Raw genomic sequence first — 169,911 nt, 5'->3', positions numbered from 1 at the left:
GGTTCTCCCTATTTTTTACCGGGGGCGGCGGCCGGCCGGGCGGCCCCCCCCGGGGGGGGGCACCCCCACGGGGGGGGGGGGGCCCCCACTTTTGTCCGCGGACAAAAGTCGGCCCCCGGCGGCGTGCCGCCGACTCAGACCCTGGTGCGGGCCACGGGGATCCACAGCTGGGCGTCGGAGTGGGCCGGCTCGTCCTCGGAGGCGCGGGTGCGCAGGATCTCCGGGCCCGGCCGGTACTCGTACGGGTTGGAGGGGATCCACTGGGCTGCGACGTCGCCCCACATCTGCTGCAGCGCCTGCGGGAACGGGCCGGTGTTCTCGAACACGGCCCAGGTGCCCGCCGGGCACTCCAGCACGTCGAGGTCCCCGGGAGGCTCGGTCCCGGCCGTGGTGACCACGGCGTGGTAGTAGTCGAGGTCACCGCCCTCCTCGAAACCGTCCGACAGACGCACCGTCGCCGACACCACCCCCTGCGGATCCTGGTCCGAGAGGCCGACGATCCGCAGCATCGTCTCCGCCGGGATGCTCTGGATGTGCTCGACGATGTGCGGGTTGACCCCCTGGTAGATCAGCGGGACGCGGGCCTTCTTGCCGACGACCCGGAATGCTTCCTTCTCCACGATGCGGTACCGCATGGTGCTGTTCCCTTCGACGGTGAGGCGGAAGGAGAGCCGGGGCTGCGCGCTCAGAGCCGCGCCGGTACGCCGGGCCTCGCCGGGACCGATGCCGTGCACGGCGCGGAACGCCCGGGCGAAGGCCTCGCCCGAGGTGTAGCCGTAGCGGATCGCGATCTCCAGCAAGGTCGGTTCCCCGGCCAGGACCGCGGCAGCGGCAACGGTCAGCCGCCGCCGTCGGACGTACTCCGACAACGGCATCCCCGCCAGCGAGGAGAACAGCCGCCGGAAGTGGTACTCCGACGTGACAGTGATCCGCGCCAGGTCCGACACCTCGATGCGCTGGTCGAGATGCGCCTCGATGTGCTCCATGGCCTGGTTCAGCCGATCCAGCAACTCCGGCCTCCTTCCCTTTCGATCACCCACGCTAGGAAGGACCGAGCCTGCCGCACCCGACATCCTGTGCCCGCTCCGGTCGGGTACGGAGGGCCGGCCCGGCCAGGATCGCTCCGGATCGAGCGGCCTGACGGGTGCGGAGCGGTCGCCGGGGATCAGTTGCTGCCGGAGGCCGGATCCTGACCGACGAGGTAGATCCGTTCGCGGAGCTGCGTCTCCGCCCAGTCCAGGTCGACGCGCAGGTCGAGCCAGACCCGGTCCTTGCGCCCACGGGGCCGGTCCAAGCTGACGGCGACCCAGGTGAACACGCCCTGGAGGACCTCGCGTGCGTGTCCGGGGCTGGTCACGGACAGCGCGAAGCGGAGGGCGATGCCGGCCCGGGTGACGGTCACGCGCTGCGGATCCTCAGGATCCCGGCGGCCGCCTGTGAAGTAGCGCGGGTCGTCGAGAACCTTGATCCACTCCAGGACCGCTCCGGGGACCTGCCCGTCCAGGATCCTCGCGATGGAGTCTCGTACGGCGGCGTCCGGCCGTTCGGCGAGCCAGTCCAGCCAGTGCTGGGAATCGGTGAGCTTGGCGAAGTCGTCCTTCGGCGGGCCGTAGTTCGGATTCTCGACGAACTCGCCGGTCAGCCTTCCGTCCTCGCCGACCACCCAGACCCCCTGCACGGCCTCCCCCGGAACATAGCCGTTGGGGTCACCGATGAACGCAGGGTCGATCACGGCGACCGATCCGCCCGGGTTCTCAGCCGCCTGCGCGACGAGCTCCGGCGGAGGCGACTCCAGGACGGGAACGGCCCGACTTTTGTCCGCGGACAAAAGTCGGGCCGTTCCCGTCAGAGCCTGGTGGCCGGTCAGCGGTTGGCGGACCGGCCGTTGCTGTCGATCAGGAGCATGGTCAGCTCCGCGCGCTGCTTCGGCGGCATGTTCTGGCGGATCGCCTCGAAGACCGCCTGGGGGTCGGCCCAGGAGACCGGCCCCCCTTCCGGGCTCGTCGTCGCCTGCTCCGGGATGGCCGTCTCCGGCTCGTAGGCGGGAGCCGGCTGGGCGGCGGGAGCCGCCTCGGGGGCGAAAGACGGCACCGGTGCGGGTGTCGGCTCGGGCTGAGCCGCCGCGGGAGCCTCCTGGGGGAGGGGGGCCGGAGGCGTACTCGCGACCGGCTCGGCGATCGGGGTCATGGCTTCCGGGGCTGCCTCCGGGAGCGCTTCCGCCTCCCGACTTTTGTCCGCGGACAAAAGTCGGGGCTGAGACTCGGCCTGCTCCGGAGCCTGCTCCTGGACCGCATCGGCGGGACGCGGCTCGGCCACGGCCGGTGCCGGAGCTGGCACCGGCACCGCAGCCGGAGCAGGCGCAGGCGTCGGGGCGGGCTCGCGCGCCTCGCGCAGGAGCTCCCGCTGGGCCGCCTTGGACTGGGCCTCCTGCGCCTTGTTCTCCTGGAGGTAGTCCAGCAGCGCCGCCGCGTCCGCGCCCGGCCGGTCCTTGGCCGCCCGCGCCAGGAGGCGTCCGTCGCGCTCCGGCATGTCACCGGAGCTCAGCATCCTCTGGATCTCCTCCGGGAGTTCCAGCAGCACCAGCTGGTTGGTCACCCAGGACGGCGACTTGCCCAGCCGCTCCGCCGCGCGCGACTTCGCCCCGTGCTCCCGGCCCTGCTCCGCACAGGTGTCGACGAGCTGCTGCACGCCCCGGGCGCGCTCGATCACGTCGAAGTCCTCGCGTTCGAGGTTCTCCGCGAGCAGGTGGTCGATGAAGTCCGCCCGGGAGGCCGCCAGGTCGTCGCGGACGACGAAGTCCAGCGACTCCAGCCCCACGTGCAGGGCGCTGCGGAAACGGCGCTCGCCGTTGATGAGGATGTACGCCGACGTGCCGACCCGGCCCTCGTGGTCGGGCCAGAGGGAGAGGTACGCGCCGCGGGTGACGGCGACGCAGGCCGACAGCTGGGCCTGGCGCAGCTCCTCGCCGAAGCGGGTCTTCTCCTCGTCCGTACCGAAGTTGCGGCGCGGGTTGAGGGGAGTGGGGGAGACCTGGTCCAGGGGAACGCGGATCAGCTCGTACGCCGGTACGTCGCCCTGGGCGATGGCCTTGGCCCGACCGCGCTCGCTGCGGCCGGCGGTACGGCGTGCGTTGCTGAAGGCCGCGCCGGTGCCGAGGAGGTCGCTCTTGCTCATGCCGCGATCCTCCGGGCGATCTCACGCATGGCCTCGGACTGCTCGCAGTCCGGCGCGTAGTGCAGCAGGGGCAGCTTGACGCGTACGGCCTCGCGCTGCTCCTTGAGGTCGGCGATGACGGTGATGACCGGCGGGTCGCCGAACTCCTTCCAGCTGTTGAGGGAGGAGGTGACGACGTAGCCCTTGCGGCTGTCGTAGAGGTTGACCACGAAGCCGAGCTGCGTGATCTCGATGCCGAGGTCGTCGATGAGGTCCTCGAGCTGCTCGCTGAGCATGTCGTAGGCGTCGGCCGAGGTGTCCTCCGCCTGCACCGGGATGATCACGCCCGAGCCCTTGGGGGACTCGCCCTCGCGGGTGCGCGCGTAGTAGAGGGCGGTGTCCATGGTGTAGCCGAGGCTGGGCGGGCAGTCGACGACGATGTAGTCGAACTCCTTCTCCAGCTCTTCGAGCGCCTTCTCCAGCGCGGTCTCCTTGGTCCGGACGTGGCGGGTGGTGGCCAGCCGGGCGTCGAGGAGGAACGCGTCCTTGCAGGAGGGGAGGAGGAAGAGGCGGCCGGCGAACACCCCGTGCTCGATGGGCACGAGGAGGTCGCGGATGCGGCCGTCGATCTCGCCGAGCATGAACTTGGCGAGGCTGGGCTCCTTGATGCTGAGCATCTCGGCGCCGAGGTGGCGGGTGAGGTGGCCCTGGGGGTCGAAGTCGATGACGCAGACGCGGGCGCCGGTTTCGGCGAGGGCCTGGGAGAGGCCGTTGCTGATGGCGCTCTTGCCCACGCCGCCCTTCTGGTTGCAGACCACGATCCGGCGCGCGCCCTCGTTCGCGGGGCGGCGGCGGCCGGCGGGGGAGGGGTGGGTGTCGAGCCACAGGCGGATCGACTGGGCGAGGCCCTGGTTGTACGGGACCTCCCGTACCCGGCAGTCCTCCTTGAAGTCGCCGTACAGGCCGGTGGGGAGGTACGTCGAGAAGGAGGATGCCCCCGAGGTGTCGACGGCCGTTGCCGCGGACGCGTCGGCACGCCAGGCGTGGACGCCCTCGGTGACGGCGTCCTGGATGTCCACGCCCAACTGCGCTGCGCGGACCTTGAGTTCCTGCCGCAGGGTGGCGGGCAGCTTGGCGACTACCTTTTCCCTGACTTCCGGATCGTATGGAGCGGTCATGCGGGTACCTTACTAACCTTCCGGCGGGAAGGCGAAGAGGCACACCGAAATATGTTGCCCTGGTATGGGGAGGCTTGGCCGGAAAAGATCACCGGTTGCCCCGGCCCGGAAAGCGGGCCTGGCGGCCCGTCAGGGCGACGATCGACGATCACACCTGCGACGCCTGCCGACTTCCGACGACCCCTGACGTGACGGCCCGGAGGGCATGACCGGGCCCGGTGGAGCCTGACTGCTCCGTTGGGGCGACGCTCCACGCCCCTGAGAGGGCTCCACCCTCCATCGAAAAGCCCTGTGCGCCCCGCTGGAGGCCTCTGGTCGCCGGGAAGGTCGCGGGACACCAGGGGAGTTGAGATCGGCCGCCTGAGGGGCCGTTCTGTCGGTCGATTTTTGTCCGTTGTGCCGGAAAACGAGCGAGCCGCCCCGAACCTCGTCCGTTCCGCCCTGACGAAGGCGCCGTCCGCGTGCGGCTGGTCGACTTGCGCTCAGCCAGCGGCGGATCGGTCTCCGGTGATGCGGTCCGCCACCGAGAAGTCCGTCCCGCAGTCCGGACATGTCGCATCGCCGAAGACGTAGGTGAGCGCGTCGGCGAGTTCCTGCTGCCCGTCGGCGAGCGCGATCCGGTGGAGCCGTCGGCCGATGCCTGCCATGGCTGCGGGATCGACGGGACGCAGCGGCCTCGTCTCGACCTCGTGCTCCGCCAGCGCGTAGTCGCTGCTCGTGGAGAAGAATCCGTACGCGCCGATGGCGATGAACAGGTGGACCCGGCAGCCGGGGCAGGTGACCGCGTACTCCTCGCTGACGAGGCCCCAGGCCAGCTCCTCGCTCCAGCTCATGACGCCTTCGAAGCCGAGCATGCACTCCAGGAGGTAGGTGTACTCGGTGCGATCGGGAGCCGTCCGGAGATGTGCGTGCACCAGTGCCAGCAGGGTCTCGGTCTCCGCCGCGTACAGCGCGCGGACGTCGCCGCCGGCTCCGTGCGACTGCTCGGAACCGGCCAAGATCGCGCCTGCCAGGTTCAGGGCACTGACCGCCTGCTCCCGGTCGTCGCCACCGGCCACCTCCGCCAGCCATGGCAAGGCCGCGAAGCTGGCCGAGTAGACGCTGCCTTGATGGCACAGCGCCGACCACAGATCGCTCCAATGCTCGGGGCTCGGCTCCGATGCGATCTGCTCCAGCAGCGCCGGTATGTCCTCCGCGCAGCCGTATGCGTGTCTGAGTCGCGACCAGTCCGTCATGCCGGAATCCAATCAGGTCGGCGAACCGACACCGCCGGCGCGTCGGACCGGCCGCACGTCAGGGTTCTTGCCGGTTCGCCGCCTGCGGTCCGGATGTCCCAGGGGCCAGCCCCTGGACCCCGCCAGCGCCTGGCCGCGCTGGACCGGCCTCGGCATGGGGGGCTGCTCGCCCCCCAGACCCCCTCGCCAGGCGCTCGGGCGCCCTGGACCCGCTCCCCCTCACGCCCTGCCCCTGCTCCCTGACGGTCGCCGGTGCACCCCTCGGGCGCTGGGCGCCCTCACTGGGCATGAGGGCCGGGCAGAGGGGGGCTGGTGCCGGAGGTGCTTGGGGCGGGGGAGTACCGGTGGGTATGTCAGCCGGAGCCGACCTGTGCTGAAGGTGCGTCGGCCCAGGTATCGAAGAGGGGAGGGGAAGGGTACGAGGGGCCTGGGGCCTGCCTGCCTGCCTGCCTGCCTGCCGGAAGGAATGGGGCGACAGGGGCTCGGCAACCAGGAGTAAGGATTCGGGAAGCCGGGGGAGGGTCGAAGTACGTCGCCGGGCTGCTCTTTTAGTAAGAGAGCGCCGCGTTTTCAAGCCTCTGACCTGCGGTTTTCTCAGAGCTGATGTGTCACCCAGGACACATTCGAGGTTCCGCAATGTATACCCGGCGGGCACATTTCGCGGAAAACTCAAGCAGGGCTTGAGTTTTGCCCCGCCTCGTCCCGCTGCGCGGCACCGCAGGTCAGAGCGTTGTCCGGTGAAGGCCGGACGGCCCGCACACACGCGTGGCCGCTACATGCACGTGTCGCCATTCCGGCAACCGAAATCAAGCAGGCGTGGACTTTCGGCGTTCGACAGCGCGGAAACTCCAGCCACCGTGGAGTTTCCGCGCAGCGCTCGAACAGATCCCGGCGCACGGTCGCCCTCCGGCGCGCCGAGGCGTCAAAAGACAAGCAGGAGTTGATTTTTTGGATAGCCTCGGACCGCCTGAGTAACAAGGAGGTCCTGTGACATCTGATCCGCCCGCCCGTCGTCGGCGCGGGCCCCGAGCCGTGCCCGTCCCCACCGCCGCGGGCAGCGAAGCCGAGTACGGAGACATCCTGGCGGTCCTCGGTCAGCAGCTCGGCGAGAAGGTCGCCGAAGCCACCGACCCCGGAGGCCGTCGCCGGCTCAAGGGAGTCCACTTCGAGTACGCCGCCGACCCCAAGTCCGTGCACGACATGGCCGGGGGATCCGGGTACAGCCTGGCCAGCAACTGGTTCACGCAGCTGCTGGCCCAGCTCGCCGTGGCGAACAGCATCACCAAGTCACAGCTCTGCGTCTTCCTCTTCGTGGCCGGCGGGCAGGTGCCGGGAACCGGTGTCACCCCGTACACGCAGCAGGAGATCACCGATGGGCTGAACAAGATCGCCGCTCAGAAGGGCGGCAAGATGATCACGCGGTCCACGGTCAACCGCGCCGTTCAGGCGCTGTGCGGCTACAACTGGGTGGAGAAGGCGGGCCGGGGCCGGATCCAGCTCAATGTGCGCCTGTGGTTCCACGGCAACAGCACGGCCCAGCACGACGTACTCGCCGAGATCGCCGACCGGCACGAGCACGACGTCGCGGCCTTCCCCTACGCTGTGGGCCCGCAAGGTGCCCATCAGGAGGAACTCGACCTCGATTTCGGGGCGGCGGCCGACTATCGCGGAAGGAAACGTACCGGGTGATAGTGCTGCCAGGCCCGTCCTCCATCACGGACCACCGCCACCGCTCACGAGGAAGGCCGTCCCATGGCTAACGTCATGTCTCCGATCGTCGCGGAGCGCATCTGGGCCCTGCCGCTGTCAGGGTCCGCCGTCAAGTTCCTCCAGTACCTGGTCGCCCGGAGCGACTTCGGGGGAGCGCTGGGGGTCCGGCAGAAGGACATGGCGGCCGAGTACGGGGTCACGCCGCAGGCCGTCAGCGGGCTCATGGCCCCGCTGTGCGAGCTGAACATCGTGCTCCGCCCGCGCAGCGAGGAGCGCAACGGCAACTCCTACCGGCTCCACCCGCTCGCGGCGAAGTACGAGAGCCCGGAGAGCATGGAGGCCGCCTTCCGCGCGGCCCTGGTCCGCATCCAGGCCGGCGACCTGCCCAACCTGAAGCTGCCCACGTACCACCAGGCCCCGCCCACGCCGACGACGGGCCGTCCGAAGCTCCAGGTGGCCTGAGCGGGAGCCTGCGGGGCAGGAGTGGGAGCAGGACAAGGGAACAGGACAAGACGAAGGGCCCTCCACGATGTGGAGGGCCCTTCGCGCCTGAGTAACTCGTGCCGCCACTATATCCGCCGTGCCCTGGGTTGGGACAGCCGAACCGGGCAGCCCACCGGAACAGTGTCCGGACCCGGCCCGGCCCGCTTCACCACTCCTCGGTCCGTCAGTCCCTGCAGTCCCTCGGTCCCTGAGTCCCTGGGTCCGTACCTCCAGGGACCGAAGCCGCCGACACCTGGAGTCGGCCCTCTCACCGCGCTCCGTGGATCCTCACAGCGGACCGCGTTCGGTCCCTCGGTCCCTGAGTCCCTGAGTCCCTCCACGTTTACGCAGGTCAGAGCAGGTTCAGACACAAAAGCAGGGACTGAAGGGACTCAGAATCCACTCTTCCAGCCTTTACGTGCGTGCGTGTATGCGCGGGCGTAAGGAGTACTGGTGCCATATTCACGTCATAACTAGAAAACTGAGTCCCTTCAGTCCCTTCGAATCCGGGAGCAACCGCCTGACCAGCAGGTTTGTCAGTGACTGAAGCGACAGGGACCGAAAGGGGCCTGACGGCCTTTCCGTCCCTGTTCGGGGGGTGGGAGGGAGCAGGGGGAGGGGGGCCCAGGACTTCCGGAGGGACTCAGTCCCTGGCTCCCTCCGGAAGGAAAACCGGCAATACGGGGCAATCCACCCGAGCCAGACTACTGCCACCACAGCCCGGAGGGACTCAAGGGACTGAAAATTCAAAACAGTCGCAGCTGCTTGCACTGCTTCGGCGTGTCGCTGCGCTAGGCTCCGGCATTGTGAAAGTTTGGTCCCTTCAGTCCCTGCCCGGGACCGGGGCCGACCCTCCCACCAGCTCACACGGTCCAACCGAGCCACACCGCACCGCCGAGGAAGACATACGTGCCAGCCCACAGCGCAACGCCGCCACCAGCGGCCGCCGTCGGCTCCCGGCACAGCCTTGACGTGGCGCTCTGGTTGGCCTCCCGGGGCATGCCCGTCCACCCCCTCGCCCCAGGGGCCAAGACGCCCCCCGCGAACTGCGCCCGCTGCCGGGAGCACCACCACGCACCCGAGGCCTGCCCCTGTACGGCAGAGGGACGCTGGTGCCACGGCTTCCACGCCGCCACCACCGACACCGACGTCATCAGGGACTGGTGGCGCCAGGAGCCGGAGTTCGGCGTCGGAGTCTCCTGCGGCCCGGCCGGCCTGGTCGTCATCGACGTGGACACCCACCCGGCCCCGCTGCCGGACCGGGGGCGCCTGCTGCCCGGCATCCCCCTCGACGAACGGGTCGACCTGACCGGGCTCGGCTCCGGCTACGACACCCTCGCGCTCCTGGCCGCGCTCCGCCGACGCCCCGATCCCGCCCGGGACGGCGGCACCCTGCGCGTACGCACCCCCAGCGGAGGCCTGCACATCTGGTACCGCGCCCCGCTGGGAGGCCCGGCCATCCGCTCCTCCAGCGGCAACGGCACCCGTACGGCCCTCGCCTGGCAGGTGGACGTACGGGCCACCGGCGGCTACATCGTCGCGCCCGGCACCCGCACCGCCGCCGGCACCTACGAGGCCCTGCCGGGCTCCCGTACGCCCGCAACCCTGCCGCTGTGGCTCAACGCCGAACTCGCCCGCACCGGCCACCACCCCGCCCCGCAGCCCGCCCCGCAGCCCGCGCCGGAGCGCGCCCCCGGGCCGCGGAGCACCCGGATCACGGCGGCGCCCGCGACGCCGCCGGCCGGGGCCGACGACGCCCACCGCATCCTCGCCCCCCTCCTCGCCGAAGTCCGGGCCTGCGCCCAGGCACCCTCGGGCACCGCGTTCGGCGAGAAGCTCAACCGGGCGGCCTTCACCGCCGGCGGCCTCGCGGCCGCCGGCCACATCACGCTGCCCGAATGCGCCGACCTCCTCACCGACGCGGCGAACGCGGCCCGCCCGGGCCGACAGCGCCGCAACCGCCTCGTCATCGACTCCGCGCTCCGCGCCGGCAGCCACCGCCCCATCCACCCCAAGGGACGTTCATGAGCAGCGCAGGAAGCACCGGCTTCGACGCGCACGCCGCCGCGGAGCAGCTCGCGGTCTTCGCCGCCGAAACCGCCGGAGCGGCCGGGACCACCGGAGCGGCCGCGACCGCCGGGACGCCCGGAACGGCCGCGGCTCCAGGTGCTCCCGGTATCCCCGGTGCCCCCGCTGCGCCCGGTACCCCTGGAACAGCCGGGGCCACGGACGCCGCCGCGACCGCCCAGCTCCCCGCCCAGCAGGTCTCCACGCCCGGGGCCGTCTCCCGCCCCGGTGACTTCGTCCAGGCCGGCCTGCTCCTCAACCTCACCGACCGCGGCAACGCCAAGCTCTTCGCCCACCTCCACAACCACCGCTTCCGCCACGTCGAGGGCCTCGGCTGGTACGTGTGGGACGAGTACCGCTGGAAGCGCACCGGCGGCGAGAAGGCGGCGATCTGGGCGGCCGGCGACATGGCCGAGGAGATGCCGCTGCACGACCCCCGGGGCCACTTCACCGACCGCGAGCTCGCCCAGCACCGCAAGCGCGCCATGTCGACCTCCGGCGTCAAGGCCATGCTGTCCCAGGCCAAGGCCTCCCCGGAGCTCGCCCTCGACCCCGACACCCTCGACGGCGACAAGTACGCCCTGTGCACCCCCGCCGGCGTCGTCGACCTGCGCACCGGCGAGCTGCGCAAGCCCGACCCGCTCCGGGACCTGCACTCGCGCGCCACCTACCTCGCCCCCGAGGCCCGCCCCACCCCCCGCTTCGCCCGCTTCCTGACGGAGACCTTCGGCGACGACGACAAGGGCAAGGAGATGATCACCTTCGTCCATCTCCTGCTCGGCTACTCCATCACCGGCGACGTCGGCGGCCAGGTGCTGCCGTTCCTCTACGGCATCGGCGCCAACGGCAAGTCCGCCCTCATGGACATCGTCATCAAGATCCTCGGCGACTACGCGGACGTGGCGCCGCCCGGCTTCCTGATGGAGCGCGGCAAGTTCAACGAGCACTCCACCGAGCTCACCGAACTCCACGGCCGCCGCCTGTTCGTGTGCAGCGAGCTCAAGCCCCACGACAAGTTCGACGAGGCCCGCGTCAAGCTCCTCACCGGCGGCGACCGGCTCAAGGCCCGCCGCATGCGCCAGGACTACTTCAGCTTCGAGCCCACCCACAAGCTGTGGCTGCTCGGCAACCACCGCCCCGAGGTCGGCACCGGCGGGCACGCCTTCTGGCGCCGCATCCGCCTCATCCCGTTCGACAAGGTCGTCCCCGATCACCGCAAGATCGACAACCTGGCGGAGGAACTCGTCAACCACGAGGGTGCCGGCATCCTCCACTGGATGATCCAGGGCGCCATGGCCTACCTGAGGACCAAGCCCTCCCTCACCGGGCCCACCGTCGTGCGCACCGCCACCCAGGCCTACGCCACCACCGAGGACCACATCGGCCGCTTCCTCGCCGAATGCTGCACCACCGGCGACGGCCCCGAGGAGCCGCGGGACTTCAAGGTCGAGCAGGGTGCCCTCTACCGCGCCTACAGCACCTGGTGCCAGGAGGGCGAGGGCCTGCGCCCCGCCACCACCCGCGCCTTCGCCACGCGCATCCGCGCCGAGGTGGGCATCTCCTCGCCCGGCGAGATGCTCCGCTCCAACGGCCAGAAGTTCTACCCCGGCCTCGCCCTGCTCGCCGAAGAGGCCGGATGAGGGCGTACGGGACCGCACGGGGCGCCCGGCGAACGGGGCAGCCCCGGGGTGAACCGCCCGGGCCTACTGTCCGCCACCGCATCCAGACACCTACCATGGACACGCAACGAATGAGCCAGCCACAGGACGCCGCCGCGCACACCGGCATAGCCCATGCCCGGCGCCCGGTAGCGTGGCCAGTCCGGCCCGTGCAGCAGCTACGTCAGACCGAGAGGGGACCAAGGCCATGAGCTCGCTACTTCAAGCAAGCGATCTCACCCACGAGGACAAGGTGGTGTGGCTGGAAGACCCCGCGCAGCTCGACTACGTACGCCAGGCCCTCGACAAGACCCCGCGCCGGCGCGGCAAGCCCCGCTACTACCGGGACGGCCGCATGGTCGGCTTCGCCGAGCTCTGCGACAGCGCGGAGGCGGACCCCGACAGCGGGCTCCAGAAGCGCCGCGTCTTCTACCTCCTCCCGCACGACCGCGACGCGGAACCGGACGGCCTCTACCGGGCCGGTGCCCCCGGCGAGGCGGTGGACCCCCGTACGGTGGAGCCCCGGCACGTCGGGATGAAGACGGAACGCTCCCAGCGCGGCGCCGCGGGCACGACGACGCGCACCGTCGCCTGACACGGGGCCCCGGCCGGTCGGTCGACACCGTGCACGTAGTTCGAATGTTCGGTCCCTTCAGTCCCTGAGTAGGTCCCCTCGGCACTCTGACCTGCAAGGACCGCCAGGGACTGAAGGGGGCGTACGGTAGCGCGCCCTGCGCGGACGCGGCGGACCGCCCGTGAGCCGACGGTGCCCGCGGCGCCCCGAGGGCCTCTGCCCGGCCGGGCCCGCCGGGCCACGTTCGTGTGGGAATCCGCCTTCCGCCCACGCGCCGAGGAGCGCCCCGGTAGCGTGGCGCCGCCGTGGGGCCGGAGCCGGCCGCCGCGCACGAGCGGCGCGCCTGCGTGCGACGTGCGCCCCCGGGAAGAAGGAGGCCCCCGCGTGACCGGAACCTGGCTGCCGCCCGAGCAGTACGTCAAGACCATCGCGAACGCCACCAGTTACGCGGCGCTCTACTTCACCGACACCGCCGGCCGCCCGGTCCAGCTCCGCGCCGTCGGGGACGCGGGGACCTGGCAGTGGCCCGGCGGCAACATGGACCACGGCGAGACGCCGTGGGAGTGCGCCGTGCGGGAGTGCTTCGAGGAGACGGGCATCTCCTTCGCCGGGCCGCAGAAGCTCCTGGCCGTGCACTTCATCGCCCGGGGCGCCGCCTGGCCCCTGAACAAGTTCGGCGTGGTCTTCGACGGCGGACACCTCACCGACGCGCAGATCGCCCGCGTCACCCTCGACCCGGCCGAGCACACCGAACTCCGCGTCCACACGCTCGGGGAATGGCAGCAGATCATGCACCCGGACGGCTTCGCCCGCCTCCGGGCAGCCGACACCGCCCGTCGCACGGGCACGGTCGCCTACCTGGAGCGGTAGGCCGCCGACTGCGCCCCGGCGCACGGGCAGCCGCTGCACCGTCCACGCACCTACGGGGTGGTGCGGCGGAGGCCCGGCCACTGGAACGGGAGGGTGCTCGGGGGAGCAGGCGGTCGGGGGTGTCGGCCGGGTAGACGTGAGGGCCGCCGGCCCCGCCGGTCCACTCCTACCCCCTGGCCGCGGTCACCCGTCGCGACGGGACCGACCGGGCGCCCAGCTCCGTGTCGGCGGCCCGCAGGGGTCGCGCAGGACGAGGACGGGGAGCCCCTCGGCCTCGCGCCGACGGTCCGCTGCCGGCCTGCCCCGAGCTGGGCGGTCTCGTTCTCGTCGAGGGTGATGTCGCGGCGCTCGGCGGGAGGGCGGCCGGCTGCGGGTGTGATGATCACGAAGGCGCCGCCGGCGCGCAGCCGTGCGCCGAGTGATTGCAGGACGCGGCCGCCGCCGTCGGGGGCGGGGGCGTGCTCGGCGAGAAGGGCCCGCTCCACGTCGCCGAGGGGGGAAAGCCGCGGCCGTCGGCGTAGTGCCGCCGCCACTGGTCGCGGGCGGTGCATCCCACTGCTGCTCCTCAGGTGGTCGGGCCCGGTGATCGGTGCGCCGGTCACGGCCGGCTCGTGGTGCGGTGGCGGGCCAGGGTGCGGCGGCCGTGTTCGACGAGCTCCGGGTCGGCGCCGTACCGGATGCGCCGGACGTACGCCTGCGGCATCAGGACTTCGCGCGGCAGCGCGAGCGGCGCCTCGCGCACCGGGCCGACGCCGGGCTCCCCGTCCTCCGCCGGACATGACGCACGCCCACGCCGAAGGTGCGCCGGTCAGTGGAGCCGGGGCGTCCAGGGGTGGGGGCCGAGGGTGTGGGTGAGGGCGCGGGCGAGCCAGGCGCGCTGTTCGGTGTCGAGGAGGGGGAGGGCGGCGTCGAAGTCCTGCTCGTCCTTCGGGCGGGGGTGCTTCGCCTTGTAGTAGAGCTGGATCTCAGGCCTCAGGTAGGGGATGCCGTCCGGGCTGACCGCGCCGATCCCGGCGACCGGTCGGCGCACGCCGGCGTCGCGCCGGGACACCCACTGGCCGTGCTCCGCCTCGTCCAGCATCACCTGGATCCGCCAGGCAGCGTCCGGCGCGGGACGGCACCAGATGTCGTGGACGCCGGGGTGCAGGTGCTCCCCGGGGCGCCAGGGGCGCAGGGTGCCGGGCGGGTCGGCGGCCCACCACTCCCACCCGGCGAGGACCTCCTGGACGGCGTGCTGGTCGTCGCGCAGGAGCAGGACGTCGATGTCGTCGTGGGGGCGGAACGTGCGGCCGACGGCGAGTTCGATGGCGTGGCCCCCGGCGATCCACCACCGGCAACCGGCCCGGCCGAACAGGTCGGCCACCTCGCGCAGGGGTGCGGGATCCCAGCGCGCGGAGGTTCCGCCCGTCAGGAGCCGGAGGGCGGTCGCCGGGTCGCCGTCGTGGCGAACGGGGTTCTCGTCGGGACCGGGCGGCTGGTACCGGTCGCGGAACCGGTGCAGGTCGTGCTCCTCGAAGCGGAGGTCGGCCGGGGACCCGTGGGCGTTGCGGTGCCGGATGCGCTCCCACAGGGTGTCGTGCCCGGCGTCGAGCAGCACGAGGACGGGGACCCCGCCCGCCTCGGTGACGACCTGCCGCCAGTCGTCGCGCTCGGCCCGGGTCCACAGCCCGTGATCGAGGACGACGGGCCGGCCCTCCGCGAGGAGCCGGCCCAGCCGGCGTTTGAGGTCGTCCAGGACCGGCCGCTCGTGGGCGGTGAAGGTGCCGCGCGGGTAGTCGACGCCGTACACGCCGTAGCGCCGGTGCATCTCCTCGTCGGGGCAGAGGCGGGTCACCCCGTGCGCTTCGAGGGCACGGGCCAGGCGGGACTTCCCGGACCCGGGCAGACCGACCAGCAGGAGGCAGCGCGGCCCGTCCGGGCCTTCGGGCAGGGAGGTGTGCTCGGACATCCGGGCACGCTACCGCCGGACGGCCCGTGCCGGCCGCCGGTTTCCGGTACGGGCCTGCCCGATCCCGTACGCGTCGACGCGTACGGAGGTCCCCGGCGGACCGGTTCGACCGGTCCGCCGGAAGCCGTAGCCGTCATCGGGAGGTTGCCGTGCGGTGCCCGCCCGGCCCGTGTCCGGTGGCTACTGCTTGACCCTCGTCAGGTGCACGGCCTTGACGTCGCTCGCGGTGACCCCGACCCGGTAGTCGCTGTCGTAGGCGGTGGCGGTCGCCTTCACCTCGACGTCACCGGACTGGAAGGGGGTGGCCCCCGTGGGGTCGGCCTCGGCGCTCCAGGCGACCGGCGCGCCCGGCACGCACGCCACGGTGGCGCTGTACGGCCCCCGGATCAGGGTGTTCCGCTTGACCTGGGTCACCAGGCCCGACACGTCCACCTGGACCGGCTTGTTGCAGCTGACCTTGCCGTTGACGGTCGCCCGGCCGTTCAGGGCGCTGGCCCGGCCCTCGACCGAGACGCCGACTCCCAGCGAGAGGGCGGCCGGAGGCGCCGGGTTCTGGATGTGCACCCGGCCGCGCAGGGCGGGGGCGCCGCCTTCGCAGTGCTGCTCGTAGGCGGCGTCGAGGGCCTCGACGTAGCCGTTCGGGCCCCAGGTGATCTTCGAGATGGTGAAGGATCCGGTCAGGGTGTTGCAGCCGCGTCCGTTGCCGTCGTGGCTGAGGCCCGGTGCGCCGCCGTCGTTGAACGGGTAGCGGGTGGCGCCCTCGTACGTGCCCGCCTGGAGCTCCCGGCCGGCCGGGGCGGCCAGCGAGAGGGACCACCAGTCGCCGTTGGCCCCGCTGATGCTGAGGCCGACGGTCGTCCGGCCGGCGGACCCGTTCACCTGGATCTGGTCCTTGCCGGCGGTGTAGGCGTACGAGCCGCCGCCGCTGATGTAGTCCCCCTGGTCGCCGTCGAAGCTGACGGTGCCCTCCGAGACCGGCTGCGCGTGCGCGCCGGCGGCCGTCAGCAGGCCTCCCGTGGCCAGCGCGAGCGTGAGACCCAGTCCGGTGACGGTGCGGGCGCAGGCGCGTCGCATCGTGTGTCGCGTCAAGATCAAATCCCCCCACGTGATGGTGCGTGGACCCTCGTACGGCGGCTGCCGCAAGGGCGGAGGGAGTCTTGCAAGGCGTGCGTTCGGCGACAACTCCATTTATTGGAGTGGTAGTTGGGATTGGCCCGATTCGTGTGTTCGGGAGGAGGGGGAGGGGGAGGGGGAGGGGGATGCGGCGGAGACGTCGGATGCCGCGTGACGGGCCGGGACGGCGGCGGCCCCGTATGGTGCCGGATCCGGCCCGGCCGGGCCCGGGCCCGGGCCTTCGACAGCGTCGAGTCGCGTCGCCCGCCCGGCCCCGAGCCCACGGGGGCGGGCCTCAGGGACGGGACTGGCCCTGCCAGGTGTGGCACGGCAGCGATTCCGCCAGCGTGCTGAAGAACCGCTGGTCGCGCCACGCCTCCACGTTCCCGATCACGAACAGCCGGCGCTTCGCCCGGCTCACCGCCACGTTCAGGAGGTTCGGGCGGGACGCCGCCCACGCCCGCGCTCCCGGGCGCCGCGGGTCCGTACCCAGGACCAGGATGACGACGTCCGCCTCCTTGCCCTGCGTCGTGTGCACCGTACCCACCCGGTCGGCCGGCACCAGGTCCCGGCACGCCCGCCGCGCACCCGCCACCACCTGCCGGAACGGGCTGATCACGAACACGTCCGCCGCCAGGTCCACGCCCGCCTCGTCCCGCAGCCGCTCCAGCACGCGCCGCAGCGCCCGCCCCTCCTCCGCGATCCAGTGCCCGTCCGCCTCCGCGCCGGTGACGTCCACCCAGCTGCTGCCCGGCCGGTAGGCGTACGCCTCCCGCGGCGGCGTCCCCTGCACCATCAGGCCGTCGTAGGCGACCGCGTTGCTCACCGAGAACATCGGGTCGTCGCACCGCCGGTGCACCCGCAGCGGTGCGCCGACCCACACCTCGTGACCGCCGTCGGGCAGTTCGGCGGGCAGCAGCGTGCCGTAGCGGTTGGCACGGTCGGCCAGCTGCTGGACCGACGTACGGCCCGGCGCCCACTCCTCCGCCACGCCGAAGTCCTCGCGCAGCGCCCGCTGCGCCGTCCACGGCAGCACCACCACCGGCTCCAGCTGGAGCGGGTCGCCGACGACGACCGTACGCCGCGCCCGCCACATGCCGCCCACCGCCATCTGCGGGGCCGCCTGCCCGGCCTCGTCGACGAACAGCCAGCCCAGCGCCTCCGCGCCGAGCCGCCCGAAGACCCGGTCCAGCGAGGCGAAGGTCGTCGACACGACCGGTACGACGAGGAACAGGCTCTGCCAGGCGGCCCGCACGTGCGTCTCCGGCACGGTCCTCGGCACCGCGCCGGCGACGGCGTCCATTGCGGCCATCAGGTTCGCGTACATGGTGCGGGCCGTGCAGCGCAGGAAGGCCCGGTGGAGGTCGAGCGCGGCGAGGAACACCTCGGTCCGGGCCCGCGTGATCTCGGGGTCGGACCAGGGCGCCGCCAGCTCGCGCACCGCGTCGTCCGTCAGCCAGGAGTCCTCCGGGACGAAGCCCTCCCAGCGGGCCCGCGCCGCCTCCAGCACCCGGTCGGTGCGCTCGGCGTCGGCGAGCGCCGCGCGCTGCGCCTCCTGGCGGGCGCGCAGGGAGGCCGCCGCCGCGCCCACCGCGTCCCCCACGCCGTTCGCGTGCGCCTGCGCCGCCTCGCGCGCCGTGCGCGCCTCGGCGACGAGGCCCGCGGCGCCGGCCTCGTCGGCGTGCCAGTCCCGGGCCGCCCGGCCCATCGTGAACAGGCTCACCGAGAACCCGGGCCGGCGGGCCAGGTGCGCCTGGTGCGCCTGCTCGGCGTCCGCGAGCCGCTGCTCGGCGCGGGCCAGCGCGGCCGCGGCGCCCGGCAGGTCCTCCCGTACGCGCTCCAGCGCCGCCGCGTCCCGCTCCGCGGCCAGCCGCGCCGCGTGCAGGGCCTCGTACGCCGCGGCCCGCCCGGCGTACGCCCCGCAGGCCGCGGCCCTCTCGTCGCGCAGCCGCTCGGCCTCGGCCAGCGCGTCCTGGAACCGCTGCCTGGCCTCCCGCCACACGCCGCTCTGCGGGGTGTCGCGCCACTGGCGCAGCAGGTGGGCGAGGCCGCTGCCGCTGTCGATCCAGGCGTCCCGCCCGCCGCGACGGCCCTGCGGCGGGACCGGCGGCGGGGGAGGGGCGCCGGCGTCGGTCCGGCGGTACTTGCCGTGCCAGAACCGGTTCACGAACTCCATGCGGTTGCGCTTGCTGCCCAGGCGGGCCGCCACCGCGCCCCACGCCGGTTCGCCCTTGAGCAGCCGGGTGGCCTGCTCGGCGAAGTAGTCGGCCTCCTCCCGCCACTGGCGGCCCAGGGCGGCGCGGGCGGGGATCTCGGTCGAGATGTTCTCCACCGCACCGTTGTTGGCGGAGGCGACGACCATCTCGAAGCCGGTGAACTCCGGGCGCAGCGGGGTGACCGTACGGGTGTAGTCGCCGCTCTTCCACACGTACGGGTCCTGCTGCGCGAAGGCTTCGGACGGCAGCCGGAGCGCGGCCAGCCGACGGGCCCGCTCGACGACGGCCGCGGCGAAGCAGTCGCGCAGCATGGTGGTCTTGCCGGTGCCGGGCGGGCCGTTGACGGCGAAGAGCCCGGCGGCGGGGGCCAGCTCGGCGTGCACGGCGTTCACCGCGAACTGCTGGCTCAGCGCGAGCGGATGCCCCGCCTCGGCCGGCCAGCGGCCCGCCGGGGTACGGTCGGGGGCGACCCCCGCGAGCGCGGCTTCGGGGTGGAGGCGCAGGTCCACGCGGCCGACCCGGCCGAAGGCGGCGCCGGGGGTGAGGTAGGCGGCGAGGCCCGGCCCGGGCTCCTCGCGCGCGAGGGCGCCGGCCACGCGTTCGAGGTCGGCGGCGAGGAAGCTGTTGAGGAAGTCCTGCTGGTCGGCGCCGTCGGCGCGGTCGATCCGTACGGCCACGCTGCGCACCCGCACCCCGACGGGCTCCAGGGCCGCGCCCACCCCCCAGGCGGCGGCCAGTTCACGGGTGAACCCCACCAACTCGGCGGCGCCCACCACCCCGGTTCCGACGGACGCCCCGTCCCCGCCCCCCTGCTCCGGCTCCCGCGACCCGTCGGGCTCCCCGAGCGCGGCGGCCCGGGCAGCCCACGCCTCGGCCTCCTCCTCGAACCCGTCCAGCCAGCCCCGGCCGCCGGGGCCGGGGTACAGGGCCCGGCCGGTGGCCCAGGCGCAGGAGGAGAAGACGGGGGAGTCCAGCAGCAGGCGCCCCTCGTCGGTCACGGTGAGGGCGAACAGCGCGCTCTCGCCGTCCATCCGGCCGTCGTGGTCCTCACCGCTCTCCCCGAACACGCGCAGCAGCGTGTCGCGCACGGCGCTCAGGGCGTACGCCCCGCCGTACACGACGTGCTGCCAGGCGTACCCCGGATCCAACGGCACGGCCCGCAGCGGATGCCCGGCGTCCCAGGGCAGCGGCCCGTCCCCCTCGACCGGGTACACCCGCTCCCGGGCGGACGGCCCGGGCACCTTCTGCGGGCTGAACAACTCGACGGCCCGCCAGTACGCGACCACCCCGCTCCGCCACCGCTGACCGGCCCCGCCCCTGACCCCTGCCACGCCCCGCTCCCACCGTCGGTGATGATCACTACGGGCACCCTACGGGGCGGGCGGGGGCGAAACAGGGGGTTACGGTCGGCGCAGGCCCCGGCGGCGCCGCTCCGCCCCACCGGCCCGCCCCCGGGCCCGCAGTACGACCGAACCGACGAACGAGGAGGGACCTTGAAGGTACTCATCGCAGGAGGCGCCGGCTTCATCGGCAGCACCATCGCCTCCGCCTGCGCGGACAACGGCATCACCCCCGTCATCCTCGACAACCTCTCCACCGGCCGCCGCGAGTTCACCGACGGCCGGATCTTCTACGAGGGCGACATCGGCGACGGGCCGCTGCTCGACCGCATCTTCACCGAGCACCCCGACATCCGGACCGCCGTCGACTGCGCCGCGCTGATCGTCGTCCCCGACTCGGTCGCCGACCCGCTCGGCTACTACCGCGAGAACGTCTCCAAGGGCATCCAGTTCCTGGAGCACCTCGTCCGCAACGACTGCCGCAACCTCCTCTTCAGCAGCTCGGCCTCCATCTACCGGGCCGACCCGGCGGACTTCTCCGTCGACGAACGGTCCCCCCTCGAAACCCTCAGCCCGTACGCCCGCACCAAGGCGACGTTCGAGACGATCCTGAGCGACGTCGCCGCGGCCGGAACCCTCAACGTCATCTCGCTGCGCTACTTCAACCCGATCGGGGCCGACCCGCGGCTCCGCACCGGCCTCCAGGTGCGCACGCCCACGCATGCCCTGGGCAAGATGATCGACGTGCACCACGCGGGCGAGCCGTTCACCGTCACCGGCACCGACTACCCCACCCACGACGGGACCGGCATCCGCGACTACGTCCACGTCTGGGACCTCGCCGCGGCCCATGTCAAGGCCATCGAACGGTTCGACGCCGTGACCGCCGCCGCCCCCTACCGCGTCATCAACCTCGGCACCGGCCGCGGAACGACCGTCCGCGAGCTCCTCGCCGCCTTCGAAACCGTCACCGGAACCCCGCTGGCCGCCGTCGAGACCGACCGCAGGCCCGGCGACTCGGCCGGCGCCTACGCCCGCGTCGACCTCGCCCGCGAGCTCCTGGGCTGGACGGCGGAGCACTCCGTCGAGGACGGCATCCGCGACTCCCTGCGCTGGTACGACCGGCGCGACGCGGTGATCGGCGCCGGCGAGTAGACCGACGCCGCGGGAACCGGGGGGGCGGCGGGGCCGGGGCCGCGGAAAATGCCGGTGGGCCCGGGGCCTTCCCGGTTATCTTGCCTCGTCATGAACAGGCCAGGGAGGTCCCCCGCATGAGCAGCACCCCGTCGTCTTTGCCCGAGCGGATCGAGCTGTCGGGGGAGGGGCTCGTCCTGCGCGACTGGAGGGAGAGCGACCTGGCCGCGATGCCGGAGCTGTTCGACCACCCCGACATCGCGTACTGGACGCCGATCGTGTCGCCCTTCGACGAGGCGGCCGCCCGCGCACGGCTGGTCCGGGACCGGCAGCTGCGGAGGGAGGGCACGACCGTCCTGCTCGCCATCACCGTCGACGGAGAGGCCCCGCTCGGCGAGATCATGCTGCGGCGCGCCCCCGAGGGCATGGAGATCGGCTACGCGGTCGGGCCCGCGCACCGGGGCCGGGGGCTGGCGGTGCGGGCGGTGCGGTTGATGGCCGCGTACGCGTTCGAGGAGATGGGCGCGGAGCAGGTGATCCTGGAGCTTGAGGCCGAGAACGCGGCCAGCGTCGCGGTGGCCGGCAAGGCGGGGTTCAGACTGCTCGACGTGCCGCTGATCACGGGCGAGGAGAAGGGGAGGCCCTTCGTCCTCCAGACGTGGGGCCTGGACCGCCCCTGACGACCGACACCGGCCCGCCGGGGTCCGCACCGGCGGGCGGGTTCCCAGGAGCGGGACGGCGCCGGCGGCGCGGTCATCCGAAGGGGCCCCGGCCGGCCAGGGCGATGAGCTGGACGTCCATCTCGTCGGCCTGCGCACGCAGGATGCTCGCGACCGTTCGCATCGTGTCCTCGTCCAGACGCTCCGGGGCCGCCCGGTCCTGCGCCGGCCGGACGGCCCCGTCGGACAGCCCGTGCTGGTCGAACGCCCGCGCCAGGTCGCGGAGCATCGCGGTGACGTCCTGGGCGGCCACGTAGAACTGCCCGTCGGCGCCGCGACGTACGGGTGTCTCCGCGTCCGTGTGCCGCCAGACCATCTTCCTCACCCCACTGAGATCACGCCCCACCAGGCGGTGCGTCTCTGCCCGGTCCCATCCTGCTCCCAACGGGTGCCGCCGGCGAAGGGGTTCGGGGCCTTCGGCGTGTCGGCACGCCGAGGGCCGCTCCTTCGTGGTCACCCCGCCCTCCTCTGGCGCGCGCACGCCAGTCGCGCTGCGGTCCGTCCCCTCACCGGCGGGCCCCGCCGTGGACGAGGGCCAGTTCCCGGGCCGTCAGGGGTGGTCCGCTCAGCGGCGGGTACTGCGGTCCCCGTACGGCGCCCAGCAGGACGCGCGGCCTGACCAGGCTCGTCAGCGGGGCCTGGAGCGAGGTGACGTCCGAGAGGTCCTGCACCATGCTGAACCGTCCGCAGCTCGTCCTCACCAGGCGGTCCACGTAGCGGCCCAGGATCCTGTCCCGGAGGTTCGGACCGCCGCCCCGGACCTCCGGGTAGAACACGTCCTGCCCCGTGGCCAGCTCCCAGGCCGCGCCGACCGGCCTCGCCATGGCCCGCTGGACGTGCCGTGCGAGACCGGGGGAGTCGACGCCGCGGGCCCCGACCTCCCTCCGCAGGACCTCCGCCGTCTGCGCGGCGACGGACATGCCGTGCCCGTACAGGGGGTTGAACGCCGCGAGGGCGTCGCCCAGCACGACGAAACGTTCCGGCCAGTCCCGCACCCGCTCGAAGTACCGGCGCGTATTGCGCGTGCTCCTGCTGAGCGACACGCCCGTGAGGGGCTCCAGGCGGGAGATGATCTCCCCGACCACGGGGTGGCGGAGCCCGCGCGGGAAGGCCGCGAAGCCCTCCGCGTCGTCCGTCGGCTCGCCCGCCCTGGTGCCCGTCTCCGTGACGATCCACCGGCCGTCCTCCACCGGCAGGATGCTGGCGCTCTGCCCGGGGCGCCCGCTGCGGGGATCCGACTGCACGCTGACGATGGGGAAGCCCCCGGCCCCTTCCGGGGCACGGAAGACCCGTGTCGCGTACACCAGGCCGAGGTCCAGGGAACGCTCGGGCGCGGGGGCCACCCCCAGCTCCTCCAGGTGACCGGGCGTCCGCGAGGCGCGTCCGCTCGCGTCGACGACGAAGTCGGCTTCCAGGCTCTGCGTGCGGCCGTCCAGCCCGCGTACGCGCACCCCGGTCACGCGGCGCGCGCTGCCCGTCAGGCCCTCGACCCGGGTGCGCCGCAGGACCGCGACCCCCTCCCCGGCCAGGACGTGCTCGCGCACGACGGAGTCCAGCAGGTCCCGGCTGCACCCCAGGACGAAGTGGGTCTCGCGGCCCCAGCGCCTGAACCAGCCCTGGGAGCTGAGCGCGACCATGCCGGTCGGGATCGGAATGCGGTTCGCGCCGGCCGCCAGCCAGCGGTCTGTGATCCCCGGCAGCACGGCTTCGGCGGCGTGGACGCCACCGCTCCAGAACATGTGCGCGTGGCGCGCCTGGGGAAGCCCCCGGCGGGGGAGCGGCCCGTCCGGCAGTTCGTCGCCCTCGACGACGAGGACCTCGTCCACCGCGCCGCGCAGCGCGGCGGACGCCAGCATGCCGGTCAGCCCCCCGCCGATGACCAGGGCGCGCCGGTGGAGCGCGGTGCGGGTGCGGGCGGTACCCGGATCGTTCACGGCACCGCCTTCCGCGGTGCCGTCGACGGGTCGTGCGCGTTCCGGGCGTGCCCGGCGGCCGCGAAGCCCCCGCGCGCCGCCATGACCCGTACCGCGTCGGAGAGGCGTACGAGTCCGTCGTCGCTGTCGATCAGACCCTGAACGCTGCCGCTGCCGCTGCCGCTGCCGCTGCCGTCGTCGGGGCGGGTGCGCAGGGAGTCGAACGCGGCGATGACCAGTGCCGCGTGCTCCGCCGCCCCCGGCTTCAGCGCACCGGGGACCGCCGCGCACCCGGGCCCGTGTCCGTCCGTTCCCGTGCCGTGTTCGAGGTAGGGGGCGAGGAGCCGCAGGCCGTCCCGGATGTCGCAGGTGCGCCGCAGGTGGCGCCGGCTCAGCGAGCACCACGGGGGGATCCGCACCAGCTCGTACGGGATGACCAGGCGCATGACCTCCCACAGCGGACCCAGCCGGTGGTACCTCGCCCGGCGCCGCCACTGCCGGTGCAGGCTGTGGCCGACGGCGGGAAGGGCGAAGCCGACGCACTGGAGCAGTGAGGAGAGGGCGGCCATGGAGGGGGCCACCGTGGTGCTGATGCCGTCCCAGTCGTGGCCGGCCCAGCGGGCGCCGACGGCGAGGAGCTTGCCCGCCGTGTATCCGAGCCCCAGGACCCCTCCGGCCACGATCAGGACGAGCCCGGCGCGCAGCAGACCGGTGACCTCGCGGGCCCACCGCCAGCACAGGACCGACAGGACGGCCGTCGCCACCGCGTGGGCCACGAGGTAGAGGACGATCATCTCGCGGAGGTAGGGCGTGGTGGAGTAGTACGTGTCGAAGTCCTGGAGGCGTTCGTCGGGCGCGTCTCCGAGGGCGAACAGGGCGAGCAGGGCCACGATCACCGCCCCGTAGACGCCGGCGCACCAGAGGGTGGCCGCACGCCGCCGCTCCTCCGGGCCCCCCTGCCAGGTCAGCATCAGGTTGATGACGCCTGCGCTCCCGGCCGTGACGACGGCGTAGACCAGCGGGGCGGAGAAGTTGGCGACGCCGGTGAGCGCGTTCACCTCGGACACGGTCGGCGGCGCGGCGAAGAAGAAGACCACGGCGCCCAGGGGGATCACCACGCCCACCGAGCGGACCAGCGGATCACGCCAGTGCCGCACGAGCCCGGGCACCCTCAGGGCGAAGGAGCCGAGCAGGAGGAGCGCGGGGATGTAGTAGTAGACGCTGCTCAACGGGTGGCCCCTCCGGCTCCCGGCCCGCCGGCGGCCCGCTTCCAGGTGTGCACGAGCGCCTGCGAGATGCGGACGAGGTCGCGGTCCTCGCCCGCCGGTTCCTGAAGGGCCCGCGAAGAGGCGATCACCCGTCGTTCGGGGTCGGCGCGCATGGTCTCCACCGCGGCGAGGACCATGGCCGCGTCCGCGTCGGCCGCCGCGCGGTCGCCGGTCGCGCCGTCGGCGACCGCCTCGGCCAGGGTGCGCGCCCGCAGACCGAGGTCGAAGTACGGGTTGAGGGTGAGCAGTCCGTCATGGATCAGGGATTCCCGCTGGAGCCGCCGTACGCCCACCGAGGCGAGCAGCGGCACGCTGACCGCGGCCCGGGTCGGTGCCAGCCCGCCCACCAGCCGTGACAGCGGTTCCAGCCGCCGGTACCGGGTCCAGTCCTGCCAGCGCCCCCGGAAGCGCCGTACGACGATCGGCAGCACCATGCCGCAGGCGATGAGGGGGGCGGCCACCGAGGTGAAGCCCCGCGCCACCTCGGTACTGAGGACGTCCCAGTCCGCGCCGGCCCACCGCGCGCCCAGGGCGGTGAACTTGAGCAGGCCGAAGCCGATCGCGAGGCCGTAGCCCGTCACCATCAGGGCCAGCCCCGCCCGCAGTTCCCCTCCCACGTGGCGCAGCCAGCGCCAGCACATGGAGGCCATGACGGTGGCCGCCGCGGTGTGGCCGACCAGGTAGAGGACGATCATCTCGCGCATGTACGGGGTGTTGGCGTAGTAGGTGTCCAGGTCCCGCAGCCGCTCGACGGGCGCCTCCGCCTGTGCGAACAGGACGACCAGGGCGACGCAGAGGGTCCCGTAGCCCCCGATGCACCAGCGGGTGGCCCGCCGGATGCGTTCGGGGGAACCGCCCCGCCAGTTGATGATCAGCACGATGCCCGACGCTGCGCAGGCCATGGCCCAGAAGTAGTCGAAGGGCGCTGCGGCGTTCGGCACGCCCGTGAGCTCGTTGATCTTCGCCACCACCGGGACGGAGGTGAAGAAGAACACGCCCACGCCGGCCACGAGCATGGCCATGACCGCCCGGAGCAGGGGGTCGTGCGGATTCCTCAGCAGGCCGGGGAGCCTGAGCAGGGCGGCCACGCCGCCCAGCACCGTGGGGAAGAGAACGGTCGGATCGGGCATCGTCAGTCCCGGATCCCGTGGTTGCAGAGCGCGGCCGCGATCCGGCCGGAGCGGGTGCCCCGGTCGGGCTCCGGGGTGTCGGAGGCCGTCAGCAGGTGCCGTACGGCATGCGCCAGTTCCAGCCCGTAGCGCTCCGCCGCCCGCTCCTCCACCTGGTGCCTGCGGGCGGCGGTCCCGTCCTCCTTCAGCAGGACGGGGCTCTGCCGCCCGGCGACCGCGAGGGCCGACGCGACCACCTGCTGCAGATCGGCGTCGTGGTGGAGGAGACGGGCGGCCACGGAGCCCTCCGACACGTGCTGGTGGCAGTGCCCGAGTTCCAGGTGGCGCAGTTCGTGCCCGGTGATGACGATCCGGTGTTCGGCCACGGTCCGCTGTTCGACGATGACGAGGTCCCGGTCGCCGAGGTTCAGGGCGAGGCCGCTGGCAGTGCCCGGAGGGAAGGAGGTGCTGCGGAACTCGATCTTCCGGCCCCGGCGTCGTCCCATCGCCTCGCAGAGCGCACGGCAGACCACCTCGGCCGGAACCGGAGACTTCAGATGGCTGAGCCCGCCCACCATGGCGCTCACGGACTGCCGTAATTCCTGCTGCTTGAACACGTGACTCCCCCATGCCCTCTCCCGCGGAGGCCGGAACACGTCCCTCCGCGGATCCCGTGCGACCGGCCCGTACCGCCCCGCACGGCGGCCGACCCCTTGACAGCACCCCCCGCCGCGACGACCGCGGGGGTTCCCGATGCCCTCAGGCCCGTTCACCGGGCGGGCCGGGATCCGGCTCGGCCGCGTGCTCGTCCATGTAGGTGTCGAGCCATTCGAGCAACCTGGTGCGCCCCTGGTCGGGCAGCAGTGCCGCGCGCAGCGCGATGCCGTCGACGCCGTGCCGCGCGTAGAGAGCGGGCCTTCCGGCACCGGCCGGGGCCGCGGCCGCGAGGGCGTTGCGCTCGCTGTGCTCCTGGCACTCCTGGAGGAGGGCCTTCTCGATGGCGGCCAGGGCGCAGCCCAGTGCCTCTGAGTCCTCGGACTGGAGGAAGCCGGCGGGCCGGTTGAAGAACCTCTCCAGCCGTGAGCAGTGCTCCATCGTGGGGCGGCGGTCCCCGCCGAGCAGTGCCTGCACCTGCTGCCGGGAGATCCCGCTCTCCCGGGCGATCTCCCCGTGTGAGAACTTCCGGCCGTCGGCCTTGCGGTGGGTTTCGTGGAGCAGGTCCAGGCGCTGGCGGAACCGCGCGTGGATGTCCGGCTCGCCGGCCGCCCGTCCCTGGAGCAGCGCCCGGATGACGCCGAGGGGAACCCCGCAGGCCCGGTTCAGCGCCTCCGGGTCGAGTACCTCGTCACGGCCCCGGCCGAGCTTGGCCCCCAGACCGGCGATCCGTTCGACGGCCTCGGTCAGCCGGGGGCCGGGGAGGGGCGGTACGGAGGGGGCTTCTGTCACCGGGCTGCTCCCCCGAGCTCGACGCAGGACGACTGCTCCCGGACCCACCGGGAGCGCGGGGCCACCACGGGGCCCTTGCGTCGTCGATGCTGCCACAGTCGTGGCAGACGAGCCAGGGATCTCCAGCCAAACTGCCACAGTGGTGGCAGGAACGTGACGGTGCCCTACCGGCCGCGCACGGCGGGGCTCGCCGCGCGGGGCCGGGATCCCCACCCACCGGGGCCCGCCTCCTCCGCGCCGCCCCGGCCCGGGGCGGTGTCAGTCGACGTCGGGGTGGTAGGCGCCCGCCCGGGCGTCCGCGAACAGCGTGAACTGGACGTGCGGAGGACCGTCGACGCCGTCGGTGTCCAACTCGACGGGCTCGGCGTCCACCAGGACGTACTCGCCGTACCCGTCGAAATCACCCGGCCCGTCCGCGACCCCGATGTGGATCGGTGTCTCGTCCGGCAGTTCCGCGAGAGCTTCACGCAGCCGCGCGGCGGTCCATACCTGCGGGGCGTGCTCGAACATGTCAGCCATGTACAGAAGCTAGAACCACCGTCGGCCGAACCAGGGTTCGCCGCGCCGTGGGCACGCCTGCCATGTCGGCGACCGGACACCGGATCCCCGGCTCCCGCCGGTCCGGGCCGGCGGCCACCGAGGAGCCGGAGGCCGGGTGCGCGGGCGGGGCTGCTAGCTTCTTCCCCCGTGCCGCACCACCAGGACGAGACCAGGGCCGCCTACGACGGGGTCGTCGAGCTCTACGCGTCGCTGTTCGCCGATCGCCGCCTGGAAGGACATCCCTTCACACGGAACATGATCGCCACCTTCGCCGAACTGGTGCGCGGCACGGGCAACCCGCGGGTGGCCGACGTCGGCTGCGGCCCCGGCCACCTGACGGCCCTGCTGCACGACCTCGGCGTGGACGCCTCCGGGTTCGACCTCTCCCCGGGCATGGTCGCCCACGCCCGGCGGGCCCACCCGGCGCTGCGGTTCGACGAGGCCCGGACGGAAGCCCTGCCGGTCGCGGACGGCGCGCTCGGCGGAGTACTGGCCCACTACTCGACGATCCACACCCCGCCCGGGGAACTCCCCGCGCTCCTCGCCGAGCAGGCCCGCGTCCTGGCACCCGGGGGCCTGCTCCTGGTCTCGTTCTTCGCCACCGACGGCCCGGACCCGGTCCGCTTCGACCACAAGGTGACCCCCGCCTACAGCTGGCCGGCCGACCGCTTCGCCGAACTGCTGGCCGCAGCCGGCCTCACCCCCTTCGCCCGGCTCCTCCACGACCCGGCCTCCGAACGCGGCTTCCTCGACGCCCACCTCCTGGCCCGCCGGGCGCACGTCTAAGCTGGCCCGATGATCGAGGACGGCGCCACCGACCAGGGCAGCGTCACGACCGTGCGGCGCGTCGGCGAAACCATCCGCCGGCCGGCCGGCGCGTGGACGCCCGCGGTCCACGCCCTCCTGGACCACCTGGAGTCGGCGGGCTTCACCCGGGCACCGCGCGCCCTCGGCACCGACGGAGCCGACGAAGTCGTGTCGCTGCTGCACGGCGAACCGGCCTTCAGCCCCTGGCCGCCGGCCCTGCGGTCGACGGCGGGCCTGCGCGAGCTCGGGACCTGGCTGCGCGAGTACCACGCAGCGGTCCGCGGCTTCCGGCCCCCGGCCGACGCGCGGTGGCGGGCCCAGGAGGAGCAATGGCGGCCCGGGATGACCATCCGGCACGGCGACCTCGGCCCGTGGAACTCCATCTGGAACGGCGACCGGCTGGCCGGCTTCATCGACTGGGACTTCGCGGCGCCCGGCCACGCCCTCGACGACCTCGCACAACTCGCCTGGTACGCCGTACCCCTGCGCCCCGACCGGCAGCAGCACAGGGCCGGCATCACCGGGGACGGCGTCCTGCGCGACCGCCTCGACGCCCTCTGCACCGCCTACGGCGCGCGCCCGGCAGCCGTCCTGGACGCGCTGGACGGCCTGCAGGCCCGCGAGGCGGAGCGCATCGAACGGCTCGGCGGGCGGGGCGAAGAGCCGTGGGCGGCCTTCCTGGCCCGCGGCGACGCGGCCGAGATGAAGGCCGAACGGGCCTGGCTCCGGCAGGAGCGCACGGCCCTCCTCGGCGGTCCGGGCGACTGAGGACGGAGTACGCCGGGGCCCGCGCAACGGCGCTCGGCGAGCGGAAAGCCGTGGACCACCGGGGCGGGGGCGTGGTCCACTCGGGGCATGAGCTTGCTGGTCGACGTGTTCACCACCGACGAGGGCGGCGGGACCCGCTACCTCGACGTCCCCGCGGGGGCGTCGGACCTGGCCGGCTTCGAGAGCTGGCGCACCACCGTGTGGGGGTCGGAGGCCGTCCGCTCCCTCGGCGCACGGTTCTTCCCCCGGCTGGCCGGGGACGACCTGCGCGTCGCCCCGGGGGACGTCGCGGAGTTCATCGAGGAGGTCCTCCTGCTCCAGGCCAACATCGAGACCGTCGCCGCCCGCATGGACTCGCCCGAACCCTTGCCCCGGCGCGTCGGCGCGATCGCCGATCGTCTGGGCAACGTCCTCGACGCCGCCCGACGGGCGGAGCGGGTCGGCGGCGGCGTGCAGATCTGGTAGCGGGAGCCCCTCGCGGCTGCCCGCCGCCCCCGACAATCCCGGTGCGGTCCGGTCGTCCCGCGTGGTACTCCTGCCTCCCATGGGCGATGTGATGACGGCACGGCTCCTGCTCCACCCGATGAGCGTCGGCGAGGCCGAGCGGCTGCTGGCGGGCGCGCCGGACGGGGGCGACGGTGGCGACCGGTGGGCGCCGGGATACCCCACCGAGGGGGACGTGTTGGCCGCCAGGCGCTTCGTGGGCACCTGCGCGGACACCGGCGACCCCCACCCGTTCGGCAACTACGAGATCCGACTCCGCGAGGACGGCCGGGCCATCGGCGGCGTCGGCTTCCACGGCCCCGCGGACGAGAACGGCACCGTCACCATCGGCTACGGCCTCGTCCCCTCGGCCCGGGGCAGCGGATACGCCTCCGAAGCCCTCCGCGCACTCCTGCTGCTGGCACGGGCCCAGGGCGTCACCCGCGTGAAGGGCGACGCCGACCACGACAACACCGCGTCCCACCACGTCATGACGGCGGCCGGCATGCGGCCGGCCGGACAGGACGAGCGCGTCAGGTACTTCGAGACCACCTGGACCGACGCCACACCGCCCACCGACCCGCACCCCTAGCCCGTACGCCCGGCAGGTCGGAGCGAGCCGACACCGCGCCAGGTCCAGCCCGCCCCGACGACCGCGTCGCGCAGGGCATCCTTCATGTCACGCGAGTCCAGGCGGAACTCCTCGACCCTGCGCCGACGCCCGTCGGGCCCCCGCTCGACGGTCCACGTCCTGTGCTTCCGGAAGAACGGCCCCGACCCCTGCTCGCGCGCCACGGTACGGCCCGGCGGATCCCCGGCGCGGGTCACCGCCCCGTGCTGGTGCAGGGCCCGCACCTCGCGCTCCCCGGGCACCAGGCGCATCGAGATCTTGAAGGTCCACTCCACCTGCCTGCGGTTCGCCCCGGAGCCGGTGGCGGGTTCCATGACCTTCCGCATCGCGACCAGGCCGAGCCCGTCCCCGGCCTCGACCAGGCTGAACGGCGCACCGCCGCCGTCGCCGAGCGCGAGCAGCGCGGCCCGCAGCTCCCGTGCGGGTACGGCCACGGTGCCGGGGGCGGGGTACCGCGTCCCCATCACCTTGTCCCGGAACCGACCCATCACCGGCGACCCCGCCCCGCCGACCGCATTCCGGCCGACCGGCCCCGACGTGCACCATCCGCCATGCGTAAGCCTCCCCTCTCGCTGCCGCCGATCCTAAGCATGGCGAGGGCCGCCCCGTCCCCGTGTCAGGTCTGACATCACGGGGCCGGAGGCCAGGGGCACGGAGGTCAGGGGCAGGTCTCCTCGACCTTGGCGACGGTGAAGGAGACGGGCCGGCCGTTCAGCGGGGCGCCCGCGGCCGGGTTCTGCGTGCACACCTTCCAGTTCGACTCCTGGAGGACCATGCGGCTCTGCACCGCGTCCTTCACGGAGATCGAAGCGTTCCCCGGGAGCGCGGCGCGGACCGCCTTCATGCCCCGACCGACGAAGTCCGGCATGGTGTCGCCCGCCGGCGCGGGCGCGGGCGCGTCCGTGGCGGGGCAGGTCTCCTCCAGCTTCACGGCGCCGAAGTCGATCGTCGTGCCGGTGTCGACCGTGCCGCCGCCGGCCGGGGTCTGGGAGCAGACCTTCCAGTTCCGGTCGAGGGCCTGAAGCCGGTCACGGCCGAGTGCGTCGTGGGACTTGAGGGCATGGAACCCGGCGGCCTGCGCCTCGTCCTGTGCGGTCTGGAGGCCCTTGCCGACGAGGTTCGGGAGCGTGCCCGTCTTCGCTGCGGCCGCGGGGGCCGGGGGCGAGGAGGCCTTCTGGGACGGGGCTGCGGGGGCTGCGGGCTTGGCGTTGCCGTTGTCGCCGCCCGCCTGGGGGTTGCAGGCGGTGAGCGCGAGGGCGGCGGATGCCGTGAACAGGGCGATGGCGTGACGTTTGTGCATTGCGCCATGTTCGCCCGGTCCCGATGCCTGTGCGGTGGCTGTGACCAGTCTGTGACGCGCGGAAGTCCCGTCCACAAGGGTGCCCCCCGACCGACGCCGGCCGAACCGAACACCTGCCCCCAAAAGAAGATGATCCGACGCCGACCGGGCCCCTAACCTCACTGCCATGACCGCACCCCAACCCGCTTACCCGCCCAAGCCCGTCCCCGGCGACCGCATCGCCGTCATCTCGCCGGGGTCCGGCCTGCCGGAGCTGTTCCCCCTCCCCTACGAGCTGGGGCTCAAGCGGCTGCGCGAGGACTTCGGCCTCGAACCGGTGGAGTACCCGACGACGCGCGTCATGGGCTCCACGCCCCGTGCCCGCGCCGTCGACATCAACGCCGCGTTCGCCGACCCCACGGTCACCGCGGTGATGGCCACCATCGGCGGCGACGACCAGATCACCGTGTTGCCCCACCTGGACCGCGAACTGATCCGCGCCCACCCCAAGCCCTTCTTCGGGATGAGCGACAACACCAACCTGCTGGCCCTCCTCCACAACCTGGGCATCGTCGGCTACCACGGCGGCTGCCTGATGACGACGCTCGGCCGCCCGTACGCGCTCCACCCCCTGACCGCCGACTCCGTCCGCGCGGCCCTGTTCACCCGGGGCCCGTACGAACTCCGCGCCGCCACGCACTACGGCGACACCGACCGCGACTGGGCCGACCCGGCCACCTTCGACGAGGAACCCGCCGCCCGGCCGGCCGACGGCTGGACCTGGCACCAGCCGGACCGCCGCGTCGAGGGCCGGACCTGGGGCGGCAACCTGGAGATCCTGTCGTGGCTGCTGATGGCCGACCGCGAGATCGCGCGCGACCCGGCCGTGTACGACGGCGGGGTGCTGTTCCTCGAGACCTCGGAGGAACTGCCGCGAGCGGAGGAGGTCTTCCGCATCCTGCGCAACATGGGGGAACGCGGTCTGCTGGCCCGCTTCCCGGCCCTGCTGATGGGGCGTGCCAAGGCGTGGTCCTTCGAGCAGCCGAACGGGACGGAGCAGAGGCGGCGCTACGCCGCCGAGCAGCGCGAGGCCGTGCTGCGCGCGCTGGCCGCGTACGCCCCGCGCACCATGGCGGTGTTCGACGTCGACTTCGGGCACACCGATCCGCAACTGGTGATCCCCTACGGCGGCTCCGTCACCGTCGACGGCCCGGCGCGGCGGATCACGGTGACGTACTGACGACGGCGATCAGTCCTCACCGATGGTCCGCACCCGCCCACCCCGGCGGGAGCCCGGTGCGATCATGCCCGCATGAACGATCTCGGCGATGCCCGCGTACGGACCTGGACGCTGCGCCTCATGACCCTCCTGGCGGCCGACGTCGAGGAGCAGCTCGCCTGGGTGGGGGAGCGTGAGGTGGAGACGCAGGACGTCGTCGAGGAGGCGGAGCTGCTCTGCCGCGTCTGCGAAGGGCTCGCGGAGCGCGGCGTACTCACGCCCGTAGAACTGCGCGACCTCCGCCCCGTCGGCCGCCGCCTCGCCGAGATCGACGCCGCCTCCCGCGCCGGCCTCTGGGCCCACGCCCTGACCGGCACGGACCCGGCGTGGGACGACGTCCGCCTGCGCAGCCGGCAGTTCCTCCTCACCGCCCTCGGCGACCCGCGCCGGCCCCTGCCGCGCTACGTACCCCCGCGGCCGCGGGACCGCTGATCGAGGACGCCCCCGTCTGGGGGCCGAACGGTCCACACCCGGCGCATCGCAGCGGGGCGCGTCCCCGCCGGACTGGCATCGTGGGAGCACACAGGACCGGACCGGTGGACTGGGCAGGCGGCAGGTGGAATCGTGAGCGGACCCGTCATCGACTATCAGGCAGTCTTCCAGGCGCTCCCCGCCGGGGTCGCGCTGCTGACCCCCGACCTGGTCTACGCGGACGTCAACGAGGCCTTCCTGGCGCTGGCCGGCCGCACCCGCGGACAGATCGTCGGCCGCTACCTCTTCGACGTCTTCCCGGACAACCCCAACGATCCCTCCGCGACCGGCATGCGCAACCTCCAGGCCTCCCTGCTGCGCGTCGTGGCCACCGCCGAGCGCGACACCATGGCCCTGCAGCGCTACGACGTGGAGGACCCCGAACGTCCCGGGGAGTGGCAGGAGCGGTACTGGAGCCCGGTCAACGTCCCCGTGCCGGCCCCCGACGGGACCGTGGCGCTGCTCCTGCACCGCGTCGAGGAGGTCACCGAGCTCATCAAGGCCCGCGGCAGCCGCAGCGGCAGCGACCGCACCCAGGTCCTCGAGGCCGAGCTGTACACCCGCGCCCGCGAGCTGCAGGAGGTCAACGAACGGCTGCGCCAGGCCCACGCCCGTGAACGCGAGGTCGCCCTCCACCTCCAGCAGGCCATGCTGCCCGCGCCCCGCCCCCTCGGCCACCACCGCGCCGCGGTCCGCTACCAGCCCGCGATGGGCGCCCTGAACGTCTGCGGCGACTGGTACGACCTCGTCGACCTGCCCGCCGCGGGCCGTACGGCCGTCGCCGTCGGGGACGTCGTCGGCCACGGCCTGGCCGCCGCAGGGGTCATGGGCCAGCTCCGCAGCGCGCTGTCCGCCGTCTCCCACGTCGCCGACGGCCCCGCGCAGGCCCTCGAGGTCCTCGGGCTGTACGCGCGCTCGGTCGACGGGGCCGAATCGACCACCGCCGCCTCCGTCTTCATCGACTGGAACAGCAGGACCCTGACCTACAGCAGCGCCGGGCACCCCCCGCCCGCCCTGTGCCACCCCGACGGCAGCGTCACCTTCCTGGACCAGGCCACCGACCCTCCGCTCGGCGCCCGCCCCGAGCACGTCTCCCGGCCCGAGGCCCGTACCGCCTTCGCCGAAGGCTGCGTCCTGGTCCTCTACACCGACGGGCTCGTCGAACGCCGCCGGGAGGACATCGACACCGGCCTGCACCGGCTCGCCGACTCGCTGGCCCGCCACCGCACCGCCGACGCCGACAGCCTCGCCGACTTCCTCCTGGCCGACCTGATCCCTCCGGCCGGCCTCACCGACGACTCCGCCCTGGTCGTCATGCGTCTGTGACGGGGCGTTCGAGGGGCCGCTTGTAGTACCGCCAGGGGAACCATCCCGCCCCGACCGGGATCCAGCCCTCCGCCTCCATCCGCCGGTGCCGCGTGAGGGAGGGGAGCGTGACCCGGCAGTGCTCCCAGGGGTGGCCCGATGCCTCCACCTCGTGGAAGAAGGGGCCGTAGCCGACCATGTGCCAGCCGTCGCGGCCGGCCTCTTCCAGGGCCGCCATCTCGTTGAACGCGGACAGCCCGCTGAGGGTGCGGCGCTTGGGGGCGTTCGGTCCTCCGGGGGCCGCTGCCGACGGGTCCGCGGCGGCCTTGCTCGCGAAGCGCTGCTGGGCGGCCTGGCGGCTGACCCCGAGGACACGGCCCACCGTGTCCCAGCTGTGGCCGGCGGCCCGGGCGCCCTGGACGGCCTCCCGCAGGAGCCGGCTCGCCTCCTCGGCGCCGACGCGCGAGGCGTCCACCAGGCGCAGGTACCCGTGCGCGTCGTGTTCCAGCGAGTCGGCCAGCCCCTCGGGGGCGCCGAGGACGGCGGCGGCGATCCCTTCCCGGATCCGGTCCATCTCCACGGGGTGGAGCAGCGGTTCGTCGCTCATCGGTCCAGCCCCGCCAGGGGTTCGAGGGCGTCGAGGACGGCCTCGTCGCGGCGTGCCCGCTCGGCGGACTCGCGGGCCGCCCGGCCGGCCAGTCCGGCGGTGCAGGCGATGAGCACGAGGCCCGCGACGACCAGGGCGGCGGTGGCGAGCGCGCCGAGCCGGTCGCCGAACAGCACGCTCAGGGCGGGCAGGCTCACGGCGAGGGGGAGCACGGCGGCCATGGACGTGGTGGCGGGGAAGAGCTCCCGGTGACGGGAGCCCGTCTTCAAGATCAACATGCGTCAAGGAAACCTTGACGCCGCCGACTTGTCAAGAATTCCTTGACGCCCCGGCGCCGAATAATGCGTTGACGCCCCCGGGAGCCGCCTTGTTAGCCTGACCGGGTCGTTCTGCTTCGATCTGGGCCTGTGCGCCCTGGAAATGGGTGTTTGATGACCCGGCCCGCGCCGAGTGCGCCTCGCCGTACCGCGTAACCGTCCGCCGCTTTCCGCCGCCCGCTCCTCCGGGCGGCTGCCGGATGCGTTCTCCGGTGCCCTGACCTGCCCGCCCGCCGTCCCACGGCGCCTTCGGGCCCTCTGACGAGGCCGCTCGGCCTGCTCTTGCTGCCATGACCGACCACCCCAGCAAGGAGCACCCCGGGTGTCCAGCCACACCAACCGCAACACCGCCAACACCGCCAACACCAGCAACAACACTCTCAGTCTCGACACCTTCGCCTGCGCGTGGTGCGGTCTGACCGTGTCCGCGTACGCCGCCGACGGAGCGCCGCGCAACCACTGCCCGTCCTGCCTGCACTCCCGTCACGTCCTCGACCACGTCGACGGCGGCCCGAGCGACTGCGGGGGACGGATGTCCCCGATCGCCATCGCCGTGCTCCGCACCGGTGACTGGATGGTGATCCACCGCTGCATGCGCTGCGACGAGCTCACCTCCAACCCGGTCCGCACCGACGACAACCAGCTCATCCTGATGCGCATGGCGGTCCGACCGCTGGCCCAACCGCCCTTCCCCCTCGAAGCGTTCGGAACCCTCTGACCGCCGCACGGGGAAGGAGCACAGCCGTGTCACGCAGCAACAGCCGCCGTCGGAGCCGTCCCCAGCGGCACAAGGACGTCCTGCACGCCCAGGGCGGCCACCGGGCCGACGCCTTCCGGTGCACGTCGTGCCGCCTCGACGTGTCCCTGGATGCACCCGGCACCGCGCACCGCAACCACTGCCCGAACTGCCTGGCCAGCCTGCACGTCGACCGCAAGGTCCCCGGCGACCGCGACGCCGACTGCCGGGGCCGGATGGAGGCGCTCGGCATGTCCGTCCGCCCGGACGGCGAGTGGATGATCATCCACCAGTGCGCGACCTGCGGCGAGCTCAGCGCCAACCGCATCGCCGGCGACGACAACCCCCTCGCCCTGGTCCGCCTCGCCCTCAGACCCCTCACCGATACCGGGCGCGCCGGCCGTGCCCTGCTGATGCTGTGAGCGGGGCACGGGGCCCGGCGCCTCCCCCCTCCACCCGTCACTGACCAGGGGGCCGGCGCCCACCGCCGTACCGGCGGCGGGCGCCGGCCTCCGGCAATACGGCGCGGCCTCCGGCAATACGGCGCCGGCCTCCGGCCTCCGGCGCCGGCCTCCGGCATACGGGTGAACGCGCTGCGGTCACGGCGGGTGGATCGCGCCGTTCCCGTGTCGCCCTCCCGTCCCGCATATTCTGATGGCATATCTATGGACCCGATGCGTCACGCGCAGTGTTGACCTCTCGGGAAGGGCGTCCATGCCGCACATCCAGCCTCTGCCTCAGTACGTCGCGCTCGGCGACTCCTACAGCGCCGGCCAGTTCATCGGCGGTGATACGAACCTGGTCCGCGAGCCGGTGGACGGCGGTCTGGGCGGGCCGGACGGCGACTACAGCGGCCGCTCGAAGGACAGCTACCCGCAGCAGCTGGCCCGCACCGTCCTGTCCGCCTACGAGTTCATCGACGTCACCTGCGGCGGCGCGACCATCGACGACCGCGGCCTCGGCCTCGGCGGCATCCTCACCCCGCAGACCGTCTTCGGCGGCCCGCCCTACGTCCCCGTCGACGGCAGCGGCGTACCGCAGTTCACCCCCACCCCGCGCCCCGCGCAGATCGACGCCCTCAGCAAGGCCACCACGCTGGTCACCATCGGCATCGGCGGCAACCAGTACAACCTCGGCCAGATCATCGCCAAGTGCGCCTCCCTGGGCGCGTCCGCCATCGGCAGCCCCGGCACCGACTACTACCGCCACACCGAGGAAGGCCGCGCGGACCTGGCACGGAAGGAGGAGGACCTGCGCGACGGCTTCGCGAAGATGATGCCGGAACTGCGCGAGCGCGCGCCCCACGCCCGGTTCTTCTTCGTCGGCTACCCCACTCTCTTCCCGGCCGCGGAAGGGCAGGGCACCTGCGACGGCGGGCTGGACGAGAACATCACCATCAAGAAGGGCGACATGCCCTTCATCCAGCAGCAGTTCGACCTGGTCGACTCCGTCATCCGCGACGCGGCCAAGGCGCACGGCCACACCTACGTCGACATCGCCGAGTCCACCCGCGCCCACCACGTCTGCCGCGAGGGCACCGAGAAGTGGATGTTCGGGCTCTACGCCCGCTACACGTTCGACGAGGAGCTCCGGGGCTACAAGCCCGCCCGCTTCCCCGCCGGCAAGGACATGCCTCCCTTCAGCCCCGGCTGGACCGCCTGGATGCAGGGCATGCTCGCCCACGGAGACGGCATCTTCCGCGGGAACGAGACGCTGACGACCTTCCACCCCAACAAGCGCGGCGCCGACAACCAGGCCCGCCAGGTCACCTCCGCCCTGCGCGCCGCCGGCATCGTCTGAGCAGCACGGCGCGGCCGAGGGAGCCCGTGGTGAGCGGCGGCGACCCCGGCTCCCCCTGAACGTGGACGAGGTCGGGGGCGTCCACACGGGCCGCCGCTCCCCTTCCGGGGGCGGCGGCCCTTCGCGTCCGCCTCGACGGCCGGCAGAGGCGTCCGCGCCGGCGTCGAAAGCGGTCAGGCCACGGAGGCTCCCGCGGCGGCGGGCCGCCGTCGTCGCGCAGCCGCCCGGGGAGGGCGGTTCAGGACCGGACGACCGGTGCCTGGAGCTCCGTCACCCACTCGTCGCGGTTCTCGGGGCACTCCAGGTTGACCTCGCGGGGGTAGCCGGCCGAACGGTAGCCGTGGGCGTCGATCCAGCGGGCCAGGGTCTGGGCCGTGGGGAGCACGGTGTCCATCGAGCCGCGGTGCACGACGGTCGCCGCCTCCTCGACGGGCGGCAGGTCGAGGACGCGGAACGCGCCGTCCTGGAGCGGCGCGGCGACCTGGACGCCGGCGTGGACGCTGATCCTGCCGCCGCCCTCCGGCGCGTCCTCGTAGTACGCGACGCCGGGACCGGTGGGGGTGATGCCGGCCGCTCCCAGGAGCCGGAACAGCTCGTCGTAGAGCGGCCCGATGACCGGTCCGATGTCCTCGGGCCCGAAACTCTCGGCGGTCGCGGTCAGCTCCGCGACCCGGACGGCGGGAAGGTTCTTGACGACGACGTCGTTGACGGGCATGCGCCCCTCGCTCTCGATGGCCCGGAGCCTCGCCTCGACCTGCACCAGCCGTGCCCCCGCGGCGGCCACGGCGGTCTCCAGCTCGGCCTGCCGAAGCCGCAGCATGCCGCGCAACTCCTCGGCCCCGACCTTCTCGTCCACGATGTCGTGGACCTGTTGGAGGGTGAAGCCGAGGTCTTTGAGCGCGATGATCCGGTTGAGGCGGGCGAGCTGGGCCGCGGTGTAGTGGCGGTAGCCGTTGTGGGGGTCGACGTGGGCCGGGCGCAGCAGTCCGGTCGCGTCGTAGTGACGCAGCATCCGGACCGAGACGCGGCCGTGCCGGGCGAAGTCTCCGATGGTGAACATGATGTCTCCGAGTTGACCGCCTGACACGGTGTGAGGGTCAAGAAACTACTCGGCGCCCGGGAAGCGGCGGAGCGCGGGGGCGGGCAGCGCTGTCGGCAGCCACGTGCAGACTGACCTCGTGAACGCCTTCCCGCCGTCCGGCAGCGCATCACCTGAACCGTTCCGAGCGTGGGTGGGGTCGAACGGAGTCCGGGCTGGTCAACGGCGTCACCGACACCGACACCGACACCGACACCGACACCCGCACCGGCACCGGCACACCCGACGACTACGACCGCGCCTGCGAGGTGCAGGGCCTCGCGGGCCTGCTCGCCGTGGCCGGCCGGGGGACCCACGCCCTGGTGCTGGCCGACGAGCCCGCCTCCACCTCCCTCCGCGACCGCAGGGGGCGACCTGGGCGTCGAGTTCCCCGACGGCGGATTCCCCGAGCGAGCGGTCGTGCCCCTGACCGTCGGCACGTGGACGGTGCGGGCCGTCCACGCCCGGCCCGACGCGCGGGGGTCGGTGGGCCTGGTGCAGCCGCTGCCCACCTCCGGGACCTGACGGTCAGTGCCGTCGGGTACGTTCGTGCCGCGCGGTCGGCAGCCGAGGAATCCAGCTCCGCAACACAGCCACCTCCCTGTTCTGTCCGAGGGCGGCCCGGTCGTGAACCGGGACCCAATCGACGTCCAGGCATCGTCGAGGGTGGGAGAGTCCTGCCCGTGCCGACCGCGCGCCCCTGGAAGGACCCCGCCCCGTGCCCGACCCCGACGTCCCGTTCCCCACCGTCACGCAGTACGCCAGCCCGGACCTGATCGCCGCGATCGTCTACGACGGCCACGACCAGGGAGCCGATCCCCGCTGGGCCGAGAGCGGCGCCCCCGACGCCGACACCTACCGCACCTGGTGCGGCCACATGTGCGGCATCGCCTGCCTGCGCATGGCCCTCCTGGCCCGCGACGGCGACGCGCCCACCCTGTTCGCACTCCTCGACGGCGCCCGGACGTACGGGGCGTACACCGAGGACCCGGACAGCGGGACGATCCGCGGCCTGATCTACGCCCCGTTCGCCCGGTACGCACAGGACGTCCACCGCCTGCACGCCCAGGTCCACCCCACCCTGCCGGTGCCGGACCTCCTGGCCCTGCTCGACTCCGGCCGGCTGGTGATGGCCTCGGTGCACCGGGAGATCCGCCGGCCCGAGAACCCGGCCCCCGGCAAGGGCGGGCACCTCGTGCTCGTCACCGGCCGCCGCGGAGACACCGTGCACTTCCGCAACCCGTCCGGCCACACCGACCACACCCGCACCGCGAGCCTGCCCGTCGCCGCCTTCGCCGCGTTCTTCGCCGGCCGCGGAGTGTCCCTGACCTGACCGGGGGCGCGGCACGCGGACGACGGAGCCCGTGCCGGACGGCGCCCGTCGGGGCGGTGCCGCAGCGGCCCGGGGCGTTGTCAGTGCCACCTGTCAGGATGAAGTCCACGCCGACGTCGACATGGCCGGGACGGATCCGGAGGAGGGGGGCACCGATGAGGGATCTCGACGTCGTGAGGTTCGCGGACCGGGGGCGGAGCGTGTCGGTGGAGCTGGAGAACGCGGCGGGCGGCGGACGCCACCAGGGCTGGCACGAGGCCGAGATCGTGATCGACACCGGCTTCGTCGGCGCGCGTCTGCCGGTGCACTTCACCGACGCCGACCTCGCGGACCTCACCGCGTTCATAGCCGCCCGCGCCGCCGCCGAGGAGGAAGGCGCCCTGCCCGACGGCTCGGTCACCGACTGGCCCGAGGCGGGCCGCGGCGCCTACCTGCGGCTGCGCGCAGCCGACCCGTTCGTGGTGGAGGTCCGCGACCCGGTGCAGAGCGGCGTGACGGTGACCGTACCGCTGGACCTGCGCGACGGCTGGGCCACCCGCGCCGCCTCCCACCTGCACCGCCTGCGCGCCGCCCTCACCGACGGCCACTGACCCGGGCCGACTGGTCCGCGGTGCGTCCGAACCACTGCGCGCTGAAGGGCCCGGCCACCGCAGTTCACCAGCGGACGGCGGTGAAGTCGACCGGCCGGGGCCGCAGCAGCCGGGTGCGTTCGGCCAGTGCGCCCAGCCGGCGGGACATCTCGTCGGCGGGCCGCCGGCGGCGGTCGCCGTGGCCGGGGAGGACCCACTCGAACCGGAGCCGTCCGGCCACCCTGGCCAGTGAGGCGGCCAACTCCTCGATGGAGTACCAGGTCACGCTGTCCGCGACTGCGAGATCACCGGTGGTGCGCGACCAGTAGAAGCTGTCCCCGCTGAAGCAGTACCGGTCGTCGGCGAGGTAGAGCACGCTGCCCGCGGTGTGGCCCGGCAGCGGTTGGGCGGTGACCCCCTCGCCGATCTCCAGCGGTTCGAGACCGCGGATCACCTCGTCCGCGTCGGGCGCCGCGTCGAGGTCGCCCTCGTGGATCCACAGCCGGGCGCCGAAGCGGTCCGCGTAACGACGGCCGTGCGCGGCGTGGTCGCGATGGGTGAGCAGCACGTCCGTGACCGGGCCCGATGCCGCGTAGCGCTCGGCGAGGGCAGGACTCCAGCGCGGCGTGTCGATCATCATGGCCGTCCCCGAGGGCCGCAGCAGCAGGTAGGAGTTGGCCCCCGCGGTGTGCCGCGAGTTGTGCCCGCACAACAGCACGCCGCTGTCCAGGGCCATCGGAAAGGGGTCGAGCCGCCGGTCCGGTTGCCCGGAGGTGTGGCGGATGGAGCGGGTGGGGCAGGCGAACACGGCCGCGTGCAAGCGCCGCGTCTCCGCCTCGTCGCGCGGCGGGCGCAGGATCCGCGACGTCCCGCCGGTCTCGCCGATCAGGTCGGGCGCGAGCTGTCGTGCGACATCGCAGTTGGAGCAACGGTCGTCCACGTACCAGCCGTCCACGGCAGGTCTCCGTTCCGGGGCGAACGACCCCGATCGGGGCCGCCCCACAGGGATACCCCACCCGCCGCGGCAACGGCCAGGCCCTGCCGATCTTGTACTTTCGCCCCCGGTGCTCTCTCACGGCGGCCGACGGCGCCCGGCCCGGCCGGGACCGGTACCGGGCCGCGCGCACCACGAGCGCTCGTCCGCAGCACCTGCGGTTTTCCGCAGGGTGAGCTGGAGGGGCACCCGCATACCGCCGCTGAGCTGCGCTTTCCACCATGGAAGGGCGACGGGGCACACCGCCCCGCAGAACCTGAACCCCGACCGCCCTTCCAGGAAGGCCGCAGCATGCATCCCTCCATCACCCTGGCACTGTCCCAGCAGCCCGCGGGCGGCTTCGCGGGCTGGGCAGCCGGACTCGTCGACACCATGGGCGGGCCCGGCGCCGGCCTGGCCATCGCCCTGGAGAACCTCTTCCCGCCGCTGCCCAGCGAGGTCATCCTGCCGCTGACGGGATTCGCCGCCGGACAAGGCGTGCTGAGCCTCGTATCGGCCCTGTTCTGGACCACGTCCGGTTCGGTGGCGGGGGCGCTCGCCCTGTACTGGATCGGCATGCTCTTCGGCCGCGACCGGATGCACGCGATCTGGGCGAGGCTGCCGCTGGTGAAGGTCTCCGACCTGGAGCGCACCGAGCAGTGGTTCGCCCGGCACGGCACCAGGGCGGTCTTCCTCGGCCGGATGGTGCCCATCTTCCGCAGCCTGATCTCGGTGCCGGCCGGCGTGGAGCGCATGCCGATGCCCGTGTTCCTGATGCTGACCGCCCTGGGCAGCCTGATCTGGAACAGCGTGCTCGTGCTGGCCGGCTACTGGCTCGGCGACCGGTGGGACGTGGTGGAGACCTACGTCGGGGTCCTGTCCAAGGTCGTCCTGGTGATGGTGCTGGTGGCGGTCGGGGCCTACCTGGCGGTCCGGCTGCGCGGCCGCAGCCGGACGCCCCGGCACCGCCGCACCCCGTGACCGCCGCACCCCGTGACCGCCTCCCCCGCCGTGACCGCCGCCCGCCCCGGCACTGCCGCCCGCCCCGTGGCCGCCGCCCACCCCCGCCCGGTCGGCCCGGATCGCCTTCCCCCGCCCGGGGAACGACCTGAACGATCTTGTCCGGACCACACCGCCCGACTACGCTCGGACCCCGTGCCGGGGGACTCGATGATCAGCGAAACGGTTCGGCGGGAGCCCGCCCGGCACCGCCCGTGGCCGCTGCGCGCCTGCGGGGTCCTGCTCGGATGCCTCACCGCCCTGCTGGAGCTGGCCTGGTTCCTCGTCCCGGGCGTGGCCCTCGGGCCCTTCCTCCTGTGGCCCCGCACCCGCCCGGACGCCCTCGGGCTCCTGCTGGGCGGTGCCCGCCGGCTGGCGGCGCTGGAGCATGGCCGCCGCTCCGCCTTCTTCGGCGACCTCTTCCCCCAGCACTACAAGGCCTCCGGCCCCAAGATCCTGCGCTTCCTGGCCGTCCGCTGCTACTGCGGCCTGCTGTGCGCGACGGTCCTCGGACTGCTCGGCTTCGGCGCGGCACTGGCCGTGCTGCTCGTCTCGGGCGCCGTACGGGGCAGCCTGGGCTGGTCCGAGCTGCTGACGCAGGTCCTGCTGGGCGGTGTCCTGCTCTTCCTCGGCCTCCAGGGCCTGCGCTCCCTGGTCGTACTCGACGCGCGGATCGCCCGCGCCTGCTTCGGACCCTCCGAGCACGAGCTGCTCCGGGCCCGCATCGAGGAACTGGCCGGCAGCCGGGCCGCGGTGGTACGGGCCGTCGACTCCGAACGGCGCCGCATCGAACGGGACCTGCACGACGGGGTCCAGCAGCGGCTGGTGGCCCTGGCGATGCTGTTGGGCCGGGCCCGCCGCAGCCGCGAGCGGGACCCGGAGCGGGCGGACGCCCTGCTGCTCCAGGCACACCGGGAGTCCCAGGACGTCCTGACCGAACTGCGCGAGGTGGCCTGGCGGGTGTACCCGTCCGCCCTGGACAGCCTCGGTCTGGAGGAGGCGCTGGCCGGGGTGGCCGAGCGGTGCGCGATCCCGCTGCGCACCGAGTTCGACGTGGCCGGGCCGCTGCCGGGACCGGTGCGCACCGCCGCGTACTTCGTGGTCTGCGAGGCCGTGACGAACGCCGCCAAGCACTCCGGCGCCTCCGCCGTCTCGGTACGGGTGGCCCGGCGCGGACCGGTCCTGACCGTACGGGTCGAGGACGACGGCTCGGGCGGCGCGGACCCGGCGGGCACCGGGCTGTCCGGCCTGCGCAGCCGGGTGGCGGCCCTCGACGGACTGCTGCACGTCGCAAGCCCCGCAGGGGGACCCACCACCGTCACCGCGGAGCTGCCGTGCGCGTGATCCTGGCCGAGGACTCGACCCTGCTGCGGGAGGGCCTCGTACGCCTCCTCGTCGAGGAGGGCCACGAGGTGCTCGCCGCGCTCCCGGACGCGGCCTCGCTGGTGGAGGAGACCGCGGCGCGGCGGCCGGACATCGTCGTGGCGGACATCCGGATGCCCCCGACCCACACCGACGAGGGCCTGCGCGCCGCCGTGGAGATCCGCGAGCGCCTGCCGGAGGTCGGGGTCCTGGTGCTGTCGCAGCACGTCGAGCGCAGTTACGCCGCCCGGCTGCTGGCGGCGAACGCGGAGCGGGTGGGGTACCTGCTCAAGGACCGGGTGGCGCAGGTGGAGGAGTTCCTCGACGCACTGGAACGGATCCACGCGGGCGGGGCGGTGATCGACCCTGAGGTGGTGCGGCAGCTGGTCGTCCGCAGCACGCACGGCGATCCCCTGGCCCGGCTCACCCCCCGCGAGCGCACGGTGCTGGAGGCCCTGGCCCAGGGGCTGACCAACACGGCCATCGCCAAGGAGCTGCACATCTCGGTGAGCGCGGTGGAGAAGAACCTCAACACCGTCTTCGACAAGCTGGAACTGCCCCACACCACGGACCGCAACCGCCGCGTCCTGGCGGTACTGCGCTACCTGGAGCACTGACGGCCCCGCACACCCCCGCACACCCCCGCACACCCCCGCACCGTCCGGGCCCCGGGCACCCCGACCGGCGCCCGCGCCAGGACACCGGGGCGCCCGGAGCACCACGACGTCCCGCTCGTGCGCCGCGTGCGTCCCCGGCGTACGGTCGGATCATGGCGGCCGGATACGACGTGGTGATCGTGGGCGGCGGGGCTGCCGGATGCGTACTGGCGGCGCGGCTGAGCGAGGACCCCTCGACGCGGGTCCTCCTGCTGGAGGCCGGGCCGGACTACGCGGAGCTGCCCGCCGCGCTGCGCGACGGCTCCGGACCGCACACGGCCTCGCACGACTGGGGGCTGTCCAGCGAGCCCGGCCCGGCCGGCCGGGCCATCGCCCTGCCGCGGGGGAGGGTGATCGGCGGTTCCTCGACCACCAACGCGGCCTTCGCCCTGCGCGGTTCGCCGTACGACTTCGACGCCTGGGCGGCGCGCGGCAATCCCGGCTGGGGCTGGGACGACGTGCTGCCCCGGTTCGTCGCGGTGGAGACCGACCTGGACTTCGGCCACGAGCCGTACCACGGCGGCCACGGCCCGGTCCCCGTCCGTCGGTACACGGGCGCGGACCGCAGCGACATCGCCTCCGCCGGGCAGGCGGCGATCATGTCCACGGGGGTGCCGGCGATCGCCGACCACAACGCTCCGGGCGCCGTGGGGGTCGGCCCGCTCCCGGTCAACGAGGTCGGCGGCGAGCGCCTCGGCGCGGCCTCGACGTACCTGGCGGCGGCCCGGGCGCGGCGCAACCTCACCGTGCGCGGCGGGGCGCACGCCGCCTCGGTGCTCCTCGACCGCGGGCGCGCGACCGGAGTGCGACTGGCGGACGGGGAGGACGTGCGCGGCGATCGGGTGATCGTATCGGCAGGCACCTACTCCAGCCCTGCGATCCTCCTGCGGTCGGGGCTCGGCCCGGCCGACGAGCTGCGCCCGCTGGGCATCGAGCCGGTGCTGGACCTGCCCGGCGTGGGACGCAACCTCGCCGACCACCCCGCGGTCTCGATCGACGTCGCCTACTCGGGGGCGGGGCGCCCGCAGCGCGCCTTCCAACTCGTCGCCACCCTGCGCAGCGAGCGGACCGGCGAGCACCGCGGGCCGCCGGACCTCCAGCTGATCGTCGGCGGCCCGTTCGAGGACCCGGCCGCCCCGACCGGCGCCACGTTCTTCGTCGGCGGCGCCCTGCTCACACCGCGCTCGCGGGGCCGGGTCCGACTGCGCTCACCGGCCCCGCTCGCGGCGCCACGCGTCGATTTGGGCTACTTCTCGCACCCCGCCGACCTGCCGCGGCTGGTGGAGGGGGTGCGCCGCGCCTGGCGGGTGGCGCGGGCGGAACCGCTCGGCCCCCTCTCCGCCGGTGTGGTGAGCGCGCCGGACGACGACGGCGACGGGGCGACCGAACGCTTCGTCCGCGCCCGCGTGTGGACCTACCACCACCCGGTCGGCACCTGCGCCATGGGCCCCGACCCCGCGGCCGGGGCGGTCGTCGACCCGACCGGCCGGGTGCACGGAGTGGACGGTCTGTGGGTGGCCGACGCGTCGATCATGCCGAACGTGCCCTCGGCGAACACCCACCTCCCCACCCTGATGCTCGCCGAACACATCGCGGCCACGCTACGGACCGAACCACCGCCACCCGCCGGCGCCGCCAAGGCCTGATGCACCGGCAGGCACCGCGCCACCGGCAGCACAGGGGAGACACCCCCGAACAGACCGGACCGGGCACCGCCCGCCGGCTCAGGCACCGCCGGTGCGTTCGAGCAACTCCCGGGCCTGGACCGTGCGGACGTTGTCCGGCCCGAAGGCGGCGAGGCAGGCGTCATGGGCGGCCGCCGCCCGCGAACGGGCCTCGGAGCCGCGGCCCAGCCCGAGGAGCGCGGCGGCAGCGGCGAGGTCCACGGCCCCGGTCTCCGGGCCGCGCTGCTCCGGGGGCAGGCCGCGGTAGACCCCGCCGGCGCGCTCCGCCGCGGCCAGGGCCTCCTCGTGGCGACCCTGGGCATGGAGGCTGAGGGCCAGGGAGAGCAGCACGATCAGGGTGGGCTGGTCCGGCTCGCGAGGGGTGGCGAGGAACTCGCGAGCCAGCCCCTCGACCGCCGGGTGGTCACCCAGCGCGTTGAGGGCCGCGATCCGCCCGTTGAGGGCGGCCATCACGATGAACGGCGTTTCCGGGGTCGCGCTGAGGGACGCGGTCCGCATGACGTCCAGGCACTCCGCCTCGCAGGCGTCGTGCCGGCCGAGCAGGTTCAGGGCCTGCGCGCGGTCGGTGCGCAGCTTCAGGGTCATCGGGTGCTGCGCGCCGAAGACCCTGCCGAAGTCCGGCAGCAACGCGTCGAACGTGTCGAGCGCCTCGGCATGGTGCCCCTGCGCGATCGCCGCGAGCCCGGCTATGCCCAGCGCCAGCGGCCCGAACGGGTCGTCGTGCAGCGGCGCCCGGGCCGCGGCCACGGAGCGCGCCTCGGCTTCGGCCTCGGCGTAGCGCCCCGCCTGGTACAGCGCCGTGGCCCGCGCCGGGGGGTATGCCGCTGCCGGACCGTCTTCGCCTTCACCGTGCGACCGAGAGAGTGTCATGCCCCGAGCATATGAAGGCCGGGCGCGCCCGTACGGAGAACGCGGAAAAGGGGCGCGGGCCGGCCGTCCCCCGGCCCGCGCGCACGGGGGAAACCGCTTGTCAGGACGTACCGCATCGGGCACGCTCCCCCTCATGACCACACGCAAGGGCGGCCGGCCCTCGGGCCGTTGACCGGCACAGGGTGGACGCGCGACGCCATCGCCGCCGCGCATCCCACCTTCTTCCACCACGCACGGACCCTCCGCCACCGCTACGGCCCCGGTCCGTGGCCCGACTCCGGTGACCCACTTCCCGATGCCGGCCCGACCGACACCGGCACCAGTACCAGTACCGGCACCCGCACCAGTACCCGCACCGGCCTCGGCTTCGTCGGCGGCGGTGAGGACGCACTGCTCCGACCCGACCCGGCCCCCCACGGCACGGCCCCGCCCACCGCCGCCGAACTCGCCGGCCACCTCGCCCACCTCCTGCCGACCGCTCCGCCCGGTCTCGGCGGCGAGGCGTTCACGCGCCTCCACGAACTCCTCGCCACGTGCTCGCCGATCGACCTCGCCGACGACCTCAGCGCCGAGATCCGCCGCCGCGGCCTGCCGTCCGACGGCCTGCGCCTGCTGGGCCGGCAGCTGGCCCGGCACGGTACCCACCGGGCCCCGGTCAAGATCGGCCTCGTGCTCCTGGGCCTGGGCGGCGACACCCGCGACCGGGACCTGCTGCTCCTCCTCGGCAGTCTCGACGAGCTCACCCTCTACGCGGCCGTCGCACTCCACCGGTCCCAGCCCGACGGGGACCGGGCCGTCCACGCCCTCGCCCGACGGGTCGCCGGCTGGGGACGCATCCAGGCCGTGCGAACGCTGCGCGACACCCCCGATCCCCGTATCAAGGCCTGGCTGCTCCGCGAAGGCTTCCGCAACACGATCACGGACGAATACCTCGCCCACCTCGCCGCGACCACCGGCGACCTGCACCGCGCGCTGGGCCGGCCCCACGTCGACACCCCGCTCCTGAACGGCGGCGGGCGCATCCTGGCCGCCATGGCCGAGGGCCAGGGGGGTCCCGCACCCGGCCTGGCCGACTACGCGCACGCCGTACCCGTGCTGCGCCGCTACGCGGACCTGGTCCAGGCCCGGACACCCACCCTCGCCAGGCTCCGCGACCTGATCGCCATCACCCTGTTCTTCCGCCACCCACCCGGGGAACTGCCCTGGCCGCCCGCCGACATCACGTCCCTGACGGCCCGCTACGAGGACCTGCTGCACGCATCCCACTGGCGCACCCTCGTCCACGACCACCTGGCCGACCCGCACCGCCCCGACTTCCACCTCGCCCTGCGCCCTGCCGAGGTCCTGCACCTGGACGCGACGGCCCCGCTCCTGGCCCGTCTGGAGACCGGACCGTCCCTGCTCGACCCGGCCTGGTTCCGTGCCCTGGGCAGCGCCGACCGCCGGCACGCCGCCCACCTCCTCGACCTGGCCGAACGACGCCTCGCCACCACCCCCCGCCCCGAACGCGACCACGCCCTCCTCGTCCTGGCCCACCTCCTGCGCCGCCATCCCGAACACGGCTGGCCCCTGCTGCGGTCCGCGCTCACCGACAGCACCCCCGAAGTCCGCCGCACCGCGCTGAGCACCCTCGCCGCATGGCCCGCCCACACCCTCACGCCGGAGGCCGCCGACCTCCTGCTGCAGCGGCCAGAAATGGGCCTCGGGGCGGTATCGGGCCCCGGCAGGACCGGCCGACCCGGAGACCCGCCATGAGCTCAGGCCGCACCCGGGGGCGGCTCCGGTGTCCCCGGCATCTCGTCGTGGTTGCGGAGGTCTTGTGAATTCCCTGAGTCCTGATCACCTCGGCGACGCTCCCGCGGCTGCGCCGCCTCCGGGCCGTCCTCCGGCCGCGGGGCCCGGCGCGGCCCCAGCCGTGCTCCACCGCCCCGGCCGCCGCCCGCGACGACCGGCCGCGGACGGCGGTCACCGTCGGGAAACGCCCGTCGGCCCTGGTGGAAGCCGCTGCCGCGGCGGCGTCAGCACGCACGTGACCGGCATCGGACCGGTCCCCCGTACCGCGTCCCGCACGCGGGCGGGCTGCCGGCGGCGGCCGGATCAGCCGCACCGGCAGTCCTCCACCAGGCTGGTGCAGACCCCCTGATGCCTGGTCATTTGCCCACTCCAGCATGGCGCTTGCCATACTCACGCCCTATTGGACGGGCCAGTTCCGCTGGATAGCATGCGCCGGAATACATGATCACCCGTGCATGACGCCAGGCATGAGGAAGCCTTCCCGACGGCAGTCGTGCGGGCCCGCGAGCGCGTCGCACGACGGCTGAAAGGCGATTGCGAGTGAGGCGTGACCCCGGGCTCGTGGTGCCCCCCCTCTACACCCCCATCCCCACGGCCATCCACCCGCGCCACGCGGCGGTCGAAGCGCACGTCACAGCGTGGGCCGAGTCCTTCCAGGTGGGCTCCGACGCACTGCGCGCACGGCTCCTGGGCCACAGCATCGGCACCTTCGCCGCCCGCATCCTGCCCGACGGGCGCGAGGAAGTGGTCGAGCTCGTGGCCGACTTCGTCCTGTGGCTGTTCGCCGTGGACGACGGGATGTGCGAGGAGGGCGCGCTGGGCCGAAGACCGGGGGAGCTGGCGGCCGTACTCCACCGCCTGCTGCGCGTGGCGCAGAACCCGGAGACCCCCATGCTGGGCGACGACCCCCTCGCGGAGTCGCTGCGCGACCTCCGGCGCCGCGTCTCGCAGTACGGCACCGCGGGCCAGGCCGCCGTCTGGTGCAACGCCCTGCGCGAGTACTTCTTCTCCGTCGTCTGGGAGGCGTCCCACCGCCGCGAGGAAACCGTCCCCAGCCTGGACGACTACACCCTCATGCGCCTCTACGACGGCGCGACCACCGTCATCTTCCCCCTCATCGAGATGGGCCACGGCTACGAACTGCCGACGCACGAGCGGGACCAGCCGTCCGTCCGGGCGGCGGGCGAGATGGCCTCCTTCGTCATCACCTGGGACAACGACATCCTCTCCCACCACAAGGAGAGCAGGGGCGACGACTACTACCTCAACGTCCTGCGGGTGCTCCGGCACGAGCGCGCCCTGACACCCGCCCAGGCCCTGGACGCCGCGATCGACCAGCGCGACCGCGTGATGGACCTCTTCATGCGCCTGCGCGAGGACCTCCAGGCACAGGCGAGCCCCCAGCTGCGCCGGTACCTCCAGGGACTGGGCAGCTTCATCCGGGGCTCCCAGGACTGGGGCGTCACCTCGCACCGCTACACCACCCCCGAAGACCCCGCCCGCCTCCCCACCCACTTCCGTGACACCCCCAGTACCGACAACCGCGAGGCCCTGGAGATCCCCCCTGTCTCCTGGTGGTGGGACATGCCCCCCAGAACGCTCACCGGCATGCCCCGCCCCCGCACACGCGCCACTTCCCTGCTCGCGCCCACCCCCTGAAGAAAGGATTCTCCACTGCCGCTGTCGCCCAGTCCCTGGGCGGGCTGCCTCCGCACAGCCGCCCGGAGCGCGACGGGAACACGGGCGTGCGGGGTCAGTCGCACCGGGCGCGGGCGAGCGTAGGGTGCCATCCCCCGGCGGTTTCGAGGAGCAGGGCGTCCGCATGATGACGGGCGATCAGCTGGAGGCCGACGGGCTCGCCGTTCGGTGTGTGCCCGGCGGGCAGGGTGATCGCAGGGTGGCCGGAGAGGTTGAAGGCCCAGGTGAGTGCCACGCTCATGTGCGTCCCCGGGCCGTCGTGGCCGTGCGGCGGTCGCGGTGTCGTGGGCGTGGCCAGGAGATCGGTCTCCTCGAAGGCCTCCCGCAGGACCTGCGCGTTGCCCTGGGTCAGGGCCTCGGCGCCACCGTCACGGGTGCCGGTGCGCAGGGCGGTCCAGGCGGGAGCCGGATCGCACAGCTCCACCGGACGGTCGACGAGGCGGCACAGCCCGGCCCGGGCGATCCGCCGCAGGGCGCGCAGGGCGCAGGCCGCGACGTCCGGGGCGGTCTCGGCGTAGCCCAGGGTGGAGGTCCAGGCGACCCGGAGCGTCCGCGCCGCCGGCGCCGGGGAGTGGGCGGGGGCCACGGCGCGGAGGTAGGCCGCGGCGTCGGCCGCGTCGCGGGTGATCACGCCGGGACTGTTGAGCCCGGCCCGGTCGCGGGCGGGCAGCAGGCCCTTGGTGGGCTTGAAGCCGATGACGCCGCACCATGCGGCGGGGATGCGTACGGATCCCGCTCCGTCGGAGCCGGTGGCCACAGGCACGAGGCCCGCCCCGACCGCGGCCCCGGCACCGGCCGACGAGCCGCCCGGGGACCATGCGGGGTTCAGCGGGTTCAGGGTGGGCCCGCGGTCGGTGGAACCGTAGGTCTGCCAGCCCGTGCCGACCCGCGGCACGGAGGTCGCGCCGATCGGCACACACCCCGCGGCGACCAGGCGCCGGTTCTGCGCGGAGCCGGCGCCCTCGCTCGCCTTGACGGCGATCGGGACGCCCGCCAGCGGCAGCACGACCCCACGGGCCACTTCCGCGTCGACCTCCGCCGCCCGGGCCCGGGCGGCATCCGCCCACAGGCCGGTGAAGGCGCGGAGCGCACCGTCGCGTTCGGCGCTGAGGGCCAGCGCGGTGTCCACCACCTCGCGGGCCGTGACCGCGCCGCGGCCGACCAGACCGGCTATCTCGACGGCGGACAGCGACGTGTACAGGTGGACGTCGAGCATGGCAGACCTCCTGGTGCGGGCGCCGTGCCGGCGTGCAGTCCCGTCCGGTTTCCGGCGTCGATTCTCCAGGGGCGGGTCCCCGCCCCGTCCGCCGGGGCAACGACGGCGGCCGCGCTGCCACCGCAGGATCCGGCCCCGTGTTCCCCGGAAGCCGTGAGCGGTCGCGGGGAGCGGCGTCAGCGCGCGTCGGTCAAGGGCACGCCCAGGAGGTCTTCGATCCGGGAGACGGTGTGTTCGGGCTGGAGCGCGTGCACTCCTGCGAAGCCGAGCTCCTCCGCGGCCCGTACGTACTCCTCGGTGTCATCGACGAATACGCACTCCTCGGCAGTCATCTCCAGGAGCTTCAGCACGACCGCGAAGATCTCCGGGTCGGGCTTGCGCATCCCGTGGCACTCGGAGATCACGACGCCGTGGTACAGGTTCTCCAGCTCGTAGCCCTCGTAGAGGTTCCACGGGGTGAGCCCCACCGAGTTCGACAGGATGCCGACCTTGATCCCCGCCCGTATGGCCGCGGCGGCCGCGTCGACCATGGTCTGCTCGGGCCGCAGGTCGGCGAATATCCGGCCCATCAGGTTGTCCGGAGAGACACCGAGCTTGGGGGCGGCGGCCTCGTTCCATTCGGTCTGGGTGAGCGCACCGCGCTCCAGCTCGTGGGTGAGTCGCACCCCTTCCGGGTCCATGTACAGCGCCTTGAGGCACGCGCCCTGCGCCAGCCCCTCGCGCTGCTCGAAGGCCAGCACGGCAGGCAGCAGCGGTGTGGTGAGCACCCCGCCGAAATCGAGGACGAGGCCGGTGCGGTGAGACATGTGAAGCTCCTGGGGAAGGGAATCGGGTCGTCGGGCGGCGGCAGCCGGGTGGGGCCGTGGATCCGGCGGGAAGGTGGCCCGCCTTCGCGGCTCGGGGGCCGTCAGGCTCGGATGAAGGACTGGACGACGTGTGCGCTCGGCTTCGGAACCCGATCGCGGTCGAACAGTCCGAAGGGGACGGTGTGGCCGTCCAGCCATTCGTAGTTGTCCACGCCCGTCCACAGGTGTACGCCGGTGATGTCCATCCCGCCTGCGATGGCCTGGTGGACCTGTTCCAGGGCGGCGGACAGGTACGCGGCGCGCTGGGCGTCGTCCTCGCCGCCGAGGCCGATCTCCGAGACGAGGAACTTCTTCCCGGGCAGCTCGGAGTGGAGCCGGGCGAGGACTTCGCCGAGCCCCGGAGCCCAGGACGCGTATCCCTGCGGTCCCACGGGGCTCCCGGCGGGGTAGGGCCGGAGTTCCGCGGAGGAGTCGACCGCGGCGGTGAAGTAGTAGCTGAACCCGTACTGGTCGAAGGCGTCCTCGTAGCGCGGCATCCGGGCCAGGTTCAGCCAGGTGTCCCAGATGACGGCGTCGATCAGCGCAGTGGCCCCTGCTGCGTCGTCGCTGTCGTCAGCCGGGTGCAGGGACATCAGCGCCTCGTTGGTCGCGGTGGGCTTGCCCGTCCCCCGCAGCCGCAGCGCCGCCTCGAAGTCGGCCTGGTGAACGGCCTGCAGAACGGTGAGGAATTCCTCCTGGGAGGTGTGACCCGGAGGGAAGGTACCGCGCAGGTAGGCCTTCTCGGCGTAGCCGGCGGGGTTGTTGACCGGCATCCAGCCGTCGACGAGGTCGCCGAACGTCTCCGCGACGAAGTCGACGTGCCGGGCCCAGGCGGCGGCGGCCGTAGGGGAGAGGAATCCCCCCTCGGCGGCGAACCAGACCGGCAGGGCGGTGTGCAGGAGGCACGCCCACATGCTCAGGCCTGCCCGACGGCCCGCCCGGAGGATCTCCCGGTAGTGCTCGACCGCCCGCCGGTCGCGGTGTCCGGGCGTCGGCTCGAGCCGGGCCCAGTCCAGGGACATCCGGTGGTCGCCGAACCCCCAGTCGGCCAGGAGCCGGAAGTCGGAGGCGTACCGCTCGTCGAAGCCGTTCCCGGACCCGCTGCGAGGTGCCTTCCCGGCCTCTTCCCAGGCCCACCAGTTGTCAGCCGGTGTCGCGCCCTGGCTCTGCGTGGCTGAGCCGGCCGTTCCCCACCTGAAGCCGGGAGGGAAACTGCCGGGGCCGAGGCCGGACGGGGTCATGGTGGTGCTCCTGATCAGTCGACTGGGCGGCACGCTCGGGTCCTCTTCCGCGGCTGGCGCACCGGCGGGGGCGGACTCCCGGAAGTTGATCTTCCCTGGCAACGTATCACCGGCCGTGTCGCGCCTTCGCACGGGTGTCCGTGATGCCCTGAGCCGCGGCTGTGGTCGGGCGGACGGGCCCCGGTGTCCAGGCCGCCTACACCTCGGCATTCTTGAGGAACTGCTCCGCCCGGTCCGCAGGAACGCTTTCGACGAGGGTCGGGTCGCCCCGGTGAAGACGATGGCCTGGCCTTCCGGAACATCAAGGCGGAGCAGGTGGGCAACGGCGGCATCGGCAAGGCTGTCGGGAGTGAGCGGGATGGCGGTCAGGACGAGGAATGCCTGCGGCCGCGGGGGACCGCCACTGCGGGACCACCCCACCACGGCCGCCGCGCAGGAACGCCGCGCTCTTCGCAGGCCGCCTTGGACGGGCGTCACCCAGCGAACAGCCGAGCCCCAACACCGCGCCCCTGCTGTCGACGATCCGCGTCGTCGACACGCGGTAGGTCGTCGGCGTCCATGCGGGCGGGCGGCCGTTTTTCTCGACAGGACATTGGTCCCCGTGCGGTCGGGAGCATGGCGCAGGGGGCTGGCGTGCGGCGGTTTGGAGGGCCGGGGTGCCAGAACTCCTCGCCGCGCCGCACTCGCGGATCTGGCCGGCCCTGGGTGGTACAGGTCCGGCCGTGGTCGGCGAGAGCGATCGCGGTTCAGGTCGGGACAGGTCCGGCCTTGTGCCGTGCCGCCGTCCCCCGCCCGACGCGCTACTTGGCGAAGCGCCAGGTGACGTCGAGCTTGTGCTTGTCGAGCGGGGCGAGTGCCTTGAACGCCCCCGGGGTGAGGTCGAGACCGTGTCGGCCCGCGCCGGGAGCCTCGTCGAGGACCGTTGCCGTGATCGACTTCCCCTTGTAGGTGATGACGACCTTGCGTCCGCAGTTGCTCGACGGGTATCCGGGCCCGAACATGGTGGGGTCGAGGGCGACGGCGAGGTCACTCTCCTTGATCATCTTCCCGCACGCACCCAGGCCGGGGGAGTAGAAGGTCGCGGAGCCCTTGTAGGTCTCACCCGGCTTGTCCGGCTGTGGAGAGGCCGTCGCGGTCTTGCTCGGCTTCGGGGCAGGCGTGGTGGTGTTGCCCGGCTGCGGGCTGCCCGATGGAGCGGGCGTCTTGCCCGGCTTCGGCGGCGCCGTTGTACCGCCCGCTTGCGGAGCAAGCGTAGAGCCGGCCGGCTCCGCCAGCACCGTGGCGTTCGGCCGTGCCGCGACCGTGGCTGCCGGCTTCGCGGCGACCGTCGCGGCCCGGGCCGAGACGGCGACGTCGGCGGTCTCCGAAGCGGAAGCGGTGGCGACGGTGATCACGGCGCCCGAACCGACGGCGAGCACGGCAACCGCGATGGCGGCCGTGGCGATCCTTGCTTTCATCGTTCTCTCTCTCTGAAATGTCGCGTTACAGGGCTGGTTCGCGGGAAGTCACTGGTTCGCGGGAAGTCACGGACGATGCGCCAACGCGCACGGTCGCGTGCGCACAGGGCCCTCGCCGACCCACGGCACCGCCCGGTGTCCACAGCCGACCCAGGACCACGAGAGCCACGGACAGGTCACTGACGTCCGGCGGGCCGACCCGTTCGCACACCGGACCAGGGGTCGCCTGCGGGCCCCGACGACAAGCACTACTGCGCACGGCAGCTCGGCCCGGCCGTCAGTCAGGCGCCCGGATCCCGGTGGCACACGACACCGCGCGGCCGGGTCCGAGGGCATGGCCGCGCAGGTCGCCACCGAGGACTGTCGAAGGCGTCCGCTCCGACCAGATGAGCCGCGAACGTGCAGACTGCCAGGCCTGGCAGGCCTGCGAGGACGATCGCGGTGCCCAGTGGCGGTTCGACCGGTGGCCGTTGCGCATGTGGTGCCGTGCCGGGACGTCCGTCCTCCTGGGCGACGGCGACAGGCGGGAAAGCTGCGGTAGGTCACCTGGCCCCGGTACCGGTCGCCCGCCATCGCCGGCCGCGGATACGCCTTGCCCGCGGCATCCGAGTCGAGGGGTCGGGCCCGCGTCCGACCAGGCCTTCCGGCTGGAGCCGATGCCTCGGGGCCACTCCACGGCCCCGTACTGCGTCAGGGGGCAGGGGGTGGTGCGAACCGACGTCTCGAAGCCCTTGAGCCGAAACCGATCCGTCTGGACGTTGCGAAGTCCGATCGCGGTGTCCGAGCCGAGGCACAGTCGGGTCGCCTCGTTCACAACGGAGCCCGACCAGTCGAAGTCGGGCTCGGCTGCCTGAGTCGAAGGCGTCGGCGCGATGCTCACGCACAGCGCGGTCAGGGCCGCCGCGATGCCGCTTCGGATTCTCATCAGGGGACTCTCTCTCGGCCGGCGGCTGCCGGAGCCGTGCTGTGCGCGTGCCTTCAGCCAACCGTCTGCAGCGTGCGCAGACCATGCAGTTCCACCCGCAAAACTCAGACCGGACTTCTTTTGCGGGTCCCCCCTGCTGTCCTCCAATCACTGGCACCAGTACGGGCTCGTGGACACCTCCGCGGCGCCGGCGCTCGCCATGACGCAGATGTACCTGTACCACTCGGTGGCCGCGCCGAGGGCGGCTGGAAGCAGGCCGGGGCGAGGTCGCCGACACCGCGTTCACCTCGGTCGACGCGTTCCCGCCGCGTGCGGTCCGCCGCCGGCCCTGGGAGGTCCTCACCGAGGACAAGGTCGAGGAGCTGTCGGAGATGTACCGGATCTGCTTGCCGACCGGCGCTGGGTGGCCAAGCGGGTTCCCCTGCCCGCTGGAGGCCCCGCAGACCGGTGACGTGGTCGTACGGCAGACGGCCGCCCACGCGATCAGCGGGCTGGAGCAGGTACTGGGGCCCTCCACACCGACAACGCCTGAAACACGAGCCGGGGAACGGCGCTAGCCTCTGGGCTGTTCCCCGGCCCGCACGCGGGCCCCTCCCGAAGTGAGAGTCAAGGAATGCGCGTTTCAGTGATCGGCTGCGGACACCTCGGCATCCCGCACGCGGCCGCGATGGCCGAACTCGGCCACGAAGTCATCGGCGTGGACGTCGACCAGGCCAAGGTCGACCGCCTCAACGCCGGCGAATGCCCCATCTACGAGACCGGCCTGCCCGAGCTGCTCGCCCGCCACACCACGAGCGGGAGCCTGCGCTTCACCACCGACATCGGCGAGGCCGCCGCCTTCGCCGAGCTGCACTTCATCGGCGTCGGCACCCCCATCGACGCCGACGGCCGCTCCTACGACACCGGCCAGGTCTACGGCGCCATCCGCCAGCTCGCCCCGCACCTCGACCGGCCGTGCACGATCGTCGGCAAGTCCACGGTCACCGTCGGCACCACCGCCCAGGTCACCACCCTCACGCACCGACTCGCTCCGGCCCGGGAAGCCGTGGAGGTCGTCTGGAACCCGGAGTTCCTGCGCGAGGGCCACGCCGTGCAGGACACCCTGCGCCCGGACCGCCTCATCGCCGGCGTCACCACCGCCGAAGGCGAGAAGGCGATCCGCGCCGTCTACGCCCCCATCCTCGACGCCGGCGTCCCCCTGTTCGTCACCGACCCCGCGACCGCCGAACTCGCCAAGGGCGCCGCCAACACCTTCCTCGGCCTGAAGATCAGCTACATCAACGCCGTCGCCGACATGTGCGAGGCCGCCGGCGGCGACATCGCCCAGATCGTCGACATCCTCGGCATCGACCCGCGCATCGGCAGCGCCGGCATGCGTCCCGGCATCGGCTACGGCGGAGGCTGCCTCCCCAAGGACGTCCGCGCCTTCACCGCCTCCGCCCGCCAGCTCGGCGCCACCCGTGCCGCCACCCTCCTGCGCGCCGCCGAAGAGATCAACGAGACCCGCACCGACGTCGCCATGGACCTCATCAACCGTGCCCTGGCCGGCCGCCCCCTCAGGGGCGCCCGCGTCACCCTGTGGGGAGCGGCCTTCAAGCCCGGCACCAACGATGTCCGTGAATCCCCGGCTCTCGCCCTCGCCCACGCCCTCCAGCAGGCCGGCGCCACCCTCACCATCCACGACCCTCAGGCCGTGGCCACGGCCATGATCCGCAACCCCGAGTTCGACTACACCGACGACCTGCCCTCATCCCTCGACGGCGCCGACCTCGTCGTCCTGGCCACCGAATGGCCCGAGTACCACCAGACCAACCCCGCGGCCCTGGTCAAACGCCCCGCCACCCCCCTGTTCGTCGACTGCCGCACCACCCTGGACCCCGAGCCCTGGCGCACCGCGGGCTGGACGCTCCACCAGCTCGGACGACCCGGGAAATAGAACGGACCCCTCGGCGGCGAGGGCTGACGAACTCACCAGCACGTTCTGACAATTTCCGTCGAGCTGAAGCAGCTCTGCATCGACCCGTCCTCGCGCGGGCGGGGACTCGCCGCCCGGTTCATGGCCGTCGCCAAGCAGCAGCAGCCGGACGGGCTGACGCTGTGGACCTTCCAGGTCAACACGTCGGCACGGCGGTTCTACCAGCGGCACGGCGTCACAGCAGTCGAACAGGGCGACGGCCGACGCAACGACGAGCGCGAGCCCGACAGCCGCTTCGTGCGGCAGCCCAGGCCCCGCCCGTCGTGAGCAGACTCCGGGAGCGGCCGGGCAGTCAAACTCCTGGCGAACCGTGAGTGGGGGTCTCCATTCACGGTTCGCTATTTCTGTGCAAGCGTGTCAACGGTCCGGCGTGGGTCGTTCGGCACCTGCATCGCTTTCAAGGGTGAAGGATATCCACCCATCCGTTGAAGGTCTCACCCAGCAAGACCTGCGCCCACTTCGAGCTCGCCCCGGCAGCCGGTACTCCTGATTTCACGCAGAGCCACAGACTGCACTGGCCTCCGGACTGAAATAGCGCAAGTTCGCCAGCACTGGCGAACTTTTGGACGGGAGGCCTTGATGCTCCTGCGGCGACGGGTATTGCTTTCACGGTAGCGGCCACAGGAGCCCCTAGTGGGTCGCAGGTGTTCGGGAGTAGCTGCACTTGGCTACCAGAGCCTGACCCGAACATCCCGCCCACGCCGGTATTGCTACGCCCGTCGATTCCGGCACCGCCAGCGCTCCACCCCGATACGCCAGGGCTTCCGCGCCCCCTGATGCCGACGCTGCCACCACTCTCGCCATGGATGGCCACGCCGTTGGTGCTCCTTCCGAAAATGCCGACGTTGGTCGTGCTCTCCCCTATCACGCCCTCGCCGTTGGCGCTTGTTCCCCGGACCCCAGTGGCACCCACGCCCCAAACGCCCGGGGAGCGTGTGCCCACAGTTTCATCGCCCACCCCGAGAACACCGGCGTGATTCGCTCGTTCCAAGTCCCTGTTGCGCGCCGTGACGTGCACGTACCCGACGACTCCGTTCAGGCCTCGGCCTACGACTCCGTTACCTGCGAAGTGAACCACCCCATGCCCGTTGTCCTGGTGCTTTGTTCCTGTACCACGAATGGCGTCTACCCCTTGGAATGCTCCCAGGAGAATGTCGTCCCCCGGGCTGGCCTGGAGCATAACGTCAGAGGTGTACCCATTCGGGTCACCGTTTTTGGCCACATAAACAGTGCGCTGTTCACTGCTATTGGTGCGACCTACCACCATGTCATCGCCGGCGCTGGTAGCACCGCTTGCCATGGGAAATCTCCCTTGCCGTCTGTCCGCTCCGGAAGGAGAGGTCACCTGGCGCGGCATCGTCGCCTCCGGGGGTGGAGGTCGGGGGACTCGGCTTGCCGAATCTGCGCGACAGGCGTACTCCCATGCAAACCCCGCTCCTTGCTCAGCGCAACCTGTGAACGTCTTTATTGCGGCGGCTAGTTGAGGGGGCAATCAAACCCCGGAGTAAGTGTTGGCGCCTTGCGAACCGCGCTCGGGAACGCGGATCCGAGGGGCGCACCAGTCAGCGCGGCGTGACCGGCGAAGTGCCCTGTGTCGGGACTGCTCACCGACCACGGGAACGGGCCGCACATCACGGTCCCCGTCCCGCCCGGGGAGCACGTGCTCGACGAGGCACGGGTCGCATACGGCTCCTCCTGCGAGTGGCGCGACGCCGAGGCCGAGACCCCGGAATCCACGGCTGTCCGCCTGCGCCTGAGCGAGACCCCTGCCGCGTCCTTCGAGCCGCTCCTCTCGCTCTTCGAGCGGGGGCTGACCGACGGGGAGCCGGACCTCGACGGGTACGAGGGCCTCACGGACAAGTCGATGTTCACCCACCGCACCGGGGACACGGCCACCGGCGGCGAGCTTGCGTCTGACACGGCGTACGTCACGTGCGGCGGCGTCGGCCACCTCGCCGGGGCGGGTCTGTCTGGTTCGCCTCGGCGGGGACCTCGAGTTCCCTGACGTTCACCCGGACCAGAGGGCCGCCCTCGGCCGCCGCCGGGATCTGGCGGCCCTCCTCGACCGGCACGTCCCCCGCGGCCCGGACCAGGCCGCCGTGCGCCTCGGGGGCCGCCGTGTCGACTTCGGCGTCGTGGTGCGCCCAGGTGGGGTCGCACCGGTCGGTTCGGTGGAGACCGACCATGAGCGGCGGCGGAGCACGACCTGGCCCAGGAAACCGGGGCAGGCCCCGGTCCCAGGCCTCACAAGATCACCCGCCTCGCCTTCTTGCGCCTCTTCACCACGACCACCGGAGGGTCGGAGCGCTCCGCGGGTGCGCCGTCGTCGTGCTGCTGCCCGGTCTCTTCGGCCGCGACCGGCTCCGCGGTCTCCGCCTCCACGACGTGCAGCAGGACCTGGGCGCGGAGGGCGAGGATCCCGTCGTGCGCGGAGCCGAGTTCGGCTGTCATCGACGGGTACGCGGCGAGCTGGGCGAGCAGCGTGCCGCGCGCGTCCGGCCCGGACTCCTCGTCCAGGGCCCGGACCTCGGCCAGGAACCCGCGGACCCGGGCGTGCATGGCCCGGATGTCGCGGTGGTACTGGCGCAGGGGTTCGAGGACGGCTCCGATGTCCGCGGCGGCCTCCGGCGTGCCCCGGTCGTGGCTGGTCTCCAAGCGGGCGATCAGCTCCGCCACGTCCCGTTCGGTGGCCGTCAGCTCGCCCTCCAGAGCGCCCATGCCTGCCACCAGTTCCCGCTTCGCGCTGCCCTTGCGGTGCCGCCCGAGGTCCTTCTCCCGGTCGAGCATGTTGTACGGGACGCCGTAGTTCTGCGCGATGTCCATCACCTCCTGCAGGGGGTGGTACGCCAGGTCCGACGTGTGGTCGTAGTCCAGCCGCCAGAACGCGAACGTGCCCCACGCCACCGCGCTGAGTTCCGCGATGGTGCCGCCGACGGCCTTGGTCAGGCCGAGCATCCGCATGGCGGTGAACGAGGACCCCGCCCACACCGGCAGCCGGTGCCGCCGGGCCAGCTTGGTGCTGTCGGCATGCTCCGCGCGGGTCGAGGGGATGTGCCGGACCCGGTTGCCCGGGACCCGGAAGGCCATCTGTCCGCGGTCCGTGGTGGACGCGGTCCGGTTCCCGTCGGCGTCGATCTCCGTCGTGCTGAGGCTCATCGCGTCCTCGTCCGGGACCATCCCGTTGCCGGCGGTCTCGGCGTTCCACGACTTGCGCGGGCCGAAGAACTCCATGAGGTCGTGCAGGACGATGATCTTGTCGCGGAAGGTGAACCGCGTCGGTTGGTCCAGGACCTTCCCCATACCGCCGTTGATGGCGGTCCGCAGCCGCTGCCGGACCGGCTCGGGGATGCCGGTCTTCGCCTGGACCACGCGGTCGAAGTACTTCTGGTAGTGCCCGAACTCGTGCAGTCCGTCGTGCCCCTGCCCCGGAGTCAGTCCGGTCGTCAGCTGCTCCTGCACGTCCCGCCACCGTCCGCTCTCGTCCGCGGACGCGTTCGTCTGCTGTTCGTCGATCCACCGGCGCACGCGCAGGAGCAGCGATTCCAGGTGCAGTTCGACGTCACTGTTGTCCTTGACCTCCCGGGCCAGCTCCTTCTCCCGGTGGCGGTTCTCCTTCGCCTCCACCCAGCCGACGAGCGCCCGCGCCAGGTCGCTGTACCCCGCGTAGGTGCGGTCCTGCTGTTTCGAGCCGAAATCCGGGTGGGACTTGGGCCCCCGGGTGCCGGGGACGCCGGCGACCCACTTCTGCAACTGCTCCCCGACGGTGTCCTGATGGCGCCCCAGCGCCGCCGTCTCTTCGGGGGAGAGGGTGCCCTCGGCGGCGACCTGCCGCAGGAGGAAGCCCAGCAGCCCGCCGGTGTCCGTACGGGCGCCGGCCTGCTGCGCGCGCTCACGCATGTCGGCGGCGCTGCCGTCGGCCAGGACGATCTTCACGGTCCGCTGTACGGCGCCGCCCGGAGCCGAGGAGCCCTGGGCCCGGCCGTCCCCAGCCCCGGACGGAGACGGAGACGGAGGCGGATAGGTTCCGGCCGGCCCGCTCATCACCTCGTGCGCCTTGGCCTCGGCCGAACGCTCCCCGGCGTCACCGGGCGCGGACATCCGCGTCCCGTCCCCCTGGGGCGTACCGGGCACAGGACCGTTCTCCTGGTCGATGGTGTGCGCGATCTCGTGCGCGACGGTGTGCTTGTTCCGCAGCGCGGCCGGGCTGAAGACCATGTGGGAGCCCGAGGTGTACGCCTCGGCTCCGATCTGCGCCGCCGAGTCCTGCGCCAGGGCGTCGGTGTGCAGCCGCAGATGGGAGAGCGGCCGCTGGAAGCGGCCCTCCATCTCGGTCCTGAGCGGGCCGTCGAAGGGCTCTCCGGGAGTCTTCAGCACGTCCAGGACCGCGGTCTTGCGCTGGACGGGGGGACGGGGGTGGCCGCAGCCGTCTCCGTGCCGATGGGGCTGCGCGGCCGGCTCCGCACGGTCCCGGGCGAGCAACTGCGCCACGGCGGCGTTGCCCACCGTACGCTGCAGGGAGGCTGCCTGCTGCGGCGTCAGCGCCCCGCTGTCCGCGCGCTGCACCGTCGCCGCCCGGGCCGCGGCCTGAGCGAAGGAGGCCGGGGTCAGTAGCCCCGGGCGTTGCGGCCGGCCGGCCGCCGACCCCTCGCCGTACGACTCTGCCCGACTGCGCATGCGTCCCCCCCGCCCATGGACGGCGAAGGCCGCCGGTCCCTGTCTAGACCGGCCGGCCGGCCGGGAGGAAGGGCCGCGAGGGCACGATCGACCGGCCGCCGGGGCAGCGACCGCTTCCCGCAAGGCCGCCGGCCGCGCCGAGCTGGACGAGCACCGGCACACGGCCGAGGAAGCGGCCGCGGCCTTCACCGCCGCGGCCGCCGGGGTCTTGAGCCCCGGCCACCGCCGACCGCGGGTGTCGGTACCCGTACCGCAACCTCGGCGTTCCCGGCCGCAGGCGACGGTGTACGGGTGCTCGCTCCGCAGGCAAGCGCCCTTGGGGCGGGCTATCGCCCCGCTTCCGCTGCCTCGACGGCTGACTTGATCCCCTGGAGGGCTTCGGCCAGCCCGTGGTCGACCTGTGTGCCTTCGACGTGCTCGGTGTGCAGCTCCACGGAGAGCCGTGCGTGATGGGCGTCGTCCCCGGCGGATACGTGCAGCCTGCCGCGGTAGTCGTGCGGGCCGGGTGCGCCCCACTCCAGCGACTTTCCCTCCTCCAGTACGCGAACCCATGCCTCGCTCGTGACGTCGCGTTCCGCTTCGCCGGGCGGATCGATGTGAGCGGTGACGGTGACGCGGTCACCGTCATGCGGTTTCGCGGAGGTCAGGCGCGGCATGTAGGCCGGAAGGTTGCGCACGTCGGCGAGGTAGCCGAAGAGCGTGGCCGCGGGAACCGCCACGGTGATCGAAGTGTCGTAGTCACCCATGGGGTATCGGGTTCCCCGGACAGGTCGCCTCCAGGCAGTGAAACGCCGGGGCTCACCCACGTGGCAGACCATCGCGTCCAGGCCCGGACACGGCGGCGGGCTTCACCGGCGTCCAACCGCAGTCAGGCGGAGCTCTGACCCGGCGCGGCGCTCGTGCCGGTGATCCCCTCGACCGGGGACGGCGCGGTCAGGGCCCCTGGCGAGCCGGCCCCTGACGACCGTGGCCGCTTCCGCCGTCGCCGTGCTCGTGATCGGTCTGAACCTCCACCTCGTCGGCCGGACCCCGTCCGGCCGACGCCGTGCGGACGGACCGGACCGGACCGGCGGAGAGATTCGCCGCCTCCCCCTTATTGCAAGTAGCTCGCAATAATATCTACCCTGGTCGCCTCCCCAGGATGCGGAGCACACCATGCCCCACCTGCTGCCGGAACCCGGACCGCAGCGCACCATCGCCGCTTCGAACTTCGTCTACACCGTCGGGAGCGGCCTCTACCTGACGGCAGGAGTCCTCTACTTCACCGAGGCCGTGCACCTGCCGGCGACCCGGGTGGGCCTCGGGCTCGGCATCGCCGGCGTCCTCTCGCTGGCGGTCGGCATCGCGGTGGGCCACGTGGCCGACCGGCGCGGCGCGCGCGGTGTCTACACCGTGACCCTCGTCGTACAGGCCCTGGCGACGGCCGGGTTCGTGCTGGCCGACAGCTTCTGGCCGTTCGTCGTCGCCGTGTGTGCGGCCACCGGTGCCAAGGGAGCCGGCCTGGCCGCGCGCAGCCCGCTCATCCGCCACTACGGCGGGGACAGACCGCAGGAGTTCCGCGCCTACCTGCGCGCGGTGACCAACATCGGCATCTCGCTCGGCGCCGTACTGGCGGGGTGGGTCGTACAAGTCGGCACCCACAGCGCCTACCAGCTCATGGTCGTCGGAAACGCGGTCGCCTTCGCTGCCTCCGCCCTGATCGTCCTGCGGCTGCGGCCGGTCGCGCCCGTGCCGTCCACGGGCGGCCCGCGCTGGATCGCCCTGCGGGACCGGCCCTACCTCGCACTCACCGTCCTGGACGGCATCATGGCCGTCCAGTTCAAGGTGCTGACCGTCGCCGTCCCCCTCTGGCTCATCGCGGCCACCGAAGCCCCCCGCTGGCTGATCTCGGGCACGATGCTGCTGAACACCGTCGTCGTGGTGACCTGCCAGGTCAGGGCCAGCCGCAGCATCGACACCCCGGCGGCCGGCGCCCTCGCCTACCGGCGTTCCGGCTTCGCCTTCCTCGTGGCCTGCGTGCTGATCTCGCTGACCCAGGGCATCCCGGGCTGGGCCGCAGCCGCCCTCCTGCTGGCCGGCGTCGCCGTGCACACCGTCGGCGAACTCTGGCACGCCGCCGCCGGGTTCGAGCTCTCCTTCGCCCTGGCGCCCGAGGAGGCCACCGGTCAGTACCTCGGAGTGTTCGGGCTCGGCGCCGGTTTGGCGGAGGCCGTCGGTCCAGCCCTGATCATCTCCCTGTGCATCACCTGGGGCCGCCCCGGCTGGTACGTCGTGGGAGCGCTGTTCGCCCTGACGGGCCTGCTGGCCCCCGTCACCGTCCGCTGGGCCCGGCGCCACCGCCTCGCCCGGCCCTCGCTGTACGAGGACCCGCAGTCGCGGTCCGCCGCCACGGCCTGAGGGCCGAGACGGCGCCCGACCGCCGCGACCCGGGGCCATCGGGGTGCGCGTGCGGGTGGCACAGGATTTCGGTGCGCGGGAGTCCCGGATCCCCGGGGGAGCCGGAGCCCGGCGAACGCAGAGGAGTTCCTACCGGCCCACAGTGCGCATGTGCCCGCAGCTGGGGTGCCGGGGCGCCAGTAGCGGCCGGCAAGTCGCGGCAGGACGTGGGGTGAGCGGCGTTGTCGGTGGTGGCGGGCAGTCTTGCCCGGTGCTGACCGATGGACATGACGATGCCCCTCTGGTTCCTGGCGCGTCGCCGCTCAGCGACGCCGGGCAGACCTTCCGACACCTCCTCGAGCGCGACAGCGCGGGAAGCCCGTGGGCTGGCGCGCAACCGGCCCAGGCCATCACCCGGGACCAGAACGACCGGCTCGCCCGTGCGTTGGGGGCCCAGCCCGCCTGACGGTCCAACCCTGCCCGGTTCCACGGCTGCCGGAGTCCGGCGGTGACGGCGACGAGGTCGCGCTCCGGGGCCGGGCGAATCGCTGGAGGCTGAGCAGGTCGGAGTCTCCTCCGAGGGGTTTGCCAAGGCGAGCCGAAACCCTGTGGAGCCCGCCTGCCTGGCGTGGAATGATCTTGGGCGACTGCCGAAGGAAGGGAAGGTCGAAAAGGTGTACGTCCCGTCATCTGCACGAGCTCTCGACGATGATGAGCGTGAGCTCGTAGAGCTGGCACGCTGCACCATAGACGCGCACACCGACGCCGGGCCCGACGAAGAGGGGATCCACACGGTGGGCGCCGCTGTCATGGCCGCCGACTACCGGATGTTCGCCGGGGTGAACCTCTACCACTTCACCGGCGGGCCCTGCGCCGAACTCGTGGCTCTGGGAGCCGCGCGGGTCCAGGGCGCCCGCCAGATGCGCTGCATCGTCGCCGTGGGAAACCACGGGCGCGGGGTCATCGCCCCGTGCGGGCGCGATCGGCAGGTCTTCGTGGACTACTACCCGACCATGCGTGTCATCGTGCCCACCCCCGCAGGGCTCAGGTCCGTTCTCGCCGCCGACCTGATGCCGCTGGCTCAGCGATGGACGCCGGAGGCGGGCATGAACGGTCTGGATCCATTGCTCTACCAGGACCCCGAGACGGCCGGTCCCCCGATCATTCGGTTCAACCCCCGCTACCTCGAAGCCGTCCGCTCCGGCGCCAAGACCAAGACCACCCGCTTCCGGGACCCGGCTCAGCCGGGCCCGGCACGGCTGGTGTTCGAGAGCGACCCGGAAGTCGTCCTCTCGGCCGAGGTGACGGGCGTCAGGCACTGCCTGGTCAGTGACCTCACCGACGGGGACGCCCAAGCCGAAGGGCTGACGACCGCAGCCGAACTCCGGGAAGCGCTCAAGGGCCACTACCCGGATCTGGCGCGAACCGACGAGGTCGACGTCATCACCTTCCGGACCAACGACGAGAAGGGCGCCGCCTGACCGCGAGCGCGCCGACGACGGCTGGACCGCGCGGTGACGACGAGCCGAGCACCGAGGAAGTCGGCTTGGCTGAGCCATGACATCCGGACGTGGTGCTCGTCCGCCCGGACCTGGTGGCAGAGGTCGGCGCGGACCGGGCAGGTGCTCACCCTGGACGACGATCCGGCCGACGTGGACCGGTTGTCCTGCTGTTCCACCGGCATCAGGCCGGTGCCGGCCCGGCACCCCCGGCGGGGACCGCGGTGCACGGCCCTCGCCCGCGGTGCGGTGCGGGGCCTGCGTACTGCCTCGGGGTGTGTTCGGGGCGGTGCGCAGGCCGCGGAGGGGTGGTCAGGGGATGAGGTTTTCGCACGCGTCGAACCGGGCGCCGGTGCTTTCCTTGCCGCAGGTGTCGTTGCCGCCGAGGCCGCCGGTGACGGTGGTGAAGGAGTCTGACTGGCCATAGAGCATGATGGTGTCGTTGCCGGCGCCACCGTTGAACTGGGCGCTTGAGGACTTCCCGCGGTTGGGGTGCTCGGGGGTGCCGACGGTGACGGTGTCGTTGCCGTCGACCAGTCCTGCGAGTACCTGCCCGCCGCCGTCGACGGTGGCGCCGAATACCGCTCCGGCGATGGTGGGGAGGCCTTCGCCGGCGCTGAGGGCGACGGTGTCGGCGCCCGCACCGCCTTCCACGATGGTCGGGCTCGGGTTGCCGAGACTGGCGAGCACGGCCGCTCCGGCATCGGCGCTGGGGGCTGCGTTGCCGCCGGTGAGGGTGATGTGGTCGTTGCCCCGGTCGCCGCGTACCGATCCTGAGAGCTGCGCGGTTCCGCCTGGCCGGTCGGGGAAGCTGTGGGAGGGGCTGGTGCCGCCGTTGCCGCCGGTGATGGTGATGGTGTCGTCGCCTTCGTGGGCGAGGACTCCGGGCGTGGGGCCTCCGCCGTACACGTCGCCTTCGCTGACGCCGTCGCCTGCGGTTCCGGCGCGGCCGCTGCCGTTGCTGTCGGCGCCGTTGCCCCCGGTGAGGGTGATGGTGTCGGCGCGGGCTCCGCCCGATACCGTTCCGGCCCCCACCGCGTAGCCGCCGTCGCCGCCGGCGGGGTGGCCCGTGTCCGGGATGGCTCGGCCGCCGTTCCCGCCGGTGATCTGGAGGGTGTCGCTGCCGTCGGCGGCGTCGAGGAGGGAGGCCAGGCCCGGGTCCCCACCGTGCACCGCACCGGCGAACACGCCGGCCCCGCCGTGGCCGGCCGGACCGGCGTCGCCTCCGCGGACGGTGATGCGGTCGGCGCCGGCACCGCCCCGCACCTGCCCGTCCAGGCCGACGCCGGCGCCTCCTTCGGCCGCGTCTCCGGGGGTGGTGCTGCCGGTGCCGCCGCTGATGGTGATGGTGTCGTCGCCCGCCCCGCTCTGTACGGTGCCCGACACCCCGACGCCGCCGGCAGTCGTGGTTCCGGTGGTGCCGCTGATGGTGATGGTGTCGTTGCCGTCGCCGGAGCTGAGGGTGCCGGCGACTTCCCCGGTGATGGTGACGCGGTCGTTGCCGCCGAGGGTGTTGAGGGTTTGGCCGGCAGGGATGCCCTGGGTGCAGGTGATGGTGTCGTCGCCTGCTGTCGTGGTGCCGGTGCAGCCAGCGGGCAGGGCGTAGGCGGGCACGGCGAGGGTGAAGGCGGTGGCGCAGGCGCTGGTGAGGAGGGCGGCAGCGAGGAGGGCGGGTGAGCGGCGTCGGGTGGGGGCCATGAGGGTTCCCTTCGGTGCGGTCGTCCCCGCGCTGGGTCACCAGCCGGTCGAGGCGGATCTGGACGTCTGGGTGCGGGGCGTGGCGGTCTATGCGCAGGGACGTATGGGCATGCCCAGAATGACCCGATCACCTGGCATATGCCGTGAATGGGAGCCGGGTTCCCCCTGCCGGAGTACGGACACCGGAGAGTCGTACGCCGCACCATCGCGCACGCATCACCGAGTACGACGACGAGCACGCCTGCCGGTGGACCGCGGCGCGCCCCGCCCCCGATCACATCCCCACGTGGCGACCCTCGCCCGAGTCGACGGCCGGCGCCGTCCGGGGCCTGGGCTCGCCCGGGGTTGCAGGCCGGTGACGCTCGCGGCCATGGTGTGCCGCTACCGCCAGAGTCCCGGATGGCCTGTGGCGTCCTGGTGGCCGTTGCCGTGCTGCCCCGAGCCGTCCGCCACCTGATCCGGCAAGGAACCGACCCCGCCCGTCCTCTCCGGCACCGACACGGCGCTGCCCGCGGTGCGTGTCGTGCTGCCCCGGCGGACAGCAGGCGGCCGGGGCGGCCCCGTGGGCGGGTGACCGGGCCGGGGACGCGTCCGGATCCGGAGTCCCGCCCGATCGACGCGGGCAGGGGCCCGCTCACCGGATCCGGACCGCGTGCCCCGTAGCTGCGTACGGCAGCACGGGATGGGTGGTGAGGAACCGCCAACGGATGCGGAGGATCACCGGCGGTCCACTGGTGCCCCGCGGGTCGCACATGGGCCCGGCGCCACCGGGTAGGCGCCGCACATGGACACTCCTCGCACGGCGTCTGCTCGTACCGGGGCCGGACCTGGGCCGCTGCTCGCGGCCGTGGAGTGCCTCGAACAGTCTCCGCAGGCCGATGGGCTGATCGAAGCGGTACGCCGGGCCGTCCGGGCCGTGCCGCTCGGGCCGGTCCGCGACCTGCTGCACGGGCGCCCGCTCGGTCACCCGGCCCACCCTTTGCTCGTTCAGGTTCCGATCGGAACCTGGCTGTCGGCTTCGGTGCTGGACCTGGTTCCGGGCCGGCGCGCGGGCGCACGGCTGCTGATCGGTGCCGGACTGGCCGCGGCGGCGCCCGCTGCGGCGGCCGGCTGGGCGGACTGGGCCGAGTTGCCTCCGGAACAAGCCCGTACGGGTCTGGTCCACGCCCTCGGCAACAGCCTGGCAGTGGCGCTCTACGCGCGTTCGTTCGTCGTCCGCTGCCGCGGCCGGGGCGGCAGGATGCCGGCGTTTGCCGGGCTTGCCACGGTGGGGGCGGCGGGCGCTCTCGGCGGCCACCTGGCCTTCCGCCAGGCAGCCGGGGCGAACCATGCCGAGCAGGTCCCGCACCTGGTGTCCGAGGGGTGGCACCGCATCGGCCCGGTGGCCGACTTCCCGGTGGGAGGTGCAGGACGCGCCCGCGTCGACGGCGTGGACCTCCTCGTCGTACGCGAGAGCGGGGGGACCGTACGGGTGCTGGCGGACCGGTGTTCCCACATGGCAGGCCCGTTGTCGGAGGGGAAGATCATGGACGGCTGCGTCCGGTGCCCCTGGCACGGCAGCGTGTTCCGGCTTACGGACGGATGGAACGTGATGGGCCCGGCCACGGCGCCCCAGCCCGCCTTCGACACGCGCATCGTCGACGGTCAGGTGGAGGTCTCGCTGCACCGCTCGCACCGACGCGAGGCACCGCCGACGCCGGAGGCGGCTGCATGACCCGGGTCCTCGACCGAGGAGGAGGCGGACGTCGGGCAGCCGGACCTGTCCGACCGCCCCGCCTCGCTGGAGCGGTTTGAGCTCGGTGCCACGCTGCGGCGTCTGACCCTCCCGCCCAGCAGCCCGGTCGCCGACGGCCCCGCGTCTCCGCGGCCGCCGCCCGCTCCGCACCACCACCACGCCGACCGGCACAGCCCCCCCGCCGAGCCGGCCGTGCCCGCGTACCGGCAGCGGGTCGCACCTGCCGAGGGCGCAGGGCGTACCAGGCGGAGTGCCTTCTGACGGGGGATCGGCTGTAGTACTCGGAGCGCTTGCACCGGGGCGGACGAACTCCATGGCGGCGCTGGCGAACCCGCCACCCGGATGTACCCACGCAAACCCGCACAGCGTCTGGTCGGTGATGAACCCGCCGGGACGTCGAAGGACCTGCTCGGCGGCGCCGGTTCCACGATCGGGCCCTGGGCGGGGATCGGCTGCGGGGGTTGGTGCGGTCGATGCCCGTCCGTGACCGAACGATGACGTACCGGGAAAGGCTCTGTAACTCGGTGCGGGATACAAAGAGTGCCGACCGTTCGTATCGCGCCATCAGCTGGGGATCATCATGAAGCTGTCCCGCACCGCCGGCCTCGCCGCCTTCGGCCTCGTCGCGGCTCTGTCGCTCACCGCCTGCAACAACGGTGATGATTCCGCGCAGGCCCCGGCAGCCAAGGGCCCCTCGTCTTCGTCGTCCTCGTCGCCGGGCGCTGGGCCGTCCCAGGACGGCAGGACGGGCTCCGGTGGTGCGCGGGCGGGAAGCGCGAAGCCCGGCGCGGGGACGGGTTCCCCGTCGTCCTCCGGCGCTGTGAACGGCGGGGCGGAGAGCGGCGGCAAGACAGCGTTCTGCAAGACAGCGGACCTGGCCGTAGAGGCCACGAACGCCGCGCCTGACCAGAGCTCCGGCAGGATCGACATAACCATGGTCAACCGAGGTTCGGGTACCTGCTCGGCGACGGGCTTCGCCGGCGTCGACATCAAGGACGCCGACCACACCTCCAACCCCATCGGGCGCGGGCCGGCCCAGCCGCGCGTCACCACCCTCAAGCCCGGCGACGCCGCCGTCTTCGATCTCGCCTACACCATCGACGGCAGCGGCGGGAGCCTCGCGCACCCGACCGACATCCTGGTGACACCGCCGAACGAGACCCACACGGTGAGCCTGAAGTGGCCCGCGGGCGCGGGCGGGATCAAGGGCGCCTACACCGACGTCCAGGTCTACCCCACACACACGACCAACTAGACGCTTCGTCGCGTTCTCGTACTGCCGCCCGTCCTCCTGCCGTCAGTCTCCTCGCGGAGGCCCTTTCGGCGGGGAGGGGACGGGCCGTGCCGGGTGCGCTCCAGCAGGAGGCCGGCGTGTCCCGGACGGACTTCCCCGGCGAGCCCATCAGCTCGACGGCCTCGGTCGAGGCGGCCGGCACCTCCTCAGAAGGGAAATGATGACGCGGGGCCGTGACCGTCCGGCTGGAGAATCGTTCTTTCATGTGTCGCACGGCATGCACACCGCATTCCCCCCCGCGGTACCGCGACGCCCGGCCCGGGCAGCCGTCCCCCGACTGCCCGGGTTCCACTGCGCGACTGCTGCCCGCCGACGAGCCCGGGGCATCGGCACGCGATGGCTCGACGAGCGGAGGTCACCAGGGGCGTCGACGGTCAGCTCGAATGGCCCGGCAGTCGACGCGACACACATGAGCCGCCGGACGCGCCTGGCCGCTCATGCGTCCGTCTGAGCGGCTGACGAAGGTGCCACCCGCCGACATGGCGCGCACGGCAGTGGCCGGCGGTGAGCCGTTGATCCTGAATCCGACATGGGTCGAGCCTGACCCGAACGGGTGGCCGATGCTCGCCCGTCGCGAGAAACCGTAGGCCCTTCGGGTGCCGGAAGGGCTTGTTGGAGGCGCAACCGGAGAAGGAACACAGCGCACCGCGCGGCGGCCAGAGGCCCGGCGGCGGTCGAGAGGGGAGCTGAGATGGAGTCGCCGCGGGTGACGGTGGGATGCGAGGCGGACGGCACGTGTGTGATCACGTGTGCGGGGCGGTTCGACGCGGATGCGGTCGCTCTGCTGGTCGAGGCCTGCGAGACGAGCGAGCCGGCCGACGCCCTCGCCCTGGTGGTGGACGTCTCCGGGGTGACGTTCGCAGACTCCTCCTTCCTCGACGGGCTCGTCCACCTGGGCGATGCGCGCCGTCTGGTCCTGCAGGGCCCGGTGCCCCTCCACTTGGAGCGGCTGCTGCAAACGGCCGGGGCGCGGGACGTCTTCGACTTCCGCGACGCACCCGAAGCCGGCTGATCCCGCGGGCCCGGGTGGCCCACGGGCAGCGGTTCGACGGGAGTTGTGTGTTCGTCTCCAGCCGTACGGGCTGGATGCGGCCGATGGAGACGTTCGCCCAGGTAGCTGCGGGCCGAGACCCGCGCGAGTACCTGGCCGCGCTGCATGCGTTGGAGGACGAATACGTCCCAGACCTGTGGCGGGGCGGGGCTCACGGAGCGGACCGAGCACGGTGTCGAGACGGGTGAGCACGGTGATCAGCGGCCGGTGACGAGGCCGTGGACGGGTCAGTGCACTGCGTGTAACGGCGGGCGGCCGGGGCGGCGTGCCCGTGGCCGGCGGGCCGCTTCGGCGCACCGGCATCCGCCCGCACCAAAACAGCTCGCACGGGGCAGGACAGGGTCCGCGTCGTCCGGCGCGGGGAAGCCTTGCGGGAGCCGGCAGGAAGAGGGCGGAGTTGGTCCTGCGGGGGCCGACCGTGATGAGACAGGGAGGGAGCCAACGGGGCGGCAGGGGCGGGCGCAGGAACGATCCGGGCGCTACCCGTTCGGCGGGCCCGGGCCGGGGCGGCCGCCGATCGCTGGAGGCGAGCAGGTTCCCTGCTGCGTCACGACGGCCGTCCCGGCTGTCGCCTCCCCTACCCCCGGCATCCGCTCTGACCCGCGACATGTGCTGTGTTCCCCCGAAACATGACACAACGGCGGTGGCCCGCACCCTCCCGAAGGGGGTACGGGCCACCGCCGTCGCGTGCGGCTACCAGCGATACCAGCGGCCGCTGCCGCCCTTGGGACGGGCGACGAAACCGATCAGCCACAGCACCAGGACCGCGATGGCGACCCACCAGAGGATCTTCACCGCGAAACCGGCGCCGAAGAGGATCAGCGCGAGCAGAAGAACGAGAAGCAGGGGAACCGTGATTATCAACCTCCGAGCCGTCGTGTGCCCGGCCCTCCGCCGCCCATGCACGCGGACTTTATGCGTTTCCCACGATCGTTGCCGGGTAGCCGATACGGCCGCCCCGACGCAGGTCAAGGCAGGACAGGCAGGTGCAGGAAGCGACGTGAGCCGCCGTCAGCAGCCCCGCCCGGGTCCGGGCACCAAGATGGGGGGCATCGGCCCGTCGCGGTCGGAGGGGACAGGCCCGTATCAAGGCGCCCGCGTCCACCGCACGCTGACCGCAGGTTGGCCGGACTCCGTGCCCTCGTCGTCCTCCTCGCTCCGGCTCGGCCCGCTCCCCGTGGTCACCTCTGGCGCCGGTAGGGCCTGACGGCGTCACAGGTGGCCGCCATGGCCTTGGCGGTGCGGTCGTAGGTGCGTGGTGCGACGGCAATGCACAGTATGCCGAGGACGGCCGCGCGTGCCGCACGAGGACCGCCCCGACCCGCAGACCGGCGGCACCTACAGGGGGCCGGGACCAGTTCGGCCCGGGCGGCGAGCGACGAGGCGGAGTCGCTGGTCACGGCCATGGTGGGGGCGCCCCGGGAAGCGGCCTCCGCCAGCACCTCACGGGGGCTCCCGGGCGCTGCCGCCGTGCGAGAGGACGACGGACACGCCACCGCGGCCGAGTACGGCGGCGCCCGTGAGCGCCACACGGGTGTCGCTCCAGGACCGGACGGGCATGCCGATCCGGTACGGCCGCTGCCGGAACCAACGGGTCGTGGTGGCACTGCCGCCGCGGTCCTGGTGCCCTGGGATCCGGCGCCGGCCGGCGCAGCGGCCCTGCGCCGAGGTGAACGGCACCCGCTGGTGGCCGTGTCCAGCGCCCAGGTCCGGTCCGCTTGCGTTGCCCGGCCGGCAAGGCGCCGCTGCCTCAGGGCCGAGTGGCCAGAAAGGTGTGCGTGATGCCGGTCTGCCAGCCCGGCTGCGGCAGGACGCGGACATCGTGGAAGCCGGCACGGCGTAGCCGGCGGGCGAACGCGTCGGCCGTGTCGAAGTCGAGCACGCTGCGCCACAGGTGGCGGTAGAGCGACGCGTCGCCGTGGCGGCGGCCCCACGGCAGGACCACCGCGCCCATGACCGCCGACCACACCGCACGGTCGACGGCCCGGCCGCTCAGGGCGTACTCGTGGACGGCGAGCCGGCCGCCGGGGCGGAGCAGGGCGCGCGTGCGGCCCAGTACCGCATCGGGGTCCGCGACGTTGCGGAACAGGTACGCGGCGAAGACGGCGTCATACGGTGCGGTGGGGCCGGCCTCGGCCAGGTCCTTGACGCGGGCCTTGACGAAGGACACCCGCCCGGGCCAGGGCTTGCTGCGGGCCCGGGCGAGCATGCCCGCCGAGGCGTCGACGCCCGTCACCGCGGTCAGCGGGGCGGCGCGCAGCAGAGCGGCCGCCGACGCGCCGGTGCCGCAGCCGAGGTCCAGGACGGTACGGCCCGAGCCGCGCGCGGGGAGGGCGAGGCGGCGTGCGGAGCGCCGCAGGTGCCGGTGGTAGCCGGGGCTCGCCGCGACCATGTGGTCGTAGGTGTCCGACGCGTGGTCGAAGGCCCCCGCGAGCTCGGCGCCTGAAAGCACGGCCATGACTTCTGCCTCCCCCCGCGTGACGGCACTCTTCCGCCCAGTTTGACCGTCCGCCCCGGCGAAACGGTGCGGCGCGCGGCCGGCCCGTCCGACCGGCCGGACGACGGCAGAGCCGTATGGCCCATGAAATGGTGCATCCGGCCGGGCGGACGGTACGGAATCTCCCATGCGCCACTACGGCGGTCCCGTCGGCAAGGGGAGAAGCGATGCGCGTACCTGATCCGCTCGACATCGACCGGGACGTGCCCGCGGCCGTCGGCGCACACCTCGCCGGGATACTGGAGCCGCGCGTGGCGGAGACCGAGTCGGCGGATGCCGCCTTCGCCGCGGACCTCGCGCGCAGGGTGGTGGACTTCACCGTGCGGGGCGGCAGCAGGCTCCGCTCCGAGTTCCTCTGGTGGGCGCTGCGCGGCTGCGGGGGCGGAGCCCCCGAGGTGCGGCCTGCCCTGGGGGTCGCCGGGGCGCTGGAGTTGCTCCAGACCTGCGCGCTGATCCACGACGACGTCATGGACGGTTCCCCGCTGCGCCGGGGCCGGCCGGCCGTGCACGTCCGGCTGGACGGCCGGTACAAGACGGGCGGACGAGCCCTGCCGTGCGGCACGTTCGGCGGGGCGCCCGCCACCCGACCGGCCACCCCCCGCGCCGCCGAACCGGCCACCGCGCCCGCCACCCGACCGGCCACCCCCCGCGCCGCCGAACCGGCCACCGCGCCCGCCACCCGACCGGCCACCGCCCGCGCCACCCAACCGGCCACCCCCCGCGCCGCCGAACCGGCCACCGCGCCCGCCACCCGACCGGCCACCCCCCGCGCCGCCCAACCGGCCACCGCCCGCGCCGCCGAACCGGCCACCGCCCGCGCCACCCCACCCGCCGACCTCGACCGGGTCCTCGACCTCCTCGTCTCCTGCGGGGCGCGCGACCACGTCGCGCGGCGCGTCGAGGAACTCTGCGACCGCGCCACCGCCGCCGTCTCCGCCGCCGGGCTGACGTCCGGGGCGGCCGACCGGATCGGCCAGCTGATGCGCCGCGCCTGCGGTCTGGAAGCCGCCCCCGGGCAGCCGCCGGCACCCGGACCCGGCGCGGAGGCCGGCGCCCGCGTCCTGACGGGGGAGAAGCGTTGAGGACCGTGACCGGTCCCACGGACCACGTCGTCGTCGTGGGCGCCGGCCTCGCCGGCCTGGCCGCCGCCCTGCACCTGGCCGGCCGCGGCCGGCGGGTGACCGTCGTCGAACGCGACCCCGGGCCCGGCGGCCGCGCGGGACGGCTCGCGCTCGGCGGCTACCGCGCGGACACCGGCCCCACCGTCCTGACCATGCCGGACATCCTCGACGAGGCCTTCGCCGCCGTGGACGACTCGCTCTACGACCCGCTCATCGGGATGGCACCCTGCTCCGTACCGAGCACCCGGAAGGCCCCCAGCCCGAGCACGCGGCCGGCGTAGTCGCGCAGGGCATCCTCGTAGGCGGCCGCGGTCAGCGGCGAACGGCTGAACTCCGTGTACTCCACCAGCGCCGCGTGACCACTGGTGGGCAGCACGTACCCGAAGGAAAGCCCCCGCTCCGGCTGCGCGGTGCGGAAGTCCATCAACTCGACCGTGCGGGCGTCGAAGGAGGGCCGCTCGCAGTGCACGAACCACCCGCGGAAGTGCTGCAACAGCGCGCTGCGCGCGGCGGGCGCGGCCGCCGGGGGCCGGGAGTCGTGGATCCAGCGGGCCCGGAGCGTGCGCACGACACCATGGCCGGTGGTGTACGTCAGGACCGCGCCGTCCGGCCCGTCGTCGATGTGTTCGGCCACCCCCTGACCCGGCGCAGCCCCGCCAGCCGAGGCCTGATGCCCTGCTCGAAATGGCCCGAGCGCAGCATCTTGTAGCGCAGCCCGCCGAAGTCGCGGGCGGCCCCGCTGCCATCGGGAGCGCGGACCCGCAGCCGTCGCCAGCTGGCGGTGAGCAGCGGCTCGTAGTCACCCTCGCCGGCTTCCCAGTAGCACCAGGTACGGTCGGGAGGGCGCAGCGGACCGGGCGGCGCGTCGACGAGCACGACGTCGGGGGGCCGGACACCCGGCGGCGGGTCGAGCAGCCGCCAGGCCAACGAGAGCCCCGCCGCGCCGGCACCGACGATGGCGACGTCGCAGCTGTACGTCGTGGTTCGCACCGCTCTCCGTTCTCCGGACCAGGGCCGAGCAGGTCGCGGGTGCACGAAGCTACCGCGACGGACACCGTCCCTGCGGTTCATCGCGCATCCCGTCGCGACCACGGGCCGGGATGCCGGCCATCGTGCCCCGCTCGGGCCGTGTTCGGCCTCGACGAGATCGGTCGTCCTCGAGAGCGGACGCGTCAGATCCGGCTTCCTGGGCAAGCGCGGTACAGCGTGACGGAGACCAACGCAGAGACAGAGACAGCCAAGGTTCTACGGAGGAGCTGAGACATGACCGACGACATGTGGGCCTACCGTTCCGGCATCATCCACCCTACGGGCGAAGACCTCACGGGCTACGGCGTGGAGGCCGTGGACGGGCACATCGGCAAGGTCGACCGGCACTCCAACGAGGTCTCCGACGCCTACCTCGTGGTCGACACCGGCGTGTGGATCTTCGGGAAGGAGGTCCTGCTCCCGGCAGGAACGATCATCCGCGTGGACAGGGAGAAGAAGACGGTCCACGTGGACCGCACCAAGGACCAGATCAAGGCGGCTCCGGAGTTCCACTCCGACAACCACCTGCGCGAACCCGACTACCGCCAGGAGATCAGCAAGTACTACGGCCGGATTTAGACGAACGTTTCGCACAGCGAGATCGGGGCCGCCACGACGGGTTTCGGGCCTCCTGGCCCCGGGCCCTGGGCCCACGCCGCAGGAGACCCACGCAGCCCGGACCGCGGGCCGGGCAGCGCCGCGAGGTCCGCGCCCGGCTCGCCGGTGCCGGCTGTCCGGAAGCAGCCGTCGCGGGGAACCGGGCCTTCAGCCGGTCGACGACGGCGGACCGTCACTGGACGACACGGTGGAACGCCGGCTGCCCACCCGAGGGCCGGAGGCCCCGTCGCGGGGCCGCGAAGAAGGTGTCGGGGGGCACTGTCCGCAGCCGCGCGCCGGTCGTAGGCGATGCCGCGGTGGCCGGCGTCGAGCAGGGTGGGGAGCTGCCTCTCCCCGGGATGGCCGTCCGGTCAGCCGGTACTCACGCAGGTCGTCCCCAGCCCATGTCACGTGAACCGGGGACCGGAAACAGGCGACTTCACCCGAATCGACGCACTTCCTAGGCTGGGCGGGCAAGCAAGCGGAGTATACGTCGCGGGCCGGTCACCGGTGCGGCGCCGAGGGAGCTGTCTTGGCCAGTCACGAACCGATCGAACGCCCTGCGGAACCGTCGTTCAGCGCGTTCCGCGCGTCCGGAGCGCAGCAGCGGATGTACTTCCTCCAGCAGCTGGAGGAGGGCAGGCCGACCTACCACATGCCCGTCTTCTACGGCCTCGAAGGCCCGGTGGACGAAGCCGCGCTCCGTGCCTGCGCCCAGAGCCTGGTCGACCGGCACGAGGCGCTGCGCACCCGCTTCGTCCTGCGGGACGGCGAGCTGTGGCAGCACATCGACACCGAGGCCGCGCTCGTCTGGTCCTGCCGCACGGCGCGCGGAGCCGGGGACGTCGAGGAGTGGATGGCCGCCGAACACCACCGGCCCTTCGACCTGGAGTCCGGACCGCTCTTCCGGGCGGCCTTGCTGCACACCCCCGAGGGCGCGGTCCTCGCGCTCGCCATGCACCACATCGTCGCCGACGGCTGGTCCGTCGGGATCCTCGCCCGCGAGCTCCTCGCCGCGTACGCCCTCTACGGCGACGGGCCCGGCGGCCCTGACGGCACCGACCGTCGGCACCCGGCCGGCATCGCGGCCCCGCAGGCCCCCGAGTACCAGTACGCCGACTTCTCCGACTGGCAGGAGGAATGGCTCCGCGGCGCCGCCGCCGGGCGCCAGCTCGCCTACTGGGAGAAGCAGCTGGACGGCGAACTGCCCGACGCGCCCCTGCCCCGCGACGGCCGGCCCGCCGCGGGAGCGGCCCGCGGCGCGGCGGCGCTGCACTCCTTCGAGGTGCCGGCCCCGGTCCGCGCCCGGATGGAGCGCCTGTGCCGTGACACCCACAGCACCCCGTACACGCTGATGCTGGCGGCCTTCCAGATCGTGCTGGGCCGCTACACCGGCACCGACGACGTACTCGTCGGGACGCCGGTGGCGGGCCGGGGCCGCAAGGAGTTCCAGGACACCGTCGGCCTGTTCGTCAACACGCTGGTGATCCGGGCCGACCTGTCCGACGATCCCGCCTTCCGGGTCCACCTGGAGCGCGTACGGGACATCGTGCTCGACGCCCAGGACCACCAGGACCTGCCCTTCGAACGCGTCGTCGACCGGATCGCCGCCGGACGCACCGGTGAGGAGGCCGCCCTCTTCCAGGTCATGTTCGGCCTGCACGACGAGGACGGCATGACCGACGGCCTGCCCGGCCCGAAGGCCACGCTGCTCGAAGGACCGGCCGGCACCGCCAAGTTCGATCTGACCTTCGACGTCATACGCACCGGCGGCGCGCTGAGCTGCCGGCTGGAGTACCGGGCGGACCTGTTCGACGCCGCCACCGTCCGACAGTTCGGCCGGCACTTCGCCTGCCTCCTGGACGCCGCCACCGACAACCCCGAACTGCCCATCAGCGCACTGCCGATGCTGTCGGCCGACGAGCGGACCGGCATCGGCTCGCCGCTCCCGGACCGCGCCGCCCTCCCGCACACCCCGGGCGAGCCGGCCTGCGTCCACGAGATCTTCGCCGGACACGCCGCCCGCACCCCCGACGCGGTCGCCCTCGTCCACGAGGGCGTCTCCCTCACCTACCGCGAGCTCGACACCCGCGCCAACCGGCTCGGCCACCGGCTGCGCGCCCTCGGCGTGGGCCCCGACACCCTCGTCGGACTGTGCCTGCCCCGCTCCGCCGACCTCGTCGTCGCTCTGCTCGGCATCCTCAAGGCCGGCGGTGCCTACCTGCCACTCGACCCCGACAACCCGCCCGAGCGGCTGCGCCACATCGTCCGGGACGCCCGCCTGGAGCACGTCGTCGGCACCACCGACACCCGGGCCCTGTGGGACGCCCCCGGCCTGCACACCGTCGACCTGCTCGCCGACGCCCCGCTCCTGGCCGCCGAACCGGACACCGCCCCCGAGACCGGCGTAACCCCGGACCACCTGGCCTACGTCATCTACACCTCCGGCTCCACCGGCCTGCCCAAGGGGACCCTGGTGCCCCATGCCAACGTCACCCGGCTGTTCTCCGCCAGCGATCACTGGTTCGGATTCGGCCCCGACGACGTGTGGACCCTCTTCCACTCCATCGCCTTCGACTTCTCCGTCTGGGAGCTGTGGGGAGCCCTCGCCCACGGCGGCCGCCTCGTCGTGGTCCCCTACGGGACCAGCCGCTCGCCCGAGGAGTTCCACCGGCTGCTGCGCGCCGAACGGGTCACCGTCCTCAACCAGACCCCCTCCGCCTTCTACCAGTTGGCCCGGGCCGACGAGGAACACCACCGCACGGCCGGACCGGCCGGCTCCGGGCTCTGCCTGCGCCACGTCGTCTTCGGCGGGGAAGCCCTCGACGTCGCCGCCCTCGCCGGATGGTTCGCCCGGCACGGCGACACCGCACCCCGCCTGGTCAACATGTACGGCATCACCGAGACGACCGTGCACGTCACCTACCGGCCGCTGACCGCCCGCGACGCCGAGGAGGGCCGCGGCAGCGTCATCGGCGTGCCCATCCCCGATCTGCGCCTGCACCTGCTCGACCCGCGCGGCCGGACCGTCCCGCGCGGCGCCGTCGGGGAGCTGTACGTCGCCGGAGCGGGCCTGGCCCGCGGCTACCTGCGGCGGCCCGGACTCACCGCCGAGCGCTTCCCCACCGGACTCGCCCACGGTGTCGGCGACGCACCCGCCGGGCCCTCGGCCGACGGGCGGCTCTACCGCACCGGAGACCTGGCGCGGGCCCTGCCCGACGGAGACCTGGAGTACCTCGGCCGCATCGACCACCAGGTCAAGCTGCGCGGCTTCCGGATCGAGCTCGGCGAGGTCGAGGCCGCCCTGGCCGCCCACCCCCTCGTCGACGCCGCGGTCGCACGCGTCGCGCCGGATCCCATGGGGAACGACGTCCTGGTCGGCTACCTGGCCGTGACCGGGGCCGACGACGGGGCGGGCCCCACCGTCGAGGAGATGCGCGAGCACCTCTCGCGGCGGCTGCCCGGCTACATGGTCCCCGGCGCGTTCGTCACCCTGCCCGCCTTCCCCCTGACCGCCAACGGCAAGACCGACCGGCGCCGACTGCCCGCCCCCGGCTCGGCCGGCCGCACCCCCACCACTGCCTACGAGGCACCCCGCGGGCCGGTCGAGACCGCGCTCACCGAGGTATTCGCCCAGGTCCTCGGGCACGAACGAGTCGGCGCCCTGGACAACTGGTTCGCCCTGGGCGGGGACTCCATCCGCTCCCTCCAGGTCCTCGCCCGGGTCCGCGAACGAGGCCTCGACCTCACCGTCGCCGACCTCATGAGCCTCTCGACGGCCCGCGCCCTCGCCCCGCGCGTCACCCCGCGGGACCGGGCCGCGGCCGCCGCCGAAGCCCCGTACGAGCCATTCGCACTCCTGACCCCCGCGGACCGCGCCGCCCTGCCCGGGGGACTGGAGGACGCCTACCCGATGACCCGGCTCCAGGCCGGCATGCTGTACCACAGCGATCTGCCGTCGGCCGGCGGACGCGTCTACCACAACGTGGCCTCGTACCTGATCGAAGCGCCCTTCTCCGAGGACGCCTGGCGGACCACCGTCGCGGTCCTCGCGGCCCGGCACGAGATGCTGCGCACCTCCTTCGACCCGCACGGATTCACCGAGCCCCTCCAACTCGTCCACCGCGGCGCCCGCCCGGAGCTCACCTTCGAGGACCTGCACGGCCTCGACGCCGAGGCGCAGCACACCGCCGTCGCCGCCCGTTACGCCGCCGAGCGCGACCGGCCCTTCGACTGGGACCGGCCCCCGCTGATCCGGTTCCACGTCCAACGGCTCTCCGACACCCGGCTCCAGCTCTTCGTCGCCGAGCACCACGCCGTCCTCGACGGCTGGAGCGAACGTTCGCTCCTCACCGAACTCGCCTCCTGCTACACCGCGGCGCTCGCCGCCCGGACCCCGGCGGACGGCCCCTCCCCGCAGGCCGGCCCCCGCTCCCGGTTCGCCTCCTTCGTCGCACTCGAACGGGCCGCGCTGGCCGACCCGGGGCAGCGCGCCTTCTGGACCGGCAAGGCCGCCGACGCCCCCGCGACCAGGCTGGCCCGCCCGGCGCCGACCGGCGGACCCGCCCGGATGTCCTGGTACCTCGCGCCCCTGCCCGAGGACCTGCACGCCCGACTCGCGGCCCTGGCCGCCGCATGCGGCGTACCGCTGCGCACCGTCCTGCTCGCCGCCCACCTGAGGGTCATGGCCCTGCTGGGCGGCGGCGACGCGGTCACCACCGGAGTGGTCCACAACGGCCGCGCCGAGGAGACCGACGGCGACAAGGTCGTCGGCGTCTTCCTGAACACCCTGCCGCTGAGCGTCGCGGTCACCGGGTTCAGCTGGCGCGGCCTCGTCGGGCACGTCGCCGCTCTGGAGGCGGAACTGCACGCGTACCGCCGCTTCCCGCTCGCCGAGATCCAGCGCTTGGCCGGGGGCGGCCCGCTCTTCGAGACCTTCTTCAACTACACCCACTTCCACGTGGAGCGGGACGGGCCGGCCGGCGGCGCGTTCACCGTGCTGGAGGAGACCGGAGAGGCCGGCACCGACTTCGCCTTCGGCGCGGAGTTCTCCCGCAGCCCCGACGGCGCCCTGCTCGAACTCGGCCTGCGCTACGACGCGGCCCAGTTCTCCGAGGAGCAGATGGCGAGCGCGCACGCCTCCTACACGGCCGCCCTGTGCGACCTGGTCGAGTCCCCGGACCGCGACTGCACGGTCGCCGACCTGCTGCCCGCGGCCGAACACCGCCGCTACGCCGACTGGAACCGGACCGTCGTCGACTACCCGCGGCCGCACGTCCTGACCCGGCTGATCGACGAGCAGCGCGACCGGACCCCGGACGCCCCCGCCGTCCGCTTCGAGGGTGCCGAGCTGACCTATCGCACCCTCGACACCGAGGCCGAGCGGCTGTGCGCGGCACTGCGGGAGCGGGGCGCCGGCCCCGGCACGTTCGTGGGCCTGCTGCTGGAACGCTCCCTGGCCCTGCCGGTCGTGCTCCTCGCCGTCCTCAAGTCCGGCGCCGCCTACGTCCCGTTGGACCCGGAGCACCCCGCGCCGCGCGTACGGTCGCTGCTCGCCGAGTCCGGCATCGGCCTGGTGGTCACCGAGGGGGCGTGGGCGGAGCGGCTGGAAGGCTCCGGGGTCACCGTCCTGCGGCCGGAGGAGGCAGCGACGGGCACCGCGGGTCCCGCCCGGGCGCCCGAGCCGGCCGACCCGGCGTACATGATCTTCACCTCGGGATCCACCGGCAGGCCCAAGGGGGTCGTGGTCTCGCACCGCGCCATCGCCAACCGGCTGCTGTGGATGCAGGACGCATACGGGCTGACGCCGGGGGAGCGGGTGCTGCACAAGACGCCGTACACCTTCGACGTCTCCGTGTGGGAGCTGTTCTGGCCGCTGCTGACCGGCGCCACCCTGGTCCTCGCCCGCCCCGGCGGCCAGCGCGACCCCGGCTACCTCGCCGCGCTGATCCGGGCCGACGGCGTCAGCACGGTGCACTTCGTCCCGTCGATGCTCAGCGTCTTCCTCGACGACCCCGCGGCCGTGGCCGGCGCGGCCGGCCTGACCCGGGTGGTCTGCAGCGGCGAGGCCCTGCCGTACGAGGTACAGCGCAGGTTCTTCGAGCGGCTGCCCGGCGTCGAGCTGCACAACCTCTACGGGCCCACCGAGGCGGCCGTGGACGTCACCTCCTGGCAGTGCCTGCCGGACGGCGGTGACACCGTGCCCATCGGCCGCCCCATCGCGAACATGCGCACCCACGTCCTGGACCGCCGCCTGGCCGAGGTCCCCCTCGGCGTCACCGGTGAGCTCTTCCTCGAAGGCGTCGGCCTCGCCGACGGCTACCACGGACGACCCGAGCTGACGGCCGAGCGGTTCATCGAGCACACCGGTCCGGACGGCACCACCCGGCGCCTCTACCGGACCGGCGACCTGGCCCGGCACCGCCCCGACGGAGCCCTGGAGTACGCGGGCCGCACCGACCACCAGCTCAAGATCCGCGGATTCCGCGTCGAGCCCGGGGAGATCGAGGCCGTCCTCGCCGAACACCCCGGCGTGCGCGACTGCGCGGTCCTGCCCCGCGGCGAACGCCTCGTCGGCTACTTCGTCCCCGAGGCCGCCGCCGCGGAGACCGGTTCGGGCCCCGCCTCCGCGCCCGAACCGGGCGAGCTGGCCCGCCACGCCCGGGAGCGTCTCCCCGAGTACATGGTCCCCTCCGCCTGGGTGTGCCTGACGGCTCTCCCGCTGACCGCCAACGGCAAGCTGGACCGCGCCGCCCTGCCCGATCCGGACCCCGCCGACCTGCGGGGCGGTGCCGAGCCGGCCCCGCCCCGCGACGCCCTCGAATCCCGCCTCGCCGGGATCTGGGAGCACCTCCTGGCCGCCGGGCCGGTCGGCGTCCACGACGACTTCTTCGAGTCCGGCGGGCACTCCATCGACGCCTTGCGCCTGATCGGCCGGATCAACCGGGCCTTCGGCGAACGCCTCGGCGTCTCGGCCGTCCTGGAGCACCCGACCGTCGCCCGGCAGGCCGCGCTGCTGCGCGGCCGCCGCGTCGGGGCCCCGGACCCGGTGGTACGCCTCCGGACCGAGGGCGCTCTCGACCCGCTCTTCCTCGTCCACCCGATCGGCGGGAACGTCTTCTGCTACCGCACCCTGGCCGCCGAACTGGGCAACCGGCGACCGGTGTTCGGCCTGACGGCGCCCGGGCTGACCGACCCCGCGGCGAACCCCGACGCCACCGTCGAGGAGCTGGCCGCCGCCCACCTGGAGGCCCTGCGCCGGATCCGCCCCACCGGCCCCTACCACCTGGCCGGCTGGTCCTTCGGCGGGCTCCTCGCCTACGAGATGGCGGTCCAGCTGCGGGACGCCGAAGAGGAGGTGGCGACCCTCGCCCTGCTGGACACCGGCTACCCGGAACCCGGCCGCGTTCCCGACGACGAGAACGAGCTGCTGGAGTGGTTCCACGAGGACCTGGCCCGCTCCGCGGGGTTCGACCCCACCGACGAGGGCCTGTCCGTGCTGCGGAGCGCCCTGCGGAGGGTCGCCGACACCCCCGCCCGGCTCGCCGTCCTGGCCGAGCAGGTGGAACGCGAGGGCTTCGCTCCCGGCCTGGACCGGCGAGACCTCGCCCGGCACTACGCGGTCTTCCGCACCGGGATCCGCGCCGCCGCCGCGTACCGGCCCCCGGCCGCGCCTTGCCCCGTCCTGTTCCTCCAGACCACGACCGGAGCCGGGGAGCACGCCGCCGACCGATGGGCGGCCCGGGCCGGGGCGGGCCTCACCCGTCACGACGCCGCCGGCGACCACTACGGGCTGATGCGGCCGCCGCACAGCACCGCGGCCGCCGCCCTGCTGCGCACCGCCCTCGCCGAGGCCGACCGCCGCTGAAGCAGGGCCCCCTCGGCCCGGCGCAGGCCGCCCCCACCCGGGCACCCGGCCCGCCCGTAAGGGGTGTCCTCGCCGGTCGGGGCAGGTGCGCCCTGACCGGCAGGACACTCCCCAGCCCTTCCACCCCGCCCCAGCCCTTCGCGCGCCGTGCGCCGACGAGGCGTGCCCCGGCACGCCCCCGCGCCCCGCACCAGAACAGGAAACGGAACACACCACGTGACGCATGACACCCCGGGGCCCGCCCCCGAGCTGACCGGCCGGATCCGCGGCGGTCCCGCCGAACTCCTCCACGACGAAGTGCTCGCCCCGCAGTTCGGGTTCGAGTCCCGCCACCTGCTGCGGCACTACGTCGCCATCGAGAAGACCCTGGCCGCCGAGTACGTCCGCATGGACCTGATCAGCGCCGAGGAGGCCCGCCGGATCGCCGCCCTGCTGGACGCCGTCGGTTCCGACACCCTCAGCGCGCAGCCCGGCGCCAACATGTCGGACATCGCCTTCGCCCTCGAACGGCACGTCGAGGCGGGCCTGCCCGCCCCGGTCACGCACTGGCACGCCGACCGCAGCCGCAACGACCTCCAGGCCTGCGCCCAGGTGATGTACGGCCGCGACCAGCTCGCCCGCTTCGCGAGCGCACTCCTCGAACTCGGCGCGGTCGTACACGAGCTGGCGCAGGAGACCTGTGACCTGCCCATGCCGGGGTACACCCACTTCCAGGCCGCCCAGACCATCACCCCCGGCTTCCACCTCGCCGCGCTCTCCGAACACCTGCTGCACACCCACGCCCGGCTCCTGAACGCCTACGACGGCATCGACGCCTGCCCGCTGGGCGCCGGCGCCATGGCCGGGCAGGAACTGCCCTGGGACCGAGACCGGATGGCCCGGCTGCTCGGCTTCTCCCGGCCGCAGCCCCATGCCCTGACCGCCGTGGCCTCGCGCCGCTGGAGCGCCGAACTGACGGCGGAACTGAGCCTGCTGGGCACCGCCCTGAGCCGCTTCACCACCGACCTGCTCACCTGGGGCGGCAGCGAGTACGGGTTCATCGAACTGCCCGACGAACTGTCCGGCATCTCCTCCGCCATGCCGCAGAAGAAGAACTACCCGGTCCTGGAGCGCATCCGGGGGCGCACCGCCCACCTGACGGCCTTCCACTTCGACGTGCTCCTGGGCCAGCGCAACACCCCCTTCTGCAACCTCGTCGAGGTGTCCAAGGAGGCCGGCACCCACCTGCTGAACGCCTTCGACTCGGCCCACGGCACCGTCCGCCTCCTCACCGAGGTGCTGCGCCGGCTGACCTTCCGCGCCGACCGCATGCGCCAGGTGTGCGAGCGCGAGTTCCTCGGCGGCTTCAGCCTCGCCAACGCCCTCTGCCTCACCGAAGGGGTGCCCTGGCGCACCGCCCAGGTGGTCGCCGGGAAGTACGTCGTGCTCGCCGCGACGGCGGGCGCCGCCCCCGCGCCGGGCGAACCCGCCCTGCTGGCCGAGGCGGCCGCCGGACACGGCATCACCCTCGCCGACCCCGCCCGGCTCCTCGACGAGGCCTTCGACGTCGACCGGGGCCTGGAGCGCATGGTGTCCGCCGGGTCGGCCCGCCCCGAAGCCGTCCGCGCGGTCCTGCGCGGCCAGCAGGAGACGTACGGACAGCTGCGCGCCGACTGGCGGGCACGCGCCGCCGCGCTCCGCGCGGGCGCCGAGGAGGGCGACCGCGCCCTGTACGGGGCGCCCGAGGACACGATCCACGAGGAGGGCGGCGATGTCACCCGCACCCGCGTACAGCACGCCCGCTGACACCGTCGCGGGGGCGACCGCCTTCCCCGTCGGCCCCGGCTCCGGCAGCGCCTTCGGCACGTTCGGCGAACTGCTCCAGGGCGCCCTGCCCCACCCGCGCGGGGACTTCCTGGTCACCTTCCCCCTCGCCCGCTGGGCCACCGCCGTGTTCCACCCCGAGCCCGGAGGAGGCCGGGTCCGGGTGCGCCCGGCGCACAAGGCCAAGTCCCGCCGGGTCGCCGAGGCCGTCCTGGCCGCCCTCGGCACGGCGGACGGCGGCCTGCTGGAGGTCGCCGGGGACCTGCCCGAGGGCAAGGGCCTCGCCAGTTCCTCCGCCGACCTGGTCGCCACCGTACGGGCCGTCGGAGCCGCCCACGGGCGCGCCTTCACCCCGGCCGAGACGGAGGACTTCCTGCGCGGCATCGAACCGGCCGACGGGGTCATGTACGACGAGATCGTCGCCTTCCACCACCGAGAGGTGCGCCTCGGCCGACGCCTCGGGGTGCTGCCGCCCCTCACCGTCGTCGCCCACGACGAGGGCGGCCAGGTCGACACCGTCGCGCACAACCGGGCAGCCCGGGCCATCGGCGCCGCCGACCGGGAGGAGTACGCACGCCTGCTGGACCGGCTCACCGACGCCGTGGCCCGCGGCGACCTCGCCGAGGTCGGCGCCGTCGCCACGCGCAGCGCCGAGATGAACGCCCACCGCCGCCGGCGCGCCGGATTCGCGGAACTGCACGCCCTGTGCCGCGAGGTCGACGGGCTGGGCCTGGTCCTCGCGCACAGCGGCACCATGCTCGGCGTCCTCCTGGAAGCGGACGACCCCGCCCTCGCCGGCAAGACCGAGCACATCCGGGCCGGCTGCGCCGCTCTCGACGGCGAGGTGTCCGTACACCGCTCCCTCGGCCCCGACGACAGCTGGAGCCCGCCGGCCCCGCCCGCCCACCCCACCGAGCTGGAGATCTGAGCATGCTGTTCGACACCGTCACGGACGCGATCGGCGGGACCCCGCTGGTCCGGCTGCGTCTGGGCGAGGCCCGGGGCGTGGAGGTCTACGCCAAGCTGGAACTGCAGAACCTGTTCGCGATGAAGGACCGCGTCGCCCGCAACATCCTCCTGGAGGCCCGGCGGCTGGGCACCCTGAAGCCGGGCGATCCCGTCATCGAGAGCTCCTCGGGGACCATGGCCCTCGGTGTCGCCCTCGTCGGCCGCTCCCTGGGCCACGAGGTGCACATCGTCACCGATCCGCGGATCGACCCCGTCACCCTCGCCAAACTCCGCGCCCTGGGCTGCCGCGTGCACGTCGTCGAGGCGATGACCAGCCACGGCTGGCAGAGCGCCCGCCTGGAGCGGCTCGCGGAGCTGCAGAACGAACTGCCCGGCGCCTTCTGGCCGCAGCAGTACTCCAACCCCGACAACCCCGGGGCCTACCGCACCCTCGCCGGTGAGCTCCTGGCGGACCTCGGCCGGTTCGACACCCTCGTCGGAGCCGTCGGCAGCGGCGGCTCCCTGTGCGGCACCGCCCGGGCGCTGCGCGAGCGGCTGCCCGCCCTGCACGTCGTCGGCGTCGACTGCGTGGGCAGCGCCCTCTTCGGCCAGCCCGACGTACCGCAGCGGCTGCAGAGCGGGCTGGGCAACAGCCTGCTGCCCAAGAACCTCGACCGCACCCTCGTCGACGAGGTGCACTGGCTCAACGACCACGAGGCCTTCGCCGCGACCTGGGACCTCGCCGGCGAGCAGCAGATCTTCGGCGGCAACACCTCGGGCTCCGTCTACCGGGTCCTCACCGGCCTCGCCGACCGCGCCGAACCCGGGACCCGGATCGTCGGCATCCTCCCCGACCGCGGCGACCGCTACGCCGACACCGTCTACGACGACGGCCACTGGGAGGCGAACCGGCTGCGCGCGGTGCCCGCCGCCACCGCGCCGGCCGCCCTCGGACCCGACGGGACCGCCCGCACCTGGTCCACCGTCGCCTACAGCCCGCCCGCCGGGATCGGCCGGCACCTGCTGTTCGTGGAGTCCAACACCACCGGCACCGGCATGCTCGCGCTGGAGCGGGCGCGCGAACTGGACACCGTACCCGTCCTGCTGACCGCCGACCCCGACCGCTACCGGGGCCTGGCGGAGACCGGCGCCGAGGTGGTCCGCTGCGACACCAACTCCGACGCCGCCCTGCGGGCCGCCGTACAGGAGCGGTTCCGCCGCGAGGAGATCGCCGGGGTCACCACCACCAGCGACTTCTACGTACCGGCCGCCGCCCGGATCGCCCGGTGGCTCGGCCTTCCCGGCAACGCGCCCGAGGCGGTGGCCGTCTGCCGCGACAAGTCCGCCCTGCGCGAGGGGCTGCGGGCCGCGGGCGTCCGCCAGCCCCGGTACTCCCTCGTCCGCGAGCCGGCCGGAGCCGCGGCCGCCGTCGCCCGCACCGGACTGCCCTGCGTGGTCAAGCCGGCCGACGACTCCGGCTCCACCAACGTCCTGCTCTGCGCCGACGAGGCCGAGGTCCGCGCCCAGATCGAGCGGATCCTAGCGGTCGACACCAACGTGCGGGGCATGCCGACCGCCCGCACCGTCCTCGTCGAGGAGTACCTGGACGGGCCGGAGTACAGCGTCGAGATGTTCGGCGGGGACGGGCAGACCGTGTGCGTGGGCATCACCGCCAAGTCCGTGACCGCCGGCCCGCACTTCGTCGAGCACCGCCACCTCTTCCCCGCCCCGCTGCCCGCCGCCACCGCCCAGCTGATCACCGACACGGTGACGGCGGCCCTGGACGCGGCCGGGATCCGGCTGGGCGCCACCCACACCGAGGTCAAACTGACCGCCGACGGGCCCGCCCTCGTCGAGATCAACCCCCGCCCGGCCGGCGGCATGATCCCCGAACTGATCCGGCTCGCCACCGGCGTCGACCTCCTCGACGCACAGCTGCGCGCCGCCCTCGGCACGCCACCGCACCTGAAGGCCGAGGACGCCGGCCACGCCGGGATCCAGTTCCTCCTCGCCGACACCGACGGCACCCTCACGGCCGTCCACGGCGCCGAGGCCGCGGCGGCCGTGGAGGGAGTCGCATCGGTGCTGGTCACCGCCGCCCCCGGCACGCGCGTGCACCGGCCCCGCAGCGCCTCCGACCGGCTCGGGCACGTGATCGCCCGCCACGCGGAGCCCGCCGGCGTGCACGCCGCCCTCGACGCGGCGAGCGCCCTGGTCCACCTCGACATCGAGGCCGCGCCCCGCTCCTGATCCTCCGCCGTACCCGTCCCGACGACGCGCCGTACGACCCGTACGGCCGCACCCGAACCGAAAGGCGAACCGCCGTGAGCAACCCCTTCGAGAACGACAGCGCCTCCTACGTCGTGGTCCGCAACGACGAGCTCCAGCACTCCCTGTGGCCCGCCGCCAACCCCGTCCCCGCCGGCTGGACCGTCGTACACGGCCCCGACGGCCGCCAGGCCTGCCTGGACCACGTCGAGCGGGTCTGGACCGACATGCGCCCCGCCTCCCTGGTGGCCGCCCTCGCCGGGAACGCGCCCCGTGGCTGAGCCCGTCCACCGCACCGGGCATCCGGCCGGACCCGACCCCGTACGGACCCTGCGCACCCTCTTCGCCGAGGTCCTCGGCCGCGCCGAGGTCGACGCGGGCCACAGCTTCACCGGGCTGGGCGGCGACAGCATCCAGGCCATCCAGGTCGTCAGCCGTGCCCGAGCGGCCGGCCTGGTCGTCCGTACCCGCGACGTGCTCCGCGCGGAGAGCGTGAGCGCGCTCGCCGCCACCGCCCGCGCCCAGGGCCGGGGGAGCGAGGACACCGCACCGACCACGCCCCCGCGCCGCCTGGGCCCGCTGGCACCCACCCCCATCATGGGCTGGCTCGCCGAACTCGGCGGTCCCGTCGACACCTACAACCAGTCGCTCGTCCTCCGCACCCCGCCGGGCTTCGGGCCGACCGCCGCCGAACGCACCGTCCAGGCGCTCCTGGACACCCACGAGATGCTCCGCCTGAGGCTGCCCGACGGGATCGGGGCCACCGGCGCCGAACCCGTCGTACCACCCGCGGGCACCGTCGTCGCGGCGGACCTGCTGGAGCACGTGGACGCCCGCGGGGCCGGCGAGTCGGAACTCCCCGCCCTGACCCGGGAGCGGATGAGGGCCGCGCGGCGCCTGCTCTCGCCGCGCGACGGCCACATGCTGCGCGCCGTACTCCTGGACCGGGGACCCGGACACCAGGGACGGCTCGCGCTCGTGATCCACCACCTCGTCGTCGACGGCGTCTCCTGGCGGATCCTCCAGGACGACCTGCGCACCTGCTGGACGGCCCTCACCGAGGGCCGCGAGCCCGTCCTGGAGCCGGCGGCGACCCCCTTCGCGCACTGGGCCGACCTGCTGCGCGCGGAGGCGACCTCCGGCCGTCGGACCGCCGAGGCCGAGCGCTGGGCCGCCGCCCTGCGCGAGGCCCCCCAGCCCCTGGCCGGCGTCCGACCGCCCGGCGGCCTCGACCCCGAGAGTGCGGGGAACACCCTCACCCTGACCCTCGGGCCGGACGTGGCGGGCCCCCTGCTCACCACCGCTCCCGGCCTCGTCAACGGCACCGTCAACGACGTGCTGCTGACCGCCCTGGCCCTCGCCGTGCTCGGCCGGCGCGCCGCCCAGGGTGCGGACGGGGAGGACGGGGCGGACGAGGAGGGGGCGGACGAGGAGGGGGCCGTCCTCATCGACGTCGAGGGCCACGGCCGGGAGGACGTCGCCGACGGCACCGACCTCTCCCGCACCGTCGGCTGGTTCACCACCGTGTTCCCCGTCCGCCTCGCCCTCGGCCGCCCGGACCTCGACGAGGCCCGCCGGGGCGGACCCGCGGTCGGCGCCGCCCTGCGGCTGGTCAAGGAGGAACTGCGCGCCGTACCCGACAAGGGAATCGGCTTCGGGCTGCTGCGCCACCTCAACTCCCGTACCGGACCCGGTCTCGCCGCCCGCGGCATCCCCCAGATCGGCTTCAACTACCTCGGCCGGTTCCCGATGGGCGGCGACGCCCCCTGGGACGCCGCGCCCGGCCACGACTTCGCCCTCGACGACGCCGACGAAGGCCTCCCGATGGCCCACGCGGTGGAGGTCAACGCGGCCGCCCACGAGGGCCCGGACGGCCTCGCCCTCAGCGCCACCTGGACCTGGGCGGGCAACGCCCTCCCCGGGCCGTGGGTCCACGACCTCGCGCGGGAGTGGTTCACCATGCTGCGCGCCGTCGTCACCCACGCCGCCCGCCCCGACGCCGGCCGGCTGGCCCCCTGCGACGTCTCCCTCGCCCGGGTCAGCCAGGCCGACCTCGACACCTTCGAATCCCAGCTCGGAGCCCTGCTGTGATCCCTCTGTCCCACGCCCAGCAGCGCCTGTGGTTCCACGCCCGGGACGGCGCCGACGGCGCGCTGTACCACATCCCCGTCGGACTGCGGCTGCGCGGCGCCCTCGACCGCCCGGCCCTGCGCGCCGCGCTCGCGGACGTGAGCGGCCGCCACGAGGCGCTGCGCACCGTCTTCCCCGAGGAGGCGGGCCGCCCCCACCAGCGGGTCCTGGACCCCGCGGACGCCGCCCCGGTGCTCACCGTCACCCATGGCCCGCCCGCCGAACGCGCCCGGCGCGCCGAGGAGGCCTCGGCCCGGCCCTTCGACCTCCGTGTCCGACCACCGCTGCGCGCCGACCTGTTCACCGACGGCGCCGAGGACCACTACCTGCTCCTGGTCCTGCACCACATCGCGGGCGACGGCCACTCCGTGAACATCCTCGTCCGCGACCTCGCCGCCGCCTACACCGCCCGCTGCGCCGGCCGGTCCCCCGAGTGGCCCGAACTGCCCGTCCAGTACCCGGACTACGCGCTGTGGCAGCGCGAGCTCCTCGGCCCGGCCCAGGACCCCGCCTCCCTGCACGGCCGGCTGCTCACCCACTGGGCGGCCGTCCTCGACGGCCTGCCCGAGGAGCTGGCCCTGCCCGCCGACCGGCCGCGCCCGGCCGTGGCCGGCCACCGGGGCGCACTGGTGCAGGCACGGACCGACGCCGCCGCCCATGCCGGACTGGCCGCGCTGGCCCAAGGCGCCCGCGCCACCGCGTTCATGGCCGTCCAGGCCGCCTTCGCGGCCCTGCTCACCCGCCTCGGCGCCGGCACCGACCTGCCGCTGGGCTGCCCCGTCGACGGCCGGGACGACGAAGCCCTCACCGACCTCGTGGGCCTCTTCGTCAACACCCTGATCGTGCGCGCCGACACCTCGGGCGACCCCACCTTCACGGAGCTGCTGGGCCGGGTGCGCACCGCGGCCCTGGAGACGTACGCCCACCAGGAACTGCCCTTCGAATCGCTGGTCGAACGCCTCAACCCGGCCCGCTCGCCCGCCCGCCACCCGCTCTTCCAGGTCGCCGTCTCAGCCCAGCGCGGCGAGCCACAGGCCCCCGCCTTCGCGGGCCTGCGGGCCGAGGTGGAGGCGGTGCGCACCGACACCGCCAAGTTCGACCTCACCCTGGAGGTGGAGGAGCTCCACGACCCGGCCACCGGCCGGCCCCTGGGCCTGCTCCTCGGACTGGAGTACGCGGGCGACCTGTTCGACGGGACCACGGCCCGGCGCCTGCTGGACCGTCTCGTCCACCTCATCGGCGCCGTCGTCCGCGAGCCCGGCGTCCCGCTCTCCGCACTCGACGTCCTGCTGCCCGGGGAGCGGGCCGACCTGCTGGAGCACTGGCAGGGCGCGCCCGTCGCCCCCGACGCCCGAACCGTGCACGGCGCCTTCGAGGAGCGGGCCGCCGCCCACCCGGGCCGCCCCGCGGTCCTCTGCGCCGGCCGGGAGACCACGTACGGAGAACTCGACGCCCGGGCCGACCGGATCGCCGGACGGCTGCGCGCCCTCGGCGTCCGGCCGGGCGAGTCCGTCGCCGTACTGATGGACCGCTCCTGCGACCTCGTCGCCGCCTGCCTGGGCATCCTCAAGGCCGGCGCCGCCTACCTGCCGTTGGACGCGCGGGCTCCGCGCGCCCGTACCGAGGCCGTGCTCACCGCGGCCGGGGCCGCCGTCCTCGTCACCGACGTCCCGGACGGGGAACCCGTACCGGCAGGTGTGCGCCACGTCCTGCGTCCGGACGGACGGCACGCCACGGAGGCCGGGACGGCCGCGACCGCAGGACCGAGCGGGCACGCCGACGCGCTCGCCTACCTGATGTACACCTCCGGCTCCACCGGCACCCCCAAGGGCGTGGCCGTCTCCCACCGCGAGGTCGTCGCCCTCGCCACCGACCGGCGCTGGCGCGGCGGCGCGCACGAGCGGGTGCTGTTCCGCTCGCCGCACGCCTTCGACGCCTCCACCTACGAACTGTGGGTGCCGCTCCTGAACGGGGGCCTGGTCGTCGTCGCGCCGCCCGGCGAACTCGACGTCGACGCGCTGGCCCGGCTGATGGCCGAGGAGAAGGTCACCGGGGCCTTCCTCACCGCCACCCTCTTCAACGTCCTCGCCGACCGCTGCCTGCCCGCGCTCGGCACGCTGCACGAGGTGATGACCGGAGGCGAGGCCGCCTCGCCCTCCATGGTCCGCCGGGTCCGCGAGGCCTGCCCCCGCACCACCGTCACCAACGCGTACGGACCCACCGAGACCACGACCTTCGCGGCGACCTTCGCCGTCGGCCCGGGCCAGGAGGCCCCCGCCGGACAGGTCCCGATCGGCCGCCCGCTCGACGGTACGCAGCTGCACGTCCTGGACGAGCGGCTCGGCCTCGTGGCGCCCGGCGTCATCGGCGAGCTCTACATCGCGGGCGCCGGACTCGCACAGGGCTACCTCGGCCGGGCCGGGCTGACCGCCGAACGCTTCGTCGCCTGCCCGTACGGCCCCCCCGGCAGCCGGATGTACCGCACCGGCGACCTGGCCCGCTGGTCCGCCGACGGCCAGGTCGAGTACCTCGGCCGCGCCGACCGCCAGGTCAAGATCCGCGGACTGCGCATCGAACCCGCCGAGATCGAGCACGTCCTGGCCGGCCACCCGGCGGTGGGCCAGGCCGCCGTCACCGTCGTGGACACGGCCGCCGGTCCCGCGCTCGCGGGCTACGCCGTCCCCGCCGAGGGCACCCCGGCACCCGACCCGCGGAAACTGCGCGAGCACCTGCGCGCCCGGCTGCCCGACTACATGGTGCCCGCCACCCTCACCCTGCTCGACGCCTTCCCGGTCACCGCCAACGGCAAGACCGACCTGCCCGCCCTGCCCGTGCCGGACCCGGCGACGGCCGGCACCGCGGGAGCCCACCAGGAGCCGCGCACCGACGACGAGCGCGCCCTGTGCGCCATCTGGGAGCAGGTCCTGGGCGTACCGCACATCGGCGTCCACGACGACTTCTTCGACCTCGGCGGACACTCCCTGCTCGCCACGCGGCTGCTCGCCGAGGTCCGGGACCGGTTCGGCGGCGCCATCACGATCCGCCGGTTCTTCACCGGCCCCACCGTCGCCGAACTGGCCGCCGCCCTGCCCGCCGCCGCGGCCGCCGGCGCCGGGGACCCGCCGATCGTCCGCCGGGCCCGCCGCACCCAGACCGCCTGACCACAGAAGGAACACCACCGTGAACCACCCGCCGTCCACCCCTGCCGCCTCCGCACCGGCCGCACCGGCCGCCCGCTCCCTGGTCGAGGACGTCCTGCCCCTGTCCCCGCTCCAGGACGGCATCCTCTTCCACGCCCTCTTCGACGAGGAGGAACGCGACGTCTACGTGGCCCAGCTGCTCCTCGACCTCGACGGCCCCCTCGACGCGGACCGTCTGCGCGCCGCCGCCGACACCGTCCTGGAGAGGCACGCCAACCTCCGCGCCGGCTTCCTGCGCCGCGCCACCGGCGAACCCGCCCAGGTCGTCCAGCGCGGCGTCCGGGCCCCCTGGCAGGAGACGGACCTGTCCGGGCTCGGGGAGAGCGAACGCACCGCCGCCGTGGACGCCCTCCTCGCCGAGGACCGGGCCACCCGCTTCGACCTCGCCCGGCCGCCACTGCTGCGCTTCACCCTCGTCCGCACCGGCCCGCTGTCCCACCGGCTGCTGCTGACCTACCACCACATCCTGATGGACGGCTGGTCCTGGCCGGTCCTGGTCCGCGAACTCCTCGCCCTGCACGACGCCGACGACGCCCCGCTGGGACCCGTCACCCCCTACTCCGCCTTCCTGAGCCGGCTCCACGGCCGCGACACGGCCGCCGCCCGGGACGCCTGGACCCGCGCCCTGGACGGCCTGCCCGGCGGAACCCGTACCGCGCCCGTGTCCCCGCCGCCCGGCTCGGTGCTGCCCGACCGGGTGGAGACGTACCTCTCCGAGTCCCTCACCGAACGGCTCGGCGCCCTCGCCCGCCGCCACCGGATCACCTCCGGAACCCTGCTCCAAGGCGCCTGGGCACTCCTGCTCGGCCGGCAGCTCCGCTCCGAGGACGTGGTCTTCGGCGCCATCGTCAGCGGCCGGGACCCCGAACTGCCCGGCGTCGCGGACATCGTGGGCCTGTGCATCAACACCGTGCCGGTCCGCGTACGCATCGACCCCACCGAGTCCCTCGTCGCGCTGTTCGAGCGGCTGCAGGACGAGCAGGCGCGCCTGATCGACCACCACCACCTGGGGCTGGTCGAGATCCAGCGGCTCGCGGGCGCGGGCGAGCTCTTCGATTCCTGCGTCGCCTTCCAGAACTACCCGGTCGACGCGGCCGGCCTCGCCGCACTCGGCGCGGGCGGCCTCCAGGTCAGCGGAGTGGACCCGTACGACGCCGCCCACTACCCCCTCTCGTTGACCGCCATCCCCGGCGACCGGCTGCGGCTGCAGATCGACTACCGGCCGGACGTGTTCGCACGCGACACCGCCCAGGCCCTGATCGAACGCCTCGCCCGGCTCCTGGAAGCCGTCGCCGAGGACCCCTCGTGCCCCGTGGGCACCGTGGACCTGCTCTCGCCCGCCGAACGCCACCGCGTCCTGGTCGAATGGAACGACACGGCCCGCGACGAGGAGTACGCGGAGGTCGTCGAGCGCGTCCGGCAGCAGGCCGGGCGCCGCCCCGACGCCGTCGCCACGACCGACGACACCGGCCGCGAACACAGCTACGCGGACCTCGTGGCCCGCGCCGACGCCCTCGCCCTGGCCCTGCTCGCCGACGGGGTGCGGCCCGGCGACCTGGTCGCCGTACTCAGCGAGCCCACCGCCCGCGTCCCCGTCGCGATGCTCGGCATCCTCGGCTCCGGTGCGGCCTACGTCCCCCTCGACCCCGAGGGCCCCGTCACCCGTACCGCCGACCTCCTGGCGAGCGGCGGGATCGCCCGCCTGCTGGCCGCCCCCGAGCAGCGGGCGCGTGCCGAGGAGATCGCCGCCGCGGTCCCCGGCGGCCTGCCCGTCCTGGTGATCGACGACGCGGCCGCCCCGGTCCCGGACGAGCGTCCGGCGCCTGCGGGCGGGCCCGACGCCCTCGCCTACGTCTGCTTCACCTCGGGATCCACCGGCAAGCCCAAGGGCGCCATGGTCCACCGCCGGGGCATGAACAACCACCTCCTGGCCAAGGTCGAGGACCTCGGTCTCGGCGACGGCGACCGCGTGGTGATGAACGCCCCGCTCACGTTCGACATCTCCGTATGGCAGATGCTCGCCCCCCTGATCACCGGCGGACAGGTCCACCTGGTGTCCCGGGACACCGCCCGCGACCCGGCCGCCCTGTTCGACGACGCCGCCCGCCGGGGGATCACCGTCCTGGAGACCGTGCCCTCCTTCGTCCGCGCCGCCGTCGACCTGTGGGACACCGGCGTGCTGCCGCCGGCGCTGCCCGAACTGCGCTGGTTCATCGTCAACGGCGAGGTGCTGCCGCCCGAACTGTGCACCCGCTGGTACGCACGCCACCCGCAGGCCGCGATCGTCAACGCCTACGGCCTCACCGAGTGCTCCGACGACAACACGCACGCCTTCATCGGCCCCGACGTGCACGCCCAGCTGGAACACGGCCGGCTGCCCGTCGGACGCCCGCTGCGCAACAACTCCCTCTACCTGCTGGACGCCGCGCTCGCGCCCGTACCGCCCGGGGTGCCCGGCGAACTCTTCATCGGCGGCACCGGCGTGGGCCCCGGATACCTGCGCGATCCGCGCCGCTCCAGCGAGCGCTACGTCCCCGACCCGTTCTCCGCCGTGCCCGGCAGCCGCATGTACCGCACCGGCGACCTCGCCCGGATGCGGGCCGACGGCCAGCTCGACTTCCTCGGCCGCCAGGACCACCAGGTCAAGGTCCGCGGCAACCGCATCGAACTGGGCGAGGTGGAGACCGCGCTGCGCGCCGTGCCCGGCGTCGGCGAGGCCGTCGTCGCCGTCGACCGGGACCATGCGGGCCAACAGCGGCTCATCTGCTACTTCACCGGTACCCCCACCGCCGAGGAGGTCCGCACGGAACTGGGCCGGAACCTCCCCGCCTACATGGTCCCGTCGCTGTTCCTGCACCTGCCGCGGTTCCCGCTCACCGCCAACGGCAAGCTCGACCGCAAGGCGCTCCCCGACCCGGCCACCGTGCACCGTCCCGCCGGACGGCTGCCCGCCACCCCCACCGAGAAGACGGTCTGCGAGGTCTTCGCCTCCGTCCTCGGCCTCCAGGAGGCCGGGATGGACGACGACTTCTTCGCCCACGGCGGCCACTCGCTCCTCGCCACCCGGCTGGCCGGCCGCATCGGCGCCGCACTCGGCGTACGGCTGGGCATCCGCGAACTCTTCGAGACGCCCACCCCCGCGGGCATCGCCGCCCGCCTCGCCGGGGCCGCCGCCGCCCCCGCCCGCCCCGCGCTGCGCCCCCGGTCCCGTGAGCGGGCCTGACCGGCCCGACCAGGCCCGACCAGCTCCACCCGCGTCGCGAAGAGCCCGACCGCACCCCCAGGAGACACCACCACCATGAGCCCGACCGAGACCACCCCCGTGCCCCTGCGCATCGCGCACCGGGCGGGGCTCACACCCGGGGCCACCGCGGTCCGCGCACCCGAGGGCGAGCTGACGTACCGCCAGTTCGACCGGCGGGCGCGCGCGGTCGCCGAGGAATTGCGCGCCGCCGGCGCCGGGCCGGAGGACACCGTGCTCCTGGGGGCGCGTCGCGGCCTCCACTGGGCGGTGGGGCTGCTGGGCATCTGGTACGCCGGGGCGGCCCCCCTCCTGGTGGACCTCGACGCCCCCGACGAGCGGCTGCGCACCCTGCTGCGGGCCACCGGGACCCGGTACGCGGTCGCCCCGGACACCCACGCCGCCGCGATGCTGCAGCGCCGCACCGGGAGCGAGCTGTTCTGGGCGTCCACCACGACCGCGGCCCCCACGTCGGCGGCCCCGCCCGCCGACATCGCACCCGGGGCCCTCGCCTATGTGCTCTTCACCTCCGGATCCACCGGTCGGCCCAAGCCCGTGGCGGTCGGCCACGCCGGACTCGCCGCACAGGCCGCCACCCTTGCCGAACGCTACGGGCTGACCGGCCAGGACGCGGTCCTGCAGTTCGCGGCCCCCGCCTTCGACGTCAGCCTGGAGGAGGCCCTGCCCACCTGGTGCACGGGCGGCGCGGCCGTCTTCGTCAAGGACAACGTCCTCTCGCCCGCGGAACTGGAGCCGTTCCTGGCCGCGGAGCGGATCAGCGTCGTCAACCTGCCCACCCCGTACTGGTCGCAGTGGGCCAAGGACCTGGAGCGCGCCCCCCGGCCGCTGCCGTCCGCACTGCGCCGCGTGGTGATCGGCAGCGACGCGGGCCGCACCGCGGCCCTCACGCGCTGGACGGCGGCCGGCCACCCCCCGGTGATCAGCTGTTACGGCCTCACCGAGTCCACGATCACCGCCACCTCCTACGAGCCGGCACCGGCCGAACTCGCCCGCTTCACGGGCGACGAGCTGATCCCGCTCGGCGAACCCCTGCCCGGTGTGCGGGCGTACGTCCTCGACGAGGAACTGCGCGAGGCACCCCCCGGCGCCGCGGGCGAGCTGTACCTGGCGGGTTCCTGCCTGGCGCGCGGCTACCACGGCCGGCCGGGTCTGACCTCCGAGCGGTTCGTCGCCGACCCCTTCGCCGACACCCCGGGCGAGCGCATGTACCGCACGGGCGACCGGGTCACCCGCGCCCCCGGCAGCGGCTCGCTCGTCTTCCTCGGGCGCGCCGACGACCAGGTCAAGATCCGCGGCCACCGCGTCGAACTCAAGGAGGCGGAGGCGGTCGTGGCCGCCCACCCCGACGTCGTCGACGTGGTCGTGCGCGCCGTCGCGGCGGCCGACGGACCGCAGCTCGCCGCCTGGGCCGCCGTCACGGCCGGCAGCCCCCTCACCCCGGAAGAACTGCGCCGTCATCTTCTGGCCAGGACGCCCCGGTACCTCGTTCCGGCCGTGGTGACATTGATGGAGCGGCTGCCCCGCACCCCCGGCGGCAAGCTCGACCCCAAGGCGCTCCCGGCGCCCGCCCTCCGGTGAACCCGCACCCCGCGGACCCCGTCCGCGACCAGACAAGGAACGCACCCGTGTCCGTCACCACCGACGAGTCCACCCAGGCCGGTCAGGCCGGGAGCAGCCGGCAGCGCAGGGACTTCCGTCTCTTCATGTCCTCGCACATCTGCAACGAGCTGGGCGGCAGCATCACGTACGTGGCCCTGCCGCTGATGGCGGTGCTCACCCTGGACGCCTCGGCGATGCAGGCGGGTCTGCTGTCCGCCGCGGAGCACGCGGCGTTCCTGCTGCTGGGCCTGCCCGCCGGGGCCTGGGTGGACCGGATGCGCAAGCGCCGCGTGATGATGGCCGCCGACCTCGCGCGGGCCCTCCTGCTGACGGCGCTGCCGGTGGCCTACCTGCTGGACCTGCACTCGATGCCCCTGCTGTACGCGGTCGCCCTGCTGTTGGGCTGCGCCCGGCTCTTCGGCGACGTCGCCGACCAGAGCTATCTGCCGACCCTCATCGGGAAGGACACCCTGATCGCGGGCAACTCGAAGCTGGAGACCGTGCGTTCGGGGGCCGAGTTCGCCGGCCCCGGCGTCGCCGGCTTCCTGGTGCAGCTGCTGGGCCCGGCCGGGACGCTGGCCGGCCAGGCCGTCACCTCACTGGCCTCCGTGGTCCTGCTGGGCCGGATCGAGGCCCGCGAGGCGAAGCCCGCACGGGCCCCGCGCCGGCACCTGCTGCGTGACGTCCGCGAGGGTCTGAGCTATGTGCTGAGTCACCGGATCCTGCGGCTCATCGCCCTGAACACGGCCGCCGTGAACCTGTTCCTCAGCGCGGTGATGGCCATCGAGGTGCTCTTCCTGACCCGGACCGTGGGGCTGCCGCCCGCGGCCGTCGGCTGGGTGCTGACGACGGCCACGATCGGCTCGGTGCTGGCCGCCTCCGCCGCGGACCGGGTGACCCGGGCGGTCGGCGCGGCGCGGCTCACGTGGCTGTCCCTGCTGGTGACCATGCCCTTCGGGCTGCTGCTCCCGCTGGCCGGCAAGGACTGGCGGATCGGCCTGTTCGTGCTCGGATCGCTCGTCCAGTCCGCCGGGGTCACCCTGTACAACATCTGCCAGGTCACCTACCGGCAGACGGTCTGCCCGCCGCACCTGCTCGGCCGGATGACCGCCACCGTGCGCTTCCTGGTATGGGGCGTACTGCCCCTGAGCGGTCTGCTGGCGGGACTCCTCGGTGAACTCCTGGGCGTGCGGGAGGCGCTGTGGGTGTGCGCCGCGGCCCTGTCGGCGGCCCCGCTGGTCCTGCTCTGCTCCCCGCTGCGGCGGATGCGCACCTTCGAGGACGATGCCCCGGTGGCCGGGGCCGCGGCCACGGGCGCACAGCCGGGTCAGTAGCCCATCCGGAAGGCGAGGTGGGTGAGCTGGGTCCGGTTCGCCGCGCCGGTCTTGCTGCGCAGCCGGCGCAGGTAGGTGTCGACCGTGTGCGGGCTCAGCCCCATCCGGCTCGCGATCATCCGGTAGGTGTCCCCCTGGGCGAGGTAGGCGAGGACCTCCTGCTCCCGGGGGGTCAGGGCGGGCAGCTCCGGCGCGCGGACGGCGGGCGTGGTGTGCAGCATGGGGGGCTCCGGATTCCGGATCGAAGGAGAAGGGGAGCGGCGGGGCTCGGCACCCCGGTGGCGGTGCGATCACTTGGGACGTGATCGCACCGTTCCGGACGTCCGGGGCCTGAAGTGGCCGGGCAGCCGCTGCTGTTCGTGGGGTCCAGCTTTCCGTCCTGCTTATCCTGGCGCCAGGGGGCGGGCACCTCACCAAAGTGCCTGGCAGGAAAGCGACCAGGGGCGAAAAGGGCAGAGTGGGGCAATGCGGATATCTGACGTGGCGCCGGATCCGAACGACGCTGATGTTGACATCGATGTCTACGGCTGGGTTCTCGAACACCGCACGGTGGACGTGGACGCCGTGGCCGCCGGTACGGGGCGCGAGGCGGACGAGGTCCGCCGCAGTGTGTCCCGCCTGCGCGCCGCGCGCCTTCTGCACGTGAGCCCGGTCGACCCGACGGTCGCCTTCGCGGTGGCCCCGGACACGGCCGCCGAGCAACTCGTCGCGCCTCTGGAGGCGCAGATCCGCGAACAGCAGCGGGCGATCAGCACGATCCGCGAGGACCTGGGCCGCTTCCTGCCGCACTATCTGGGCCGCCGCTCCACGGGGGAGTCGCTGGAGGTCCTGGAGAGCCTGGAGGACGTGCGCGGGGCACTCAACCGGGCCTCCCTCACCTGCACGATCGAGATGCTCAGCTCGCAGCCCGGGGGCGGCAGCCGGGTGCCGGAGGCGATGCAGGAGGCGCTGCGGCGGGACGAGGCGATGCTCCAGCGGGGGATCTCGATCCGGACGCTCTACCACCACACGGCCCGCTTCAACGGGCCGAGTCAGGCCTACGTCGCGACCACGTCCGCACTGGGGGCGCGGTACCGCACGGCGCACGAGCTGTTCGGTCGGCTCATCGCCTTCGACCGGGAACTGGCCTTCATACCGGTCTCCGACGGCAGTTGGGGCGCCGTCGTGATCCGCGAGCCGTCGACCGTCGCCTACCTGTGCGACATCTTCGACCAGACCTGGGACCTGGCCTCCCCGTTCTCGGCCGCCGCGGGTCAGGGGCTCGAGGAGGTGGCCCGGGAGATCCACGAGACGATCATCCGGCTCCTCGCGGCGGGGTTGAAGGACGAGGCCATCGCCCGTCGCCTGGGCATGTCGCTGCGCACCGCCCGGCGCCACATCGCCGACATCATGCAGGAGCTGGGCGCGGGCAGCCGCTTCCAGGCCGGTGTGGCCGCCGCCGCGCGCGGACTGCTGGACCTGGAGGGCGAGGTGGACGGCGACCGGCTACAGCCTTCCTGCGGCTCGTACCCGGTGGCTGCCGCCGCGGCGGGCGCCGGGAGCGCCCTGCGGTCGAGCTTGCCGTTCGGCGTGACGGGCAGCCCGTCCACGACGACCAGCACCGGCACCATGTACTCCGGCAGCGAGCGGGCCAGTTCGGCGCGCATCGGCTCGGTGTCCGGGGCCGGGTCCGCCCCGGCCTCCGGGACGACGTACCCGACGAGCCTGCGCTCGCCCGGGACGTCCTCCCGGACGACGACCGCGGCCCGGCCGACGCCGTCCAGGTGGCCCAGCGCCGTCTCGATCTCGCCGAGTTCGATCCGGAAGCCGTGGATCTTCACCTGGTCGTCGGTGCGGCCCAGGTACTCGACCGAGCCGTCGGCCCGGTGGCGGGCCAGGTCCCCGGTGCGGTACATGCGCGAGCCCGGCGGGCCGAAGGGGTCGAGCGGGAAGCGCTCGGCGGTCAGCGCGGGGCGGCGCAGGTATCCACGGGCCAGGCCCGCGCCCGCCAGGAACAGCTCCCCGGCGACCCCCACCGGGACGGGCCGGCCCCGCGGGTCGAGCACGTACAGCGAGGTGTTCCAGATCGGCCGGCCGATCGGCACGGGCCCGGTGTCCTCGCGGCGGCAGTCCCAGTGCGTGACGTCCACGGCCGCCTCCGTGGGCCCGTACAGGTTGTGCAGGGGCACGTCGAGCACATCGAGGAACCGGTTCTTCAGCTCCTCGGGCAGGGCCTCCCCGCTGCACACGACCCGCCGCAGCGACCGGCAGCGGCCCGCCCCGGGATCCTCGACGAACGCCGCCAGCATGGACGGGACGAAGTGGACGGTGGTGACCGACTCCTCCTGGACCACCCGGCTGAGGTAGGCGGGGTCCTTGTGCCCGCCGGGCTCGGCGACCACCAGGGTCGCCCCGGTGATCAGCGGCCAGAAGAACTCCCACACCGACACGTCGAAGCCGAACGGGGTCTTCTGCAGCACCCGGTCGTCCGCACCCAGCCGGTACCGGTCCTGCATCCACAGCAGCCGGTTGACGATGGCCGAGTGCTCCACGACGACGGCCTTCGGCCGCCCCGTCGACCCGGACGTGTAGATCACGTACGCGGGGTGCGCGGGCAGCGGCGCCGGCCCCACCGCACCGGCCTCCCCGTCGTGGACGGCCCCCGGATCCAGCCGGGGCAGGTCGGCCGGGACCGGCAGCGCCGCAGCCACCCCCTCGTCCGCGAGCAGCAGCACCGGCTCGGCGTCGGACAGCAGGTACGCGACCCGGTCCGCCGGCAGCGAGGGGTCCACCGGAAGGTAGGCGGCCCCCGCCTTCAGCACGGCCAGCAGCGAGACCACCATGTCGGTGGAGCGGTGCAGGGCGACCGCGACGATCCCCTCCGGACCGGCGCCCCGGGCGCGCAGGGCCCGGGCCAGCCGCTCGGCACGGGCGTCGAGTTCGCCGTACGTCAGGCGCTCGCCGCGGAAGACGGTCGCCGGTGCCTGCGGCGTCCGGGCCACCTGCTGCTCGAACAGCTCCACCAGCGTGGTGTCGGGGACCGCGACCGTGGTGCCGTTCCACTCCCGGATCAGCCGGTGCTGCTCCGCGGACAGCAGGTCCACCTCCCCCACCGCGGTGCCGGGGGCGTCGGCGACGGTCGTGAGCAGCCGCTCCAGCGCCTCGCCCAGGCTGCGCGCCGTCCGCGTGTCGAGGACGTCCGTGCGGTGGTCGAGGTGCAGCCGCAGCCGCTCCCCGGGCAGCACGATGAGGTTGACGGTGTAGTGGGTGGCGTCCGAGCCCTCCACCCCGGTCAGCCGCGGTCCGCCGGCCAGCTCCCGCATCGACTCCAGGTCGAGCGGGTAGTTCTCGACGACGACCGTGGTGTCGAAGAGGGCGCCCAGCCCGGCCGCCCGCTGGATGCCGGCGAGTCCGACGTGCTGGTGGTCCATCAGCTCCGCCTGCTCGTCCTGGAACCGGCCGAGCGCGGCCAGCAGCGGCTCGTCCTCGCGGATCCGGAACCGCACGGGCAGGGTGTTGATCAGCAGGCCCACCATGCGCTCGATGCCCGCGACGTCCGCGGTCCGCCCGGAGACGGTCCCGCCGAACACCACGTCGTCCCGCCCGGTCACCCGGCCCAGCAGCATCGCCCAGACGCCCTGGACCACGCTGTTCAGCGTCACGCCCGCGGCACGGGCCCGCGCGGTGAGGCGGGCCGTCAGCCCGGCCGACAGCTCCACCGCGACCCGCTCGGGCAGCGCGTCGATCCGGTGGGGATCGGCCGCCCCCAGCAGGGTCGGCTCCTCCAGCCCGGCCAGCGCGGTGCTCCACGCGCTCGCGGCGGCGCCGTCGTCCTGGCGGGCCAGCCAGTCCAGGTGCGACCGGTACGGGACCGCTTCCGCGACCGCACCGGACTCGGCGCCCGAGGCCTGTTCGGCGTATCCGGTGAGCAGTTCGCGCAGCAGCACCGCCGAGGACCAGCCGTCCCACACGATGTGGTGGTTCGTCATGACGAGGCGGTGCTCGGCCGCGCCGAACCGGACCAGCGTGAAGCGCACCAGCGGCGGCCGCTCCAGGTCGAAGCGCCGGGCCCGGTCGGCCGCGAGCAGCCGCTGCCACTCCCGCTCCCGCTCGGCGGATCCGTGTCCGCCCAGGTCCACGGCCTCCCACGGCACCTCGACGGAGTCGACGACGATCTGCGCCGGCCCGTCCAGACCCTGGTCGGTGAAGGCGGAGCGCAGCGCGGTGTGACGGCGCAGCAGCCGGTCGCAGGACGCCCGCAGGCTGTCCTCGTCCAGGGCGCCGTCCAGGGTGAGGACGATCTGGCCGGTGTAGGCGTCCATCGCTCCCGTGTCGAAGGCGGAGTGGAAGAAGAGCCCCTCCTGGAGCGGCGAGAGCGGCAGCACGTCGCAGAGCCCGGCGTAGCGGGCGGCCAGGGCGTCCGTCTCCGGCTGCGTCAGCCGGACCAGTGGCAGGTCGCGGGGGGTGAGGCGGCGGGGTCGGGGGGCGCCCGTCCAGCCGGCCAACAGGCGCAGGGCCTCGCCCCAGGCCGCCACCAGGGCGTCCGCCTCGCCCTCGGTCAGCAGGTCCGCGGGATGGGTGACGACCGCGGTGAAGGCGGGACCGTCGGCGCCGTCCACGGCCATGGCGTCGATCTGCAGGGCGTGCTCGACGGGCATCGCCGGATCCACCTCGGCCCGCAGTCCGCCCGCCTCGGGGGCGGGGCTCCACGGCGCCTCGCCGCCGCCGGCGAACCTGCCCAGGTAGTTGAACAGGATCCGGGGGCGCGGGAGCCCGGACAGCTGCGCGGCGGTTCGCGGATCGAGCCTGCTCAGCAGCCCGAACCCCGTGCCGTGGTCCGGTACGGAGGCGACCGTCGAGTGGATCCGTGCGACCAGGTCGGCGAGCGCGTCACCGCCCCGGGCCGCCGCGTCCAGGTCGAGGCCGGCCAGGTCGAACCGGACCGGGTACTGGGTGGTGAACCAGCCGACGGTGCGCGCCAGGTCGTGCCGGCCGGTGCGGTCGACGCGGCCGTGGCCCTCCAGGTCGACCAGCAGCGACCCCGGGGCGCTGCCGGGGGAGCGCAGCCGGTGCGCCGCGAGGACCAGTCCCGCGAGCAGCACCTCGGCCGGGCCGGTGCGCAGCGCGCCGGGCACCCCGGCCAGCAGCGGGCCGGCGACCTCGGCGGGCAGGCCGAGCGTCAGCGTGCGCGTGGCGCCGGCGGTGTCCCGCACCGGGTCGGGGATCCGCTGCCAGGGCTCCCGCGGGTCCGGGGCGTCCCCGGAGCCCTCCAGCGTCGAGCGCCAGAAGGGGAGCTCGGCCTGGACCTCCGGGGAACCCGCCTGGAGTTCGAGATGGTGGGCCCACGCGCGGAACGAGACCTCCCCGTCCGCGGCCGGAAGCGGACGCCCGGCGACGGCGGCCTCCCAGGCCGTGGCCAGGTCGGCCGCCAGGATCCGCCACGACACCCCGTCCACCGCCAGGTGGTGCACGCACAGCAGCAGCCGGTCCGGCCCCGCCCCACCGCTGTCGAAGCGCACGGCCCGGAGCATCACCGAGGTCGCGGGGTCCAGCTGTCCGGCCGCCTCCCGGGCCGCCTCGGCCATGACGGCGGCGCGGGCGGGTTCGTCCGACCCGGCCACGTCGACGGTGCGGTACAGCCGGGACACGTCGACCGAACCGGGCCCGCCGACCGTGCACAGCCGGCCCTCCGGATCGCCGGTCACCCCGAGGCGCAGCGCCCCGTGCCGGTCCACGACCGACTGCAGGACCCGTACGAGCGTCGCGTCGTCGGCACCCTCGGGCAGGGTCAGCACCATGGACTGGCTGAACCGGCCGAGGGGACCAGGCCCGTCGAGGAGCCAGCGCATGACCGGGGTCGCGGGGAGCGGACCGCACTCCGCGACGGCCGGACCGGCGGTGGCCGTGGGGGCGCCGTGGCCGGGCTCGCCGACGGCCGCGGCGAGGGCGGCCGGGGTCTTGTGCGCGAACACCTCGCGCAGGGTGAAGGAGAAGCCCCGGGCCCGCGCCCGGCTGGTCAGGCCGAGGGCGGTGATGCTGTCGCCGCCGAGCTCGAAGAAGTTGTCGTCCGGGGTCGCGGTGACGCCGATGGCTTCGGAGAACAGGGCCGCGAGGGCCAGCTCGGTGGCGCCGTACGCCCGCTCGGGGTGCTCCGGACGGGCCGCGGCCTCGGGTACGTGCAGCCGCGCGCGGTCGACCTTCCCGCTCGTGGTGAGGGGCAGCCGGTCCACCGCCACGAAGGTGCGGGGCACCATGTAGTCCGGCAGGACCCGGCCCAACTCCGCCGCCAGCGACTCCGGTTCGGGCACCGGGCCGCCGTCGGCCGGCGGCGCCACGAAGGCGACGAGCCGGCGGGCTCCGCCCGCGGGGGCGTGCACGACGACCGCGGCCTGTGCCACCGAGGGCAGCCGGCCGAGCACCGCCTCGATCTCGCCCAGTTCGATCCGGTGGCCATTGATCTTGACCTGGCGGTCCACCCGCCCCACGAACTCCAGTTCGCCCCGTGCCGTCCAGCGCACGAGGTCGCCCGTCCGGTACATCCGGGTACCGGGCACACCGGAGAAGGGGTCCGGCACGAAACGGTCGGCGGTCATGGCCGCGCGGCCCGCGTACCCCTGGGCGAGACCCGCACCGGCCACGCAGAGCTCGCCGGTCGCTCCCGGCGGCAGCAGCCGCAGCCCCCGGTCGACGACGTACGCACGGTGGTTGGCCATCGGGCGCCCGATCGGCGGGATCCGGCCGTGCGAGGGCGCGACCACCCGGTGCATGGTCACGGACACGGCCGCCTCGGTGGGCCCGTACGCGTTCCAGACCTCGCGGCCGTCCGTCGCCCAGCGGTCCACGGCGTCCCCGGACGGGGCCTCACCGCCGGTGGACAGGAACCGCAGCGCCGGCAGTCCCGCCGGTTCCAGCAGCGGCAGGAGGGCCGGCGGCAGGTCGGCGACCGTCACCGCCTGCTCGGCGAGCAGCGCCTGGAGCCGGTCGACGTCGACCCGCTCGGCGTCCGTGGCGAGGACCAGGGTGGAACCGCTCAGCAGAGAACCGAACACGTCCAGGACCGACACGTCGAACGACAGCGAGGCGAACCCGAGGAACCGTTCCGTACGCCCGGCCCCACCGCGGTCCCCCTTCCCGAGGCCGTCGCCCGCGCCGCACAGCGCGAGGTGGCCGCGTACGAAGTCGACGGCCGCCGCGTGCGGGACGACGACGCCCTTCGGCTCGCCCGTACTGCCCGACGTGTACAGCAGGTAGGCGGCGGACGCGGCCGGCACCGGCACGGACCTCCGGCCGAAGCGGGACCCGTCGGTCGGCGCGCTCGCGTCGACCACCCTCGGCAGGTCGTGCGGCAGCCTGTCGCGGCTGCCCGGCCCGGCGACGACCGTCCGCAGCCCGGCGTCGCGCACGATGTACGCGATGCGCTCGGCCGGCAGGCCGGGGTCGAGCGGCACGTAGCAGCCGCCCGCCTTCAGGACGCCGAGCAGGGCGGCGACCATGGACGGGGAGCGCTCCGCGCAGACGCCGACGGGGGTGCCCGGCGCGACGGCCGTCCGCAGCCGGTCCGCGATGTCCTCGGCCCAGGCGTCGAGCTCCTCGTAGGTGACCTCCTGACCGGCACAGATGACGGCGGCCCGCTCGGGGCTGCGCGCCGCCACCTCCTCGAAGAGCCCGTGCAGCGTCGCGTCCCCTGCCACGGGGCCGACGCCCCCCTCGGCGTAAGCGGCGAGCCGCTCCTCGTCCTCGGTGGTCAGGAAGGGCAGCGAGCCGATCGGAGCCTCGTCCTCGGCCGAGGCGAGGGCGACCAGGAACCGGGTGAACCGCACCCGCAGCGCGTCGAGTTCCACGCGATCGACGTCGGCGGCGTCGCCCTCGGCCTGCACGGTCAGCGGGCTGTCGCCGCCGCGGTCGTAGACGTTGAGGGAGACGTGCTCCACCGGGCCGACCGAGAGGTTGTGCGCGGAGGCGGGAGCACCGGCGAAGGACAGCTCGTAGTCGAAGGACATGAGGTTGACGGCGGCGTCCCACAGCCGGGCTCCGGCCCCCGTGAACTCCTCGATGCGGTACCGCTGGTGGCGCAGGGCCTCCTTGATGCCGGCCGAGGTGCCCCGCAGCAGCTCGCCGACCGTCGTGTCCGCGCCGACCGCGAGCCGCAGCGGCAGCACCTTGGAGAACATGCCGGGTGTCCGGCGGGCGTCCTGGGTGGTGCGGCCGGTGACCGGCAGGCCCATGACCACGTCCTCGGCGCCGCCCGCGCGGTGCAGGTGGGCGGCGGCCGCCGCCATCACCAGCGCCGACCAGCGCGTGCCGTGCCGGCGCGCCGCCTCGCGCAGGACGCGGGCGTCGGCGGGGTCGAGGTCGCCGCTCACCCGCACCGTCGTACCCGAGGCGGGCACCGGGACGCTGCCGGTGAAGGAGACGGGCTCGGGGGCCCCGTCCAGGCGGGCCCGCCAGAACTCCCGGTCCTCCGCGCACCGCTCCGAGCCCGCGTAGTCCTCCTCCTCGGCCACGATCCGCTCCCACGGCGCGCTCTCGACGGCCGGCACGGGCTCGCCCGCGACCAGCGCCGAGTACACCTCGGCGGTGCGCCGCGCGAGGATCGAGCCGGTGACCCCGTCCGCGACGAGGTGGTGGTAGCCCTGCATCCAGCGGTAGGCCGCCGGACCGGTCCGCACCAGGAGGTACCGGCACACGTCCCCGGACGCCAGGTCCGTCGGCCGGGCCAGCTCGGCGCGCATCAGCCGCTCGGACTCGGCGTCCGGGTCCGGGTGGTCGCTGACGTCGACCGTCTCGATCCGCAGCGGCGGAGGCCCGGCGGGAATCTGGTGCACCACCCCGTCCACCTCGGCGAAGCGGACGCACAGCGTCTCGGTTCCGGCCACCGTCGTGCGCACCGCCTCGGCGAGCAGCTCCGGATCCACCGCCCCGCGGATCTCCAGGTACTCGGCGACGGTGTAGTCGAGGCGGGTGGGGTCGAGCTGCTGTGCGAACCAGACGCCGTTCTGCGGCGGGGTCAGGGGCAGCGGCCGGCGGTCGTGAGTGGCCATGCGGTGGTCAGTCTCCTCAGTCGGATCGGTCGATCAACGACGACGTGAGGCCACTGTCCGCGACGGCCGGACGGTCCCGAAAGTCCCACAAATACGCTTCTTGACGAGCCCCGACGAGCCCGGAGAAATCCCCGGTACCGCGATCCCGTGACACCCGGGACGCAGGGATTTCCGACCGGCGGTCGACCTGGGCGTCTTCCGTCACCGGCGGACGGACCGTGCTCCCTGTACCTGTCAACCCTGACGATCGTCGGGGTATCGGGCTGCCGTTCGGCCAGGGTGCCCCGGCGGCGGTGTTCCTACCGCCGGCCTATGGATTCGAGCAAGCGATGTGGATGGGGCCGACGGCTACCGATGGCGGCCGCGTCGGCCGGGGCAGGTGCGGCGGCCGTGGTCTGGCCGGCACCCGGCGGTGTGCTGGGGACGAACGGGCCGGCGCACGTCACTGCCGGTTTCTCGGTGCGGGCCCACCGGGCACTGACCGGGAGCGTGGCGGACGGCCCGCCGTGGGCTGAAAGCGTCCTGGAAAGGACCCGTTCGGGAACCGTCTGGTGTCCGGCAGGTCTCCCCACCCCGAGCAGGGACAGGCCCGGTTCCTCGTCGAGGTCGCCGACCCCTCGGAGGCCGAGGAGTTCGGCTACACCGTCAACGGGCTGCTCGTCTCCGACTTCTTCACCCCGCACTTCTACGATCCGGTCACCGTCCCGGGCACGCGCTACAGCTTCGGCGGTCACATCACGGCGCCCCGGACGATCCTGCGCGGCGGATACATCAGCTGGGAGGACTCGGCCACGGGCGAGTGGTGGCAGCAGACCTGGTTCGAGGGCAAGGAGCCGACGTTCCGCCGACTCGGCAGACTGTCGGGCAGCGGCAGCATCCGCGAGGCCGTCGACGCCCGGACCAAGACCGTCAGCCGCCTGGCCGCCAGTGGCCCCTCCTCCAAGCCCTACCTGGCCGCGCGGACCCTCACGGCCCACGTCAAGGAATCCACCGGCGCCCGGGCCGACGCATGGCGCGCCCAGATCGAGCGGCTCAAGGGGGCGAACCCGGCGGCGAAGGCCTTCAAGGCCAAGACCAAAGGAAAGAAGGCGAAGTGAGGACGACGGCCGTTCCCGGACGACGCCCGGGCCGCCTGCCGGGGAGGCAGCGGTGAGTGAGGACGCCCGACAACGCAAGGAGCGCGTGGATCGCCTGCGCGAGATGATCCGGCGGCCCGGGGCCGAGCCCGGGTCTCCGGAGCAGGAAAGCCTGAAGGAAGGCGTCGAGCGCCGCATGCGGGAGCTCGACGAGGCCGATCGCGAGGATCGCCCGAATCGCCGCGGCGATCAGCACGGCCGGGCGTCCGGGGGCGAAGAAGGCGGACCCTGACAGCCCCGGGCCGCGCCCGGCCGGAGCCCGTACCCGGCCGGAGCCCGTACCCGGCCGGAGCCCGTACCCGGCCGGGCGGCGCTCGGGCGGGCCTTTGCGCCCGGTCCCGGCGCGATCCCCCCGCCCCCGCCCGGCGGGAGGCCGCCCTACCTGCGGCGGGCGGGCTCACCCGTGGCCGGTGTAGGTGACGGCGATGGTCTTGCCCCCGTCATGGACGGTCACCGTGACCTTGTCCGCCAGCTGGTTGACCAGCCGCCAGCCGAACCCTCCCGGCTGTGTCGGCGCCCAGGGGCGGGTCACGGGGGGCTCCGGGGAGGAATCGGAGACTTCCACCAGGACGGCGCCGGGGAGGGCGGCCACCTGGAATCCGCTCACCCCGCCCGCATGCTGCCTGGCGTTGGCGATCAGCTCGCTCACGGCAGTCAGCACATCCTCCTCACGACCGGGCACCGGGTTGCCCCTGCTGAGCAGGTCGCGGGTGATGTCGCGGGCCTGCGCGGAGCTGACGCCGGATGTCGAGGTGTTCCGGGGCGCTGTCGTCCTTCCTGCCATACCGTCCGGCTTCCCCCGCTGCTGGCCGCTAAGCAGCGGGCCGGGCGCCGGGGCGGCCGGCACCGCGGGGAATGGACCCCTCCCCGTGTGGCCGAAGAATCCCACGTTTGCATCGCCGTCCCGTGGGCACGAGGGAGCGGATGCTCCGGCATGTTGCGAGGGCAGCGGGCCCGACCGGCCGGAGCGCCGAGATCACCGGTTCAGCCTGACTGGGCGATTGCCCGAGGCATCGGGCAGGCCGGTCGGGCGGAGGATGGGACGGGGATGGCCAAGCAGGCGGATGTCGGGGGCAGCACGACGGCTCCCGGTGCGGTGGGAGAGCCCGGGCTGCGACAGCTCCTGGCAGGACTCACCGCGGTGCGCGACGGGGACTTCGGCACCCGGCTGCCCGACGAGGCGGACGGTCTCCTGGGGGAGATCGCCACGGTGTTCAACGGGATGGTGGACCAGCTGTCGCTGTTCACCTCCGAGGTCACCCGGGTCGCCCGGGAGGTCGGAACCGAGGGCACCCTGGGCGGCCAGGCCGTCGTACCGGGAGTGTCGGGTACCTGGGCGGACCTGACGGACTCGGTGAACGCCATGGCGGGCAACCTCACCACCCAGGTCCGCGACATCGCCCAGGTGGCGACGGCGGTGGCGCGCGGTGACCTGTCGCAGAAGATCGACGTGGCCGCCCGCGGGGAGATCCTGGAGCTGAAGGACACCGTCAACACGATGGTGGACCAGCTGTCCTCCTTCGCCGACGAGGTGACCCGCGTGGCCCGCGAGGTGGGCAGCGAGGGCCGCCTCGGCGGCCAGGCCGAGGTGCCCGGCGTGGCGGGCGTGTGGCGCGACCTGACCGACTCGGTGAACTTCATGGCCGGCAACCTCACCGACCAGGTCCGCAACATCGCCCAGGTGACGACCGCGGTCGCCAGGGGCGACCTCTCCCAGAAGATCGCCGTCGACGCCCGCGGGGAGATCCTGGAGCTGAAGAACACCATCAACACGATGGTGGACCAGCTGTCCGCGTTCGCCGACGAGGTCACCCGCATGGCCCGCGAGGTCGGGACGGAGGGCATCCTCGGCGGCCAGGCCGACGTCAAGGGCGTCTCGGGCACCTGGCGCGACCTGACCGACTCGGTGAACTTCATGGCCGGGAACCTGACCGCCCAGGTCCGCTCCATCGCCGAGGTCGCCACGGCGGTGGCCCAGGGCGACCTCTCGCAGAAGATCCGGGTGGACGCCCGCGGGGAGATCCTGGAGCTGAAGACCACCATCAACACGATGGTGGACCAGCTGTCCGCGTTCGCCGACGAGGTGACGCGCGTGGCCCGCGAGGTGGGCACGGACGGCAGGCTCGGCGGCCAGGCGGACGTCAAGGGCGTCTCGGGCACCTGGCGCGACCTGACCGACTCGGTGAACTTCATGGCGGACAACCTGACGGCCCAGGTCCGCTCCATCGCCGAGGTCACCACCGCCGTGGCCCAGGGCGACCTGACGCAGAAGATCCGGGTGGACGCCCGCGGCGAGATCCTGGAGCTGAAGGAGACCATCAACACGATGGTGGACCAGCTGTCGGCCTTCGCCGACGAGGTGACGCGCGTGGCCCGCGAGGTCGGCACCGAGGGCAACCTGGGCGGCCAGGCCACCGTCCGCGGGGTCTCCGGCACCTGGAAGGACCTCACCGACAACGTCAACGTCATGGCGTCCAACCTGACCGGACAGGTGCGCTCCATCGCCCAGGTGGCGACCGCGGTGGCCCGCGGCGACCTGTCGCAGAAGATCACGGTGGAGGCGAAGGGCGAGGTCGCCGCGCTGGCCGGCGTCATCAACACGATGGTCGACACCCTGTCCGCCTTCGCCGACGAGGTCACCCGCGTGGCCCGCGAGGTCGGCACCGAGGGCCGGCTCGGCGGCCAGGCCCGGGTCCCCAACGTGGCCGGCACCTGGAAGGACCTCACCGACAACGTCAACTCCATGGCGAACAACCTCACCGGCCAGGTCCGCAACATCGCCCTCGTCACGACCGCCGTCGCCAACGGCGACCTGTCGAAGAAGATCGACGTGGACGCCCGTGGAGAGATCCTGGAGCTGAAGACCACCATCAACACCATGGTGGACCAGCTGTCCTCCTTCGCCGCCGAGGTCACCCGCGTCGCCCGCGAGGTCGGCAGCGAGGGCCGCCTCGGCGGCCAGGCCGAGGTCGAGGGCGTCGAGGGTACGTGGAAGCGGCTCACGGAGAACGTCAACGAGCTGGCCGGCAACCTCACCCGGCAGGTGCGTGCCATCGCCGAGGTCGCGAGCGCGGTGGCGGAGGGCGACCTGACGCGTTCCATCACGGTCGACGCCTCGGGCGAGGTGGCCGAGCTCAAGGACAACATCAACTCCATGGTCGGCTCGCTGCGGGAGACCACCCGCGCCAACCAGGAGCAGGACTGGCTCAAGTCCAACCTCGCGCGGATCTCCGGCCTGATGCAGGGCCACCGCGACCTCGCGGTCGTCGCCGACCTCGTCATGGACGAACTGACGCCGCTGGTGGAAGCCAGCTACGGGGCCTTCTACCTCGCCGAGGAGAACGACGAGGACACCTGGCTGACGCTGATCGGCTCGTTCGGCAGGCCCGCCGGCCATGCGGCACCGCAGCGCTTCCGGGAGGGCGAGACGCTGCTGGGGCAGGCGGCCCGCAGCCGTCGCATCCTCAGCGTCACCAACGTGCCCGCCGGCTACCTGATCTCCTCCAGCCTGGGCGAGTCCACCCCCGCCAGCCTCATCGTCCTGCCGATCCTGGTCGAGGACCAGGTCCTCGGCGTGATCGAGCTGGCCACCTTCAACTCCTTCACCCCCGTGCACCGCGACTTCCTCGGCCGGCTGATGGAGACGGTCGGCGCCAACGTCAGCACCATCGTCGCCAACGCCCGTACCGACGAGCTCCTGGAGGAGTCCCAGCGCCTCACCGGAGAGCTCCAGGCGCGCTCCGAGCAGCTCCAGGTGCAGCAGGAGGAACTGCAGCGTTCCAACGCCGAACTGGAGGAGAAGGCAGCCCTGCTGGCCAGCCAGAACCGCGACATCGAGACCAAGAACCTGGAGATCGAGCAGGCGCGGCAGGAGCTCGAGGACCGGGCCCAGCAGCTCTCGCTGGCCTCCACGTACAAGTCGGAGTTCCTGGCCAACATGAGCCACGAACTGCGCACCCCGCTCAACAGCCTGCTGATCCTCGCCCAGCTCCTGTCGCAGAACCCCTCCCGCAACCTCACCCCCAAGCAGGTCGAGTACGCGGGGATCATCCACTCGGCCGGATCCGACCTGCTCCAGCTCATCAACGACATCCTCGACCTCTCCAAGGTCGAGGCGGGCAAGATGGACGTGAACCTCGAACGGGTGCCCCTCAAGGCCCTCCTGCACTACCTGGAGGCCTCGTTCCGGCCCCTGACCACGCAGAAGGGCCTCGAATTCGAGATCACCACCGCGCCCGGCGTACCGGCGGACCTGCTCACCGACGACGCCCGCCTGCAACAGATCCTGCGCAACCTCCTCTCCAACGCGGTGAAGTTCACCGAACAGGGGAAGATCCTCGTCGCGATCCAGCCGGCGGCGGCGGCGGAGCTGCCCGCCGAGCTGCGCGACGCGGGCTCGGTGGTGGCGTTCAAGGTGACCGACTCCGGTATCGGTATCGCCGAGGACCAGCTCGAAGTGATCTTCGCGGCGTTCCAGCAGGCCGACGGCACGACCAGCCGCAAGTACGGGGGCACCGGCCTCGGCCTGTCCATCACCCGTGAGATCGCCCGCCTCCTCGGCGGTGTCGTCACCGCCACCAGCACGCCCGCGGTCGGCTCCACCTTCACCCTGTACCTGCCGGTCACCCGCCCCGAAGACGCTCCGGAGGCCAACGGCTCCGGCACCCCGGCGCTCGAAGCGAAGGACCCCGCGGCCCTGGAGGAGCCGGACACGGCGGCGTCCGATCCGGGCGGAGAGCCCGGCCCCCGGCGGCTGCTGGTGATCGAAGGACGCGCCAACGGGCTCCTGCGCCTCGTCGCCGAGAGCGCGGCCTCCGAGCTCGCCGCCGGCCGGTCCCCCGTCGAGCCGGCGGCCGAGCCGGTGGAGCTCTTCACGGCCGTCACCGCCACCGAGGCGGCCACCATGCTCGCCCAGGCACCCTTCCACTGCGTGGTCCTCGACCTCGCCGCGGACGAGGAAGCCCTGAGCTTCCTGAGCGCACTCGCCGGTGACACCGCCCTGGCCTCCCTGCCCGTGCTCGCGCACGACAACCGCCGCGTCACCGGGGAGCTGAAGACGGAGATCGACCGGCAGGCCTCGGGACACCGCCTGGAGGTACTCGCCAGCCTCGACGAGCTGCGCGAGCGCATCACCCTGCACCTGTCGGTCGACCGCCTCAACGACGTCCTGCCCCTGAGCCGGACCGAACCCGCCCCCGACGGTGTGGCACACCCCGACGCCGGCCTCGCCGGCAGGTCGGTCCTCGTCGTCGACGACGACCCGCGCAACCTGTACGCCATCAGCGGCATCCTCGAACTGCACGGCATCCGCGTCCTGCACGCGGAAAACGGCCGCAAGGGCATCGAGAGCCTGACCAGCACCCCGGGGATCGACTTGATCCTGATGGACGTGATGATGCCCGAGCTCGACGGATACGCGGCCACGGCCGAAATCCGGTCTATGCCCGAGTACGCGGACCTGCCGATCATCTCTGTCACCGCGAAGGCCATGCCCGGCGACCGCGACAAGAGCCTGGCGGCCGGATCCAGCGACTACATCACCAAGCCGGTCGACGCCGACGACCTCGTTGCCCGTCTGCGCCACTGGCTCCCGTCCCAGGACGCCTCGGGAGCCCGCGGTGCCTGATTCCCTCCCGTCCGCCCACGAGATCCCGGCGATGCGCAGCACGGCCGGTCCGGAACCGCGCCGTACGCCGGCACCCGCCACCACCGCGTCCCCGGCCGAGGTGGGCCGCTTGGCCGCCACGGTCGAGCGCCTGCGCAAGGAGGCCCTGGAAGCCCAGGAAGCCGCCGACGGCCGCGCCCTCATCGAGCTGGCCAAGGGCATCCTCGTGGGTCGCCTGGGCTGCGGTCCCGGCGAGGCGTCCCGGCAGCTCACCAAACTGGCGGAGCAGGCCGACCAGACCGTCCTCGGCCTGGCGGTCGACATCATCAACCAGGCCTCTCACGACCACGTCAGTGAAGTGGCGCACCATTTCCTCCAGGCGACCGACCCCGATCTCCCCGCCGCCGACACGACCCCGGTCGTGCGGCTGAGGGCGGCCGAGAGCCGCATGCTGGCGGCCGGCCGCGACACCCAGGCCGTGGCCAACGCCCTCCTGGACAACGCGCTCCAGGCACTGGGCGCCGACGGGGTGGCCATCTGGGCCGCGGGCTCCGACGCCTCACTGTCGCTGCACGGCCAGGCGGGCTTCACCCCGCAGGAGGCCGACCGCTGGCGCTACGTGCCGCCCGAGGTCGTCACCTGCGCCCGCCTGGCCCTGACCAGCCGCGAACTCACCGTCGTGGACTCCCTGGCCGAATCCGCCATCCCCACCATCGGCAGGCGCCGGCACCCCGCCGGCGGCCGCATCATGATCCCGGCCGGGACGGGCGGACGCATCACCGGAGTGCTCGAAATCAGCTGGCCGGACCCCCGGCCGCCCCAGCAGCCGGTCGTGCTCAGACAACTGGAAACCCTCGCCGAACTCTGCGCCCACACGCTCGAGGAGCACGAACCCGCCCCCTCACCGCTGACGCCGAGCGCCGCGGACCACGCCGGCGTCGCGGAACTCACCGACCTCGCCGACCACCTCCACGAGCCGGTACTGATCCTCACCCCCACCCTCGACCAGGCGGGCCGACTGGCCGACTTCCGCATCCACCACACCAACCAGCGCTTCGCCGACCCCGCCGGACGCACCCGCGCCCACATCACCGGAGCGCACTTCCTGGAGGCCTACCCCACCGCCGCCGAAGGCGACGGCCTGTTCTCCATGCTCGAACGCGTCTACTCCACGGGCGAGCCCTGCCACGCCCCCCGCACCAGCCTCACCGCCGTCGTCGACCAGGTACCGCTCACCACCCTCGCCGACGTCAGCATCACCCGCCACGGCACCGTCCTCCTGCTCATCTGGAAGCTCGAGGACGAGACCGCACGACTGGCGACCCTGCTCCAACACGCCCAGCGCCTGGGACGCGTCGGCGGCTTCGAGGAAGACCTCACCACGGGCGAGATCAGCTGGAACGGCCAGCTCTTCTCCCTGTTCGGCCTCCCGGCGACGGCCCGCCCCATCCCGCTCCACGAGCTCACCGGCCACGTCCACCCGCACGACGCCAACTCCGTCGGCCGCTTCCTGCGCACCCTCCTGCACCGCGTCCGCGAGTCCTCCGTGGACTTCCGGCTCAAACGCGCCGACGGCATCGTCCGCCACATCCGCATGGTCGCCGAACCCGTCCTCGACCACCACGGGCACCTCACGTCCGTCCGCGGCGCCTGCCAGGACATCTCCTCCCAGCACTGGACCGAGGTGGCCCTCGCCGCCACCCGCGACCAGCTCGCCGACACCGAGGCCGAATCCGCGGACCGGACCCGGCTGGCCCTCCAGCTCCAGCAGGCCATCATGCCGCCGGCCCCCGCCCCGCTGGAGGTCCCCGGCATCCGCATCGCCGTCCGCTACCGGCCCGCCGAATCCCAGTCCCTCGTCGGCGGCGACTGGTACGACTCCGTCGTCCTCCCGCACGGCAAGATCCTGATCAGCGTCGGTGACGTCGCCGGCCACGGGATCCAGGCCGCCACCGGCATGGTCATCCTGCGCAACGCCCTGCGCGGCCTCGCCGTCACCGGCGCCGGGCCCGCCCAGCTCCTCGCCTGGCTCAACACCGTCACCCACCACCTCACCAGCAACCTCACCGCCACGGCCGTGTGCGGCATCTACGACCCCCACACCCGCACCCTGCGGTGGGCACGCGCCGGCCACCTCCCCCCGGTCCTCGTCCGCGGGGCGCACGCCGAAGCCTTCCCCCTCGCCTCCGGCATCCTCCTCGGGGCGATTCCCGACGCCGACTACGAGGAGGAGGAGGTACAGCTCCACCCCCGGGACACCCTGCTCATGTACACCGACGGCCTCGTCGAGCGAAGGGACCTGTCCGTGACGGACTCGCTGGGGCAACTCCTCACCGTCGCGGCCCGCCCCCTGGACTCCCTGGAACGCCGCCTCGACGACCTGCTGACCTACAGCGCCTCCGACACCGACGACGACACCTGCCTCATCGGAGTCCAGGTGCGCTGACCGTCAGGAAGGCTGCGCGCCGTCAGACGCAGCCCGCTGCCCTGGTTCCGCAGCGCGGTGTACTCCGGGCCGTCGTCCCAGGACCACTTCTCGGAGGCCGCGGTGTTGCACCGGAGCACGTGGATGCCGCCCCGACCGCGCGCAACCGGCCGGATCCGGGACGGGTGCGCGCACGCGCCGGCGGCCGGTTCCCATCGGTGGGGGGACCGGCCGCCGGCGCGTGGCGTGGGGTTGTCGTCGGGGGTCAGGCGTGGCGGTGGGAGGGGCGGTTGCCGGTGAGCAGGCGGTAGAGGGCCAGCAGGATGACGGAGCCGACGATCGCGGCGATCCAGGTGGAGAGGTCGAAGAAGCCGTCGATGGAGTCGACGCCGAAGAGCACCTTGCCGAGCCAGCCGCCGAGCAGGCCGCCGGCGATGCCGATGAGGGTGGTGATGATGAGGCCGCCCGGGTCTTTGCCGGGCATGAGGGCCTTGGCGATGAGACCGGCCAGGAGCCCGATGAGGATCCACGCGATGATGCCCATGATGTGCCTCCGCCCATCCGATGTGAGGCAACGGCCGTTGCCGCTGTCACTCTCGCTCGTGCGCGCTTTCCGCACTTTCAAACGCACCGGCCGCCGGACGACCGGCGACGACCGAAGCCGACGCGTGAGGGGCGGCGGCGATCGGACCGGACCGTGGGGTGTGGGTCGCGTCTCGTGGGGCAGGCGAGGCGACGGCGGCGGGAGGACCGCACGGTCCGCCCCGGAGCCCGCAGTATCCGAACCACAGCGACCAAGAGGAGTCCGCCCATGACCGACGCCACGCAGGCCACCGCCCCGCACACCGTTCCCGGACTGGACCCGATCGAGGCCGAGCGGGTCGTGGACGTTCTGCAGGCGCGGCTCCACGCCCTCAACGACCTGTCCCTCACCCTGAAGCACGTCCATTGGAACGTCGTCGGCCCGCACTTCATCGCCGTGCACGAGATGCTCGACCCGCAGGTGGAGGCCGTCCGCGAGATGGCCGACACCGCGGCCGAGCGCATGGCCGCCCTCGGCGGCGTCCCCATCGGCACGCCGGGCGCCCTCGTCGCAGCGCGCACCTGGGACGACTACGAAGTCGGACGCGCCGACGCCGTCGCCCACCTCGGCGCGCTGGACCTGGTCTACACCGGCGTCATCGAGGACCACCGGGCCGCCATGAAGACGGCCGGCGACATCGACCCGGTGACGGAGGACATGCTGATCGGGCAGCTGGCGAAGCTGGAGCAGTTCCAGTGGTTCGTCCGCGCCCACCTGGAGAACGGCAGCGGCCGGCTCAGCACGTCCGGCGCGCACACGCTCAGCGACGCCGCAGGTCAGGCCGCTCGCGGGTCCACCGACGGCGCGTGACCGCGCCCCCGCGCGGCGGGAAGCGCACGGAGGCCGTGCCGGCCCCTCCCGGGCACGGCCTCCGCCGCATGCGCCCGGGCCGGGCGGGGACGCCGGCAGCCTGACGGGACCGCAACGGAACGCCGGCAAGGCGTCCGCGACGGCTACTCGCGGGAGCCCGGTACGCCGGGCAGGGGGCCGGACCTGGGATACTCGTCCGGCGCGGCCGCGCACCGCGGCCTTGCGCGGGCGATCGGCACGCGGCGGAATCCCCGCAGAACGACCGGAGCCGGACGATGAGCCCTGAAGCGGACCCTGCGCCGTCCCTCGAAGCCAGTCCCCCCTGCGACGGGCACGGCCGGGAGGCGTCGTACCGTGCGGCGGCACGGGCGGTCCTGCGCGAGGCGGGCTGGATGCCGGGGCGGAGTGCGGGCCCGGGACCGGCGCCGGCCATGGTCGGGCAGTACGGGCCGCCGTCGCGCGCGGTCAGGGAGTTCCTGGCCGAGTACGGCGGACTGCACCTGGTGTTCACCGATCCGCGGGACGGTTCCGATGACACGGACATCGACATCCGCGGCGGCGCGGACATCCTGGGCTGGGTGGGCACGTGGAGCCGGGCGGCGGGGGAGCCGTGTTCCCGGTGGGGGAGTTCGCGCGCCGGAACTGCGTGCTGCTGGTCGGCGACAGCGGCGGACTGTACGGGGCCTTCGACGCGGTCCTGGGCCGGCTCGGGGCCGACGCGCTGACCGGGCTGGGCAGACTCGTGCTCGACCGGAGCCCGCTGGAGCCCCGCCTGCCCGTCCCCCCGGAGGCCCTGTACCGGCCCGAGGCGGCCGGCCGGCGTTCGCGGGCCCGGTGAGCTCGTTGGGGGAGGGGGAGGCGGCCGGGTGCCTCCCGCGGCCCGGCGGTGGGACGACGGCCTGCCGGACGGCCCTGACCCCCTTGCCGCGACGGCATCCTCACTGCGCGCCGCGTGCCATCCATTTCTCCGGCTTCTCCAGGGGTGTGAAGCCCGCCTTGGCGTAGACCGTGTGCGCGTCCGCGGTGGCCAGCAGCACGCGGCGCAACCCATAGGGCGCGAGGTGGTCGCAGACGGCGGAGACGAGAGCCCGCCCCAGGCCCTTCCCCCGGCTGCCGCGATCGATGTAGACGTCGCACAGCCATGCGAACGTGGCCTGGTCCGTGACGACCCGGGCGTAGCCCAGCTGAACGCCGGTGGCTCTCTCGTACACCCCGAAGTTCAACGAGTTGGCCATGGCCGCGTCCTGCTTCTCCCGGGACCGCCCCAGGGCCCAGTAGGAGTCCTCGGAAAGCCACCGGTGGATGACCGCACGGTCGAGGCGGGCCGGGTCGGCCGATATGTCGTAGCCGACGGGGAGGTCACTGGTCATGGCCGCATACAAGCAGACCGGGCCGCTCCCCGGCCAGCGACTTCGGCTGCGACCGCCTGCGGCAACTGCGCGGAAGTGGCGCCGAGGTGATGGCGCACGAGAAGCCCGTGGCACTCATCGAGCCGAAGACCGGGTCCGTTCCGAGGAGTTGTCGGCCGAGGAGGTGGTCGAGTCCGCTGCTGCGCGGGTCCGGCCGATCCTCCTGGCGACCGAGGCCTGTTTCCACGTCCTGCCGGCAGGTACCACGCGGCACGCAGTCCGGCCATGCGTAGGGGGTTCGGCCGGCGTGAGCCAGTCCTACCGGCTGGCAGGAGCGGCCGGCCCCCGGGCGATCAGGACGTCGGCTTCGTGGCGCCAGCCGAGGGAGGAGTAGAGGTGCCGGCCTTCCTCGCTGGCGATGAGGAGACCGGTACGGGCGCCGTGGGCCGCGGCGGCCTCTGCCAGAGCGCTCATCATGGCGCGGCCCAGGCCGCGTCGCCTGTGCGCCGTGTTCGTCTCGATGCGATCGGCGATCGCATCGGCGCCTACCACGGCGATGGTGCCGCGCGCCGCCACCTCTCCGGAGGAGTCGTGGAGGGAGACGACCGTGACCGCTCCGTCGGTGTGGACCTCGCGCTCGTACGGCGCGGCGGGAGCGTGCTGCGGGTGCTTGCTCAGATCGGTCGTCATGAGCCACTCGGACCGGTGGAGCAGCTCCAGCCCGGCGGCGCCGAGGGCGGCTTCGACGGCGGCTGGGCGCCGTGTGGGTACCGTGAGCCAGGTGGTCTGCCTCGCGATGGCGACGGCTACGGCCAGCCGTGCCAGGGATTCGGGCTCCTCGTCCGCGCGCAGTGCGAACACCTCGACCTCCCGGCCGGGTTGCTCGCACTGGGACCGCAGGCCGTCCCCCGCGGACCCCGCAGGCTCGGCCTCGGGCAGGGAGCGAGCCACGGTCCAGCCGTTCACCCAGCGTCGTATCAGCTCTGATTCGATCTTCGCCATCCGGCGATTAGAGCATGACCGCAACCGGAGAACGGGCGAATGGCCATCCCCCTGTTTCGCCGGTGAATCGGCGGCCCCGGGTGCCGCCGAAGGCCTGTGGTCCGCCGGCGCCGCGGCGAGGAGCAGAGGGGGACCGGACGACCGGGATCGGCTTCCCGGTCCGCACCGCGCCCTGAGCCGCTCGCGTACTGCCTCTGACACGCTGTCCGGCGGCGAACGGGTGAGGATTGCCGCGGTGGTGGCCGCCATGGTGTTCGCTGGTCGCGCACGCAGCCCGTACGCACGCACCCGCCCAGGAGCCCTCGTGATCGATCCCACCCAGCTGACCGACCCCACCGTCCGCGCCTTCGTCAACGCCGTCAATGCCGGGGACCGCACCGCCTTCCACGCGGTCCTGACCCCTGGCGCGACCATGTCCGACGACGGTTCCGACCGCGATGTCGACGACTGGTCGGAGCGGGAGATCTGGTCCTGCCACGGCCACATGTCGGTCGACTCCGAAGCCGACGGGGGCCGCTCCCTGGTGGTCGACTACCGCAACGACACCTGGGGCGAGATGCGCACCGCGTGGCGGTTCGAGATCGCCGACGGCCACGTCGTCCGCTTCGAGACCGGCCAGGCCTGATCCCCGCCCCCCGGGGCCACAAACCCCGCGCCACCACATTCGGCGCCGCCGCCGGCGGACCGTTCTGGGGGCCGTGCCGTCCGGGAAGCCGGAACGGCGGCAGCAGAGGGTCGTCTGGCCGGGCCGCCTGGGGCCGGTCTGACCAACCCCGGAAGACGAAGGGGCGACCGGGAGGGAGGGCCCCGGGATGGTGCTCAGGCCGCCGGTGGAGCCGATGCCGGCGCAGGCCGCGGATTCGGTGCCCGGCCCGGCCGCGCGGCGGCGGGCCGACGTGGCACCCCCTCCGCTTGGGCCCGCTCCCCGCTCGCCGCCCTGGATCCGGTGGTGCCGAGCCGGGACGGGGTGATGCTGGCCGAGTGGCGCGGATGGCCCGGGTGGGCCGGGCCGCGGTGGTTGCCTGCTGGCGCGGGCACCTCTCCTTCTCCTCACGGGCCCGCAGTACGCACGAGGGCCGCGCCCCGGACGCGGATGCGGCCCCCGTCGTCCGGGCGAACCGTCAGTTGCGGATCAAGCGGCCCCAGTCGATGGCGCTTGGCCGAAGAGATGACCCGGTCGAGCACGCGGGCGTCCAGGCAGGCATGGGCCAGGGCGAGGCCGGGGATCGGGCGGAGCCGCCCAGGGGCCACCCGCGTGCTGTACTCGGCTGGCTCGACGCCGCAGCCCCACGGGTGGAGGGGCGATGTGCGAAGCCCGCAGCAATCCCGCCCTTCGGGCTTGGCATTGAGACGCTACTGCTCAGCCGCTACGGTGCCGGGAGCGCTTCAGAGGGGGCAGAGAATGAACGCAGAGGGCGAAGCCCGCGAGTCGCTCGAGGCAGAGTGGGACTTTCGGGCGCGCGCCTCAGCGCAGTGGGACGACCGGTCAGAAGGCTCCTTTACAACATGGGTACCCCCGATCATGGGAGCTCTTGTTGACGCGGCTCGGGACAGCGCGCTCGGCCGGTTCCATCCCTTGGCGGTCCCCGCGAGCGTTGATGAGGGGGAGCTGGAGGACTACCGCCACCGGGCCCTGGACGCGGTCGAAGCCGGTGGCGCAGCCGAAGCCCCCACCTGTCCGGCCGCTGGGCGCGTCGCTGCTTCATCGGTCCGGCGACCGATGCCCGCGGCGGTGTCGGCCATGTCGGTGCGGATCGCCACGGTCTTGTTGTCATGCACATGGAAGTGGTTAGCTGTTCGAGGTCTACCCGCAGGGGGCGGGTACCGGAGCCGAGGGGTCCGTATGCAACTCGTTCGCAAGCTGTTAACCGGAGTAATGGCAGCTGGCTTCGCCGCATCCGGCTTCATCGCCGCAACCCCGGCCAACGCCCAGGTCGTGAACTCCACGTGCAACCTGTCGAACGTCGTCAAGGTCAAATACAACAACGGTGCCTACTGCTACGTCTGGGACGGTAACAAGGCCAGCGGCTACGTGGGCGCGATGCACATCCAGAATGCCCAGAATGCATGCTCGGGCAGCTATGTGGGATACGTGCAGGACACTGCGGGACGTCAGTACCACTTCAACCGGAACGGGTGCACCCCTCCCATTGGCGGGGCGACACTTTCCTTGATCGTATTCAGCGGCAACTGAGTCGACACGGGCCCGAAATCCGTGAGCTCGCCGGGCTGTTCTCCGCACGGCGCGCGCCTTTCGAGCGTCGCCTTCCCCAGGTCTTGCTGATGGAGGCCGTTGCATTCCCGTCGGGCGTGGCGAGGCTGACTCAGTGGGTGTCATCCCCGGCCCGGTCTGCCCGGAACCGAAGCCCAGCTCCAGCGGTAGCTGTGCCCAGTGATCCCGGTGGGCAGCACGGACAACACGCCCTGACGGCGCAGCCGGCCATCCACCGGCCGAGGTCCGGGAGCCCGCTCCGGCCACGTCGGCAGCACCGGCTCGATCAGTGCCCACCGCTCCGTGGCTCACGGCGACTGGCACTGCGCTCTGTCAAGGGACTACCGCTTCAGCAATGGAGGGTCCGAATACTACGGAGACAGCGTGAAGGTGCGTCTGGAAAATGGGTCGCTCATTTTGGAGTTCCCAGGCTTCGACGACGGGCTTGCCGAAGGTGATCCCGAGGCCGTCCCAGTACTCGTTTTCACCTGCACGCGCATGGAGCGCTGACTGGCTCTTTCCCCGGCTCGAGCCCTTTGCGGAGGGCTCCCCAAGCTCCTCTCACGGGCCGTCCCGTCCTGGGCGCAGGACGTCGGCGTGGACCGGGGCCCGGACGCCGGGCTCGCCGGCATCGCGGCGCACCGGGCCGACGCCTGATGTGGCGCAGGGCTCTTCCAGTGCGGTCATGACGGCCCGGACGGTCTCCTCGTCCCTGCGGGTGATGTCCAGGACGACCAGACCGGGCTCCGCGATGTGCTGTTCGCCGATCGGCTCGATGGGCCCTGCGCGGTGCTGGAACCGGCCCGGTTCCCGGCAGGTCCCCGGTCCACCCGCACGTCACTCGGCTTGGCTCCGCAGGCTTCCGACCGGGTACTGGGCACGGATTTCGTCGGTCTCGAAGGACACGCGCTTGTCCTGGCCGGCGAGCACGACGGTTCGCCCGCTGAGCCTGGCGACAGTCGTGGGCCGGCCGGACCAGCCGTCCACCTCGAAGTTCTTCACGCCGACGCAGACCAGAACGAACTCGACCGCGTTGTGGCCGCGGGCCCGCCACAGGCCGGCGGCACCGGCCGGGATGCCGAACGCGGAAAACCTCAAGGTGACCGACGATTCGCGCTCGTCGACGAGGAAGGAGTCGAGGTGGTAGTCGGTCAGCGGTGGTGGGGGTGAGCCGAGGACGTCGCGGACCGCCTCGGGGTTGGCCACCTCGGCAGACCAGTCATGCCCGCTCATAGAACACCTTCGCGGTCGTGGGAGGCAGCACGCCTCGTTGCACGCGCTGGTCAAGGGGACTCACGAACCACCGCCGGGCCGCGTAAGGACCCTCGTCAGTGGAGCGGTAGGCATTGAGGCGGCCCACCTTGAGGGAGTGCGCGGTGAAGTCCAGCAAGACCTGCGGACCGCTCACCGCGATCCTGATCCGGCGCTCCGGGGTCGGGACCCGGGGACCGAACCCGATGTCGACCACGGTGGCGTCGGGGACGCCCCGCATCCGGAGGTCCTCGGCCGCGGAGAACTCGATCTGGGCCTCGAAGCGGTCGCAGCCGGCTTCGGTCCAGTCCGGCGGAGCGAGGTCGGGGAAGCGGGGAAACTCGACCCGCAACGTCACAGCGGGACCGTACGGACTGAGGTGCACCGATCTGAGGACCAGGCCCTCCAGAGCCGGCAGCTCGCCGTAGAGCGCGGTGAACGGCTCGGAGTGCGCCAAGAACTCCGGCCATCCGTCGGCTGACACGGGTGGACCCCTCCGCTCTGGGTGCTTCGCACCCGGCAAGGCCGGCGACTCCTTCTCTCGCGACAGTCGGAGAGCAACGAAGTGCACCTGAGCTGGAAGGATACCGCCCGTCCATGGTCCGCTTAGTTCCCCACGGCAGGGGTGAACCCGTTTCTGGGGTGTTGCTCGTGACGACTTCGCCCTGTCCGTCCGGCCTCCAGGCGGGGACCCGGGGTACCCGCCCCGGCGGGGTCAGCGGTTCGGGGGTGCCGTCGACGGTGTGGGGCCCACCGGGTCCTTCCTGTCGGGGTGCCCGGTAGAGGCACCCCGACAGCCCCTGCATCAGGCATGCCATCACGACCTCGACCCACAGTCCCATCGACTAGACATCTCAGGCAGGCACTTGACCGGCGCGCTCTGTCGCCATGGCGGTGCTGGACGGGCCGGGCCGGGTCTGGCCTGGCCTACCGATCAGCTCTCAGGTCCTCGACGTGAGCGCTGCGATCGGGCGCAGGGTTGAAATCGCGCCAGATAGGCGAGGGTCGAGCCGCTCCTGGTGCTCAGATGCAGGCCCGACGCGTCGGCGAGACGGTGCAGAGCGCCGAAGGGGATCCAGTGCCGGTCGAAGAACTCGCCCACGACCAGCCGTCCTCCCGGGGTGAGCACCCGCACCGCCTCGTCGAGCACCCGTTGTGGTTCCGGGATCTCGCCCAGCGCGGTCACCAGATACATGGCGTCGAAGGTGTCGTCGTCGAAGGGCAGCTCGCGGGCATCCGCATGGGTGGGCACGATGTTGGGTATTGCGCGCTGCCCCGCGCGGTGCATCACGTGGCGGAGCATCTCGGGTTGGACGTCGAGGATGTCGAGCTGCCCGTGGGGCCCGAGTTGCGGTGCGGTGTGCAGCGCCTGCAGTCCGGTGCCGGGCCCCACTTCGAGGATCCGCTCGCCCGGGCTCGGGGTGAGCACCGCGTCGAGGCGGGCTGATGTGAGGAACGGCAACGGCAGGTCCAGCACGCCGCGTTGGGCGTAGGGGTACGGCGCCTTGTCGCCGAACCACCAGGCGCCTGCGGCGGCAGCGGCACCGAGGGCGCAGGCCCAGCGCAGGCGCGGCGCGGTCAGGACAGCAGAGCCCATGGTGTTCTCCGGTTCTGTGGTGTTCGTGGTTGCAGCCCGGGTCGGTGTGACGGGCTTCATGGGGTGCGGGGCAGCCCTCGAACCGCCAGGCCGACGCATACCGCTGCGAGCGGAAGTTCTGCTGACAACGCCATGACCAGCGCCGCGCGCAGATCGCTCCCGCCGGCCGCGGTCATCGTGTCGAACCAGGCGTCGACGGCGAGCAGGGCGGCCGTCGCGGCGGCGGCCGGTGCCAGTCGCCGATCCGCGCGGGTGGCCAGCAGACCTGTGGTGATCAGGCCGACCGCCTCCAGCGCGTCCAGACCCACCCAGGCGGCGGACCAGTGCGGGGCGGGGAAGGTGGTCGGCAGGCTGGTGGCCAACACGAAGAGCCACGGCAGCAGTGCCACCCCGCAGCCGGCCAGGACAAGCCCCCGCCGTCGGCCTGGAAGGCGGTCCGGACGACGGCGCTGCGGGCTGGGGGGCGATCCCGTGAGCGGGGCGTGCGGCCTGCGTATGCCGCGCTCGGCGTCCGGCTCCGGAAACAGTTCGATGATTTCATGCACGCCTTTCAGCCTGAGCCGCCCAGCGATCACAGTCAGTAATGCCGGGTGCCGTTCCCGGGGTGGTGCCAGCTTCACCATCGATCCGGAGGCACGGTGCATGGCATAGCCCTCACCTGGTGTTTTACCGTCGGGCCATGACGATTCCCCGGGCGCTGCGGCGCAGAGTTGTTCGGGTCCGGCGGGACACCGCTTCCTTGGCGGCCGGGGTTCCGCTGCACCTCGCGCTGGTGCCGTTGTGGAGCTGGATGGCGAGTGCCGCGAAGTCGAGGGCGTGGCCGGTGCTCCCGCTCCCGTTTGTGCTGATCTTGCTCGGTGTGCTCGTGCTCACCGCGGTGCAGCGACGCCGGTACCGGGTGCTGCTGGGAGTGGAGATCCTCCGGCTGCCGGCCCCGCGCGAGCAAGGATGGCCGAGGCGCGCTCTGCGGTGGCTGTCCGCGGCCCAGACCTGGCGGCAGGCCGGATACCACCTGCTGGTCGGTCCGCTCCTGGCTGTGGTGGAGCTGGGGGTGCTCGCCGCGTGGGTCGCGGGCCTTGCCGGCGTCACCGTCATCGGGTGGGCCTGGCTGTTGCCGGCCCAGGTGCGCCTGGAATATGTCGACTACGCGACCCAAGCGCTGTACTACACCGCGGCCGGTGTGCTGCTGCTGTGCGCCGCAGCCTGGCTGGCCGGGCCGGTGACCCGCGCCGAGACCCGGATCGCGCTCGCGCTGCTCGGGACCAGCCGCTTCCAGCGGCTTCAGCAGCTTCAGCAGCGTGTCGAGCACCTGTCCGAGAGCCGCACCGACCTGATCGACGCCGCCGATACCGAACGCCGCCGCATCGAACGCGACCTGCACGACGGCACGCAGCAGCGCCTGGTCTCCCTCGCGGTCAACCTGGGCCTGGCCAAGGCCACCCTCACCAACCTGCCGGACGAGGCCCGCGCCGTGATCGACGAGGCGCACCGCGAGGCGAAGGAGGCCATCGCCGAACTCAACGACCTGGTGCGCGGCCTCCACCCGGCCGTCCTCGAAGACCGCGGGCTGGACGCGGCGCTGTCCGGGCTGGCCGCCCGGGTACCGATTCCGGTACGGCTGCGAGTCGACCTCGAGGAGCGAGCGGCGCCGACCGTGGAGTCGGTCGCCTACTACGTGGTCTCCGAGGCGCTCACCAACGTCACCAAGCACGCCCGCGCCACCCGCGTGGACGTCGCTGTCAAACAGGTCGGGAGAATGCTGCGCCTGAACATCACCGACGACGGGATCGGCGGCGCCGACACCTCCGCCGGCAGCGGACTGAGCGGGCTGGCCAAACGGGTCGGCGCCGTCGACGGCTCCTTCCAGGTCAGCAGCCCGGTCGGAGGCCCGACCACCATGATCGTGGAGCTGCCATGCGAGCAGTGATCGCCGAGGACATCACGCACCGGTGGCCGTCGGCGCGCTCGCGGCGCAGCGCGCCGCGGTGGCGGGTGGTGCCGTGGCGGTCGGTGAGGGTGGGGCCGGTGTCCGGTTCCCGGTACTCGCCGTGGCGCTTGCGCATTTCGGTGGCGGCCTGGTCGGGGAAGTCGTCGGGGACCTCCGCGAAGTCGGTGTTGGCCGGCGAGGCGATCCTGCCCTCGCGGACGGTGAATGCCCATGTCGCGGGATAGCCGGCCTGGTGGCGCCAGGCCATCCCGGTGAGGGAGAGCCCGTCGCATTCTTGGCGGTGGACGACGATGCCGGGGGTGCGTGTCGAAGAACCGCTCGCGGTCGCCGGGTTCCTGTCATTTGTATGTCCGTCTCGGACACGGCCGGCTCCTGTCCAAGCCTGCAGGGCCGGCAGGCGGGCCGTCGCCCGCGGGACGCGCACCGCCGTGCGCTCTCACCCGGGTCCCGCCCCTCGCCGCCGCCCCCTCGAGCGGGCCCCGTCCGCCGCACGCGCGAGCCCCCGCGGCCCGGGTCCTGGTGGGCGGGCTTTACTGCCAGAAGAGGGTTTCGATGACGATCTGGGGTTCGGCGGTACGGCGGATGAAGGTGTAGCGCAGCCAGCCGCGGTTGTGGTCGAAGTCGAGGATGTGGGCGCCGCCGGGCTGGGTGGAGCGCGCGGGTTCGATGCTGACCTTGCTGGTGTCCAGGCCGTGGTCGCGGTAGGGGTGGTGGGAGGAGAGCAGTTCGACGACCGCGTCGATGACCAGGTCCCTGACGGTGCCGGGCAGGCTGTCGCGGTACTCGGAGGCGGCCTTGGTCCAGTCCACGGCCCAGGGCGGCCCGGTGAACTCCTCGCTCACTCCCCGGGTTCCAGCCGGCCGGCACGCTGGTGGAGTTCGGCCGCTTCCTCAAGCAGGGCCTTGGCCTTGTCCGGGTCCGTGGCGTGCGCGGCACGCTCTTCCAGGTCACGGACGTGCCGGTCGAGCTCCGGGTCGCGGGCCAGGGCGTACTCGGCCCACCACCGGGCGAAGAACGCCGGGGCCGCGCTGATGTCGTAGGTGTCGGCGACCTTGGCCCGCCACCCCGCCTCGAAGTCCGCCAGGAGATCCGGCGTATGCGCGGCGATCGCGGCACGCAGGGCGGGGATGCTGCGCTCGGGCATCGGGGGGACACCGTAGGGGGGTCCCGGAGCGGTCGTCACGAGGGTCCCTCCAGGGTCGGCGGCCCCCACGATAGTGCGCCCGCCCCCGCACGGGGACCGTGATGCCCGCACGGGGACCGTGATGCCCGCACGGGGACGGTCCTGCCCGCACGGGCGGGGGTGTCCGCACGGGCGGGGGTGTCCGCCGCGCCCCGCCGCGCGCCGCCGCGTCCGCAGAGCCGGCCGCGTCCGCTCGTTCCCGGCTGTGCCGCGCCTTCAGGCAGGCTGGCGTCCGCGAGATCGTGGAGGCCTTGCCCATCGTGCAGCTCGGCCACCGCCGGGCACCTGGCGCACACCGACCGGCTTGCCGCGACGACGGCCACGTCCTCGCGGAATCAGGAATTTAAGCCAGCCGCCCGAATCTACGCAGGCCAAGTTTTCTCTCCGGGGCGTTACGGGAAACTGCAGGGCCGTGGTTACGGAAAACCGCAGGGTGAAGCTGCGGAAAACCGGGGCTACCCAGGCGGTTTACCTTGTGTCCACGCCCTCCTCCCGTGACTAGTTTTCTACTCGCCGCAGAACGGCATCCGCCCCGGCGGTTCCGCAGCAATGGAGGGAAACAGAAGGTGCGAAAGAAACCCGCAACGGTACGGATCGCACGATGGAGCGCCACGCATCCGTGGTCCGCCATCGGGCTCTGGGTGGTCTTCGTCGCGCTGTGTCTCTTCTTGGGCGGAGCCGCCGGCACGAACAAGATCAGCGACGAGGAGTCGGGGGTGGGCGAGTCCGGCCGCGCCGGCCGGATCACCGCCCAGGGCCACTTCACCGAGAAGCCCGAGGAGAACGTCCTCATCAGCGCCGCGAACGGCGGGAAGCTGGACATCGCCACCGCACGGAAGGCGGCCGCGGAGCTCATCGGGAGGATGAAGGCGCTGCCCGAGGTGGAGGGCGTCGGCACCGCCTTCCCCTCCCCCAACGGCAAGGCGCTGCTGCTCCCCGTCACGATGAAGGGCGACACGCAGAACGCCGACACCCGCGTCCAGCCGCTGCTCGACGCGGGCGCGGCGACCCAGAAGGCCCACGAGGGCATCAGGATCGACCAGATCGGCACCGGCTCCACCGCCAAGGGGCTCGGCGAGACCCTGGGCGAGGACTTCGAGAAGGCCGAGCTGATCAGCCTTCCGCTGACCCTGCTGATCCTGCTCGTCGTCTTCGGCGCGATCATCGCCGCCGGTGTGCCGGTCCTCCTCGCGATGTCCTGCGTCGGCGCCGCCATCGGTCTGTCGACCCTGGCCTCCCACGTCATGCCCGAGACCAGCGCGGTCAGCAACGTCATCCTGCTCATGGGCATGGCCGTCGGCGTCGACTACTCGCTCTTCTACCTGAAGCGGGAACGCGAGGAACGCCACAAGGGCGCCTCGCACCTCGACGCCATCGAGATCGCCGCCGAGACCTCCGGACACACCGTCGTCGTCTCCGGCACCACCGTCATCGTCTCCATGGCCGGCCTCTACCTCGCCCAGGAGGCCACCTTCGCCTCCCTGGCCACCGGCTCGATCATCGTCGTGGCCGTCGCCGTCCTGGCCTCGCTGACCGTGCTCCCCGCCCTCCTCGCCAAGCTCGGCCGCTGGGTCGACCGGCCGAAGGTCCCGCTGCTGTGGCGGCTGACGATGGGCTCCAACGAGTCCCGGCTCTGGCCCGTGCTGCTCCGCCCCGCCCTCGTCAGGCCCGTGCTCACCCTCGTGGTCTCCGTCGGCGCCCTGCTCGCCCTCGCCCTGCCCGCTCTCGACATGAAGCTGAAGCAGCCCGGCTCGGACGACCTCTCCCGCGACATTCCGGTCGTCCAGGCAATGGACCGGCTGACCGCCGCCTTCCCCAGCAAGGGCACCGTGCACCAGGTGGCCGTGCGGGCCCCCGCCGAGAAGGCCGGTGAGGTCGAGGCCGCGCTCAAGTCCCTGCTGGACCGCACCGATGGCCAGGAGCTGTTCGCCCACGACCAGAAGCCCACGATCCGCGCCTCGGCCGACAAGCGCGTGCACACCGTCGCCGTCGGAACCCCGCACTCGCCCGGGAGCAACGGGGCCCGGGAGTCCCTCGCACTGCTGCGGGCCTGGGTACCCGAGGCCATCGCACCCGTCCAGGACGCCGAGGGCGCGGTCGGCGGCAAGGTGGCTCAGGGGGTCGACTTCACCGGCCACCTGGAGAACCGGATGCCGTGGGTGGTCGGCTTCATCCTGCTGCTGACCTTCGCCACCATGGCCGTCATCTTTCGCTCTCTCGCCGTGGCGCTCTCGGCGATCCTCCTGAACCTGCTGTCGGCGGCCGCCTCGTTCGGTGTCCTCGTCGCGGTCTTCCAGAACACCTGGGCCGAGGGCGTGCTCGACTTCCACAGCTCGGGGGCGGTCGTCTCCTGGCTGCCGCTCTTCCTCTTCGTGGTGCTGTTCGGCCTGTCGATGGACTACCACGTGTTCGTCGTGAGCCGGATCCGCGAGGCCGCCCTCAGCGGGGCGAACGTCCGTGACGCCGTCCGCGACGGCATCACCCGCTCCGCCGGCGTCGTGACCAGCGCGGCGATCGTCATGGTGGGCGTGTTCGCGATCTTCGGCACCCTCAGCATGGTGGAGTTCAAGCAGCTGGGCGTCGGCCTGGCGGCGGCGATCCTGCTCGACGCCGTGATCATCCGCATCTTCGTCCTGCCGGCCCTGATGACCGCCCTCGGCAAGTGGAACTGGTGGCCGGGCGGCCTCTCCGCCGCCCGCCGCGCCCAGCACGCGGCCGGGCCCGACGACACCCGGCGGCTGCGGCTCCCGCACCCGGTACCGGCCGCCGCCAGGCGCTACGCACAGGGCGACGGTTACGCCCAGGAGACCGGGCACACCCCGCAGCTCTCGTACGCTCCCCAGCAGCCGTACGCCTCCCAGGACCCGTACGCCCCGACGCCGGGGTGGACGCAGCCGGAGCAGCAGGGCCACGACGGCCGACCCAACCCCTAGCAGAGGTAGGCCGACCCCTCCGACGAGGAAGGGGAGGTGCCTGTCGTCCCCCGTCGGGCACCCCTCCCCCCTCTTTCCCCCTCCTCACCTTCGTCCGGACCGCGAACAGCGGCCCGGACGAAGACGTTTCCCCCTGCCCGCCGGTCGCCCCGGCCGTCGGGGCCCGGGGGAGCTCGCAGACGCCGGCAGCGACCCGTACGCCCTTGACGCGCAGCCCGGGGCGGAACGGCCCGCCGGCGCGGAGGTCGGGGACGAAGGCCTCGCGCGCGACGCGGGTGAACCGGGGTGCCCGCCGGGTTCGGCCCCTGGGCCACCGTCTACGGACGTTTTCGCCTCTGGCGGGACGCCGGCGTCTTCACCGCCCTGCCGGAGGGCCTCATCGCCGAGGCTGCCGACACGGGAAGAACCGACTTGTCGCTGGTCAGCGTGGACTCCACCACGGTCCGCGCCCACCACGACGCCGCAGGGATGCGCGTCAGCAAGCACCTCATGGACGCCCGGGAGGAAGCCGTGCAGGAGCAGGAAGCAACCCGGCAATAGGGGGAGGGCCGGAGGAACAGAACGGACAGGGCGAGCGTCGGCGGATCCGACGCCGGCGCAAGCTCCGCCTGAAGGAAGCCCTGCTCGGCAGGTCCCGGGGCGGACTCACCAGCACGATCCATCTCGCGGCGGAGCGCAGGTGCCGTCCGCTCGCGTTGGTCCTGACCGCAGGGCAGGCCGGGGACAGCCCTCAATTCGTCCCCGTGCTCGCGGGGGTCAGAGTCCGCCTGCCCCTCGGCCGTCCCCGTACCAGGCCCGGTGCGGTCGCCGCGGACAAGGCCTACTCATCCCGCGGCAACCGCACCTACCTGCGCAAACGTGGAATCAGGGCAGTCATACCGGAAAAAACGGGACCAGGCCGCCAAGCGGAAGGAGAAGGGCACCGGAGGCGGCCGGCCCGTCACCCGCGATGCCGACCTCTACAAGGAGCGGAACACCGTCGAGCGCCTGATCAACAAGCTGAAGGCCTGGCGAGGTATCGCCACCCGGTACGACAAGTCGCCTGAAAGCCACCTCGCCGGCCTCCACCTCCGCGCCGCTATGATCCGGATCAACGACCTGCTGCACACCGCCGACTGATCACGACTTCACACACGCCCTGCAGTCCAGCCGTGGCAGGCCATGCGCCGGAAGACGGCTCTCCACCCGACCTTTCCGAGGGTTGGGCGGCTCGAGGCCCACCTGCGCATCCACCGAGGTGCAGGCCCTATTGAGTTCGCCAGCGGTCGATTCGGCCCTGCGCTGGTCGTTGTCTGCTGCACGGTGTGCAGCGCTCCAGGGACGTGCCACCAGTGCCGCTCACGGACAGGCGGACCGCTCTGCCGCACCGCCAGAGCCGCAAAGGCGGCTACCAGTCCTCGGAACGGATGGGTTGCAGCGGCACTCAGCTTCGTGGGCTCCGTATGCGAAGGCGACTAATTCTTCGTGGACTTGAGCATCGTCGGCGAGGTTCCAGAGAGGTTCAGGATGCGGTGGGTCTCGGCCAAAGCTGCGTGGGGCAGGTGAGGTGGGATGGGCAGAGGTTTGCAGCTGCAGCCTGCTCTGGTCCGGTTTTGAGAGAGTGGGGATTTGAGCCATACGCGAACAATTTTTCGCAGAATGCGGCATTCCGTGGCTAGCGTTCGGTTCGCCTCAGGGGGGAGGCATCGCTGAACGTCTCCTCCCTCCGTCACGCCCTGGCACAGGGCCAATGCAGGGGAAGGGGAAACTGATGAGTACACGGCGCAGGAGCGCGGCCGGCGTGCTGGCGGGTGTTGCACTCCTCAGTCTCGGCGGCATCACGCCGGCGAGCGCTGAAGGACAGTTCGAGTCCCACATCTCGTGGTGGACGGCTCCGACGGAGTCGCGCCGCTGGACTGACAGCAACAGCAGCTCGGACTACACCGGCATCTACTTCTCGGGCTGCCGCTCCGATGACGACCGCTACGGCTACAACTACGCGTCGCTGACTCTGTGGAAGGACATTCCCGGAGCCCCGGACCGGAAGTTCGGCACCCGCGACAACTACTGCGGGTGGGTGGACTACGGCGACCCGAACAGCGCCGGCAACTACTACTTCCAGCTCTCGGACGTCGGTAACGGCGACTACATCAACATCGACTACGTCAAGGTCGGCTGGTAGCAGAGGGCTGGACGACGGGTCGGATCCACGACCCGCGATGGTTCCGCCCCGTAGGGGCGGTAGCAGAAGCAGGGAGGGATTGAGTGAAGATCGGTTTGAAGTCGTGGGCCGGGGCGATGGCCGGTGCCGCGCTGCTGGGCGCGGTGTCAGTGATCCCGGCGCACGCGGAGGGGCAGTTCGAGACGTACATCAACTCCTGGCGGGCGGGTAACGAGTCGCGCCGCTGGTGGGATGGCAACACCAGCTCGGACTACACAGGCATCTACTTCTCGGGCTGCTCCGCGGACGGCGGCGGCGGGTTCAACTACGCCGGGCTGCAGCTGTGGAAGGACGTCCCTAACGCTCCGGACCGTTCCAAGGGGACCCGGACGAACTACTGCGGGTGGGTCGACTACGGCGACCCGGACGACGCGGGCAACTACTACTTCGCGCTGACAGACGTGTCCCATGGCACGTACGTCTCGGTCAACTACGTCAAGGTCGGCTGGTAGTACGGTTGTTGAATAAGTAGTACGAGGGTCCCGGTGGATTCAGCACCGGGACCCTCGCACTGCCCACCATCCCATAACCAAAGCCACCCCGCTGGCAGTGGGGTGGCGGATTGTGCGTTCATCCATGCCTCTGGTCTTTGATCACATCTCGTTCCGGTACGGGAAGACCTCCGTCTTCAATGACTTCAGCCTCCAAATTGATGCGCGGGCAACGGTCCTCCTCGGACCGAACGGAGCCGGTAAGTCCACGCTGATGGCTATCGCCGCCTCCCACCTGGCTCCCTCCTCCGGGTCAGTCACCTGCAACGGAGGCGCCGCAAAGGGCCGCCATCTGGCGGCCTACCGCAAGCGCGTGTCGTGGATCCCCCAGCAGATCACCCCCATGCCCGGGCTGACCGTACGCGAGCAGGTCGCCTACACAGGCTGGCTCAAGGGCATGCCGAAAGACGAGGCATGGCAAGCCTCCAAGGAAGCCCTGCGCCGCGTCGACCTCACCCCCCTCGCGGGGCGCAAGAGCCACCAGGTGTCCGGCGGGCAACTCCGCCGCATGGGCATCGCGGGAGCACTGACCCACCGCAGTGAGCTGATCTTGATGGACGAGCCGACAGCCGGCCTAGACCCCACACAGCGCCTGGTCTTCCGTGAACTCGTCGGCGACCTCACCGGCAGCGTCCAGGTGATCGTCTCCACGCACCAGACCGAAGACCTCGCCGATCTGTACACGCACGTGGCCGTCCTCTCCCAAGGCCGGATCCGGTTCCAGGGCAGCCCCGCCGAATTCCACGCCCTGGCACCGGCCACCACGGGCAGACGCGAGCAGGCCGAGGCCGCCTACGCGATGCTCGTCGGACGGGAGATCTGACCGATGCGCCTCGCCACTCTCCTGCGGTCCTCCTCCGCCGCGCTCATGCTCGTCCTACTCGCGGGCTACGTCCTGCTGCTCCTGTCGGAGCCGATCACAGCGGGCACCGTCCACGGTTACGGGCCATCCGTCCTCGGCAACGCCTCCTACACGATCCCGTTCGCCGCCGCCGCATGCGCGGCGAGCGGAGCATGGGAAGGCGCTCGCCTGCGTCGCGGCAACGTCTTCGGGCAGACTCCCTCCCGCAGCCGGCTCGCCATCGCCTTGCCGTTACTCGCCCCCGTGTGGGCGATGGGAGTGGCCGGGATGCTGATCGCAATCGGTATCGGGGTCTCCGCGGCGGAAACGCTGCCGCCTTTCTCCCATCTGGGCATGTTCGCGGTGTTCGCGATGCTGATGGCGGCCGCTACACTTGCCGGTTACCTTCTGGGCGGTCTTCTTCCGCAACTTGCGGCCGCGCCGTTGGCGATGGTCGTCGGGTTCTGCCTGACCGCGTTCCCTGGATCCTGGGACACACCATGGCCTCGCCACCTGGTCGCGGGCGCCTACGACAGCTGCTGCTCGATCGGGTCCGTCATCGACCCTGCGGCCGTATGGGGGCCGCTGCTGTTCACCGGCGGAATCATCGCCGCGTGCCTCCTGGTCATCGCCCAGGCCAGCCGCTGGAAGCCCGTGGCTGTACTGGTCGCCGCTTCCGCTGCCTCGGTGTACCTGGTGGTGAACGTGAGCTACAGCCCAGTTACCGACCGGAACCCCGACGCACTGGTCTGCGACACCGGCGGCACCCCGGAGGTATGCCTGTGGCCCGAGACACCGGACCGCTCCAGGATCGTGGCGACCACCCGCACCTACAGCGGACGCCTGCACAGCGCCGGGCTCCCCATGCTCTCCTCCTTCACCCAAAATCGTGACCTCAAGCCCGGACAAGCCCACTTCGGAGGCAAGGGCCAAGTGCGCGAGCCGGACGTGGCTGTCAACCTCACCAACACGCTCCTGCCCCCCATACCCGAGTGCGCCCGCACCAGCCGCACGTACCCTGCATATCCCGCCCGGGGCCCCCTCACCGCATGGCTGGCCGCCATCGCCACCCAAACGCCCCCGGTGCCGATCCAGGGCCGTATCTCACCCGACGACGCGAAACTCGCCCAGAAGGTCCTCACGCTGCCTTTCGACCGTCAACACGCCTGGTACGAGACGAACCGCGCCGCGCTCACGGACTGTGACCAGAAGCCGACCCTGAATCCTGAAGGGGCAAGCCGGTGAACTGGTGGGCCGCATCCCGCAACGTCCTCGCCCTCGCCGTCGTCACCGCTGTGACGGCTGGTACCGGCCTGACCTTCGGACAAAGCCGCATCCCAGTACCCGCAATGGTCGGCGGCGCCGGACACTTCCTTCTCGGCGCACTGATCACCGTCACCCCGGCCGTGATCTGGCTTGCTTTCACGGGCCGCGCCCGAAATGCAAATGAAACGGTCGCCGTGCGGGCGGTCCACCGCCTCGACACCCTCCTCGCCGTATCCTGTGCAGCCCTCACACTTGGCATGGCCGTCCTCGGACACTTCATGGGCGCCGACGCCGTCGCTTTGGCGATCGGCCGGAACACAGCCTTCTACCTCGGCCTGGCACTCATCCTCAACCCTTTCGCCGGCGCCCGGGTTGCAGCCCCAGTCCTCACCGCCATACCCCTGATCCTCGCCGTTGGAGGGTGGAAGGCCGGCGGCCGCGGAGCGCAACCCTGGGCTGTCGTCCTGCACCCCTCAACCAGCGTGCCCGCCCTCCTGGCCGGTGTCACAGTCCTCCTTGCCGGGACTACGTTCAGCTGCCTCAAGCAGCCGCGCGGTACTTTCTGAACGACAGCCCTACACATATCGACGCCACGTTCCTCATTCCCATCCCGAGATGAGTCGGCATCAGTTCCATCGAGTCGGCCCGGGTCGGCGAGAGGGACGGCGGATCGAAGGGGGGATCAGGGCAGCGTGACGCTGACCGCAGCGGCCCACATCCGCTGGCTACGGCCGTCAGCGTCCTCCGGCCCTTCCTACGCAGAGAAGACGAGGAGTCGTTCGTCGGCCCTCGTGTGATCGGGCCAGGTCGGAAGGGGTGCGGCGTCCGAAAGGTGCGGGGCAGCTTCCGGGGCTGGACATCCTCGTGTAGCGACTCAACCCGACCTCTCGCGTTCCTCTCGCCCATGGAGCCAAGGTAAAAGGTCGCCACGGCATGAAAGGACCCACGGGGCCAGTTCAGGGGTGGGTGATCCCACACTCCACGTCCTACGACATCACAAGATCCCCGACAGAGCCGAATTGCGGGACCGCTGACACCGCCTGGCCGTCGCGGAACGCATTGTGCGCGTGTGGCGTCCGGTCGGCTGACTCTGGCGGATCGGGGAGCCGCCCGTCACCCGCCCGGGGGCGGGGTGGGGGTGGGAGGGTGTGCGGGTGGATGCTTTGTGGATTCGCCGTGTGTACGGTTTGGGCCCGGAGGAGCCTGCGGGGCCGTGGCCGGGCCATTCCTGTGTCGAGCTGGTCGGCGGGCCCCTGGACGGGACGCTGCTGGACGTGTGCGGGTGGGACCCGCAGGGGATCGTGGGCCACGCGATGGTGATGTCGGAGCACGACCGGTTCGGTCCGGGCGGCGGCTCGGAGTACGTGCCGGCCGAAGGCCACGTGGGCGAGGCGGGCCGGTTCGTGCGTCGAGGCGAGGGGTCTGCCTGACATGGGACAGGACCCGGCCGGGGTGATGGTGACTGTGGTCTCGGCCGGGTCCTGCGTATGGGGGTGACGGCGTGCGTGGTGGCTCAGTGTTCCTCGTCGCGCAGGTCGTCCTCGTCGCGGCGGCGCCGCATGTCGTCCTGGCCGCGCGGCTTGAGTTCTTCGGGCCCTTGCCCCGAAGGTTCTCCTGGCGGCTGTCGGGGTGGACGGGGTCCTGGCTCGGGCGGGTGGCGCAGTTCGTCCTTCCCGCGGGCACCCCGCCCGGCCCGGTCAGTGTGGTGGGGGACTTCAACGACTGGCGGCCCGGCGCCCACCCGCTCAAGCTCCGCAAGGACGGCAAGCGGGCGGTGACCGTGGACCTGCCGGGGGAGAGACGTTCCGGTATCTGGCGGCGGGGGACTACTGGTTCAACGACGAGAGTGCCGGCGACGGGGACGGGCGCAACAGCCGCCTGCACACCTGACCCCGAGCCCGCCCCCGGGCACCTGCGCCGGCCCCGGTCCGGCTGCCGGTCCGCTGCCACCAGCGCCGCCGGGCCGGCTCCTCAGCCACGACGACCGGCTCGGGAGCCGGGGCGATACGGTCCGGGACCAGGCCCACCTTGTGGGGATGGACGCACACCGGCGTGCCGTCGGCCGGGTTGAACGGACACTCCCTGGTCGTAGACCATGAACCCTTCGCGAGGCAGCCGTGTTGCCGGGCAGATCGCACACGCCAGATGGTCCGGGTCCGTCACGAACGGCTGCTCGTCCGTGCCGGGACGGTAGCGAAGTCTCCATCGGGCTGGTGCAACAACGGCGAGGCCCCACCCCTGATCTCACGGGGTGGGCCTCGCCGTTCCTAGGGTGACGGGGTCCGGCTGCTGACGGAGTCGCTACTCGTTGTCGGGGCCCGCGATGGACAGCCGCAGCACGCCGGAGACCGCGCCCCGGTTGGTGGGCCGCTGAAAAGTGGCGGACGGCCGTTCGGTTCAAGCGGCGGTGGCCGAACAGCCGCCACCGGGCCCGCCGCGTTCGGTAGTGGGGCGGAGCGGCCGGGGTGTCGACAGACTTCCCGTCAGGTACGAGGACGCCGCGCACCTGCACGGGGTCGGCGAGGATGCCGGAGGGACCTGGCCCGGCGAACTTCGGCCGTTCGCGCGCCTGCTGCCGCAGGTAGGCGATCGTCGTACCCGGGTGGGCGGCCCCAGCCTCACAACGCGTGGGAGGGGTTCATGAAGATGGACGAGACCTGGACGTCCGACGAGTTCGGCACATCGCACGAGGGCCGCGGCGGGGTGCTCCTCGCCGACGGGACGGCGCCGAAGCCGGTGTGCTTCGACTCGGCATCAGGATTGGTTCGACGAGGTTGAGGACGAGCGGGCTCGGCCGATCTGCGGCCCCTGCGTACCGCAGTGCCCCAAGCCGAGCTGGGCGCGGTGCTGGCGGAGGAGATCCGCCAGCACCGAGAGCACCCGCTGTTCGAGCGCCACGCCGTACCCGATCTCCTTCCGCCACGTCGAGGCACGCGCTGAGGGGATCAGGGACCGCCGCCACCGACCTCGCCGCTTTCGCCACGGGCGCTCGGGAATTTGGTCCGACAGGTCGGGGCGTGCCAGATGTTCCTTGACGAGTGCGGGGGCATCCCGGCGCAAATGCCTTACGAAGACGTGAAGCTGGATGTCTTCGAATCTCTGTGGACTTGGCGACCCGTCCCGAGATCCCCCTGAGGCCAGGCTTTCGGCACGCCCCGAGATCTCCCCCCCAGCAGGCCGCCTCAGCCGGCTCGGCCCTCTGGTGAGCCGACGGACTGGCACGAAGATTCGCTTCTGGAGAAGATTATCTCCATTTCAACCTATTTTCATGGCTTGTTGACTTCTTGATTACGCTCTCGAAGTGGCGACGCGGGGGTGTCGTATTTAGGATTGTGGTTGACGTGCGGCTGCGCAGACGGCCGAGGGTGGGGGACCCTGCCCGTGGCGGCAGGGTCCCCATATTGCCTGGTTGCGCACCGAGCCTCCTGGATTCCATCGCTCGCAGTGCATCTACGTCCAATTGGTTGAGATGTCCACTCATTGGGAGGATGTCATGGGTAATCTTCTTCCCGCCAAAATTGGCGAGATAGCCTTCGCTGCTGGATCGGGGGTCGAAATGATGATCGACCCAACCGGGTCGGCGGCTAGATTGGAGCTGTGGGAACGCAGCATGAAGTTCAACGCCCCACCCACTGCTTTCAGTCAGATCGGGATCTTTTCTTCCACTCAGACGGTCAATCAGACGGTGCCCATGGGAGGGCTCTACCAGGCGCAAATCTTCAGGGAGAACGAAGGGCCGAATGGGGCCAGGCTTGGCGAACTCTCGTTCCCCGGACTCAAGTCGGAAGAAGGGCGAACGAATTTCTGTACCCGGTGTGCCGAAGTGCCGCAAGTGGACGTAACCCGTGGGGGAACGTTCGTATCAATGGCCTTCGCGACGAGTGCCATGACGAGAGCGCGCGTGCAACTCGGCGCGAAACCTCCACAGGATCGCGGGGACGGGTTTCCAGCCTTCGCTCCAGCAGATGTCGTGGCTACGGCGGTATCGGATCAGCCTAAGATCATGCACAAGGTCGAACTGATGGACCGACTGCTGGATCCGGAGACTACCCTGCACACGCCTCTCCGAAGCGGTCAGGAATTGTTCTTTGTCATCCTTGCGTGGGATGCACTCGGAAATTGGGATTACGTCTGGGACGTCCAGAAGGCTGCACCAGGATCTGGAGCGAAGTCATTCAAGACGAAAGACCGGCGAGTGGATACTCGGATCAAGCGCCTGTACTGCTGGGATGACAGTGACAGTTCCACATTCGGTGAAGGATCCTTCAAATTCATCGTTCAGGGTAAAACCGGCCCGCCAGTCACCAAGTCATTGGCGTGGGGGGCGATGGACTCGAAAACCTTCCATGCGGATCCCGCAACACCAACAGAAGTCACCGTTTCGGGATCCGCTGCCAACGGCCCAGTGACGGTCCGGGTTACCGGGTTTGAGGACGACAGTGGTACACCGTTCGATGAAAACGATACGTCCGCGGCCCCGAGTAAAGCTGGCTCGGAACCGCTCCCATTCCCGGTTGGGCAGGCCAACGAGGCGGCCAAGAAGCAGGTGCTGACGCTTAACAGCGTCAAAACCGGTGGCGACGATACGCTGGGCTTCTGGGCTGACATCGAGTACGACGTCTCCTATTTCTAACGGGGGCCGCATCTCTTCGGCGGCGCGTCTCAACTGCGCGGCCTGAGCCGGTTCACGTCCCGGTGCGGTCGGGCGTTGGTTCCCGGCATCCGTTTCGACGTCCGCCAGGGTGTGGGGACAGGTACGGAAGGGCAGCGCCATGTCCAGGTGCGCGCTCATGCCGAGCTCGAACCTGCCGTACGGGTTCACGTGGGTCCAGAACAGTCGGGGCGCGTGGAGATCCGCATCGGCCTCCTTGGCCGACCCGTAGAACAGCGCACCCTGAAGAACCGGACCGCGGTCGGTTTGGCCCTTCGCCGTCCCTGTCGGACCTGTTAGCCCCAACAGGTCCGACACGTTCGGCCAACTCCACCGTAGGACGACGGGGCCGGGTGCCGACGTCCTCATCGTGCTGCGCCGCAGTCGGCTGCGCGGTCGCCTGCGCGACGGTCTCGGAGAACAGGGTCGGGCCGGCGTGGAAGTGCCGCGCCCGGGTAGCCTCCGTTTTCGTCCCCCGATGATGCTCGTCGGACGGTCGCCCCGGCCCGGCCGACCCGGCGGAGAGGCACCATGGCCTTACCGCGCTGCGTCCTCGCCAACACCCACCTCGCCGGCGATGTCTTCGGCCGGCACCTCAACCTGGACGGCCGGTTCAACCGCGGTTCCGATTGTCAGGCCTCGCCATGGAGGCGGCGCCGGCCCTTCCCGGACGAACGCTCGTAGCGCTCGTAGCCATCGTCGGCGTGGTCGGTCATGCCGTTGGCACGGGTCCGGCGGTGGGCTCGGTAGCGGTCTCGGAGATAGGGGATGACGCGCTTGAGGGCGAAGCTGATCAGCACGGGGTAGGGGTCGGGGTGGGTGAGTGCGTCGGCGACGCTGTCCGTGAGGGTGTCCAGGGGGATCTGCTGGAAGATCTCGTACAGTCCCGCGAGGCCGGCTCCCGGCAGGGCGATGAAGGCACCCGCGGCGGCTGCTCGCCGCAGACGGGTGAGTCCGCTGTCCGCCTGGGTCTTGACCGTTGACGCCGGCCGGTCCAGCAGCACGCCGGCTTCTGCCGCCGGGATCTGGAAGGCCTGGTGGATCAAGAGGGCCTCTTGCTGGGGGCGGGGAATCCGCGAGAGCGCCGAGTACAGCGCGATCTTGTCGACGACCGCCTGGGCCGGATCGGGGGCAGCGGCCTGACCGAGGTGGTCCGGGGCGGCGGAGGGGGTGTGCCTGACCGTGATGGCGGAGCCGTCCTCGGCCACGATGCGGTAGTCCGCGCACAGCTCGAAGATCATGCGGCGGGCGGTGGTCCAGATCGCACGCTCGGGCCGGCCCCAGGACCGGAAGCACCGAAAGGCGATCATCATCGTCTCCTGGACGATGTCGTCGGCGGCCTGCCGGAGGTCCTCGTTGCCGGGCAGGAGCCTGGCGAGCCGGGCCAGGCAGAACCTGCGCAGCCGTGGCTGGTAGATCAGGAAGAAGCGGTCCCAGTCCTCGTAGTGGCGCAGGCACCGGTCGCACCAGCGGGACGGGTCGAGGTACTCCGCCACGGCGCCGTCGGCAGGCCCCTGAGAGTCCAGCAGGTCGACGGGGGCCGCACACCCCAGGCAGGGGGCGGCCCAGGACATCGGGTCGGTCATCTCGGTTCTCCTCACGACCGCCGCAGGTGGGTCGGTCGCCGCATGTGAGGCAAGCAGACCCGGTTTTGGACGGGGTCGCAGAGAGAAACTTCAAAAAATCTTGGTCAGCAGCCCTGTCGCCAACTGCTGTAACGGAGGTGTTCCCGGACGCGGGAGAGCTGGGGACAGTCGTCGGAGGGGCCCCAGCGGCAGCTGGGCTCCCGGCCGCCGCGCTGCCGGCACGGGGCCGTGGTGGAGGTGAGCGCGGCAGCCCGTACACCCAGCGAAGGCAGGAGCGGGTCTGGAGGGGCCCTCGGTCCTCCGGCCGTGGAGAGCCGGGAGCAGCTCCCAGCGCCCTGTACGGGCTTCTCTGCCGGAAGTTCGTCCAAGGGCGGGTGCAGCTCGAGCCAGGTCGGCAGCGGTTCGGCTCCGCGGCCGCCGGCTGTGCCGGGAACGCCGAACTCCTCGGCAACGTCGGCGGGCCACTGCCCGGAGTCGATGCCGGTCGCCGCGCCCGGCTGGTCTCTTACCGGTCCATGAGCACAGCCAGGCGGACGGCCTCCGGGTGTCGGCCAGCGCAGGCCGAGCTCGGGCAACGGGGTGGTGCCGATGAGGGAGCCGCCCTCGTCGCCGCATTCCCAGCGGCGTCCGCACGCACAGCGCCGCCACCGGTGTCCGGCCCCGGTCAGCCAGGCGAGCAGCGGCGACGGCAGCAACAGCTGGACCAGCCCGCCGAGCATGCTCCCGTACAGGGTTCTGCGGGCGGGTAGGGCATCGGGGCGCTTGAGCTCCGGCGGGCCATTTCAGGCATCCCGGGTGTACGGCGGGTACCTGGCGAGCCCGGGGCAACCGGGCGGATGTACGCGGATCTGCGCCGCAGTGCGGAAGACCTCAACTGGGCATGACGCCCAGGGCGGCTCGGTGAGGTGGTACTGCGGCGGGCTGGCGTCATCGAGTGGCGGACCGGCCCACCAGGCCCCGAGACGGGGTGGGCCAGTCGCCTTCTGCCCTGGTACCCAGACGGGCTCCGACGGCACCTCGCAGATTTCTTCTGCCGCCGGTCTTCTCCGAGGTGGGCCGGCGGATGAGGTGGGTAGGGGTGGGGTGCGCGCCGAGCCGGAGCGCGGGGCGGAGAGGGGGGGACGGCATGCCGGACGGAAACGGCAGGTTGGGGGTGGTGCTGGTGCACGGCTTCGCGTCTGGGCCCGACACATGGGACGCGCTGCGCGAGCGCATCGCCGAGGACGCATCCTTGTCGTTCGTGGACACGCTGGCGTTCTCGTACGACACGGGGGTCGTGCGGATCAATCCGCTGAAGGTCCGTCCCAGCCTCTCCATGGCCGCCGATTCGCTGAAGGAGTACCTGCGCACCGATACCGGCACCAGCAGCCGGCCGCTGGTGCTCGTGGCGCACAGCATGGGCGGCCTGATCGTGCAGCGGTATCTGCAGCGCATGTTGGCCGACGGCCTCGGGCGGGAGTTGGCGCGGATCCGCAGGGTCGTGCTGCTGGCGTGTCCCAACGACGGCTCGGAGCTCATGCTTTCCCTGCGGCGTTCGCTCTTCGGCGCCAAGAGTGCGCAGGAGGGCGAGCTGAGGCCGCTCGACGACCAGGTCGCCGAGACCCGCCGCGTCATCCTGCGGGACGTGGTGTACGCCACCGCGGCGACCGAGCGGACCTGTCCGATCCCGTTCGACGTCTACGCCGGCGAGAGCGACGGCATCGTACGGTTCTCGTCGGCCCGATCCGCCTTCCCCGACACGGCGGTGCTGCCCGGCGACCACTTCGGCATCCTGAAGGCGCGCACCCCGGAGCACCGGACCTTCACCACACTGCGGCGCCTGATCCGAGAGGCCCGCACCGCACCCCGCGGCCCTGCGGCGGGCGCCGGGGACCCCGAGGCCGACCCCGAGCCAGACGCGTACGCTCCGCTGCGGGCCTTGGCGGGCCTGCCCCGGATCCCCGAGGCCTTCGTCGGCCGGGAGGAGGAGGTCCGAACCATGTGGGCGGCGCTGGCGCCGCCGCCAGCGCCACCTGCTGCCGAGGAGGAAGGCCGGGCCGGGGTCCAGCTGGTCGTCGGCATGGGCGGCGTGGGAAAGACCGCGCTGGTCCTCCAGGTCGCCGCCCGGGCTCTGGCCGAGCCCGACTGGTGTTCCGGCGGTGTGCTGTACGCGGACCTCAACGGCTACGACCCGGTGGCCGCGCAGCAGGCCACGCCCACCGATGTGCTGGACACCTTCCTGCGGGCCCTGGGCGTCGTCAGCGAGGCCATACCCGTGGGAGTCACGGCGCGATCCGCCCACCTGCGTACCCTCCTGCGGCAGCGGAACGCCCGCGGTCTGCGGACCCTGCTCGTCCTCGACAACGCCGGCGGCGAGTCACAGGTCCGGCCGCTGCTCCCGGACGACGCGGCCACCCCCGTCCTGGTGACCTCGCGCTCCACCTTGGACATCGACGCCCGCATGCGCGAACTCGGCTCCCTGCCGCCCGCCGCTTCTGTGGAGCTGATACGGGCCGCGCTGCACCAGGCGTTCGGGGACGAAGACACCCGGGTCGAGGACGAGCCCGACGCCGCCCGTCGGGTGGCCGAGCTGTGCGGCGGGCTGCCGCTGGCCCTGCACATCGTGTCGGCGCTGCTCGTCGACACCGCGCGGCGCCCGCTTTCCGCACTGGCCGAGGGGCTGCTGGACGCACGCACCAGGCTCGCCCGGCTCAGCCGCGCGGACCAGGCCGTCACCGCCGCCTTCGACCTCTCGTACCGCACGCTCGCCGCAGACCGGGCGAGGCTGTTCCGCCTGCTGTCGCTCAACCCGGGGCCGGAGCTGTCCACCGCTGCGGCCGGCAGCTTGCTGGACATCGCCGACACCCACGATGTCGAAGACGCCCTGCAGGATCTGGTGCGGACACACCTCGTCGAGGCCTCCCCGGTGTGGGGCCGCTGGCGCATGCACGATCTGCTGCGCCTGCACGCGGCCGCTCACGGGGCCGCATGCGCTGCCGAGGACGAGAGGGAAGCCGCGCGCGAGCGCCTGCTCGGCCACTACCTGCACACCACGCGTGCCGCCGTCGCCAGGCTGCCGCAGCAGCTCGTCGCTCCGGCCGAGGGGTTCCCCGACCGTGGGCGGGCCATGGGCTGGCTGAAGACGGAACGGCCGAACCTGGTCGCGGCCTCGCTCAGCGCGCCGGAGGGCAGCGCTGCGTACGGGTACCTGGCCCTGGCCCTGGGCGCGTTCTTCGACCGGGGACGCCACTACGACGACTGGATCGCCACGGGCACGCAGGCAGCGGCGGCGTTCCGCACCCTCGGCGCGGCGCTCCAGGAGGCTCAGGCCCTCAACTTCACGGGCCACGCACTGCGTCAGGCGGGCCACGTCGAACGGGCTGCGGCGGACCACGAGCGGGCTCTGGCACTGTTCAGGGAGGTAGGCGACCGCCACGGCCAGGCACAGGCCCTCAACAACCTCGGGCTGTGCCACCAGCAGTCACGCCAGGTCGCCCTGGCGTTGCGGGAGCACTCGAAAGCGGACCGCCTGTACGAGGAGGCGGGTGACATCCGCGGTCGCGCCCAGGCGCTGAACAACCTCGGGCTCGCCCAGTGCCGGATCCTCGACCACGACCAGGCACTCAGGACGTACACACAGGCCCGGCAGCTGTTCGCCGAGGCAGGCGACCGGTACGGGGAGGCCCAGGTGCTCAACAACGTCGGTTCGTGCCACCGGGACATGCGGCTGCCCGCGGAGGCGGTCGTGGAGCACCGGGCCGCGGCCGCGCTCTACGACGAACTGGGGGATGTCCACAGCGCGGCGGGTGCCTTGCTGAACGCGGGTCTCGCCCTATTCGCCTACGGACACTGGCGGGAGGCGGCGGCGGCATTGGAGCTCGCTCGCGAGCGCTATGACAGCGCGGGCGACGCTGCCGGCGCGGCGAACGCGCTGAATGCTTCGGCAAGGGTCTTCCTGTCCCAAAACCGGGGACGGGAGGCGGGGGAGGCCCTTGCTTCGGCGCTGACCGTCTTCGTGGAGCTGGGGGACCGGGCCGGAGAGGCGGCGGCACTGAGCCTGCGAGGCCGGGTGCAGGCCCTCATCGGAGACGGGCAAGGGATGCTGGACTCCTACCGGCAGGCCGCCGACCTGTATCACCTGCTCGGAGACCGGGTGGGGGAGGCGTCTGCCCGTGCCGAGATCTCGCTGGACCGGATGCGGTGGGCGACGGACTACAGCGGCTACGAAGGCGCGTGACCGGGGATTGCGAGTTGCCACCCCGGTACCGGCGCCGCGGCGGCTCGCCAGGGCCGGCGAAGTCGGAACGGGCGGAAGCAATCGCGGCCAGGGAGGTCCGCAAGGTGCGGGGCCAGCACCACCGGGAGGGCCAGGACTTGGCCGCGGCCGAGATCCTGCTGGCTGGCGACCGCCTACGGCCTGACCGCTTCGACCCAGGGCTGTGACCACGACGAGCCCGTCACCGCCTCCCGGGCCGCCCAACGGCGGGGCCGGGCCGTGTGCGCCCTCCTCGCGGCGCCAGGGACAGCCCCATTCACCTGATGCAGCGTCCACCGGAGCGGGCGAAACGGCTTGAGGTCGTGGTAAAACAGCGTCGGCGTGCCCGGCCTCCGTCTGGACCTGAACCGGGAGCTTCTTGCGTGGACAGCGAGGTTCGAGTGATACCTCGCGTGGCGCGGGACGGTTTCCCCGCGGTGCACACGGGGCCGATGGCCAGGCTTGACCTTGCTCCTTTCGGGTGGGCGGCGTCCTGCTGTACCGGTGATCTTTTTCTCGGCCGAGCCTCGCTGCACGACCGCATGTGATCGTTCGAGTGGCCGCGAGGGGTGAAGAGCCGTCAGTTGACAGGCAGCCTCCGGAGCGAAGGGTTACGCCTTCATCGGTGTGCGGTCTTGGTACGCCATGTGCCATGGCTGGTTTCGGTGCGGGCTCCGGACAAAGCGAAGGTCCCGGGGGTGCCACCCCCGGGACCGATGCGTCCGGCGCACACGAAGCGAGTTAGGAGATTCGCGTGATCGAACACGCTTACCGGCAGGGGGTTATCGCCGCCCCGCCGAAGGCGCCCGACAGCACCCTTCCGGCTTCCCCCGAGGTCGAAACGGGGTCACTCAGCATTCTTTCGGTCCGCTTCCAGCGGGACTCCCTCCTGACGGCCGCCGGTGCGGTGGCCACCGTCCTGGGCTCCGCCACCGCCGGGGTGCTGCTCGCCCTGGCTCCGGCCGTGCTGACGGACGCAACGGGCGTCACCTACCTGCGGATCCGCCGCAGCTGAAACAGCAGGGCCCGACCGGAACCCTGGCCGGGCCCTCTGCGTGCGCCGGCCGTGCACCTACGGATGCCGGCGCGCACTGGTGTAGGCACGCGCGACGCGCACCCGCTCGACCCCGCTCACGACCCCCTCCGCTGCCGCCTGCGGCAGGGTTGGGGGCGACCACGATGGTGACGGCGCCTGCGCCCTCGGCCGGGTTGTTGATCTCGCCCTTCACCGCGCCGGACAGCGACTTCCGCGCTTCGTACAGGCCCAGCGCGAGCACCCAGCAGGACGGGCCTTGCACGCTGCGCCCAGGACACCGGTGACGGCGAATCCGAGGACGCGCGTCGGCACGGAGAACCGGCGGCCCGAACCAGTGCCGGTTCGGGCCGCCGCCGGGGGGAGTGGGAGTGTCAGACCCAGCGGAATTTCAGGGCCTCGATGGGCAGCCCACGGCCCGTGGTGCCCACCCTGATGAAGTAGCCCCAGCCCGGCCGCCAGTTCGCGGTGCCGTAGTCGTCGACGTCGCCGAGGTCGCGGACGTGCGCGGTGCCGGTCACGTAGCCGCCCTCGGGGCCGGTGGAAACGTACTCCAGGGCTTCGATCGCAGTGTTCATGCCCGTCGTTCCGACCTGGATGGTCTTCCCGGGCTTGGCGCACTGCTCCTGGCTGTCCCAGCCGTAGCGCGCCCGGTGGGCGCGCAGGCAGACCTCGCCGTAGTTGGTCTTCACGCGCAGGGCCTCCAGGTTGAGGGCCTGACCCCGGGTGCCGGCCCAGTCACCGTTGCACTGCCAGTCGAGCCAGCCCTTGTTCTGTACGTGGGCCTGGTAGCAGATCTCCTTCGTGGCCGCATGAGCCGGCGCCCCCGTGACGAGCGCGGCCAATGAGGCCACGCCCAGGGCCACCGCAAGGCGCTTCGCGGACTTCAACATGTGTGTTCCCCCTAAGAGATCGTGATTGTGTGACGGTCCGATTCCGATCGGGCCGTCACACAATCAAGATCACTCGTGGGCGCGTACGGTTCCCGGATCAGACTCCCGGTGCCGGCTGTTCGGGCTGGTTTCGTTGTCGTGGCGGCGGCGGCGCGGGCGGGGTGGGTGCGGGCGGCGAGGGAGCGGGCGGCCACGATGAGGCCGATGCCGAGACCGGCGAATGCCAGGCCGCCGACCTCGACCATCCAGGTGATCCCCAAGCTGGTGGTGAACGGCGGGGACGGCTTGCTCTCGGGCAGCACGCCGACGGCCATGAGCGGGGCCATGACGGTGAGGACGGCCCCGTACATCGTCAGGGGGATGGCCGTCAGCCAGGCCGGGGCCAACGGCGGCAGGCGCGGAACACGGCGCCGTGCGCGCTGTCGGTGCCGTGCGCCAGGATGGCGTCCTGCTCGAGAACGAGGACACGGGTGACTGGATCGCCGCCGACTGGGGCACGCCCGGCTGGGGCATCCAGGGCTTCGCCGTCACCGCCGTACCGCAGGGGCTGATCGGCGGCAGCGGTGTCTGGTGCCAGGACGCGCTGCGGGCCATCGAGCGCACTGGCCGCTATGTCGCCGGCACCTGGGAGCCGGTCGACGGCGAGGACGGGCCGCGGCCGACGGGCGAGGGCTCGTGGACCGGGTTCATCGGGCAGACCGGCCCCCTGGCCCTGCGCGGGCCGCCCCCTCGACCCGCCCGCCCCGGCGCGGGGTGCTGCTCAACCTGCTGGAGATGTGGGCGGAAAGCCCGTTCGCGGACCCCGCGTTCCGCTTCCGCACCGGCGTCCTCGCGGAGGCCGACGTAGAAGGTCAATCATCGCAAGTACTGGCCTCGCACCGCGTTCGTCTCATCAAGGCGATCGCGGAGGTGAGCAACGGCCTGGTGCGGCTGGCCGCGCCGCACCAGGCGCTCAGCGAGTGTGATGGCACCTTCCACCGTTCCGGAGCGAAGGAGCTCCTCGTCGGATCTGGCGAACTCGGCCGGCTCCGCTTCGTCCACGGCACGGCCGCTCAGCTCCATGACCTTGGCCCTCATGCACGCCTGTTCCTGGCGGTCGCCGCAGTGGCGGGTGAAGTGGTCGTCGATCCAGGTAAGGGCCTCGTCTGCCCGCCCGGCATCGACCAGGATGCGGCAGAGCAGGTGGATGAGCCAGTCACAGTCGCCGCCGGCCGTCTCCGCGGCCGTGCGCAGCACTTCGACCGCCTCGTCGTGGCGGCCGTGACGGGCGAGGAGTTCAGCGAGGTCGAAGGCTGCATGGGGATTCCCGGTCCCGGCGGATTGCCCGAGCAGGGCAACCGCTTCTGGAATCCGGTCCTGCTCTTCCAGCAGCTGGGTCAGGGCGGCAAGGGCGTACTCCTCGCCGCCGTCGGCCGGGAACGCGCGCAGCTCGGCCTCGCGTCCGTGGCGGCCCAGGAGACGGGCAAGCTGGTCGGCGTGGTCCGCGTACACGAGGCCCTCGACACAGACGTGTCTGCCCAGCAGGTGGATCGCCTCGTCGATCCGGCCTTGAAGTTCCAGGAACCTGGCGTGCAGAGGGACAGCGTCTGCGGCATCCGAGCTCCCGGGCTCGAATGGGTCCGTCGGGCCGGTTTCGATATCGGGGAGCAGTGCAGCAATTTCGGCGTCGTGGCCGCGGCCCGCGGCGAGCTCCACCAGTTCCTCGGCGAGCAGGAGGTCTGCGGCCCGTGGGCCGAGCAGGGCGACGATCTGGTCGACGTGGTGCTGCCGAGCCAGCAGCCGTGCCAGGTCGCGCAGGGCGTACCGGTGCCCCGTATCGGCGAGCGGACGCAGCAACACCATGGCGTCCTCGTGCCGTCCCCACTCGGCGAGCAGCCCGGCGACGGTGTCGACGGCAGGCCACCAGGCGGTAGCCGCGAACGGCTCCAGCAATGCCATTGCCGTCGCTCGCCCGTCCGGTCCGGACTCGGCAGCTGCTTCGGCGAGCCGCCGGGCGCAGAACCAGTCACCGTGGGCAGCCGCCTGGCGCAGGACGTCGTGGTGGCCATGCTCATGAAGGAGGGCGGCGACGGTGGGCGGTATCCAGCCGTCGTAGGTGCGATGGCGGTGCTCAAGGTCGACTCTGTCCATGGTCGCGAACCCTAGCTTGCGCCGCGACCAGCACTTCCAGGAGCTCCGTGCAGAAAGCAGCTCGGGCAGCACCGCCGACGAGACGGTCACGCCACGACCGGGATATGCGATCCCGGCTTGCGGTTCTGTGGAGTTCGGCAGCCAGGCTGCCCCGCCTGAATCCACCTGTGATCAGCTGGCTCGCGGACATCTGTGCCCGGCGGCTACCACGAGGTATATCCCTCGTATCAGCGATCCCGCCACACCTGTTGCGATCGCTACAGTGAGCCGTACTGGCTGCGTAGGTCAGAAGCAGGAACGCTTGTCGACGGGTTCCGGGAACGACCGCGGTGGTCCCGCCTGGCAGATGTCGGCGAAAGGTAGGAACGCGTGTCCTTGGTGGCGCGCAGGGAGCGGTGGGCACCCCAGCCGCCACGCGGTCAGGTCGTGGGCTATCGACTTGGTGTCCGACCGCTGCTGTTCCGGCAGTGCGGGGGTCAAGCGGTAGGTCTCGGCTGAGTGGCGGCGGGGAGGCGCTGGACTACACCGACCCAGGGGAACTCACCGGTCTTGTGGTAGGCACGGACTTCCCATCGCCCTGCGGGCACAACAACCGGGGCTTCCTCCGGTTGTCCCCTGCCGTCGGGGTAGGGCACGCCGAGGTCCTTGCCGGCCTCGGCGGAATCCATGAGAACCGCAGGGCCATCTGTCTCCCAGACCCCGCAGTCCTCCCACGGGGTCGCGGGGTCGCTCAAAAGGGCCTCTGCGGCAGCGAGGAGTTCGGCGTCGGAGTCAGCGGCCAGCCACCGCAGGAAGATCCTCTGCTCGGGCCGGTAGCAGGTGGTGGCGGGCTCGTCCCCCAGCACCAGCGCGGACGCAGTGCGAGCGTCACCCAGGCTGATCACTTCGGCGTACTCCTCGACCGCACAGGCTCGGTCGTAGTCGTCCGGCTCGTCGGTGCCACCGACGATCACACCGTCCTCGGTGCAGCCGCCCCACTCGTGCAGCGCGGACACGGGAACGACGATCAGCGGTCCACCCATGGACTCCACCCAGGTCAGACCGAGCCCGTGGTGGATGGCGTTGGCCCTATCACTCATGCGCGTAGTCTGCCCTCGCCCAGTGACAGGGCGTCCCCGCCCCCCAGCAGAAGCATGGCCCTGAAGCAAGGACCCGGGCGTTCCTGAAACTCGGCGACATCACTTTCCAGGGAGGAGAGCCGTTCCTGGAACTGAGCACACGTTCCTGGAACTCAGCTACAAAGCCAGCAGGCAGCAGCGGGGGAGGGTGCCTCTGCCGTCGGAGGACCTGCGGGCCGTCCTGGCCCCGGTCGACCTGGTGTGGGCACGTGTGGAACGTCCGGCCGCCCCGCGCCTGGTGGAGGCCGCCGCCCGCAGCGAGCTGAGCAGGGTCGTCGGGTTCGCCGGCTGTACGGACGCGCCGCAGATCCTGGCCGACCGGCTCGCCCGGCGCTTGGCGGAGCAGATGCGGCTGGCCGGGCCGATCAAGGACCCGGGGGGCTGGCTGATCGGCCGGGGCCTGCCGCAGCGTCAGCTGTGCGCGGAGCCCCGGTGCGACGAGGGCGCGCTGCTCGACTCCGGCGGGGACTGCCCGCGATGCGAGGACCGGCAGATCGACCGTCGTGCCCAGCGCCGCGCGGTCGCGGCCGCCGTCGACGCCGCGATGCCCGGCGCCTCCGAGAGCGAGCGCCGCGCTGCCGTCGCGCTGCGGCTGCACCAGGATGTGACCGCCGAAGCGTGGGCCAAGGCCCGCCGCTGGAAGCAGGTCCGGGAGCAGCAGGCCGCCGCTGCCAAGGCCCGCGCCGAAGCCGTGGCCGCGCAGCAGGCCGACGTCGTCGTGAACAAGCCGGTGGCCCCGGTCGTGCTGCCCGCGTCGCGCCCGGCCGTCGGCATCGTGCCTGCTCCACAGCCACGAATGCTCTCGGTCATGGCTTGTGAGGCCCGTTCTTCTGCGGCCCGCATCCGACGGGGCGCGTCGTCATCGGGGTTCCGTGCCACGGGATCAGCGTGCGAACGCTTCGGTCAGGCTGATGCGGTAGCCGTCCTCTTCCATCAGCACGACGGTGACACCGAACGGGTCGGGGTGGTTCAGCTCGATGGGGGTGAAGGCGCAGTTCACTGCGGCCTGGATGGGTGGCACAAGCTCTCCGCCGGGCTGCGGCACGGCGGCCGGCCTCCAGTCGGGTGCGACCGACGCCCAGCCCTCGAGGCTGCGGAACAGGAGCTGCTCGTCATACGGGAACTGGCGCAGGACGTGCCCGTCCCGAGTGGCGAACACCATGTTCAGGCACGGCGCCGGGCCGACGATCGGCAGCTCGCAGGCGGTGGCGACGTCGTGTGTCTCCCAGGCGAGGACGGCCTCGTCCGCGCCGGCCGCCGCGGCGATGTTCGCGAGTTCCGCGATTCCGGTGAGCGCGTCCTTCCCAACCTTGAGCGGGCGGACCCAGATCAGCCCGACCAGCTCACCGCGCACCAGCGGCATCATGACCGGGCGCGGCACCGTCCCCTCGCCCAGCGAGGCGGTGTACGCCTCCTTCATCACTCCGACCAGTGCGTTCCACATTCGCGTGTCCACGCGAAGGCCCCCTCGCTGATGCCGTTGTCGATCACTTCCGAACCTGCCACGCAGGCCTGGGCCGTGTCAGCGGGATGACCAGCCACTGGGGTCCGCCACCATGCGATATTCGGCCAGGTTCGATGGCTTTGTGCCATTCGTCGGCGACCCGCCTACCACTTCTCCAAGCCGCCGCTAGACAAGAAGCCTGGCGGCGACATCCAGCCGCCTGTGGGGCGCGAGCCAGTCGGTAGGGAGGCCGGGGCGGTTGGTGACCATCAACGTGGCGGTACTGCTCGTAGCCATCGTCATCTGGAGACTGCGGCGGCGTACGGAGGCCCGCAGCCGCTTCGACGAGAAACTGACCGTCGTAACGTCCTGGCGCTCGGCGTCCTGCTCGCCCCTACCCCGGTCGGTGAGGGGATCGTGAACGTCCTGGGGCAGCTGGCGAGCGGCGTCACGCAGGCCGACCGGTGAGCTGCCGCACCCTCAAAGCTCCGGCGGCGCACTGCGGACCACGGGCCCGGGGAGCGGGGGAGTGATGGCGGCACGTCGACAGCGCCGGCGCTTGGAGAAGCAGACCCGCAGGCAGCTGCTGGTCTGGAGCGTGGTAGCGGCGGTGATCGTCGTGATGTGGGTCGTCGCGAACTGGTCGATGGTGTGGCCCGTCCTGGTGACGGCGCTCGCCGCGGCCGCGCTGGGCGGGGCCGGCCGGGCACTGCTGCGGGCACACCGCCAGGCGGTTGGCCGGGACCGGGCATGGCGGGCGCAGGAAGAAGCACGGGCGCGCGAGTTGTCCATGGCCCAGGTCGATGCTCTGACCTGGCAGGAGTTCGAGACGTACGTCGCGGAGCTGTGCCGGCGGGACGGCTGCACAGAGGTCGTCGTCAGCGGCAAAAGCGGCGACCTGGGCGCGGACGTCGTCGGCTACCTGGCCGACGGCCGCAAGCTGGTCATCCAGTGCAAGAAGTACGCGGCGCACCGGAGCGTGCCCTCGCAGGACATGCAGAAATTCGTCGGCACCGCCCGCCTCGAGCACGGCGCGGATGTCGCTTTGTTCGTCACCACCGGCCATTCCTTCACGAGGGGAGCGCTGGGCCTGGCACTGCGCCAGGACATCGTGGCCCTGCACCGCGACCTGCTGGGCTCCTGGGTCAAAGGCGCTCACCTGGAGAGCCTGATCCCGCTGAACGGCAGCGGCGGCGGCACCAAGCGCCGCCCCGCCACCTGACCGGGTCAAGCGCATCTGCGGAGGGACACCGCTGATTCCCTGCTTGGTCGCGGTCCACCCGGCCCCGTACTGGCACAGCGCCTCCGGCGACGGTGGCAGCCACTGGGAGGGGTCCTGGTCCGCCTTGCTCCCCTTGGAGCGCGCGGTCACCGCGATCAGGGAAGAGGGCTGGCCCTGGTCGTTGGCGTAGGCCTCGCGGCGCGCGGGTGCCAAGGAGGAGGCGCCCGAGTCCCTCATCGGATCTGGCCGGGCGCGGGTCGTTGTCCGATGTCCCGTGCCACTGGATCTTGACCGTTTGCCATCGGAGTTTGACCGTTCCGTCACAGGTGGTCGCCGTACGGCACTCTGCCGCCCTCCCGCCCATATCTTCACTCACGTACCACGCGTACCGCGGGGCAACAACCGACGACCGAAACCCGCGGACGAGACGACTCAGGGGGACGACAGCATGCGTCACAGCAACGGCATTCGCAGGGCGGCTCTGGCGACGACGGCGGTCACGGCCGTCGCGGCGGCGGTGACCGGCATCCTGCCCGGCACCGCCATGGCGGCGAGCACCACCACCACATCCACCCCGCCGCCCGCCTGCCCGGCCTCCGCCCTCCAGGTCAGCGCCTGGCAGGCCGCCCACCGGCCCGTCGGGACCGGGACCGGGGCGGCGGTCGTGCAGTTCACCAACGTCTCCCAGAAGACGTGCGTCCTGAAGGGCTATCCGACGGTCACGGGCGCCGGCAACACCCCGCTCAAGGTCACCCCCACCGGCACGGCGGCCGCCGTGCCGGTCCGGCCGCAGGGCAAGGCATGGGTGAAGCTGACCTTCGTCCAGGTCCAGGGGGAGGGCGACGGTTACTGCGTGTCGGGCAATACCCCGGCGGCGTATCCGACGATGGTCATCGGGCTGCCGCACTCCGGGGAGCACAAGGTCGCCCTGAAGGACGGGTGGTGGGCCCAGTGCGACAACAAGGTGACCGCCACCCCGGTCTCGGCGGTCGAGCCTTCCTGACCCCCCGTCCTCACAAATCGAGCAGCCTGTACGACGATCGCAAGGCTCTGACCTACACGTCTACGAGGAACTGCACATGAGTGCAGGCCAGCGACTCAGCGCACCGAAGGTGCGCGGGGTCGCTGACCTGCGGTGATCAAACTCCACCGCGGGGACGTGCCGGACAGCCCCGGCTGGAGCGACGAGGAGAAGGCGACGGTCGACCGTCTGTGGGCCGAGATCGGGCAGCTGTCGGTCGACGTCGGCAGCCACCTGCACTGGACGAGCGTGCCCGCCGAGATCCTGGTGGCGAGCCGCATGCGGCTGAAGCGGCAGGCCCTCCCGGCCGAAGTCCCCGAGGCCCCCGAGGGCCCTGACGCGGCCGAGGCGGCGTAGCCGCCATGCCGGAACCGCTCCTGCCCTTGCCGCCGGCCCTGGACCAGCTCCTGGTCGCACGCCGCTGGCTGGAGCTCACCCTCGCCCGGGTCGACGAGAAGATCAGCGTCGTCCGCGCGGCGGAGGAAGAACGGGCCCGCCGCCGGCCGCTCCCGCAACCTCCGGACTGGTGGATTGAGTACGGCACGACGATCCGGCAGCTGGTCGAGGACCTCGCCGAGGGCCGGCCCACCCAGGCCGAGTACGCGGAGCGTGCCGGGCAGGCCCGCGCCGAGCTCGCCTCCGTGCTGGGCACCGTGCCGAGCGAGGCGGCCGAGGCGAAGGCCCGCGGACTCCTGGAGCGCCTCGGCGCCCGCCAGGACCCGGCGGCCGCGTAGTGGGGCCGATCGCGGTCGTCCTGGACCACACCACCGCCACCGCCCTGCACGATCCGAAGGACTCGTACAACGAGGCGTCGCCGCGTTCTACGTCCAGGCCCTCCGGCGGCCCGGGCACCCTCTACGCACCCGTGCTCTCCCTGACCGCCGGCGACAACGCGCGGCCCGGCCTGCTCGCCTACATCAACGGGCTGCGGTTCATCGAGATCGAGCCCTTCGACACCCCCGCCGCCCTGTCCGCCACCGGGCTCCTCCACGCAGGGCACCCCTGGGCCGCCGTCCGCGCTTCGTCCTCCGCACGTTCCAGGTACTTGTCCTCACGCGCCCCGACCGCGTCCGACGCAAATAGCACCCCATGCGCCCCCCCACACACAACTCCGACGTCGAAGTACCCGCCGGGAAGATCACCCGCACCCTTCCCGACTGGCCGGATCTCCGCCCCGAGGCGGCCACCGTCTGGCCGTGAGGGGGGCGGTCGTCGAACTGGATCGGGGCCTTCCGCTCCCGTGGGCAACGGTCTGCACCAGCAAGCGGCATGGGGGCGATTTGCAGTGGCGGGTAGGGCTGTAGCCCAACAGCCGAGGACCGAAGACCCGGGCACCCGCGCCGCCGCCGGGCCCGGGTCGTATAGCGCGGCGGGTGCCAGCTGTCCGGGTCCCTGCGCGGAGAGTCGCCTCGAGATGTTCGGCGGGTCCTCCTGACCCGACAGGCCGCTTGCCCGGCCTGCTGGATGCGGGCCGGGCAAGGGTGCTGGCAGTGATCAGCCGTCGACTTGCGAGTGGAGCCTGACGCCCTCGTAGTAGGCGGCCGCATGGCTCTCGCAGATCTGCCTGGAGCCGATGACCTGCTTTGAGCAGGTGTCGATCATGTCCAGCCGAAGGATCTCGTCGGCGCGGGCCTGGCCGTCGGGGTTGTTCTGGAAGGCCTTGTCGCCGTGGATGTCCTTGTAGTTGCGGTACAGGAAGTCGTGGCGGGCGCAGGCATCCCGGAAGTCGTAGACGCCGAGGGCGATGTCGGGGGCCGGGAAGTTGCAGTAGTTGGTGCTCCAGTTGAACTCGTAGATGTCAGGCTGCCCCTTGCGGTACGCGTCGCGGGCGGCCTTCCAGGCCTTACGGCTGGCTGCGCCTTCCTGGTTCAGGGTGTTGAACTGCGCGATCTTCTGGTCGCGGGTTGCCAGGACGGCGGCGGGCCCGCGGAGGTCCTTCCACTCCTCGTAGATGCCCCGTCGGATGATGGTCTGCACGGAGTGGCCGTCGGGGGTGAGGCGGTACAGGTGGTATCCGCTGGTGGCGAAGGCAGCCGCCTTGTCGCTGATGCGGTCCCATCGGCCGGCGCCGTACTTGTAGAGGTCGCCGGTGTCGGGGTTGGTGGCGTAGAGGTTGTTGCCGGCGAGGATGGTTCCGGCGGGTCCGCCGATGGCGGTCCACTTCTTCCTGCCCGCGTCGTACTGGACGACGGCCTTGTGGTCGGGGGTGAGGCCGAAGAGGCTCTGGTCGGTGACGGCGAAGGTGGCGCCCGGGCCGCCGACGACGTTCCACTGGCCGTCGTACCTGTGGATGGTCTTGTCGTCGGGGTTGGTGACGTACAGGGCGCCCTGGGGACCGGCGTACAGGTCCTGGGCCCGGTCGCCAACCTTGCGCCAGGTGTTCTTCTTCGCGTCGTACTCCATGACCATGTTGTGGTCGGGGCTGATGCCGTAGAGGTGCTTGGAGGTGGCCGCGAAGGTCGCGCCGGGGCCGCCGATGACGGGCCACTTGTCGGTATTGGTGTCGTACTTGCTGATGTCTCCGCGGCCCGGTTCGATCGCGTAGACGGCGTCACCACCCGCGTAGAGCTTCTCGGTCGTGCCCTTCACCTTCCGCCAGTTGTTCAGGCCTTCCGACCACTCGTAGACGGCCGACTTGTCGGAGGCGAGGGCGTAGACGGAGTCGCCGGCCGCCACGATCTGGCCCATCGTCACGGTTCCCGACGTCTTCTTGACGGGAGCGGCGTTCGCGGCGACACCGAGGGCGATGACACCGACGACGAGGAAGCACAGCATGCGGATGGCGCCGTGGATGCGCTGCCACCAGTGAGTGCGGGCGGCCCCTTGGGAGCTCGGCTGGTCATCTTCGGGCATGACAGTGTTCATGGTGGTCCCTTTCAGGGCGTTGAGATGAGGCGGACGCGACCGACTGGGAAGGAGCCGGGGCGGGTCAGGAGGTGAAGACGATGGGGACGGGGAAGGCCAAAACCCAGAACCAGTGGGTACTCCGGCGGGCCGGCGCACAGCTGGCGTCCGGTGCGATGGGAGGAGCGGCGCTCGGAGGGCCGTCGGCCGCGGCCGGGACGGGGGCCGACGGCGGTGTGGCCGACGCGGACGTGCTGGGCTCCGGAGCCAGGACGTCGACGGTGGCATCCGGGCTCGGCACCGCTACGGTGACACTCGGCTTCGGCTTTGGCTTCGGCACGGTGGTGGCGCCGGGCTTCGGTGCTGCGGTGGCGGTCGTGGGGCTGGCGGTGGCACTGGGCTTCGGCTTTGGCGCCGTGGTGGTGCTGGGCTTGGGCGCCAGCGTCGTGGTGGCGCTCGGTTTCGGGGCCGGGGTGGTGGTCGTACTCGGCTTCGGGCTGGGCGGCGCGGTGGTGCTCGGCTTGGGCTCTGGGGCCGGCGCGGTGGTGCTCGGCTTGGGCGCCGGCACCGGGGCGGCTGCCGGTGGGGGTGTCTGCGGGGTGGTGGTGAGGTTCTTGTAGCGGAGCGGGACGTAGCTGCTGGGGAAGTAGCCGGCGATCTTGTAGTCGTGGATGTTGCCGCCGGCCCTGCTGGCCTGCCTGCCGGGGCGCGGTTCGCTGTAGTAGAAGAAGTCGCCCTTGGCCCTGTTGGTCCAGCCGCCGAACAGCAGGGCATGGCTCGTGGTGTTGACGAGGGCGTCACCGGGCTCGAGCTCGCTGACGGAGATCCGCTGCGCGACGGTGGACAGGGTCTCGGTGGTCAGGCTCGTCCTCAGCTGCCAGGCCATGGACACGAAGCCGGAGCAGTCCCGCCGGTAGGGGCCGCCGGTGGCCTCGTCCTTCCAGCCCGATTCCTGGCTGTACGGGACTCCCTGGTCGACCCAGGACTTCGCCCGGCTGATGATCTGCTCGCGGGTGACCGGGCCGCCGGGAGCCGCCTGTTTGCCGAGGGTTCCGGTCGAGTCGGACGTGGCGTAATGGTTGTCGACGCTGGCCTGGGCGGGGATGACAGCCAGGCCGACGGCCAGCAGCAGCCCGGTCAGGGCCGCGATGGCTTTGGGTCGGCGTATGAACGGCTCTTTCACGGTGGTCCCTTCGCCGTGGTGGATTCCGCCGTCCGGGTCGGCGGAAGCGGTGGAACACCACGCTGGAACCTGATCTGATTATCCGTTGGACCGTGAACACGTCAGTGCAGGTCAGAGCGGCTGCGAAGACCGGACGTCCGCGAACTTGTGCGAACGTCCGCGAACATGTGGGCCGCCGGAGGGGGAGAAGTGAACCGACCAGGGCGTCTGCCGGGGCCGTTAAAGGGCCGCACCGCCGAAGCCAACGCACTCGCACAGTTCCTGCGGGACCTGACGTCCGAGTACACGGTCAGCCGGCTGGAGGAGCGCTACGGCCTGAGCCGGAGTGTGTGGAGCGAGTACCGCTCCGGCCAGAAGATCATTCCGCTCGCGCGGCTCCACCAGATCATCGAGGACCGTTTCGCCCGCGACCCGCGCACCAGGGGTCACAAGCTGCAGGAAGCACGTCGGCTTCACACTGCCGCGACGACCGCCACGTCGGCCCCCAGCCAGTTCCCACCTCCGGACGCGGCCATCCCCGCGAGCCGTCCGTCGGGAGCGGTCCAGGCCCCCGCACCCCCGCCGGACCCCGCCGTCGGCGGTCCCGGTGCTGTTCCGGAGCCAGCCGGACTCCGAGGCGCACCCGCCGGGCAGTCTGCGGAGCCGGCCACCCCGCCCGAGGCCGACCCCGTGCCTCCCGGCGATTTGCCCGCGGCGCCACCGCAACCCGGCCCCCTGCTCTCATCGCCCCGGCCCGCAGGATCCGCCCCCGGCCCCAAGCCGCGGGCCGACCGGCTCCGGCGCTGGAGGACCCCCGCACAGTGGGTGGCACTGGCAGTCCTGGCCGCGGTACTCGTCATCGCCAACGAGTCCGACCGATCGAAGGAGTCCGACGCGTCGCCACCCGACGGGTCCAGCCCCAGCCGTCCCGCACAATCCGTCGGCCCCTTCTCCACCGGCCCGGCCCAACCCGGCAAGAATCAGCCCGAGCCCGGAACATCACCGGATCCGGCAACGCCCGCCGCCGACGCGCCTGAGTACGCAGTCACCATCGAGAAGCCTGCCGACGGCCCGGTTGCCCGCTGCATCGACGTCTCCGGCCAGGGGCAGTCCGCCCAGGGCCACCAGCTGTGGATCGGCATGCGCGTCGACAAGGAATTCTTCATCCTCAGACCGGTCAGCCAGGACAGCACGACCGGTGCGGGCCGCTGGAGCGCCAAGTCCGTGACCGTGGGCTCCGAAGAGGGAGCCGGTGCCGACTACGCCATCGCGGTACTGGACGTCACTCCCGACCTGTCCACCACCCTGACCCGCCTTACGGTCGACGGCCAGCCTGACAGCCTCTGGCGCATCGCGTTCTCCTCCTACCCCGCCGGAACGGTGGTCAAGGCGGAGAGACCGCTCCATCGGAACGCTGCCGACCAGGCCGGCTGCTAGGTCGATGTCGAAGGACTGGTGGCGCCGCTGTCACCAGCCGCGGTCCGGGCACAGCGTTGGAGGCCGGCGTGAGGGCTGGGCAAGGTGGCTCCCGGTGGTCGCGGACCTGAGCCGTTGTCCGGCGGCTCGTACCTGCGTCTTCGCAGTTCAGCGGGGGTAAAGACTCCGGATATTCGCGAACTTGCACGAACAAGTCGGACCATGGAGGGGACGAATGAGCAGACCGGGACGCCCGCCGGGCCCGCTGAAGGGCCGTACGGCCGAGGCGAACGAGCTCGCGCAGTTCCTGCGAGACCTGACCACCGAGTACACGGTGAGCCAGCTCGAGCAGCGGTACACGGGGAGCAGGAGCATCTGGAGCGAGTACCGCTCCGGCCAGAAGATCATTCCGCTCTCGCGGCTGAAGCAGATCGTCGAGGACCGCTTCGCCCGCGACGCCCGCACCCGCGACCAGAAGCTTCAGGAGGCACGCCGCCTTTACGCCGCGGCGATGTCCGCTGCTGCCACGGCTGCCACCACGTCGCCTCCCGCCGCAACTGCGTCCGTGGCCTCGGAAGAGGACAAGGGCTCTGCACCGGAGCAGAACACACAGGGCCTGCTCGCCGACGAAGCCGCCGCGTTGTCTGTGGACAACCCGCTGACCTCGACGGATGAGAGACCAGGGCCCGCCACGGACATCGCACCGGAGCCGGACCCGGCGCTCCGATCCGATCCCGACGAGCCGGTCGTCTCGCGCTCATCGGGTCCCGGTCCGCAGCCGCGCAGCACGGCTGAACGGCTCCGGCGGTGGAGAACGCCGGCCCAGTGGGTGGCGCTCGCAGCCCTGGTCGGGGTCCTGATCATCGCAAACCGGCCCGACCACGCGACGGATCCGGTGGCCTCCCCGCCCCAAGGCCTCGGTCAGGAGAGCATCGGGCCGGGAGAGGAACCGTCGCCGACTGTTTCCCAGACACCTCAGGCGTCCCCCACCACCACGCCTACACCCACGCTGTCCGACGCGGCGCCCTCGGAGGATGCCGTGGAGCCGAGCGCGAAGCCGACGCCGGTGACCGCGCCGACGCCGGCGCAGAGCAAGGCACCCAAGCCCGCCCCACCCCCGCCCGCGGTAGGTAGTGGGCCCCGGACCTGGGTGAACGCCGCCACGCAGATGTGTCTGGAGATCCGTCGCAGCGCCGGCCAGGACGGGGCGACCGCCAACCAGTGGACCTGCAACAACTCCTCCAGCCAGAAATGGCTCATCACCAACCCGGCCGGGGAGACGAACATCGTGAGCATGGACTCACGCAAATGCCTGGAGATCCGTGGGGACGTCGGCGACGACGGGGCGACCGCCAACCAGTGGAGCTGCAACAACGCGCCCTCCAGCCAGGTCTGGATCTTTCGGCCCGTCGCGGGCGGGGGCTGGAACATCGTCAACAGATCGGGGAAGTGCCTGACCATCCGCGGCCAGGGCGACGGCGCCCTCGCCAGCCAGTGGCCCTGCGACAACAGCGCGGCTCAGATCTGGCAGTGAACCCCGCAACCGGCCGACGACCTCGCAGGAGAGCACCGACTCGCCGCGTCGACCGCGGATCAGAAGTGGCTCCATACCGGCCGTGGCATCCACGTCCTCATCCTGGTGTCGGAGGTCGACGTGGGCGGCTGCGACAAGGTGGCTCCGGAAGTCGCGAAGAGCCGGCCGACGGGCGGTCTCGCCCGCACCGCTTTCGGCGGATCCACAGGCGCCAACGGATCGGCCCGGGCAGTCCGAGGGTCACGGACCGGTCCGCTCGACCGGACAGCCAGCCGTGGACCGCGGCAGGGGATGATGACAGTTCTGGCCGAGGCGGGCCTGACAGACAGTGCATCCCTCGCCGCCGCCGGCTGGGAGCCGGTACTTGTGGACGATCGCGCAATTCCCCACCCCGGCAGTCACGTAATTCCCCAGGTCCCCTCACAAGTCCGCCTGTGGGCTGGTACCGGTTCCCCCAAGCGGGGGAACCGGTTCGTGCCCGCGGGCGACGCCTGCTCCTCACAGCGGGTGCGATCTTCGAGATGACAAGAACCGGAGGCACCGCGTGACCTGAGGAGCACTATGACCGCCGTCGACACACCTCGGACCGGATGGCGTGGCACATGGCGGGCCGCTCACGCGCCCGTCGAAGGAGTCCCCCGCTGGGCCCGTACCGTCGCCCACGCCATCCCGTTCATCGTCCTGCCGTCCGGCATCTGGCGGATCGCGACCGTCGTATTCGACGTCGCCGGCGACGGCCGACACCACGGCGCTGCCGACACCGCAGTGGGCCTTCCCGACCCGGTGTACGTGACCTTCCTGTCGCTCCTCTCCGAGCTCCTCGCGTTCGCCGCCGTGGGTCTCATCGCCGCGTGGGGCGAGGTGTTCCCCCGCTGGATACCGGTACTGCGCGGACGCCGAGTGCCGCTCCCGGCCGCCGTGATCCCCGCCGCGCTCGGCGCCACCATCCTCACGGCCCTGTGGACCACCCTCGCCGTCCAGATCGGTTCCGGGGTCACGCTCCAGGGAAACCCGCTTCCGGCTGACTTCCCCACCGTCACGCTGCACGGCTGGCGCCTCGGCTTCTTCCTCGCCACCTACGCCCCGCTCCCGCTCTGGGGACCGCTCCTCGCCCTCCTCACCATCGCCTACTGGCGGCGCCGCACTCCAGGCCTGCGCACTCCCACAGCGTTGGCCGGGTCCCACCCGTCCCCGCCCGGATGACAGGCGGGGACGGGCAGGACCCACGTGGTCCGAGTAGCCCTCCGCCACCGCCATCCCCATGGCTCGTCGGTACGGACACCTGGCCGGCCGGGCGCCGCCTGCTCATCCCCGCGGTGGAGGCGGAAAGCGGGGTGCCAGTGGTCTGGGACGCCGACAGCGGCGTCCCGCTGTCGGCTGCCGTCGCGGCCTCCAGCGCGTTCCCCGGCGCGGCGCCTGCCGTCCCGATCGGCGAACGCCACTTCATCGACGGTGCGCTGCGTGCCGGCACCAACCCGGACCTCGCCGCAGGCGCGCGTATGGCCTTGGTCGTGGAGCCGATGGCCCGGGAGGCGTCGGAGGCGGCGGGCCTGGAGGGGACGGTGTCGCTGCAATGCTCTCGCCGGTGCCCCGGCCGGGGCCCGCGGGCCTTCGCCAGCGCCCGGCCGGGCGGACGGTGGGTCCCAGCTCCCGCTCCACCAGAAAGGTCGGCTCCGGGTATTCGACAGGCACTTCGCCGGCGAGTCATCGGTGGCAAGTGACCCGGCATGGGACAGACGGGCCGGGCGGCGGGTCAGGACCTCGGCTTCGGGGTCGGGGTCGACGGGGCGGACGGTTCCGGGACGGTGTTGGGCTGGGCCGCCGGCGGGAGCTCCCAGACATGTTCCGGGGTCACGATCTTGGTGATCGTGTTGGCGATGACGGAGCTCAGGTTGCCGAACTTCCCGTCGCTGTCGGAGTTCACCACGATCACCATGGTGGCGCGGGCCTGCGGGAGGCGGACGGCGATGGTCTCGTAGCCGGGCAGCTCGCCGTTGTGGCCGATCCAGCCGTCGAGGTCGGCGATGCCTAGCCCGTAGCCCACACCCGGATGCCCGGTGGGCAGCATGCGGAGCCGCTGGGCCTGGGTGCCCGGCTCCAGCAGCCGGTCGCCGTCGGGCAGTTTGCCGGTGACCAGGGTCGGGACCCAGGAGTGCAGGTCGTCCATGGTGGAGAGCATCGCGCCGGCCGCCCAGCCCCAGGACGGATTCCAGGTGGAAGCGTCGACGGTCGCGCCGTCCGGGGTGAAGTTCGTGTAGCCGTGCACGAACGGGGCGGTGATCTCCGCGCCGGTCGGCAGCGAACTCGCGTCCAGGTCGGCTGGTTCGAGCACATGCTGCTGCAGGTAGGTGTGCAGCGGCTGGCCGCTGACCTTCTCGACGAGCAGGCCGAGCAGGACGGTGTTCGTGTTGGAGTACTCCCAGCGCGCGTCCGGCGGGAAGTTGGCGGGGTGCGCGAAGGAGAAGTCCAACAGCTCCTGCGGGGTCCAGGCGCGGTGTGGGTCGGCCTTGAAGGCGGCCATCCAGCGCGGGTCCTCGGTGTAGTTGAACAGGCCGCTGCGCATGTCGGCGAGCTGCTGCACAGTGATCCTGTCGCCGCCGGGCACGCCGTCGAGGTAGGTCGAGATCGGCGCTTCGAGCCGTACCTTCCCGTCGTCGACCAGCTGGAGGGCGGCGGTGACGGCGAAGGTCTTGGTGACGCTGCCGATGCGGGTGTGCATGTCGGTCTTGATGGGGACGCCGGTGGCCTTGTCGGAGGTGCCGAAGGCGCGTACATAGGGGTCCTCACCGTCGATCCACAGGCCGATGCCCACTCCGGGGATGTCGGCTTTGCGCATGGAGGCGGTGATCGCGTCGTCGAGCTGCTCGGCGGTCACGGGGTCGATGCCGTTCAGGCCGGGTGGGGTGGCGGCCGGGGCCTGGCCCGCGCACAGCGTGGTCAGCATCAGTGAGGCAGC

The 169,911-nt window shown here is 72.6% G+C and carries 135 protein-coding genes and 7 pseudogenes (1 of these 142 only partly in view); 83 read left to right on the top strand and 59 right to left on the bottom strand.

All coding sequences use genetic code 11. The features are described from left to right. Positions 1-134: 134 nt before the first annotated feature. From ACIRBY_RS25760 to ACIRBY_RS25740, 5 genes are all read right to left on the bottom strand, one after another. The gene (locus ACIRBY_RS25760; RefSeq protein WP_403904430.1) at positions 135-1,010 is read right to left on the bottom strand and encodes a GyrI-like domain-containing protein; all 876 of its coding nucleotides are present in this window, start codon (positions 1,008-1,010) and stop codon (positions 135-137) included. 155 nt (positions 1,011-1,165) lie between these two features. Continuing rightward, complete coding sequence (locus ACIRBY_RS25755) at positions 1,166-1,732, bottom strand: hypothetical protein (protein WP_403904427.1); 567 nt, start codon at positions 1,730-1,732, stop codon at positions 1,166-1,168. A gap of 131 nt (positions 1,733-1,863) precedes the next feature. Next, entirely contained in the window at positions 1,864-3,174 is a 1,311-nt protein-coding gene (locus ACIRBY_RS25750; RefSeq protein WP_403904424.1) for a ParB/RepB/Spo0J family partition protein, read from the bottom strand. After that, positions 3,171-4,331 carry a ParA family protein gene (locus tag ACIRBY_RS25745; protein ID WP_366454795.1) on the bottom strand — a complete coding sequence of 387 codons (1,161 nt, stop codon included), beginning with the start codon at positions 4,329-4,331 and terminating at the stop codon, positions 3,171-3,173. The genes ACIRBY_RS25750 and ACIRBY_RS25745 overlap by 4 nt, the downstream gene beginning before the upstream one ends. 482 nt (positions 4,332-4,813) lie before the next feature. Then, the gene (locus tag ACIRBY_RS25740) at positions 4,814-5,566 is read right to left on the bottom strand and encodes a hypothetical protein (protein WP_403904421.1); all 753 of its coding nucleotides are present in this window, start codon (positions 5,564-5,566) and stop codon (positions 4,814-4,816) included. Positions 5,567-6,553: 987 nt separating this feature from the next. Here ACIRBY_RS25740 and ACIRBY_RS25735 point away from each other — a divergent pair. From ACIRBY_RS25735 to ACIRBY_RS25710, 6 genes are all read left to right on the top strand, one after another. After that, positions 6,554-7,255: a hypothetical protein gene (locus ACIRBY_RS25735; protein ID WP_390690557.1), complete on the top strand. Its 702-nt coding sequence runs from the start codon at positions 6,554-6,556 to the stop codon at positions 7,253-7,255. 63 nt (positions 7,256-7,318) lie between these two features. Then, positions 7,319-7,738 (top strand): hypothetical protein, encoded by a 420-nt coding sequence (locus ACIRBY_RS25730; RefSeq protein WP_042815027.1) that lies wholly within the window; start codon positions 7,319-7,321, stop codon positions 7,736-7,738. Between the two features lie 993 nt (positions 7,739-8,731). Next, the gene (locus ACIRBY_RS25725; protein ID WP_403904417.1) at positions 8,732-9,787 is read left to right on the top strand and encodes a bifunctional DNA primase/polymerase; all 1,056 of its coding nucleotides are present in this window, start codon (positions 8,732-8,734) and stop codon (positions 9,785-9,787) included. Further along, on the top strand, positions 9,784-11,466 hold the full coding sequence (locus tag ACIRBY_RS25720; protein ID WP_403904415.1) for a phage/plasmid primase, P4 family: 1,683 nt from the start codon (positions 9,784-9,786) through the stop codon (positions 11,464-11,466). The genes ACIRBY_RS25725 and ACIRBY_RS25720 overlap by 4 nt, the downstream gene beginning before the upstream one ends. Before the next feature lie 226 nt (positions 11,467-11,692). Next, positions 11,693-12,079, top strand: a complete 387-nt coding sequence (locus tag ACIRBY_RS25715) for a DUF6009 family protein (protein ID WP_042812893.1) — start codon at positions 11,693-11,695, stop codon at positions 12,077-12,079. 363 nt (positions 12,080-12,442) lie between these two features. Continuing rightward, positions 12,443-12,928, top strand: a complete 486-nt coding sequence (locus ACIRBY_RS25710) for an NUDIX domain-containing protein (protein ID WP_403904413.1) — start codon at positions 12,443-12,445, stop codon at positions 12,926-12,928. Positions 12,929-13,526: 598 nt separating this feature from the next. Here ACIRBY_RS25710 and ACIRBY_RS25705 read toward each other — a convergent pair. The 5 genes and pseudogenes from ACIRBY_RS25705 to ACIRBY_RS25685 form a co-directional block, all read right to left on the bottom strand. Next, a complete protein-coding gene (locus ACIRBY_RS25705; protein WP_403904411.1) occupies positions 13,527-13,670 on the bottom strand; it encodes a hypothetical protein in 144 nt (47 codons plus the stop codon). Positions 13,671-13,736: 66 nt separating this feature from the next. Beyond that, positions 13,737-14,339, bottom strand: a complete 603-nt coding sequence (locus ACIRBY_RS25700) for a nucleotidyltransferase domain-containing protein (protein ID WP_403904465.1) — start codon at positions 14,337-14,339, stop codon at positions 13,737-13,739. A gap of 69 nt (positions 14,340-14,408) precedes the next feature. Next, a pseudogene (locus ACIRBY_RS25695) lies at positions 14,409-14,876 on the bottom strand (AAA family ATPase); the annotation flags it as partial. A gap of 180 nt (positions 14,877-15,056) precedes the next feature. Continuing rightward, entirely contained in the window at positions 15,057-15,965 is a 909-nt protein-coding gene (locus tag ACIRBY_RS25690) for a hypothetical protein (protein WP_403904408.1), read from the bottom strand. A 319-nt stretch (positions 15,966-16,284) separates the two neighbouring features. Beyond that, positions 16,285-19,536, bottom strand: a complete 3,252-nt coding sequence (locus tag ACIRBY_RS25685; protein WP_403904405.1) for a DEAD/DEAH box helicase — start codon at positions 19,534-19,536, stop codon at positions 16,285-16,287. 162 nt (positions 19,537-19,698) lie between these two features. Here ACIRBY_RS25685 and galE point away from each other — a divergent pair, with 162 nt between their 5' ends. Together galE and ACIRBY_RS25675 are read left to right on the top strand one after the other, a co-directional pair. Then, positions 19,699-20,700 (top strand): UDP-glucose 4-epimerase GalE, encoded by a 1,002-nt coding sequence (gene galE, locus ACIRBY_RS25680; protein ID WP_403904404.1) that lies wholly within the window; start codon positions 19,699-19,701, stop codon positions 20,698-20,700. Positions 20,701-20,816: 116 nt separating this feature from the next. Further along, positions 20,817-21,359: a GNAT family N-acetyltransferase gene (locus ACIRBY_RS25675; RefSeq protein ID WP_403904402.1), complete on the top strand. Its 543-nt coding sequence runs from the start codon at positions 20,817-20,819 to the stop codon at positions 21,357-21,359. 73 nt (positions 21,360-21,432) lie between these two features. Here ACIRBY_RS25675 and ACIRBY_RS25670 read toward each other — a convergent pair whose 3' ends face one another. The 7 genes from ACIRBY_RS25670 to ACIRBY_RS25640 form a co-directional block, all read right to left on the bottom strand. Continuing rightward, the gene (locus ACIRBY_RS25670; protein ID WP_403904400.1) at positions 21,433-21,723 is read right to left on the bottom strand and encodes a hypothetical protein; all 291 of its coding nucleotides are present in this window, start codon (positions 21,721-21,723) and stop codon (positions 21,433-21,435) included. 181 nt (positions 21,724-21,904) lie between these two features. Continuing rightward, positions 21,905-23,254 carry an FAD-dependent oxidoreductase gene (locus ACIRBY_RS25665; RefSeq protein WP_403904462.1) on the bottom strand — a complete coding sequence of 450 codons (1,350 nt, stop codon included), beginning with the start codon at positions 23,252-23,254 and terminating at the stop codon, positions 21,905-21,907. Positions 23,255-23,328: 74 nt separating this feature from the next. After that, positions 23,329-24,540 carry an MAB_1171c family putative transporter gene (locus ACIRBY_RS25660; RefSeq protein WP_403904397.1) on the bottom strand — a complete coding sequence of 404 codons (1,212 nt, stop codon included), beginning with the start codon at positions 24,538-24,540 and terminating at the stop codon, positions 23,329-23,331. Next, positions 24,537-25,709: an MAB_1171c family putative transporter gene (locus tag ACIRBY_RS25655; RefSeq protein WP_403904394.1), complete on the bottom strand. Its 1,173-nt coding sequence runs from the start codon at positions 25,707-25,709 to the stop codon at positions 24,537-24,539. Before ACIRBY_RS25655 ends, ACIRBY_RS25660 begins: the two co-directional genes overlap by 4 nt. Positions 25,710-25,711: 2 nt before the next feature. Further along, a complete protein-coding gene (locus ACIRBY_RS25650) occupies positions 25,712-26,266 on the bottom strand; it encodes a toxin-antitoxin system, toxin component (protein ID WP_403904460.1) in 555 nt (184 codons plus the stop codon). A 181-nt stretch (positions 26,267-26,447) separates the two neighbouring features. Then, positions 26,448-27,134, bottom strand: coding sequence for a helix-turn-helix domain-containing protein (locus ACIRBY_RS25645; protein WP_403904391.1), 687 nt, complete (start codon positions 27,132-27,134; stop codon positions 26,448-26,450). A gap of 258 nt (positions 27,135-27,392) precedes the next feature. Beyond that, positions 27,393-27,653: a DUF6225 family protein gene (locus ACIRBY_RS25640; protein ID WP_042813416.1), complete on the bottom strand. Its 261-nt coding sequence runs from the start codon at positions 27,651-27,653 to the stop codon at positions 27,393-27,395. 168 nt (positions 27,654-27,821) lie between these two features. Between ACIRBY_RS25640 and ACIRBY_RS25635 the strand changes: the two genes are divergently transcribed. The 4 genes from ACIRBY_RS25635 (at position 27,822) to ACIRBY_RS25620 (ending at position 30,324) form a co-directional block, all read left to right on the top strand. Next, complete coding sequence (locus tag ACIRBY_RS25635; protein ID WP_403904388.1) at positions 27,822-28,460, top strand: class I SAM-dependent DNA methyltransferase; 639 nt, start codon at positions 27,822-27,824, stop codon at positions 28,458-28,460. A 9-nt stretch (positions 28,461-28,469) separates the two neighbouring features. Further along, positions 28,470-29,249, top strand: a complete 780-nt coding sequence (locus ACIRBY_RS25630; RefSeq protein ID WP_403904386.1) for a phosphotransferase — start codon at positions 28,470-28,472, stop codon at positions 29,247-29,249. A gap of 87 nt (positions 29,250-29,336) precedes the next feature. After that, positions 29,337-29,714, top strand: coding sequence for a hypothetical protein (locus ACIRBY_RS25625; RefSeq protein WP_403904383.1), 378 nt, complete (start codon positions 29,337-29,339; stop codon positions 29,712-29,714). Between the two features lie 91 nt (positions 29,715-29,805). After that, positions 29,806-30,324 (top strand): GNAT family N-acetyltransferase, encoded by a 519-nt coding sequence (locus tag ACIRBY_RS25620; protein WP_403904380.1) that lies wholly within the window; start codon positions 29,806-29,808, stop codon positions 30,322-30,324. Here ACIRBY_RS25620 and ACIRBY_RS25615 read toward each other — a convergent pair. Both ACIRBY_RS25615 and ACIRBY_RS25610 read right to left on the bottom strand, forming a co-directional pair. Further along, a complete protein-coding gene (locus ACIRBY_RS25615; RefSeq protein ID WP_403904377.1) occupies positions 30,321-30,827 on the bottom strand; it encodes a hypothetical protein in 507 nt (168 codons plus the stop codon). The two genes, ACIRBY_RS25620 and ACIRBY_RS25615, sit on opposite strands and share 4 nt — an antisense overlap. Positions 30,828-31,021: 194 nt before the next feature. Next, positions 31,022-31,663 (bottom strand): hypothetical protein, encoded by a 642-nt coding sequence (locus tag ACIRBY_RS25610; protein ID WP_403904374.1) that lies wholly within the window; start codon positions 31,661-31,663, stop codon positions 31,022-31,024. A 166-nt stretch (positions 31,664-31,829) separates the two neighbouring features. Here ACIRBY_RS25610 and ACIRBY_RS25605 point away from each other — a divergent pair, with 166 nt between their 5' ends. From ACIRBY_RS25605 to ACIRBY_RS25595, 3 genes are all read left to right on the top strand, one after another. After that, positions 31,830-32,882: a S66 peptidase family protein gene (locus ACIRBY_RS25605; RefSeq protein ID WP_403904371.1), complete on the top strand. Its 1,053-nt coding sequence runs from the start codon at positions 31,830-31,832 to the stop codon at positions 32,880-32,882. A gap of 72 nt (positions 32,883-32,954) precedes the next feature. Further along, positions 32,955-33,353, top strand: a complete 399-nt coding sequence (locus ACIRBY_RS25600; protein WP_403904369.1) for a hypothetical protein — start codon at positions 32,955-32,957, stop codon at positions 33,351-33,353. Between the two features lie 132 nt (positions 33,354-33,485). Then, the gene (locus ACIRBY_RS25595; RefSeq protein WP_403904367.1) at positions 33,486-34,718 is read left to right on the top strand and encodes a PP2C family protein-serine/threonine phosphatase; all 1,233 of its coding nucleotides are present in this window, start codon (positions 33,486-33,488) and stop codon (positions 34,716-34,718) included. On the opposite strand, the gene ACIRBY_RS25590 is transcribed toward ACIRBY_RS25595, so the two are convergent. Continuing rightward, on the bottom strand, positions 34,705-35,304 hold the full coding sequence (locus tag ACIRBY_RS25590) for a hypothetical protein (protein ID WP_403904365.1): 600 nt from the start codon (positions 35,302-35,304) through the stop codon (positions 34,705-34,707). The genes ACIRBY_RS25595 and ACIRBY_RS25590 overlap by 14 nt on opposite strands. Beyond that, entirely contained in the window at positions 35,301-35,582 is a 282-nt protein-coding gene (locus ACIRBY_RS25585) for a hypothetical protein (RefSeq protein WP_403904362.1), read from the bottom strand. Before ACIRBY_RS25585 ends, ACIRBY_RS25590 begins: the two co-directional genes overlap by 4 nt. A 361-nt stretch (positions 35,583-35,943) precedes the next feature. On the opposite strand from ACIRBY_RS25585, the gene ACIRBY_RS25580 reads away from it, so the two are divergent. From ACIRBY_RS25580 to ACIRBY_RS25570, 3 genes are all read left to right on the top strand, one after another. After that, positions 35,944-36,339 carry an RNHCP domain-containing protein gene (locus ACIRBY_RS25580; protein ID WP_403904360.1) on the top strand — a complete coding sequence of 132 codons (396 nt, stop codon included), beginning with the start codon at positions 35,944-35,946 and terminating at the stop codon, positions 36,337-36,339. Positions 36,340-36,365: 26 nt separating this feature from the next. Next, a complete protein-coding gene (locus ACIRBY_RS25575; RefSeq protein ID WP_403904359.1) occupies positions 36,366-36,779 on the top strand; it encodes an RNHCP domain-containing protein in 414 nt (137 codons plus the stop codon). A gap of 292 nt (positions 36,780-37,071) precedes the next feature. Continuing rightward, on the top strand, positions 37,072-38,157 hold the full coding sequence (locus ACIRBY_RS25570) for an SGNH/GDSL hydrolase family protein (protein WP_403904357.1): 1,086 nt from the start codon (positions 37,072-37,074) through the stop codon (positions 38,155-38,157). A 238-nt stretch (positions 38,158-38,395) separates the two neighbouring features. Here the strand turns inward: ACIRBY_RS25570 and ACIRBY_RS25565 are convergent, their stop codons facing one another. Further along, the gene (locus ACIRBY_RS25565; RefSeq protein WP_403904354.1) at positions 38,396-39,217 is read right to left on the bottom strand and encodes a MerR family transcriptional regulator; all 822 of its coding nucleotides are present in this window, start codon (positions 39,215-39,217) and stop codon (positions 38,396-38,398) included. Positions 39,218-39,369: 152 nt separating this feature from the next. On the opposite strand from ACIRBY_RS25565, the pseudogene ACIRBY_RS25560 reads away from it, so the two are divergent. The 3 genes and pseudogenes from ACIRBY_RS25560 to ACIRBY_RS25550 all read left to right on the top strand — a co-directional run. Beyond that, a pseudogene (locus ACIRBY_RS25560) lies at positions 39,370-39,528 on the top strand (hypothetical protein); the annotation flags it as partial. A gap of 407 nt (positions 39,529-39,935) precedes the next feature. Further along, positions 39,936-40,568: a C39 family peptidase gene (locus ACIRBY_RS25555; protein WP_403904458.1), complete on the top strand. Its 633-nt coding sequence runs from the start codon at positions 39,936-39,938 to the stop codon at positions 40,566-40,568. A gap of 155 nt (positions 40,569-40,723) precedes the next feature. Next, a complete protein-coding gene (locus tag ACIRBY_RS25550) occupies positions 40,724-41,158 on the top strand; it encodes a DUF5959 family protein (RefSeq protein WP_403904352.1) in 435 nt (144 codons plus the stop codon). Positions 41,159-41,222: 64 nt separating this feature from the next. On the opposite strand, the gene ACIRBY_RS25545 is transcribed toward ACIRBY_RS25550, so the two are convergent. Further along, entirely contained in the window at positions 41,223-42,092 is an 870-nt protein-coding gene (locus ACIRBY_RS25545; RefSeq protein ID WP_403904351.1) for an MBL fold metallo-hydrolase, read from the bottom strand. A 330-nt stretch (positions 42,093-42,422) separates the two neighbouring features. On the opposite strand from ACIRBY_RS25545, the gene ACIRBY_RS25540 reads away from it, so the two are divergent. The 4 genes from ACIRBY_RS25540 (at position 42,423) to ACIRBY_RS25525 (ending at position 46,773) form a co-directional block, all read left to right on the top strand. Next, the gene (locus tag ACIRBY_RS25540; protein ID WP_403904349.1) at positions 42,423-43,091 is read left to right on the top strand and encodes a DedA family protein; all 669 of its coding nucleotides are present in this window, start codon (positions 42,423-42,425) and stop codon (positions 43,089-43,091) included. A gap of 189 nt (positions 43,092-43,280) precedes the next feature. Continuing rightward, a complete protein-coding gene (locus tag ACIRBY_RS25535; RefSeq protein ID WP_403904345.1) occupies positions 43,281-44,453 on the top strand; it encodes a sensor histidine kinase in 1,173 nt (390 codons plus the stop codon). Then, the gene (locus ACIRBY_RS25530; protein WP_403904342.1) at positions 44,444-45,088 is read left to right on the top strand and encodes a response regulator; all 645 of its coding nucleotides are present in this window, start codon (positions 44,444-44,446) and stop codon (positions 45,086-45,088) included. The genes ACIRBY_RS25535 and ACIRBY_RS25530 overlap by 10 nt, the downstream gene beginning before the upstream one ends. Positions 45,089-45,240: 152 nt before the next feature. Then, a complete protein-coding gene (locus ACIRBY_RS25525) occupies positions 45,241-46,773 on the top strand; it encodes a GMC family oxidoreductase (RefSeq protein ID WP_403904340.1) in 1,533 nt (510 codons plus the stop codon). A 78-nt stretch (positions 46,774-46,851) separates the two neighbouring features. Here ACIRBY_RS25525 and ACIRBY_RS25520 read toward each other — a convergent pair whose 3' ends face one another. Continuing rightward, positions 46,852-47,682, bottom strand: a complete 831-nt coding sequence (locus ACIRBY_RS25520; RefSeq protein ID WP_403904338.1) for a tetratricopeptide repeat protein — start codon at positions 47,680-47,682, stop codon at positions 46,852-46,854. A 168-nt stretch (positions 47,683-47,850) separates the two neighbouring features. Between ACIRBY_RS25520 and ACIRBY_RS25515 the strand changes: the two genes are divergently transcribed. Both ACIRBY_RS25515 and ACIRBY_RS25510 read left to right on the top strand, forming a co-directional pair. Then, complete coding sequence (locus ACIRBY_RS25515) at positions 47,851-49,437, top strand: hypothetical protein (RefSeq protein WP_403904335.1); 1,587 nt, start codon at positions 47,851-47,853, stop codon at positions 49,435-49,437. A gap of 579 nt (positions 49,438-50,016) precedes the next feature. Continuing rightward, positions 50,017-51,135 (top strand): selina-4(15),7(11)-diene synthase, encoded by a 1,119-nt coding sequence (locus tag ACIRBY_RS25510; protein ID WP_403904333.1) that lies wholly within the window; start codon positions 50,017-50,019, stop codon positions 51,133-51,135. A 94-nt stretch (positions 51,136-51,229) separates the two neighbouring features. Here ACIRBY_RS25510 and ACIRBY_RS25505 read toward each other — a convergent pair whose 3' ends face one another. The 4 genes from ACIRBY_RS25505 to ACIRBY_RS25490 all read right to left on the bottom strand — a co-directional run bounded on the left by ACIRBY_RS25505 (position 51,230) and on the right by ACIRBY_RS25490 (position 55,933). Beyond that, positions 51,230-52,390 carry an amidase family protein gene (locus tag ACIRBY_RS25505; protein ID WP_403904331.1) on the bottom strand — a complete coding sequence of 387 codons (1,161 nt, stop codon included), beginning with the start codon at positions 52,388-52,390 and terminating at the stop codon, positions 51,230-51,232. Positions 52,391-52,566: 176 nt separating this feature from the next. Further along, positions 52,567-53,196, bottom strand: a complete 630-nt coding sequence (locus ACIRBY_RS25500; RefSeq protein ID WP_403904329.1) for an HAD-IA family hydrolase — start codon at positions 53,194-53,196, stop codon at positions 52,567-52,569. A gap of 101 nt (positions 53,197-53,297) precedes the next feature. Then, positions 53,298-54,476, bottom strand: a complete 1,179-nt coding sequence (locus ACIRBY_RS25495) for a family 1 glycosylhydrolase (protein ID WP_403904326.1) — start codon at positions 54,474-54,476, stop codon at positions 53,298-53,300. 800 nt (positions 54,477-55,276) lie between these two features. After that, complete coding sequence (locus ACIRBY_RS25490) at positions 55,277-55,933, bottom strand: hypothetical protein (protein ID WP_403904324.1); 657 nt, start codon at positions 55,931-55,933, stop codon at positions 55,277-55,279. A gap of 1,538 nt (positions 55,934-57,471) precedes the next feature. Between ACIRBY_RS25490 and ACIRBY_RS25485 the strand changes: the two genes are divergently transcribed. The 3 genes from ACIRBY_RS25485 (at position 57,472) to ACIRBY_RS25475 (ending at position 60,838) form a co-directional block, all read left to right on the top strand. Further along, positions 57,472-58,794 carry a UDP-glucose dehydrogenase family protein gene (locus ACIRBY_RS25485; protein ID WP_403904322.1) on the top strand — a complete coding sequence of 441 codons (1,323 nt, stop codon included), beginning with the start codon at positions 57,472-57,474 and terminating at the stop codon, positions 58,792-58,794. 45 nt (positions 58,795-58,839) lie between these two features. Next, positions 58,840-59,100 carry a GNAT family N-acetyltransferase gene (locus ACIRBY_RS25480; RefSeq protein WP_403904457.1) on the top strand — a complete coding sequence of 87 codons (261 nt, stop codon included), beginning with the start codon at positions 58,840-58,842 and terminating at the stop codon, positions 59,098-59,100. Positions 59,101-60,424: 1,324 nt separating this feature from the next. Next, complete coding sequence (locus ACIRBY_RS25475; protein ID WP_403904320.1) at positions 60,425-60,838, top strand: hypothetical protein; 414 nt, start codon at positions 60,425-60,427, stop codon at positions 60,836-60,838. Positions 60,839-61,077: 239 nt separating this feature from the next. On the opposite strand, the gene ACIRBY_RS25470 is transcribed toward ACIRBY_RS25475, so the two are convergent. Both ACIRBY_RS25470 and ACIRBY_RS25465 read right to left on the bottom strand, forming a co-directional pair. Next, the gene (locus ACIRBY_RS25470) at positions 61,078-63,507 is read right to left on the bottom strand and encodes a DUF4157 domain-containing protein (RefSeq protein WP_403904318.1); all 2,430 of its coding nucleotides are present in this window, start codon (positions 63,505-63,507) and stop codon (positions 61,078-61,080) included. Between the two features lie 326 nt (positions 63,508-63,833). After that, complete coding sequence (locus ACIRBY_RS25465) at positions 63,834-64,253, bottom strand: SRPBCC family protein (protein WP_403904316.1); 420 nt, start codon at positions 64,251-64,253, stop codon at positions 63,834-63,836. Positions 64,254-64,662: 409 nt separating this feature from the next. On the opposite strand from ACIRBY_RS25465, the gene ACIRBY_RS25460 reads away from it, so the two are divergent. Continuing rightward, positions 64,663-65,904 carry an MFS transporter gene (locus ACIRBY_RS25460; RefSeq protein WP_403904314.1) on the top strand — a complete coding sequence of 414 codons (1,242 nt, stop codon included), beginning with the start codon at positions 64,663-64,665 and terminating at the stop codon, positions 65,902-65,904. 773 nt (positions 65,905-66,677) lie between these two features. Continuing rightward, positions 66,678-67,364, top strand: a complete 687-nt coding sequence (locus tag ACIRBY_RS25455) for an ASCH domain-containing protein (protein WP_403904312.1) — start codon at positions 66,678-66,680, stop codon at positions 67,362-67,364. A 330-nt stretch (positions 67,365-67,694) separates the two neighbouring features. On the opposite strand, the gene ACIRBY_RS25450 is transcribed toward ACIRBY_RS25455, so the two are convergent. Beyond that, positions 67,695-69,080 carry a hypothetical protein gene (locus ACIRBY_RS25450; RefSeq protein ID WP_403904310.1) on the bottom strand — a complete coding sequence of 462 codons (1,386 nt, stop codon included), beginning with the start codon at positions 69,078-69,080 and terminating at the stop codon, positions 67,695-67,697. A 784-nt stretch (positions 69,081-69,864) separates the two neighbouring features. Here ACIRBY_RS25450 and ACIRBY_RS25445 point away from each other — a divergent pair. The 3 genes from ACIRBY_RS25445 to ACIRBY_RS25435 all read left to right on the top strand — a co-directional run bounded on the left by ACIRBY_RS25445 (position 69,865) and on the right by ACIRBY_RS25435 (position 73,121). Beyond that, complete coding sequence (locus ACIRBY_RS25445) at positions 69,865-70,794, top strand: Rieske 2Fe-2S domain-containing protein (RefSeq protein WP_403904307.1); 930 nt, start codon at positions 69,865-69,867, stop codon at positions 70,792-70,794. 601 nt (positions 70,795-71,395) lie between these two features. Then, positions 71,396-72,070, top strand: a complete 675-nt coding sequence (locus tag ACIRBY_RS25440; RefSeq protein ID WP_403904305.1) for a DUF4232 domain-containing protein — start codon at positions 71,396-71,398, stop codon at positions 72,068-72,070. Between the two features lie 730 nt (positions 72,071-72,800). Then, on the top strand, positions 72,801-73,121 hold the full coding sequence (locus ACIRBY_RS25435; RefSeq protein WP_403904302.1) for an STAS domain-containing protein: 321 nt from the start codon (positions 72,801-72,803) through the stop codon (positions 73,119-73,121). Positions 73,122-73,853: 732 nt separating this feature from the next. On the opposite strand, the gene ACIRBY_RS25430 is transcribed toward ACIRBY_RS25435, so the two are convergent. Together ACIRBY_RS25430 and ACIRBY_RS25425 are read right to left on the bottom strand one after the other, a co-directional pair. Next, positions 73,854-74,024: a hydrophobic protein gene (locus ACIRBY_RS25430; RefSeq protein ID WP_403904299.1), complete on the bottom strand. Its 171-nt coding sequence runs from the start codon at positions 74,022-74,024 to the stop codon at positions 73,854-73,856. Between the two features lie 886 nt (positions 74,025-74,910). Further along, the gene (locus tag ACIRBY_RS25425; RefSeq protein ID WP_403904297.1) at positions 74,911-75,618 is read right to left on the bottom strand and encodes a class I SAM-dependent methyltransferase; all 708 of its coding nucleotides are present in this window, start codon (positions 75,616-75,618) and stop codon (positions 74,911-74,913) included. Between the two features lie 206 nt (positions 75,619-75,824). Here ACIRBY_RS25425 and ACIRBY_RS25420 point away from each other — a divergent pair, with 206 nt between their 5' ends. Together ACIRBY_RS25420 and ACIRBY_RS25415 are read left to right on the top strand one after the other, a co-directional pair. Then, a complete protein-coding gene (locus ACIRBY_RS25420; protein WP_403904295.1) occupies positions 75,825-76,739 on the top strand; it encodes a polyprenyl synthetase family protein in 915 nt (304 codons plus the stop codon). Further along, positions 76,736-76,981, top strand: a pseudogene (locus tag ACIRBY_RS25415) (FAD-dependent oxidoreductase); the annotation flags it as partial. The gene ACIRBY_RS25420 and the pseudogene ACIRBY_RS25415, both read left to right, overlap by 4 nt. On the opposite strand, the gene ACIRBY_RS25410 reads toward ACIRBY_RS25415, so the two are convergent. Together ACIRBY_RS25410 and ACIRBY_RS25405 are read right to left on the bottom strand one after the other, a co-directional pair. Next, positions 76,978-77,412, bottom strand: a complete 435-nt coding sequence (locus tag ACIRBY_RS25410) for a lycopene cyclase family protein (RefSeq protein WP_403904292.1) — start codon at positions 77,410-77,412, stop codon at positions 76,978-76,980. The pseudogene ACIRBY_RS25415 and the gene ACIRBY_RS25410 sit on opposite strands and share 4 nt — an antisense overlap. After that, a complete protein-coding gene (locus tag ACIRBY_RS25405; RefSeq protein ID WP_403904290.1) occupies positions 77,370-77,768 on the bottom strand; it encodes a lycopene cyclase family protein in 399 nt (132 codons plus the stop codon). Before ACIRBY_RS25405 ends, ACIRBY_RS25410 begins: the two co-directional genes overlap by 43 nt. A 273-nt stretch (positions 77,769-78,041) precedes the next feature. Here ACIRBY_RS25405 and ACIRBY_RS25400 point away from each other — a divergent pair, with 273 nt between their 5' ends. The 11 genes from ACIRBY_RS25400 to ACIRBY_RS25350 all read left to right on the top strand — a co-directional run bounded on the left by ACIRBY_RS25400 (position 78,042) and on the right by ACIRBY_RS25350 (position 102,815). Further along, entirely contained in the window at positions 78,042-78,386 is a 345-nt protein-coding gene (locus ACIRBY_RS25400; RefSeq protein WP_403904288.1) for a PRC-barrel domain containing protein, read from the top strand. Between the two features lie 550 nt (positions 78,387-78,936). After that, on the top strand, positions 78,937-86,271 hold the full coding sequence (locus ACIRBY_RS25395) for an amino acid adenylation domain-containing protein (protein WP_403904287.1): 7,335 nt from the start codon (positions 78,937-78,939) through the stop codon (positions 86,269-86,271). A 216-nt stretch (positions 86,272-86,487) separates the two neighbouring features. After that, entirely contained in the window at positions 86,488-88,056 is a 1,569-nt protein-coding gene (locus ACIRBY_RS25390) for an argininosuccinate lyase (RefSeq protein WP_403904285.1), read from the top strand. Continuing rightward, complete coding sequence (locus tag ACIRBY_RS25385) at positions 88,022-89,002, top strand: kinase (RefSeq protein ID WP_403904283.1); 981 nt, start codon at positions 88,022-88,024, stop codon at positions 89,000-89,002. The genes ACIRBY_RS25390 and ACIRBY_RS25385 overlap by 35 nt, the downstream gene beginning before the upstream one ends. 2 nt (positions 89,003-89,004) lie before the next feature. Continuing rightward, positions 89,005-91,272, top strand: coding sequence for a pyridoxal-phosphate dependent enzyme (locus ACIRBY_RS25380; protein ID WP_403904281.1), 2,268 nt, complete (start codon positions 89,005-89,007; stop codon positions 91,270-91,272). Between the two features lie 74 nt (positions 91,273-91,346). Then, positions 91,347-91,571, top strand: coding sequence for an MbtH family protein (locus ACIRBY_RS25375; protein WP_403904278.1), 225 nt, complete (start codon positions 91,347-91,349; stop codon positions 91,569-91,571). Then, positions 91,564-93,381, top strand: coding sequence for a condensation domain-containing protein (locus ACIRBY_RS25370; protein WP_403904276.1), 1,818 nt, complete (start codon positions 91,564-91,566; stop codon positions 93,379-93,381). The genes ACIRBY_RS25375 and ACIRBY_RS25370 overlap by 8 nt, the downstream gene beginning before the upstream one ends. Continuing rightward, on the top strand, positions 93,378-96,581 hold the full coding sequence (locus ACIRBY_RS25365; protein WP_403904274.1) for an amino acid adenylation domain-containing protein: 3,204 nt from the start codon (positions 93,378-93,380) through the stop codon (positions 96,579-96,581). The genes ACIRBY_RS25370 and ACIRBY_RS25365 overlap by 4 nt, the downstream gene beginning before the upstream one ends. A gap of 19 nt (positions 96,582-96,600) precedes the next feature. After that, positions 96,601-99,843 carry an amino acid adenylation domain-containing protein gene (locus tag ACIRBY_RS25360; protein WP_403904271.1) on the top strand — a complete coding sequence of 1,081 codons (3,243 nt, stop codon included), beginning with the start codon at positions 96,601-96,603 and terminating at the stop codon, positions 99,841-99,843. Between the two features lie 75 nt (positions 99,844-99,918). Continuing rightward, positions 99,919-101,460, top strand: coding sequence for an amino acid adenylation domain-containing protein (locus tag ACIRBY_RS25355; RefSeq protein WP_403904269.1), 1,542 nt, complete (start codon positions 99,919-99,921; stop codon positions 101,458-101,460). Positions 101,461-101,507: 47 nt separating this feature from the next. Continuing rightward, entirely contained in the window at positions 101,508-102,815 is a 1,308-nt protein-coding gene (locus ACIRBY_RS25350) for an MFS transporter (protein ID WP_403904267.1), read from the top strand. Here the strand turns inward: ACIRBY_RS25350 and ACIRBY_RS25345 are convergent. Continuing rightward, a complete protein-coding gene (locus ACIRBY_RS25345; RefSeq protein WP_403904265.1) occupies positions 102,809-103,036 on the bottom strand; it encodes a response regulator transcription factor in 228 nt (75 codons plus the stop codon). The two genes, ACIRBY_RS25350 and ACIRBY_RS25345, sit on opposite strands and share 7 nt — an antisense overlap. On the opposite strand from ACIRBY_RS25345, the pseudogene ACIRBY_RS25340 reads away from it, so the two are divergent. Beyond that, positions 103,035-104,180: pseudogene (locus tag ACIRBY_RS25340) on the top strand (hypothetical protein); the annotation flags it as partial. The gene ACIRBY_RS25345 and the pseudogene ACIRBY_RS25340 sit on opposite strands and share 2 nt — an antisense overlap. Here the strand turns inward: ACIRBY_RS25340 and ACIRBY_RS25335 are convergent. Then, positions 104,069-111,835 (bottom strand): amino acid adenylation domain-containing protein, encoded by a 7,767-nt coding sequence (locus ACIRBY_RS25335; protein WP_403904262.1) that lies wholly within the window; start codon positions 111,833-111,835, stop codon positions 104,069-104,071. The pseudogene ACIRBY_RS25340 and the gene ACIRBY_RS25335 sit on opposite strands and share 112 nt — an antisense overlap. A gap of 551 nt (positions 111,836-112,386) precedes the next feature. On the opposite strand from ACIRBY_RS25335, the gene ACIRBY_RS25330 reads away from it, so the two are divergent. Both ACIRBY_RS25330 and ACIRBY_RS25325 read left to right on the top strand, forming a co-directional pair. Continuing rightward, a complete protein-coding gene (locus ACIRBY_RS25330; RefSeq protein ID WP_403904259.1) occupies positions 112,387-112,932 on the top strand; it encodes a hypothetical protein in 546 nt (181 codons plus the stop codon). A 52-nt stretch (positions 112,933-112,984) separates the two neighbouring features. Next, complete coding sequence (locus ACIRBY_RS25325) at positions 112,985-113,203, top strand: hypothetical protein (protein ID WP_403904256.1); 219 nt, start codon at positions 112,985-112,987, stop codon at positions 113,201-113,203. Between the two features lie 165 nt (positions 113,204-113,368). Here the strand turns inward: ACIRBY_RS25325 and ACIRBY_RS25320 are convergent, their stop codons facing one another. After that, positions 113,369-113,755, bottom strand: coding sequence for an ATP-binding protein (locus ACIRBY_RS25320; protein ID WP_403904254.1), 387 nt, complete (start codon positions 113,753-113,755; stop codon positions 113,369-113,371). 264 nt (positions 113,756-114,019) lie between these two features. On the opposite strand from ACIRBY_RS25320, the gene ACIRBY_RS25315 reads away from it, so the two are divergent. Together ACIRBY_RS25315 and ACIRBY_RS25310 are read left to right on the top strand one after the other, a co-directional pair. After that, positions 114,020-118,597, top strand: a complete 4,578-nt coding sequence (locus ACIRBY_RS25315; protein WP_403904251.1) for a HAMP domain-containing protein — start codon at positions 114,020-114,022, stop codon at positions 118,595-118,597. A 31-nt stretch (positions 118,598-118,628) separates the two neighbouring features. Then, complete coding sequence (locus ACIRBY_RS25310; protein WP_403904454.1) at positions 118,629-121,022, top strand: SpoIIE family protein phosphatase; 2,394 nt, start codon at positions 118,629-118,631, stop codon at positions 121,020-121,022. Positions 121,023-121,266: 244 nt separating this feature from the next. Here the strand turns inward: ACIRBY_RS25310 and ACIRBY_RS25305 are convergent, their stop codons facing one another. Beyond that, a complete protein-coding gene (locus ACIRBY_RS25305; protein ID WP_403904248.1) occupies positions 121,267-121,545 on the bottom strand; it encodes a GlsB/YeaQ/YmgE family stress response membrane protein in 279 nt (92 codons plus the stop codon). Between the two features lie 267 nt (positions 121,546-121,812). On the opposite strand from ACIRBY_RS25305, the gene ACIRBY_RS25300 reads away from it, so the two are divergent. Then, a complete protein-coding gene (locus tag ACIRBY_RS25300) occupies positions 121,813-122,394 on the top strand; it encodes a Dps family protein (protein ID WP_403904245.1) in 582 nt (193 codons plus the stop codon). A 619-nt stretch (positions 122,395-123,013) separates the two neighbouring features. After that, the gene (locus ACIRBY_RS25295) at positions 123,014-123,232 is read left to right on the top strand and encodes a hypothetical protein (protein ID WP_403904243.1); all 219 of its coding nucleotides are present in this window, start codon (positions 123,014-123,016) and stop codon (positions 123,230-123,232) included. Positions 123,233-123,332: 100 nt separating this feature from the next. On the opposite strand, the gene ACIRBY_RS25290 is transcribed toward ACIRBY_RS25295, so the two are convergent. Beyond that, on the bottom strand, positions 123,333-123,764 hold the full coding sequence (locus ACIRBY_RS25290; protein ID WP_403904240.1) for a GNAT family N-acetyltransferase: 432 nt from the start codon (positions 123,762-123,764) through the stop codon (positions 123,333-123,335). Positions 123,765-124,061: 297 nt separating this feature from the next. Beyond that, positions 124,062-124,745 (bottom strand): GNAT family N-acetyltransferase, encoded by a 684-nt coding sequence (locus ACIRBY_RS25285; protein WP_403904237.1) that lies wholly within the window; start codon positions 124,743-124,745, stop codon positions 124,062-124,064. Between the two features lie 304 nt (positions 124,746-125,049). Between ACIRBY_RS25285 and ACIRBY_RS25280 the strand changes: the two genes are divergently transcribed. From ACIRBY_RS25280 to ACIRBY_RS25270, 3 genes are all read left to right on the top strand, one after another. Further along, positions 125,050-125,370 carry a nuclear transport factor 2 family protein gene (locus ACIRBY_RS25280; RefSeq protein ID WP_403904234.1) on the top strand — a complete coding sequence of 107 codons (321 nt, stop codon included), beginning with the start codon at positions 125,050-125,052 and terminating at the stop codon, positions 125,368-125,370. Between the two features lie 1,218 nt (positions 125,371-126,588). After that, positions 126,589-126,939: a hypothetical protein gene (locus ACIRBY_RS25275; RefSeq protein WP_403904232.1), complete on the top strand. Its 351-nt coding sequence runs from the start codon at positions 126,589-126,591 to the stop codon at positions 126,937-126,939. Between the two features lie 402 nt (positions 126,940-127,341). After that, a complete protein-coding gene (locus ACIRBY_RS25270) occupies positions 127,342-127,467 on the top strand; it encodes a hypothetical protein (protein ID WP_403904229.1) in 126 nt (41 codons plus the stop codon). A gap of 51 nt (positions 127,468-127,518) precedes the next feature. On the opposite strand, the gene ACIRBY_RS25265 is transcribed toward ACIRBY_RS25270, so the two are convergent. From ACIRBY_RS25265 to ACIRBY_RS25245, 5 genes are all read right to left on the bottom strand, one after another. Next, the gene (locus tag ACIRBY_RS25265; protein ID WP_403904452.1) at positions 127,519-127,725 is read right to left on the bottom strand and encodes a DUF6207 family protein; all 207 of its coding nucleotides are present in this window, start codon (positions 127,723-127,725) and stop codon (positions 127,519-127,521) included. 69 nt (positions 127,726-127,794) lie between these two features. Continuing rightward, positions 127,795-128,190 (bottom strand): Imm50 family immunity protein, encoded by a 396-nt coding sequence (locus ACIRBY_RS25260; protein ID WP_403904226.1) that lies wholly within the window; start codon positions 128,188-128,190, stop codon positions 127,795-127,797. Beyond that, positions 128,177-128,692 carry an Imm50 family immunity protein gene (locus ACIRBY_RS25255; RefSeq protein WP_403904223.1) on the bottom strand — a complete coding sequence of 172 codons (516 nt, stop codon included), beginning with the start codon at positions 128,690-128,692 and terminating at the stop codon, positions 128,177-128,179. Before ACIRBY_RS25255 ends, ACIRBY_RS25260 begins: the two co-directional genes overlap by 14 nt. 450 nt (positions 128,693-129,142) lie before the next feature. Next, entirely contained in the window at positions 129,143-129,865 is a 723-nt protein-coding gene (locus tag ACIRBY_RS25250; RefSeq protein ID WP_403904221.1) for a class I SAM-dependent methyltransferase, read from the bottom strand. Beyond that, the gene (locus ACIRBY_RS25245) at positions 129,862-130,449 is read right to left on the bottom strand and encodes a hypothetical protein (protein WP_403904218.1); all 588 of its coding nucleotides are present in this window, start codon (positions 130,447-130,449) and stop codon (positions 129,862-129,864) included. Before ACIRBY_RS25245 ends, ACIRBY_RS25250 begins: the two co-directional genes overlap by 4 nt. Before the next feature lie 35 nt (positions 130,450-130,484). Between ACIRBY_RS25245 and ACIRBY_RS25240 the strand changes: the two genes are divergently transcribed. Beyond that, entirely contained in the window at positions 130,485-131,732 is a 1,248-nt protein-coding gene (locus tag ACIRBY_RS25240; protein ID WP_403904215.1) for a sensor histidine kinase, read from the top strand. On the opposite strand, the gene ACIRBY_RS25235 is transcribed toward ACIRBY_RS25240, so the two are convergent. From ACIRBY_RS25235 to ACIRBY_RS25225, 3 genes are all read right to left on the bottom strand, one after another. Beyond that, positions 131,674-132,000: a hypothetical protein gene (locus tag ACIRBY_RS25235; RefSeq protein WP_403904213.1), complete on the bottom strand. Its 327-nt coding sequence runs from the start codon at positions 131,998-132,000 to the stop codon at positions 131,674-131,676. The two genes, ACIRBY_RS25240 and ACIRBY_RS25235, sit on opposite strands and share 59 nt — an antisense overlap. 283 nt (positions 132,001-132,283) lie before the next feature. Beyond that, positions 132,284-132,595, bottom strand: coding sequence for a hypothetical protein (locus tag ACIRBY_RS25230; protein WP_403904210.1), 312 nt, complete (start codon positions 132,593-132,595; stop codon positions 132,284-132,286). Further along, on the bottom strand, positions 132,592-132,897 hold the full coding sequence (locus ACIRBY_RS25225) for a hypothetical protein (RefSeq protein ID WP_403904208.1): 306 nt from the start codon (positions 132,895-132,897) through the stop codon (positions 132,592-132,594). The genes ACIRBY_RS25230 and ACIRBY_RS25225 overlap by 4 nt, the downstream gene beginning before the upstream one ends. A 605-nt stretch (positions 132,898-133,502) precedes the next feature. Here ACIRBY_RS25225 and ACIRBY_RS25220 point away from each other — a divergent pair. The 12 genes and pseudogenes from ACIRBY_RS25220 to ACIRBY_RS25165 all read left to right on the top strand — a co-directional run bounded on the left by ACIRBY_RS25220 (position 133,503) and on the right by ACIRBY_RS25165 (position 145,300). Then, positions 133,503-135,869 carry an MMPL family transporter gene (locus ACIRBY_RS25220; RefSeq protein WP_403904205.1) on the top strand — a complete coding sequence of 789 codons (2,367 nt, stop codon included), beginning with the start codon at positions 133,503-133,505 and terminating at the stop codon, positions 135,867-135,869. 285 nt (positions 135,870-136,154) lie between these two features. Further along, complete coding sequence (locus tag ACIRBY_RS25215) at positions 136,155-136,409, top strand: hypothetical protein (RefSeq protein ID WP_403904202.1); 255 nt, start codon at positions 136,155-136,157, stop codon at positions 136,407-136,409. Positions 136,410-136,564: 155 nt separating this feature from the next. Further along, positions 136,565-136,915, top strand: coding sequence for a transposase (locus ACIRBY_RS25210; protein WP_403904200.1), 351 nt, complete (start codon positions 136,565-136,567; stop codon positions 136,913-136,915). Between the two features lie 704 nt (positions 136,916-137,619). Then, positions 137,620-138,030 (top strand): hypothetical protein, encoded by a 411-nt coding sequence (locus ACIRBY_RS25205; RefSeq protein WP_403904197.1) that lies wholly within the window; start codon positions 137,620-137,622, stop codon positions 138,028-138,030. 83 nt (positions 138,031-138,113) lie between these two features. Further along, positions 138,114-138,521: a hypothetical protein gene (locus tag ACIRBY_RS25200; protein WP_403904195.1), complete on the top strand. Its 408-nt coding sequence runs from the start codon at positions 138,114-138,116 to the stop codon at positions 138,519-138,521. 124 nt (positions 138,522-138,645) lie between these two features. Continuing rightward, entirely contained in the window at positions 138,646-139,383 is a 738-nt protein-coding gene (locus ACIRBY_RS25195; RefSeq protein ID WP_403904192.1) for an ATP-binding cassette domain-containing protein, read from the top strand. 3 nt (positions 139,384-139,386) lie between these two features. Then, positions 139,387-140,646 carry a hypothetical protein gene (locus tag ACIRBY_RS25190; protein ID WP_403904189.1) on the top strand — a complete coding sequence of 420 codons (1,260 nt, stop codon included), beginning with the start codon at positions 139,387-139,389 and terminating at the stop codon, positions 140,644-140,646. Next, positions 140,643-141,233 (top strand): hypothetical protein, encoded by a 591-nt coding sequence (locus tag ACIRBY_RS25185; RefSeq protein WP_403904186.1) that lies wholly within the window; start codon positions 140,643-140,645, stop codon positions 141,231-141,233. Before ACIRBY_RS25190 ends, ACIRBY_RS25185 begins: the two co-directional genes overlap by 4 nt. Before the next feature lie 612 nt (positions 141,234-141,845). After that, on the top strand, positions 141,846-142,097 hold the full coding sequence (locus ACIRBY_RS25180; RefSeq protein WP_403904183.1) for a hypothetical protein: 252 nt from the start codon (positions 141,846-141,848) through the stop codon (positions 142,095-142,097). Between the two features lie 191 nt (positions 142,098-142,288). Then, positions 142,289-142,557, top strand: a pseudogene (locus ACIRBY_RS25175) (isoamylase early set domain-containing protein). A 750-nt stretch (positions 142,558-143,307) separates the two neighbouring features. Beyond that, on the top strand, positions 143,308-143,445 hold the full coding sequence (locus ACIRBY_RS25170; protein ID WP_403904180.1) for a hypothetical protein: 138 nt from the start codon (positions 143,308-143,310) through the stop codon (positions 143,443-143,445). 715 nt (positions 143,446-144,160) lie between these two features. Continuing rightward, complete coding sequence (locus ACIRBY_RS25165; protein ID WP_403904177.1) at positions 144,161-145,300, top strand: hypothetical protein; 1,140 nt, start codon at positions 144,161-144,163, stop codon at positions 145,298-145,300. 650 nt (positions 145,301-145,950) lie between these two features. Here ACIRBY_RS25165 and ACIRBY_RS25160 read toward each other — a convergent pair. Then, positions 145,951-146,904, bottom strand: coding sequence for an RNA polymerase sigma factor (locus tag ACIRBY_RS25160; RefSeq protein WP_403904174.1), 954 nt, complete (start codon positions 146,902-146,904; stop codon positions 145,951-145,953). A 1,126-nt stretch (positions 146,905-148,030) separates the two neighbouring features. On the opposite strand from ACIRBY_RS25160, the gene ACIRBY_RS25155 reads away from it, so the two are divergent. After that, positions 148,031-151,120 (top strand): alpha/beta fold hydrolase, encoded by a 3,090-nt coding sequence (locus ACIRBY_RS25155; RefSeq protein WP_403904171.1) that lies wholly within the window; start codon positions 148,031-148,033, stop codon positions 151,118-151,120. 772 nt (positions 151,121-151,892) lie between these two features. After that, positions 151,893-152,153 carry a hypothetical protein gene (locus ACIRBY_RS25150; protein WP_403904168.1) on the top strand — a complete coding sequence of 87 codons (261 nt, stop codon included), beginning with the start codon at positions 151,893-151,895 and terminating at the stop codon, positions 152,151-152,153. Between the two features lie 392 nt (positions 152,154-152,545). Here ACIRBY_RS25150 and ACIRBY_RS25145 read toward each other — a convergent pair whose 3' ends face one another. Beyond that, positions 152,546-153,064 carry a hypothetical protein gene (locus tag ACIRBY_RS25145; protein ID WP_403904166.1) on the bottom strand — a complete coding sequence of 173 codons (519 nt, stop codon included), beginning with the start codon at positions 153,062-153,064 and terminating at the stop codon, positions 152,546-152,548. 11 nt (positions 153,065-153,075) lie between these two features. Continuing rightward, positions 153,076-153,450, bottom strand: coding sequence for a hypothetical protein (locus ACIRBY_RS25140; protein WP_403904163.1), 375 nt, complete (start codon positions 153,448-153,450; stop codon positions 153,076-153,078). A gap of 26 nt (positions 153,451-153,476) precedes the next feature. Here ACIRBY_RS25140 and ACIRBY_RS25135 point away from each other — a divergent pair, with 26 nt between their 5' ends. Next, positions 153,477-153,911: a hypothetical protein gene (locus ACIRBY_RS25135; protein WP_403904160.1), complete on the top strand. Its 435-nt coding sequence runs from the start codon at positions 153,477-153,479 to the stop codon at positions 153,909-153,911. Between the two features lie 8 nt (positions 153,912-153,919). Here the strand turns inward: ACIRBY_RS25135 and ACIRBY_RS25130 are convergent, their stop codons facing one another. The 3 genes from ACIRBY_RS25130 to ACIRBY_RS25120 all read right to left on the bottom strand — a co-directional run bounded on the left by ACIRBY_RS25130 (position 153,920) and on the right by ACIRBY_RS25120 (position 157,756). Continuing rightward, on the bottom strand, positions 153,920-155,194 hold the full coding sequence (locus ACIRBY_RS25130) for a hypothetical protein (protein ID WP_403904157.1): 1,275 nt from the start codon (positions 155,192-155,194) through the stop codon (positions 153,920-153,922). Positions 155,195-155,670: 476 nt separating this feature from the next. Beyond that, entirely contained in the window at positions 155,671-156,273 is a 603-nt protein-coding gene (locus ACIRBY_RS25125) for an Imm21 family immunity protein (protein WP_403904155.1), read from the bottom strand. A 922-nt stretch (positions 156,274-157,195) separates the two neighbouring features. Beyond that, complete coding sequence (locus ACIRBY_RS25120) at positions 157,196-157,756, bottom strand: hypothetical protein (RefSeq protein ID WP_403904449.1); 561 nt, start codon at positions 157,754-157,756, stop codon at positions 157,196-157,198. Between the two features lie 259 nt (positions 157,757-158,015). Between ACIRBY_RS25120 and ACIRBY_RS25115 the strand changes: the two are divergent. Continuing rightward, a pseudogene (locus ACIRBY_RS25115) lies at positions 158,016-158,224 on the top strand (hypothetical protein). 154 nt (positions 158,225-158,378) lie between these two features. Continuing rightward, positions 158,379-158,978, top strand: coding sequence for a restriction endonuclease (locus ACIRBY_RS25110; protein WP_403904447.1), 600 nt, complete (start codon positions 158,379-158,381; stop codon positions 158,976-158,978). Positions 158,979-159,020: 42 nt separating this feature from the next. Here ACIRBY_RS25110 and ACIRBY_RS25105 read toward each other — a convergent pair. Next, positions 159,021-159,209: pseudogene (locus ACIRBY_RS25105) on the bottom strand (HNH endonuclease); the annotation flags it as partial. 217 nt (positions 159,210-159,426) lie between these two features. On the opposite strand from ACIRBY_RS25105, the gene ACIRBY_RS25100 reads away from it, so the two are divergent. The 3 genes from ACIRBY_RS25100 (at position 159,427) to ACIRBY_RS25090 (ending at position 160,733) form a co-directional block, all read left to right on the top strand. Next, positions 159,427-159,981: a DUF4232 domain-containing protein gene (locus tag ACIRBY_RS25100; RefSeq protein ID WP_403904153.1), complete on the top strand. Its 555-nt coding sequence runs from the start codon at positions 159,427-159,429 to the stop codon at positions 159,979-159,981. 156 nt (positions 159,982-160,137) lie between these two features. Further along, positions 160,138-160,356 (top strand): hypothetical protein, encoded by a 219-nt coding sequence (locus ACIRBY_RS25095; protein ID WP_403904151.1) that lies wholly within the window; start codon positions 160,138-160,140, stop codon positions 160,354-160,356. Positions 160,357-160,361: 5 nt separating this feature from the next. Beyond that, positions 160,362-160,733 carry a hypothetical protein gene (locus tag ACIRBY_RS25090; RefSeq protein WP_403904148.1) on the top strand — a complete coding sequence of 124 codons (372 nt, stop codon included), beginning with the start codon at positions 160,362-160,364 and terminating at the stop codon, positions 160,731-160,733. 760 nt (positions 160,734-161,493) lie between these two features. Here the strand turns inward: ACIRBY_RS25090 and ACIRBY_RS25085 are convergent. Together ACIRBY_RS25085 and ACIRBY_RS25080 are read right to left on the bottom strand one after the other, a co-directional pair. Further along, the gene (locus tag ACIRBY_RS25085) at positions 161,494-162,852 is read right to left on the bottom strand and encodes a phospholipase A2 (RefSeq protein ID WP_403904146.1); all 1,359 of its coding nucleotides are present in this window, start codon (positions 162,850-162,852) and stop codon (positions 161,494-161,496) included. A 76-nt stretch (positions 162,853-162,928) separates the two neighbouring features. Next, positions 162,929-164,026: a hypothetical protein gene (locus tag ACIRBY_RS25080; RefSeq protein WP_403904145.1), complete on the bottom strand. Its 1,098-nt coding sequence runs from the start codon at positions 164,024-164,026 to the stop codon at positions 162,929-162,931. Between the two features lie 804 nt (positions 164,027-164,830). Between ACIRBY_RS25080 and ACIRBY_RS25075 the strand changes: the two genes are divergently transcribed. From ACIRBY_RS25075 to ACIRBY_RS25060, 4 genes are all read left to right on the top strand, one after another. Further along, positions 164,831-165,442, top strand: a complete 612-nt coding sequence (locus tag ACIRBY_RS25075) for a hypothetical protein (protein WP_403904142.1) — start codon at positions 164,831-164,833, stop codon at positions 165,440-165,442. 214 nt (positions 165,443-165,656) lie between these two features. Further along, a complete protein-coding gene (locus ACIRBY_RS25070; protein ID WP_403904140.1) occupies positions 165,657-166,955 on the top strand; it encodes an RICIN domain-containing protein in 1,299 nt (432 codons plus the stop codon). A 561-nt stretch (positions 166,956-167,516) separates the two neighbouring features. Beyond that, positions 167,517-168,158, top strand: coding sequence for a hypothetical protein (locus ACIRBY_RS25065; RefSeq protein WP_403904136.1), 642 nt, complete (start codon positions 167,517-167,519; stop codon positions 168,156-168,158). Continuing rightward, entirely contained in the window at positions 168,155-168,676 is a 522-nt protein-coding gene (locus ACIRBY_RS25060) for a patatin-like phospholipase family protein (RefSeq protein ID WP_403904133.1), read from the top strand. The genes ACIRBY_RS25065 and ACIRBY_RS25060 overlap by 4 nt, the downstream gene beginning before the upstream one ends. 32 nt (positions 168,677-168,708) lie before the next feature. On the opposite strand, the gene ACIRBY_RS25055 is transcribed toward ACIRBY_RS25060, so the two are convergent. Then, positions 168,709-169,911 carry the 3' portion of a serine hydrolase domain-containing protein gene (locus ACIRBY_RS25055; RefSeq protein WP_403904131.1) on the bottom strand. Its footprint extends 33 nt past the window's final position, so the window shows 1,203 of its 1,236 coding nt (coding positions 34-1,236); its start codon lies off the right edge, out of view; its stop codon occupies positions 168,709-168,711.

This window comes from Streptomyces sp. NPDC096136 (assembly GCF_044763325.1).
Taxonomy (GTDB): Bacteria; Actinomycetota; Actinomycetes; order Streptomycetales; family Streptomycetaceae; genus Streptomyces.
The sequence above is the reverse complement of the archived record's forward strand: the minus strand, read 5'-3'. Positions and strand labels throughout refer to the sequence as shown.

Excerpts from the sequence above, each read along its gene's own strand:
- ACIRBY_RS25750 (WP_403904424.1), bottom strand. The coding sequence starts at position 3,174 with ATGAGCAAGAGCGACCTCCTCGGCACCGGCGCGGCCTTCAGCAACGCA.
- ACIRBY_RS25745 (WP_366454795.1), bottom strand. The coding sequence starts at position 4,331 with ATGACCGCTCCATACGATCCGGAAGTCAGGGAAAAGGTAGTCGCCAAG.
- ACIRBY_RS25740 (WP_403904421.1), bottom strand. The coding sequence starts at position 5,566 with ATGACGGACTGGTCGCGACTCAGACACGCATACGGCTGCGCGGAGGAC.
- ACIRBY_RS25730 (WP_042815027.1), top strand. The coding sequence starts at position 7,319 with ATGGCTAACGTCATGTCTCCGATCGTCGCGGAGCGCATCTGGGCCCTG.
- ACIRBY_RS25720 (WP_403904415.1), top strand. The coding sequence starts at position 9,784 with ATGAGCAGCGCAGGAAGCACCGGCTTCGACGCGCACGCCGCCGCGGAG.
- ACIRBY_RS25715 (WP_042812893.1), top strand. The coding sequence starts at position 11,693 with ATGAGCTCGCTACTTCAAGCAAGCGATCTCACCCACGAGGACAAGGTG.
- ACIRBY_RS25675 (WP_403904402.1), top strand. The coding sequence starts at position 20,817 with ATGAGCAGCACCCCGTCGTCTTTGCCCGAGCGGATCGAGCTGTCGGGG.
- ACIRBY_RS25665 (WP_403904462.1), bottom strand. The coding sequence starts at position 23,254 with ATGCTGGCGTCCGCCGCGCTGCGCGGCGCGGTGGACGAGGTCCTCGTC.
- ACIRBY_RS25655 (WP_403904394.1), bottom strand. The coding sequence starts at position 25,709 with ATGCCCGATCCGACCGTTCTCTTCCCCACGGTGCTGGGCGGCGTGGCC.
- ACIRBY_RS25650 (WP_403904460.1), bottom strand. The coding sequence starts at position 26,266 with ATGGTGGGCGGGCTCAGCCATCTGAAGTCTCCGGTTCCGGCCGAGGTG.
- ACIRBY_RS25640 (WP_042813416.1), bottom strand. The coding sequence starts at position 27,653 with ATGGCTGACATGTTCGAGCACGCCCCGCAGGTATGGACCGCCGCGCGG.
- ACIRBY_RS25630 (WP_403904386.1), top strand. The coding sequence starts at position 28,470 with ATGATCGAGGACGGCGCCACCGACCAGGGCAGCGTCACGACCGTGCGG.
- ACIRBY_RS25625 (WP_403904383.1), top strand. The coding sequence starts at position 29,337 with ATGAGCTTGCTGGTCGACGTGTTCACCACCGACGAGGGCGGCGGGACC.
- ACIRBY_RS25620 (WP_403904380.1), top strand. The coding sequence starts at position 29,806 with ATGACGGCACGGCTCCTGCTCCACCCGATGAGCGTCGGCGAGGCCGAG.
- ACIRBY_RS25615 (WP_403904377.1), bottom strand. The coding sequence starts at position 30,827 with ATGGGGACGCGGTACCCCGCCCCCGGCACCGTGGCCGTACCCGCACGG.
- ACIRBY_RS25610 (WP_403904374.1), bottom strand. The coding sequence starts at position 31,663 with ATGCACAAACGTCACGCCATCGCCCTGTTCACGGCATCCGCCGCCCTC.
- ACIRBY_RS25605 (WP_403904371.1), top strand. The coding sequence starts at position 31,830 with ATGACCGCACCCCAACCCGCTTACCCGCCCAAGCCCGTCCCCGGCGAC.
- ACIRBY_RS25600 (WP_403904369.1), top strand. The coding sequence starts at position 32,955 with ATGAACGATCTCGGCGATGCCCGCGTACGGACCTGGACGCTGCGCCTC.
- ACIRBY_RS25590 (WP_403904365.1), bottom strand. The coding sequence starts at position 35,304 with ATGAGCGACGAACCGCTGCTCCACCCCGTGGAGATGGACCGGATCCGG.
- ACIRBY_RS25585 (WP_403904362.1), bottom strand. The coding sequence starts at position 35,582 with ATGTTGATCTTGAAGACGGGCTCCCGTCACCGGGAGCTCTTCCCCGCC.
- ACIRBY_RS25570 (WP_403904357.1), top strand. The coding sequence starts at position 37,072 with ATGCCGCACATCCAGCCTCTGCCTCAGTACGTCGCGCTCGGCGACTCC.
- ACIRBY_RS25565 (WP_403904354.1), bottom strand. The coding sequence starts at position 39,217 with ATGTTCACCATCGGAGACTTCGCCCGGCACGGCCGCGTCTCGGTCCGG.
- ACIRBY_RS25550 (WP_403904352.1), top strand. The coding sequence starts at position 40,724 with ATGAGGGATCTCGACGTCGTGAGGTTCGCGGACCGGGGGCGGAGCGTG.
- ACIRBY_RS25540 (WP_403904349.1), top strand. The coding sequence starts at position 42,423 with ATGCATCCCTCCATCACCCTGGCACTGTCCCAGCAGCCCGCGGGCGGC.
- ACIRBY_RS25535 (WP_403904345.1), top strand. The coding sequence starts at position 43,281 with ATGATCAGCGAAACGGTTCGGCGGGAGCCCGCCCGGCACCGCCCGTGG.
- ACIRBY_RS25525 (WP_403904340.1), top strand. The coding sequence starts at position 45,241 with ATGGCGGCCGGATACGACGTGGTGATCGTGGGCGGCGGGGCTGCCGGA.
- ACIRBY_RS25520 (WP_403904338.1), bottom strand. The coding sequence starts at position 47,682 with ATGACACTCTCTCGGTCGCACGGTGAAGGCGAAGACGGTCCGGCAGCG.
- ACIRBY_RS25505 (WP_403904331.1), bottom strand. The coding sequence starts at position 52,390 with ATGCTCGACGTCCACCTGTACACGTCGCTGTCCGCCGTCGAGATAGCC.
- ACIRBY_RS25500 (WP_403904329.1), bottom strand. The coding sequence starts at position 53,196 with ATGTCTCACCGCACCGGCCTCGTCCTCGATTTCGGCGGGGTGCTCACC.
- ACIRBY_RS25495 (WP_403904326.1), bottom strand. The coding sequence starts at position 54,476 with ATGACCCCGTCCGGCCTCGGCCCCGGCAGTTTCCCTCCCGGCTTCAGG.
- ACIRBY_RS25490 (WP_403904324.1), bottom strand. The coding sequence starts at position 55,933 with ATGAAAGCAAGGATCGCCACGGCCGCCATCGCGGTTGCCGTGCTCGCC.
- ACIRBY_RS25485 (WP_403904322.1), top strand. The coding sequence starts at position 57,472 with ATGCGCGTTTCAGTGATCGGCTGCGGACACCTCGGCATCCCGCACGCG.
- ACIRBY_RS25470 (WP_403904318.1), bottom strand. The coding sequence starts at position 63,507 with ATGCGCAGTCGGGCAGAGTCGTACGGCGAGGGGTCGGCGGCCGGCCGG.
- ACIRBY_RS25465 (WP_403904316.1), bottom strand. The coding sequence starts at position 64,253 with ATGGGTGACTACGACACTTCGATCACCGTGGCGGTTCCCGCGGCCACG.
- ACIRBY_RS25460 (WP_403904314.1), top strand. The coding sequence starts at position 64,663 with ATGCCCCACCTGCTGCCGGAACCCGGACCGCAGCGCACCATCGCCGCT.
- ACIRBY_RS25450 (WP_403904310.1), bottom strand. The coding sequence starts at position 69,080 with ATGGCCCCCACCCGACGCCGCTCACCCGCCCTCCTCGCTGCCGCCCTC.
- ACIRBY_RS25445 (WP_403904307.1), top strand. The coding sequence starts at position 69,865 with ATGGACACTCCTCGCACGGCGTCTGCTCGTACCGGGGCCGGACCTGGG.
- ACIRBY_RS25440 (WP_403904305.1), top strand. The coding sequence starts at position 71,396 with ATGAAGCTGTCCCGCACCGCCGGCCTCGCCGCCTTCGGCCTCGTCGCG.
- ACIRBY_RS25435 (WP_403904302.1), top strand. The coding sequence starts at position 72,801 with ATGGAGTCGCCGCGGGTGACGGTGGGATGCGAGGCGGACGGCACGTGT.
- ACIRBY_RS25425 (WP_403904297.1), bottom strand. The coding sequence starts at position 75,618 with ATGGCCGTGCTTTCAGGCGCCGAGCTCGCGGGGGCCTTCGACCACGCG.
- ACIRBY_RS25420 (WP_403904295.1), top strand. The coding sequence starts at position 75,825 with ATGCGCGTACCTGATCCGCTCGACATCGACCGGGACGTGCCCGCGGCC.
- ACIRBY_RS25400 (WP_403904288.1), top strand. The coding sequence starts at position 78,042 with ATGACCGACGACATGTGGGCCTACCGTTCCGGCATCATCCACCCTACG.
- ACIRBY_RS25385 (WP_403904283.1), top strand. The coding sequence starts at position 88,022 with ATGTCACCCGCACCCGCGTACAGCACGCCCGCTGACACCGTCGCGGGG.
- ACIRBY_RS25380 (WP_403904281.1), top strand. The coding sequence starts at position 89,005 with ATGCTGTTCGACACCGTCACGGACGCGATCGGCGGGACCCCGCTGGTC.
- ACIRBY_RS25355 (WP_403904269.1), top strand. The coding sequence starts at position 99,919 with ATGAGCCCGACCGAGACCACCCCCGTGCCCCTGCGCATCGCGCACCGG.
- ACIRBY_RS25345 (WP_403904265.1), bottom strand. The coding sequence starts at position 103,036 with ATGCTGCACACCACGCCCGCCGTCCGCGCGCCGGAGCTGCCCGCCCTG.
- ACIRBY_RS25335 (WP_403904262.1), bottom strand. The coding sequence starts at position 111,835 with ATGGCCACTCACGACCGCCGGCCGCTGCCCCTGACCCCGCCGCAGAAC.
- ACIRBY_RS25320 (WP_403904254.1), bottom strand. The coding sequence starts at position 113,755 with ATGGCAGGAAGGACGACAGCGCCCCGGAACACCTCGACATCCGGCGTC.
- ACIRBY_RS25315 (WP_403904251.1), top strand. The coding sequence starts at position 114,020 with ATGGCCAAGCAGGCGGATGTCGGGGGCAGCACGACGGCTCCCGGTGCG.
- ACIRBY_RS25310 (WP_403904454.1), top strand. The coding sequence starts at position 118,629 with ATGCGCAGCACGGCCGGTCCGGAACCGCGCCGTACGCCGGCACCCGCC.
- ACIRBY_RS25305 (WP_403904248.1), bottom strand. The coding sequence starts at position 121,545 with ATGGGCATCATCGCGTGGATCCTCATCGGGCTCCTGGCCGGTCTCATC.
- ACIRBY_RS25300 (WP_403904245.1), top strand. The coding sequence starts at position 121,813 with ATGACCGACGCCACGCAGGCCACCGCCCCGCACACCGTTCCCGGACTG.
- ACIRBY_RS25290 (WP_403904240.1), bottom strand. The coding sequence starts at position 123,764 with ATGACCAGTGACCTCCCCGTCGGCTACGACATATCGGCCGACCCGGCC.
- ACIRBY_RS25285 (WP_403904237.1), bottom strand. The coding sequence starts at position 124,745 with ATGGCGAAGATCGAATCAGAGCTGATACGACGCTGGGTGAACGGCTGG.
- ACIRBY_RS25275 (WP_403904232.1), top strand. The coding sequence starts at position 126,589 with ATGCAACTCGTTCGCAAGCTGTTAACCGGAGTAATGGCAGCTGGCTTC.
- ACIRBY_RS25260 (WP_403904226.1), bottom strand. The coding sequence starts at position 128,190 with ATGAGCGGGCATGACTGGTCTGCCGAGGTGGCCAACCCCGAGGCGGTC.
- ACIRBY_RS25250 (WP_403904221.1), bottom strand. The coding sequence starts at position 129,865 with ATGAAGCCCGTCACACCGACCCGGGCTGCAACCACGAACACCACAGAA.
- ACIRBY_RS25245 (WP_403904218.1), bottom strand. The coding sequence starts at position 130,449 with ATGCACCGTGCCTCCGGATCGATGGTGAAGCTGGCACCACCCCGGGAA.
- ACIRBY_RS25240 (WP_403904215.1), top strand. The coding sequence starts at position 130,485 with ATGACGATTCCCCGGGCGCTGCGGCGCAGAGTTGTTCGGGTCCGGCGG.
- ACIRBY_RS25235 (WP_403904213.1), bottom strand. The coding sequence starts at position 132,000 with ATGGCCTGGCGCCACCAGGCCGGCTATCCCGCGACATGGGCATTCACC.
- ACIRBY_RS25225 (WP_403904208.1), bottom strand. The coding sequence starts at position 132,897 with ATGCCCGAGCGCAGCATCCCCGCCCTGCGTGCCGCGATCGCCGCGCAT.
- ACIRBY_RS25205 (WP_403904197.1), top strand. The coding sequence starts at position 137,620 with ATGAGTACACGGCGCAGGAGCGCGGCCGGCGTGCTGGCGGGTGTTGCA.
- ACIRBY_RS25195 (WP_403904192.1), top strand. The coding sequence starts at position 138,646 with ATGCCTCTGGTCTTTGATCACATCTCGTTCCGGTACGGGAAGACCTCC.
- ACIRBY_RS25190 (WP_403904189.1), top strand. The coding sequence starts at position 139,387 with ATGCGCCTCGCCACTCTCCTGCGGTCCTCCTCCGCCGCGCTCATGCTC.
- ACIRBY_RS25170 (WP_403904180.1), top strand. The coding sequence starts at position 143,308 with ATGAAGATGGACGAGACCTGGACGTCCGACGAGTTCGGCACATCGCAC.
- ACIRBY_RS25165 (WP_403904177.1), top strand. The coding sequence starts at position 144,161 with ATGGGTAATCTTCTTCCCGCCAAAATTGGCGAGATAGCCTTCGCTGCT.
- ACIRBY_RS25160 (WP_403904174.1), bottom strand. The coding sequence starts at position 146,904 with ATGACCGACCCGATGTCCTGGGCCGCCCCCTGCCTGGGGTGTGCGGCC.
- ACIRBY_RS25155 (WP_403904171.1), top strand. The coding sequence starts at position 148,031 with ATGCCGGACGGAAACGGCAGGTTGGGGGTGGTGCTGGTGCACGGCTTC.
- ACIRBY_RS25145 (WP_403904166.1), bottom strand. The coding sequence starts at position 153,064 with ATGTTGAAGTCCGCGAAGCGCCTTGCGGTGGCCCTGGGCGTGGCCTCA.
- ACIRBY_RS25130 (WP_403904157.1), bottom strand. The coding sequence starts at position 155,194 with ATGGACAGAGTCGACCTTGAGCACCGCCATCGCACCTACGACGGCTGG.
- ACIRBY_RS25125 (WP_403904155.1), bottom strand. The coding sequence starts at position 156,273 with ATGAGTGATAGGGCCAACGCCATCCACCACGGGCTCGGTCTGACCTGG.
- ACIRBY_RS25120 (WP_403904449.1), bottom strand. The coding sequence starts at position 157,756 with ATGTGGAACGCACTGGTCGGAGTGATGAAGGAGGCGTACACCGCCTCG.
- ACIRBY_RS25110 (WP_403904447.1), top strand. The coding sequence starts at position 158,379 with ATGTGGGTCGTCGCGAACTGGTCGATGGTGTGGCCCGTCCTGGTGACG.
- ACIRBY_RS25100 (WP_403904153.1), top strand. The coding sequence starts at position 159,427 with ATGCGTCACAGCAACGGCATTCGCAGGGCGGCTCTGGCGACGACGGCG.
- ACIRBY_RS25090 (WP_403904148.1), top strand. The coding sequence starts at position 160,362 with ATGCCGGAACCGCTCCTGCCCTTGCCGCCGGCCCTGGACCAGCTCCTG.
- ACIRBY_RS25085 (WP_403904146.1), bottom strand. The coding sequence starts at position 162,852 with ATGCCCGAAGATGACCAGCCGAGCTCCCAAGGGGCCGCCCGCACTCAC.
- ACIRBY_RS25070 (WP_403904140.1), top strand. The coding sequence starts at position 165,657 with ATGAGCAGACCGGGACGCCCGCCGGGCCCGCTGAAGGGCCGTACGGCC.
- ACIRBY_RS25065 (WP_403904136.1), top strand. The coding sequence starts at position 167,517 with ATGACCGCCGTCGACACACCTCGGACCGGATGGCGTGGCACATGGCGG.
- ACIRBY_RS25060 (WP_403904133.1), top strand. The coding sequence starts at position 168,155 with ATGACAGGCGGGGACGGGCAGGACCCACGTGGTCCGAGTAGCCCTCCG.